229 protein-coding genes, 11 tRNA genes, 3 rRNA genes, 5 pseudogenes and 4 riboswitches (2 of these 252 cut by a window edge) are annotated in these 230,686 nt (G+C 42.1%); of the genes and pseudogenes, 72 read left to right on the top strand and 176 right to left on the bottom strand.

Translation table 11 applies throughout. The features are described from left to right. Positions 1 to 583 carry the 3' portion of a nucleoside hydrolase gene (locus AC0VYC_RS03425; RefSeq protein WP_144667874.1) on the top strand. 371 nt of this gene lie to the left of the window's left edge, so only the last 583 of its 954 coding nucleotides appear in the window; its start codon lies off the left edge, out of view; its stop codon occupies positions 581 to 583. Between the two features lie 228 nt (positions 584 to 811). Here AC0VYC_RS03425 and AC0VYC_RS03420 read toward each other — a convergent pair whose 3' ends face one another. Beyond that, a complete protein-coding gene (locus AC0VYC_RS03420; protein ID WP_047946801.1) occupies positions 812 to 4,036 on the bottom strand; it encodes an efflux RND transporter permease subunit in 3,225 nt (1,074 codons plus the stop codon). A gap of 131 nt (positions 4,037 to 4,167) precedes the next feature. On the opposite strand from AC0VYC_RS03420, the gene AC0VYC_RS03415 reads away from it, so the two are divergent. After that, positions 4,168 to 5,013, top strand: coding sequence for a TetR/AcrR family transcriptional regulator (locus AC0VYC_RS03415; RefSeq protein WP_039168537.1), 846 nt, complete (start codon positions 4,168 to 4,170; stop codon positions 5,011 to 5,013). 182 nt (positions 5,014 to 5,195) lie between these two features. Here the strand turns inward: AC0VYC_RS03415 and gatB are convergent, their stop codons facing one another. The 3 genes from gatB to gatC are packed head-to-tail and all read right to left on the bottom strand — an operon-like array spanning position 5,196 to position 8,402. Beyond that, positions 5,196 to 6,626 (bottom strand): Asp-tRNA(Asn)/Glu-tRNA(Gln) amidotransferase subunit GatB, encoded by a 1,431-nt coding sequence (gatB, locus tag AC0VYC_RS03410; protein ID WP_007496855.1) that lies wholly within the window; start codon positions 6,624 to 6,626, stop codon positions 5,196 to 5,198. Between the two features lie 13 nt (positions 6,627 to 6,639). Further along, positions 6,640 to 8,097, bottom strand: coding sequence for an Asp-tRNA(Asn)/Glu-tRNA(Gln) amidotransferase subunit GatA (gatA, locus tag AC0VYC_RS03405; RefSeq protein WP_475389435.1), 1,458 nt, complete (start codon positions 8,095 to 8,097; stop codon positions 6,640 to 6,642). Between the two features lie 14 nt (positions 8,098 to 8,111). After that, positions 8,112 to 8,402 carry an Asp-tRNA(Asn)/Glu-tRNA(Gln) amidotransferase subunit GatC gene (gene gatC / locus AC0VYC_RS03400; protein ID WP_003213898.1) on the bottom strand — a complete coding sequence of 97 codons (291 nt, stop codon included), beginning with the start codon at positions 8,400 to 8,402 and terminating at the stop codon, positions 8,112 to 8,114. Positions 8,403 to 8,812: 410 nt separating this feature from the next. Here gatC and putP point away from each other — a divergent pair, with 410 nt between their 5' ends. Together putP and AC0VYC_RS03390 are read left to right on the top strand one after the other, a co-directional pair. Beyond that, positions 8,813 to 10,294 (top strand): sodium/proline symporter PutP, encoded by a 1,482-nt coding sequence (gene putP / locus AC0VYC_RS03395; RefSeq protein ID WP_061418249.1) that lies wholly within the window; start codon positions 8,813 to 8,815, stop codon positions 10,292 to 10,294. A 168-nt stretch (positions 10,295 to 10,462) separates the two neighbouring features. Next, entirely contained in the window at positions 10,463 to 11,155 is a 693-nt protein-coding gene (locus AC0VYC_RS03390; RefSeq protein WP_008344247.1) for an MgtC/SapB family protein, read from the top strand. 44 nt (positions 11,156 to 11,199) lie between these two features. Here the strand turns inward: AC0VYC_RS03390 and AC0VYC_RS03385 are convergent, their stop codons facing one another. The 5 genes from AC0VYC_RS03385 to pcrB form a co-directional block, all read right to left on the bottom strand. Beyond that, complete coding sequence (locus tag AC0VYC_RS03385) at positions 11,200 to 12,207, bottom strand: phosphotransferase enzyme family protein (protein WP_046527516.1); 1,008 nt, start codon at positions 12,205 to 12,207, stop codon at positions 11,200 to 11,202. A gap of 360 nt (positions 12,208 to 12,567) precedes the next feature. Further along, complete coding sequence (locus tag AC0VYC_RS03380) at positions 12,568 to 13,755, bottom strand: CamS family sex pheromone protein (RefSeq protein ID WP_008344253.1); 1,188 nt, start codon at positions 13,753 to 13,755, stop codon at positions 12,568 to 12,570. A 15-nt stretch (positions 13,756 to 13,770) separates the two neighbouring features. Next, the gene (gene ligA / locus AC0VYC_RS03375; RefSeq protein WP_007496867.1) at positions 13,771 to 15,777 is read right to left on the bottom strand and encodes an NAD-dependent DNA ligase LigA; all 2,007 of its coding nucleotides are present in this window, start codon (positions 15,775 to 15,777) and stop codon (positions 13,771 to 13,773) included. Between the two features lie 44 nt (positions 15,778 to 15,821). Next, on the bottom strand, positions 15,822 to 18,044 hold the full coding sequence (pcrA, locus tag AC0VYC_RS03370) for a DNA helicase PcrA (RefSeq protein ID WP_039168527.1): 2,223 nt from the start codon (positions 18,042 to 18,044) through the stop codon (positions 15,822 to 15,824). Between the two features lie 57 nt (positions 18,045 to 18,101). Then, positions 18,102 to 18,794, bottom strand: a complete 693-nt coding sequence (gene pcrB, locus AC0VYC_RS03365) for a heptaprenylglyceryl phosphate synthase (protein ID WP_008344257.1) — start codon at positions 18,792 to 18,794, stop codon at positions 18,102 to 18,104. A gap of 273 nt (positions 18,795 to 19,067) precedes the next feature. Here pcrB and AC0VYC_RS03360 point away from each other — a divergent pair, with 273 nt between their 5' ends. Next, positions 19,068 to 19,469, top strand: a complete 402-nt coding sequence (locus AC0VYC_RS03360) for a DUF2283 domain-containing protein (protein WP_234833540.1) — start codon at positions 19,068 to 19,070, stop codon at positions 19,467 to 19,469. A 1-nt stretch (position 19,470) separates the two neighbouring features. Here AC0VYC_RS03360 and AC0VYC_RS03355 read toward each other — a convergent pair whose 3' ends face one another. Then, positions 19,471 to 19,701, bottom strand: a complete 231-nt coding sequence (locus AC0VYC_RS03355; RefSeq protein WP_017366762.1) for a hypothetical protein — start codon at positions 19,699 to 19,701, stop codon at positions 19,471 to 19,473. A gap of 139 nt (positions 19,702 to 19,840) precedes the next feature. Here AC0VYC_RS03355 and AC0VYC_RS03350 point away from each other — a divergent pair, with 139 nt between their 5' ends. Both AC0VYC_RS03350 and AC0VYC_RS03345 read left to right on the top strand, forming a co-directional pair. Then, positions 19,841 to 21,421, top strand: a complete 1,581-nt coding sequence (locus tag AC0VYC_RS03350; protein WP_458155639.1) for an FMN-binding glutamate synthase family protein — start codon at positions 19,841 to 19,843, stop codon at positions 21,419 to 21,421. A gap of 93 nt (positions 21,422 to 21,514) precedes the next feature. Next, positions 21,515 to 22,030, top strand: coding sequence for a DUF3916 domain-containing protein (locus AC0VYC_RS03345; protein WP_135009873.1), 516 nt, complete (start codon positions 21,515 to 21,517; stop codon positions 22,028 to 22,030). A gap of 79 nt (positions 22,031 to 22,109) precedes the next feature. Here AC0VYC_RS03345 and AC0VYC_RS03340 read toward each other — a convergent pair whose 3' ends face one another. After that, on the bottom strand, positions 22,110 to 22,424 hold the full coding sequence (locus AC0VYC_RS03340; protein WP_007496879.1) for a YerC/YecD family TrpR-related protein: 315 nt from the start codon (positions 22,422 to 22,424) through the stop codon (positions 22,110 to 22,112). Positions 22,425 to 22,955: 531 nt separating this feature from the next. Next, positions 22,956 to 24,698: an adenine deaminase C-terminal domain-containing protein gene (locus AC0VYC_RS03335; protein WP_041506659.1), complete on the bottom strand. Its 1,743-nt coding sequence runs from the start codon at positions 24,696 to 24,698 to the stop codon at positions 22,956 to 22,958. A 125-nt stretch (positions 24,699 to 24,823) separates the two neighbouring features. Between AC0VYC_RS03335 and AC0VYC_RS03330 the strand changes: the two genes are divergently transcribed. After that, positions 24,824 to 25,045 (top strand): YgaP family membrane protein, encoded by a 222-nt coding sequence (locus tag AC0VYC_RS03330; protein ID WP_008344274.1) that lies wholly within the window; start codon positions 24,824 to 24,826, stop codon positions 25,043 to 25,045. 227 nt (positions 25,046 to 25,272) lie between these two features. Here AC0VYC_RS03330 and AC0VYC_RS03325 read toward each other — a convergent pair whose 3' ends face one another. From AC0VYC_RS03325 to AC0VYC_RS03310, 4 genes are read right to left on the bottom strand one after another with little or no spacing between them, the layout of a single operon-like run. Then, positions 25,273 to 26,538 (bottom strand): peptidase, encoded by a 1,266-nt coding sequence (locus AC0VYC_RS03325; protein WP_342473923.1) that lies wholly within the window; start codon positions 26,536 to 26,538, stop codon positions 25,273 to 25,275. A 14-nt stretch (positions 26,539 to 26,552) separates the two neighbouring features. Then, positions 26,553 to 27,218 (bottom strand): 3-oxoacid CoA-transferase subunit B, encoded by a 666-nt coding sequence (locus AC0VYC_RS03320; RefSeq protein WP_268418063.1) that lies wholly within the window; start codon positions 27,216 to 27,218, stop codon positions 26,553 to 26,555. Continuing rightward, entirely contained in the window at positions 27,194 to 27,880 is a 687-nt protein-coding gene (locus AC0VYC_RS03315; RefSeq protein ID WP_039168513.1) for a CoA transferase subunit A, read from the bottom strand. Before AC0VYC_RS03315 ends, AC0VYC_RS03320 begins: the two co-directional genes overlap by 25 nt. 12 nt (positions 27,881 to 27,892) lie before the next feature. After that, the gene (locus AC0VYC_RS03310) at positions 27,893 to 29,257 is read right to left on the bottom strand and encodes an aspartate aminotransferase family protein (protein WP_243824958.1); all 1,365 of its coding nucleotides are present in this window, start codon (positions 29,255 to 29,257) and stop codon (positions 27,893 to 27,895) included. 191 nt (positions 29,258 to 29,448) lie between these two features. Between AC0VYC_RS03310 and AC0VYC_RS03305 the strand changes: the two genes are divergently transcribed. Then, on the top strand, positions 29,449 to 31,107 hold the full coding sequence (locus tag AC0VYC_RS03305) for a PucR family transcriptional regulator (RefSeq protein WP_046526923.1): 1,659 nt from the start codon (positions 29,449 to 29,451) through the stop codon (positions 31,105 to 31,107). Here the strand turns inward: AC0VYC_RS03305 and ablB are convergent. The 21 genes from ablB to AC0VYC_RS03200 form a co-directional block, all read right to left on the bottom strand. Further along, positions 31,102 to 31,947 carry a putative beta-lysine N-acetyltransferase gene (ablB, locus tag AC0VYC_RS03300; RefSeq protein WP_475389426.1) on the bottom strand — a complete coding sequence of 282 codons (846 nt, stop codon included), beginning with the start codon at positions 31,945 to 31,947 and terminating at the stop codon, positions 31,102 to 31,104. The genes AC0VYC_RS03305 and ablB overlap by 6 nt on opposite strands. 15 nt (positions 31,948 to 31,962) lie before the next feature. After that, complete coding sequence (locus AC0VYC_RS03295; protein WP_135009881.1) at positions 31,963 to 32,157, bottom strand: hypothetical protein; 195 nt, start codon at positions 32,155 to 32,157, stop codon at positions 31,963 to 31,965. Positions 32,158 to 32,277: 120 nt separating this feature from the next. Then, a complete protein-coding gene (gene purD / locus AC0VYC_RS03290) occupies positions 32,278 to 33,552 on the bottom strand; it encodes a phosphoribosylamine--glycine ligase (RefSeq protein WP_024719399.1) in 1,275 nt (424 codons plus the stop codon). A gap of 12 nt (positions 33,553 to 33,564) precedes the next feature. After that, on the bottom strand, positions 33,565 to 35,103 hold the full coding sequence (gene purH / locus AC0VYC_RS03285; RefSeq protein WP_135009883.1) for a bifunctional phosphoribosylaminoimidazolecarboxamide formyltransferase/IMP cyclohydrolase: 1,539 nt from the start codon (positions 35,101 to 35,103) through the stop codon (positions 33,565 to 33,567). A gap of 15 nt (positions 35,104 to 35,118) precedes the next feature. Beyond that, positions 35,119 to 35,688, bottom strand: a complete 570-nt coding sequence (gene purN / locus AC0VYC_RS03280) for a phosphoribosylglycinamide formyltransferase (RefSeq protein ID WP_008344288.1) — start codon at positions 35,686 to 35,688, stop codon at positions 35,119 to 35,121. Beyond that, positions 35,685 to 36,725 carry a phosphoribosylformylglycinamidine cyclo-ligase gene (purM, locus tag AC0VYC_RS03275; RefSeq protein WP_475389422.1) on the bottom strand — a complete coding sequence of 347 codons (1,041 nt, stop codon included), beginning with the start codon at positions 36,723 to 36,725 and terminating at the stop codon, positions 35,685 to 35,687. The genes purN and purM overlap by 4 nt, the downstream gene beginning before the upstream one ends. A 96-nt stretch (positions 36,726 to 36,821) precedes the next feature. Next, a complete protein-coding gene (purF, locus tag AC0VYC_RS03270; RefSeq protein ID WP_039168587.1) occupies positions 36,822 to 38,252 on the bottom strand; it encodes an amidophosphoribosyltransferase in 1,431 nt (476 codons plus the stop codon). Continuing rightward, complete coding sequence (purL, locus tag AC0VYC_RS03265) at positions 38,228 to 40,459, bottom strand: phosphoribosylformylglycinamidine synthase subunit PurL (protein WP_024719398.1); 2,232 nt, start codon at positions 40,457 to 40,459, stop codon at positions 38,228 to 38,230. The genes purF and purL overlap by 25 nt, the downstream gene beginning before the upstream one ends. Continuing rightward, positions 40,443 to 41,126 (bottom strand): phosphoribosylformylglycinamidine synthase subunit PurQ, encoded by a 684-nt coding sequence (gene purQ / locus AC0VYC_RS03260; protein ID WP_008344292.1) that lies wholly within the window; start codon positions 41,124 to 41,126, stop codon positions 40,443 to 40,445. The genes purL and purQ overlap by 17 nt, the downstream gene beginning before the upstream one ends. Next, positions 41,123 to 41,377, bottom strand: coding sequence for a phosphoribosylformylglycinamidine synthase subunit PurS (gene purS, locus AC0VYC_RS03255; RefSeq protein WP_475389420.1), 255 nt, complete (start codon positions 41,375 to 41,377; stop codon positions 41,123 to 41,125). The genes purQ and purS overlap by 4 nt, the downstream gene beginning before the upstream one ends. Then, positions 41,370 to 42,092 (bottom strand): phosphoribosylaminoimidazolesuccinocarboxamide synthase, encoded by a 723-nt coding sequence (purC, locus tag AC0VYC_RS03250; protein WP_007496901.1) that lies wholly within the window; start codon positions 42,090 to 42,092, stop codon positions 41,370 to 41,372. The genes purS and purC overlap by 8 nt, the downstream gene beginning before the upstream one ends. 72 nt (positions 42,093 to 42,164) lie before the next feature. Next, a complete protein-coding gene (gene purB / locus AC0VYC_RS03245) occupies positions 42,165 to 43,460 on the bottom strand; it encodes an adenylosuccinate lyase (RefSeq protein ID WP_052320336.1) in 1,296 nt (431 codons plus the stop codon). Further along, a complete protein-coding gene (purK, locus tag AC0VYC_RS03240) occupies positions 43,457 to 44,599 on the bottom strand; it encodes a 5-(carboxyamino)imidazole ribonucleotide synthase (protein ID WP_475389418.1) in 1,143 nt (380 codons plus the stop codon). Before purK ends, purB begins: the two co-directional genes overlap by 4 nt. Next, positions 44,592 to 45,080 carry a 5-(carboxyamino)imidazole ribonucleotide mutase gene (gene purE, locus AC0VYC_RS03235; protein WP_017359824.1) on the bottom strand — a complete coding sequence of 163 codons (489 nt, stop codon included), beginning with the start codon at positions 45,078 to 45,080 and terminating at the stop codon, positions 44,592 to 44,594. Before purE ends, purK begins: the two co-directional genes overlap by 8 nt. A 169-nt stretch (positions 45,081 to 45,249) precedes the next feature. Further along, positions 45,250 to 45,351: riboswitch (purine riboswitch) on the bottom strand. 79 nt (positions 45,352 to 45,430) lie between these two features. Beyond that, a complete protein-coding gene (locus AC0VYC_RS03230; RefSeq protein WP_008344299.1) occupies positions 45,431 to 45,631 on the bottom strand; it encodes an NETI motif-containing protein in 201 nt (66 codons plus the stop codon). Continuing rightward, positions 45,628 to 46,182 (bottom strand): DUF2179 domain-containing protein, encoded by a 555-nt coding sequence (locus tag AC0VYC_RS03225; protein ID WP_475389415.1) that lies wholly within the window; start codon positions 46,180 to 46,182, stop codon positions 45,628 to 45,630. Before AC0VYC_RS03225 ends, AC0VYC_RS03230 begins: the two co-directional genes overlap by 4 nt. 375 nt (positions 46,183 to 46,557) lie before the next feature. Beyond that, positions 46,558 to 47,355 (bottom strand): hypothetical protein, encoded by a 798-nt coding sequence (locus tag AC0VYC_RS03220; RefSeq protein WP_327872516.1) that lies wholly within the window; start codon positions 47,353 to 47,355, stop codon positions 46,558 to 46,560. 217 nt (positions 47,356 to 47,572) lie between these two features. Beyond that, entirely contained in the window at positions 47,573 to 47,755 is a 183-nt protein-coding gene (locus AC0VYC_RS03215; RefSeq protein ID WP_008344304.1) for a YezD family protein, read from the bottom strand. A gap of 18 nt (positions 47,756 to 47,773) precedes the next feature. Continuing rightward, the gene (locus AC0VYC_RS03210; protein WP_008344307.1) at positions 47,774 to 47,935 is read right to left on the bottom strand and encodes a hypothetical protein; all 162 of its coding nucleotides are present in this window, start codon (positions 47,933 to 47,935) and stop codon (positions 47,774 to 47,776) included. Between the two features lie 206 nt (positions 47,936 to 48,141). Further along, the gene (locus AC0VYC_RS03205) at positions 48,142 to 49,467 is read right to left on the bottom strand and encodes an NCS2 family permease (RefSeq protein WP_024719393.1); all 1,326 of its coding nucleotides are present in this window, start codon (positions 49,465 to 49,467) and stop codon (positions 48,142 to 48,144) included. 145 nt (positions 49,468 to 49,612) lie between these two features. Next, a riboswitch (purine riboswitch) is annotated at positions 49,613 to 49,714 on the bottom strand. Positions 49,715 to 49,840: 126 nt separating this feature from the next. Beyond that, complete coding sequence (locus tag AC0VYC_RS03200) at positions 49,841 to 50,719, bottom strand: LysR family transcriptional regulator (protein WP_039168487.1); 879 nt, start codon at positions 50,717 to 50,719, stop codon at positions 49,841 to 49,843. A 100-nt stretch (positions 50,720 to 50,819) separates the two neighbouring features. Between AC0VYC_RS03200 and AC0VYC_RS03195 the strand changes: the two genes are divergently transcribed. After that, a complete protein-coding gene (locus tag AC0VYC_RS03195) occupies positions 50,820 to 52,007 on the top strand; it encodes an MFS transporter (RefSeq protein ID WP_327872517.1) in 1,188 nt (395 codons plus the stop codon). A gap of 18 nt (positions 52,008 to 52,025) precedes the next feature. Here the strand turns inward: AC0VYC_RS03195 and AC0VYC_RS03190 are convergent, their stop codons facing one another. Continuing rightward, entirely contained in the window at positions 52,026 to 53,474 is a 1,449-nt protein-coding gene (locus AC0VYC_RS03190; protein ID WP_327872518.1) for a DUF4179 domain-containing protein, read from the bottom strand. After that, positions 53,443 to 53,988 (bottom strand): sigma-70 family RNA polymerase sigma factor, encoded by a 546-nt coding sequence (locus AC0VYC_RS03185; protein ID WP_041093219.1) that lies wholly within the window; start codon positions 53,986 to 53,988, stop codon positions 53,443 to 53,445. The genes AC0VYC_RS03190 and AC0VYC_RS03185 overlap by 32 nt, the downstream gene beginning before the upstream one ends. Positions 53,989 to 54,167: 179 nt before the next feature. On the opposite strand from AC0VYC_RS03185, the gene AC0VYC_RS03180 reads away from it, so the two are divergent. The 6 genes from AC0VYC_RS03180 to AC0VYC_RS03155 all read left to right on the top strand — a co-directional run bounded on the left by AC0VYC_RS03180 (position 54,168) and on the right by AC0VYC_RS03155 (position 56,932). Beyond that, positions 54,168 to 54,353 (top strand): hypothetical protein, encoded by a 186-nt coding sequence (locus tag AC0VYC_RS03180; protein ID WP_047946428.1) that lies wholly within the window; start codon positions 54,168 to 54,170, stop codon positions 54,351 to 54,353. 4 nt (positions 54,354 to 54,357) lie between these two features. Continuing rightward, entirely contained in the window at positions 54,358 to 54,927 is a 570-nt protein-coding gene (locus AC0VYC_RS03175) for a GNAT family N-acetyltransferase (RefSeq protein WP_268363588.1), read from the top strand. 15 nt (positions 54,928 to 54,942) lie between these two features. Beyond that, positions 54,943 to 55,395: a LytTR family DNA-binding domain-containing protein gene (locus AC0VYC_RS03170; protein WP_265154418.1), complete on the top strand. Its 453-nt coding sequence runs from the start codon at positions 54,943 to 54,945 to the stop codon at positions 55,393 to 55,395. Between the two features lie 5 nt (positions 55,396 to 55,400). After that, positions 55,401 to 55,811, top strand: a complete 411-nt coding sequence (locus AC0VYC_RS03165; protein WP_475389410.1) for a hypothetical protein — start codon at positions 55,401 to 55,403, stop codon at positions 55,809 to 55,811. 94 nt (positions 55,812 to 55,905) lie between these two features. After that, positions 55,906 to 56,631, top strand: a complete 726-nt coding sequence (locus AC0VYC_RS03160) for a lysostaphin resistance A-like protein (protein WP_475389408.1) — start codon at positions 55,906 to 55,908, stop codon at positions 56,629 to 56,631. Positions 56,632 to 56,653: 22 nt separating this feature from the next. Continuing rightward, on the top strand, positions 56,654 to 56,932 hold the full coding sequence (locus tag AC0VYC_RS03155) for a hypothetical protein (protein ID WP_335350165.1): 279 nt from the start codon (positions 56,654 to 56,656) through the stop codon (positions 56,930 to 56,932). 852 nt (positions 56,933 to 57,784) lie between these two features. On the opposite strand, the gene AC0VYC_RS03150 is transcribed toward AC0VYC_RS03155, so the two are convergent. The 7 genes from AC0VYC_RS03150 to AC0VYC_RS03120 all read right to left on the bottom strand — a co-directional run bounded on the left by AC0VYC_RS03150 (position 57,785) and on the right by AC0VYC_RS03120 (position 67,828). Further along, positions 57,785 to 58,282: a hypothetical protein gene (locus AC0VYC_RS03150; protein ID WP_335350163.1), complete on the bottom strand. Its 498-nt coding sequence runs from the start codon at positions 58,280 to 58,282 to the stop codon at positions 57,785 to 57,787. Positions 58,283 to 58,557: 275 nt separating this feature from the next. Then, the gene (locus AC0VYC_RS03145; protein ID WP_335350162.1) at positions 58,558 to 60,273 is read right to left on the bottom strand and encodes an ATP-binding protein; all 1,716 of its coding nucleotides are present in this window, start codon (positions 60,271 to 60,273) and stop codon (positions 58,558 to 58,560) included. A gap of 459 nt (positions 60,274 to 60,732) precedes the next feature. Then, positions 60,733 to 62,274 (bottom strand): glutamine-hydrolyzing GMP synthase, encoded by a 1,542-nt coding sequence (gene guaA / locus AC0VYC_RS03140; RefSeq protein ID WP_017366723.1) that lies wholly within the window; start codon positions 62,272 to 62,274, stop codon positions 60,733 to 60,735. Positions 62,275 to 62,459: 185 nt separating this feature from the next. Continuing rightward, positions 62,460 to 64,667 carry a transglutaminase TgpA family protein gene (locus tag AC0VYC_RS03135; protein ID WP_475389405.1) on the bottom strand — a complete coding sequence of 736 codons (2,208 nt, stop codon included), beginning with the start codon at positions 64,665 to 64,667 and terminating at the stop codon, positions 62,460 to 62,462. 9 nt (positions 64,668 to 64,676) lie between these two features. After that, positions 64,677 to 65,867 carry a DUF58 domain-containing protein gene (locus tag AC0VYC_RS03130; protein ID WP_475389403.1) on the bottom strand — a complete coding sequence of 397 codons (1,191 nt, stop codon included), beginning with the start codon at positions 65,865 to 65,867 and terminating at the stop codon, positions 64,677 to 64,679. Further along, positions 65,864 to 66,826, bottom strand: a complete 963-nt coding sequence (locus tag AC0VYC_RS03125; RefSeq protein WP_475389401.1) for an AAA family ATPase — start codon at positions 66,824 to 66,826, stop codon at positions 65,864 to 65,866. Before AC0VYC_RS03125 ends, AC0VYC_RS03130 begins: the two co-directional genes overlap by 4 nt. A gap of 102 nt (positions 66,827 to 66,928) precedes the next feature. Continuing rightward, on the bottom strand, positions 66,929 to 67,828 hold the full coding sequence (locus tag AC0VYC_RS03120) for a cation diffusion facilitator family transporter (RefSeq protein WP_008344349.1): 900 nt from the start codon (positions 67,826 to 67,828) through the stop codon (positions 66,929 to 66,931). 482 nt (positions 67,829 to 68,310) lie between these two features. On the opposite strand from AC0VYC_RS03120, the gene gabP reads away from it, so the two are divergent. From gabP to AC0VYC_RS03105, 3 genes are all read left to right on the top strand, one after another. Next, positions 68,311 to 69,699, top strand: a complete 1,389-nt coding sequence (gene gabP, locus AC0VYC_RS03115; RefSeq protein ID WP_024719380.1) for a GABA permease — start codon at positions 68,311 to 68,313, stop codon at positions 69,697 to 69,699. Between the two features lie 97 nt (positions 69,700 to 69,796). Further along, on the top strand, positions 69,797 to 71,326 hold the full coding sequence (locus AC0VYC_RS03110; RefSeq protein WP_335364682.1) for a multicopper oxidase family protein: 1,530 nt from the start codon (positions 69,797 to 69,799) through the stop codon (positions 71,324 to 71,326). 266 nt (positions 71,327 to 71,592) lie between these two features. Next, positions 71,593 to 71,967 (top strand): carboxymuconolactone decarboxylase family protein, encoded by a 375-nt coding sequence (locus AC0VYC_RS03105; RefSeq protein ID WP_212361029.1) that lies wholly within the window; start codon positions 71,593 to 71,595, stop codon positions 71,965 to 71,967. Between the two features lie 218 nt (positions 71,968 to 72,185). Here the strand turns inward: AC0VYC_RS03105 and AC0VYC_RS03100 are convergent, their stop codons facing one another. Both AC0VYC_RS03100 and AC0VYC_RS03095 read right to left on the bottom strand, forming a co-directional pair. Beyond that, positions 72,186 to 73,235 carry a hypothetical protein gene (locus tag AC0VYC_RS03100; protein ID WP_081114875.1) on the bottom strand — a complete coding sequence of 350 codons (1,050 nt, stop codon included), beginning with the start codon at positions 73,233 to 73,235 and terminating at the stop codon, positions 72,186 to 72,188. Between the two features lie 73 nt (positions 73,236 to 73,308). Next, positions 73,309 to 73,677: an RlpA-like double-psi beta-barrel domain-containing protein gene (locus AC0VYC_RS03095; RefSeq protein WP_003213878.1), complete on the bottom strand. Its 369-nt coding sequence runs from the start codon at positions 73,675 to 73,677 to the stop codon at positions 73,309 to 73,311. A 210-nt stretch (positions 73,678 to 73,887) separates the two neighbouring features. Here AC0VYC_RS03095 and AC0VYC_RS03090 point away from each other — a divergent pair, with 210 nt between their 5' ends. The 3 genes from AC0VYC_RS03090 to AC0VYC_RS03080 all read left to right on the top strand — a co-directional run bounded on the left by AC0VYC_RS03090 (position 73,888) and on the right by AC0VYC_RS03080 (position 75,643). Further along, positions 73,888 to 74,562, top strand: coding sequence for a hypothetical protein (locus tag AC0VYC_RS03090; RefSeq protein WP_041093255.1), 675 nt, complete (start codon positions 73,888 to 73,890; stop codon positions 74,560 to 74,562). Positions 74,563 to 74,686: 124 nt separating this feature from the next. Further along, complete coding sequence (locus AC0VYC_RS03085; RefSeq protein WP_017359850.1) at positions 74,687 to 75,154, top strand: hypothetical protein; 468 nt, start codon at positions 74,687 to 74,689, stop codon at positions 75,152 to 75,154. Between the two features lie 138 nt (positions 75,155 to 75,292). Then, positions 75,293 to 75,643, top strand: coding sequence for a DUF4064 domain-containing protein (locus AC0VYC_RS03080; RefSeq protein WP_096881078.1), 351 nt, complete (start codon positions 75,293 to 75,295; stop codon positions 75,641 to 75,643). A 30-nt stretch (positions 75,644 to 75,673) separates the two neighbouring features. On the opposite strand, the gene AC0VYC_RS03075 is transcribed toward AC0VYC_RS03080, so the two are convergent. Next, positions 75,674 to 76,117: a hypothetical protein gene (locus AC0VYC_RS03075; protein WP_178929652.1), complete on the bottom strand. Its 444-nt coding sequence runs from the start codon at positions 76,115 to 76,117 to the stop codon at positions 75,674 to 75,676. A gap of 237 nt (positions 76,118 to 76,354) precedes the next feature. Between AC0VYC_RS03075 and AC0VYC_RS03070 the strand changes: the two genes are divergently transcribed. Continuing rightward, complete coding sequence (locus tag AC0VYC_RS03070; RefSeq protein ID WP_045034406.1) at positions 76,355 to 76,891, top strand: LptM family lipoprotein; 537 nt, start codon at positions 76,355 to 76,357, stop codon at positions 76,889 to 76,891. A gap of 145 nt (positions 76,892 to 77,036) precedes the next feature. Here the strand turns inward: AC0VYC_RS03070 and AC0VYC_RS03065 are convergent, their stop codons facing one another. The 5 genes from AC0VYC_RS03065 to groES form a co-directional block, all read right to left on the bottom strand. Next, complete coding sequence (locus tag AC0VYC_RS03065; protein WP_475389396.1) at positions 77,037 to 77,642, bottom strand: FMN-binding negative transcriptional regulator; 606 nt, start codon at positions 77,640 to 77,642, stop codon at positions 77,037 to 77,039. Positions 77,643 to 77,662: 20 nt separating this feature from the next. Next, entirely contained in the window at positions 77,663 to 78,181 is a 519-nt protein-coding gene (paiA, locus tag AC0VYC_RS03060) for a spermidine/spermine N(1)-acetyltransferase (protein WP_475389394.1), read from the bottom strand. Between the two features lie 21 nt (positions 78,182 to 78,202). Then, on the bottom strand, positions 78,203 to 78,655 hold the full coding sequence (locus AC0VYC_RS03055) for a MarR family winged helix-turn-helix transcriptional regulator (protein WP_039170043.1): 453 nt from the start codon (positions 78,653 to 78,655) through the stop codon (positions 78,203 to 78,205). A gap of 377 nt (positions 78,656 to 79,032) precedes the next feature. After that, positions 79,033 to 80,667, bottom strand: a complete 1,635-nt coding sequence (gene groL, locus AC0VYC_RS03050; protein ID WP_007496015.1) for a chaperonin GroEL — start codon at positions 80,665 to 80,667, stop codon at positions 79,033 to 79,035. A gap of 56 nt (positions 80,668 to 80,723) precedes the next feature. Further along, positions 80,724 to 81,008: a co-chaperone GroES gene (gene groES, locus AC0VYC_RS03045; RefSeq protein ID WP_003214120.1), complete on the bottom strand. Its 285-nt coding sequence runs from the start codon at positions 81,006 to 81,008 to the stop codon at positions 80,724 to 80,726. Between the two features lie 229 nt (positions 81,009 to 81,237). Here groES and AC0VYC_RS03040 point away from each other — a divergent pair, with 229 nt between their 5' ends. Genes AC0VYC_RS03040 through AC0VYC_RS03030 form a run of 3 tightly spaced genes read left to right on the top strand, consistent with a single transcriptional unit; the run spans position 81,238 to position 82,847 of the window. Further along, complete coding sequence (locus tag AC0VYC_RS03040) at positions 81,238 to 81,972, top strand: CPBP family intramembrane glutamic endopeptidase (RefSeq protein ID WP_024719333.1); 735 nt, start codon at positions 81,238 to 81,240, stop codon at positions 81,970 to 81,972. Then, positions 81,969 to 82,163, top strand: a complete 195-nt coding sequence (locus AC0VYC_RS03035; protein WP_017366710.1) for a YdiK family protein — start codon at positions 81,969 to 81,971, stop codon at positions 82,161 to 82,163. The genes AC0VYC_RS03040 and AC0VYC_RS03035 overlap by 4 nt, the downstream gene beginning before the upstream one ends. A 57-nt stretch (positions 82,164 to 82,220) precedes the next feature. Further along, positions 82,221 to 82,847 carry an NUDIX hydrolase gene (locus tag AC0VYC_RS03030; protein ID WP_475389390.1) on the top strand — a complete coding sequence of 209 codons (627 nt, stop codon included), beginning with the start codon at positions 82,221 to 82,223 and terminating at the stop codon, positions 82,845 to 82,847. Positions 82,848 to 82,886: 39 nt separating this feature from the next. On the opposite strand, the gene tatC is transcribed toward AC0VYC_RS03030, so the two are convergent. From tatC to moaC, 4 genes are read right to left on the bottom strand one after another with little or no spacing between them, the layout of a single operon-like run. Then, complete coding sequence (tatC, locus tag AC0VYC_RS03025; RefSeq protein ID WP_096881072.1) at positions 82,887 to 83,651, bottom strand: twin-arginine translocase subunit TatC; 765 nt, start codon at positions 83,649 to 83,651, stop codon at positions 82,887 to 82,889. A gap of 6 nt (positions 83,652 to 83,657) precedes the next feature. Beyond that, positions 83,658 to 83,837 (bottom strand): twin-arginine translocase TatA/TatE family subunit, encoded by a 180-nt coding sequence (locus AC0VYC_RS03020; RefSeq protein WP_008344374.1) that lies wholly within the window; start codon positions 83,835 to 83,837, stop codon positions 83,658 to 83,660. A 27-nt stretch (positions 83,838 to 83,864) separates the two neighbouring features. Next, entirely contained in the window at positions 83,865 to 84,518 is a 654-nt protein-coding gene (locus tag AC0VYC_RS03015) for a redox-sensing transcriptional repressor Rex (RefSeq protein ID WP_008355687.1), read from the bottom strand. A gap of 15 nt (positions 84,519 to 84,533) precedes the next feature. Further along, on the bottom strand, positions 84,534 to 85,025 hold the full coding sequence (gene moaC, locus AC0VYC_RS03010) for a cyclic pyranopterin monophosphate synthase MoaC (RefSeq protein WP_026050052.1): 492 nt from the start codon (positions 85,023 to 85,025) through the stop codon (positions 84,534 to 84,536). A 138-nt stretch (positions 85,026 to 85,163) separates the two neighbouring features. Between moaC and AC0VYC_RS03005 the strand changes: the two genes are divergently transcribed. After that, positions 85,164 to 87,086 carry an ABC-F family ATP-binding cassette domain-containing protein gene (locus AC0VYC_RS03005; protein ID WP_216896241.1) on the top strand — a complete coding sequence of 641 codons (1,923 nt, stop codon included), beginning with the start codon at positions 85,164 to 85,166 and terminating at the stop codon, positions 87,084 to 87,086. 466 nt (positions 87,087 to 87,552) lie between these two features. On the opposite strand, the gene tsaD is transcribed toward AC0VYC_RS03005, so the two are convergent. From tsaD to AC0VYC_RS02945, 12 genes are all read right to left on the bottom strand, one after another. Continuing rightward, on the bottom strand, positions 87,553 to 88,581 hold the full coding sequence (gene tsaD, locus AC0VYC_RS03000) for a tRNA (adenosine(37)-N6)-threonylcarbamoyltransferase complex transferase subunit TsaD (RefSeq protein ID WP_024719329.1): 1,029 nt from the start codon (positions 88,579 to 88,581) through the stop codon (positions 87,553 to 87,555). Then, a complete protein-coding gene (gene rimI, locus AC0VYC_RS02995) occupies positions 88,574 to 89,002 on the bottom strand; it encodes a ribosomal protein S18-alanine N-acetyltransferase (RefSeq protein WP_008344382.1) in 429 nt (142 codons plus the stop codon). Before rimI ends, tsaD begins: the two co-directional genes overlap by 8 nt. Before the next feature lie 25 nt (positions 89,003 to 89,027). Continuing rightward, positions 89,028 to 89,717: a tRNA (adenosine(37)-N6)-threonylcarbamoyltransferase complex dimerization subunit type 1 TsaB gene (tsaB, locus tag AC0VYC_RS02990; protein WP_061418121.1), complete on the bottom strand. Its 690-nt coding sequence runs from the start codon at positions 89,715 to 89,717 to the stop codon at positions 89,028 to 89,030. After that, positions 89,698 to 90,174, bottom strand: a complete 477-nt coding sequence (gene tsaE / locus AC0VYC_RS02985; RefSeq protein WP_144680163.1) for a tRNA (adenosine(37)-N6)-threonylcarbamoyltransferase complex ATPase subunit type 1 TsaE — start codon at positions 90,172 to 90,174, stop codon at positions 89,698 to 89,700. The genes tsaB and tsaE overlap by 20 nt, the downstream gene beginning before the upstream one ends. Positions 90,175 to 90,186: 12 nt before the next feature. Next, positions 90,187 to 91,164, bottom strand: coding sequence for a thiamine-phosphate kinase (gene thiL, locus AC0VYC_RS02980; protein WP_458155823.1), 978 nt, complete (start codon positions 91,162 to 91,164; stop codon positions 90,187 to 90,189). 278 nt (positions 91,165 to 91,442) lie between these two features. Further along, positions 91,443 to 91,519 (bottom strand) — tRNA-Asp (locus tag AC0VYC_RS02975). 49 nt (positions 91,520 to 91,568) lie between these two features. Further along, positions 91,569 to 91,645: transfer RNA gene (locus AC0VYC_RS02970), tRNA-Met, on the bottom strand. A 17-nt stretch (positions 91,646 to 91,662) separates the two neighbouring features. Then, a 5S ribosomal RNA gene (gene rrf / locus AC0VYC_RS02965) occupies positions 91,663 to 91,778 on the bottom strand. A 61-nt stretch (positions 91,779 to 91,839) separates the two neighbouring features. Then, positions 91,840 to 94,770, bottom strand: a 23S ribosomal RNA gene (locus AC0VYC_RS02960). Between the two features lie 182 nt (positions 94,771 to 94,952). Beyond that, positions 94,953 to 96,501 (bottom strand): 16S ribosomal RNA (locus AC0VYC_RS02955). The 16S, 23S and 5S rRNA genes sit together here with 4 tRNA genes alongside, the layout of an rRNA operon. A gap of 135 nt (positions 96,502 to 96,636) precedes the next feature. Continuing rightward, positions 96,637 to 96,710: transfer RNA gene (locus tag AC0VYC_RS02950), tRNA-Gly, on the bottom strand. Between the two features lie 15 nt (positions 96,711 to 96,725). Then, positions 96,726 to 96,802 (bottom strand) — tRNA-Arg (locus tag AC0VYC_RS02945). Positions 96,803 to 97,171: 369 nt separating this feature from the next. Here AC0VYC_RS02945 and gltP point away from each other — a divergent pair. Beyond that, on the top strand, positions 97,172 to 98,422 hold the full coding sequence (gltP, locus tag AC0VYC_RS02940) for a glutamate-aspartate/proton symporter GltP (RefSeq protein ID WP_024719154.1): 1,251 nt from the start codon (positions 97,172 to 97,174) through the stop codon (positions 98,420 to 98,422). Positions 98,423 to 98,460: 38 nt separating this feature from the next. Here gltP and AC0VYC_RS02935 read toward each other — a convergent pair whose 3' ends face one another. Then, on the bottom strand, positions 98,461 to 99,480 hold the full coding sequence (locus AC0VYC_RS02935) for a S66 family peptidase (RefSeq protein ID WP_144680405.1): 1,020 nt from the start codon (positions 99,478 to 99,480) through the stop codon (positions 98,461 to 98,463). A 79-nt stretch (positions 99,481 to 99,559) separates the two neighbouring features. Next, positions 99,560 to 100,435, bottom strand: a complete 876-nt coding sequence (locus AC0VYC_RS02930) for a DMT family transporter (RefSeq protein ID WP_024719156.1) — start codon at positions 100,433 to 100,435, stop codon at positions 99,560 to 99,562. Positions 100,436 to 100,731: 296 nt separating this feature from the next. Here AC0VYC_RS02930 and AC0VYC_RS02925 point away from each other — a divergent pair, with 296 nt between their 5' ends. Both AC0VYC_RS02925 and AC0VYC_RS02920 read left to right on the top strand, forming a co-directional pair. Continuing rightward, positions 100,732 to 101,457 (top strand): AzlC family ABC transporter permease, encoded by a 726-nt coding sequence (locus tag AC0VYC_RS02925; RefSeq protein ID WP_475389384.1) that lies wholly within the window; start codon positions 100,732 to 100,734, stop codon positions 101,455 to 101,457. After that, entirely contained in the window at positions 101,454 to 101,774 is a 321-nt protein-coding gene (locus tag AC0VYC_RS02920; RefSeq protein ID WP_058336356.1) for an AzlD domain-containing protein, read from the top strand. Before AC0VYC_RS02925 ends, AC0VYC_RS02920 begins: the two co-directional genes overlap by 4 nt. 36 nt (positions 101,775 to 101,810) lie before the next feature. Here the strand turns inward: AC0VYC_RS02920 and AC0VYC_RS02915 are convergent, their stop codons facing one another. After that, positions 101,811 to 102,473, bottom strand: a complete 663-nt coding sequence (locus AC0VYC_RS02915; protein ID WP_045035200.1) for an O-methyltransferase — start codon at positions 102,471 to 102,473, stop codon at positions 101,811 to 101,813. A gap of 153 nt (positions 102,474 to 102,626) precedes the next feature. Continuing rightward, entirely contained in the window at positions 102,627 to 102,812 is a 186-nt protein-coding gene (locus AC0VYC_RS02910) for a CsbD family protein (protein WP_024719159.1), read from the bottom strand. A gap of 126 nt (positions 102,813 to 102,938) precedes the next feature. On the opposite strand from AC0VYC_RS02910, the gene AC0VYC_RS02905 reads away from it, so the two are divergent. Beyond that, positions 102,939 to 103,490 (top strand): GNAT family N-acetyltransferase, encoded by a 552-nt coding sequence (locus AC0VYC_RS02905; protein ID WP_024719160.1) that lies wholly within the window; start codon positions 102,939 to 102,941, stop codon positions 103,488 to 103,490. A 4-nt stretch (positions 103,491 to 103,494) separates the two neighbouring features. On the opposite strand, the gene AC0VYC_RS02900 is transcribed toward AC0VYC_RS02905, so the two are convergent. Continuing rightward, a complete protein-coding gene (locus AC0VYC_RS02900) occupies positions 103,495 to 104,082 on the bottom strand; it encodes a LysE family transporter (RefSeq protein WP_138278161.1) in 588 nt (195 codons plus the stop codon). 112 nt (positions 104,083 to 104,194) lie between these two features. On the opposite strand from AC0VYC_RS02900, the gene AC0VYC_RS02895 reads away from it, so the two are divergent. Beyond that, positions 104,195 to 104,749: a helix-turn-helix domain-containing protein gene (locus AC0VYC_RS02895; RefSeq protein ID WP_024719162.1), complete on the top strand. Its 555-nt coding sequence runs from the start codon at positions 104,195 to 104,197 to the stop codon at positions 104,747 to 104,749. 45 nt (positions 104,750 to 104,794) lie between these two features. Here AC0VYC_RS02895 and AC0VYC_RS02890 read toward each other — a convergent pair whose 3' ends face one another. The 6 genes and pseudogenes from AC0VYC_RS02890 to AC0VYC_RS02865 form a co-directional block, all read right to left on the bottom strand. Further along, on the bottom strand, positions 104,795 to 105,088 hold the full coding sequence (locus AC0VYC_RS02890; RefSeq protein WP_039170195.1) for a hypothetical protein: 294 nt from the start codon (positions 105,086 to 105,088) through the stop codon (positions 104,795 to 104,797). Between the two features lie 349 nt (positions 105,089 to 105,437). Continuing rightward, positions 105,438 to 106,490 (bottom strand): LLM class flavin-dependent oxidoreductase, encoded by a 1,053-nt coding sequence (locus AC0VYC_RS02885; protein ID WP_017358431.1) that lies wholly within the window; start codon positions 106,488 to 106,490, stop codon positions 105,438 to 105,440. A 17-nt stretch (positions 106,491 to 106,507) separates the two neighbouring features. Continuing rightward, positions 106,508 to 107,131, bottom strand: a complete 624-nt coding sequence (locus AC0VYC_RS02880; protein WP_039170198.1) for a nitroreductase family protein — start codon at positions 107,129 to 107,131, stop codon at positions 106,508 to 106,510. Continuing rightward, positions 107,115 to 107,588 carry a MarR family winged helix-turn-helix transcriptional regulator gene (locus tag AC0VYC_RS02875; protein ID WP_427273491.1) on the bottom strand — a complete coding sequence of 158 codons (474 nt, stop codon included), beginning with the start codon at positions 107,586 to 107,588 and terminating at the stop codon, positions 107,115 to 107,117. The genes AC0VYC_RS02880 and AC0VYC_RS02875 overlap by 17 nt, the downstream gene beginning before the upstream one ends. Before the next feature lie 109 nt (positions 107,589 to 107,697). Beyond that, positions 107,698 to 108,202: pseudogene (locus AC0VYC_RS02870) on the bottom strand (dihydrofolate reductase family protein). Between the two features lie 115 nt (positions 108,203 to 108,317). Beyond that, on the bottom strand, positions 108,318 to 108,869 hold the full coding sequence (locus AC0VYC_RS02865) for a TetR/AcrR family transcriptional regulator (RefSeq protein ID WP_024719167.1): 552 nt from the start codon (positions 108,867 to 108,869) through the stop codon (positions 108,318 to 108,320). Positions 108,870 to 109,020: 151 nt separating this feature from the next. On the opposite strand from AC0VYC_RS02865, the gene AC0VYC_RS02860 reads away from it, so the two are divergent. From AC0VYC_RS02860 to AC0VYC_RS02850, 3 genes are all read left to right on the top strand, one after another. Further along, positions 109,021 to 109,644 carry a GNAT family N-acetyltransferase gene (locus tag AC0VYC_RS02860; protein ID WP_256689038.1) on the top strand — a complete coding sequence of 208 codons (624 nt, stop codon included), beginning with the start codon at positions 109,021 to 109,023 and terminating at the stop codon, positions 109,642 to 109,644. A 68-nt stretch (positions 109,645 to 109,712) separates the two neighbouring features. Further along, entirely contained in the window at positions 109,713 to 110,108 is a 396-nt protein-coding gene (locus AC0VYC_RS02855; protein WP_256689037.1) for a VOC family protein, read from the top strand. Then, on the top strand, positions 110,105 to 110,629 hold the full coding sequence (locus AC0VYC_RS02850; RefSeq protein ID WP_024719169.1) for a GNAT family N-acetyltransferase: 525 nt from the start codon (positions 110,105 to 110,107) through the stop codon (positions 110,627 to 110,629). The genes AC0VYC_RS02855 and AC0VYC_RS02850 overlap by 4 nt, the downstream gene beginning before the upstream one ends. A 12-nt stretch (positions 110,630 to 110,641) precedes the next feature. Here AC0VYC_RS02850 and AC0VYC_RS02845 read toward each other — a convergent pair whose 3' ends face one another. Next, entirely contained in the window at positions 110,642 to 110,911 is a 270-nt protein-coding gene (locus tag AC0VYC_RS02845) for a YesK-like family protein (protein ID WP_024719170.1), read from the bottom strand. 51 nt (positions 110,912 to 110,962) lie between these two features. Between AC0VYC_RS02845 and AC0VYC_RS02840 the strand changes: the two genes are divergently transcribed. Continuing rightward, positions 110,963 to 111,436: a GNAT family N-acetyltransferase gene (locus AC0VYC_RS02840; RefSeq protein ID WP_256689036.1), complete on the top strand. Its 474-nt coding sequence runs from the start codon at positions 110,963 to 110,965 to the stop codon at positions 111,434 to 111,436. Here AC0VYC_RS02840 and AC0VYC_RS02835 read toward each other — a convergent pair. Then, on the bottom strand, positions 111,428 to 112,216 hold the full coding sequence (locus tag AC0VYC_RS02835) for a GNAT family N-acetyltransferase (protein WP_159145835.1): 789 nt from the start codon (positions 112,214 to 112,216) through the stop codon (positions 111,428 to 111,430). The two genes, AC0VYC_RS02840 and AC0VYC_RS02835, sit on opposite strands and share 9 nt — an antisense overlap. A gap of 161 nt (positions 112,217 to 112,377) precedes the next feature. On the opposite strand from AC0VYC_RS02835, the gene AC0VYC_RS02830 reads away from it, so the two are divergent. Then, on the top strand, positions 112,378 to 112,818 hold the full coding sequence (locus tag AC0VYC_RS02830) for a LytTR family DNA-binding domain-containing protein (protein ID WP_024719172.1): 441 nt from the start codon (positions 112,378 to 112,380) through the stop codon (positions 112,816 to 112,818). Beyond that, on the top strand, positions 112,815 to 113,231 hold the full coding sequence (locus tag AC0VYC_RS02825; protein WP_256689034.1) for a hypothetical protein: 417 nt from the start codon (positions 112,815 to 112,817) through the stop codon (positions 113,229 to 113,231). The genes AC0VYC_RS02830 and AC0VYC_RS02825 overlap by 4 nt, the downstream gene beginning before the upstream one ends. A 172-nt stretch (positions 113,232 to 113,403) precedes the next feature. Here AC0VYC_RS02825 and AC0VYC_RS02820 read toward each other — a convergent pair whose 3' ends face one another. Together AC0VYC_RS02820 and AC0VYC_RS02815 are read right to left on the bottom strand one after the other, a co-directional pair. Continuing rightward, complete coding sequence (locus tag AC0VYC_RS02820; RefSeq protein ID WP_024719176.1) at positions 113,404 to 114,606, bottom strand: MFS transporter; 1,203 nt, start codon at positions 114,604 to 114,606, stop codon at positions 113,404 to 113,406. 31 nt (positions 114,607 to 114,637) lie between these two features. Then, complete coding sequence (locus AC0VYC_RS02815; protein WP_047947333.1) at positions 114,638 to 115,243, bottom strand: TetR/AcrR family transcriptional regulator; 606 nt, start codon at positions 115,241 to 115,243, stop codon at positions 114,638 to 114,640. A gap of 137 nt (positions 115,244 to 115,380) precedes the next feature. Here AC0VYC_RS02815 and AC0VYC_RS02810 point away from each other — a divergent pair, with 137 nt between their 5' ends. The 3 genes from AC0VYC_RS02810 (at position 115,381) to AC0VYC_RS02800 (ending at position 117,072) form a co-directional block, all read left to right on the top strand. Further along, complete coding sequence (locus AC0VYC_RS02810) at positions 115,381 to 115,566, top strand: hypothetical protein (RefSeq protein WP_047947332.1); 186 nt, start codon at positions 115,381 to 115,383, stop codon at positions 115,564 to 115,566. Positions 115,567 to 115,669: 103 nt separating this feature from the next. Continuing rightward, positions 115,670 to 116,122 carry a MarR family winged helix-turn-helix transcriptional regulator gene (locus tag AC0VYC_RS02805; protein ID WP_019743356.1) on the top strand — a complete coding sequence of 151 codons (453 nt, stop codon included), beginning with the start codon at positions 115,670 to 115,672 and terminating at the stop codon, positions 116,120 to 116,122. A gap of 56 nt (positions 116,123 to 116,178) precedes the next feature. After that, a complete protein-coding gene (locus tag AC0VYC_RS02800; RefSeq protein ID WP_144668410.1) occupies positions 116,179 to 117,072 on the top strand; it encodes an alpha/beta fold hydrolase in 894 nt (297 codons plus the stop codon). A gap of 35 nt (positions 117,073 to 117,107) precedes the next feature. Here AC0VYC_RS02800 and AC0VYC_RS02795 read toward each other — a convergent pair whose 3' ends face one another. From AC0VYC_RS02795 to AC0VYC_RS02770, 6 genes are all read right to left on the bottom strand, one after another. Further along, positions 117,108 to 118,256: a type II asparaginase gene (locus AC0VYC_RS02795; protein ID WP_007496435.1), complete on the bottom strand. Its 1,149-nt coding sequence runs from the start codon at positions 118,254 to 118,256 to the stop codon at positions 117,108 to 117,110. Between the two features lie 717 nt (positions 118,257 to 118,973). Beyond that, positions 118,974 to 119,735, bottom strand: a complete 762-nt coding sequence (locus AC0VYC_RS02790; protein ID WP_041507603.1) for an SDR family NAD(P)-dependent oxidoreductase — start codon at positions 119,733 to 119,735, stop codon at positions 118,974 to 118,976. Between the two features lie 111 nt (positions 119,736 to 119,846). After that, a complete protein-coding gene (locus AC0VYC_RS02785) occupies positions 119,847 to 120,224 on the bottom strand; it encodes an MmcQ/YjbR family DNA-binding protein (protein ID WP_019743360.1) in 378 nt (125 codons plus the stop codon). Positions 120,225 to 120,374: 150 nt separating this feature from the next. Further along, the gene (locus AC0VYC_RS02780) at positions 120,375 to 121,268 is read right to left on the bottom strand and encodes an alpha/beta hydrolase (protein WP_035390348.1); all 894 of its coding nucleotides are present in this window, start codon (positions 121,266 to 121,268) and stop codon (positions 120,375 to 120,377) included. A 190-nt stretch (positions 121,269 to 121,458) separates the two neighbouring features. After that, entirely contained in the window at positions 121,459 to 122,898 is a 1,440-nt protein-coding gene (locus AC0VYC_RS02775; RefSeq protein WP_008346741.1) for a DHA2 family efflux MFS transporter permease subunit, read from the bottom strand. Positions 122,899 to 122,970: 72 nt separating this feature from the next. After that, positions 122,971 to 123,549, bottom strand: a complete 579-nt coding sequence (locus tag AC0VYC_RS02770; RefSeq protein WP_039169846.1) for a TetR/AcrR family transcriptional regulator — start codon at positions 123,547 to 123,549, stop codon at positions 122,971 to 122,973. Between the two features lie 266 nt (positions 123,550 to 123,815). Between AC0VYC_RS02770 and bglS the strand changes: the two genes are divergently transcribed. After that, positions 123,816 to 124,547, top strand: coding sequence for a beta-glucanase (bglS, locus tag AC0VYC_RS02765; RefSeq protein ID WP_285529577.1), 732 nt, complete (start codon positions 123,816 to 123,818; stop codon positions 124,545 to 124,547). A 41-nt stretch (positions 124,548 to 124,588) separates the two neighbouring features. Here bglS and AC0VYC_RS02760 read toward each other — a convergent pair whose 3' ends face one another. Then, the gene (locus AC0VYC_RS02760) at positions 124,589 to 124,990 is read right to left on the bottom strand and encodes a MerR family transcriptional regulator (protein ID WP_039169850.1); all 402 of its coding nucleotides are present in this window, start codon (positions 124,988 to 124,990) and stop codon (positions 124,589 to 124,591) included. 223 nt (positions 124,991 to 125,213) lie between these two features. Here AC0VYC_RS02760 and AC0VYC_RS02755 point away from each other — a divergent pair, with 223 nt between their 5' ends. Further along, positions 125,214 to 126,263 carry an NAD(P)-dependent alcohol dehydrogenase gene (locus AC0VYC_RS02755; RefSeq protein WP_050826995.1) on the top strand — a complete coding sequence of 350 codons (1,050 nt, stop codon included), beginning with the start codon at positions 125,214 to 125,216 and terminating at the stop codon, positions 126,261 to 126,263. A 250-nt stretch (positions 126,264 to 126,513) separates the two neighbouring features. Further along, entirely contained in the window at positions 126,514 to 126,975 is a 462-nt protein-coding gene (locus tag AC0VYC_RS02750) for a CarD family transcriptional regulator (protein WP_096881048.1), read from the top strand. A 290-nt stretch (positions 126,976 to 127,265) separates the two neighbouring features. Here the strand turns inward: AC0VYC_RS02750 and cspC are convergent, their stop codons facing one another. The 16 genes and pseudogenes from cspC to AC0VYC_RS02670 form a co-directional block, all read right to left on the bottom strand. Next, positions 127,266 to 127,469 (bottom strand): cold shock protein CspC, encoded by a 204-nt coding sequence (cspC, locus tag AC0VYC_RS02745; RefSeq protein ID WP_008346765.1) that lies wholly within the window; start codon positions 127,467 to 127,469, stop codon positions 127,266 to 127,268. Positions 127,470 to 127,829: 360 nt separating this feature from the next. After that, positions 127,830 to 128,207: a hypothetical protein gene (locus AC0VYC_RS02740; protein ID WP_024719193.1), complete on the bottom strand. Its 378-nt coding sequence runs from the start codon at positions 128,205 to 128,207 to the stop codon at positions 127,830 to 127,832. Between the two features lie 396 nt (positions 128,208 to 128,603). Further along, positions 128,604 to 128,876 (bottom strand): annotated as a pseudogene (locus tag AC0VYC_RS02735) (alpha/beta fold hydrolase); the annotation flags it as partial. A 156-nt stretch (positions 128,877 to 129,032) separates the two neighbouring features. Next, a tRNA-Leu gene (locus AC0VYC_RS02730) sits at positions 129,033 to 129,116 on the bottom strand. 48 nt (positions 129,117 to 129,164) lie between these two features. Then, positions 129,165 to 129,247, bottom strand: a tRNA-Leu gene (locus AC0VYC_RS02725). A gap of 7 nt (positions 129,248 to 129,254) precedes the next feature. Then, a tRNA-Lys gene (locus AC0VYC_RS02720) sits at positions 129,255 to 129,330 on the bottom strand. Between the two features lie 32 nt (positions 129,331 to 129,362). Next, positions 129,363 to 129,437 (bottom strand) — tRNA-Gln (locus AC0VYC_RS02715). Between the two features lie 24 nt (positions 129,438 to 129,461). Further along, positions 129,462 to 129,533 (bottom strand) — tRNA-Glu (locus tag AC0VYC_RS02710). A 9-nt stretch (positions 129,534 to 129,542) separates the two neighbouring features. Then, a tRNA-Ser gene (locus AC0VYC_RS02705) sits at positions 129,543 to 129,633 on the bottom strand. 4 nt (positions 129,634 to 129,637) lie between these two features. Further along, positions 129,638 to 129,712 (bottom strand) — tRNA-Asn (locus AC0VYC_RS02700). Positions 129,713 to 129,921: 209 nt separating this feature from the next. After that, positions 129,922 to 131,769, bottom strand: a complete 1,848-nt coding sequence (locus tag AC0VYC_RS02695) for a sigma-54-dependent Fis family transcriptional regulator (RefSeq protein WP_475389368.1) — start codon at positions 131,767 to 131,769, stop codon at positions 129,922 to 129,924. Between the two features lie 108 nt (positions 131,770 to 131,877). Beyond that, positions 131,878 to 133,257, bottom strand: coding sequence for a dihydrolipoyl dehydrogenase (gene lpdA, locus AC0VYC_RS02690; protein WP_475389366.1), 1,380 nt, complete (start codon positions 133,255 to 133,257; stop codon positions 131,878 to 131,880). 18 nt (positions 133,258 to 133,275) lie between these two features. Further along, entirely contained in the window at positions 133,276 to 134,406 is a 1,131-nt protein-coding gene (locus AC0VYC_RS02685) for a dihydrolipoamide acetyltransferase family protein (protein WP_160758185.1), read from the bottom strand. Positions 134,407 to 134,423: 17 nt separating this feature from the next. After that, positions 134,424 to 135,461 (bottom strand): alpha-ketoacid dehydrogenase subunit beta, encoded by a 1,038-nt coding sequence (locus AC0VYC_RS02680; protein WP_039169866.1) that lies wholly within the window; start codon positions 135,459 to 135,461, stop codon positions 134,424 to 134,426. A gap of 20 nt (positions 135,462 to 135,481) precedes the next feature. After that, positions 135,482 to 136,459: a thiamine pyrophosphate-dependent dehydrogenase E1 component subunit alpha gene (locus tag AC0VYC_RS02675; protein ID WP_178896551.1), complete on the bottom strand. Its 978-nt coding sequence runs from the start codon at positions 136,457 to 136,459 to the stop codon at positions 135,482 to 135,484. Between the two features lie 192 nt (positions 136,460 to 136,651). Next, the gene (locus tag AC0VYC_RS02670) at positions 136,652 to 137,125 is read right to left on the bottom strand and encodes a SprT family protein (protein ID WP_035704229.1); all 474 of its coding nucleotides are present in this window, start codon (positions 137,123 to 137,125) and stop codon (positions 136,652 to 136,654) included. A 99-nt stretch (positions 137,126 to 137,224) separates the two neighbouring features. Here AC0VYC_RS02670 and cmpA point away from each other — a divergent pair, with 99 nt between their 5' ends. Next, positions 137,225 to 137,359 carry a cortex morphogenetic protein CmpA gene (gene cmpA, locus AC0VYC_RS02665; protein ID WP_008346893.1) on the top strand — a complete coding sequence of 45 codons (135 nt, stop codon included), beginning with the start codon at positions 137,225 to 137,227 and terminating at the stop codon, positions 137,357 to 137,359. Between the two features lie 19 nt (positions 137,360 to 137,378). On the opposite strand, the gene AC0VYC_RS02660 is transcribed toward cmpA, so the two are convergent. From AC0VYC_RS02660 to acpS, 14 genes are all read right to left on the bottom strand, one after another. Continuing rightward, positions 137,379 to 139,538: a Tex family protein gene (locus tag AC0VYC_RS02660; RefSeq protein WP_445602271.1), complete on the bottom strand. Its 2,160-nt coding sequence runs from the start codon at positions 139,536 to 139,538 to the stop codon at positions 137,379 to 137,381. Positions 139,539 to 139,614: 76 nt separating this feature from the next. Then, positions 139,615 to 140,214, bottom strand: a complete 600-nt coding sequence (locus AC0VYC_RS02655; RefSeq protein WP_024719202.1) for a PP2C family serine/threonine-protein phosphatase — start codon at positions 140,212 to 140,214, stop codon at positions 139,615 to 139,617. After that, positions 140,214 to 141,002 carry an RNA polymerase sigma factor SigB gene (sigB, locus tag AC0VYC_RS02650; RefSeq protein ID WP_012009000.1) on the bottom strand — a complete coding sequence of 263 codons (789 nt, stop codon included), beginning with the start codon at positions 141,000 to 141,002 and terminating at the stop codon, positions 140,214 to 140,216. Before sigB ends, AC0VYC_RS02655 begins: the two co-directional genes overlap by 1 nt. Further along, positions 140,968 to 141,456, bottom strand: coding sequence for an anti-sigma B factor RsbW (gene rsbW / locus AC0VYC_RS02645; protein ID WP_007496471.1), 489 nt, complete (start codon positions 141,454 to 141,456; stop codon positions 140,968 to 140,970). The genes sigB and rsbW overlap by 35 nt, the downstream gene beginning before the upstream one ends. Next, positions 141,453 to 141,782 (bottom strand): anti-sigma factor antagonist, encoded by a 330-nt coding sequence (locus tag AC0VYC_RS02640; RefSeq protein WP_017358393.1) that lies wholly within the window; start codon positions 141,780 to 141,782, stop codon positions 141,453 to 141,455. The genes rsbW and AC0VYC_RS02640 overlap by 4 nt, the downstream gene beginning before the upstream one ends. 59 nt (positions 141,783 to 141,841) lie before the next feature. After that, complete coding sequence (locus AC0VYC_RS02635; protein WP_017358394.1) at positions 141,842 to 142,849, bottom strand: PP2C family protein-serine/threonine phosphatase; 1,008 nt, start codon at positions 142,847 to 142,849, stop codon at positions 141,842 to 141,844. A 10-nt stretch (positions 142,850 to 142,859) separates the two neighbouring features. Then, positions 142,860 to 143,261 carry an anti-sigma regulatory factor gene (locus AC0VYC_RS02630; protein ID WP_003214085.1) on the bottom strand — a complete coding sequence of 134 codons (402 nt, stop codon included), beginning with the start codon at positions 143,259 to 143,261 and terminating at the stop codon, positions 142,860 to 142,862. 2 nt (positions 143,262 to 143,263) lie between these two features. Then, the gene (gene rsbS / locus AC0VYC_RS02625; RefSeq protein WP_003214235.1) at positions 143,264 to 143,632 is read right to left on the bottom strand and encodes an RsbT antagonist protein RsbS; all 369 of its coding nucleotides are present in this window, start codon (positions 143,630 to 143,632) and stop codon (positions 143,264 to 143,266) included. 4 nt (positions 143,633 to 143,636) lie between these two features. Beyond that, positions 143,637 to 144,467 (bottom strand): RsbT co-antagonist protein RsbRA, encoded by an 831-nt coding sequence (locus tag AC0VYC_RS02620; protein ID WP_017358395.1) that lies wholly within the window; start codon positions 144,465 to 144,467, stop codon positions 143,637 to 143,639. Between the two features lie 114 nt (positions 144,468 to 144,581). After that, positions 144,582 to 144,932, bottom strand: coding sequence for a type II toxin-antitoxin system endoribonuclease NdoA (gene ndoA, locus AC0VYC_RS02615; RefSeq protein ID WP_003214169.1), 351 nt, complete (start codon positions 144,930 to 144,932; stop codon positions 144,582 to 144,584). Positions 144,933 to 144,936: 4 nt separating this feature from the next. Then, positions 144,937 to 145,218: a hypothetical protein gene (locus tag AC0VYC_RS02610; RefSeq protein ID WP_012008995.1), complete on the bottom strand. Its 282-nt coding sequence runs from the start codon at positions 145,216 to 145,218 to the stop codon at positions 144,937 to 144,939. A 294-nt stretch (positions 145,219 to 145,512) separates the two neighbouring features. After that, positions 145,513 to 146,694: an alanine racemase gene (gene alr / locus AC0VYC_RS02605; protein WP_475389360.1), complete on the bottom strand. Its 1,182-nt coding sequence runs from the start codon at positions 146,692 to 146,694 to the stop codon at positions 145,513 to 145,515. A gap of 128 nt (positions 146,695 to 146,822) precedes the next feature. Next, entirely contained in the window at positions 146,823 to 147,839 is a 1,017-nt protein-coding gene (locus AC0VYC_RS02600; RefSeq protein WP_007496489.1) for an outer membrane lipoprotein-sorting protein, read from the bottom strand. A gap of 160 nt (positions 147,840 to 147,999) precedes the next feature. Beyond that, on the bottom strand, positions 148,000 to 148,365 hold the full coding sequence (gene acpS / locus AC0VYC_RS02595) for a holo-ACP synthase (protein WP_135010067.1): 366 nt from the start codon (positions 148,363 to 148,365) through the stop codon (positions 148,000 to 148,002). 94 nt (positions 148,366 to 148,459) lie between these two features. Between acpS and AC0VYC_RS02590 the strand changes: the two genes are divergently transcribed. Beyond that, positions 148,460 to 149,065 (top strand): rhomboid family intramembrane serine protease, encoded by a 606-nt coding sequence (locus tag AC0VYC_RS02590; protein WP_007496491.1) that lies wholly within the window; start codon positions 148,460 to 148,462, stop codon positions 149,063 to 149,065. Positions 149,066 to 149,121: 56 nt separating this feature from the next. Here AC0VYC_RS02590 and AC0VYC_RS02585 read toward each other — a convergent pair whose 3' ends face one another. From AC0VYC_RS02585 to AC0VYC_RS02555, 7 genes are all read right to left on the bottom strand, one after another. After that, positions 149,122 to 150,618, bottom strand: coding sequence for a PH domain-containing protein (locus tag AC0VYC_RS02585; protein WP_041507151.1), 1,497 nt, complete (start codon positions 150,616 to 150,618; stop codon positions 149,122 to 149,124). Next, the gene (locus AC0VYC_RS02580; protein ID WP_008346922.1) at positions 150,608 to 151,087 is read right to left on the bottom strand and encodes a PH domain-containing protein; all 480 of its coding nucleotides are present in this window, start codon (positions 151,085 to 151,087) and stop codon (positions 150,608 to 150,610) included. The genes AC0VYC_RS02585 and AC0VYC_RS02580 overlap by 11 nt, the downstream gene beginning before the upstream one ends. A 110-nt stretch (positions 151,088 to 151,197) precedes the next feature. After that, complete coding sequence (cshA, locus tag AC0VYC_RS02575) at positions 151,198 to 152,688, bottom strand: degradosome RNA helicase CshA (RefSeq protein WP_017358400.1); 1,491 nt, start codon at positions 152,686 to 152,688, stop codon at positions 151,198 to 151,200. A gap of 166 nt (positions 152,689 to 152,854) precedes the next feature. Continuing rightward, positions 152,855 to 153,193, bottom strand: a complete 339-nt coding sequence (locus AC0VYC_RS02570) for an avidin-fold protein (RefSeq protein ID WP_017358401.1) — start codon at positions 153,191 to 153,193, stop codon at positions 152,855 to 152,857. A gap of 127 nt (positions 153,194 to 153,320) precedes the next feature. Beyond that, a complete protein-coding gene (locus AC0VYC_RS02565; RefSeq protein WP_045035109.1) occupies positions 153,321 to 154,013 on the bottom strand; it encodes an alpha/beta hydrolase in 693 nt (230 codons plus the stop codon). A gap of 26 nt (positions 154,014 to 154,039) precedes the next feature. Then, the gene (locus tag AC0VYC_RS02560) at positions 154,040 to 155,404 is read right to left on the bottom strand and encodes a UDP-N-acetylmuramoyl-tripeptide--D-alanyl-D-alanine ligase (protein ID WP_256689024.1); all 1,365 of its coding nucleotides are present in this window, start codon (positions 155,402 to 155,404) and stop codon (positions 154,040 to 154,042) included. Between the two features lie 81 nt (positions 155,405 to 155,485). Then, the gene (locus tag AC0VYC_RS02555; protein ID WP_024720483.1) at positions 155,486 to 156,568 is read right to left on the bottom strand and encodes a D-alanine--D-alanine ligase; all 1,083 of its coding nucleotides are present in this window, start codon (positions 156,566 to 156,568) and stop codon (positions 155,486 to 155,488) included. Between the two features lie 185 nt (positions 156,569 to 156,753). Between AC0VYC_RS02555 and AC0VYC_RS02550 the strand changes: the two genes are divergently transcribed. Next, complete coding sequence (locus AC0VYC_RS02550; protein ID WP_008346934.1) at positions 156,754 to 157,074, top strand: thioredoxin family protein; 321 nt, start codon at positions 156,754 to 156,756, stop codon at positions 157,072 to 157,074. 339 nt (positions 157,075 to 157,413) lie between these two features. Then, a complete protein-coding gene (fbpB, locus tag AC0VYC_RS02545) occupies positions 157,414 to 157,563 on the top strand; it encodes a Fur-regulated basic protein FbpB (RefSeq protein ID WP_017366658.1) in 150 nt (49 codons plus the stop codon). Between the two features lie 98 nt (positions 157,564 to 157,661). On the opposite strand, the gene AC0VYC_RS02540 is transcribed toward fbpB, so the two are convergent. The 8 genes and pseudogenes from AC0VYC_RS02540 to AC0VYC_RS02505 form a co-directional block, all read right to left on the bottom strand. Then, entirely contained in the window at positions 157,662 to 157,997 is a 336-nt protein-coding gene (locus AC0VYC_RS02540; RefSeq protein ID WP_017366657.1) for a hypothetical protein, read from the bottom strand. Between the two features lie 117 nt (positions 157,998 to 158,114). Further along, the gene (locus AC0VYC_RS02535) at positions 158,115 to 158,882 is read right to left on the bottom strand and encodes an ABC transporter permease (RefSeq protein ID WP_024720482.1); all 768 of its coding nucleotides are present in this window, start codon (positions 158,880 to 158,882) and stop codon (positions 158,115 to 158,117) included. Then, positions 158,860 to 159,785 (bottom strand): annotated as a pseudogene (locus tag AC0VYC_RS02530) (ABC transporter ATP-binding protein). Before AC0VYC_RS02530 ends, AC0VYC_RS02535 begins: the two are co-directional and overlap by 23 nt. Before the next feature lie 126 nt (positions 159,786 to 159,911). Further along, the gene (locus tag AC0VYC_RS02525; protein ID WP_025206789.1) at positions 159,912 to 161,153 is read right to left on the bottom strand and encodes a dicarboxylate/amino acid:cation symporter; all 1,242 of its coding nucleotides are present in this window, start codon (positions 161,151 to 161,153) and stop codon (positions 159,912 to 159,914) included. Between the two features lie 77 nt (positions 161,154 to 161,230). After that, positions 161,231 to 161,365: riboswitch (cyclic di-AMP (ydaO/yuaA leader) on the bottom strand. A 63-nt stretch (positions 161,366 to 161,428) separates the two neighbouring features. Beyond that, a pseudogene (locus AC0VYC_RS02520) lies at positions 161,429 to 162,450 on the bottom strand (AI-2E family transporter). 209 nt (positions 162,451 to 162,659) lie between these two features. Then, the gene (dctP, locus tag AC0VYC_RS02515; RefSeq protein WP_007496516.1) at positions 162,660 to 163,928 is read right to left on the bottom strand and encodes a C4-dicarboxylate transporter DctP; all 1,269 of its coding nucleotides are present in this window, start codon (positions 163,926 to 163,928) and stop codon (positions 162,660 to 162,662) included. Positions 163,929 to 164,052: 124 nt separating this feature from the next. Continuing rightward, a complete protein-coding gene (locus AC0VYC_RS02510; RefSeq protein ID WP_039166112.1) occupies positions 164,053 to 164,736 on the bottom strand; it encodes a response regulator in 684 nt (227 codons plus the stop codon). Continuing rightward, on the bottom strand, positions 164,733 to 166,352 hold the full coding sequence (locus tag AC0VYC_RS02505; protein ID WP_026050048.1) for an ATP-binding protein: 1,620 nt from the start codon (positions 166,350 to 166,352) through the stop codon (positions 164,733 to 164,735). Before AC0VYC_RS02505 ends, AC0VYC_RS02510 begins: the two co-directional genes overlap by 4 nt. Positions 166,353 to 166,419: 67 nt before the next feature. Here AC0VYC_RS02505 and AC0VYC_RS02500 point away from each other — a divergent pair, with 67 nt between their 5' ends. Continuing rightward, entirely contained in the window at positions 166,420 to 167,517 is a 1,098-nt protein-coding gene (locus tag AC0VYC_RS02500) for a TRAP transporter substrate-binding protein (RefSeq protein WP_475389354.1), read from the top strand. Positions 167,518 to 167,543: 26 nt separating this feature from the next. Here the strand turns inward: AC0VYC_RS02500 and AC0VYC_RS02495 are convergent, their stop codons facing one another. Further along, positions 167,544 to 168,374, bottom strand: coding sequence for an EcsC family protein (locus tag AC0VYC_RS02495; RefSeq protein ID WP_024720476.1), 831 nt, complete (start codon positions 168,372 to 168,374; stop codon positions 167,544 to 167,546). Between the two features lie 156 nt (positions 168,375 to 168,530). Here AC0VYC_RS02495 and AC0VYC_RS02490 point away from each other — a divergent pair, with 156 nt between their 5' ends. From AC0VYC_RS02490 to AC0VYC_RS02475, 4 genes are all read left to right on the top strand, one after another. Beyond that, a complete protein-coding gene (locus AC0VYC_RS02490; RefSeq protein ID WP_003214275.1) occupies positions 168,531 to 168,791 on the top strand; it encodes a GlsB/YeaQ/YmgE family stress response membrane protein in 261 nt (86 codons plus the stop codon). Between the two features lie 229 nt (positions 168,792 to 169,020). Beyond that, on the top strand, positions 169,021 to 170,298 hold the full coding sequence (locus AC0VYC_RS02485) for an Nramp family divalent metal transporter (protein ID WP_008346963.1): 1,278 nt from the start codon (positions 169,021 to 169,023) through the stop codon (positions 170,296 to 170,298). A 67-nt stretch (positions 170,299 to 170,365) separates the two neighbouring features. Continuing rightward, a complete protein-coding gene (locus AC0VYC_RS02480; protein ID WP_008346964.1) occupies positions 170,366 to 170,935 on the top strand; it encodes a GNAT family N-acetyltransferase in 570 nt (189 codons plus the stop codon). A 99-nt stretch (positions 170,936 to 171,034) separates the two neighbouring features. Further along, positions 171,035 to 171,298, top strand: a complete 264-nt coding sequence (locus tag AC0VYC_RS02475) for a hypothetical protein (protein ID WP_008346966.1) — start codon at positions 171,035 to 171,037, stop codon at positions 171,296 to 171,298. Positions 171,299 to 171,338: 40 nt separating this feature from the next. On the opposite strand, the gene AC0VYC_RS02470 is transcribed toward AC0VYC_RS02475, so the two are convergent. The 14 genes from AC0VYC_RS02470 to AC0VYC_RS02405 form a co-directional block, all read right to left on the bottom strand. Continuing rightward, on the bottom strand, positions 171,339 to 171,563 hold the full coding sequence (locus AC0VYC_RS02470; RefSeq protein ID WP_024720475.1) for a hypothetical protein: 225 nt from the start codon (positions 171,561 to 171,563) through the stop codon (positions 171,339 to 171,341). A 416-nt stretch (positions 171,564 to 171,979) separates the two neighbouring features. Continuing rightward, positions 171,980 to 172,462: a DUF2247 family protein gene (locus tag AC0VYC_RS02465; RefSeq protein ID WP_178896545.1), complete on the bottom strand. Its 483-nt coding sequence runs from the start codon at positions 172,460 to 172,462 to the stop codon at positions 171,980 to 171,982. A gap of 4 nt (positions 172,463 to 172,466) precedes the next feature. Beyond that, positions 172,467 to 174,059 (bottom strand): ribonuclease YeeF family protein, encoded by a 1,593-nt coding sequence (locus tag AC0VYC_RS02460; RefSeq protein WP_256734619.1) that lies wholly within the window; start codon positions 174,057 to 174,059, stop codon positions 172,467 to 172,469. Positions 174,060 to 174,253: 194 nt separating this feature from the next. Next, positions 174,254 to 175,975, bottom strand: a complete 1,722-nt coding sequence (locus tag AC0VYC_RS02455) for a pyruvate oxidase (RefSeq protein WP_277519481.1) — start codon at positions 175,973 to 175,975, stop codon at positions 174,254 to 174,256. 70 nt (positions 175,976 to 176,045) lie between these two features. Next, positions 176,046 to 177,872: an APC family permease gene (locus tag AC0VYC_RS02450; RefSeq protein WP_007498061.1), complete on the bottom strand. Its 1,827-nt coding sequence runs from the start codon at positions 177,870 to 177,872 to the stop codon at positions 176,046 to 176,048. A 112-nt stretch (positions 177,873 to 177,984) separates the two neighbouring features. After that, positions 177,985 to 178,132: riboswitch (cyclic di-AMP (ydaO/yuaA leader) on the bottom strand. A gap of 66 nt (positions 178,133 to 178,198) precedes the next feature. After that, positions 178,199 to 180,280 carry a cellulose biosynthesis cyclic di-GMP-binding regulatory protein BcsB gene (locus AC0VYC_RS02445; RefSeq protein WP_475389349.1) on the bottom strand — a complete coding sequence of 694 codons (2,082 nt, stop codon included), beginning with the start codon at positions 180,278 to 180,280 and terminating at the stop codon, positions 178,199 to 178,201. 4 nt (positions 180,281 to 180,284) lie between these two features. Then, entirely contained in the window at positions 180,285 to 181,508 is a 1,224-nt protein-coding gene (locus AC0VYC_RS02440) for a glycosyltransferase family 2 protein (RefSeq protein ID WP_411340327.1), read from the bottom strand. A 37-nt stretch (positions 181,509 to 181,545) separates the two neighbouring features. Beyond that, positions 181,546 to 183,261 (bottom strand): DUF2334 domain-containing protein, encoded by a 1,716-nt coding sequence (locus AC0VYC_RS02435; RefSeq protein ID WP_475389347.1) that lies wholly within the window; start codon positions 183,259 to 183,261, stop codon positions 181,546 to 181,548. Continuing rightward, positions 183,251 to 184,102, bottom strand: coding sequence for a GGDEF domain-containing protein (locus AC0VYC_RS02430; RefSeq protein ID WP_144679562.1), 852 nt, complete (start codon positions 184,100 to 184,102; stop codon positions 183,251 to 183,253). The genes AC0VYC_RS02435 and AC0VYC_RS02430 overlap by 11 nt, the downstream gene beginning before the upstream one ends. Further along, complete coding sequence (locus tag AC0VYC_RS02425) at positions 184,083 to 185,165, bottom strand: glycosyl hydrolase family 8 (protein ID WP_327872024.1); 1,083 nt, start codon at positions 185,163 to 185,165, stop codon at positions 184,083 to 184,085. Before AC0VYC_RS02425 ends, AC0VYC_RS02430 begins: the two co-directional genes overlap by 20 nt. 197 nt (positions 185,166 to 185,362) lie before the next feature. Continuing rightward, positions 185,363 to 187,549 carry a DNA topoisomerase III gene (gene topB, locus AC0VYC_RS02420; RefSeq protein WP_163116474.1) on the bottom strand — a complete coding sequence of 729 codons (2,187 nt, stop codon included), beginning with the start codon at positions 187,547 to 187,549 and terminating at the stop codon, positions 185,363 to 185,365. 72 nt (positions 187,550 to 187,621) lie between these two features. Further along, positions 187,622 to 188,677, bottom strand: coding sequence for a tartrate dehydrogenase (locus AC0VYC_RS02415; protein WP_138278125.1), 1,056 nt, complete (start codon positions 188,675 to 188,677; stop codon positions 187,622 to 187,624). 99 nt (positions 188,678 to 188,776) lie between these two features. Next, positions 188,777 to 189,709 (bottom strand): DMT family transporter, encoded by a 933-nt coding sequence (locus AC0VYC_RS02410; protein ID WP_327872025.1) that lies wholly within the window; start codon positions 189,707 to 189,709, stop codon positions 188,777 to 188,779. Continuing rightward, a complete protein-coding gene (locus AC0VYC_RS02405) occupies positions 189,699 to 190,526 on the bottom strand; it encodes an AraC family transcriptional regulator (RefSeq protein ID WP_327872026.1) in 828 nt (275 codons plus the stop codon). The genes AC0VYC_RS02410 and AC0VYC_RS02405 overlap by 11 nt, the downstream gene beginning before the upstream one ends. A gap of 153 nt (positions 190,527 to 190,679) precedes the next feature. On the opposite strand from AC0VYC_RS02405, the gene AC0VYC_RS02400 reads away from it, so the two are divergent. Continuing rightward, positions 190,680 to 191,354 (top strand): GntR family transcriptional regulator, encoded by a 675-nt coding sequence (locus tag AC0VYC_RS02400; RefSeq protein WP_045035043.1) that lies wholly within the window; start codon positions 190,680 to 190,682, stop codon positions 191,352 to 191,354. A gap of 129 nt (positions 191,355 to 191,483) precedes the next feature. Next, positions 191,484 to 191,780 (top strand): DUF3817 domain-containing protein, encoded by a 297-nt coding sequence (locus AC0VYC_RS02395; RefSeq protein ID WP_034664017.1) that lies wholly within the window; start codon positions 191,484 to 191,486, stop codon positions 191,778 to 191,780. A 60-nt stretch (positions 191,781 to 191,840) separates the two neighbouring features. Here AC0VYC_RS02395 and AC0VYC_RS02390 read toward each other — a convergent pair whose 3' ends face one another. Continuing rightward, positions 191,841 to 194,090 carry a hypothetical protein gene (locus AC0VYC_RS02390; RefSeq protein ID WP_475389343.1) on the bottom strand — a complete coding sequence of 750 codons (2,250 nt, stop codon included), beginning with the start codon at positions 194,088 to 194,090 and terminating at the stop codon, positions 191,841 to 191,843. Between the two features lie 160 nt (positions 194,091 to 194,250). On the opposite strand from AC0VYC_RS02390, the gene AC0VYC_RS02385 reads away from it, so the two are divergent. Further along, on the top strand, positions 194,251 to 194,469 hold the full coding sequence (locus AC0VYC_RS02385) for a hypothetical protein (RefSeq protein ID WP_082708258.1): 219 nt from the start codon (positions 194,251 to 194,253) through the stop codon (positions 194,467 to 194,469). 13 nt (positions 194,470 to 194,482) lie between these two features. Further along, positions 194,483 to 194,665 (top strand): hypothetical protein, encoded by a 183-nt coding sequence (locus tag AC0VYC_RS02380; protein WP_008347162.1) that lies wholly within the window; start codon positions 194,483 to 194,485, stop codon positions 194,663 to 194,665. 593 nt (positions 194,666 to 195,258) lie between these two features. Here the strand turns inward: AC0VYC_RS02380 and AC0VYC_RS02375 are convergent. Next, positions 195,259 to 195,681, bottom strand: a complete 423-nt coding sequence (locus AC0VYC_RS02375; protein ID WP_216896158.1) for a pyridoxamine 5'-phosphate oxidase family protein — start codon at positions 195,679 to 195,681, stop codon at positions 195,259 to 195,261. Between the two features lie 296 nt (positions 195,682 to 195,977). After that, positions 195,978 to 196,846 (bottom strand): annotated as a pseudogene (locus tag AC0VYC_RS02370) (SDR family oxidoreductase). 155 nt (positions 196,847 to 197,001) lie between these two features. On the opposite strand from AC0VYC_RS02370, the gene AC0VYC_RS02365 reads away from it, so the two are divergent. Further along, positions 197,002 to 197,613: a class I SAM-dependent methyltransferase gene (locus AC0VYC_RS02365; protein WP_024720226.1), complete on the top strand. Its 612-nt coding sequence runs from the start codon at positions 197,002 to 197,004 to the stop codon at positions 197,611 to 197,613. 16 nt (positions 197,614 to 197,629) lie between these two features. On the opposite strand, the gene AC0VYC_RS02360 is transcribed toward AC0VYC_RS02365, so the two are convergent. From AC0VYC_RS02360 to AC0VYC_RS02350, 3 genes are all read right to left on the bottom strand, one after another. Then, entirely contained in the window at positions 197,630 to 199,717 is a 2,088-nt protein-coding gene (locus AC0VYC_RS02360) for a BglG family transcription antiterminator (protein WP_008347174.1), read from the bottom strand. 121 nt (positions 199,718 to 199,838) lie between these two features. Beyond that, positions 199,839 to 200,921, bottom strand: a complete 1,083-nt coding sequence (locus AC0VYC_RS02355; protein WP_024720224.1) for a C45 family autoproteolytic acyltransferase/hydolase — start codon at positions 200,919 to 200,921, stop codon at positions 199,839 to 199,841. Between the two features lie 93 nt (positions 200,922 to 201,014). Next, positions 201,015 to 201,641 (bottom strand): GDSL-type esterase/lipase family protein, encoded by a 627-nt coding sequence (locus AC0VYC_RS02350; RefSeq protein WP_034647842.1) that lies wholly within the window; start codon positions 201,639 to 201,641, stop codon positions 201,015 to 201,017. Between the two features lie 413 nt (positions 201,642 to 202,054). Here AC0VYC_RS02350 and AC0VYC_RS02345 point away from each other — a divergent pair, with 413 nt between their 5' ends. Continuing rightward, the gene (locus tag AC0VYC_RS02345; RefSeq protein WP_024720223.1) at positions 202,055 to 202,690 is read left to right on the top strand and encodes an FMN-dependent NADH-azoreductase; all 636 of its coding nucleotides are present in this window, start codon (positions 202,055 to 202,057) and stop codon (positions 202,688 to 202,690) included. A 34-nt stretch (positions 202,691 to 202,724) separates the two neighbouring features. Here the strand turns inward: AC0VYC_RS02345 and AC0VYC_RS02340 are convergent, their stop codons facing one another. The 8 genes from AC0VYC_RS02340 to AC0VYC_RS02305 form a co-directional block, all read right to left on the bottom strand. Continuing rightward, positions 202,725 to 203,498, bottom strand: a complete 774-nt coding sequence (locus AC0VYC_RS02340; protein WP_047946144.1) for an IclR family transcriptional regulator — start codon at positions 203,496 to 203,498, stop codon at positions 202,725 to 202,727. Positions 203,499 to 203,512: 14 nt separating this feature from the next. Beyond that, positions 203,513 to 204,517 carry a 5-oxoprolinase subunit C family protein gene (locus AC0VYC_RS02335; protein ID WP_256689016.1) on the bottom strand — a complete coding sequence of 335 codons (1,005 nt, stop codon included), beginning with the start codon at positions 204,515 to 204,517 and terminating at the stop codon, positions 203,513 to 203,515. Continuing rightward, positions 204,514 to 205,260: a 5-oxoprolinase subunit PxpB gene (gene pxpB, locus AC0VYC_RS02330; RefSeq protein ID WP_024720220.1), complete on the bottom strand. Its 747-nt coding sequence runs from the start codon at positions 205,258 to 205,260 to the stop codon at positions 204,514 to 204,516. Before pxpB ends, AC0VYC_RS02335 begins: the two co-directional genes overlap by 4 nt. A gap of 19 nt (positions 205,261 to 205,279) precedes the next feature. Next, positions 205,280 to 206,071: a putative hydro-lyase gene (locus tag AC0VYC_RS02325; protein WP_256689015.1), complete on the bottom strand. Its 792-nt coding sequence runs from the start codon at positions 206,069 to 206,071 to the stop codon at positions 205,280 to 205,282. A 4-nt stretch (positions 206,072 to 206,075) separates the two neighbouring features. Further along, positions 206,076 to 207,293 carry an NRAMP family divalent metal transporter gene (locus AC0VYC_RS02320; RefSeq protein WP_007498097.1) on the bottom strand — a complete coding sequence of 406 codons (1,218 nt, stop codon included), beginning with the start codon at positions 207,291 to 207,293 and terminating at the stop codon, positions 206,076 to 206,078. A 24-nt stretch (positions 207,294 to 207,317) separates the two neighbouring features. Then, on the bottom strand, positions 207,318 to 208,076 hold the full coding sequence (locus tag AC0VYC_RS02315; RefSeq protein ID WP_342501801.1) for a LamB/YcsF family protein: 759 nt from the start codon (positions 208,074 to 208,076) through the stop codon (positions 207,318 to 207,320). A gap of 173 nt (positions 208,077 to 208,249) precedes the next feature. Further along, positions 208,250 to 209,029 (bottom strand): Cof-type HAD-IIB family hydrolase, encoded by a 780-nt coding sequence (locus AC0VYC_RS02310; RefSeq protein WP_370539173.1) that lies wholly within the window; start codon positions 209,027 to 209,029, stop codon positions 208,250 to 208,252. Between the two features lie 103 nt (positions 209,030 to 209,132). After that, the gene (locus AC0VYC_RS02305; RefSeq protein WP_370539175.1) at positions 209,133 to 209,384 is read right to left on the bottom strand and encodes an excalibur calcium-binding domain-containing protein; all 252 of its coding nucleotides are present in this window, start codon (positions 209,382 to 209,384) and stop codon (positions 209,133 to 209,135) included. 200 nt (positions 209,385 to 209,584) lie between these two features. On the opposite strand from AC0VYC_RS02305, the gene AC0VYC_RS02300 reads away from it, so the two are divergent. The 3 genes from AC0VYC_RS02300 to AC0VYC_RS02290 are packed head-to-tail and all read left to right on the top strand — an operon-like array spanning position 209,585 to position 210,555. Continuing rightward, positions 209,585 to 209,962 (top strand): VOC family protein, encoded by a 378-nt coding sequence (locus tag AC0VYC_RS02300; RefSeq protein WP_058336799.1) that lies wholly within the window; start codon positions 209,585 to 209,587, stop codon positions 209,960 to 209,962. 25 nt (positions 209,963 to 209,987) lie between these two features. Continuing rightward, positions 209,988 to 210,281, top strand: a complete 294-nt coding sequence (locus tag AC0VYC_RS02295) for a DUF5316 family protein (protein ID WP_017358499.1) — start codon at positions 209,988 to 209,990, stop codon at positions 210,279 to 210,281. Positions 210,282 to 210,312: 31 nt separating this feature from the next. Continuing rightward, on the top strand, positions 210,313 to 210,555 hold the full coding sequence (locus tag AC0VYC_RS02290; RefSeq protein WP_024720212.1) for a DUF2651 family protein: 243 nt from the start codon (positions 210,313 to 210,315) through the stop codon (positions 210,553 to 210,555). A gap of 44 nt (positions 210,556 to 210,599) precedes the next feature. Here the strand turns inward: AC0VYC_RS02290 and AC0VYC_RS02285 are convergent, their stop codons facing one another. Further along, entirely contained in the window at positions 210,600 to 210,992 is a 393-nt protein-coding gene (locus tag AC0VYC_RS02285) for a RidA family protein (protein WP_475389335.1), read from the bottom strand. 343 nt (positions 210,993 to 211,335) lie between these two features. Here AC0VYC_RS02285 and AC0VYC_RS02280 point away from each other — a divergent pair, with 343 nt between their 5' ends. The 3 genes from AC0VYC_RS02280 to AC0VYC_RS02270 are packed head-to-tail and all read left to right on the top strand — an operon-like array spanning position 211,336 to position 213,617. After that, the gene (locus AC0VYC_RS02280) at positions 211,336 to 211,800 is read left to right on the top strand and encodes an FMN-binding protein (protein ID WP_041508268.1); all 465 of its coding nucleotides are present in this window, start codon (positions 211,336 to 211,338) and stop codon (positions 211,798 to 211,800) included. 12 nt (positions 211,801 to 211,812) lie between these two features. After that, positions 211,813 to 212,793, top strand: coding sequence for an FAD:protein FMN transferase (locus AC0VYC_RS02275; protein WP_024720210.1), 981 nt, complete (start codon positions 211,813 to 211,815; stop codon positions 212,791 to 212,793). Then, positions 212,751 to 213,617, top strand: a complete 867-nt coding sequence (locus tag AC0VYC_RS02270; RefSeq protein WP_427244007.1) for an RnfABCDGE type electron transport complex subunit D — start codon at positions 212,751 to 212,753, stop codon at positions 213,615 to 213,617. Before AC0VYC_RS02275 ends, AC0VYC_RS02270 begins: the two co-directional genes overlap by 43 nt. A gap of 45 nt (positions 213,618 to 213,662) precedes the next feature. Here the strand turns inward: AC0VYC_RS02270 and AC0VYC_RS02265 are convergent, their stop codons facing one another. The 4 genes from AC0VYC_RS02265 to AC0VYC_RS02250 form a co-directional block, all read right to left on the bottom strand. Then, the gene (locus AC0VYC_RS02265) at positions 213,663 to 215,411 is read right to left on the bottom strand and encodes a methyl-accepting chemotaxis protein (RefSeq protein ID WP_285529142.1); all 1,749 of its coding nucleotides are present in this window, start codon (positions 215,409 to 215,411) and stop codon (positions 213,663 to 213,665) included. 170 nt (positions 215,412 to 215,581) lie between these two features. Further along, positions 215,582 to 216,703 carry a mannitol-1-phosphate 5-dehydrogenase gene (locus AC0VYC_RS02260; RefSeq protein ID WP_475389331.1) on the bottom strand — a complete coding sequence of 374 codons (1,122 nt, stop codon included), beginning with the start codon at positions 216,701 to 216,703 and terminating at the stop codon, positions 215,582 to 215,584. Position 216,704: 1 nt separating this feature from the next. Further along, positions 216,705 to 217,139 (bottom strand): PTS mannitol transporter subunit IIA, encoded by a 435-nt coding sequence (locus tag AC0VYC_RS02255; RefSeq protein WP_019743148.1) that lies wholly within the window; start codon positions 217,137 to 217,139, stop codon positions 216,705 to 216,707. Positions 217,140 to 217,234: 95 nt separating this feature from the next. Continuing rightward, the gene (locus AC0VYC_RS02250; protein ID WP_146271720.1) at positions 217,235 to 218,677 is read right to left on the bottom strand and encodes a PTS mannitol transporter subunit IIBC; all 1,443 of its coding nucleotides are present in this window, start codon (positions 218,675 to 218,677) and stop codon (positions 217,235 to 217,237) included. Between the two features lie 503 nt (positions 218,678 to 219,180). Between AC0VYC_RS02250 and AC0VYC_RS02245 the strand changes: the two genes are divergently transcribed. The 3 genes from AC0VYC_RS02245 to AC0VYC_RS02235 all read left to right on the top strand — a co-directional run bounded on the left by AC0VYC_RS02245 (position 219,181) and on the right by AC0VYC_RS02235 (position 222,173). After that, positions 219,181 to 220,815 (top strand): copper resistance CopC/CopD family protein, encoded by a 1,635-nt coding sequence (locus tag AC0VYC_RS02245; protein WP_427244006.1) that lies wholly within the window; start codon positions 219,181 to 219,183, stop codon positions 220,813 to 220,815. Between the two features lie 16 nt (positions 220,816 to 220,831). After that, on the top strand, positions 220,832 to 221,446 hold the full coding sequence (locus AC0VYC_RS02240; protein ID WP_039166206.1) for a YcnI family copper-binding membrane protein: 615 nt from the start codon (positions 220,832 to 220,834) through the stop codon (positions 221,444 to 221,446). 130 nt (positions 221,447 to 221,576) lie between these two features. Then, positions 221,577 to 222,173, top strand: a complete 597-nt coding sequence (locus AC0VYC_RS02235; protein WP_058336806.1) for an NAD(P)H-dependent oxidoreductase — start codon at positions 221,577 to 221,579, stop codon at positions 222,171 to 222,173. 45 nt (positions 222,174 to 222,218) lie between these two features. On the opposite strand, the gene AC0VYC_RS02230 is transcribed toward AC0VYC_RS02235, so the two are convergent. Genes AC0VYC_RS02230 through gabT form a run of 3 tightly spaced genes read right to left on the bottom strand, consistent with a single transcriptional unit; the run spans position 222,219 to position 226,314 of the window. Further along, positions 222,219 to 223,613, bottom strand: coding sequence for an NAD-dependent succinate-semialdehyde dehydrogenase (locus AC0VYC_RS02230; protein ID WP_045035017.1), 1,395 nt, complete (start codon positions 223,611 to 223,613; stop codon positions 222,219 to 222,221). Continuing rightward, the gene (locus AC0VYC_RS02225; RefSeq protein ID WP_427244005.1) at positions 223,588 to 224,976 is read right to left on the bottom strand and encodes an APC family permease; all 1,389 of its coding nucleotides are present in this window, start codon (positions 224,974 to 224,976) and stop codon (positions 223,588 to 223,590) included. Before AC0VYC_RS02225 ends, AC0VYC_RS02230 begins: the two co-directional genes overlap by 26 nt. A 21-nt stretch (positions 224,977 to 224,997) precedes the next feature. Further along, positions 224,998 to 226,314 (bottom strand): 4-aminobutyrate--2-oxoglutarate transaminase, encoded by a 1,317-nt coding sequence (gabT, locus tag AC0VYC_RS02220; RefSeq protein ID WP_008347230.1) that lies wholly within the window; start codon positions 226,312 to 226,314, stop codon positions 224,998 to 225,000. A 108-nt stretch (positions 226,315 to 226,422) separates the two neighbouring features. Between gabT and gabR the strand changes: the two genes are divergently transcribed. Continuing rightward, the gene (gene gabR, locus AC0VYC_RS02215; protein WP_110487644.1) at positions 226,423 to 227,847 is read left to right on the top strand and encodes a MocR-like transcriptional regulator GabR; all 1,425 of its coding nucleotides are present in this window, start codon (positions 226,423 to 226,425) and stop codon (positions 227,845 to 227,847) included. A 66-nt stretch (positions 227,848 to 227,913) separates the two neighbouring features. Here the strand turns inward: gabR and AC0VYC_RS02210 are convergent, their stop codons facing one another. Next, on the bottom strand, positions 227,914 to 228,648 hold the full coding sequence (locus tag AC0VYC_RS02210) for a LysR family transcriptional regulator (protein ID WP_475389325.1): 735 nt from the start codon (positions 228,646 to 228,648) through the stop codon (positions 227,914 to 227,916). Positions 228,649 to 228,744: 96 nt separating this feature from the next. Between AC0VYC_RS02210 and AC0VYC_RS02205 the strand changes: the two genes are divergently transcribed. Continuing rightward, positions 228,745 to 229,296 carry a DUF4865 family protein gene (locus AC0VYC_RS02205; protein ID WP_326378920.1) on the top strand — a complete coding sequence of 184 codons (552 nt, stop codon included), beginning with the start codon at positions 228,745 to 228,747 and terminating at the stop codon, positions 229,294 to 229,296. Between the two features lie 81 nt (positions 229,297 to 229,377). Here the strand turns inward: AC0VYC_RS02205 and AC0VYC_RS02200 are convergent, their stop codons facing one another. Continuing rightward, a complete protein-coding gene (locus AC0VYC_RS02200; protein ID WP_007498144.1) occupies positions 229,378 to 229,689 on the bottom strand; it encodes an ArsR/SmtB family transcription factor in 312 nt (103 codons plus the stop codon). 123 nt (positions 229,690 to 229,812) lie between these two features. Here AC0VYC_RS02200 and AC0VYC_RS02195 point away from each other — a divergent pair, with 123 nt between their 5' ends. Both AC0VYC_RS02195 and AC0VYC_RS02190 read left to right on the top strand, forming a co-directional pair. Next, complete coding sequence (locus tag AC0VYC_RS02195; protein WP_475389322.1) at positions 229,813 to 230,187, top strand: hypothetical protein; 375 nt, start codon at positions 229,813 to 229,815, stop codon at positions 230,185 to 230,187. Between the two features lie 138 nt (positions 230,188 to 230,325). Next, positions 230,326 to 230,686, top strand: partial view of a TetR/AcrR family transcriptional regulator gene (locus AC0VYC_RS02190; RefSeq protein WP_008347242.1) — the beginning only. 506 nt of this gene lie beyond the right edge of the window; only the first 361 of its 867 coding nucleotides appear in the window; its start codon is at positions 230,326 to 230,328; its stop codon lies beyond the right edge, outside the window.

The following is a 230,686-nucleotide window of genomic DNA, read 5'->3' as shown; positions in this document are numbered from 1 at the left end:
CTTTACAGGACCGCTTACAGACCTTGCACGCGCGTTAGAAGAAGATCCTTCCATCTCAAATAAAATTGAGAAACTGGTGTGGATGGGTGGCACATTCCTTGAAAAAGGCAATGTCGAAGAACCCGAGCATGATGGAACAGCAGAATGGAATGCTTTTTGGGACCCTTATGCAGTGAGCACCGTATTTCAAGAGCGTTTTCCAATTGAAATGGTCGCACTGGAAAGCACGAATCAAGTCCCGCTCACACTCGATGTCCGTCAACGATGGGCTTCCCTTCGCTCTCACATCGGGATTGACTTTATTGGACAATGTTATGCCTTTTGTCCGCCTCTCATTCATCACGAAACGAACTCGACTTACTACTTATGGGATGTGCTGACCACGATCACTCTTGCATCCACCTCATTTACCCGTTCAAAAGAAATGAATGCAATTGTTTATACCGAATCGCCAAGACAAGGACGTACTGAAGAACATCCAGATGGAAAATCGATTCAAGTCATTGACCACGTTGATCGAGATGCCTTTTTCCAAGCCTTTGAAGAGCTTATGAGAAAAGCGGTTTGTCAGATTTCATCATAAAAAAGCCCCGCTTATTAGCGGGGCTCAAATTGTTGACACAGGGCTAAAATGAACTTGATTTTAGCCCTTTGTCTTCTTTTCAGCGTGATAGAAAACCTTTGCAGTCTAGGAAGGACGAGTACCGGCGCGGAGCGAATTTGACATTCGTGAGCACCGGCACGCAGGACTGACAAAGAATGCGAGGGTTTGTCTACACGCTGAAGCCCCGCTCATGAGCGGGGCTTCCTCTTACTCTTCTTCAGCGTACTTTTTCTTACGTCTAAACTTGCTTAAGATTTCATACACGATTGGCACGATGACCAATGTGAGAAGTGTAGAACTTGTTAAACCGCCAATAACGGTGACGCCAAGCCCTTTTGATACGATCTGACTTCCGCCTTCAAAACCTAATGCGAGTGGCAGCAATGCACCAATTGTCGCAAGTGCCGTCATTAAGATTGGGCGTAATCTTGTTGTACCTGCTTCAAGTAAGGCTTCTCTTGTTGAAAGTCCTTCTTTTTCTTTATGAATCACTCGGTCAATCAAGACAATGGCATTTGTTACAACGATTCCGATCAGCATCAGCAATCCAATCATGGCATTTAAACTGATGGTTTCTTTCGCTACAAACAATCCAACGAGTGCACCAATAATCGTAAATGGAAGTGAGAACAGAATCGCAAATGGTGCAAGACCTCCGCCAAATGTAATGACGAGAACGAGGTATACAATAGCAATCGCTGCAAGCATTGCGAGTCCTAGCTGTGTAAAGGATTCCTCAATATCCGCACTTACACCGCCTGTATCAATCGTAACGCCAGATTTTAAATCAAGCTTGTCAACTTTCTTCTGGACATCTTGTGTCACACTTGATACGTCGTCTGTTGTCATGTCACCAGATACTTCAGCGTAAATCTTCCCATCACGCTTTGTCACAGTGTTTGCTGTTGTGCCATCTTTCACTTTCACCACATCGCCAATTCGGACTTGTTGTCCTGTTGGTGTTGTGATCTTTTTATTCTCTAGATCTTTTTTACTCTTGTATTCATCTTTTTCCGTTTGAAGCTTCACATCTAGTTCTTTGCCGTCCTCTGTTACTTTCGTCAACGTTGTTTCATTACTTTGAGGAGCGATCGCCTGTGCGATTTGTGAAGCGGTCAAGCCTAGTTTCGCCAGTTTTTCTTGATCTGCATTAAACGTATATTCGTCATATTTCTCAGATAAGCTTGTGCTGACGTTTTTCAAGTTCTTCTCATCTTTTAAAATGTTCTCGACATCTTTGACTGTGCCTTCAATATCACTTGCTTTGTCACCGTACACATAGTACGTCACTGTATTGCTTGCGCCAGCAGATGAGAAGTCTTGTGATTTCCACTCCCCTTTAGACGTTTTGTCCTGCAGGGCTTTAACCACACGATCTTTTTCTTTATCAAAGTTCGGTGTGTCCTCGTCGTATTGTACGAAGAATAATGCACCGTTAGAGTTTCCACCAACACTTGCTGTCAGCGCATTTGAAGAGCCTAATGAATATTGAACCGTATTGACATGATCACGTTTCATTAAGTAATCTTCTGCCTTTTTCGTTTCAGCAATGGCTTGTTCTCTTGTTTGTCCAGGCTCTGGCGTGTATGTCACCATTGCCGTTTTTTCTGCTTCCTGTGGTAAGAAGCTGACACCGACAAGTGGTGCGAGGAATAAGCTTCCGATCAGCATCAGAATCGCAATTCCTGACGTGATCCATTTATGGTTCAATGTCCAATTGAGTACACGTCTATAACCACCAGCAAGTTTGCTTGGTTTGTGTTCTTTTACCTTTTTCGCTTTGCCGTACAGGTTCTTTTTAAATAGGCTGTGAGCCATCATTGGAACGATTGTAATGGCGACAAGTAGTGAAGCCATTAGAGCAAACACAATGGTTAATGCAAATGGGATGAATAGTTCACCAATCATTCCACCCACTAGCGCTAATGGCAAGAATACCGCAATTGTGACAATCGTCGAAGACATAATCGGAATAAACATTTCTTTTGTGGCTTCTCTAACGAGTGCTTTGCCTTTTAACGGTTCATCTTTTAACGCCATTCGTCGATAGATGTTTTCTATGACGACAATCGAGTCATCGACAACACGTCCAATGGCGACTGTCATGGCACCAAGTGTCATGATATTTAATGTGATATCTAGCTGATTTAATAATAAAACAGCAATCAACAGGGATAACGGAATAGAGATGACCGAAATTAATGTTGATTTGATATCTCGAAGGAACAACATGATGATAATGATCGCAAAGATTGCTCCGATGATCGCCTTGTTCAGCATTGTGCTGACGGATTCTTTAATCGGCTCTGCTTGATCATATGTCGTGCTGACTTTGATTCCTTTATTGTCTTTTTTGAATGTTTCAAGTTCTTTTGTGACTGCTTCTGCTACACTCACTGTGTTGGCATCAGAGCCTTTGACAATTTGCAGACCGATACTGTCTTTTCCGTTCGTTCTAGAAATCGATTCTGCATCTTTCACGACTTTAATATCTGCAATCTCAGAAAGTTTGATCGTCGGCAGCTCTACCGATTGACCGCTTGCTGCACCTGCACCAGTTTGCTGCTGAGCTGCTGCCTGCTGCTGACTTGCACTTCCAGCCTGTTGATCAGCACCTTGAGCTCCTGCATTTCCTGAGCCGCTAGAAGGCGCTCCAGCTCCTGCGCTTCCCGCACCGCCGCTTGCACTTGGTGTAACAGGAATTCGCATGTTTTTCAAATCTTTAACACTTAAAATATTGCCATCCACTACGACTGATTTTTGCTTGTTGCCAAATGTGTATAACCCTAAAGGTACATTGACATCAGAGCCTTTGATCATGTTTTGGACAGTTTCTTCATCTAAACCATATTCCTTTAATTTCTTTTGTTTAAAAGAAAATTCTACTTCTTTGATTTGTTGTCCAGAAGCTTCGACAGAAGAGACACCATCTAAGCCTTGAAGAGAAGGAATAAGATCATTTTCCACTTTTTGTGTCAGGTCTTGTAAAGATTCTTTGTCACCAGAAACACTAAGAGCTAAGATTGGAATCGCGTTGATGCTAAAGCGTGCGATTTTTGGTTTTTCTGCATTTTCTGGGAAATTGATATTGCTAATGGCATCTTCAATTTCCTTCTTTGCTTCATCCATATCTTTATTGTAATCGTACTCGATTTGAATCGATGAGGCATTTTCAAAAGAATTAGAAGTGACCACATTCACCCCATTGAGATTTTGTATCGACTTCTCAATTGGATCTGTCACCTTATCTGATACTTCGTCCGGCGTTGCGCCAGGATACGTTGTAGAAACCGTAATGACTGGAGTGTTGATATTCGGGATTGATTCTTGTTTCATATTCAATCCGGCATATAGACCAGCAACTGTTACGATAATCGTCATGAGCCATACAGCGAACTTGTTCTTTAATACAAAATTGATGATCGAATTCATTATGTCCTCCATTTTCCTTTATGTATTGACTGACTGGTCATTCTATATCATAATAAACGGTGATATACAATGCCGTCAACCATTTCACTTGCGTTTGACGTAACATTCTAAAGCTGAAGGGGCCTTATTTCATGAACGAAAAAAAAGAAAAAATCATTAAAGCAAGCATTCAGTTGTTTGCGAAAAAAGGTTTTTCTTCTACGACCATTCAGGAAATTGCAGATGAATGCGGAATTTCTAAAGGTGCATTTTATTTGCATTTCAAATCAAAAGAACAGCTTTTCAACAGAGCGTTTGAATATTATATCGACACGTCTATGCAAAGTATTGAAAAGATTCGAAAAGAAAATCAACATCTTGCGCCTAGAGATATCTTTCAGAAACAAATCGCTGAACAGTTCCAGCACTTTGCTGAGAACAAGGATTTTATCATTTTGATCCTCAGCGAGAACATTATTCCGGAAAACCAGCAAATTAAAAAGTATTCCAAAACGGTTAAAAAGCAGATGAATGATGAAATCCAAATTTCTATTTTGACCACATATGGACAGGAGATCGAACCATATATAACTGACCTGTCAGTCATGATTCAAGGAATCATCCAATCTTATGTGCAAGTACTGCTTTTGCAAGATCAGATGCAATTATCATGTGATGAGCTCTCATCCTTTATTCTTGACCGATTTGATGATTTGGTTCATGGGCTTCTTCGTTCTCATGCGAAGCCGATTCTGAAGCAAAACATTTGGGATGATGAAGCGCCAAATGCCGCTACTCTTCAAGAAGAGCTTCGATTGTTAAAATCTGAGCATCTGCTTTCGGATGATACCCTTGTATCCATTGAAGTTATTGAAGAAGAATTGGCCAAAGCTGAGCCTCGCAAGCCGGTCATTCAAGGGATGCTGACAAATTTAGAAACGTGTGAGGACTCCGCTGTCCAAAGAGCTGTGGAACAATTGAAGCTATTCCTCCAATGACAATACGTGGCGATGTTCACTTTAGTTCACCTTTATCCCCTTCGAATATGTGCTAAAGCTTATGCTTCATTATAAAAAAAGAACCAATGAATTGATATACGGCGGTGGTCTGAATCTGTGATAAGACCCTGTCATATCCATCAACAAAAAAACCGCCTCTTCCATGAGGCGGTTTTTGCAATTTATCGTTTTTTGATTTCTTCGAGAAGAATCTTGTTGACCATCGGCGGGTTTGCTTGGCCCTTCGATGCTTTCATGATTTGTCCGACTAAGAAACCAATTGCGCGGTCTTTTCCATTTTTGAAGTCTTCAATGGATTGCGGGTTGTTATCAAGTGCTTCTGTGACAAGTTTGAGCAGTGCACCTTCGTCAGAAATTTGGACAAGTCCTTTTTCTTTGACGATTGTTTCTGCGTCGCCCCCATTTTCGATAAGTTCTTTGAATACCTTTTTGGCAATCTTAGAAGAAATCGTTCCTTTTTCGATAAGCTTGATCATACCAGCCAGTCCTTGCGGCGTTAGCTTCGTATCTTCCAGCTCTTTTTGAGCCGAGTTCAAGTAGGCAGATACTTCACCCATGAGCCAGTTTGATGCTTGCTTCGCTTCAGCACCCTCTGAAATGGTCGCTTCAAAGAAATCAGACATTTCTTTTGTCAGCGTCAGTACCATTGCATCATATGCAGGAAGTCCAAGTTCATCAATGTAGCGTTTGCGGCGCTCGTCTGGAAGCTCTGGAATGGATGCTCTTACGCGTTCTTTCCACTCGTCATCAATATACAGCTCCACCAAATCTGGTTCCGGGAAGTAGCGGTAATCATCAGAACCTTCTTTGACACGCATGAGGATCGTCTTTTTAGACGCTTCGTCATAGCGGCGAGTTTCTTGTTCGATCAATCCGCCAGAAAGCAATACTTGCTCTTGGCGTTTTTCTTCGAACTCAAGACCTTTTTGGACGAATGCGAATGAGTTCAAGTTCTTGAGCTCTGTTTTCGTTCCAAATTCTTCACGGCCGATTGGACGAAGAGAAATGTTGGCATCACAGCGCAGTGAGCCTTCTTCCATCTTACAGTCAGAGACGCCTGTATATTGAATAATAGATTTTAATTTTTCTAAGTAAGCATACGCTTCTTCTGGCGTACGAATGTCAGGCTCAGATACGATTTCAACAAGTGGTGTACCTTGACGGTTGAAATCGACGAGTGAATAACCGTCGCCTGTGTGCGTCAGTTTTCCTGCATCCTCTTCCAAATGAAGACGTGTAATACCAATTCGTTTTGTTTTGCCGTCTACTTCAATTTCAATCCAGCCGTTTTCACCGATCGGTTTATCAAATTGAGAAATTTGATACGCCTTTGGGTTATCAGGATAGAAATAGTTTTTACGATCAAATTTTGTATCAGTTGCAATCTCACAGTTCAGTGCCATTGCTGCTTTCATCGCAAAGTTCACCGCTTCTTTGTTCAGTACAGGCAGTACGCCAGGATAACCAAGATCGATGACACTTGTTTGTGTATTGGCAGCCGCACCAAAAGGCGTCGGTGAGCTTGAGAAAATTTTTGATTGTGTTTTGAGCTCTACGTGGACTTCAAGTCCAATTACCGTTTCAAAGTTCATTCTGATTCACCCCTTACAGTTCAGGTTTTGCTTTATGATGATCTGTTGCTTGTTCGAAAGCGTGAGCCACGCGGTAAACGGTTCCTTCATCAAAGTGTTTACCGATGATTTGCAGTCCTAACGGAAGACCATTTGCAAATCCACAAGGCACACTGATTCCTGGAACGCCTGCAAGGTTAACAGGGATCGTTAAAATGTCGTTTGCATACATCGTGAGTGGATCGCTTGTCTTTTCACCAATGTTAAATGCCGGAGTTGGTGTTGTTGGTCCTACAATGACATCATACTTTTCAAAAACATCTTCAAAGTCTTTTTTGATCAGCGTACGGACTTTTTGCGCCTTTTTATAGTATGCATCGTAATATCCTGAGCTTAGAGCGAATGTGCCAAGCATGATGCGGCGTTTGACTTCGTCTCCAAAGCCTTCAGAACGGGTATTTTTATATAAATCAATCAGGTTGTCTGCATTGTCTGTACGGTAGCCATAGCGAATACCGTCAAAACGCGCAAGGTTTGCAGATGCTTCTGAAGATGAAAGCAAGTAGTAAGTCGCAAGCGCATATTTAGAATGCGGAAGAGACACTTCTTCCCATGTTGCACCAAGCCCTTCTAATACTTTCAACGCTTGAAGAACAGACTCTTTTGCTTCCTCGCCAACACCTTCGCCAAGATATTCTTTTGGCACAGCGATTTTCAAGCCTTTGATGTCGCCAGTTAATGAAGAAAGAAAATCTGGGACATCGACATTTGCACTCGTTGCGTCCATTTGATCAACACCAGAAATCGCTTGAAGAACATATGCATTGTCCTCAACATTACGCGTAATCGGCCCAATTTGATCTAATGATGAAGCAAATGCGATTAAACCGTATCTAGATACACGGCCATACGTTGGTTTAAGACCCACAACACCACAGAATGATGCCGGCTGGCGAATGGAGCCGCCTGTATCTGATCCAAGAGAGAATGGTACTTCTCCAGCTGCAACAGATGCTGCTGAGCCACCACTTGACCCACCTGGAACTGTATTTAAATTCCACGGGTTCTTCGTTGCTTTGAAGCCTGAGTTCTCCGTAGAAGATCCCATCGCAAATTCGTCCATGTTTAATTTACCGATTGTGACAGCTTCCGCTTCTCTTAAGCGGTTCACAACGGTTGCATCGTAAATAGGATCGAAGTTTTGCAAGATTTTACTTGATGCCGTTGTACGTAAATCTTTCGTCACGATGTTATCTTTGACACCGATCGGCATACCGAACAATAGACCAAGCTCGTCCTTTTCACCAACGGCCTCGTCCAATTCCTTTGCGTACGCACGTGCTTTCTCTTCGTCCTGCGCTAGGAATGCTTGTACTTTCCCGTCTACTTCATGGATTCGTTTATAAGACTCGTCCACTAAATCAGAAACAGACAGTTCCTTTTTATGTAAAAGCTCTTTTAATTCAGAAATTTTGTGGTCAAACAGTGACATGCCTCAGGCCTCCTTTAGTCCAAAATTGATGGCACACGAATATAGCCGTCTTTATGATCAGGCGCGTTTTTGATGACTGCCTCAATGGAAAGACCTTTATTCGGAACATCTTCTCTCATGACGTTTTTCATTTTTAATACGTGTGTTGTTGGTTCAACGTTTTCCGTATCTACCTCGTTTAACTGCTCTGCAAATGAAATGATGCTATCAAGCTGTTCTGTAAACATCTCAGCTTCTTCTTCTGTAATCGCAAGCCGTGCCAAATGCGCAACATGCTTTACTTCTTCTATTGAAATTCTTGACATGCAGGTTCACCTCCAAAAATGATACGTGTTCGTGGTCATGATCATAAGTCATATACACTTTATCATATCAAATTTTACTGTTCTAAAGCAACTTTACGAGGTCGCCCAGAAAGGCTTTGTCCACTAATATGTCATTGTGGTGCAGCCATTGTCTAAAATATTCATCAAGGTGACTTTTTATTTTTCAGAAAATTTTTTCTTTTTTTAATTGAGTAAGCGCTTACATATAGACGCTTATCACGCATAGACGTATTTTTTTGTCTGATGAGGATGTTTAAGAAGGTTGATCACTTGGGAATACTCTGATAGGTTAAGTAACCATAGCAGTGAGCAGACAGTTCAATAGGCTGTTCTTTGTATATTTTGATTGAGGTGATGTCAAATTAATACGAAAAAGGTGATATGGAAACATGAGTATTGAGATTGTAATTTCTCTATCTATTTATTTTATTGGAATGCTTGCTATTGGCTGGTATGCATTCAGAAAAACAAATGACTTGAATGATTATATGTTAGGCGGACGCGGGTTAGGTCCTTATGTAACGGCTCTATCTGCTGGTGCAGCTGATATGAGTGGGTGGATGCTGATGGGGCTTCCAGGCGCTATGTATACAACCGGTCTTTCATCTGGATGGCTTGCTGTTGGTTTAATTAGTGGGGCTTACTTAAACTATCTATTCCTAGCGCCACGATTGAGATCGTATACAGAAGTTGCTGATGATGCGATTACCATTCCAGACTTTTTTGACAAACGATTTAAAGACTCATCTACTTTATTGAAAGCTGTCTCAGCTGTCATCATTATGATTTTCTTTACGCTTTACACCTCATCAGGTATGGTATCAGGCGGACGCTTATTTGAATCAGCGTTTGGTGCTCATTATATGTTTGGTTTAATCTTAACTTCTAGTATCGTGATTTTGTACACACTATTCGGCGGCTTTTTGGCAGTTAGTTTAACTGATTTTGTTCAAGGAGCTATTATGTTTTTAGCATTAGTGCTCGTGCCGATCGTTGCCTTTACTCAATTAGGTGGACCTGTTGCCACATTCAATGATATTCAACAGATTGACCCTAAATTGCTTGATATTTTTAGAGGAACGAGCGTCATTGGCATTATTTCCTTCCTCGCTTGGGGACTCGGTTACTTTGGACAGCCGCACATTATTGTTCGCTTTATGGCGATTACGACTGTAAAAGATTTAAAGCCAGCACGTCGTATCGGTATGAGCTGGATGATTGTGTCTGTCATTGGTTCACTATCTGTCGGTTTAGTCGGTGTCGCTTATGTTCATGAAACAAGCACCACTTTGGCAGACCCAGAAACCATCTTTATTGTGTTTTCTAAAGTGTTATTCCATCCATATATTACTGGATTTTTACTTTCTGCCATTTTAGCTGCAATTATGAGTTCAATTTCTTCTCAGCTGCTTGTCACTGCAAGTGCGATGACAGAGGATTTATACCGTACATTCTTTAGAAGAAAAGCCTCTGACAAAGAACTTGTGATGATTGGACGTATCTCTGTACTAGTCGTAGCGATTGTTGCCATTTGTCTCTCTCTAAACCCAAGTGATACCATTCTTGACCTTGTCGGTTATGCTTGGGCTGGGTTTGGATCTTCATTCGGTCCAGTCATCTTGTTATGTCTATACTGGAAACGAATGAATCATCATGGCGCTTTAGCCGGAATGATTGTTGGGGCTGTTGTCGTTCTCGTTTGGATTTCAACAGGCTTAAACAACACGACTGGATTGTACGAAATGGTTCCTGGATTTATTTTAAGTGGTTTGACTGCTATTATTGTCAGCCTCTTAACAAATAAACCGTCTAAAGCTTCTAAAAAGCTATTTAGCAAAATGGAAGACCATCTCGAAGAAGAAACAAAATAACTAGACATGAGGAGTCATCTGCATTATGCGGATGACTCTCTTTATTTTTAAATAAAATGCTTTTCTTTCTCCCGTTTCTGAATAAAATAGAAGTTGTGCAGCCATATGGACTGTGAGAAGATCATATACATGATGTGAAACGTACATGAAGTGAAAGGAGCGATACGCATGTTTTGGACAATTGAATGGGATACGGTCTTAAAATTAGCCGTTGCCACCTTAATCGGTTTGATCATCGGTCTTGAACGCGAACTTAAGAAAAAGCCGCTTGGGCTGAAAACGTGTATTGTCATTGCTGTCAGCTCCTGCGTATTAACCATCATCAGCATTGATGCAGCCTACAATTTCCCTCGAGTCTCTAAGCTTCAAATGGACCCACTCAGGTTACCGGCGCAAATTATATCTGGTGTTGGTTTTATTGGAGCAGGTGTGATTCTTCGCAAAAGCAATGACGTCATCTCAGGACTTACGACATCTGCGATGATTTGGGGAGCAGCAGGACTTGGGGTTGCAACAGGTGCAGGTTTTTATAAAGAAGCCTTCCTCAGTCTTTTCTTTATTCTTGTCAGTGTGGAATTTTTACCTTGGCTCTTCCAGCGGATTGGACCCATTCGCTTACAGGAAAAAGAAATCCGCATCAGAATGTCACTTTCTGATCGAAACCGTATGACAGAGATTTTAAAAGAAATGAAAGCACTCAATATTCGTATTCATTCTGTACGTATTGATGATTTAAAGGAAAAAGACTATCCGATCATGGAAGTACGTGTTCGCGTACATAAAGACCGCTATACAACCGATGTGTACTTTGATATTAAAGATTTAGAAGGCGTTGTTGGTGTGAAGTGTGATACGGTTTAGGATAAAAAGCCCCTTGCTATGTGAAACAGCAAGGGGCTTTCTATTTATGTTGTTAGCTGATGAAAGTCAAAAGGCGTAATTGGGGTTTTGTCCTCAATCTCCTTTCGAAAACGCGCCAGCATGGCACTTTCGTCAGCGCTTAGTGTTCGGAGATCAAATGCTTGATGTAAAAGCCCATAAATAAGCATATGACGCAGCATAAGGAAATCTGGTATTGTCGCCAGCCATGCGTCATCAAGCTCATTCTCCTGTCGATAGCCTTTGAGAAAATGGCTCATAAATTCACCCGTAAATTCAGCTTTATCCTCATACGGAATCACCGGATACCAAAGAACGTTGTATAGCAAAATGCTTATATCATTGATAAACCAGTGATACCCACAATCATCAAAATCAAATGCAATGATTTCTCCCTGATGATAATGGAAGTTCCCGTGATGTAAATCCGCATGCACCAGTCCATAGACATCCTTGGATATTCGGAGCTGGTGAAGCTTTTGCATCAGTTCATCTTTTCTCTGCAACACAACCGTTTGATCAGAAGGAATATACGTTTCAAGCTTTAATTGCTCCTCCTCATACCACTCTTGACGCTTATAGCGAGGATCTTTCACTTGATATTGTTTAGTCGTTTGATGCATACGCCCAGTATAGGCTCCTAACGCTTGAAACAACTGTCCATTCCAATCTGCTTCGGTCACTTTTCTGCCGGGCGCCTTTTCGTACACTCTCAGCAAAAAAGCGCCTCCTGCTTGATCGGGAATCGCTTCAACATCTTTTCCTCTTGCGGATAAAACCGGTTTAGCTACTGAGATTCCATGTTGAGATAAATACCGAATCCAGTCCATTTCTCCTAGAATATATGTGCGGGAGCGGCGAATGGTATGGGTAATTTTCAATATATAACTCGACCCTTTTTCATCCGTATATTCATACACATAATTTTCTGCATCGGCTAGAAATGTGACCTGTTCTGGCTGAAAATGATAGAGTAGAGCCGCTTTCTTTAAGACCATTTGTTCATCGTATCGTGCTTTTACTTCTTTATGCATGCTGATTCTCCTTTTATCGTCTTTTTACTTATACATGACGGTAATCAGCATTTATACGAGCATCAACATACCTGCCTTTCCTTTTGGTTTCTTCACATACTTTGACAAAAATTGAAAAACTCCTCTAATTAGAAATAAAAAACCGCCAAAAGGCGGTTTTCAGATGGTTGACAAAGGGCTAAAATGAACTTGATTTTAGCCCTTTGTCTTCTTTTCAGCGTGATAGAAAACCTTTGAAGTCTAGGAAGGACGAGTACTGGTGCGGAGCGAATTTCACATTCGTGAGCACCAGCACGCAGGACTGACAAAGAATGCGAGGGTTTGTCTACACGCTAAAAACCGCCAAAAGGCGGTTTTTATTTAGTCATATATATGGACCGTTGGTTCTTTGTCTTCAGCATTTTTTGTGATGAGGGCTTCTTGCTGATCAGAAGAGGTGATGTTTATTTCTATATTGGTGCTCTTATAGTAATCCATGACTTCACCTGTTAAGTATTGCGTGAATGCCACGACTTCTGTTTTTCCGTAGAATTGCATTGGAATTTCTACTTTCATTTTTTGCAAGTTCCCGTTTTTATAGAAACCTTTGCCTACCACACCTGTGTAATTCGGGAAGTAGTCTTCTACCTTTGTCTTGAAGCGGTCAAATCGCTCTGAATCATCTTTGTAGCTGCTCTTGGCATTATCTGAAGGGAAGAAGACATTCTCTTCTTTAATCGTATCCCAACTACCAATATCAGCTGATCCTGCTTTTACATCGGTTTTAGCGATGAAGTTTCCTGGAACAATAGATGATTTTGGTGCTTGTTTATAAAGAGCAATCATGACTGGGACTTTTTGCAGTCCGTCCATTTGACGAAGGCGTTTAATGACTTGTTCCGCAATTTTTTCGCCCTCTGCTAAAAGTTTCTTTGAATTCTTCGATGAATCGATGGTCACCTCTTGCTGAGGATCCCCGATATTTTCGCGATAATAATAGACAGAGTTAAGCGCAAGACCGATGACAACCCCGCCAAGCTGTAAGCTATTTTTATCTTTTCTGATTAAGTAATTATGTTCTAGCATGGAAGCTAAGTAGATTGGACTATTTTCATTTTTTGACTTTGTTGAACCTGAGTTTGGAAGAGCAGGGTTTAAACCTAAGTTCTTAAAGTCTTTGTCTTCTTTTTCAGCCTTTTTCAGATCACTGCCTGTTTTTTTGCGGGCAAGCCAGCTGAGAACAGTATCTTCATCTAAATGCTGTCCTTCTTGGAACAGATAGTCGTTTGTATTGAATGATTCTGTTGCCAGGCGCATGAGTCCTGTTTCAAATTCATCAATGTCTAAGCGTGTATTGAGACGCTCTGCTGTTAGTCCTCTTGCCGCTCCTTGTTTAAACGGCAGCACCATTTTGTAATAGGAATCAGAGATGTTGTACATTGGGATGATCGCTGTTTCTTTCGTTTCATCCGTTTTTTGTGTGACCTCTTCCTCATCCTTTCCCCCAAAAGGTGCACACGCTGACAATACCAGTGTGAGCATTGTCAGCAGCAATAGCAACTTTTTCAATAGAAAACACTCCTCTTATTTCTTTAGCTCCTCGAGCATTTTGGCTTCGTCCCAAATTTCAATATTGAGTTCTTCTGCCTTTGTCAGCTTACTTCCAGCTGCTTCGCCGGCAATGACTAAGTCTGTTTTTTTACTTACGCTACCGGCTAACTTGCCGCCTAATGCTTCGATCGCTGCCTTTGCATCATTACGAGACATTTCTTCTAATTTCCCCGTCAGCACAATCGTTTTTCCTGCAAAGTAGGAATCACTTTCTTCTACTTTCACCGGTTTTGGCCCAGTGTAGGTCATATTGACCCCAAGTTCTTTTAGTTCATTTAGCAGATCTAGTATTTCTTCTTTCTCAAAGTACGTGACAACTGCATCGGCCATTTTTTCACCAATTTCATCTACTTCAAGTAATTGTTCTTTCGTTGCTTGTTTTAACTGATCGATATCCTCAAAGTGCATGGCCAACGTCTTCGCTGCTTTAGAACCAATAAATCGAATACCAAGTCCAAATAATAAACGTTCAAGAGAGTTTTCTTTCGATTGCTCGATCGAACGCAGTAAATTATCGACTGATTTTTCGCCCATTCGTTCTAGCTGAATCAACTCTTCTTTTGTTAAACGGTAAAGGTCTGATACACGAGAGACAAGCTGTTCTTTGAAAAGTTGTGTAATGACTCGCTCGCCTAGCCCATCAATATTCATCGCATTACGAGACACAAAGTGAATGAGTCCTTCACGTATTTGAGCGGGGCATTGTGGATTGATGCACCGCAGCGCCACTTCTCCTTCAATTCTGACCAGCTCACTATGACACTCTGGACATTCAGTCGGCATGTGAAACGGCTTTTCTTCTCCTGTTCGCTGATCAACAAGGACCCCTGCAACCTCTGGGATAATATCGCCCGCTTTTTTGACAATCACTTGATCAAAAAGGCGGATATCCTTCTCTTTGATCAAATCTTCATTATGAAGAGAAGCACGTTGCACTGTCGTCCCTGCCACTTTTACAGGCTCAAGAATCGCTGTTGGGGTGATGACGCCAGTACGCCCCACACTTAGTTCAATATCAATCAGCTTCGTCACGACTTCTTCAGCCGGAAATTTGTACGCAACAGCCCAGCGTGGACTTTTTGCTGTGAAGCCTAGTTCTTCTTGCTGAGCCAGTGAATTGACTTTAATAACAATGCCATCGATTTCGTATGAGAAATCAGCACGCTTTGTTTTCAGTGTTTCAATGAGGTCGATCACTTCTTCAATGGTTTGGCACATCCGTCTTTCTTTGTTCGTTTTAAAGCCAAGCTCATCGAGAAGATCAAGTCCTGCGCTTTGCGTTTCAACACCAATTTCATCAAGCTCCGCTATACTGTAGACGAAGATATCAAGGTTTCGTTTCGCTGCAATTTTCGTATCGAGCTGACGAAGTGAGCCAGCAGCCGCATTACGCGGGTTCGCAAACGGCTCTTCTTCGTTTTGTAATCTTTTTTCGTTAAGGGCTTCAAAAGAAGGTTTTGGCATAAATGCCTCGCCTCTCACTTCAATCGACAGAGGCCGATTGATTTTGAGCGGGATGGAACGAATGGTTTTGAGGTTCTCGGTAATATCCTCACCTGTTGTCCCATCACCCCGCGTGGCACCCCGGACAAACACGCCATTTTCATAACGGAGAGAAACAGCGAGTCCGTCAATTTTCAGCTCGACATTGTAAGCGACGTCGTCACCGACTGCCTGACGAACCCGGCGGTCAAAATCAAGAAGGTCCTGTTCATGAAACGCATTGCCGAGACTGAGCATCGGTGTACCGTGACGTACTTTTTGGAAGGCGTCTAAAACAGCACCTCCTACTCTTTGCGAGGGTGAATCCGCTGCTTTTAAATCAGGGTATTCTTCCTCCAGAGAGATCAGCTCACGCATCCGCGCATCATATTCAGCGTCAGGAACACTTGGACGATCCAGTGTGTGATATTCGTAGTTGTATTGATTCAAAATCTGGTGTAGTTCCTCGATCCGGCGTTTCGCTGCTTCTTTATCCATCTGCTTCTTCCTTTCACTTCATCCGTTTTGTCAGTCCTATCAGTTTATTGCTTTTCGATTGGCGCAAATGCGGCAAGGAGACGCTTAATGCCTGTAGGGCTTGGGAAGGCAATATCAAGCTCTGTACTATCCCCACTACCTTTTACACTCACAACCGTGCCAACGCCCCATTTTTTATGAGCGGCTTTATCACCGACAGCCCAGCCAATGCTGCCGCCGCCTGTGTTTTGAATGGTTTGCGTTTGGGGACGTGAGACAGGCCCTCGTCTTTGCGGTCTTTCTCTCGTTTGGCCAAACGGTGTTTTCGTTTCTTTTTTCTCATTTAGGTTGTCCAATAAATCAGCTGGTATTTCTCTGATAAATCGTGATTCCAGATTCATGTTCGTCCGGCCGAATAACGTTCTCATCTTCGCACTTGATAAATAAAGCTCTTCTTCGGCCCGAGTGATCCCTACATAAGCAAGACGGCGCTCTTCTTCCATCTCGGCATCTTCCATTAGTGAACGGCTGTGCGGGAAGACGCCTTCTTCCATTCCCATTAAGAACACAACAGGGAATTCAAGTCCTTTTGCTGCGTGAAGCGTCATTAAAATGACCGCATCCTGATCTTCTTCCTCAGCCTCATCCAGCTTATCAATGTCTGCGACAAGGGCGAGGTCTGTCAGAAAGGTGACAAGTGATTTATCTTCATTTTGTTCTTCAAAGTTTTTAGTGACCGATAGAAACTCGTCAATATTTTCTAAACGGCTTTGTGCTTCAATCGTTTTTTCGATCTTCAGTGCTTCACGATAGCCTGTTTTCTCTAGGATCTCTTCCGTTAATTCTGTGACAGATAAATAATCCTGCATATTTGTCATTTGATCAATGAGCTGTTTGAACTCATCAAGTGCATTGGCTGCTCTTGCACTGAGTCCAATGAAATCCACCTGACCAAGTGCTTCAAACATAGAGAGATCATTCATTTCTGCGTATGCGGCAATTTTATCAACAGAAGTCGCCCCAATTCCACGCTTTGGTACGTTGACAATGCGCGCAAAACTAATGTCGTCATCTGGATTTGACACAAGGCGTAAGTAAGCCAAAATGTCCTTGATCTCTTTTCTGTCATAGAACTTCGTGCCGCCGACGATGTTGTATTGAATGTTCGCCTTCATTAACGTTTCCTCTATGACACGTGACTGGGCATTCGTTCGATAGAGAATCGCAAAATCAGATAATTTACGCTTGCCGCTCTGATGGAGCTGACGAATCTTGCCAGCGACAAATTGACCTTCACCGAATTCATTATCTGCGCGGTAATAGGCAATCTTCGCTCCTTCGTCATTTTCTGTCCAAAGGTTTTTTGGCTTACGGTTTGAATTGTTTTGAATGACCGTGTTTGCGGCATTCAGAATACGTTTAGTTGATCTGTAATTTTGCTCAAGCAAAATCACTTCACTGGACGGATAATCTTTTTCAAAGGAAAGAATGTTTGTAATATCCGCTCCACGCCAGCGATAGATAGACTGATCCGAGTCACCGACCACACATATATTTTGAAAACGCTGAGCGAGCAATTTCACAAGCATGTACTGCGCTCTGTTTGTATCCTGATACTCATCGACATGAATGTATTGGAATTTTCGCTGATAGTGTTCTAATACTTCAGGGATCCGCTCAAACAGACGAATCGTCATCATAATAAGATCATCAAAATCGAGTGATTGGTTTTTGAGTAATCGTTTTTGATAATCTGTGTAGACGTCGCTGACGACTTGATCGTAAAAGTCACCGGCTGTTTTTGCGTATTCCTCTGCGTCAATGAGTTCGTTTTTTGCACTACTGATCGACCCTAAAATACTGCGCGGATCAAACTTTTTAGGATCGATATTTCGTTCTTTTAAAATGTTTTTAATGACTGAAAGCTGGTCAGATGTGTCTAATATAGAAAAGTTGCGATTCACACCAATACGGTCAATATCGCGTCGTAAAATGCGCACACACATGCTGTGGAACGTAGAGATCCAAATGTCATCCGCACCAGGCCCTAAAATGGCTTGTACACGCTCACGCATTTCTCTTGCTGCTTTATTTGTAAAGGTAATCGCTAAAATATTCCACGGTGCCACATGCTTTTCTGCCATTAAATACGCAATTCGATGCGTGAGCACTCGTGTTTTTCCACTACCTGCTCCTGCCATCAGTAGCAGCGGCCCATCTGTTGCTTTGACCGCTTCTTTCTGCGCGTCATTCAGCCCTTCTAATAGATGATTCGATATTTCATTCATTTCATTCACCGCCAATTCGAACTTATGTTCTATTTTAACCCGTTTCGTCTTGTTTGACTATGATGACTTTTTCACTGCGTCGACTGTCTTTAACGCTTCTTTAAAATTGTCATAAATGACGTTTCCCACTACGACAACGTCTGCGTGCTGTGCAAAGTCTTTCGCCTGCTCTTCGCTTTCAATACCGCCGCCATAAAATAGAACCGTTTCATGTAGCACTGCTTTGGTTTCTTTCACAAGCTCTATATCTCCAAGCGTCCCGCTGTATTCTAAATAAAAGATGGGCAGTTTCATCAAGTGCTCTGCTACTCTCGCATATGCCCTTACGTCATCTATATCGAGTGCCGTATTGGCCTCTGTCAGCTTAGCCGCTTTACACTCTTCGTTTAAGATGACATATCCTTCCGGCACAATCTCTTCCATTGACATCAAATCACCGTATTCCTTCATCGCATCCTTATGCAGACCAACAATCCAATCAGGATGAGCGCTGTTTAACACAGTGGGGATAAAATACAGGTCAAAGCCAGGCACAATCATCTCATGTGTCGAGATTTCAAGGACACATGGCACAAGAAAGCGGCGCACCTTTGACATCAGTTGCAGCACGTTGTCTTCTGTCACGTTGTCACTGCCGCCAATTAAAATGGCATCCGTACCGGATTCACAAATCGCTTCAAGTTGTTCATCGGAAATCTCTTTATTTGGATCGAGTTTAAAGACATGCTTCCACTCGGTAACATCATACATGAAAAACGTTCCTCCATTCGTTTCATTCCATTTAAATATTATAACAAAATCAGACACCGCAAAAAATGGGTAACCTCCTTCAGCTAAAAGTTTCATTCTTTTGAAAATAGTCGATTTTCACTTTAGGCGAGGTGAATGGAGACTATATGAAAAGCTCCACTTCAAGAGGAGCTGAAGGAGATCAATAGATGCGTGCTGAACTGAAATGAGAGCTACTTCATCTCATCACATGATATTATACATGAAAGGAACATTTTACTATCGACCAAGCAGGTGAATGATTTGAAAAGAACCATCACATATGATCAAACGATCGACATCGGATACATCTATCTCATCCCGCCTCGAATCGGGACAATCAAAGAAACCATTGAATTAGACGTGAATGAATGTGTGAACGTAGACATCGACAAAGAGGGCCGAGTGGCTGGGCTGGAGTTATTTGCAGAAGAAGCCAAGGTGTTGAAGCACACACCCGTTTATGAGGACGAGCTTTCGTTACGTTTTACGGATCAGGAAGTTCTCTCAACCTATCATTTATCGGGCATTGAATTTCTTTTCTCGACGCCTGATCACGAAGGGTTGATCGGTTTTACGATTGTCGATCCTCTTCGATATCACATCAAAAAAAAGACAAGAAAAAACCGTTTTGAATGGTCAAAACGGTTTTTCTAAACTATTGTCTCACTTCATTAAAATAATGAACAGATGTCATGGCCCCTTCATCGACCATCTTATTGTCTTGAATATCTAACGGATCAGGGTGACCAGCTTTTTCAGGAACCTTTTCATCTGATCGGAACATGCTTGCCCATTTTTTGAGATGCTGTTTATTTTTCACTGCTAATAACACTGCACCACCAACCCCTAATCCTGCAAGTACATACGCATTCGGACGCTTATTCATGTATGTTCCCTCCCCTTATGATCTTATTTGTAAGTTACCCCGCCTTTTCATTTCTAAACGTCACAATCTGTTGAAGTGGTTTCTCTTTCAATGAAAAGTGGAATAACAACAGTAATGATAGAGAAAAGAGGGGATTTTCGTGACAACAACTTTCATTGTCATTGGCGCATTATTAGTGATTTTTTTCATCATACCAATCATTTTATTCATCTGGATTTGGATGCGAGATGAAAAACAGGAAGAGCATTCTGTCCTACGAAATTATCCGGTCATTGGAAAGCTACGGTTTATTTTTGAAAAAATAGGACCTGAGCTTCGTCAATATCTGTTTCTAAATGATCGAGAGGAGCTTCCTTTCTCAAGAAGAGAATACGAGCAAGCTGTCATGTCTGGGAAGTACAAAAGCCGGACAATGGGCTTTGGATCAAAACGTGATTTTGACAAGCCTGGTTACTATATTCGCAACGTCCTATTTCCAAAGCAGCGAGATGAGTTACGCATCGATCAATCTGAAAAAATCCAAACAAAAGTGTATCAGATCGATCAAGACAATTTACTGAGAAGAAGTGAACATACCAAAGAGGTCGAAGCAAAACCTCATTATCTCCATCAAGACGATGTACAAGTGATAGGCGAGCACACATGTCAAAAGCCTTTCCGTGTAAAAGGCCTGATTGGTCAGTCAGCCATGAGCTACGGATCTTTAGGCGACAGGGCCATTACAGCATTATCCTCAGGATTAAAGATGGCTGGCGGTACGTGGATGAACACAGGTGAAGGCGGGCTTTCTCCCTATCACCTCAAAGGCGGAGCTGATATTATATGCCAGATTGGGCCTGGTCTATTTGGCGTGAGAACAGAGGATGGCGCTTTTTCCTTTGAAGAGTTTAAGAAAAAAAGCGAGCACGAGGAAGTCAAAGCCTTTGAGCTGAAACTGGCTCAAGGAGCTAAAACACGCGGCGGACATATTGACGGTGAAAAGGTCACCGAAGAAATTGCAAGCATCCGTAAATTGCCGCCCCACCAATCCATTGACAGTCCAAATCGATTTGAGATGTTCCATTCCATTCCTGATATGTTTGATTTCATTGAACAGTTGCGAAGTATAGGCGGAAAGCCTGTCGGCATCAAGCTTGTGGTCGGACATAAAGAAAACATTGAGGAACTTGCAGCGTACATGAAAAAAAGCGGAAAGCATCCTGATTTCATTACAGTGGATGGCGGAGAAGGCGGCACTGGTGCATCCTTTCATGAATTGGCAGATGCCGCAGGGCTGCCGATTTTCACGGCACTCCCAATGGTTCATCAAATATTGAAAGAATACGGTGTCAGAGATCAGGTAAAACTCTTTGCTTCTGGCAAACTTCTCTCACCTGATAAAATTGCGATTGCCCTTTCCATGGGTGCTGACTTTGTCAATATCGCACGGGGCTTGATGTTTTCAGTCGGATGCATTCGCGCACAAGTGTGCCATACGAATAAATGCCCAGTCGGCGTCGCCACAACTGATCCAAAGCTGCAAAAGGGTTTATCCATTGAAGAAAAGAAATACCGAGTCTGTAATTATATCCTGTCCCTTAGAGAAGGTTTGTTTAATTTATGCGCAGCAGCTGGAATCGAATCACCTATTCATTTTAACGAAAAACATATTATTTTTAGACAAGAAAACGGCCAGACAAGTGAAGTCCCTATGTTCTCAGGCACAGAGCAGTCTGTCTAGCTTAAAAAGGTGCGTTTCCGCACCTTTTTTCGTTGACATTCTTGCTCAATCACGTATAAAGAACTTAATAGATCTTTGATAAGGAGAAAGAGTATGCGTGAAAAAAAGGTCCGCGGTATGAAACGAAAGACTCAACAGATCATAAAAGAAATAACCGCAAATACGCAGTCGTTTCCGGAGAATGTTTCTGACTACTGGCACCTGCCTCTACCAGCGGCTTATGATTTTATGACTTCCAACAGAACACCGAAAAAGATCAAACGTCTATGCATTCAAACTCTATTGAATAGAGCTGAGCATCTCATTGATTTGAAACCAAACGACGGGGACATATATCGTGTCGTGGTCGCAGTCGATCTGCCTGGATTATGGCATTCACAAATCATTGTGTTTAAAGGGGATTCTTATGTGAAAGATTTCTTCAACAGACAAGATGAGTATCAGACATGGCTTCCCCTTTCTGATCAGAGAAATATTCAAAAAGAATGGGATTTATCTGTTGCGCAAAATATGCGAACCATCGGTTTTAAGGAAGTGATCACTGATGACGATGAAGTGTCCTATGAAGGTGAACGATGGTTTATGGGAGAACTTGATGATATCAAATAGAGCCATTTCAACTGAAATGGCTCTATTTGTTCAACTTCAAAACGACAAATCATAAAGAATGTCTGCAGTGAAAGCTGCTTTATTTTGTTTCGTCCGTTGCTTGTTGCTCTGCTACACGGTCAAGTGCCATCGTGTAGGCATCATTTCCGTAGTTCAAGCAGCGTTTGACTCGTGAGATGGTTGCAGTGCTTGCACCTGTCTCCGTCTCAATTTTATGATACGTATTTCCCTCGCGAAGCATACGCGCTACTTCAAGACGCTGTGATAAAGATTGGATTTCATTGATGGTGCACAAATCATCAAAAAATCGATAACATTCTTCCAGGTCTTTAAGGGATAAGATGGAGTTGAATAGCTGATCTAAGCTTTTGCCCCTTAATTTATCAATTTGCATCTTTATACATCTTCTCCTTTACTATTGGCACACCGCTCCGCACTGACTTTTCCGAGAAAGCGGTATCTTTCCTGACTCATTTTTTTCAACCTCAGCAATGAGCTTTGAACGAATCATGACAGGTTTGGTTCTACGCTGAAAATGCCATCAGGTTCTTTCGTAAGCCGAAGCTTCTTTATCGTAAACAAATTCGACAAGTTTTGTCATATTCCTTGTGCGACAATCTGACAAACTTGTTTGTCTCCGATATCTAGAACACTTCTGCTCTGTTAAGTCTTTCCCTAAAAAACAGTATGTGGAGAAAGCTTGGCGAGACGACAAACCTGCGCCCCGCCTTGCTTAATTATTCAAAATATGTTGGTCGGCCAGCGTAACCGACAGATTCATTTTACAATTGGGCACTTCATTCGTCATGTCAAAGCCCTATGCTTTGTCACCATATCTAGCAGCGAAGAGATCTTTTGCTTACTCCTGCCCTATAACAGCGGTCAGAAATCTAGCAAATATGATACAGCTCCACTCTGTTATATTTTAACGCATTATAGACGGAAAGAGTACAGTTTTTTTCATGACATCAAATATTCCTCTTGGTGTCACTCGAATATACGGCAAGTGTGTGCTTTGGAAAAAGACAAGTGTATCAATCGGGCAGTCAAATGGATACCCTCGCTCAATGAGTAGCTCGCGTAACGTTTGCTCCTGCTGAAGAACCGTTTCAAACGGTTCAGCTGATGCACAGCCTGATAATTGCAGCGGGATTTCATGCAAAATCTTTCCGTTTTCTGTGAGCACAATTCCACCGCCAATTTCTTTCATTCGCTTATGAGCAAGCATCATATCATCTTTATTTTTCCCAATCACTAAAATGTCACCAGTGGTTGAAAATGAGCTGACAAACCCTTGCACCTTGTTTGCAAATCCTTTTAACATTGTGTTCACGCGCCACTCGCCTTTTCGATCAATCAGGCTGAAGAAGCTTTGATCATGGTCACAGGACAGCTGATTGACAGAGTTATCAATCTCCACTGTATAAGGCTCCATGATGACAGAATTTCGCATTTTGACACCAAGAGGCATTGAGAATTGCAAGTCACTCATTGTCAGGTCATAGCTTAAATCTAATGGTTCAAGCCCACCATTTTCCCATTTTGTCTCTTGGAATTGATGCTGGTTCTCCCCCTCTAATTTCAGGATTACCCCTTTAGAAATCACCGTTTCTGGATTTGGATTCATCGGATCATCTAAAATATTCAAAGAAGCCAATCGGCCAGGACCGACCACGCCTAATAAGTCATCAATTTGATAGTATTTCGCAATGTTAAAAGTCGCCATATTGTACGCATCAATAGTAGGCACGCCTTCTTCAAGGGCAATGGAAATGAGACGATTGATCATGCCTTCTTCATAAAAGTGAGGCGCTGATCCATCTGTTGTATAGAAAAAGTGATCGTAGTGCCTAAAGTCACGCTCATGCAATTCCCTTAAAATGTTCACTAAATCTGGGCGGATGGAAGAATGACGCAAGGACACATGATAACCTAGAGACAAGCGTTTGAGCACATCATCTGCATTCATTGCTTCATGATCACTGTCCGCTCCAAACAGCTTCATTTTTGTTAGCGTTTTCTCAGAAGCCCCAGGGAAATGCCCTTCAATTCGTTTTCTCTGCTTCTTCGTTTCTTGCATGCAATATAAAATGAGATCATCACCGTCCATTAATCTTGGCCAGCTCGTTAATTCGCCGCCTTGAAGGACGTCGGGATGATCAATCCATTCTTTCCGATAGTTAATAGGAAGCATCTCATCTTCATACCTGACCTCGGTTTGAAGATCGTATCTAGACCACCAGAAATACTGAAATGGCTGCTTTTTTAATTCACACAGAGTGGAAAGCGCTTTCTTTTCATTGCTTTGCAAAAGAAGAAATAAGTTATCGCTGACCATCGTTGTTGTGCCAAATTGAGACACATATTCTGCAAGTGATTGGGGATTATAAATATGGAACGGATGCGCGTGAGGTTCAATATACCCCGGCACAATGTATTTACCTTCACAATCAATCACACGTTTAGCTGATTTATTTTGAGGAAGCTCTGCTCCGACATAAACAATTCGATCATCATGTATCCAAATATTTGCCTTCACCCATTGCTTCAAAAACGGGTTTAGCACGAGTCCATTCGTTAAAAGGAGTGTTGGAACTATTTTTGAGTCGACTACATCGATTTGTGTGCGGATGTCATTGTTTCTCCAATTAAAAGTACGTTCGGACATTCACATACTCTCCTTCATTTGTATTAGCCCTATCGTAACATAACGAACCACGTTACGCATTAATGAAACGTTACAATTTCTTGAAATCACACTTAAAATAATTTAAAAAAGGAGAATCACTTGCAATGAAACCTAATCTTGGCTTAATGGAAGCGCTCATGAGAATTGCCTGCGGAATGACGATATGTACTGTAGCTGGATCCTTATATGCTCGAAAACCATGGAGTAAAATGCTGCTTTTTGGCATCATGCTCGGCGGATTAAAATTGGGCTCTGGTATTCTTCGTTTTTGTCCAGTGACCTATATGTGTGAACAGCAGAATACACATAAAGAGAAGGCTGAGTAGACAGCCTTCATCAGATTGTTGACAAAGGGCTAAAATGATTTTTATTATAGCCCGTTGTCTTCCTTTCAGCGTGACATGAAAACCTTTGAAGCCTAGGAAGGGCGAGCACCGGAGCGGAGCGAATGTTACATTCGTGAGCACCGGCGCACAGACCTGACAACGAATGCGAGGGTTTATCTGCACGCTGGAGAAGGCTGAGTAGACAGCCTTCTTTTTTTGTGTGTGAATCATTCCGCTGCTTCGCACCATTTGACCAACGTACCAGCAATGATTTCTGCTGCTTCAATCACATGTTTCATCTCAATGGATTCATTCGGGAAATGGGCAAGCTCTGTCGTTCCAGGTCCAAACACAATGATTGGGATATCCGCTGCTTGTGACAGTAATCCGCCGTCTGTCCCCCAAGGGGCGGCTTCCACTTTTGGCGGGTGCTGCATGACCTCTTCATATTGTTCCTTCAATAGACCTAAAAGCGGGTGATCAGAGTCGATTGACCCTGGAAGCCACCTAGCACCAAACCACTCCACTTCCACAGGATGTTCTTGAAACCAACCATCCTTTTCAGCGAGTCCAGTCATCCAATTTTCTAATTCCTTCTCTGCCTGCTCAACTGTCTCACCTGGCATCACACCAAGCCTGCCTTCCATTGTGACAAGATCTGCGACAGAGGACGGCCAATCACCGCCTTGAATTTTCCCAATGTTGATTGGAATTGGAATCGGGATATGCTGAAACAGCGGCTCCGTCACTCGCTGATTTCTTTCTTTTTCTAGTGCCGCTATATGAGAAAGGACCACCGTGCTCTTTTCAATAGCAGAAACACCGTGATACCTTGTTCCGCCATGAGCTGCCCTTCCTTTAATATGCAGCCTGAACCACTTTGATCCTTGCTGAAGCGGAAAAATGTTCATATGACTTGGCTCTGGAATGATGGCAGCATCCGCTGTGTACCCTTTCAATATCGCTGCAAGTGTGCCTGCTCCGCCGCTTTCCTCTTCGACGACACTATGAAACACCACATCTCCTTTCAGGGGAATCTGAAGCGCATGCAGTGCCTCAAGCGCAAAGAGTAAAGAAACGTTTCCACCTTTCATATCTGTTGCCCCGCGTCCATAAAGTCTCCCGTTTATGATATGCCCGCTGTAAGGCGGATATGTCCATTGATTCGTATCTCCTGCCGGAACCACATCTACGTGCCCGTTTAATAAAATCGATTTGCCGCCACCTTTCCCTTTCAATCGCCCAGCAACGTTGGGACTCCCTTGAAAAGATCGGCGCGGGGAATAAAAATAAGGATGCTCTAGTAATTCATCGTCGCCAATTTCCCAAACGTCTACATCAAAGCCAATGGCGGACAGTTTATTGGCCACGATCTGCTGCACATCTTCTTCATTTCCTTGGGTGCTGTCACATTGCACCATTTGCTGAAGAAGCGTAATGGCTTCATCCTGATGCTCTTTCATCCAGTTTCTAATACGTGTCATTGGCTGCAAGTCGTTCATCCTTTCTACACAACAGATTTGACATCAGGCGCTAAAATTAATGGCGCTTCAGTCGCCCTTATGACATCTTCCGGCTGAAATGGCGGCATGACTTCACGTAAAATGAGCAGCTGAGACTTGACCTCAATGACCGCCATATCCGTAATAATCAAATCGACACACGCTTTAGCGGTTAACGGCAATGTACAAGCCGATTTCACTTTAGATCGACCGTGTTTATCAAGATGGCTCATCACCACGACCACTTTTTTCGCTTTTTGCGCCAGCTCAATCGCTCCGCCCATACCCGGTACTCTTTTCCCCGGTACAATCCAATTGGCAAGATCCCCTTGGCTGCTTACTTCAAGTGCACCCAAAATCGTCATATCCAGCATGCCTTTTCGGATGATGCCAAAAGCAGTCGTACTGTCCATGTACGAGCCGCCCTTTGTCAACGTAATGGGAAAACCACCGGCATTGCACAAATTCGGATCTTCTCCCCCTTGCAAAGGCGAGGCTCCTGCCCCCATAATGCCGTTTTCTGCATGCAGCCACACCTCGTAATGTGATGGAATGTAATCTGCTGCTAGGGTCGGAATGCCGATCCCAAGATTCACAATCATGCCATCTTCAATTTCTTGTGCTGCTCTTTTAGCAATGCGGTGTCTTAAATCGATGTCTCCCATGCCCATGTCCAGTTCACTCCTTTTGATTGCACGATTTGATTCACAAATACGCCTGGCGTCACGATTTCTTCTGGATCGAGCTGCCCCGCTGCCACAATTTCTTCTGCCTCCGCAATGGTCCAGTCTCCTGCCATCGCCACAATCGGGTTTGTATTCCGTGCGCTTTTATCAAAAATCAGGTTTCCCACTTCATCTGCTTTGTAGGCATTGACGATGGCAATATCCGCTGTGAGCGCAGGCTCTAACATATAATTCTTCCCATTCAGTTGAACCAATTGTTTCTCATCGAGATTCAGGCTATCCATCCCAACATCTGTCACAATGCCCGCCAGCCCCATTCCGCCTGCTCTGATTTTTTCTGCAAGAATGCCCTGCGGATAAAAATGAACGTCTAATGTACCAGCCTGCATTTTCTGTCCTGCAATGGGATTTGAGCCGATATGGGAGGCGATGATTTTTTTCACTCTTCCTTCTGTGATGAGCCTGCCCACACCAATTTGCGGGAAACCTGCATCATTTCCGATCAATGTCAGATCTTGAATATTTGCTTCCAAAATGGCATCAATCAACGATGGTGGTGAACCCACGCCGCCAAATCCGCCAAACATGATGGTCATGCCATCTTTTAATCGCGTCATCACTTCATCCAAACCCACAGTTTTGTTCATGTTCGTTCCTCCTTACATAGCAGATGGGAAAAACCCTCGATTGATCACTTCTTGTTCGACTTGTGTGATGGTCTGCCCGAATAAATCAATGAGTTCATCCATTTCCTGCTGTGTGATGGAAAGCGGCGGTGCGATCATAACCGCTGCGCCTCCAACCCCATCCTCTCCAGCGCTTGCTGGATACACCAGCAGTCCATTTTGTTTTGCCGTTTCAACGACGAGATTGGTTATCTGAGCATGTGCAGGAAATGGCGTTTTGGATAAACGATCTGCGACAAACTCAATGCCAATAAGCAATCCCTTCCCTCTCACATCTCCTATGATGGAATGATTTACTTGCAGATCTTTTAAAGCATTCATAAGATATCGCCCAGAAAGGTCAGCCCGGTCGGGAAGCTGATGTTTTTTCATATATCGAATGACAGCTAATGAAACAGCTGCTGAAAGCGGATTGGCACTATATGTGTGCCCTGCCATGACAGAGCCGGAGCCGCTGATAATCGGTGCCATCACACGATCCGTTGAGACAACTGCTGCGATTGGAGAATAACCTGCGCTCATGCCCTTTCCGAGAACCATGATATCTGGTACCGTGCCCCAGTGTTCCATCGCAAACATTTTCCCAGTTCGTCCAAAGCCCGTCATGACTTCATCTGCGATCATTAAAATGTCGTTTTCTTCACAGACACGCTTCATCGCTTCGAAATATCCGTCTGGCGGCAGGAGCGCCGCTCCCGCTGCGCCAACAATCGGTTCAGCAATCAATGCGGCGATCCTCTCTTTTCCTATACGCTGGATGACGGTCTTAAATTCCTGGACATACCACTCGACCTGCTTGCTGTCTTCCTTTGGCAGCCATGACCGGTAGCTATAGGGCGGTGACAGCACTGGGTGCTTTTCAAGCAGTGGTTCAAAGCGCTCCCTCCTTGCAATATGACCTGACATTGACAGCGCCCCTAATGTAATGCCGTGGTAACTCATCCATCTTGAGATGATATGATTTTTTTCCGTCTTCCCCTGCTCCTGCCAATGCTGAATCGCCATTTTCATAGCAGTCTCCGTTGCCTCTGAACCGCTCCCTACAAAAAAAGACCAGTTCAGATCACCTGGGCAAATTGTACTCAATTCATACGCTAGTTCTTCCGCTGGTTCATTCGTAAATTGTGACCTGTACGTAAAGCTCACCTTTTTCGCTTGCTCCGTCATCGCATCAATAATCTCTTGTATGCCATGTCCAATACTTGCCGTGACTGCCCCTGATGAGCCATCTATATATTTTTTTCCGTCCCGATCATATAAATAAATCCCCTCTCCTCTCACAGCCACAGGATATTGCTGATTTAACATCGGTTTGATTAAGTAATCCCGGGTCTCCACTTTGTCATTCCTCCCTCTCTTGTCAGCAGCTGCACTTTTCTTTTTACATGAATCGCAAGAAAATTTTGTATACTTGGTATAAGATTAGCTTAATCAAGAGGGCAGTCATCCTCCATTCGCCATATGCCCGAATTTCACATGTGTTTTTTATACATGGTGTATAAGAGTGTTCAAAAGGAGGTCATGAGTCTATGGCGATTCTCGTCAAAGATGCACTCTCGCTCGATATGATGAAAGAAACCAAACTGCTTGCTGGAGAAAATGGACTGGATCGTCTTATCCAGTGGGTGACCATTGTGGAAATTATTGAGGACACGTCTAGACTTTCCGAAGGAGAATTACTTGTTACAACTGGATTTGGGCTGACAGAAAATAAAGAAAGACGCATCCGGCTTGAAAAATTAATTCAATCTCATCGTCTTTCAGCCATTGCCATTTATAAAGGAGTGTACTTAACGGAAATTCCCGCATCACTCATTGAAGCCGCCGAAAATAGCGGTATTCCGCTCATCGAGATTCCGCCCCATGTCAATTTTTCAGACATCACAAAAGCCGTTCTAGAACAAATCGTCAGCAGTCAGCTCCATCAGCTCAAATATTCTTCCGCGATTCATCAAAGACTGACCCATTTAAATGTGAGCAATAAAAATGTCACGCAAATTACAGATGAACTGGCACATCTCACAGCGGCAAATATCGTCGTACTGGATGTGTTTTTGCACCAAACAGCAGCTCATCTCGAAACAGACGAAGTGACCTATTCTCCTGCTTTTGGCTTTCTAACAGATGACGAACCGATAGAAACTTCTTCTCTGCTCAAGCAGGCAGAGGAAAAAGGCCGGCTCGTCTATGACACATATGGTGCGTTTGTTCTAGCTGCATGCCCTGTGATTGCAATGGGAGATATTTTCGGGTTCATTGTGGCGTTAAAGAAAAAAGAGACGTGGCACCATCTCGATGCCATCGCCATTGAGCATGCCGGTGCGGTGTATGCGATTGAATGGTTGAAACAAAAAGCCATTCAAGATACAGAAAACCAAATGCAGGGGCATTTATTGGATGATATGCTGCAACAGCAATACACAGAAGAAAGTTATGTCATCGAACAAGCAAGAAAGCTGCAATATGATATGAGCGAAGAACAAGTCGTCATCTACTTTCAATTTCAGCATCAGCACACACAGCTCGATCATCAAATGGTGCAGCGCCTATCCCAATTGCTCACATCCATTTTTGAACGCAGACAAATTCCCTTTTTATTAAAGGCAAGGCTTGATTCCATTTTCGTTCTGACACCCGCAGGGAAAAACACGTATCAAGAAACAAATTGGTATCGCGCATCAGAAGAATGCCGCAGTACTTGGTCTTATTTTTTCCCCGTCCATCCCATTGTGATTGGCATTGGAAGAGCCTACGACCAGATCAGTCTCTTTGCTAAAAGTGCAAAAGAAGCCCAGTATGCAGCAAGGCTTCTTCCTCTTTTGAAAACAGATGACAGCATCATTCATTATCAGAAGCTCGGTCTATATGGGATGCTGCTTGAAATGAACGAAGCCGGAATGAATTTGCATGACTTTTATGTGGAGCTGTTAAGCCCGCTGCTTTATACAAAAAAACAAGGGGCTGACCTCATTCATACACTCGAAGTGTATTTGGCACACAATGAAAATATTCAAAAGTCAGCGGGGGAATTGTTTATTCACCGGCATACGTTAAGCTACCGGTTGAAACAAATTGAAACGAGAACAGGCTGCAGCCTCAAATCCACTGATGATCGGATGAAGCTGCAGCTGAGTATCATGGCGTACCGCCTATCTGGTCTGCTTGATCAGATGAGAACCATTTCATGATTCATTTGGCGTTTTGACCCATAGATTCATATCTTCAATTTTGTCAAAAATATAGCAGTTGTTTTGAAAGCGTCCGGTGTATGTGTACCCGAGCTGATAAAATACTTGATTCATTCCATAGGACAGTGCACGGGCGAGAGAATAAAAGACATAAATGTGCATGGATTGAAGCTCTTGTTCGAGGGCTAGAATCAAATGATGCATGAATCCTAGTTTTCTGTATGTGGGAAGGGTTGCACAATCTGTTAATTCTGCATGACCATACGGCACATTGATTTCAGCGGATGCGGCACTTACAAGTTGACCGTCATGTTCAACAGCATAAAAAACCGTCCCTTCCTCCATTACCTTTCGGATGTAATCTAGCTCGTTCATTGGCGTGGGATACGTTTCAAAGACCGTATCATAGAGCGCTGCCAGCTTGTGCACATCCTCTGGACCGGCTTTCCTCATTACATACTCATCTTGCCACACGCCTTGGTCTTTTTTCATCGGCTTTTCTTGAATAGACGCAACGATTTCATCTTCCTTCAGCCAAAATGGGCTGTTCATTCGATCTTCGGTCAGAAAAAGCGACATGCCGTACGCATCACTTCCGAGAAAATAATGAGAAAACACGCCTTCAAGCCGAAAGCCTTTTGCTAAAAAAAGCGGCATATGCTCACGCCTTACTTTTACAATAACCTTAGACGCCTTGCAGTCCGCCGCTTCCTGAAGCACGGACTGAATCACATCCTGCACCCTGCCGCTATAGTCATCCAAACGAATTCGCTCGTTAAATGGATCCATACAGATCAAAGCAGAAAAACGCTCGTTTGCAAGTTTCTTCAATTGCACCATACACTCATTCCCCTCTTAGCTAATGAAAAACTTCCAAATTAAAAATGAAGAAATAGCAATGCCAGAAAAAATGGATAGGATCATATAACTAATGGCAAAGCTTTTTTTCAATTTATTCTGCTTAATGGCAGTCACCATGATGTTATTTATAGTTATGAGATATAAAACAAGCATGACATTTGCAAAGATGATAAATGCTTTGATTTCCATGTTGCCTCCCTAAATCTATTCGTGATCCCATACTACTTCTTCATCATCTGCCCGCATCCCTCCTATGAACAGAAGAAGAAAAAACACCTTTCCATCTCGTCAGATAGAAAGGTGTTTTGATTAAACGTTTTTCCCCGCAGCCTTCAGCGCACGGGCGCCAATGTCACGGCGATAAAATAAACCTGGCTGAATGATTTCTTCAACCGCTTCATACACTCTTGATCTTGCCGCTTCAAATGTGTCGTCAAATGCGGTCACATTTGCTACACGGCCGCCATTTGTGACGAATTGATCGTTTTCCTTTTTTGTTCCTGCGTGGAAGGTGACGACATCAGAGACCGTTGTTTGCAAAGCACCGATTGGCGTGCCTTTTGCATAGTCTTCCGGGTATCCTTCTGATGCAAGAACGACACTGACAGCGGCTGTGTCTTTCCACTGCAAGTCCACATCTTTTCCATCTAGAATGTCTAGGAAGACTTGAACTAGATCTGATTCAAGACGAGGAAGCACTACTTGCGTTTCAGGGTCACCAAAGCGTGCATTGAACTCAATGACCTTAGAGCCTTCTGGTGTCAGCATTAAGCCCGCATATAAAATGCCTGTAAACGAACGCTCTTCCTGCACCATCGCGCGAGCTGCTGGTTTGACGACGTCTTCCACCGCTTTTTGTACCACTTCATCAGAAATTTGTGGAACCGGTGAATAAGCGCCCATCCCGCCGGTGTTTGGTCCTTTGTCATCTTCAAATGCCCGTTTATGATCCTGTGCGATCACCATCGGATACACCTTTTCTCCATTGACAAAGGCCATCAGAGAAAACTCTTCACCCGTTAAAAATTCTTCAATGACAACCGATGCACTCGCATCGCCAAACTTTTCATCCTCTAAAAAGTCATGTAGGCAGTTGATTGCCTCTTCAAGCGTCATGGCCACTGTCACGCCTTTTCCTGCGGCAAGCCCATCTGCTTTAATGACAATTGGGGCACCCTTTTCTTCCACATATGCCTTCGCTTCTTCAAACGATGTAAAAGTGGCGTAAGCGGCTGTCGGGATCTCATAATTTTTCATTAAGTCTTTTGCAAATTCTTTTGAGCCTTCAATGACTGCGGCTTTTGCATTCGGTCCAAATACCTTGAGTCCTGCTTCTTCAAATGCATCGACGACACCTGCAATTAATGGAACCTCTGGACCGACAATTGTTAAACCGATGTTATTGTCTTTTGCAAAACGAATTAACGCCTCATGATCGCCCTCGTCGATTGGGACAAGCTTCGCAGCGTCTGTCATTCCATCATTGCCGGGTGCGACAAATACTTGGCTGACAAGTTCGCTTTGATTCACTTTCCATGCGATGGTATGCTCTCTTCCGCCTCTGCCGATAATTAATACGTTCACACTGTCATCCCCTTAATGTTTGAAATGTCTAACGCCAGTGAAGACCATGGCGATGCCGTATTCATCTGCTTTTTGGATTGATTCTTCATCACGAATGGAACCACCTGGCTGGATGATCGCTGTAACGCCTGCCTTTGCAGCAGCTTCCACTGTATCGCCCATTGGGAAGAACGCATCAGAGCCTAGTGCGCTTCCTTTCGCTTTTTCACCTGCTTGCTCAATCGCAATGTTAGCCGAGCCAACACGGTTCATTTGACCAGCACCAATACCTGCTGTCATTTGATCCTTCGCTAGAACGATGGCATTTGATTTCACATGCTTGACGACTTTCCAAGCGAGCTTTAAGTCTTTCCATTCGTCTTCAGTCGGCTCTCTTTTCGTTGGGATAGAGATCGTTGCTTCCTCTAAGCCGTATGTGTCGATATCCTGAACGAGCAATCCACCATGAACACTTGTGAGCTGCTTTTCTTTTTTCCCAAGATCTGCTTCTACATCTAATGTTAGTAGACGAAGGTTCTTTTTCGCTGTTAACACGTCAAGTGCTTCTTTGCTGAACGATGGTGCGATGACGATTTCTAAGAAAATCGTATGGAGCACCTCAGCCGTTTGTTTGTCTACTTCACGATTAAGCGCCACAATGCCGCCGAAAATAGATGTTTCATCTGCTTTAAATGCACGATCGAATGCTTCTGCAATCGTTTCCCCTGTCCCAACACCACATGGGTTCATATGCTTTACAGCCACAGCCGCTGGCTCCGTAAATTCACGTACAATTTGAAGTGCTGCATCTGCATCTTTGATGTTGTTATAGGAAAGTTCTTTTCCATGTAATTGCGTTGCAGTAGCTAAAGAGCCTTTGCTTGGAAGCGCATTTTCATAGAACGTCGCCGCTTGGTGCGGGTTTTCTCCATAACGAAGAGATTGCTTTTTCTCAAATGTGACTGTGAACTGTTCTGGCTCTGTTTCGCCAACAAAGTTCGTTAAATAATCCGCAATCAGGGCATCGTAAGCAGCTGTATGACGGAATACTTTTGCTGCAAGCTCACGTTTTTTCTCTAGTGAGACGCCGCCTTCTTTGATTTGTTGAACGACAGAATCATAATCACGCGGGTCCACAATCACCGTGACGTCCTGATGGTTTTTAGAAGCAGCACGAAGCATACCCGGTCCGCCAATATCAATGTTTTCAATCGCTTCTTCATACGTGACATCGTCTTTGGAAATGGTCTCTTTGAATGGATATAGATTCACAACGACAAGATCAATCGGCTGAATGCCGTGCTTTTCGATCTGTGCCATATGCTCATCGTTTTCTCTCACTGCTAACAGTCCACCGTGAATGTTCGGATGAAGCGTTTTGAGTCGTCCGTCCATGATTTCTGGGAAGCCAGTCACTTCAGAAATACCAATGACATCAATGCCGTTCTCTTGAAGAAGTTTGTGTGTACCACCAGTTGAAATCACTTCAACTCCAAGTTCTGTTAGTTCTTTCACAAAAGGTACAAGATTTGTTTTATCGGAAACACTGATTAATGCGCGTTTGATCGTCATGCCTTTGTCACCTCATTAAGATAATTCTAAAAGTGATTTGATCACTTTTGGATATAGTGTATGTTCTAATTCATGCATTCTTTTTTCAATGGATTCAAGGTCTTCCCCTTGTTCAATATGAATGGCTGCTTGATCAATAATCGGGCCGGTATCCATGCCTTCGTCGACATAATGAACCGTGATGCCAGCTACTTTGACTCCTGCTTGATAGGCTTGTCCAATCGCATCGAGTCCAGGAAATGCTGGCAGTAAAGAAGGGTGGATATTCACGATTTTCCCTCTAAATGCGTCAAGTAATGTCGGACCGATCAGTCGCATATACCCAGCGAGGAAAATCCATTCCACTTCATGCAGCTTCAGCTGTTCAATGATGGTTTGCTCAAAAGCGGCTTTACTCGGGAAAGCCTTCGGCGTAAAAGAAAAGGACGGAATGCCCTCTTTCTCTGCCCGCTCCAGCACCTTCGCACCCGGTTTATCACAGATCACAATGGCGGCTTTTGCCGGCCACTGTTCTTCTTTTAACGTATCAATAATGGCTTGAAAATTTGTCCCGCTTCCAGAGGCGAAGATCGCAAACTTTTTCATGAGAGGCTTCCACCACCGAAAGTGACGCCTTCTCCTTTTTGAACTCGTCCGATAAGGAAGGCTTTCTCTCCGCCTTGTTCAAGTCCGCTGATCACATCGACGAGATCATCCTCTTTGACGGCTAGGACAAAGCCGATACCCATATTAAATACATTGAACATCTCTTCTGCTTTTAATTGCCCTTTTTCTTGAATAAAGGAGAAAATAGGCGGGACCGGCCATGAGCCATTATCAATCTCAACACCAAGCCCTTCAGGCAGCATACGTGGTAAATTCTCAATAAAGCCACCGCCTGTCACATGTGCCATACCGTCAACCTTGCCAGCTTTCACTTGTTTAAGAACAGGCTTGACATAAATCTTCGTCGGTTCGAGCAGCTCTTCTCCAAGCGGTCTTGTAAAAGGTTCATATGTTTGGTGAAGGTCTAGTCCTGCGTCTTCCAGCAATACTTTTCGTACAAGAGAATAGCCATTGCTATGAATTCCGCTAGAGCTGAGTCCAATCAGCAAATGACCTTCCTTGATGTTCTCTCCTGTGACGATTTCATCCTTTTCAACGACACCTACAGAAAATCCAGCAATATCATATTCTTCTTCTGTGTAAAGACCCGGCATTTCTGCTGTCTCTCCGCCGACAAGCGCTGAACCAGACTGCTCGCATCCGTCAGCTACACCTTTGACGATGGATTCAATTTTCAAAGGATCTGCTTTTCCAACTGCTAAGTAATCTAAGAAAAAGAGCGGCTCTGCCCCTTGTGCAAGCACATCGTTCACACACATAGCAACAGCATCTACACCGATCGTATCGTGTTGATCCATTAAAAATGCTAGCTTTAATTTCGTACCAACACCGTCTGTTCCTGAGACAAGAACGGGCTTTTTGTATGGCAGTTCAGATAAATCAAACATACCGCCAAATCCGCCTAGAGCCCCCATTACACCTGCTCTTTTTGTACGTTCTACGTGTGTTTTCATTCGTTTAACAGCTTCGTATCCTGCTTCGATGTCGACACCGGCGTTTTTATATGCTTCTGACATCCCATTCACTCCTTTTATCTGCTTGTCTTTCATGTATTTTCGGCAGAATGAAAGAGCAGCATATCAAATCACGTTGACTGCTGCTCCATTATTCGATTATTTCGTCAGGACTGTTTCCTTCACATGAGGAAGGACAGTATCTTCATAAATTTCGGTCGGGTATTTTCCAGTAAAGCATGCTAAACACTGACCACGCTGCGGATCATCATACTTTCTGCCAATCCCGTCCATTAAACCGTCTACAGATAAAAATGCAATGGTGTCTGCACCGATTTCCTGTCTAATTTCTTCCACTGAATGAGATGATGCAATCAGCTCTTCGTGTGTAGACGTATCAATTCCATAAAAACACGGATGAGCGATTGGCGGTGAACTAATGCGTACATGCACTTCCGTCGCTCCCGCTTCTCTTAGCATCGTCACAATCCGGCGGCTTGTGGTTCCGCGTACGATGGAATCATCCACCATGACGACACGTTTGCCTTCGACCACCCCGCGCACAGCAGACAGCTTCATGCGCACGCCCTGCTCACGCAATGCTTGAGACGGCTGAATAAATGTCCGGCCAACATAACGGTTTTTAATTAAACCTAGCTCATATGGAATACCTGTTGCTTCGGCATAGCCAATCGCTGCAGAAATACTGGAGTCTGGCACACCTGTCACGACATCTGCTTCGACATGTGCTTCTTCTGCAAGCTTCTTACCAAGATTCTTTCTCGCACTATGCACGTTGATGCCATTGATATTGCTGTCCGGTCTTGAGAAATAAATGTATTCCATGCTGCACATGCTGCGGTTAATGTTCATCGAGAAACGCTCAGATTTTAAGCCGTCATCATTAATGATCAGCATTTCGCCAGGCTCTACATCTCGTAAATAGGTAGCACCGACGACATCAAATGCACATGTTTCAGAAGCGACAACATAAGCATCCCCAAGCATACCAAGTGAAAGTGGGCGTAATCCGTTCGGATCAAGCGCTACGATCATTTCTGTTTCTGTCATGATTAGGAAAGCATAAGCTCCTTTTAACATAGACAGAGCATTTTTGATTTGATCCTTCAAATCCATATATCCGCTACGCTTAATTAAGTGAGCGAGCACTTCGGTATCAGAAGACGTTTGAAAAATACTTCCTTGGTTCTCTAGCTGCTGTTTTAATTGCGTTGCATTGACCAAGTTTCCATTATGAGCAAGGGCAAGACTGCCATTGTTTTGCGAGCGGAAGAAGAGGGGCTGCACATTCTCAAAGCCGCCTCCGCCTGCTGTCGCATACCGAACGTGTCCGATCGCACCTTTTCCCTTTAAATCCTTAAGCTCACCATTTTGGAACACTTCCGTAATCAGTCCAAGGCCTTTGTGTGACGTCAAGTTTTCACCGTCTGTTGCAATAATTCCCGCACCTTCTTGTCCTCGGTGCTGAAGGCTATGCAATCCGTAATATGTGATTTGCGGGGCTTCTTCGTGTCCCCAAACCCCAAAGACGCCACATTCTTCGTTTAAGCCTCTGATTTCAGCAAGCATGGGATCGCTCCTTTCCATGCGCGTTCAAGCTCGTTGACTGCCGCATGAATCCATTGTTGTCCTTCTTGATTTTTGACAGTGAATACACCATCATTTGTGACCGTTCCGACTTCTTTTGCATCTTGCACAGCCGCAGCAAACGCTTCGCGATTTTCTGGTTTCACTGTGACGACAAAACGTGACTGTGATTCACTGAATAGTGATGCAGCGCTGTTTAGATCGAGCTGGATATCAGCGCCAAGACCATCTGTTCCAAATGTACTTTCAGCTAGTGCTACACCAAGACCGCCTTCAGACACATCATGTGCTGACTGAACAAGTCCGTTTTGAATTGCTGCTAATAGGGCTTCTTGACGCGCCAGTTCTACATCCAAATCAATTTCTGGTGCTTTTCCGTAGATACGGCCTTCTGTCATTTTTTGAAGCTCACTGCCTGCGAATTCTTCCTTCGTTTCACCAATGACGAAAATCACATCGCCTGCCTGTTGGAACGATTGAGTCGTAATATGAGCTGTATCTTCAATCAAACCAACCATGCCAATAACTGGCGTTGGGTAAATGGCTGTACCATTTGACTCGTTATATAAAGAGACGTTACCGCCGATGACCGGTGTGCTTAATGTACGGCAAGCTTCGCTAATGCCGTCAGCAGACTTTTCAATCTGCCAGAAGATTTCTGGTTTCTCCGGGTTACCGAAGTTCAAGTTATCTGTTACTGCAAGCGGACGAGCGCCTGAGCAGACAATGTTACGTGCAGCTTCTGCGACGGCGATCTTCCCGCCAACCTCTGGATCAAGGTAGAGATAACGTGCGTTACAATCTGTTGTCATCGCAAGAGCTTTTTTCGTCCCACGGATTCTGAGCACACCCGCATCAGAGCCAGGTGCAACGACAGTGTTTGTACGAACCATATAGTCGTATTGATCGTAAACCCATTCTTTACTCGCAATCGTTGGCTGCTTTAACAGCTGTTTCAATGTATCTGCTGCATCTGTGATCGCTGGAGCTTCGACTTTTGTTTCTAAAAACTCGCGATAGTATGCAGGCTCACTTGACGGCTTGTGATAAACCGGTGCTTCTTCTGCAAGAGCATCAACAGGAAGCTCACACACCACTTCTCCTTGATGGAGTAAACGAAGCATTTTATCGTCTGTCACATGACCGACTGATACCGCTTCAAGATCGTATTTTTCGAAAATATCAATGATTTCTTGCTCACGGCCTTTTTCAATGACTAGAAGCATTCTCTCTTGTGATTCAGACAGCATCATTTCGTATGCGGACATGCCTGTTTCACGCTGCGGAATGAGGTCTAAATTCATCTCAATCCCAGAACCTGCTTTACTCGCCATTTCTGCACTTGAGCTTGTTAAGCCAGCCGCTCCCATATCTTGAATTCCAACGAGCGCATCGTTTTTGATGACTTCAAGGCACGCTTCAAGCAAAAGTTTTTCCATGAATGGATCGCCGACTTGAACCGCTGAACGTTTTTCTTCTGATTCATCAGAAAATTCTTCAGACGCAAATGTTGCACCGTGAATCCCGTCACGTCCCGTTTTAGCACCAACGTACATGACCGTATTGCCAACACCTTTTGCCTGCCCTTTCTTGATGTCTTCATGGTTGATTAACCCTACACACATCGCGTTAACGAGCGGGTTGCCTTCATAGCTTTGATCAAAATGAACTTCTCCGCCGACTGTTGGAATACCGATACAGTTTCCATAGCCTGCAATCCCTGCCACTACTTCTTCAAACAAGTACTTCACGCGCGGTGAAGTCAGTTCACCAAAACGAAGAGAGTTTAATACCGCAATTGGACGAGCCCCCATGGAGAATACATCACGGATGATTCCGCCGACACCTGTTGCCGCTCCTTGATACGGTTCAATTGCAGATGGATGGTTATGTGATTCGATTTTAAATACAACCGCTTGGTTGTCTCCAATATCAACGATTCCAGCGCCTTCCCCAGGACCTTGAAGAACATGCTCTCCTTTTGTCGGGAATTTGCTTAAAACAGGCTTTGAGTTTTTATAACTGCAATGCTCTGACCACATGACAGAAAAGATACCTGTTTCTGTGTAATTTGGCAGCCTGCCAATAATGGATTCGATTAAAGCGAATTCTTCATCACTCAATCCCATTTGCTGATACAATTTCTCTTCTTTAATTTGCTTGTGACTTGGTTCAAGCAGTAGTGACATGAGTGTCCCTCCAATTTTTCACGATAGATTGAAACAATTTAAGTCCGTCTGCGCTGCCTAGTAATGAGTCAACCGCGCGCTCAGGGTGCGGCATCATGCCGAGTACATTGCCCTGTTCATTCGTTACACCTGCAATTCGATTGACACTGCCGTTAATATCGTCACCGTAAGTGAAAGCGATTTGGCCTCGTTCAATCAGCTTCGCTAACGTGTCTTCGTCACAGTAGAAGTTACCTTCACCGTGTGCTACAGGAATCGTAATCGATTCACCTTTTTGATAACCGCTTGTAAATTGCGTTTCGTTGTTCTCTACAATGAGTTCAACTGGACGACAGATAAATTTTAGATCTTTATTCCGTCTCATTGCGCCTGGCAGAATGCCAAGCTCTTGAAGAATTTGGAACCCGTTACAAACACCAAGAACAGGTTTTCCTTCCGCAGCTGCTTTTTTCACAGCCGGCATGATGTTAGAAAAACGAGCAATCGCACCGCATCTTAAGTAATCCCCATAAGAGAAACCGCCTGGTACGAGTACACCGTCAAAACCATCAAGACTCGTTTCGTCGTGCCATACATATTCAACTTGTTCACCTAACTCATCTTGAATCGCATGGTACATATCGATATCACAGTTAGAGCCAGGCAAGACGATCACTGCAAACTTCACTGTGCGACAACCTCCTCCACCTCATAGCGGTAATCTTCAATCACCGTATTGGCAAGCAATTTTTCACACATTTCTTTGACCACTGTATCTAAGTCACGTTCTGATTTCTCAATGACTAGCTCCATATATTTCCCGATACGGACATCCTTTACTTCCTGATAAGACATGCTGTGCAAAGCGCGCTGCACGGCACTTCCTTGTGGATCAAGAACGCTCTCTTTTAAGCTGACAAAAATTTTCACTTTATACATGTTTATGGCCTCCAAGTCTTTTGAAAATTTCTTCGTATGCATTTGTTAAGCCGCCCAGGTTTCGTCTGAACACGTCTTTATCAAGCTTTTCGTTTGTGTCTTTGTCCCAAAGCCTGCACGTATCAGGTGAAATCTCATCAGCTAGCAAAATACGATTCTCGTGATCTATTCCGAATTCAAGCTTGAAATCAATTAAATTCACATGGCAATCTGAGAAGATTTGCTTCAATTCTTCATTCACTTGTCTTGTGATTTGTTTCATTTCCTCGACCTGCTCAGGTGTCGCTGCATGTAAAATGCGAATATGATCTTCTGTAATGAGCGGATCGCCGAGTGCATCATCTTTGTAGTAAAACTCGATCAAAGGTGTGTCCAGTTTCGTTCCCTCTGGAATTCCAAGACGCTTTGACATACTGCCTGCCACCACGTTTCGCACAACGACTTCAAGCGGTACGATGTCTACCTTTTGAATGAGCTGTTCTGTTTCAGATAGGCGTTTCACAAAGTGATTGTTGATCCCTTTCTCATGTAGCATTTGAAAAATCAAGCTGGAAATTTCGTTATTCAGTCTGCCTTTGCCTTCAATTTCAGCTTTCTTTTCACCGTTAAATGCTGTAGCTGAGTCTTTATATTCGACATATAAAATATGCTCGTCATCGGTCTGATAGATTCTTTTCGCTTTGCCTTCGTAGAGAAGTTCTTGTTTCACAGTCATTCAGATTGGCCTCCTAATTTGAATGTTGGCAATTTTCAGGATTAGGCGCCTGACTAGCAGGCGGCCCATTTCTTACGCAAGACCTAGACGTTCGAAAATCATATCGACATTTTTCAAGTGATAGTTGTAATCGAAGCAGTCAGCGATTTGTTCAGGTGTTAAGCGTGAAGTGATTTTCTCTTCTGCTTCTACTAATGAACGGAATGGTACTTGTTTCTCCCAAGCTTCCATCGCCTTTGGCTGAACCGTGTCATATGCTTCTTCACGTGCCATACCTGTATCAATAAGTGCAAGAAGAACACGCTGAGAGTAGATCAAGCCAAGTGTGCGGTCCATGTTGCGTTTCATGTTTTCAGGGAACACCGTCAAATTCTTCACAATGTTAGAGAAACGGTTCAGCATATAGTTCAGTGCAATCGTTGCATCTGGTAAAATGATGCGTTCAGCAGATGAATGAGAAATATCACGCTCATGCCATAGCGGTACATTTTCATAAGCAGTCAGCATATAACCACGGATGACACGGGCAATCCCCGTCATATTTTCAGAACCGATCGGGTTTCGTTTATGAGGCATCGCTGATGATCCTTTTTGTCCTTTTGCAAAGAACTCTTCTACTTCACGTGTTTCACTCTTTTGAAGACCACGAATTTCAACAGCAAATTTCTCAATGCTTGTTGCGACGAGTGCAAGAGTAGCCATGTAATCTGCATGACGGTCACGCTGCAAGGTTTGGGTTGAAATTGGTGCAGCTTTGATGCCAAGTTTCTCACATACATATTGCTCAACAAACGGGTCGATGTTCGCATATGTGCCAACAGCACCAGAGATTTTGCCGTATTCGATGCCAGCTTTTGCTTGTTTAAAACGTTCTAAGTTACGCTTCATTTCCTCGTACCAAAGAGCAAGCTTCAAGCCAAATGTTGTCGGTTCAGCGTGTACACCGTGCGTACGGCCCATCATGACTGTATATTTGTGCTCTTTTGCTTTTTCTTTTAGTATGTCAACAAATCTCTCAATGTCCTTGAGCAAAATATCGTTCGCCTGTTTTAATAGATATGAAAGCGCCGTATCCACTACGTCTGTAGATGTTAGCCCGTAATGAACCCACTTTCTTTCTTCTCCTAGAGATTCAGATACAGCACGCGTAAAGGCAACCACGTCATGGCGCGTGTCTTGTTCAATCTCTAAAATACGATCAATATCAAAGCTTGCATTCTTACGCATAGTCACAACGTCTTCTTTCGGAATGATGCCAAGTTCTGCCCAAGCTTCACAAGCGAGAATTTCTACTTCAAGCCATGCATTAAATTTGTTTTCCTCTGTCCAGATTGCTGACATTTCTGGTCGTGCGTAACGTTCGATCATTTCCCGTTTCCTCCATCTCTTTCAGTCCATATCTTTGTGATGTTTGCCATCCATTTATCATCAAGCTGTTTCATAAATGTCATATGCCCCATTTTGCGGCCGGCTTTTACTTCATGTTTGCCATATAGATAAAGCTTCGCTTCCTTTAAAAGCTCAGGATGTTCTTTTGGGATGTCCACTTCATCGCCCAGCAAGTTCACCATCATACCCTCTGATAAAAGAGCTGTTCCGCCAAGCGGCAAACCGCATATGGCGCGAATGTGCTGTTCAAACTGACTCGTCTCACATAAATCCAATGTGTAATGTCCAGAGTTATGCGGGCGCGGTGCCAGTTCATTGACGAGCAGCTTCCCTTCGTTTGTCAGGAACAGTTCAACAGCAAGCGTACCGACCAACCCTAGCTTTTCAGCAAGCGTTGTTGCCAGCTCTTTTGCTTTCTCCTGAATGCTGCCATCTACCCGTGCAGGCACGATGCTTTGGAATAAAATATTGTGCTTATGAATGTTCTCAGCGACTGGGAATGTCGCAATTTCCCCCTGAACAGACCGCGTCACAATCACGGACAGTTCCATTTGGAAAGGAACCCAGCTTTCTAAAATGCACGTTCCATGCGTGAGAAGTGCAGCCGCTTCATGAAGCTGATCCTTCTCTTTGATGACGTACTGTCCTTTACCGTCGTAACCGCCTCTGCATGTTTTCAGCACAGCTGGCAAACCAAGCGCATTTACTGCATCTTTCAGCTCCTTCTCATCATGAACGATGCGATAAGGGGCGACTTCACAGCCTGCATCTACAATCCCTTTTTTCTCCGTTTCACGGTTTTGGGTTAAAAGAAGGAGTTCGCTTCCTTGCGGTAAATACGCCTCTTCCTTCAGCTGATTGAGGGCATCATAATCAATATTTTCAAATTCATATGTGACCACATCGCTGATGTCCGCCAGCTGCCTGATCGCTTCAAGGTCACTGTATGCGGCTGTAATTTCTGTATCAGCAACCTGTCCACAAGGAGAAAGTGTGACAGGGTCAAGAACTGCTGCCCGGTAGCCCATTTGCTTTGCACTGACGGCCATGTATCTGCCAAGCTGTCCGCCGCCGATGATACCAATGGTTGCGTTTGGAAAAATGGTCTGCTTAGCCAAGCTGATCACTGCTTTCTAATACAGTTTGTTTTGTTTGCTCTCTTCTTTCTTCAAGGCGTGCTGCAACGGCTTCATCGAATGCTGAAATCATTTGTGCAGCTAGAAGCCCTGCATTTGTTGCACCGGCTTTGCCGATTGCCACTGTGGCAACAGGTACACCGCCTGGCATTTGAACGATGGATAATAAGGAATCCAGCCCGTTTAATGCTTTTGATTGTACGGGCACACCAATGACCGGCAGTGTCGTTTTTGCTGCGACCATCCCCGGTAAATGTGCTGCGCCTCCAGCACCGGCAATAATGACCTTGAGTCCTTTACCTCTTGCTTCAGTCGCATATTCAAACATTAAATCAGGTGTCCGATGTGCGGATACAACCTGTTTTTCATACGGAATGTTTAATTCCTCTAAGATATCGCACGCATGTTTCATTGTTTCCCAATCAGATGTACTTCCCATGATGACACCTACAAGCGGCTTCATTTTGTCCCCACCTTTAAGCTATTATTCGATTTTGTATCGTTTGACACGCTTCCCAAACCTAAGCAGCTTGTCAAACGCCGAACAAAAAAGCCCGGTTTGTATTGCATTGTTAGGAAGCAACACAAACCGGGCCATGGTAAGCGCTGTTCGCTTTTAAAACGCCATGTCAGTTTTGTTCACTATCCTGCATAGTCCAGTCATTTACGGTAACTGGGTAGAAACTTATGGGCCATATTCCCAAGATTATATGAGGCTCGTGTTTTGATTTCATGTTTATCTTAACAACGGATGTTCATGATGTCAACGGATTTATCGAACAATCTATGAAGTCGTCGTTTTAATGTTCGGATTTAGAGTATTTTTCCCTCAAATACGATTTTTTTCCCAATCGGAATGATCTGAATCGACCCATTTTCCTTCTTTTCCTGAAAGATGGGCTCCTCCATTCGTCGGACAGGTGAATAGCCTTCCTCCGCCATCTGGGACAACACTTGATCAATCGTCATGTTGTCTTCCACGTAGAATTTCTTTTTCTTTGGTTTTGCGGTCATTCTTTAATTCTCCTTTTCTTCACAGCCTTCACCCAGAAGCCACCATGAATCGTTTTGGGCTCATACGAAATGATAAACGCCTTTGAATCAAGCGTTTTAATCGTTTCATATAATTGCAGTTCATATTTTCTCGGTGTTAAAATTTGCATCGCTGACCGGTCTCCTTCAAGACCTCCTACTACCCAGTTGGTGACGCCATATCCTTTTTCTCTCAATTGTTTTGGGAGATCTAGATCGATTTCTTTTGTAATCACGTTCACAGTAATGTAGCCAAGTGCCAGCTTCTCTTCAATTTTCATCCCGACAATGATTCCAATTCCATAACCTAGCGCATACGCAATGACATTTTGTACTTGATCTAAGTTATCTAATACGATACTCAAACCAATGACATAAATCAGCATCTCGACAGTACCAGCAAAAGCGGCTGCATACCTTCTGCCTTTCATTGTTAAAATTAAACGCATAGTGGAAAAAGAGACATAGACAATGTTAATCACTAAAATAATCAAAACCACGGTGAACGCATTGGATAAAAGTTGTTGAAGCACGATTCGAACCCCCTGCACTAAAAATCAAATAAAGCACCCCATATTCTACTAGAGAACAAACCTTGATACAATCAAATTTGCGCGAGAAAAACACATATATCTTTCGACAACAAGGGGTGGTCTTTGTTACCAAGAGTTTACCCGTTTTTTCCTCTTCTCAACATGAAAAACCTCCTTTTTCAAAAGGAGGCTTTAGATGGTTGATAAAGGGCTAAAATGAACTTTATTTTAACCCTTTGTCTTCTTTTCAGCGTGATAGAAACTTTTGAATTCTAAGAAGGACGAGTACCGGTGCGAAGCGAATTTCACTTTCGTGAGCACCGTCACGCAGGACTGACACATCGCAAAGATTTGTCTACACGCTGAAACGTGTTATTATCCAAACCTAACCGGAACAAGTGATGGGATCAAATACTCTCCGACAATGCCCCATAAAAGGGCAATGATGACGAGCTCAATCAACAAAAAGACCCAGCCGGCATACATCAAGTCTCCCCGTACAGCATCTTGCTCTGATTGAATGGAGCGGAAGAGCACAATAGCAATCAGCTGAAGACCAAAAAACATCATGACGGATAAAATCACCGTTACATATGGAATATTCAGCATGGCAAATACAAGCCAAAGGATAGATAAAACCAAAACCGGCACAAGCATGGCACCGAACTTCATGATCACTTCTTTCAGCAATATGTTCCCTTTCAGCATGTACTTACCGAGCACCCAAACCGTCAGCATCATCAGTGTTAACAAAATGAGTGTAAAGACCGCTACCTTCAAAAAGGCGTCACCAAAAGAATAATGAATACCAAAACCTAATAAACGGGTCTTTGACGCCTTTAATTGAACGTAGTTGCCTAAAGCAAAAAACACACTGAATAACACAATTGAAATCCAGGCGTACTTCATGCGTAAAGTGTCCGCTTGATGGATCGCACGGCTCGGTGATTTTAACATTGCGAGCCCATATGAGCCATAGCGCTTAAACGCACCTCCTACACTTCTTGCAATGCGCTGAATGGCTGAACGCTCTTCATCAGCTGGCTTAGCCGTTCTTCCTCGTTTTGCAGCACTGCGGCTGAGGCGGGACTGCCTCGTTTCTCGATCTATTGATGGCTCTTCGTTTTCGTTTTTCGTTTCAAATGTGACCTGCTCTTGATCTTTCTCTAACATCCCATATCAACTCCTATCTCAGACAATCCGCACAGGCTCAGGTGACCTGTCCGGATGACTCCTATTAAAGTAGCGGAGTCTCTCTATTCAGTCAAGATTCCTTGACGTTCATACGAATAGACGGATAAAAGAATGAAGAGGTTTTAAATGGAGAGAAAATAAGACAAAACAAAAAAGCTGATGAGTGGATCAGCTTTTCATCATCTTTCATAACTTTTCATGAACGATAGCGCCCCTGCTTTGCTTTCTGAATCCGAAGATTCTCCTGGTGTGCTGGGAAACGAGTCTTTTCTGTCGTATCGACTTGTGTAATTTGTCCATTATGAATGGTGATCACCACCGACCCGTATTCAATCCCTTTTAAGGCAGATAAAATAAAATTCAGCTTTTGTTCATCCATCGCTCATCCCCCATCCCACTAATTTTGCTTTCGCTCTTTTAAATAGAGAACCTCATTTTCCAGCTCATGAATCGTATAATGCATGAGCGCTTCATGTTTTTCTTCATGCCCCCATAAAAGGAGCTGCTCAATCAATACCTGCTTTTTCCGCTCAATCACCTGCCTAAGCCAGCGTGACAAGTCATCCCCTCCCGTTATAATGAATGCAAGAAAAAAGGCACTCTGAACCCTTCTATAGAAAAAAGGAAATCAAAGCGCCTTTGGTGATCCAATCAGCGAATTATGTCTTTTTATCATAAACACATAATTCCTATAAGTCAACTATGTTTTTAAAATTTCCCTACAAAAAACAGCAGCCTCCATGAGCTGCTGTTTCAGACAAACCATTAATGATTTAAGAAAGCAAAATATAGAATAAAGATGACAAACAGTCCGTACATAATTGGATGCACTTCTTTTGCTTTTCCTTTAAAGATCATGGTGATCGGGTAGAAAATGAAACCAATCGCAATCCCTGTTGCAATACTATATGTGAGTGGCATCATAATCATGGTTAAGAAGGCCGGTACCGCAATTTCAAAACGATCCCATGCGATCTTTGCAAGAGGTGCTACCATCAGTGCACCGACAATGATTAAAGCAGGTGCCGTTACATTCGATGTCACGACAGATAATAGTGGCGAGAAGAACATCGCAAGTAAGAAGAAAATACCTGTCACGACGGCTGCAAAACCAGAGCGGGCACCCGCAGCAACACCTGAACTAGATTCAACATAAGACGTCGTCGTTGATGTACCAAGAACAGAACCGACGACGATAGAAGAAGAATCCGCCAGAAGCGCTCTTCCTGCACGAGGCAGCTCATTATTTTTCATTAAACCAGCTTGTGTCGCCACAGCCACAAGTGTACCAGCTGTATCAAAGAACCCAACGAATAGGAACGTTAAAATGACCACAAGCATTTGAATGGAGAAAATATCTGGCAAGTGAATCAAAGCTTGACCAAAGGTTGGAGACAAACTTGGAATGCTTCCGATAATTTGAGATGGAACTGGCACAAGACCAAAGATCATTCCAGCAATGGCTGTCACAAGCATCCCAATGAAGACACCTGCATTCACTCGAAGAACCATTAAAATGACAGTCACAACGATTCCAAATACCGTCAACAATACCGGACCACTATGAATATTTCCAATCGAAACGAGCGTATTATCGTTATTTGCAATAATACCGGAGCCTTGAAGACCCACAAATGTAATGAACAAACCAATCCCTGCACCAACAGCCAGCTTCAGCTCACTCGGAATGGCATTGATGATTTTTTCACGAAAACCTGTTAAAGAAAGAGCAACGAAAATCAATCCTGAAACAAACACACCGGAAAGTGCTGCCTGCCATGAGATCCCCATACCAAGAACCACTGAGAAAGCGAAGAACGCATTCAGTCCCATACCTGGTGCAATCGCAATCGGGTACCTGGCGATCAATCCCATCAGGAAACAACCTGCCGCAGAAGCTAACGCCGTAGCTGTAAAGACAGCCCCCTGATCAATTCGTAATTTATCTGGAAAATCCGGTACTGCTACTAAAGCAAGTGTGATCGGATTGACAAACAAGATGTAAGCCATCGACAAAAATGTCGTTAAACCGCCGATGATCTCTCTGCGATAATTCGTACCTAACTCATCAAACTGAAAAAACTGTTTCAAAGCCAACTGACTCCCTTCATGTCCTTTTGCTTTAGTCTGCCCCATTCACAAGTCAAATAAAAAACGCCCCAACAGTTTTTGGGACGCTTGACTACAATGTGAATTCAGACCGTGACATCAAACAAGAACAATGCATGATTTATATCAAACGAGTGTGAATTGACGTAGTCAAGCCATTTACGGTAGCTTGGTAGAAACTTGCGGGCCATATCCCCGCCATTATACGACTTCTATCTATTTGATTTCTGTGTCTATTGTACCAACTTCATTTTTAAAACACAATACGAAAAGCGAACATTTTTCAAAGAAATGTCCGCTTCATTCGTCTTATTACACGAATTTGGAAAATCACATCTAGTTCTTTATACACCCATCACTGAATTCTGGCAAAAACCGTTTCTGCTACATCGAAAAATGCCTTCACAGCAGGAGAAGATTGCGTGAGCGATGGACAGGCAAGCGCCACCTCACGATGATGCGATACATTCAGATGACTGATCTGCACAAGTTGTTGCGTTTTTAGGAATAATTCAGGACCTATCGTCACACCAAGTCCTTCCCCAACCATGCGGGCAATGGTCGTACAATCATGCACTTCAAATAAAATAGACGGCTTGATTTGCGCCTCTGAAAAAATATCCTCTACATGGGACTGATACATGCCAGTTGGCATAATAAACGGTTCGTCCGCTAATTCTTCCATATCTACAATTGGTTGCTGCTTAAAACGATGATTTTCGTGATAGGCGACCACCATTTTATCTTTCATAAGTGGCAATAGATCAAACGCTTCATCCGCTTTACCTTTTACAACAAACCCAACATCAATAATGCCAGAATCGAGCCACTCCAATATTTCTTCATATGTCCCCTCATAAAATTTAAATTCAATCTTTGGATGCTTTTTCTGATAGCTCACAAGCAGTTTTGGCAACAAACAAGCGGATGCACTGGCAAATGTTCCAATCCTAATCAAGCCAGATTCAATATTTTTGGTGAGCGCAATTTCCTGCTGAATTTTCTCTACTCGATTTAGCACTTCTCTTATATGCGGAAGAAGGGTTTCACCGATGTCTGTCAGCGTAATGCCCTTTTTTCGGTCACGCACGAATAAAGACACGCCCCACTCCGTCTCTAAACTTGCCACCGCATGACTCACGGCAGACTGTGTCATATTTAATGCTTCAGCTGCAGCGGTAAAACTGCCTAGCTCGACCACCTTAGCCATCGTTTCGAAACGAACAAAGCTCATGAGTAATCACTCATCCCTTTCATGAAAAACATCAATTTTACTTATGTTAGCACGGAATTTAAAATGAATACAACGTTTCAACATAAAGGAAGGGTTCAAAATGAAAAGTACATCTTATCCATTGCTCATATTTCTTTTAGCCGTCGGTTCTTTCGTCACAGGCACTTCAGAATTCGTCGTATCAGGCATACTGGACATCATTTCTGACGATCTGCACATCTCCATCCCGGTTGCGGGACAGCTCATCACCATCTATTCTCTTTTTTATGCCGTGGGTGCCCTCTTTTTAGTCATGGCCACATCGAAATTGAATCGAAAAAAGGTTCTTTTATCGGCGATTTCCATGTTTATAGCAGGGAATGTGCTTGCTTTTTTTAGCCATCACTTTATGCTGCTCATGCTCTCACGGGTCATCATGGCCATGAGTGGCGGCTTATATATTGTACTCGCAACAAATTATGCAGCGCAGCTCGCCCCGCCAGAAAAAAAGGGGAGTGCGATGGCCACGGTGATCACTGGATTTACAGTTTCACTAGTACTCGGTGTACCGATTGGAACATTTTTAGCAGGATATGTAGATTGGCATGCCATTTTTCTCATCATTGCAATAGGAACCGCTTGTCTCTTGTTTCTTCTGTATCGATTATTACCGCCTATGGAGGGACATTCCCATGTGCCATTTAAGCAGCAAATGCAAATTCTTCAAGACCGTAGGGTGTTAAGCGGATTAGCCACGACAGCCTTTTGGATTTTAGGTTACACAATGGTATTTGCCTACATTTCGCCATTATTGCGACAGACATCCGGATTTACGCTCGAAATGACAAGCATTGCCTTGCTCGTCTTAGGGATTTCTGCTTTTATCGGATCACGCTTTGGCGGATACGCTGTCGATCAATGGGGACCAAACCGAACCATTTCAATCAGCATCACGGTTCAGATGCTCATGCTCTTTGCATTATCTTTTACACAATTTTCTGTAGTTGGCGTCTTCATCACGCTCGCCATTTGGGGCACCGCCACATGGACGACAACACCAGCGAAGCAATTTTATCTCATCTCCCTAAAACCCGAAACATCGGAAACTGTGCTGAGCTTTAATACAGCAATTATGAATATCGGCATGATGCTTGGCTCATCAATGGGTGGTCTGATTATTCAATATACAAATGTAACGAATTTAAGTTGGATTGGTGGGATAGCTAGTTTTGTTGCATTGATGTTGATTCGGTACTCGTTCAATCGTCATCGACTGGCGCATCAACAGATAAAAAGCGAACATGTGTAATTATGTTCGCTTTCTGATTTATCGATTAGCTTTTGATGTTTCTTTTTTGACTGGAATGGTTACCGTTATCGCCTTCTGTGGTGCCAACATGTTCAGTTCAGTCAAATCAAGATAAAGCCCATATTCTTTAAAAGAAAAATGGTTTAATGATAAAGTCTCTAAATTCTTATCATCAAATTCAAAGGTGGATTGCATGGAAGCTGTCTTTAAATTCGTCACCTTCGCATGGTTCCCCTTCAAGTAATATCCGCTTTCATAGTCTGCTTGTGGATCGGGCCATGATTTCATCTTTTCAACATCGCCTAATCCAATGAATTCACCTATATTCTCCATCACATCCTGATCTAATTCTTTTTGATCTACTCCAGTAAATTGATAATCAACATTCACAGAACGGTCTTTTTGCTCTATCTTAATGATTTTGATTCCGATGCCATGGTGTTTTGTTTTGAACTGAACAGGCAGCTTTGTCTTGAGAGGAATGATGTGGCTGTATTCTCGTTCGTATCTCACATCTGTGTAAAATGTCAATTCAGTCGCCTTTGGATTGATCGGCTGATTCAAAATTGTCAAATGATCTTTTCTAGTTTTGTCAGAAGTCAGTTGTTTTTTTCTTAAAACGGTTCCAATCTCAAGCTCATACTCATTACCTAAATTATCCTTCATTCTATCAATACTAACTCTATCATCTTTGGCAAAACCATTGTAATCAATGGCATATTGAATAGCAGAGCCATTCACTCCATTTTCTACCTTTACATTTCTTATTTGATAACGGCCGTTTAAAATAGACACGTCTTTTTGCCCCACTAATAAGGTGGTTTTTTGCTTGACAACAGGTAATTTGAAGCGCCAATTCCCTACAATATCCCCAATCTTCGAAATGACAAGTGGCACTTGCTGACCTTGTTTGATCGTCTGTCCATTTGTATAGACTTCTGTCTGCCCAACATAGCGGCCATCTTTCATTTTTTTCAATCCTTGATTGTCGTAACTCGGTTGGAAAGTGTCATTTTTATGATCGAAGTTGTTGACTATGAATGGTACAGAATCTTCCTTTGTATTCAAGTTCTCCACAGTAAACGTATAAACAAGTCGCCCGGCATCATAATACACACTGTTCACTTTCACAGTAACCCCTCTTGATTCAGCCCCCTCATTGACATGCTTCACCAACTCACTCTGAAAAAGAGACATTCCTACTTTATCGTGAAACATCATATATAACTGTCCAACAAACGGCACTCGAGCCATCGCTGTATTAAGAGAAGGAAAAATGAAGCCTGATGAAAAGTAAAGGACAACCAGGGCGATAACTGAATAGATTGGCGTTCTCCAATTCCATTTAAACCAATTTCTTTTCTTTTCCGCTTTCAAATCTCCTATTGCTTGGCGAACCGCAGAGGTCAATTCAACCTTTGGTACATCAATCTCATCATAAAGCTTTTTCATTTCTTTTCGTTCCATCGACACTCTCCTCCTTCTCCAATGTTTGCTTTAATAACTTTCTTGCTCGATACAAATGCGTTTTGACCGTTCCTTCAGGCACACCCATCTGCTCAGAAATCATCGAAATTGAATAATCTTGAAAATAAAATAGCTGAATCACGAGCTGATATTGCTCATCTAACACATCTAGTGCATTTTTTAAATCCAGCTTGTCTTCCAAAAAATCATGCCGCTCAACGCTCTCATGATGCTGTTCAAACGGAACAACATCTTGCTGCTTTTTCTTCATCGCAAAAATCGTATGAATCAAAATCCTAGTCAGCCATGTAGAAAAATAAGCCGGTTCTTTTAAGCCCGATAGATGCTTAAATGCTTTAATGACCGTCTCCTGAACAGCATCTAACGAATCCTCTTTATTTCTTGTATAGAGAAAAGCCGTTTTATATAAACGCTCTTGATACATCAGCATTAATGTCTCAAATGCCGGGACATTCCCTTTTTGTGCTTTTTTAATTAGACGCACTTGCTTCATCTCATCCACACCTCCTACACCTGTTAGAGCAAGGTTTCTCACAAACGGTTTCAACAAACAAAAATTTCTTTTACTTAGCATATGTCGGACAGAAATCGAGAAAGTGAAGATTGGGCAGCAAAGATCATGTTGAACATTTGATATAATGGAAGAAATATCTACAAAAAGGAGGATATTGATTGTTTCTATTTGAAGAACCTGCTTGTGCTAGCTGCCAAAAGAAAATAGAAGGTAACGAAGAAGTGTACGTTAAGCTGGTCTATCCAAAGAGACGAGGAATGACAGAAGTAAAGGCTTGGCTAAGAAATGAAGGGGTTTTTTATTGTAAGGCATGTACAGAACAAAAGACATCACATGGAGGATAAACGCATGAACAAAATCACTTTTCCGCAATCATTTCCAACAATACATACCGAAAGACTGATCTTAAAACAAGCAACGATCACAGATGCTGAGGATATGCACATCTATTTATCCAATGAAACCGTGTGCCGCTACATGGGCATTGATGCACATGAAACCATCGAGGACACAAAAGGGGAAATCAAATGGTATGACAATATCTTCAAAGAACAAACAGGCATCCGCTGGGGCATTTCTCTAAAAGAAAATCCAGCCATCATCGGCAGCTGCGGCTTTCTCAATCTAGAAAAACAGCACCGCCGTACGGAAATTGGCTATGAATTACACCAAGATCATTGGCGAAAAGGCATCATGAAGGAAGCAATTACTGCGGTGTTGCGGTATGGATTTCAGGAGATGAACTTGAATCGGATTGAAGCGATCATTGATCCAGCAAATACGTCTTCTGTTCAATTATTGGAGAAGATACATTTTGTACAAGAGGGTTTATTAAGAGAGTATGAATTGGGTCAGAAGGGATTCGATGATGTGTATATGTATTCGATTTTGAAGAGAGATTACGAAAAATCCTATTAAACAGAGGAGAAACAAATGAAAACGGATATTCATTTCATCCAAAAGCCGCAACCAGAGTATGTTTCTTTTCACATTTATGAGCTGAATCCGGCGATTGAAAAACTTGTCCAGCAAGTGGAGCAGTCAGCCCCCTATTTCTTAGCACAAGAACCCACGAAAGAAAGAGTGAAAAAGGTCTATTATCACGACATTTTATATATAGAAAGCGTTGATAAAAGATCGTTCTTGTATACGTCAGATGGAGTGTTTCTCTTAAAGGAAAAGTTATTTGAACTTGAAAAACAGCTTGAAGCGCACGATTATGTCAGGATTTCAAAATCGATGATTCTAAATATAGATTCTATTGCCGCTATTTCTCCTAAAACGAGTGGCCGTTTTGAAGCAAGCCTTACAAATAAAGAAAAAGTAATGATTTCACGTTTTTATATCCAAGCATTAAAAGAGAAGCTTGGATTACGGAGGAAGTGAACAGAATGAAACGTTATATCACAAATCTTTTGATCTCATTTTGTATAATCTTTACTGCACTCGTATTGATTTACTGTTTCACGTTTGGAACGATGCCCATCTATATTTTACAAGCCATCATGTTCAGTTCCTTTTTTTCAAGCGCCCTGACCTTCTTGCTATACCCAAAACAAACGTACAGTCATAAACGGATTCTTTTTCAACAAATTCTATATATCGTCCTTGTGATGTGTATGATTATGACCACCATCATCATCGTCAGCGCTGAAATCAGTCTCCTTTCATTCATCGTGAATTTCCTTGTGGTTATGGCATTATTCTTTGTGATCAAGTACCTATTGTATAAAAAAGATCAAGCAACCGCTGAGGAAATCAACGACCTTTTACAGCAGCGAAAGAAACGAACAACATCTTAAAGCGCATCTTAGGGCTAAAAATTGACATGTTAGGAAGATTTCATTGTGGCTCCTGCTTGATTCCACTACTCTGACATTAGAGGGGGAATCAACAATGAAACCAATGACAATCATTCGAAAAGCTGTACTTCTACTGCTGTTTTCTTTAATTATTCCAACAAGTGCAGGTGTCTATATATCCATAAAACAAGTGACCGATCCAATGACCATCTATATCATCAATGGCTGCGCCATGCTAGCTGGGTGTCTTTTACTTCTATTCATTATTCAAAAAAGTCGTTTTCACTTGAAAGAAATAGGTTTTCGAAAAGGCTCTCTTGGTATGTGGATATTTCCGATCCTTATCATCGAGGCCATTCCGTTTATTGCTGGATTCAACAAGGATTTAACTGTTTCTTCCTTTCTAGCACTTTGTTTCTTCATGGTGTGTGTCGGTCTTTTTGAAGAAGGAATCTTTCGAGGCATTCTGTTTCAATATTTAAAACAAATCAACTTGCGCACTGCCATATGGGGCTCCGCCGTACTATTCGGACTTGGTCATGCTGCGAATCTGCTAAGCGGAAAAAGCATCACATTAACCGTCGCACAAATCCTTTTCGCCTTCTTATTTGGATTCGTTGCAGCTGAAATCGTTGCACTCACGAACAGCTTGCAATGGGTGATCGTATGGCACGCGGTTCATAATATCGTGGATCAGATGACAAATGGAAATACGCCTGTCGGAATGCAAATGCTTTTACTATCCATTCAATGTGTCATTTTGCTTGTTCTTGCGGTGGTGTTGTGGAAAAGATTAAGGATGAAAAAAATGTTCGATTGATAAGGAGAACAGGAGGAAAGAAATGAATAGGAACACATGGATAGAAGGCTGGTTTGAAAAGTGTGAAGAACTTGAAATCAAGCCTTGGGAATGGGATTTTAAACAAAGTTATATCAAAGAGCCGATACCGAAAGATAAATCTTCAATTGAGTTAATATTAGATTATAAAAGCCGTACACTGAAAGAAATCGGAATCTGTAATGTCACTAAAAAAACTGGTCGTAAAGCTGACTGCGATAAAGAACCTTTTAATATTTATCAATTACTTTGGAGTACTGATTATAAGCCAGAGCCTAAATAACAACTTAATTTAGACCGTTACAACTTGATCCGTGGAGAAACAATGAATTCCTTTATAACGACTTTCAATCATTCTAAAACACTAACTTATTATTCTCATATCAAACATAAGTTTGAAAAATTCGCTACTGACACCCACTGCATTGGGAACTTCATCGTATTACCACATTGGATGAATACGGGCCGTTATAAATTTTCTCAAGATTATTGGGACGTTACGATGTATTCACTTTTTCATTTTTTCAAACCATTAGGATGCTGGAAACAGTTCGTTGAACGATATTTCCTTCAGCCTTATGTAAACCATGATGAAAAATGGACAGTGACTGAATTTTGGGAAGGTCATTTTGATAGCATAGGAAATTACAATCAATTAAAACCTCAAAATGAACAAGAATTAAGTGAGTTCCTACTTAATTAAAAATAGAGCCAACGCTTATGAAATTCGTTTGGCTCTATTAAGCAAGTTAACTAGTACTTATTTAGGAGATTAAATTAATTCTATTGCTAAGTGTGTCATTATAAGTCTTATTGCAAAAAGGGCACTTTAAATGAGTGTTTGCTGGCATAGCAGGGTGAATCTCATTTGCAATAGCACCTTCAAAACAATGGTATAAAGCCGTTTCTGACAAATAAGCCTTTTCAGCTGAATCGAAGGTGAAATATTCAAAGTAGTGAGCTATTTGTGAGTAAGGGTGGTTCAATAACCTGCGTTGCAAATCCGTATCAGATCTGCCAACGTAGATTGGTTCTACTACATTTTTAACCTTTGCGTAAAGAATATAGGTTCCTTTGAATCCTTTCGGAATTAGGAGACGAATGAGCCATGGAGTAAACTTATATAACCTTGGCTTCATATGACAAGACCCAATTCTTTTTTATATGCCTTCCTTGCTTTACTAACTCTCGTTCGCATTGCCTCAACACTGATATTGTAGTATTCTGCTAAATCTACAGCATCCTTACCTGAAGCAAGTTCAATTAAAACAACCTTTGCCTGCTCATTCAGAGCTGTACGGCTAATTTCATCAGTTACTTCCAATTTGAAATTTTCATGGTCATTAATAGTTTGATTGATTACAAGTGATGAAATGCCCGCCATCTCACTTGCTTCTTTAATTACATTAATTCTATTGCGAATTTTAGAGCCAGCACTCCCTAACACATCTCGTACAATGGTTTTTGGATTACCCTGTTTTAAAGGCGTATTCAAAAGATAGTCCATTGCCTGCTCAATTCGCTCAACTTGGTAGTAACCACTTGAGGATTTAAGAGATTTTGCTCTCATGTTGTCCAACAGAATTAATGCATCAACAACATCATTACTCATTTGTAGATAGTTTTCATTCATTTTTTTACCCCATTTCTAGTGTCCGCTAATATAGTCGGTCACTGAATCTTTTTGGAAAGTTAGAACCTAGTTACATACTTTTGCTGTAGCCGTCCTCGGGATCGATTACAGATAACTCCATTTTACATGTTTTTTTCCTAAATTGCAATTTTTTCTAGAGTTTAAGAGTTCAGTAACTTTCCGTTCCTGCTTTCACTTTATATGGGATGTAAGTAAAAGAAAAATTTCCATTAAAAAAACTACAGGAAAGTTATCCTGTAGTCATTTTTGTTTTATTAAAACGATTTTAACAATTCGCGAACATAAGCCCCTGAAAAGAAGCCCCATTGTGTTCTTAAATCACTATACACATCATCTGGATTTGCGTGCATATTCTCAGCTTTAGCATAAGCCATAAATAAAACATCGATTGCAGCTTCAACCTTCCTTGCAAGCTCAATCAATTCATCAGGATTAATCGTAGAAGGTTCTTGGCTAGTCGCTTCTTTTATAGGATTATAAATTTGTTTAATAAATGGATGTCGATGATTTAGTTTTATTACTGCTTTACCATTAAAATGTGTTATATCAAGCAACTCTTTTCCAGGCCATGAAGAGTCTACTAAAGTAATGGGTTGCTCATCAATTTGCGCAGTCATTTTGTCAGCTAATTCTTTGTTTGTATCAGAGTCTATCCCGGCATCTTCAAGTATATCGTTAATAACTTCTTTTACTTCTTCTTTTGGCGTATTTAAACGAGCTCTTCCAGGTATAGCAGTTTTTTCAGCTTCTTTTACCGCTTTTGTTGCTGGAGTATGTTCTATATCATTTTTTCTTTTTTCCGTACTTGTTTTCGAAAATACAGCTTGTATCTCTTTACGAGCAGCCCTAACTGGTTTATCTAGAACCTTACGAATTTCTGCCCTCAACTTACCAACAGGAACTGCTCCCCTTTTAACATTCCGAACTTGAAAATATTCGTCAAGGGTTGCAGGAAAACTAATTTCCACTCCAATAAATCTGTCAATATTTTCAATCCTAGATGGAAACATACCTTGAATTGGATCAAAATAGATCTCTCTTCCATTTCTTAGGATACTAATTTTCCCATCACGGTCCTTTAGATACAGCTCTTTAAACCTTGACGCAGAACCCCTGTAGCCACCTTCTCCTTGGACTTTCCTAAGAACCTCTGGCAGTAAAGTAACCGTTATCTCTACTTCTTCACCATCGATTTCAATAACTGATCGATCAATAACATCAGCAGGCAAATTATTTTCACCGACGAGTTTAGAAATCCTTGGGCTGTCTAGTAACATTAATGGGTCATATAGATCAAGAAACTTATCGTTTAATTGAATTACTAAGCCTTGATCAATAAACTTCCGATAAGCTCTCGCAAGGAACTTTGTTAATTCTTGTATATATTCACTTACAGAATTTCCATATTTCCCTTCATTAGTTAAACGATCAATTTTAGACCAAACAATCAATGTTCCTGAATCAAAAGGAGCCCCGTCATCCCACGCCATATGCATTACATATTCCTTTGGAAACCCATCAATTTCTTGTGCAATAATGTGAGTTTGTTTCTCTGTTGCTATGAGGTCAAGATCTAGAAAAGCATGATAATATCGGTCTACCCCTAAAGGCTTTGTATAAATATCTACCCTTCTTCCTTGGCTTAATGCAGCAACTTTCATACCCACACCAAAACGACCAAGTCCCTTGCGTTGATTATATCTAGTCGAAAAACCTATTTTTAAAGTTTGCGCTAATATATCCGGTTGAATCCCAAATCCATTATCAGCGAACACAATTGTATTAATACTTTTATCAGCCTTATTCTGATAAGGAATCACTTTAACAATCTTTGAACCAGCTTCAATTGAATTATCAACTACCTCGCCTACTGCCGTAGATAAATCAAAACCCGAATCACGCCAGCTCTCAAGAGCCTTATCCACTTGAAAGATATCAGACTTTGAAACATTTGATAATTTGTTTTCCATATTAATAATCCTCCTATTTTCGAATTGGCCTCTGGTCCAATTCAAATGTTTATTAAAGGAAGTAAAATAACAAAAGAGCCATTATATGTGCTTTCTTATTTCTTACTTACCTTCACCCTATATGGGGGGTGTGTTTGAAAAAAATTTCCTAGTAGAGAAATTTTTTATTAAATTAAGAGTTAGAGTAATAAAACCATTAACCTCAACGTCTTAATACCTTAACGATATGGTACGAATCAATATTTTTTCTGAGAATTTGTCATCCGAAATCAAACTCGAGCACGCTAACTCTAAAAAAATACCCCTATCAGAATTTGATAGGGGTATTTGGTTTCACGCTCTTCCAATTTTTTGGCGGGGAGTTTGGCGGGTAACCAATTAAGTTCAACAAAAATTAACCTTCCTATAACTCATAAATCCCCATTAAATCAGCGTAAAAACTTCATTTCTATTTTATATCTATTCCCACTCAATCGTAGCAGGCGGCTTACTCGTAATATCATACACCACGCGGTTCACATGCTTCACTTCATTCACGATACGAGTCGAGATCTTTTCAAGTACATCCCAAGGGATTCTTGCCCAGTCACTCGTCATACCGTCAATAGATGTAACAGCACGGATACCGATTGTGTAATCGTATGTTCTTGCGTCACCCATGACACCTACGCTGCGGATGTCCGGGAGGACTGTGAAGTATTGCCAGATGTCGCGCTCAAGGCCGAAGTTAGCAATTTCTTCGCGTAGAATCGCATCCGATTCACGGACGATTTCTAGTTTTTCTTCAGAAATTTCACCTAGTACACGGATTCCTAGACCTGGACCTGGGAATGGTTGTCTCCATACGATGTCGTCTGGAATACCTAGCTCTGACCCTAGAGCACGAACTTCATCCTTGAATAGCGTATTAAGTGGCTCAATCAATTCGAACTGCATGTCTTCTGGAAGACCGCCTACATTGTGGTGAGATTTGATTGTTTGTGCCGTTGCTGTTCCGCTCTCAATGATGTCTGTGTAAAGAGTTCCTTGTGCTAAGTAGTCGATTCCTTTAAGCTTGTCCGATTCGTCATCGAATACATAAATGAATTCGTTACCGATGATTTTACGTTTTTGCTCAGGATCAGACACACCTTTTAGCTTGTTTAAGAAGCGATCTTTCGCATCTACTTTAATCACGTTCATGTTGAAACCTTCGCTAAATGTTTTCATAACCCCTTCTGCTTCGCCTTTGCGAAGAAGACCGTGGTCAACGAAAATACATGTCAGCTGATCGCCGATGGCTTTGTGGATCAATACAGCCACAACAGATGAATCTACACCGCCGCTTAGTGCGCACAATACTTGTTTGTCGCCTACTGTTTCACGGATTTTCTGCATTTCGATTTCAATGAAGTTCTCCATTGACCATTTGCCATCGCACTCACATACGCCGAAGACAAAGTTCTTCAATAGATCATTTCCGTACTCAGAGTGACGTACCTCTGGGTGGAACTGAACGCCATAGAAATTCTTCTCAGCTAAGCTCATCGCTGAGTTTGGACAATGTGCACTTGTTGCATCAACTGTAAAGCCTTCTGGTACTTCAACGACAAGGTCACCATGGCTCATCCAAACGACTTGATCCGTTGGAAGGTCTTTGAATAAAGCAGGTGTTCCGTTAATATGAATGTCTGCTTTTCCATATTCACGCTGGCTTGCCGCTTCTACTTTCCCACCTAAATAGTGAGTCATCAGCTGCATGCCGTAGCAAATGCCTAGAACTGGAATGCCTAGATCAAAAATCTTTTCGTCACAACGGAAAGATCCTTCATCATATACACTGTTTGGTCCACCAGAAAGGATGATTCCTTTCGGCGCCATTTCTTTAATTTCTTCAGCAGTTAAAGTGTGCGGATGAAGCTCACTGTACACACCAAATTCACGAATACGGCGAGTGATCAGCTGATTGTACTGACTACCGAAATCGAGAACCAAAATCATTTCATTTACTAAATTTGTCATGGTGTCACCTCTATGTCCAATATAGTTTTTATAAACGCACAGAAAAAATGAGAGGAGAAAACCTGCTCTCAGTGTAAATCACGCTTTTGAAGCGCCCAGACTCACATCCGAACGCTTCAATTTCATGTATTTTAGAAGGTTTTAATATTCACCTATTCTAACAACAGGAAGGTACGGGGTCAAGACTATCTCCTGTTTATTAAATTTTCCCATAACTTCACCGACTGCCGCCAAAGCGCCGACGCATCTTCTTGTCGATAGAGCGCCCGCTCATAGAACTGCGTTAGTTCAGACATGTGATGATTCCCTTCCTTGTCATCGATCAAAGAAGCAAATTCTCTTAGCGTCATGCCTGGTTTTTTCTCGATCCCTCTGCGCTTTAGCTGTTTTAATAAAGCAGCATATGCGTAGAAAAAAGCTTCCTCATCTGGCAGACGTTTTACCTTTCTCACAACAAAGATTGGCAGCCATCTTGCTCTGAACCGGTAAAGCATCCAGCCTATGAAACCAAGAAAGACAATCACACCTGCTGCGTAGCCCAAGATTGAACCAACATGAACCATACTTGGCTTTGCTTTAGCTGCTTGTTCCTCTTGTTTTGCCGCCTGTTCTGGTTCTTGTTGCTGCGGCTGTTGTGTCTGCTCGTTTTCTTGTTGATCAGATGCGGGCTGATCTTTTTCATCCTGTTGATCATCTGTTTGGTCGTTGTTAGCCGTGGTTTCATTCGTAAATGTCTCTGGGTTCGTGAACCCTTTTGTCGGTTCAAAAGTCACCCAGCCACGGTTTGGAAAATACACCTCTACCCATGAATGGGCATTGTTATTGGTCACTTCATACACATTGTTTCCATCCATCTGTGTTTCATATAATTGACCTGACGTGTACCCTTTCACCCATCTCGCCGGAATTCCAATCGAGCGAAGCATGACAATCATCGAGGTTGAAAAGTTATCACAATAGCCAATCATCGTATCAAATAAGAACTGATCCACATAGTCTTCGTCACGCCCAGGCACAGCGACATTTTGGGTTTCATATGAAAACTTCGCAGATCCTAAATAATCCTCAATCGCTTTTGCTTTATCATACATATTATCCTTCGTTTCCGTTAAGCTGTTCGCCAATGTTTTCACACGCTCTGGCAGCGAGGATGGGAGCTGCAAGTATTCACGTCCGACCTGCTGGTTCACTTGCTGCTTGGTCGGTACTTTGATCCGCTGTAAGTCCTCTAGGATAAATGTAGGTGATAAGAAGCTGACTCGATAGTTCCCTAAATTTTTGGGCGGGTTTTGAGTAGACGGGACAATTTTCTCCGTTTTGCCCATCATTTGTAGTGGAATGTTTTCCATTGGCGTCAGCATAACCGTACCAATCGGATAAACAGCATGATTAAATCGATAATTTGATTCCATATCGACTCTCGTTTCATGCTCCTCTGTTTTCACGCGATTGGTAAACCACTGGTTCGGCACTTCATTCCCTTTTAACCGAGTAGGTTTCGTATCATTTGAAGCATCCTCCCAGCCTTTCCCCGTGTAAATACTTTTTGTTTCTACACGAAAATAAGACGGCTCTTTTCCGCTCCATTTAAATACCGGTGTACGGTCCTCACTAAACGGTCCCCCAAGCGACGAATCATCCGTACTATATCCCACCTTATTCTGCCCGGCAGAACCATCTTGATTCGTGACCGCTTTAAAAAACGGGACAGGGTCAGGCCATTTCGGATCAGATTTTGGCAAAGACGCACCGAGTGATGCTGATACAAGAACAAGTGCCAGCATGGGTAAGAACCAATTGAGACGCGCTTTCTGTGACACTCGCACACCTTCAGCCGAACGAAGCCGGTCGAAATAGAGCAGGCCAAGCAAACAAAAGCCAAATACCATAATTCGAACGATCGCAAAAGTCGCATCATAAGGTGTAAACGTATCAAGAATCGTGACATATACAATCGTCATCAGTAAAAAGAAAAAGATACGCTGCTGATACACAACCCAATAATGAAGCAAATAAACAAGTAGCCAAAGCAAAATATAAAACAACAATGTGCGGAAAGACGGATACATGTCACTCCACATGCCCATGCTCATCAAAGAAATATTATCTTGAATATCAGCAAACAGCGCAGGCAGATAACTTGGCTCTGATTGATAAAAAATCAAATATAATGCGAGCAAGATCAATCCAGCACAAATAGGAAACGTCACATACCACTTCAATCGAAAGAACGTAAACAAACACGTAAGCCCTATAAAAATGATGAAATAAGACGTATGACTCGTCTCTGTAAAATCTTGAAGCGGACGAAGCCACTCCCAAAGCAGCAGAAATGCGACAGCATAATAGATGAACAACTCAAAACGGCTTTGCCGCTGATGCATATGCAGCATAAATGTTTGTCACCTCACAGTTCTTTCGTGCAGCCGGTCCTCAAATAAAAGGGTCGTGTGTATCCCAGAAGCTTTAAGCCGGTCCACAAGCTGTTTTTCTTTTGCCGTCAATCGATCAACGGCTCTCTTCACTAAAAGAACAGTGATGTTCTTTCTGTTTCGATTCCCAAGTAAAATGGCAGCAAGCTCTTCTTGCAGATGACCTGTCACCACATACTTTCCTGTCTGCTGGTGCTCACTCGATGTTAATGATTGATAATCAGGTGCACGAGAAGGCTGATACTGCACCTTTGTTAAATAGTAGAGCATGTCCTGTAAATGCCTCTCTCCTTGACCCACTCGAAATAAGTGCTGATCCCCAAGCGGGACAAGGCCTACCGGCACCCCTTTTTTCACAGCCGTTTGCAGAACCGATGCGGCCATAGACACAATCGTTTCAAAAGCGGCTTCATCTGTAAAATCAGCAAACACCACCAGATCCTTTGTCTGATTCTGTTCAAACTCCTTCGTCATAAGCTGACCTCTTCTAGCTGTTGTCTTCCAGTCCACCCAAGCGAAACGGTCTCCTTGCTGGTATTCACGCACACCTGTCGTCACATTTGTCGGTTCATTTAACCAAGAGTGCAACGCTTTGCCTCCATTTTCATTCACCGATGTAGCAGATTCAACAGGAATATCCAACATTTTCGGATACACAAGCAATGTTTTCTCTAGTGGAAGAATCACTTCTTTTTCAACAAACCCAAACATATCACCCGTTTTGATTCTAACCGCCGTCAATTGATGCTCTCCCCGCACAATGTCATTGAATTGATACGAAAATCGCCACGTTTTCCGAAACCAAGGAAAGATCATTCGCTTCATTTCAATTTGTTCCTGCAAATGAAAGGTATCCGGCGGTTCATCCTCAAGTATGACGTACACGTACGGAAATAAATTCGTCCGCTTGATTTCAAGGTCAACAGACAGCACATCCCCTGCCTTTAACCGGGTATGCTGTAATGTCCTTTTGGCTGTTGCACGAAGTGGAACAAGGGCAAACAACAAAGCATACAAAGCATATGGTGAAAATGCATAAAAAAGGAACCAGCTCACAAAACCGCCCTGAAACATGGCATAGCAAAAGGCTGCTGCCGTGAGAATGACGAGCATCATCACCCGTAACCATAGTGAAAAAGCTAAACGATTACGTGACTTCATTGAGTCATCGACTTTTGAACTGGTACGCCAATATGCTCAATCATCTGTCGCAACAGTGTCTCCGCCTTCTTCCCTTCATATGTTGCTTCTGATGTCAAAATCATGCGATGCGGCAATGTGTAAGGCGCCAAATACTGTACATCATCAGGAATCACATAATCCCGCCTGTTCAAAAGCGCATACGCCTGAGCCGCTTTCATCAATGCAATTGAACCCCTTGGGCTCACGCCTAAATAGACAGACGAATGATTTCGCGTCGCTTGGGCGATTTCGACAATATATTCTTTAATCGATGCATCCACATGTACGGTCTGAACCGCTTGCTGCAAAGCATGGATATGATCTTTTGTCATGACTGCCTGAAGCGTGTCAATTGGCGATTGTTTCTCCTGCAAATTCAGCACCTCAAGCTCCTCAAGCATGGTTGGATACCCCATCTGCAGCTTAAATAAGAAACGGTCCATTTGCGCTTCTGGAAGTGGATAGGTTCCCTCATACTCCACTGGATTTTGCGTAGCCATCACAAAGAAAGGATCTGCCAGCGGCATCGTTTCTCCGTCCACTGTGACACTGCCTTCTTCCATCGCTTCAAGAAGGGCTGATTGTGTTTTAGGAGAGGTTCGGTTGATTTCATCAGCCAAAATAATCTGCCCCATAATCGGTCCTTGTCTAAATTCAAACTCGTTTGTCTTTTTATTATAAATCGACACACCTGTTACATCTGAAGGCAAAAGGTCAGGCGTAAATTGGATTCGCTTAAACTCACACCCAATGGATTTTGCCAGAGCACGAACCATCATGGTCTTCCCAACGCCAGGCACATCCTCTAATAGCACATGCCCCTTCGCCAAAATCGCAACAAGGCTTAATATCGCAATATCTTTTTTCCCCACCATCACTTTATTGATGTTATCTACGATTTTTTGTAAATCTGAATGCATCGGTTCATCAAATGCCATCCTGATCCTCCTATCACGTTTCCGTCAATTTTCATATAGTCTAACTTTACCATACAACACGCATTTGCATGTAACATCAACACGTAGAAAAAAGAAGCCTTCTCACGACGGAAAAGACTTCTGCTCCTCTTTAGGCTCACTTGCTGGTTCCATATGAACATGAGAGTGTAGAATATCATGCTCCTGCTTCATTCTGCGTTCAATTTCATCTGCAATATCATGGCTTTCTGCGATGTTTAAATGCGGTTCTACTTCAACGACCACATCCACATGGACGGTACTTCCAAGATAACGAGCTTTAATGTCTTTCAAATCGCCCACTCCTGGTGTCGCTTCAATCGTCTCTTTATATTTAGACATATCTTTTATATGAAAACCGTCCGTTAATGAATGAGACGCATCTCTGAAAATCTCCCACGCCGTTTTACAGATAATTAAGCCAATCACAAACGCAGCAAGCGTATCAACCCACGCCAGCTGAAATTGAGAGGCGATAATTCCGACAAACGTCCCGATACTCACATAAGCATCTGATTTATTATCAGCCGCTGCCGCATATAGCGCCTGGCTATTAATTCGTTTAGACAGTTTACGGTTATACATATACACGCCATACATCACAACAGCACTTCCTGCTGCCGTCCAAGCTGCAATCATATCAGGCGTTTGATGCTCTGATGAGAAAAGCGACTGGCCTGCACTCAGCAAAACCTGAAGCCCGACAAGCATCATAATAAAGGAAGCCACAAGTGACGCAATATTTTCAGCTCTAAAATGACCGTATGGATGATCCTCATCAGGTGGCTTCTGAGAAATACGCAGCCCAATTAATACGGCAAGCGAAGCAATGATATCTGTCGTATTATTCAAGCCATCTGCGGAAAGGGCTTCTGAATGAAACACATACCCAATGATCAGTTTGACAGCAGATAAGATCACATAGGCTATAATGCTGACCCAAGCACCTGTTTCACCTTGTCTTAATTCGTTGTAGCGCTCCATACCGAACAGCGCCTCCTCACACATTACTTTTCTATATTTATCTTACAAAGCCAAGCCCGTGTGGGTCTACAGCAACATGATTCGCTTGAATCAGCAAAATAGGATACATAGAAATGTGTTGACCTAAGCAAACTTATTTTTATAAGGTCAATTGACCTCAAGACCTACTCCCATCAATGTTTTTCAAAACCACCCCGAAAAATGAAAAAGAACAAAATGACTCTACTATATAATTGTCAGAATAGTTTTATTTCAAAACACAACTTTTCTTTCTTCCTTCTTATGCTATTTTTAAGAATGGGCAGAGGAAAATGAGGGAACATAATCTCTCAAATCCTTTATACTTTTTAACATCATGTTAAGAGGTTTGAAATGTCAGTTTGATAACCTGTCCAATGCTGAATGACAATTCAGTATGATAAAATTTAAAATATTCTAAAAACAAACTCTCGAATAAAAGAGAAATGTTTGGAGGTAAAGAAATGTCCAACATGACAAACGGTCTTCAAAAAAACCTTAAGACAAGACATATTTCAATGATCTCCATTGCCGGGGTCATTGGGGCAGGACTATTTGTTGGTAGTGGTGCTGTCATTCATTCTGCAGGGCCTGGATCGATTCTTTCCTATTCATTTGCCGGACTTCTGGTCATCTTTATTATGAGAATGCTTGGAGAAATGGCATGTGCCTATCCGACAAGCGGCTCTTTCTCACAATATGCGAGCGACGCCATCGGCCCGTGGGCCGGGTTTACAATCGGCTGGCTTTACTGGTTCTTCTGGGTCATCGTCATCGCCATCGAAGCCATTGCCGGTGCTGCCATTATTCAATATTGGTATGGAGATGCACCTGTTTGGCTCACAAGTCTTATCCTCACAATCCTCTTAACTTTGACAAATATCTTTTCTGTTAAATCTTTTGGCGAATTTGAGTATTGGTTTTCATTGATTAAAGTCGTCAGCATTATTCTCTTCCTACTCATTGGTTTTGCATTTATCTTTGGTTTTGGCGGTCATCATACTGCAGGTCTTGCCAATTTAACGGGGAATGGCGGTTTCCTTCCAAACGGGTTCGGCTCTGTGCTCCTCGGGATTGTCGTTGTCATCTTTTCCTTCATGGGAACCGAGATTGTGGCAATTGCCGCAGGTGAATCAGCAGACCCTGTCAAATCTGTGACAACAGCTACCCGTTCAGTTGTATGGCGTATTATTGTGTTCTACGTCGGGTCGATCGCCGTCGTTGTCACTTTACTCCCATGGAATTCAGCGAATATTTTAACAAGCCCGTTCGTTGCAGTATTAGAATACATCGGTGTCCCATCAGCCGCTCAAGTCATGAACGTCATTGTTTTAACAGCCGTTCTTTCTTGTTTAAACTCCGGCCTATACACAACGTCCAGAATGCTTTATTCATTAGCAGAAAGAGGCGAAGCACCAAAACGTTTTATGAAAATCAGCAAACGCGGTGTCCCTGTAGCAGCGACAGTCGCAGGTACCTTCTTTTCCTATATTGCCGTCATGATGAACTACTTTTACCCTGAAACCATCTTTCTATTTCTAGTCAATGCCTCTGGTGCCATTGCACTTCTTGTCTACTTGGTCATTGCCGTTTCACAATTAAGAATGCGTCGTAAAATTGAAAAAGAAAATCCAGAACAACTCAAAATCAAAATGTGGCTGTTCCCATACCTTACGTACTTTACCATTTTGGTCATCTGCGCCATCTTGGCCTCTATGCTGTTTATCGAATCGATGAGACCTCAGCTCATACTGACAAGCATCATTACCATCGGTGTACTAGCCGCCTACTTCATCTTTAAACCGAATAAAAAAGTGCCTGCAAGTGCAGCGCTTGAAAATAAACACCCTTAATTCTCCCGCTGAAAAGCGGGTTTTTTTATTTTATTCACCTATTTGGATGTCCGCACTTATAATGTATCAAATTGATTTTAAGTGAGGATTAGTCAACATGAACCTAGAAAAGTTTGTTGACGAGCTGCCAATTCCAGAAGTCGCAGAGCCCGTCAAAAAAAACCCAAGACAAACGTATTATGAAATCGCTATGGAGGAGGTGTTCCTAAAAGTTCATAGAGATCTGCCCCCAACCAAGCTATGGACCTATAATGGCAGTTTGCCGGGTCCAACCATTAAAGCGAATCGAAATGAAAAGGTCAAAGTGAAATGGATGAACAAATTGCCGCTGAAACACTTCCTGCCTGTCGATCATACCATTCACGCTGGACATCATGATGAACCCGAAGTCAAAACAGTCGTTCACCTGCATGGGGGCGTGACACCTGCAAGCAGTGACGGTTATCCGGAGGCTTGGTTTTCGCGAGACTTTGAAGCAACCGGCCCCTTCTTTGAACGAGAGATTTACGAATACCCTAATCACCAGCAAGCATGCACATTGTGGTATCACGATCATGCCATGGCATTGACACGATTAAATGTATACGCCGGATTAGCTGGCTTTTATTTGATCTCAGATGCGTTTGAAAAATCACTCGAATTACCGAAAGATGAATATGATATCCCTTTAATGATCATGGACCGGACATTCCAGGAGGATGGCGCACTGTTTTATCCAAGTAGACCAAATAACACACCAGAAGATAGTGACCTTCCAGATCCCTCTATCGTGCCATTTTTTTGCGGGGAAACGATTTTAGTCAATGGAAAAGTATGGCCATATTTAGAAGTAGAGCCGCGAAAATATCGTTTTCGTATCTTAAACGCGTCCAATACAAGAACTTATGAGCTTCATCTAGATAACGACGCCACGATCTTACAAATTGGATCTGATGGCGGCTTTTTGCCAAGACCTGTTCATCACCAATCTTTTAGCATTGCACCTGCTGAACGTTTTGATGTCATCATCGACTTCTCAGCTTACGAAAACAAAACGATTGTTTTAAAAAATACGGCAGGCTGCGGTCAGGATGTCAATCCAGAAACAGATGCGAACATTATGCAATTTAAAGTCACTCGTCCGCTCAAAGGAAGAGCAGCTAAAACATTACGTCCGATCTTCAAACCACTGCCACCGCTCCGGCCGAGCCGAGCTGATAACGAGCGGACGCTAACGCTTACTGGCACACAAGATAAATATGGGCGCCCGATTTTATTACTAGATAACCGGTTTTGGAATGATCCTGTCACGGAAAATCCTCGACTTGGCAATGTAGAGGTATGGAACATTGTCAACCCAACAAGGGGCACACACCCTATTCATTTACATCTTGTTCAATTTCGGGTGATTGATAGAAGACCATTCGATACAGACATCTATCAATCAACAGGTGAAATCGTGTATACAGGACCAAATGAAGCGCCTCCTTTGCATGAACAAGGATACAAGGATACAATTCAGGCGCATGCCGGTGAAGTCATTCGCATCATCGCTCGGTTTGTCCCATATAGCGGACGATATGTGTGGCATTGTCACATTTTAGAACACGAGGATTATGACATGATGCGGCCGATGGATATCATTTAGTAAATATGAAACCTCCTCTCTCTTAATTGCGTAATATAAAAAGGGCTAACATCTTCTATATATTAGCCCTCTATTTTCTTTTCAATCTCCATGAGAAAAACGAACAATGTATCGCATGAATGGCATTTTTTTGAACATTCCACACTTAAAAAGTTGACGAAGTAAACCGATAATACTACTATATACCCATTACCTCTATCAAAAGGCACTTAAGAAACCAAGCACGAACAAATAGAAAATCGTCATAAAAAACGGAGGAGTTCAATTTGAATGAAGAAAAAGAGACTTGCCATGTCAAGCAAGAAACAGTGGCAGGTAACAGGGAGAAGCTTTCAATTCATGAAAACGAGAGCATTCGATCAAACATTGAACAACTAACAATTGAACTCGGTGAACAAAAAGAATTCAATCACTTCATATTAGATGAAAAACAGAAGACCATCAGCACATTATCGGCTCTCATTGCAAAAGGTGATTGTGATGAAGAGTTAAAAGCTCATTTTGTACAAGCATTACATATCGGGCTCTCTGTTATAGAGATTATGGAGATCATTAAGCACTGTACAAAGGTTGCAGGATTCCCTCATTCCATTAATGCCTTGTTTATTTTTCAAAACTTACTAGATGAAAACAATAAATAAATAAGAGAAAACGAGAAGTCTTCTGTCCTCTCGTTTTTTTATTTCCACTTACTTTACTCTCTTACGCTGATTCTGTCACAGTAGCAAAATATCAAAATACCACTCATTTCCTTGCTTAAAAAGTGATGTTCATTTCACAAATCCGCATTTTTCACCGACACATCCCATGACAAAATAAAAAAACGTCCAGTTATATAAAATAACTGAACGCGCACCTTTTACCGATTGACAGTGAAATTGTTAACAATCCCGCCTTCTTTCTCCCAAGCGGTTTCTACTGTTTTCTTCTTAATATCATATTCAAAAATGGTTCTGACCTTCGCCTTTCGTCCTGTGTCATCCTTTAATTCCTTTGCGTTCTTTGCAACACCTAAGAAATAAACAGATGTACCATCCGCAGAAAATTGCGGCTGGGCAGCACTTAAAATACGCACATCTTGGCTGTTTTTAACGAGTGTCTTTGTTTTTCCTGTATCTACATCCATCACCTTAATAGATGATACTTCTTTTTCATTTCGAACCTTCACTTCTGTATAAATGAGTTTTTTATGATCTGGTGAAAAAGAAATATCATTGATGGTTTGAGAAATACGTGCAATTCGCTTTCCCTTCTCACCTGTTTGAAGGGTAATATTCATGGTCGTTGGTTCAGGATCCATTCCTTTTTCATTTGCCTCATCCGTCTTTTTATAATCCTCTTTTAACGAATAATGCTGAATGGCCAACAGATTTGATGCTGGATCATAAGCAAAAGAACTCACCGTATCATCATCACTTTTTTCTGGATATAACACTTTCACTTTCTGTGTTTTCAAATCAAAAGACGCTACATAAAATTGCTCACCTGAATCCTTGTTATACCTTAGATATAACTGTTTTCCGTCACCAGAAAGTCTCATACTGTCGATTGAATCGTCACTCGTAAAGAGCGTTTTTTCTTTATCCGTTTTCACATTCAATTCCCGTATACTTACTTTTTGTGTGTCTTCATCTGTATACGTGTAATATAAAAGCTGCTTCGCCTGATCATAAGCAATTGAAGGATATGCTGTCAGTTTCTCTGTATGAAGCGCCTTGTCATGCAAGTAATAAGTATTGTTTAACTTTTGATCCGTAAATGAAACAAGCAATTCGTCTTTTGCATCTTGATTTGTTTTCACTTTTCCTGCATGTTTTGCCTCTTGCCCCGGCTTCATCATGAAGAAGATGACGGCCGCAATCACTACGACTCCAATTACTGTGATGATCCACCATGTTGATTTTTTCATTGACTTTCAGACCCTCTCCACAAGAAAAGAAGCCAGAAAATGAACTTTTCCCGCTTCTTTGCATGCCTATGTATTAATAAGTGTAATGCCCTTTGACGACACCTTTACTTGTTTTATATCCAAGTGCTTTGAATGCTTTCGGACTTACGTCTAATACTGCGTTTGGCATTCTACCTACATCATATTTATATACTGTAATCACTTTATGTGGTTTCGCTTTTGTTGTCACTCTTAGTTTTGTACCTTTTTTCGGTACGTCAAATCCCATTTTCGTTGCTGCATCCCAATGACCGAGTTTTTTTCCATCTGCGCCTTTTTTACCGACACCATTATACCATGTAATATTGCCGCTTACTTTTTTTGCACTTGCTCCATGTGAGAAACTAAACGCTAAAAATAAACTAGCTACTGTTACGATTGTCGCGATAAGCTTTTTATTCATTAAAAAATCCTCCGTATTTGGTTTCTGACCCTATTATACATGAAGATGCACCCAGTTATTTTACAGTCACATTACAATTCGAATACAAGTTGACCACTTAATGACCGATTTTGTTCATAAATTTCACCAAAAACAGCCAGAACATTGTCAGTAGATCCCTCCCTTTTGTTTTATATAATAGAAATGAATCAAAGATAAGGAGGAATTTTCATGAAAAAGTGGTTCATCGTTTTGAGTGTAAGTTTGACCTTCGTATTGATGCTTTCAAGTATTCCTGCCTCTGCGGCTGGTCCTCGTCACGGCGCCATCGTGACACAAACGGATGAAGCCAAATGGTCAGGTATCTCGGCTGATATTGTGCTGCCAAAAACAGCCACTATTAAAAATGGCTATGCCGACTGGTATCTTGGTCTCGGTTCTGCCGTTGTTGAGAGCGGGATTTCAAAAACATCTTCTGGTTATAAGGTATTCCTGGGCACCGGCTCCCAAGGCGGCAGTCAATATTGGAACAGCGAATACGATTCAAGTATTAAAGATGGTGCACGTGTCAACTTAAAGCTCATCAACAATGGTGATGGCACAGTGTCACTATACGTCAACGGGAAACTGCGTTATAAACAGCCTGTTTTCAACCCTAGTCGTCTGAAAGACCTCGATGTCGTCAAAATGGTACACGGCGTACAAGATAATGGAACAAACAGCTACTCGCAAGCAAGCTTCTCTAATGTACAGCTCCGTGCAAATACATCTGGAAGTGTCTATAAAAAATGGGACGGCACCGTCAAATCATCTCTTTTACGCAAAAATCTAGAATCTGGTGCTCCGGCTCCAAAATTCACAGTCATTTCGTCTATCCCACTTAGTACAACCCTTTCAGCACAATAAAACACGAGCACCCAACTTTGGGTGCTTTTGATTGTTCACAGCTTATCAACACTTCTCTTTTAATCAAAACATCAATTCGTGGTAACATAAGCATACATACTTTGAAGAACAAAGGAGAAAGAACGTGAGAAAAAGTCTACTTGTTTTCATGAGTCTTGTTGCAATCTTCTCTATCCTAGCAGCTTGCTCAAATACGGCAAAAGAAGAAAAAACAGAATCTACGGCACTTCCAACGATTAATGAACGCATTCAAAATGAAACGAAAGAGGTCATGGAGCAGTCTAAGCTCGTAAAAGACACAGCGATCACCGTTGATCAAAAGAAAAAAGTCATTTCCTTAAACGTGACGGCTTCATCTGAGACCAATAGTGATTACGCTGAAGTCATTGGTTTGAACTTTGCCAAAACACTAGCTATTGGTGCATCCACTGAAAAGGAAAACAACCTGCATAAACCGGAAAATGACAGCCTCGGCGCCCTCTACTCCTTTTATGACCTAAACATTACCGTGAAACAGGAAAACGGAAAAGTACTGGCAAAAGGAAAGAAAACAACAAATGAAACAAAAATCACTTGGGAAAGAGCCCAATAACCGGACAAGAAAATCCTTTATGGATTTTCTTCTTTTTTTTAACAAAACTATTAACATTGTGAAAAGAATGCCGATGAGTAAGATTGTGTTGGTTCTTAAGTACCAATAATTCTTATGTACATAACGGAGGAAAGTATTATGAAAAGAACGACAGAATTTGTTTTAGGTTTAATTGGAGGTATTTTTGGATTTTTCGGTGCAATGTTTGCCATTGCCTTTGGAGGACTCGATGCGGCATTTAGTGAATCAGGTACGAGTCAAATCACAGGATTAGGCTGGGCAGCGATGCTTTTCTCTATTCTTGCGATTGTGGCATCTGTTATCGTGAAGAAAAAAGCAAAGCTTGGCGGGATTTTATTATTAGTATCTGCTGTTGGTGGTATTATTTCTATTTCTATGTTCTTTATCCTTCCAGCTGTTTTAATCCTCATCGCAGGATGCATGGGCGTGTTTAGAAAAGAGACTGTCGTCAATAACACAACTGCATAAAAATAGAGAATAAAGCTTGTAGAGATTGCTCTACAAGCCTTTTCTCTCTACTTTTTGTAATTCATATTGAATGACATCAACTAACTCTATTATGTTTTCATCTGTCCAAAGATCCAATATAAACAATATATCATCCATCATGTGTGACAAATCTTCCTTGCACATCAATTCTTCTTTGTAAGCAGGGACAATAAAGAAATAGAGTAGGTCAGCCAATTCAAGAGCGACACTTACATCTTTTTCATCCATGATGGCTTTATGCAAAGAGTAGATCAGCCATTTAAGGTCTTCATGATTTTCAATAGGAACATACATCAATTGATGAATTTCATCTACTTTCCTTTCCTTTAGAATCCTCTCAGCAAATTCCTTTGAAAGAGCCCCAACTGTATTTGAAGATATATTCAGAAACGAGAATTCATGTTGTTCCTCTCTATTAACCATCTTGATTGACGAACCATCCATTTTAATCACTCCCAATCTCTTATAATAATTCTATTATAAGGAAATCCAAACTCGTTTTAAGTCATCAGAAGTGGATTTTATGTAATTTTAAGCTAACTGGTTTATCAAAAAACCACTCAAAAACAATAATTTTCTATTTTTATCATTTTTTGTTGATTTAAAGGTTCTTTTATCCTATTATAATAGTCATGGTCAATATATAAGTGCAAGACGCTTATATAAATTAAACAAAAGGGGATTTTCATTTTGAAGAAATTATATGCTTTATTTTTAGCTTTAGGGCTAACATTTACACTGGCTGCTTGCGGCTCAACAGAAGATGTGTCTACAGGTGCATCTAAAGAAAAAGAGTCTACTAGCACAAAAACACAATCAAAAAACAAAAAAGATGATGGTTCAAAGAAAATAAATGCGAGCAAACACAAAACAACTGCTCAAGGAATGAAAGTAAACCTTGGCGAAATTAAAATTATGAAGGATAGAATCAATGTAGGAATGAATATCGAAAATACGACAGATAAAGTTCTAAACTTCTATCCAGACCAAGGTAAAGTTGTAGCTGGAAGCATGCAATTAGATGCGAATATGTTTATGACTGATGGCGATATTGGTGGCGAAGTTGAAGGTGGCGTTAAACAAGATGGTGTTATTCAATTCTTAGCTCCTGAAGGCAAAGAGATCAACATTAAAAACATCAAAGAATTAAAGCTGAAATTTGGAAATGTCACAACTGACGATTACATGAATAGTAAAGATGTGACCTTCACAGTAAAAGTAAAATAAACTTTCGCTATTGCCCTTGAATAATGAGGGCCTTTTTATTTATCACATTAAAAAACACTTTCCGAAAAGAAAGTGTTTTTGTTTATAAGTAACGATTCATTCATTTTAATATTTCATAAGAATAACTGATTTTTCGAGAAGTCTCTTACATGGAACTCTTTTTCATCGCAGCCGCCATTTCCACTTCACCCTCTGCTTCCAGCTGTTCAATAATGCGAGCATAATCTCTTTCATGGCGATTTTGGCTTAACTTAAAAGCAGCTTGAACTTCATTAATGATGATTTTGAAGCCCACAATCCCTTTCATTTGTTTCTCTAACAGTTCCTCAGATAACGTATCCCATAACACTGGCTGATCTCTATGACTTTCATATGTCTCCAGCATCGCTGTTAATTCCTTGACCAGTTCTGATTTTTCGAGCAGTGCAGCCTTTCCATATACATGTACAGCTTGATAATTCCACGTCGGTACGGCTTCTTTCTCATACCACGAAGAGGATATGTAAGCATGCGGCCCTTGAAAAATGACGAGCACCTTCTTGTTCTCTTCAAACGTTTTCCACTGAGGATTTCCAATCGCCATATGCCCTGAGATCACATACGAATCGCCAATTTGATGAAAATTCACTGGAATATGGGTCGCAATGGGCTTTTCATTCGTTGTCGTCACAACTGTAGCAAATGAATGTGATTGAATAAATGATTTGATTTTCTCCATATCTTTCACTTGAAAAAATGATGGTATACGCATGTTCCCTTCCCCCTTTTTGATTACCTCAATGTTTTGGTCATAATGAAGTCCATTTGCTCCTCGGCCCCCATTTGGAAAGCATGCACTCCTGTTTGAACAAACCCAAGCTTTTGATAAAATGCCATGGCGGCTTTATTATGCTCCCACACACCAAGCCAAACATCACGTTTATGATGTTTCTCTGCAATTTCAAAGGCTTGATTCATTAAATATCGACCTAATCCTAGTTTTTGAAAGGACTGCTTGATATAAATGCGTTCAATTTCTAATGTGTCATCACCCATCTCTTCTGACTGTGCATCGTCCATATTGACCTTCAAATAACCAGCAAGGCATCCATTCACTTGAACAAAATAAAATTGTGAAAAGGGATGTTGTAATTCTTTTAACAGCTGGTTCGAATGAAAAGCTGTCTTCACATATGCGTCGATATGCTCCGCCTTATTTTGCTCCTGAAACGTTTCTATAAAAGTCTCGATTCCGATTTTTTGCAGCTCTTTTATATGTTGTTCATTACACCGAATGAGCGTGACGGTCATGAAGTAACCCCTCCTTAGTCATTAGTAGCTTCTCTTTTTGCCTTTTTTCACATCTTCCCAATCTTTTTCGATATTCTTTCGCACCCTCAAAAGATACTGATAAATCTGTTCCGCTTCCTCTTCAGAAAACCCATCCAGCGCTACCCGATTTGAATGATCATGTTCTCGTTTGATCATTGGATAGACGGCTTTCCCTTTCTCAGTTGGAAATAATTTCTTGATTTTTTTATTCGCTGAGTCATGTTTCTTCTCAATAAATTCATGTAGCTCTAATTTTTGAATAGCCCGAGCAGCCGTAGTTCGATCCACCTTAATCATTTCCGCTAGTTTTTCCTGAATGATGCCAGGCTCCTCACAAATACGCACAAGATACAAATACTGCCCCTTCGTTAAATCATACTCTTTAAATTCAATATTACTAATGGAATCAAGCGCGCGAGCAATCACGCCGATCTCCCGCAAAATTTCTTTCATATACCTCGACTCCTTTTATTGCATTTACAACAAATAACTAAAGTTAGTATAATTGATTAATATTGTATTTGCAACAAAAAACCCACTTCTTAATTGAAAGTGGGTTTTCAACTCTTTCTTTATTTATCACGCCTCTTCGATCCAAACAATCCAAACACGACAGCCAGTGCAACAATAATCGCCACCCAAGTCGTAAAGCGCATATGATCACCGCTTTTCTTTTGAAAATCATCTCTTTATGTTAGATAAAACCAAAAAAATCACTGTCTCTTTAGTTAACGGATGTAAAGCGGTGAAAGTTTCAATTCATTTAACGCTCTTAACCAAAAAATAGACAAAACAAAAACCCCTATATTTCAAGGGGTTTTCGAAGGGTGTTACATCATTCCACCCATACCACCCATGCCGCCCATATCCGGCATTCCGCCGCCTGAGCCGCCTTCTTCTGGTTTGTCAGCTACGACTGCTTCAGTTGTAAGAAGCATAGCTGCTACAGAAGCTGCGTTTTGAAGTGCAGAGCGAGTGACTTTTGTTGGGTCAACGATTCCTTTTTCGATCATGTTTACCCATTCGTTTGTTGCTGCGTTGAAGCCTACGCCAATTTCTTCGTTTTTCAAGCGCTCAACGATGACTGATCCTTCAAGACCTGCGTTGTGAGCGATTTGACGAATTGGCTCTTCAAGAGAACGTAGAACGATGTTCACACCTGTTTGAACGTCACCATCAGCTTCGATGGAAGCGACTTTGTTGTATACATTCACAAGTGCTGTACCACCACCGGATACGATACCTTCTTCAACTGCTGCACGAGTTGAGTTCAGTGCATCCTCAATGCGTAGTTTACGTTCTTTTAGTTCTGTTTCAGTTGCAGCACCAACTTTGATGACAGCAACGCCGCCAGCTAGTTTTGCAAGACGTTCTTGTAATTTTTCTTTATCGAATTCAGAAGTTGTTTCTTCTACTTGCGCACGAATTTGGTTCACGCGTGCTGCGATTTGAGCAGAATCCCCTGATCCTTCTACGATCGTTGTGTTTTCTTTTGTAACAACCACTTTAGACGCACGGCCAAGCTGACCAATTTCAGTTGATTTCAGGTCAAGTCCTAGGTCTTCTGTGATTAATTCTCCGCCAGTTAGAACAGAGATGTCTTCAAGCATTGCTTTACGACGATCACCGAATCCAGGTGCTTTTACTGCCACTGCGTTGAATGTTCCACGAAGTTTGTTCACAACAAGTGTTGCAAGTGCTTCGCCTTCTACATCTTCAGCAATGATCAATAATGGTTTTCCTTGTTGTACGACTTGCTCAAGTACAGGAAGGATTTCTTGAATATTTGTGATCTTTTTATCAGTGATTAAGATGTAAGGATTTTCAAGAACCGCTTCCATCTTATCAGAATCAGTGACCATGTATGGTGAAGCGTATCCACGGTCAAACTGCATTCCTTCAACCACTTCAAGCTCAGTTGTGAAACCTTTAGATTCTTCAATTGTGATGACGCCGTCGTTTCCTACACGCTCCATCGCTTCAGCAATTAGGCTGCCGACTTCTTCATCTGCTGCAGAAATAGACGCAACTTGAGCAATTGATTCTTTACCTTCGATTGGTTTAGAAATCTCATGCAAGCCTTCAAGTGCTACTTTCACTGCTTCTTCGATTCCTTTACGAACGCCAACAGGGTTTGCACCAGCTGTTACGTTTTTAAGACCTTCACGGATCATTGCTTGAGCTAGAACTGTTGCAGTCGTTGTACCGTCACCAGCTACATCGTTTGTTTTGCTTGCAACTTCTGCCACAAGTTTTGCACCCATGTTTTCAAATGCATCTTCTAATTCGATTTCTTTTGCAATCGTTACACCATCATTTGTGATAAGTGGAGAACCGAATTTTTTCTCAAGAACCACGTTACGTCCTTTAGGTCCTAAAGTTACTTTTACAGCATCTGCAAGTGCATCTACACCACGTAACATCGCACGACGTGCTTCTTCACTGAACTTAATATCTTTTGCCATAATAACGAAACCTCCTCAGTCTTTTTAGAAATTTATCTCAATCTTTGTTTATGTGATTAACCAATAACAGCTAAAATGTCGCTTTCACGAAGGATTAAATATTCTTTTCCTTCATATTTCACTTCAGTACCTGCATATTTTGAGAAGATAATGCGGTCGCCTGTGTTTACTTCTAACGCAACGCGCTCACCACTTTCAAGTACACGACCTGAACCTGCTGCAACAATTTTACCTTCTTGCGGTTTTTCTTTTGCAGAATCCGGTAAGACAATACCGCTAGCGGTTTTTTCCTCAGATTCAACGAGTTCAATGATTACGCGATCGCCTAATGGCTTTAACATAAGAAACAACCTCCTCAATTTTTATATGTAGTCTTTTTTAGCACTCATCACTAGTGAGTGCTAACACATTTATTATAATAAAGAATGTCTTCTGTAATTTCAAGTAAAAACCTTTAAAAATTTTTACGCTTTCATGATCTTTTTTTATCACCGATTCTTTCCTTTTCAACGAAAAAGAAGACTTGTGTTACAATAAATCTAGTTCTTTTAGTAAAGGGGTTTTCGTTACTTGAAAAAACAATATTGGTACATCATCTTAACGTATATATTGGTGCAATTTTCTGCGTTTCCGTATGTGTTCATCATGAAGTGGTTAGGTTACATTCAGACACCGATGACACAAGCAGAGCTCTCCAAATTGTCAGGAACATGGACAATCATCAGCTTCTGTATTGGACTAATCATTATTCTGCTCATCCTTCGGACTGTACCAAAAGCTTCACTTCGAAATGAAGCACCGGCATCAGTCGGCGTGGCAATCGCTTGGATCATTGGCGGTTTCTTTCTTTCCCTCTTTGCACAATCCATTGCGGGGGCGATTGAACAATATGCATTTGGCATTAGCCGAGAATCCGAAAATACTCAAAACATTTTAGCCATTATGGATGCAGTTCCATGGCTTGTAATCGTCATCGCTCTGATTGGACCGATATTAGAAGAAATCATTTTTCGAAAAATCATTTTTGGTGTGGTTTATGAAAAAACGAATTTTTTCATTGGCGCACTTGTCAGTTCAGTGGTTTTTGCTGCTGTACACAATGATTTCCCACATATCTTGCTCTATACCGCAATGGGCTTTACATTTGCCTTTTTATATGCGAAAACAAAACGAATCATTGTGCCAATCGGTGCTCATATGCTGATGAATTCGCTCGTTATCCTTGTGCAGATTGAGCCAGTAAGAAAAATGATTGAAGAACAATCTCAAACTATGCAAATGATTATTGGAGGCTTTTTCTCATGAGAAACCCTGTCGTATGGGGCATTATTTATTTTGCCGTAGGTGTGGCGTTCACCTATATGGCCATTCAAAATCCAGGTGACATGTGGTCATTTTACAGCATTTTGCTGATGGTGTTTGCGGCCTATAATATCAATATCGCGTTAAAAATGTTTGCTTTTTCTGTCAAAATGAAAAAACAGCAGCAAAAATAAAGCAAAAACCATTTTCCGCCGTTTGGAAAATGGTTTTTTTATGGAGGTCATGTTTTCATGGAACACGAAAAACTGAACATCATGAACAATCAGCATGAAACGATTGGTACAGCCGCTCGATCTGATATCCATGCTGAGGGCCTTTGGCATGAAACCTTTCATTTCTGGCTTTTAAAAAAGGAAGATGACACAGTGTTTCTCTATTTTCAGCTGAGGAGCCCCTCCAAAAAGGATTTCCCTTCTCTATTTGATATCACCGCAGCAGGCCACCTTCTCGCAGATGAACAGCCTTCTGATGGCATCAGAGAAGTCGAAGAAGAGCTTGGTCTCTCCATCTCGTTTGAGAACCTTACCTTTGCTGCTGTTATTAAAGATGAAATCCATATGCCTTCGTTTACCGATCGTGAGTTTTGCCATGTGTATCTTTATATGGATCAAAAAGAGCACATGGATGTCCATCTACAGAAAGAAGAAGTTGCTGGACTTTATAGAGCAAGGTTGATGGATGCACAGCAGCTTTTAAGTAGAGAATGCGAAAAAATGAACATCGAGGGCTTTGAAGTGGATGCAGACGGCAAGCGACGTGAGGAAAAGAGAGAGGTCCGTGTACATGATTTTGTTCCGCATGAACCTGCCTATTATGAGCATCTCTTTCAAGCAATCAATCAATTTCTTTCACAATAGAAAAAGCATCGTGACCCCTATTTGGATCACGATGCTTTTTTATGAGACAACATCATTTTCTTTCTCCTCTGTCTCTGTTTGCTGCATTTTGCGATAGGTCACTCTTGAAATGACAATACTCACTTCATACAAAACGAGCATTGGCAAGGTAACCATGAGGTGAGAAACGAGCTCTGGCGGTGTAATCAGTGCGGCAATGACAAGGAGGACAAAATAGGCATACTTCCGTATTTTTGATAAAAACATCGGTGTAATGATACCAAGTCTAGTGAGAAACATCAACACGACAGGCATCTGAAACAAAAAGCCAAATGGAAGTGTTAACTGCATCAGAAATGTAAAATACTCATGAATCCCAATCACTTGCTCCACATGTAAATCATTTGACATCCGTATCATAAAATCGACGACAAATGGAAACAAAATAAAATAAGAGAAAGCCACACCGCTCAGAAATAAAAGCAGTGCAATCGGAATATAAGCAAGTGTCACCTTTCTTTCTTTTTCATATAAGCCAGGACTCACAAACGCCCAAAGCTGATATAAGATCACGGGACACGTCAAAACAAGAGCAATGACAAAAGCGAACTGCATAAACACGTACAGTGGATCTGTGAGCTTAAACGCGTTCAATGTCAGTGTGGCCGCTTCATCGGTATTTTGTAAATACACAATGACCGGCTTAGCGAGAAAAAAACCTGCCACCATAAAGGTGACAAAAAACATCGCAATGATCACTAAACGTTTTCGCAGTTCCACAATATGCTCCATAAGCGGCATATCTTTGACATTCATGAAGCTCATCCTATTCTACTGATCTTCTTTTTTCTTTTTTTCTTCCTGATCATCAGCTAAACCTTTTGTGGCATTTTTGAATTCACGTAATGTATCTCCTGCTGCTCTTCCTAATTCAGGAAGCTTTTTCGGCCCAAAAATAATGAGCGCAACAACCGCAATCAGAACCAAACTTCCAGGACCGATCGGACCCATTTGCTCCACCCCCTTTACCCCTTTTCGTCAGTCCTCCTGTGTAACAGAGTAATGCTTTAAGAAATACACAAGAGACTGAAGTTCAACCGCCAAATCTATATGATGAATTCGAATGTGTTCCGGCACATTCAATCGAGCCGGCGTAAAGTTAAGAATTCCTTTGATGCCAAGGGCAATCAAACGATCTGTAATGGATTGAGCTGCTACGGCAGGCACTGTCAAAATCGCAACAGGAATATCTCCTACCTCTTGCACATGCTCTTCAAGCTTATCCAAATCATAGACAGGCACGCCGCCTATCTCACTTCCTATTTTACTCTCATTGACGTCAAAAGCCATTGAAATTTTTGTATTATTATTTTTAATGAAATTATAGTGTAAAAAAGCAGTCCCTAAATTCCCGACACCGATGAGCATGACATTCGTCATTTCATCTTGGTCAAGGGTCTTTCTAAAGAAGGTCAAGAGGTAATCGACATTATAGCCATACCCTTTCTTCCCAAGTGCACCAAAGTAAGAAAAATCTCGGCGAATGGTGGCAGAATCCACTTTGACTGCATCACTAAGCTCTGCCGATGACACCCTTTGTTTTCCTGATGCATGCAGATTTTTTAAAAAACGGTAGTAAAGCGGCAAACGTTTGGCTGTCGCTTGTGGAATTTTTGACTGGTCTATATTCATATAAGATCCTCCAACTTAAATATCAGATGCTCTGTGAAAATCACCGTTTTTCCCGCCTGTTTTTTCTACTAGATAGGTCGGGCCGATGATCATCCCTTTGTCTATTGCTTTGCACATGTCATAAACGGTCAGTGCACATACTGAGGCAGAAGTGAGCGCTTCCATCTCCACACCCGTACTTCCTTTTGTTTTCACCTGTACTTGTATGTTCAGAATGTACGCATTTCCGTCTTCCTCCCAATCAAAGGAGATATCGACACCTTTTAATGCAAGCGGATGACACATTGGAATGATGCTGGACGTTTGCTTTGCTGCCATAATTCCAGCTACCTGTGCGACAGATAGTACATCCCCTTTTCCAATGTCATGCTTTTGTATTTGATGAAATACTTCTTTTATCATACGAACGCTTGAAACAGCAACGGCAGTTCTCACTGTAGACGATTTGTCACTAATGTCGACCATCTTTGCTCTTCCTTGTTCGTTAAAGTGGCTAAATTGACTCATCTTTCAACGCTCCCTCACTCAAATCATACACTATTTTTTCCTATCTGTCTTTCATTTGACCATGGCAGCCGTATGTAAGATTTGCCGGTTTACTGCTGATAAGCTACACTTAACATATTATAGCAGAGGTGAAGTTACATGATGATTCTACAAGTGAATCAGCTGTCCAAATCGTTTGGCGCTGATACCGTTTTAACGAATATAAAATTGGAAGTCAAAGCGAGGGATCGTATTGCCATTGTCGGTCGTAACGGTGCAGGAAAATCCACGCTTTTAAAAATCATTGCCGGTCAAATGTCTTACGAACAAGGTGAGATCATCAAACCGAAAGACCTATCCATTGGATATCTAGCACAGCATACAGATGTGACGTCTACACGTACGCTAAAAGACGAACTACTATCCGTTTTCGATCATTTAAAAGAAATGGAACAAGAGATGAGAACCATAGAAGAGAAAATGGCTTCTTCCACAGGAACAGAATTAGATTCTCTAATGAAAACCTATGACAGACTGCAACAAGCATTTAAAGATCAAGGCGGCTATCAATATGAAGCAGATGTCCGCTCCATTTTACACGGACTCGGCTTTAGTCATTTTGAAGATCATACAACCGTCCAATCCTTAAGCGGCGGTCAGAAAACCCGTCTAGCGCTTGGAAAGCTATTATTGATGAAACCAGAACTCTTGATTTTGGATGAGCCAACCAACCATCTAGATATTGATACCTTATCATGGCTTGAGCAGTATTTGCAAAATTATACAGGAGCCATCCTCATCGTTTCCCATGACCGATACTTCTTAGACAAAGTCGTGAACCATGTATATGAAGTGTCAAGAACAGCGATGAAAAAGTTCGCTGGGAACTATAGTAAGTATCTTGACCAAAAAGCTGAGCAGCTAGAGCGTGATATGAAGCTGTATGAAAAACAACAAGAAGAAATTTCGAAGCTTCAAGATTTCGTGGATCGCAACTTAGCAAGAGCCTCCACCACAAAGCGTGCTCAAAGTAGGCGGAAACAGCTGGAACGGATGGATCGTTTAGATAAGCCGTTAGGAGATGAAAAATCCGCAAACTTCCATTTCGATATTATGAGGCAAAGCGGAAATGACGTGCTGAAGGTGCATGATCTCGATATTAGTTACGATAAAAAAACGCCGCTCCTCTCCTCCCTCTCTTTTCATATTAAACGTGAGGATAGCGTGGCACTCATCGGTCCTAACGGTATCGGGAAATCAACTCTTTTAAAAACCTTAACGGATACGTTAAAACCAGTAAAAGGCGAGATCAGCTTTGGTTCTCATGTGACGATTGGCTACTATGATCAGGAACAAGCCAAGCTGACATCCTCCAAAAAAGTGTTAAATGAACTTTGGGATGATTATCCCCATATGACTGAAAAAGACATTCGGACTTGTTTAGGAAACTTCCTTTTTTCAGGTGATGACGTCTTAAAGCCTGTACATGCTTTAAGTGGTGGAGAAAAAGCACGACTTGCACTGGCAAAGCTGATGCTCCAAAAAGCCAATTTCCTCATTCTCGATGAACCGACGAACCATCTTGATTTAGACAGTAAGGAAATATTAGAGAATGCACTAATTGATTATCCAGGCACCATCTTGTTTGTTTCGCATGACCGTTACTTTATCAATCGCTTGGCAACAAAAGTACTTGAGCTTTCACCAAATGAAACAAAAGAATACCTCGGTGACTACGACTATTATCTTGAAAAGAAAAACGAACAATTAGAGCTTGAAGCACTCCAAACTCAGGAGACGCATAAAAAACAAGCAGAAAAACCAGTAGAAACAGCAAAACTTTCCTATGCAGAAGAGAAAGAACTCAAAAAGAAAGAAAGACAAAAGCAGCGCCGAATTGAAGAAATTGAAGAGCGTATCGCTGTCATCGAAGACAAGCTCGTTGAAAACGAAGAGCTTCTATGTGATCCTGCTATTTTCCAAGATCACGAGAAAGTACAAGCCATTCAAACAGAAAATGATGCGCTCAATCAAGAGATGGAATCACTTTTTGCGGAATGGGAAGATCTATCAGATGCATAAAGAGTGCCCTAACGGTGCTCTTTTTTTAAGGTGAGAATCTTTATCCACAATGATACCCACAATAACATCTTGATTATTCTTAAATATTTTAAAGTTATCCACTTTATCCACAGCATTTTAATCACATATCCACATAAAAGATCACATTTATACACATTCTCTTCATTTTAAAACGAATTTTCTAACAATTGTGGATATATAACGTTTACATGTGAATAAATCGCTTTCATTTCAATAGAAAAAACTCCTGTATATCCACAGGAGTTCCAAATTTTTGACAAAGGGCTAAAATGAACTTGATTTTAGCCCTTTGTCTTCTTTTCAGCGTGATAGAAAACCTTTGCAGTCTAGGAAGGACGAGTACTGGCGCGGAGCGAATTTCATATTCGTGAGCACCAGCACGCAGGACTGACAAAGAATGCGAGGGTTTGTCTACACGCTGAAACTCCTGTATCCACAGGAGTTCTTATTCATAGGAGACAAGCGGCAGTCCAGGTTGACCGTTCATTGCCATGTCGCCTCTTATTCCCTTTTCAAATGCAATGGTTCCCGCAGCAGCAATCATGGCTGCATTGTCTGTACAAAGAGACAATGGCGGAATCATGACATTCACTTCAGGTAGCTTCGCAAATGCTGAAGTAAGGGCTTCTCTAAGACCTTTATTGGCAGCAACCCCGCCAGCTAGAACGACTTGTTTCACACCATACGCTTCAGCCGCTTTTAAGGTCTTTCCAACCAGCACCTCAATCACGCTTTCTTGGAAACTTGCAGCCAAATCCTCTGGCGCAATGGTTTCGCCCTTTTGAGACGCATTGTGTAACGTGTTGATGACCGCTGATTTTAAACCGCTGAAGCTAAAATGATAGGATCCTTCTTCAAGCCACGCTCGAGGAAGCTTAATCGTTGGCTCCCCTTCATGTGCCAATCGATCAATGTGAGGTCCCCCTGGATATGGCAGACCCATCGTCCGAGCTACTTTGTCATACGCTTCTCCAGCCGCATCATCCAACGTTTCGCCAATGACCTCAAAAGACCCATGCTCTTTCATCAAAACAAGCTCAGTATGCCCACCAGAGACGACTAGAGCTAAACAAGGAAACACCAGTTCACCAACGAGCTGGTTCGCATAAATGTGTCCAGCAATATGATGAACACCAACAAGCGGAATTTGTTGTGCAAAACTCAATGCTTTGGCTGCATTGACACCTATCAAAAGTGCACCAACTAAGCCCGGACCTTCTGTCACAGCAATGGCGTCTAAATCCTGAAAGGTCATATTGGCCTGCGTCATGACTTCTTCTAATACGATTGTCATTTGTTCCACATGATGCCTTGAAGCGATTTCTGGTACCACGCCGCCAAATCGTTTATGGCTTTCTATTTGTGAGGCGACAACATTCGCTACGATCTCTTTCCCATTTTTCACAATGGACGCAGCTGTTTCGTCACAGCTTGTTTCTATACCTAATATGAATCGATCTTTTTTTTCACTCATTTATCTTCACCCACATGACTAATGCATCTTCCCCGTTATCCGTATAATAATTCTTTCGAATAGAAGCTGGTTTAAAACCTAGCTTTTCATAAAGGGATTGTGCTGGCGTATTTGATACCCGCACTTCTAGTGAAAGATGATCTGTCTTTTTTTCTTTGCAAAATTCCATGACATATCGAAGCAGCGCTTCCCCGTATCCTTTTCCCCGGTGCTCAGGGAGAATCGCAATATTCGTAATTTGTGCATCATCCATGACAATCCAAACGCCGCAATACCCAACAGGCTGACCATCTTCTTCAATGAGGAAATAATGGCTGTATTGGTTATGGAGAATTTCATAGACAAACGACTCTTTTTTCCAAGGCGCTGTAAACGAATGCACTTCAATCGTATATACCTCTGGGATGTCCTCTACTGTCATTCTTCGCATCTCTACTGTGTTGAGATTATTTTTGTCCTTCAAGCCATTTCACTTCCGCTTCTGCCAAACGAATATAATTAGGAACAAGCTGATGGACATCTTCAGCAGGGCGGTCTGCCCCTAAAAATGCGAGCACTGAAGGTCTTGGGTTATGAAATGCCTCGTCTGCGATCACAGCAGTTTCTCCAAGTATGGAGAGAACATTCTCTTGATGAAGATGCACATCATGTCCAAGAAATAAAACAGAGTTCCCTTCCTTTTTCAGCTCTTGAAGCCAATCAGTGAGCAGGATATTTTGATCTGGTTTCGCTTCTTTTATCTTTCCACCTTCAAATGTATATAACCCTGTATAAACTTGTCCTCTTCTTGCATCAAATATAGGAGAAATCATTCCATCAAAATATCGAGCATTTGCCGCCAGCGTTTCTAAACTTGAAACAGCAGTTATCGGGATAGACAGCGTCCAAGCAAGTGTTTTTGCAATGGTCACACCGATTCTAACGCCAGTGTAAGAACCGGGTCCTTTGGCTACAACAATTTTGCTTAATTCGTTCGGTGCTACGCCGCATTCTTTCATCAATGCTTCAACTGTCGGCATTGCTCGTACTGAATGATTCTTCTTTAAGTACGTAATACTTTCCCCAACCACAGTGTCATCACGGACAAGAGCTATTCCGAGTGTATGGTTTGACGTATCAATTGCCAGTATGGTCAATGTCTTTCATCTCCTTACAAAGGGCCTCATAGCGCTCCCCTTTTGCATAAAACGTGAGATGACGTTCTTCTTCACGTTCTGTTCTCAGCATTTCAATTTTTAAATACGATGAAGGCAATTGAGGTTCAATGAGATGTGCCCATTCAACTAAACATACACCTTCCCCCTCAAAATATTCGCCCAGTCCAATATCTTCTTCCGCATCTTCCATACGATACACATCCATATGATAAAGTGGCAGTCTGCCATCCGAATATTCTTTAATAATTGTAAAAGTAGGGCTGTTGACGATACGGGTAATACCTAAGCCTTCTGCAAAACCTTTTGAAAAAGTCGTTTTACCTGCGCCTAAGTCTCCTTCTAATGTTAAGACATCGCCGGGCATCACAAGTGTAGCCAAGGCAGCAGCAATACGTTTCGTCTCATCCGCACCTTTTGTTGTCCACGTTAACTTCATGGTGGAGTCACCTCATTTCTTAAAATGATTATATCCTTTTTTCATTAAAATTGTTTGTTGATCATGGTCTTTTAAAATAACGCTGGACGCTCGATCATCTTTGACTTGTCCAATACGCGTGACCTGAATGTGTTCTTTTTTACATTGCGTCTCAAATCGCTTCCAATCCGTTTCAGGGATCGTACCAGTTAAGACAAAATCCTCTCCACCGAACAAGACCCATTCAAGCCACTCTTTATGTAACAACGGTAGATGTGGATGTTTTGGGAGCTGATCAGCTTCAATTTCAATCGTCACACGACTGGCTTCCGCTATTTCGTTTAACTCACTCGCTAATCCGTCACTCACATCATTCAAGGTCACCCGGGGGAAGCTTGAACAAATAAGGCCAGCAGCAATATGCGGCTGCGGCATTTTGTGTCGCTCTAGAAAAAAAGCAGTGTCAATCGAATGTTCAGCATTTACTTCATTCATTAAAAGGGATAGCCCAGCAGCTGATGAACCTAGGTCACCTGTGACAAAGACAACGTCTCCTGTCTGAGCACTATGACGGTAACAGGCTGTTCCCTTTGGAATCTCACCAATGACCGTTACTGTGATGACAAAGTCACTGCGGGTGGCTACTGTATCTCCACCGATTAAATCCATATGATATGTGTCAGCCAATGCTTTCATTCCCTCGTAAAAAGCTGCGACAATTGCTTCATCCCCATGAGGCGGGATCGCAATTGATACAAGATAATACTTAGGGGTTCCTCCCATGGCTGCGATATCACTGATATTCACTGCCAGCGCTTTAAATCCAACCTCAAAGGGTGTGGAAAAATCAAATCGAAAATGGACATGCTCTACCATTGTATCAACACAAACGACCTCTTCACAATGTGAATGAGGTTGATAAACACTAGCATCATCACCGATGCCCATGATCAAAGAACGCTGATGCGTTTCTTTTGGTGTAATTCGGCGAATAAGATCAAATTCATCCATAAAAGACAGCCCCTTCATACAATCAACTGATTGAGCAAACATGATGTCAGACACAGTTAGTATTAGTGTAGCGAATATGAGCCTCGGTTCCAACTAAAAACGATATAAAGAAAGCCTGGTATAAAAAAACCAGGCGTTGTTTGTTGAAGTCATGATCTTTTCTTATCACATTTAGTGTAGCCAAACACAAGGAGTTTCATTGCATCTAGGATACTTATTGAAAGAAAAAGACATAAAAAAAAACGAAACTATACGTTTTCGTTTACAAGTCATAAAAATGGCGGTCCGGACGGGACTCGAACCCGCGACCTCCTGCGTGACAGGCAGGCATTCTAACCAACTGAACTACCGGACCATTTTGGCTGTACTCAATGAGTACTCCCTATTTAATAGGTAAAATAATTTGGTTGCGGGGGCAGGATTTGAACCTGCGACCTTCGGGTTATGAGCCCGACGAGCTACCGAACTGCTCCACCCCGCGACGATATAAAATGACAAGCTTGGCGGCGTCCTACTCTCACAGGGGGAAACCCCCAACTACCATCGGCGCTGAAGAGCTTAACTTCCGTGTTCGGTATGGGAACGGGTGTGACCTCTTCGCTATCGCCACCAAACCTGATGGAGAGAATGTTCTCTCAAAACTAGATAACAATGTTCATTTTTCACATTAGAATATAGGTTAAGTCCTCGATCTATTAGTATCTGTCAGCTCCACGTGTCACCACGCTTCCACCTCAGACCTATCAACCTGATCATCTTTCAGGGATCTTACTTCCTTGCGGAATGGGAAATCTCATCTTGAGGGGGGCTTCATGCTTAGATGCTTTCAGCACTTATCCCGTCCGCACATAGCTACCCAGCGATGCCCTTGGCAGAACAACTGGTACACCAGCGGTGCGTCCATCCCGGTCCTCTCGTACTAAGGACAGCTCCTCTCAAATTTCCTGCGCCCGCGACGGATAGGGACCGAACTGTCTCACGACGTTCTGAACCCAGCTCGCGTACCGCTTTAATGGGCGAACAGCCCAACCCTTGGGACCGACTACAGCCCCAGGATGCGATGAGCCGACATCGAGGTGCCAAACCTCCCCGTCGATGTGGACTCTTGGGGGAGATAAGCCTGTTATCCCCGGGGTAGCTTTTATCCGTTGAGCGATGGCCCTTCCATGCGGAACCACCGGATCACTAAGCCCGACTTTCGTCCCTGCTCGACTTGTAGGTCTCGCAGTCAAGCTCCCTTGTGCCTTTACACTCTGCGAATGATTTCCAACCATTCTGAGGGAACCTTTGGGCGCCTCCGTTACATTTTAGGAGGCGACCGCCCCAGTCAAACTGCCCACCTGACACTGTCTCCCTGCCCGATAAGGGCAGCGGGTTAGAAGGTCAATACAGCCAGGGTAGTATCCCACCGATGCCTCCACCGAAGCTAGCGCTCCGGTTTCCAAGGCTCCTACCTATCCTGTACAAGCTGTACCAACATTCAATATCAGGCTGCAGTAAAGCTCCACGGGGTCTTTCCGTCCTGTCGCGGGTAACCTGCATCTTCACAGGTACTATAATTTCACCGAGTCTCTCGTTGAGACAGTGCCCAGATCGTTGCGCCTTTCGTGCGGGTCGGAACTTACCCGACAAGGAATTTCGCTACCTTAGGACCGTTATAGTTACGGCCGCCGTTTACTGGGGCTTCAATTCGCACCTTCGCTTACGCTAAGCGCTCCTCTTAACCTTCCAGCACCGGGCAGGCGTCAGCCCCTATACTTCGCCTTACGGCTTCGCAGAGACCTGTGTTTTTGCTAAACAGTCGCCTGGGCCTATTCACTGCGGCTTCTCGGGGCTTTAACACCCTAAGAAGCACCCCTTCTCCCGAAGTTACGGGGTCATTTTGCCGAGTTCCTTAACGAGAGTTCTCTCGATCACCTTAGGATTCTCTCCTCGCCTACCTGTGTCGGTTTGCGGTACGGGCACCTCTCACCTCGCTAGAGGCTTTTCTTGGCAGTGTGGAATCAGGAACTTCGCTACTAAATTTCGCTCGCCATCACAGCTCAGCCTTCACGGGAAACGGATTTGCCTATTTCCCAGCCTAACTGCTTGGACGCGGATATCCAATACCGCGCTTACCCTATCCTCCTGCGTCCCCCCATTGCTCAAATGGTGAGGAGGTGGTACAGGAATATCAACCTGTTGTCCATCGCCTACGCCTTTCGGCCTCGGCTTAGGTCCCGACTAACCCTGAGCGGACGAGCCTTCCTCAGGAAACCTTAGGCATTCGGTGGACGGGATTCTCACCCGTCTTTCGCTACTCATACCGGCATTCTCACTTCTAAGCGCTCCACCAGTCCTTCCGGTCTGACTTCACTGCACTTAGAACGCTCTCCTACCACTGTTCGTAAGAACAGTCCGCAGCTTCGGTGATACGTTTAGCCCCGGTACATTTTCGGCGCAGAGTCACTCGACCAGTGAGCTATTACGCACTCTTTAAATGGTGGCTGCTTCTAAGCCAACATCCTGGTTGTCTAAGCAACTCCACATCCTTTTCCACTTAACGTATACTTTGGGACCTTAGCTGGCGGTCTGGGCTGTTTCCCTTTCGACTACGGATCTTATCACTCGCAGTCTGACTCCCAAGGATAAGTCATCGGCATTCGGAGTTTGACTGAATTCGGTAACCCGGTAGGGGCCCCTAGTCCAATCAGTGCTCTACCTCCGAGACTCTTACCTTGAGGCTAGCCCTAAAGCTATTTCGGAGAGAACCAGCTATCTCCAGGTTCGATTGGCATTTCACCCCTACCCACACCTCATCCCCGCACTTTTCAACGTGCGTGGGTTCGGGCCTCCATTCAGTGTTACCTGAACTTCACCCTGGACATGGGTAGATCACCTGGTTTCGGGTCTACGACCACGTACTCATGCGCCCTATTCAGACTCGCTTTCGCTGCGGCTCCGCATCTTCTGCTTAACCTTGCACGGGATCGTAACTCGCCGGTTCATTCTACAAAAGGCACGCCATCACCCGTTAACGGGCTCTGACTACTTGTAGGCACACGGTTTCAGGATCTATTTCACTCCCCTTCCGGGGTGCTTTTCACCTTTCCCTCACGGTACTGGTTCACTATCGGTCACTAGGGAGTATTTAGCCTTGGGAGATGGTCCTCCCGGATTCCGACGGAATTTCACGTGTTCCGCCGTACTCAGGATCCACTCTGGAGAGAACAACATTTCAGTTACAGGGCTGTTACCTTCTTTGGCGGGCCTTTCCAGACCTCTTCGCTTATATCGTTCCTTTGTAACTCCGTATAGAGTGTCCTACAACCCCAAGAGGCAAGCCTCTTGGTTTGGGCTGTTCCCGTTTCGCTCGCCGCTACTCAGGGAATCGCATTTGCTTTCTCTTCCTCCGGGTACTTAGATGTTTCAGTTCCCCGGGTATGCCTTCTCATACTCTATGTATTCAAGTATGGATACTACTCCATTACGAGCAGTGGGTTTCCCCATTCGGAAATCTCCGGATCAAAGCTTGCTTACAGCTCCCCGAAGCATATCGGTGTTCGTCCCGTCCTTCATCGGCTCCTAGTGCCAAGGCATCCACCGTGCGCCCTTTCTAACTTAACCATTTCTTACTTTAGAAAGAATCACTATGTGTGATGAACTTTGCATTGCATTCAATGTGAATGTATTACTTATTGTTATCTAGTTTTCAAAGAACAATCCTGTCTCGCTAGAGACATGTTTGAAGGAATGATCCTTCAAAACTAAACAAGACGAAAAACGTACGCTGCTCCATATATCCTTAGAAAGGAGGTGATCCAGCCGCACCTTCCGATACGGCTACCTTGTTACGACTTCACCCCAATCATCTGCCCCACCTTCGGCGGCTGGCTCCATAAAGGTTACCTCACCGACTTCGGGTGTTGCAAACTCTCGTGGTGTGACGGGCGGTGTGTACAAGGCCCGGGAACGTATTCACCGCGGCATGCTGATCCGCGATTACTAGCGATTCCAGCTTCACGCAGTCGAGTTGCAGACTGCGATCCGAACTGAGAACAGATTTGTGGGATTGGCTAAACCTTGCGGTCTCGCAGCCCTTTGTTCTGTCCATTGTAGCACGTGTGTAGCCCAGGTCATAAGGGGCATGATGATTTGACGTCATCCCCACCTTCCTCCGGTTTGTCACCGGCAGTCACCTTAGAGTGCCCAACTAAATGCTGGCAACTAAGATCAAGGGTTGCGCTCGTTGCGGGACTTAACCCAACATCTCACGACACGAGCTGACGACAACCATGCACCACCTGTCACTCTGTCCCCGAAGGGAAAGCCCTATCTCTAGGGTTGTCAGAGGATGTCAAGACCTGGTAAGGTTCTTCGCGTTGCTTCGAATTAAACCACATGCTCCACCGCTTGTGCGGGCCCCCGTCAATTCCTTTGAGTTTCAGTCTTGCGACCGTACTCCCCAGGCGGAGTGCTTAATGCGTTAGCTGCAGCACTAAGGGGCGGAAACCCCCTAACACTTAGCACTCATCGTTTACGGCGTGGACTACCAGGGTATCTAATCCTGTTCGCTCCCCACGCTTTCGCTCCTCAGCGTCAGTTACAGACCAGAGAGTCGCCTTCGCCACTGGTGTTCCTCCACATCTCTACGCATTTCACCGCTACACGTGGAATTCCACTCTCCTCTTCTGCACTCAAGTTTCCCAGTTTCCAATGACCCTCCCCGGTTGAGCCGGGGGCTTTCACATCAGACTTAAGAAACCGCCTGCGAGCCCTTTACGCCCAATAATTCCGGACAACGCTTGCCACCTACGTATTACCGCGGCTGCTGGCACGTAGTTAGCCGTGGCTTTCTGGTTAGGTACCGTCAAGGTGCAAGCAGTTACTCTTGCACTTGTTCTTCCCTAACAACAGAGCTTTACGATCCGAAAACCTTCATCACTCACGCGGCGTTGCTCCGTCAGACTTTCGTCCATTGCGGAAGATTCCCTACTGCTGCCTCCCGTAGGAGTCTGGGCCGTGTCTCAGTCCCAGTGTGGCCGATCACCCTCTCAGGTCGGCTACGCATCGTCGCCTTGGTGAGCCGTTACCTCACCAACTAGCTAATGCGCCGCGGGTCCATCTGTAAGTGACAGCCGAAACCGTCTTTCATCCTTGAACCATGCGGTTCAAGGAACTATCCGGTATTAGCTCCGGTTTCCCGGAGTTATCCCAGTCTTACAGGCAGGTTACCCACGTGTTACTCACCCGTCCGCCGCTAACATCCGGGAGCAAGCTCCCTTCTGTCCGCTCGACTTGCATGTATTAGGCACGCCGCCAGCGTTCGTCCTGAGCCAGGATCAAACTCTCCGAAAAAGTACAAAACCGAAGTTTTGTTTTTCGTCAGCGTTTGACTGACTACCTATGATGTATCATAGGATTTTTTATAAAAACTCGAATTAACAGGTACGTTTTGTCTTGTTTAGTTTTCAAAGATCATTTTTTTAAAAATGGAGCGGGTGATGAGAATCGAACTCACGACATCAGCTTGGAAGGCTGAGGTTTTACCACTAAACTACACCCGCGTGGTTAAATGTTATTGGCGCGCCCGAGAGGAGTCGAACCCCTAACCTTTTGATCCGTAGTCAAACGCTCTATCCAATTGAGCTACGGGCGCTTAATCAGGCGACTTAATTATCTTAACATATCGTTTTTATTAAGTCAACATCTTTTTAAAGTTTGTTTGTCGTATCTGTCTGAGCATCAGTGTTTCAGATGCGTCATCAGCGACGAATAAAAATATACCATGGATCATACAAAAGGGTCAATACATTTTTCTAAAAAAGTTTAATGTTTTTTAAGAAGTGCTCTTTTGTTAGATAAATAGAGTTTCAATCGCCCTATTTTCATTTCTTTCTTCATAATTCTAATGATTCTTAAATAAAATCTTTCTAAATCCAAAGGAGGACAAAACATGGTCACCTAGAATTTTTATTTATTGGAAAATTCTTAATATTTTCCATGCATTTAAAGGAGGTAGGAGATGATGAAAAAGTTTGTCGCTTTTCAAATCATGATCGCTTTGGTGATAGGAGCTCTTATCGGCCACTTCTTCCCTGATTTCGGAATGGCACTGCGGCCCATTGGGGATGGCTTTATCCGATTGATTAAAATGATTGTAGTCCCTATTGTTTTCTCTACGATTGTCATCGGCGCAGCTGGCAGCGGTGGAATGAAGAAAATGGGCAGTCTCGGATTAAAGACAATCATTTGGTTTGAAGTCATTACGACCATCGTTCTTGGAATCGGGCTTTTATTGGCCAACGTGTTAAAGCCAGGCGTTGGACTCGATTTCTCTCAATTAGCTAAGAAAGATATTGGGGAACTCGATGGTTATACTCAAAAGGTCGTCGATTTTAAACAGATGGTTTTAGACATCATTCCAACCAATATCATCGATGTCATGGCTCAGAATGATTTACTAGCAGTGATTTTCTTCGCTATTTTATTCGGTGTAGCCGCAAGCGGTATTGGGAAAGCTTCTGCTCCTGTCCTTACCTTCTTTGAATCAGTAGCACAAATTATGTTTAAGCTCACACAAATGGTCATGGTGACAGCTCCTATTGGAGTTTTAGCATTAATGGCAGCTTCTGTCGGACAATACGGCATTGTTTTACTCATTCCTATGATGAAACTTGTTGGCACTGTCTTCTTAGGATTGTTTATTATTCTATTTGTTTTGTTCCCTCTTGTCGCACTGATCTTCCGTTTTAACTACTTCGAAGTGTTGAAAATGATTTGGGATTTGTTTTTGGTTGCCTTCTCTACTACAAGTACAGAAACTGTTCTTCCACAGCTCATGTCACGGATGGAGAAATACGGCTGCCCAAAAAGAATCGTTTCCTTCGTCATCCCGTCAGGTCTTTCTCTTAATTGCGATGGTTCAAGTTTATATTTATCGGTTTCCTGTGTGTTTCTTGCACAAGCGTTTGGTGTCGATATGAGTTTATCACAGCAGCTCCTCATGATGCTTGTCCTTGTTTTAACAAGTAAAGGCATTGCAGCTGTCCCGTCTGGCTCACTTGTCGTTCTTTTGGCAACAGCTCATGCAGTAGGTCTACCAGCAGAAGGTGTCGCTATTATCGCCGGGGTTGACCGGATTATGGATATGGCTCGAACAGGCGTGAATGTTCCTGGACATGCGGTTGCCTGTATTGTCGTTTCTAAATGGGAAAAAGTATTCCGAGAGTCTGCATGGGAAGTTCCAAAAGCAGGTGAAGAAACAAAAGGAATGTAATGTTTTTTATGAAGGAAAGGGGTCGCCCTTTCCTTTTTTTATGGCAAAAATGTCTGCTTCAGCACGGCTTTACCTTCTTGTTGCAACTGCACCTCCGCATATGCTCCGTTAATGAGGGTCATTTGCGGCGGTACGTGTCCACAATCAATATCGTAAACAATCGGTATGTGTAATTCTTTATGCAATTCTTCATATAGATCCGTATATTCATATCCTTCCACAGGAGTGTCCACTGCACTCCTGCCAAACATGATGCCAGAGCAATGATCAAACCAGCCCGCTAGTTTTAATTGAACAAGAGACCTCTTCATGCTCGCAGCATTTAATTCACAGTTTTCAAAATACCATAGAATGGGTTCACCTTTCAGGTATGTTTCTTGAAAAGCTTTGACATCTCCAAAAGGCGTGCCAGCTAAGTGCCGGATCACATCAATACAGCCACCCATCAGTCTTCCCTTCATCGTCGTCTCTAAGTGATCAACAGTACGCCATGCGGTTGGCTCGGTTAAATGAAAGACATGAATGCTTGGATGGTCATACTGCCATTCCTTTTGATACATATCAGAAGAAAATTGAGTAACGTCCTTTTTCTCTGGAGTGGAAAGTATTTGTTCCCACATAGCCGTCACCTGATCAAGCTCTTCCCCCTGAAGATCCACCAGGTTCGGTCCATGCGCTGTCGCAATGCCTGTGTTTAATGTCAAAGCTAATAGAAGGAGACTTGTATCTGAGTAACCAAGAATCCACTTTTTTTGCATCACTGAGAAATCAAGATGCTCTAACACTTCAATAAGCAGCTGTCCCCCCCATGGCGGGATGATGTGGTCAATCTCATGACAAGTCATCATCCGCTGTAACTCATTTGCTCGCTTGATCGCAGGGGCTGATTTCGCTTTTTCCTGCTGCCATACTGTCTCTCCACATATGACTTCATAGCCTCTTTTTTTCATCCGATCGCAAGACAGTTGAAACATCTCATGCAAAGAGGGTTGTACACCTGAGGATGGTGCTGTCACACCAATTGTTTGTCCCTTTTTCAAATGCGGATACTGGATCATCCTGCTCACCTTCACCTTCTATGAGTCTCTCATCTATTCATTGTAAAGAAAATTCCCCTTCTCCAAGGGGAATCTCGTCTTACTCTCTCTGACGCAGGACAGTATATACACCTGCGAAAATACACAAAATCCCAACAAACGAACGTAAGCCCATCTCTTCACCTAGAAGCATCCATCCAAGGACCGTGCCAACGATTGGTTGAAAGAAGAAAAACAGACCACCGCTTGAAGCGTCCATCAGTTGAAGCCCTCTATTCCACAAAAAGAAAGCAAGGGCCGTTGAGATGATACCTAGATACAGAATGCCGCCCCATATTTCCGGTCTTGCCATTTGCTGCACATCAAGATGAGGCAAACGAAACAAGACAGGTGGTGTTAATACGATAAAGGCCACAATGATCGCATATGTTGTCGTCACTACTTGAGGATACTTTCCTGGAACTCGTTTCAAAAGAACAGACATGAGCGCCCATGTTAATGCAGCAATAACCAGTGAAAGACCACCAACAAACTCATCCGTTTGAACAGCGACAGGCCCAATCATCGTCAGCACACCTACTGTAGCAAGCAGAATGGAGACACACTTTCTCACTGTGAATGATTCTTTTAATAGAAAGAAAGCGAAAAGCACCATAAAAGCAGGTGTGGCCGATGTGATGACGGCACCCATTTGTGCAGACGTATACATTGTGCCAATTTCTTGGGTCACGATCGAGAGAAAGTTGCCAATCAATCCAATCGCCACAATCAGCGGGATATCCTTTTTGTCTAATCGAAAAGAGTAACCCAAACGCCAAATCGTGAACACAAGAACGACTCCAGCTATTGCATATCTCATCCAGACAAGCTCAAGTGGCGGGACCACCGCAACTGTTACTTTGACCACTACATACATACCGCCCCAAATACTAGCAGCTAACGCTAAGTAAAGGGCTCCTATATATTTTTCATTCATTTTTTCCCCTCCGTTACTGGATATATTCACTGCGATATCCACAAACGGAGATCACTCTCCGTTATGGACGGAGGTGATTTGGTACATCATGTTCAAATAAAGGCTTCCATTGCATATCAGTCACCCCAATTGTTTTTATTTTCTGATTACTTTATAACAAAATCTGGTTCACTTCAATCCTTTTTTATCGCCATGTTTCTTCATATAATAGAAGTTCAATAGGATTGACATGATGAATTCGTTTTCTTATAGTAAGTAAAACAATTGATGTTTACACAGAAAAGGAGTAGAGGTCTTTGGATGTTGAAGCTAGGAAACACATTCCCACTGCCGGAAACGAACCGTTTCTTGAGGGAATAAGAGATTGTGTGCCAACCTTGCTTGGTTATATGAGCATTGGGTTTGCCTTTGGAATTGTTGGCATTAGTTCGCAGTTAAGTATATGGGAAATCGCGCTGCTCTCTATCTTTATTTATGCTGGCGCTTCACAGTTTATCATCTGTGCATTACTTGTGACAGGAAGCCCCCTTTCCGCTATTATTTTCACCACGTTCATTGTCAATTTACGGCATTTGTTACTCAGCCTTACGCTTGCCCCCCATTTTACACGCTACTCCGTTATGCAGAACATCGGGTTTGGTCTTCTGCTTACTGATGAATCCTTTGGCGTAGCGATGAATAAATTAGCACAGCAAGGAAAATTGAATAACAGATGGATGCATGGACTGAATATTACAGCTTATTTATGCTGGATTGCTGCGTGTACACTTGGCGGAATATTCGGACACTGGATTTCAAATCCAGAGGCGCTTGGTCTTGATTTTGCCCTATCCGCGATGTTTGCTGCGCTGCTCATTCTTTCTTTACAGACGGTGCCAAAAAATAAGCTAACCCATCGCTTGTCACTTGTTTTATATATGTTTGTTGCGATGTTTGTGCTGCTTCATTTTGTTCCTTCACACGTGGCTGTTTTGTTGGCAACTGTGCTTGTTGCCACTATTGGGGTGGTGACAGATAAATGATTAGTAGTTTTATGTTATGGCTCATTCTTGGCTGTATGATTGTGACCATCATCCCAAGAGTCGTTCCATTTTTATTTGTAAGGAGTATCCAGATGCCAGAAGTGGTGCTCAAATGGTTATCGTTTATTCCTATTTGTATATTTACCGCTTTGATTGCAGAACATCTTTTCATACATACTACAGAAGGCGTCACCATTCACTGGATGTACCTTGCTGTCTTGGTTCCAACTGTGTTAATTGCTATTTGGACAAAAAGCTTGTCCCTCACCGTTCTAGTAGGCGTCATGCTGATGGGCACAGCTAGATGGTTTTTCTAATAGAAAAAGCTTAACCGGATGCGGTTAAGCTTTTTGTCATTTTACGATACCGTATATAAAGCCGTCATAGCCTTTTTCGCCAACAGTTTGAATAGCGGTTGCTTCAATTCTCGACTCTTGTTTGAGTAAATCGAAAAATTCACGCGTTCCCTTCACTCGCTCATCTTGATCAGAGGCATGGAGAACTGCCCCATTTCTGACCACATTGTCTGCAATAATGACTGTTCCCTTTTTTGAGAAATGTAACGCCCACTTCAAATATTGCGGGTTGTTTGGTTTGTCTGCATCAATGAAAATCAAATCGAACGGTAGCGTGTCCTGTTCTTTTAACTGAGATAAAGTATCTAACGCTTTTCCTTGTAAAATGGTGACACGTTCTGCAAGGCCTGCTCTGTCTATATTTTGCTGTGCTGTTTCTGCATGATGACTGACAGCCTCTAATGTCATGAGTTCTCCATCCGCTTCAAGTGCACGGGCAAGCCAAATGGTACTATAACCGCCAAGTGTACCGATTTCTAAAATGCGCTTTGCCCCCTTGGTTTTTGCTAACAAATAAAGCAGTTTTCCTTGGGCCGGCGACACATCTATTTCTGGTAACCCGGCTTGCTTATTCTTGATAAGAGTTTGCTCCAATACGTCATCTTTGGCCATCAATTTGTCTTTGATATACTCGTCAACTTTCCCCCATACTTGCTCCATTTCATCCATCTCCCTTGTTCATGTCTTCTATTTAAAGTCTACATGACGGAAGCAAGAATTTATAATCAATTCTTTTCACACACCTATTGATTTTATTGATGAAAGGTATGCGATGATGGATACATGGGGCGAGTACCTGCAAGTATGTGCAAACTACTGATTCAGCTTATTTTTCACGTCACCTTTTTTATCTTGAAGCTTTCCTTTTACTTGATCTTTCTTTCCTTCTGCTTTCAGGTTTTCACGATCTGTCGCTTCGCCAAGTTTTTCTTTCACTTGACCTTTGACTTGATTTGTTTTTCCTTTCGCTTTATCCATATGTCCATTTTGTTCACTCATTTGTTCCACCTCCACGTTTGATACTGTTTATTTATCCTTTTTGCACATGACAAAACATCTGAGTGTGCTGTGTGCGCGTTTCAGGTATGATAGACATAATGGAATGAAAGGTTGGTGGTCTGTTCAATGATCATTTCTGAAAGTATGTTCACTGTACGTGGTGTGACCTATCGTATTCGCTCTGCTGCATTAGCAGATGCCAAACAGTTATCAACTCTCAGACTGAAAATCGATGGTGAAACCGAATATTTAGATCGTGAACCGGGTGAAGCTTTTATTGATGAGAAAGGGTTCGAGGCGTTGATTCAAGAGGATTCCAATGAATGCCGTCATCTCTTTTTAGTTGCAGATATTGAAGGAGACATTGTCGGTTTTTCAAGATGCGAAGGACATTCTCTTAAGCGCTCTGCTCACAAAGTAACGTTTGGCGTCGCCGTACAGAAGGCCGCTTGGGGCTATCACATCGGGAAAGAACTTTTAGCTACATCGATCGACTGGGCAGATCAGCAAGGCATTCAAAAGATGTCACTTCAAGTAATGGAAACCAATCAAAAAGCCATTCGTTTATATGAACACTATGGCTTTGAGATTGAAGGCTTGTTAAAAAAAGATAAACGGCTGGCGGACGGCATGTATTATGATACGGTTGTGATGGGCAGGCAGCGGCCAGTCTCCTGACCGCTTACATGACATAACTCCAGATCATCGAAATCGCACTATACATAAGCAGCAGCCCCATGACGAACTGGAACGGCCGCTGATAAAGAGTTAAAAAACGCTTGAATACAGAGCCAAATAAACTCCAGCTAAATGTGCCTAAAAAACCAATGATGGCGAGAATCAGCGTCAACAACATGTATTGCATATTGGACTGTCCATAAGGCAGAACAAAAGTGGAAATGACGGTTAACCCATACAAAATGGCTTTCGGATTAATAAATTGCAGCAGCATCCCCGGGATAAAATGATTATAGCGGTCTAGTGTTTCGTCATCTCCGCCTTTACTTTTCATGATTTTGACAGCCAAATAGATCATGTAACCGGCTCCGATGAAAGCCATGACCCAGTCTATTTTCGGCATGACTTGATAAAGAATCATATTGAAGAAACCGCTCAAACATAAAATGACCAAAAATCCGATCCCAACCCCTAAACAAAATCGAAATGTTTGCTTGACCCCATATTTATTCGTAAAGACCATCGCCATGATATTATTCGGCCCAGGGGTGAAGCTGGTAACAAAAGCATAAATCAACATGGAAACAATCAAATCGTTACCTCCTTTTCATACGTTATTTAGACCTAAAAGTCTTTATTGCGTATATTACGTTTCATTGTACTATTCGGTCGTTATAAAGTAAATAAAAGAAAGGAGTTTTTTCATGGAGGATGTACAATCAATTATTGCTAGAAATGTCAAACTGCTAAGAGAGCAAAAGAAATTAAGCCTAGAAAAGATGGCTGAGGTAACAAGTGTGAGTAAAACGATGATTGGGCAAATCGAAAGAGGAGAATCCACACCGACCATCACCACTCTATGGAAAATCGCCAATGGGTTGAAGGTGTCTTTTAGTGAACTCATATACGCACCGCAACCTGAAATTAAGATCGTGCGAAAAGAAGAAGGACAAGTTTTAACCGAGGACGAGGGAAAGTATCGGGTATATACGACGTTCCCATTTGATGACCTGAGAAAATTTGAAGTCTATCAGGTAGAAATTGATCCTCATGGGTCGTTAAGTGCGGAAGAACATATCGGCGGTACAGAGGAATTGATTACCGTATTTGAGGGAGCACTTGATTTATCGATCGGTGATGAGCAATACACATTACAAGCTGGCGACTCGATTCGGTTTAAAGCTGACCGTGCCCATGAGTATAAACAATCAGGAGAACAGATGGTAAGGATGCAAATGATTCTTTATTATCCCCATTAAAAAAAGCTGACAGGCTTGTCCACCTGTCAGCTTTACATTTTATATTTAATTAAATCCTGGATCGCGTACAACCGTTCCAGTAAAGGTAACTCTATATTTTCCTAAACCTAACTCTTCAATTGACGATTGATAGAGAATACCGACCCATCCATCCTTTGCATATGTAATACTTGATGGGATGTTTGACGTCGTATATGTTCTCGTTTCCGAGACGGTTCGACTTGCTTGTACCGTTACTTCACTGCTTACTTTCCCCTTCGCTTCTACTGGGACAGCGGTGACACCCGCACCCGTAAAAACAATTGCTCCAACCAAAACAGAAGTTATGACCTTTTTCATACAAAAATCCCTCCCTTTTTTTGTTGAACATATTAACCATACCATAATTTAGAACTTTAGTAAGTTATTTTTTCATTTTTTTGAAATTTATGATATGATTGTCTTATGCTGGATAGAGGGTGTTACATACTTCTATGCTTTTATCCTCACCTCGTTCTAGTGAAACAATTGATAACGGAGGTGATTTCATGAAAAAATGGCTTATCTGTTTTCAACTTGTTTTCCTCTTCACCTTGACGGCCACACCATTTGCTTCTGCTGCTTCATGCCCTACAGTGAAACCATGTGTTATTGATCCTTAAGCATAAGAAAAAGTCGATCAAGCCTATTCACTTGATCGACTTTTTTGTTATGCTTGTTCGGCTTCCCAGCGAGCAACCTCTTCTCTTACTTTAGGAGCCACTTCTTTCCCAAATAACTCAATAGCTTTCAGCACTTGATCATGCGGCATCGAACCGACCGGTACGTGCAGCATGAAGCGCGTAATGCCTACATTTTTTCGCAGATGAATCACTTTCTCTGCTACGGCATCTGGATCTCCTACATACAATGCACCTTCTAATGTTCTTGCTGCATCGAATGTAGAACGGGTATAAGGTCCCCAGCCTCGTTCTCTTGCTAATGTATTCATGACATGCTGTGTAGAAGGGAAGAATTGATCTGCTGCTAATTCTGTTTCCTCCGCAACAAATCCATGTGAATGGGATGCCACCGTTAATTTCTCAGGATCATGTCCAGCGTGAATCGCAGCTTGCTTGTAGAGCTGCACTAGCGGTGCGAACTGTCTAGGGCTACCGCCAATAATGGCAAGGACAAGTGGTAATCCTAATAATCCAGCACGTACGACAGATTCTCTGTTTCCTCCACTGCCAATCCAGATGGGAAGCGGATCTTGAACAGGTCTTGGGTATACGCCGACATCCTGAATGGCTGGACGGTGCTTACCGCTCCACGTCACACGCTCTGACTGCTGTAATTTCAACAGTAAATCTAGTTTTTCTTCAAATAATTCTTCATAATCATCTAAGTCATAGCCAAAAAGCGGGAACGATTCAATAAATGATCCACGGCCAGCCATGATCTCTGCACGCCCGTTAGAAAGGCCATCTAATGTCGCAAAATCTTGAAACACACGAACAGGATCTGCCGATGAAAGAACAGTTACGGCACTTGTCAGACGAATATTCTTTGTTTGCGTTGCCGCAGCTGCTAATACGACTGCTGGATTTGATGCGGCGAAATCTTCACGATGATGCTCTCCTACACCAAAAACGTCCAGACCCACTTGATCTGCTAAAATAATTTCTTCTACTACTTCACGAATACGCTGTGCGTGGCTGACTGTTTTTCCTGTTTGAAAATCAGGTGTTGTTTCTACAAATGTACTAATTCCTAGTTCCATGAATGGAACCCCCTATCTTATAAATATGTCACAAATTCAGAGACCGGCTTGCGATAGCCTCTCGCTTGTCTGCTTTCTACTTTTTCTTTTCCGAGTGTAATCATTAATACAGGAACCAAATCTGATTCGATGTTTAACACCTTTTTCATTGCTTCGGGGTCAAAGCCGATCATCGGGCAAGTATCCCACCCCTTGTTTTTGGCGGCAAGCATAAATAGCATGGCAGATAATGAAGCATTGCGAATTGCCTCTTCTTTCTGAAAGTCTGATCCTCTCTGCACATAAAAACTCATCGTCTCTCTGACCATTTCCTCATATTGTTGCGCATTTAAGATGCCGAGCATTTTTAGGCCTTCATAAATGTTTCCTGCTTGCTCATAAGCTTTCGGATCGCCGAGTACAATGATCGCTGCTGAAGCGGAATGCACCTTATATTGTCCAAATGCAGCATCTCTTACTTGCTCTTTAAGCGCTTCTGATTGGACGACGACATATTGCGTATGCTGTAAATTAAAGGCTGAAGGTGCCAGCTTCACTTCTTCAAAGATACTATTAAGCTCTTCTCTCGAAATCGAGATATTTGGCAAAAAATTTGATGCTGATCGTCTTTCACGTACCAATGTATCAAAGCTGTGTGTCATCTTGTTTCCCCTTTTCGTGAAGTTGTTTTGCACCTAAACCGATTTTTTTCAACCATTCAATGAGCTGTTCTTTTTCCTCTGTTTCGATAAAGGACAGATTTTGTGAAATGAAATCTGTATGTTTTGGAAAAATATCGTCAAATAGCTGTTTCCCTTTATCTGTCAGTAATACATGGAATACACGTTTATCAGAAGGTGCACATTGTCTTTTGACTAATTCTTGCTTTTCTAATTTGTTGACCACATAGGTGATGCTCCCACTTGGAATGGATAGAATCTCACTAATTTTTTGAACGGGATGCGGTCCCTTACTATACAGTAATTCAAGAATTTGAAAGTTTTCAAATCCGATATCATAACGTTCAATGTCTTTTTGGATGTTTGCAAAAAGGGCATGGTAGGCTTTCATCCACACTCGGAAAAGCCTTAAGTCTAATTCCTGATCTTGCTGCACCATGGCAACTACTCCTTTTTCAATAAATCCTAAAAATAGGATAAATTTATCCTAACACTAGGATATTTTCTTGTCAACGTGTTTGTTTGATTAAAAAAAAGACCCCTGTGATTCAGTGGTCTTCTTTTAACACAAAATGCATTTCAGCAATTTGTTTGTATTGATTCACTTGTTGTAATGAAAATCTAGATTCCTGTTCAGTTGGAGGGAAAAGAGGGATTCCTTTTCCAATCATGACAGGTGCGATTTGGAGATACAGCTCATCGACTAATTTTTCTTTTAATAATGCTTGAAGCAGTTCCCCGCCTCCTACTATCCAGATATGCTGCCCTTTTTCATTTTTTTAAGTTGTGGATAAATGAGAGAACATCTTCACGAATGATACGGGTTCCTGTATGACTGTCTTGTAAAGTGCGAGAAACGATATAACATGTCTTGTCTTCATAAGGAAACCCATCAGGTGAGAGCTTTAGAACCTGTTCGTATGTGTTCCGTCCCATGATCAGCGTATCGACTGAAGCATAAAATTCCTCATATCTCGTATCCTCTTCGCCCTCTGTTCCTATGAGCCAATCTAAACGGTGATCATCCCTTGCTAAATATCCATCAATGCTCATTGCCCCATAAAATAGTAATTTCCTTTTCAATCTCACCACTCCCCGCCTGAAATAAGAACGTATATTCCCACTTTAACAGAAAGAATAGATAAATGATATATGATTAATTCGTTTCTTACGATTCCTGTTCTACCTTCATAAGAAGCTTGTACAAGATGTGTGCAAGCTGCCCCGCTTCAACTGTCATCCCTTCATGAATCCATTCCTCCAGTACACCAACAACACCAGACACAACAAATGAGGCCACAATCTGTTCATGCTCCGTAATTTGACGCTGATCAAGCTGCCACTCTTTCATGATTTTTTCTTTAAAAAACGATTTAAATTGATTCGTCGTTGGGCTATTCGGTTTGACAAATAACGTCATCATGAATTGTTTTTCTTTTAAATACTCAGTTGTTTTGTTTAAAAAGGACAGCATATCAAGCGGGTCCTGGCTTGGAAACGATTCATCGTATAGTCCGCCAAGCTGATCGAATAGTTCCTTCTCAAGCTGTTCATGCAAATCAAATACATCTTGGTAGTGCAAATAAAAGGTCCCTCTTCCTAAATCCGCTCTTCTAGATAGCTCTGATACTGTAATTTGCTGAACATCTTTTTCCTTTAAAAGCTCAAGAAAGCTTTCCCGTATCGCCTTTTTGGTTTTGATTGTTCGTCTGTCCTTCATCAAACACCCTCCATTTTTGAACAATCTGGCTATACCTGTCTATTTATGAACAAGAGATCATTCATTGCCGATGTTCGGTTTATTTTCCTCTTATTATAATAGACACATGTTCAATAATCTATATCTGTTCAAAAAAAAGGAGGGCCATCTTATGTTTCAATTCAGACTTGCTAGAGAGGATGAACTGCCTCAAGTGGCAGCGTTGTTAGATGATTCATTTCAGAACTATTCATTTTTTGATTTATTATGCGAAAAGGTTACCAAGCGTGCTGCTTTCGCCCGTCAGCTGCATTTGATCAATACAAGGGTATATTTTCAGCATCAAATCTGTTTGGTCGGGGTTGAGAACGAGAAAATTGTGTCTGCCGCCCTGTTAAAACATCCCCGTCTTCCTGAACCAGGACTCATGGATTATGTGTTATCTGGTGGGTTAAAGTTGCTCTTTACTGGTGGCATATCGGCGATTCAGCATGTGTTCCGTATGTTAAAGGAGGCAAAAAAAGCGTGTTCTTCCTTAAAGAAACCTTACTGGTATTTAGAAGCTCTTGTCGTTGCAAAAGACCAACAAGGAAAAAAACTTGGAAGCCGTATGTTAAAGCAATGTCTTTTCCCCTTTATCGCCCGGCAAGGCGGCGGACTGTTCACACTGATTACACACAACGAGGCCAATCGTCATTTCTATCGAAAAAATGGGTGGACGGAGTTTGATGAGAGAGTACTGCACGGAGAAGACATGTCGCTAGCAAGCTGGAGTTATAAAACCGTGATCAAATAAGGTATCTTCTTCAAGGGATGATATAATAGAAGCAGTTCAGACAATGATCATACTTGGAGGAGAGACTGATGATACGACGACTTGATCATATCGTGTTGACTGTACAACATATGGAGGAAACCATTCGCTTTTATACAAACGTATTAGGAATGAAGGAAGAAACTTTTGGAGAAGGCCGTAAAGCCCTTCGTTTTGGCTTACAAAAGATCAACCTTCATGAAGTGGGTCATGAATTCGAACCAAAAGCTAATCATCCCAAGCCTGGATCTGCTGACTTGTGTTTTATCACCGATTTAGATATAGACAGTTTATTGCTTCATCTTCGAAAGCAGGTTGTTCCAATTGAAGAAGGTCCGGTCAGACGTTCTGGTGCATTAGGTCCGATTGAATCCATTTATATCCGTGATCCTGATATGAACTTAATTGAAATCTCCCGATATATAGAGGAGGCTGATCCATCATGACTCGATTATTCTTGAGACCGATTGAAGAAAAAGATTATCCTGGTATTCATAGAGGATGCCAGCATGCAGAAACACTTTATATGACTGGCACACGCAAAACGTTCACACTAGAAGAAATTCGTTCAGCCTATACCCGTTTTCTACTGGATGACAGTAGACGAGACTTTGCTATTTGTCTGCTAGACACGAAAGAAATGATCGGGGATGCGGCGATTGTAGATATTGATCCGATAAACCATACGGCAAGTTTCCGCATTGCGCTACATGGTCCAGAGCATTTTCACAAAGGATATGGCACTGAGGCTGTTCGGATGGTTCAAACATTTGCCTTTGAGACGTTAGAACTCAATCGGCTTGAGCTTGAAGTTTTTTCCCATAACCCACGAGCCTTTCGAAGCTATGAGAAAGCCGGATTTCAATATGAAGGAAAAAGACGTCAAGCGCTCTATTTCAACGGTGCTTATTCGGATGTCATCATGATGGGCATCCTTCGTGAGGAATACGATAGAATCAAATCATAAAAATGTCCCAGCCTACGATGGGTCATCTTTTTTAAACAAATGAACCCCTGTAACGATGATCAAACAAATGATAGAAGAGAGAACGATAGAGACGCTTGATATGCTGAGCGCCATCCCTTCCCATCTGCCAATGAAGAAACTGCCGATCAATAACAGCAATCCAAACAAAGTGATACATATCGGAACAATCAGCCCGGCATGGCGATGCCTGCGTCTTTTTCCTGCCCACCATGAGAGACAGAGCACAATAACAGTAAAAATAGCGGTTTGTAGCCAGAACATATCGCATCAACTCCTTTTCTTTTTTATCCTATGACAACGGAGGTTTTTCCAATGAATATTAGACCGATTCAAAAGCAGGACAATCCTTTTATCGCGGCCATTATCCGCCAGTCATTAGAATCAGCGAATCTTGCGATTGAAGGTACAGCCTACACAGACCCACACCTTGATCAGCTTTTCGATTACTATCAATCATTGACTCATGCAGCCTATTGGATTGCCGAAGAACATGATGAAATTGTTGGTGGCGTTGGCATTGCCCCTTTCACAGATGGCATTTGTGAGCTGCAAAAGCTTTATTTAAGCCCAAAAGCACAAGGCAAAGGTGCGGGCAAGAAACTGATGGATACGGCCCTGCAATATGCTGCTACATACTACGATGCTTGTTATTTAGAAACCCGCAGTGAATTAACAGCTGCTACTGGTCTTTATCAACGGTATGACTTCTCTCTTCTTCCTGCACCGATTGAAGGCTCAGAGCATTCTGCCATGGATGCTTGGTATCTCAAAACCTTTTCAGCGTGAGGCATAAAATAAGCGATACGTCTTTGTCCACTGAAAACCTAGCTTCTCTGCCAATTTTGCCGAGGTTGCATGATGGACATCGCAATCCCAATGCGGTGTCTTCCCTTTTTCAACACAGATGCTGATCATTTGCTGAGCTGCTAACAAAGCCAACCCTTTTCCACGGCAGGCTTCATCTGTCCAAATATCGATTTCCACACGTTTTTCACTTAAAAAAATAGAGATACATTCACTGACCACATCTTCACCATTTAAGATGGCAACTCCGACGCCATTAGATAAAAAGTGATCTACTCCTCCCCAATATGCTTCATAATAGCTGGATGGGAATACTTTGCTTGCGGCAATGACTTGTTCATTCGTGCGTTTGATCATTTCGTCTTGATCAGGCACAATCAGATCAGGAGAGGTCAAGTCATAAGAATACGCATGTCTTTGCATTTCATTCAGTTGGGAACCGAAGCATTTTTTCATCATCTCATCTGATGCTGGATTTGCTGAAAACAAAGTGAACCGTCTGTTATCTCTTTTCTGCTTTTTATAAACATCCACAATGAACGTTGAACATAATGAGAGTGCTGCTTCTGTCTTGCCTGCGACATAATAAATGTCGGTTGTCGTCCCTGCAAAATAGACACACGGGTGATCTCGGTGATCCACATATAAATCTCCTTGTATCACGCCATCGAGTATCGCATCTACGAACACTGGATAGGCAGGATCAATCCGCCGAATTTCCTCTTTTACCGCTCCTGTCCTTTGTTGATCTACAAGATACAACATCATTCCTCCATTCACGAACGAGTATCTTTTCATTATAAAGGAAAGCCGCAGACACGCGGTGAATCTTTGCAACAAAAAGAATTCTTCTGCATCAAAGCAACATTCAATCGCATTCGCTTTCATCTATTGCTATGCTCATTGTGAGAGGAGGTTTATGAATGAAATTTCGTTTGATCTGGAATCAAGAAAAGGATGTGACGGAAGTAGACGTCATCAGCCATCCACATAATCAAGAACGTTTACAAAAGATGGCATCAATGCTGGAGACTAGTACATCTCTAACGGTCAAAGATCCAAAAAATGATCGGCAGTCTCTTTTACCATTAGAACAAATTGAAGCGATCTCTGCGCTTGGACATCTGTCAAAGGTGATCACGACTCAGGGTACGACGTATTTTCTCAGTAAACGGCTGAAGGATCTGAAGTCGTTAGAGCGTGAACATTTCTATCGTATCAACAATGCAGTCATTCTCAATTTAGCGCAAGTCGACAGCTTTGTTGCTGGTACGTACGCTCGCTTAGAGGTCGAAACCATCTCGAAAAACAGCTACACCGTCAGTCGTCATTACGCCAAATATATAAAGGAGCGATTCAAATGATCAAGGAACTAAAACATCAATTTATGCAAACAGCTTTTGTCTCTATCGTATGGCTGACACTCATCCTGTCAATCACTCAATGGTCATCCTCTATCCCTTTTCATTACGTGTGGCACATCATTGCCATCGGTACTTTGGCAGGCATCGTCTTTGGGGTCATGTATCCTTTACTATGGAACTACTTTACCTTTCCAGCACCCATCAACATTCTCATCTCCACTGTCGTCAATTTAGGGTTTCAAGTAGGAGCCGTCGCTTTATATTCGACTACACTGCTCGAATGGATCATGCCTTATTTTATCGGTATAGCCTTTCTCACATTAATAGGCCATATCATCGCCTTTCTGTTTTACAAAAAGCAACAAAATCAAAAACTGGCGCAGGCACTGAATCACCTGAAGCCGCAGCCTTAAAAAAAGAGACCTAAAAAAGGTCTCACTTTTTTCAATAAAGATTTTTGAATAAATCTTTGGTGTTCCATTTTATTACTTTATTTTTTAATCTACTAGTAAATTATCAACAGGATTTTTTAGGAAAAGGATTATTTCCTCACTAGACACAAGCATTGGTAGTATCTGCTTTTCATTATTCTCCTGATGCCTCTTCTGTCGCCTTCCCCTTCCAAATAAGGGTTAAGCCCAATCCAAGAAATAAGACAACACCCGCAAACAGGAATGGGAAATGAATATTTTGATCGAATAAAATGCCGCCAAGTGCCGGGCCAAAGATCGTACCAAGACTTGTGTAGGTAGAGTTCATCCCTGCGACAAATCCTTGCTGGTTGCCAGCGATTTTTGATAAGAAGGTCGTGAGTGCAGGGCGCAATAAATCGAACGCAAGGAAAATCACACACGTCACGATCAGCACAACCATAAAGCCTGACACGACTGTGGAAACAAAAGCGAGAACTGCTCCAACAATCAAGCATAGTTGAATAACTCGTTTCTCCCCAAGCGCATTCACCATTTTACCAAACACGAGGACTTGGATGATGACGGCTACAATTGAACTGACGGTAATGATAATCGCAATATCCTTCGGACCAAATCCAAACTTGTGATTTGTAAACAAGCTAAAGACCGTTTCATATGCAGATAGTCCAAACGCCAGCACAAAGACAATGATGAAGGCGATGAGATAGCTTGGATGAATCGATTTTTTCAAGTCTTTAAAGAAGCTCGATTCCTTCACTTGATCCATTTGCTCTTCTCGCTCTTCTTTTGTTAATGGCTCCTTCAGCATAAACATAGACGAAATCACAGCAATAAATGCAATCCCTGCTGCAAAGAAAAACGGCAGGCGAACGCCATATTCTGCAATAAATCCGCCAATTCCCGGGCCGATGATAAATCCGGTACTAATAGCAGCGGATACATACCCCATTGCCTTTGATCTTTCTTGAACGGTTGTGATATCAGCGACATAGGCAGTGACAGCCGGCATGATAAATGCCGCACTAATACCGCCTAGAAGTCTTGCAAAATACAGAACATACACATGTGTCCCAAGGCCAAAAACGAGTTCTGATAACGCGAATAGAAACAGCCCAGACACAATCATGATCTTTCTTCCGTATCGGTCTACCCATCTTCCCGCAATAGGTGATGCGATGAGCTGTGCAACAGCAAACGCCGCCACAAGATATCCCATCGTACTGCCCGTTAAATGCATGACATTCATAAAGAGCGGCATGACAGGTATAATCAGACCGATGCCTAAAAACGCAATAAATATATTACTTAATAAAATAACAAGTACCGCTTTTTGCTCACGAATCGGTTTTTGCATGATGTTTGTTTCCCCTTTACTGACTCACTTGTTACTCATGATGGTTGATTCCGTGAATAAACAATGAGATCGCCTCTTTTTGTAATTCCTTTTTCTGCTGCATCGTGTCATTTTTATATAACACGTCTAATCCATAGAATACGGAAAGTAATATTTTCACTTTTGATTCAACATGCTGAATCGACCAGCTGCCATCTTCGTTTCCTTCATGCAGGATGTCTCGCATTACATCATCAAAGTCTACATCAATCTTGTTCAGGCGCTCCATGACTTCATCTGATGTAAATGCACTGGCACAGAATTCTTCACTTGCTCTCATTAAAGGATAGTTAATCCCCATTTGACTAAGCAGCTCTGCAAACCCTGCAAGCTTATCAATGGCCCGGTGCAGCGTTTGTTTCTCTTCATACCACGTCTCCATCATGAATCGATGATCCTCTTCCATAATATGAAGGAACAAAAACTCTTTTCCTTTAAAATGATGATAAAGGTTGCCTTTACTAATCTCAGCCGCCTCTAGAATATCTCGCACGGATGTTTCGGAATATCCTTTTTTCGCAAATAAATCACGTGAAGCGGTGACAATCTTCTGCTTCGTCTTTTCACTTTTTCCAGCCCCGCTTTGTGTACTTGTCATCTATGAACAATCCCTTCTACCTTGCTTTTCTTCACACGGACAAATAAAACCGACCAGTTGGTTTATTTTTTTATTATAAATGGAGATCGCCCATAATACAATGAAAAAGTCATCGACTTCCTAAGGAGTGAATCTCAGTGAAAACAAACAAAACGATCATTTATGCCATCACCAAAAAGGACGTATACTTGTTTTTCTTTTATGAGCTATTCATTGCCACCTTAGCCTACTACATGTTCAAAATCAAACCAACTATGTTTTATGAATGCTTAGGGATAACAGGAAGTATTCTTTGTCCATTGTTGATGAGAAAGTGGAGGTAGAGGTCATTTTCTCATCACATCTATCCCTCTTTTATTTAATTTTTCTTAACATTTAACTTCACTTAAATATTAAGATCGCATATAATATAGGAGAAAAGAGGTGATGTCATTGGATGAGGATATCATTCATTACAGCAAAAAAATCATTGAGTACTCAAACGCACTAGGTTCTATCTATGTAGAAGAGTATCAACGATTCTTAAAAAATGAGTATGCAGATTTAACAAGCAAACAAGAACTGACGCTTGAATTGCTGCGGTCGAAGACGAGAACAATCAATGAACTAGCTGATTATTTCTCCATTTCATCTAGTGCCGCTAGCCAGCTCATATCAAAGCTTGAACAGCTTGGATATGTGAAAAGAGAGATTAATCCACATAACCGTAGAGAAATCATTGTTGATTTTGCTCAAAAGGGCCATGACTATCATAAAGATATTGAAAAAATTCAGCTGCATCTTATTCAAAAATACTATGCCAAGCTATCAAAAGAAGATCTAAAAACATTATTATCGCTTTACGAAAAAATCTATCAAATTGCGAAAGAAACGCCTTAACCCGGCCTTTCATGCATGAATATGTAAGCTAGATAAACGATGAAGGGGATGATCATATGGACAGGATTCATTTGCAAGATGGACGTCATATTGGTTTGTCTCAATACGGTGATCTTGAAGGATTCCCAGTATTCTTTTTTCATGGGACACCTGGATCGAGAGTGATGTTTTTAGATGATGATCCAATCTCAAAAGAGCTTGGCATTCGTCTCATTTCTTTAGACAGACCTGGTTTTGGTTTATCTGATCCGCAACCTGACCGCACCATTTTAGACTGGGCAAAAGACGTACAGGAAGTGGCCGATCATCTTGACATCTCCCAGTTTTCAGTGATTGGTGTCTCTGGAGGCGGGGCATTCGCTGCTGGTTGTGCCTATCAATTGCCAGATCGCATTCTTTCGGCTGCTCTCGTCTCAAGTACCACCCCATTTCAGGATGGTAAACCGCCTAAAAGTATGCTAAAAGAGAACAAGATTGCCTTTTTCCTCAGTAAAAGAATGCCTTGGCTCTTAAAGGCAAGCTATCGCGCTCAGAAAAAACTAATTGAAAAGAAACCAGAGAAATTCAAGAAACTAACGAAAAAAGGGAACAAACATTTACATCCTTCGGATCGGCAATTTCTTCAAACCGATGATCAACTGGAGCTGATGATGCGGCATTTATACGAAGCCACTCGTCAATCAGTTGATGAATGTATTTATGAGCCAGATTTACTGTCGCGGTCATGGGCATTCGATATGAAAGATATACAAATCCCTGTGGATGTCTGGCATGGAAAAGAGGATCAGATGGCCCCTTTTGCAGAGATAGAAAGAATGGCTCCGAACATTCCAAACGCCAAAACGCACTATATCGAGCAAGCAGGACATTTTCTTACTGATATAGATGATGTTTGGAGAGACATTTTACTCTCTTTAAAAAAACGGGCTGAACATCAGGTACACATATAAAAAAAGACCCAATGATACGTCGGGTCTTTTTCTTTTTAATACTGCTCGTAATAGGATTGAATTTTATCTGGATCTTTTGTTTTCGTCAGAGCCAGCATGAGTAGAATGCGGGCTTTTTGTGGATTTAATGAATCCGATGAGACAAAATGATGTTCATCATCCATTTTTTCATGTGTGACAATGCCATTTCCTGCACGGCTTGACCTCACGATCACCACGTCTTTCTTCACTGCATCTGTTGCCCCATTGATCGCTTCTGTTGACATCGTTCCATTCCCTGCGGCGGCAACGACAATGCCTTTCGCTCCTGCTTTAACCGCAGCATCATACACATACTTTTGATCATTTTGATAGCCGTATAAGATATCCACTTGCGGCAGCTCTTTTAGCTTTGAAATATCGAATTCACTGTCAGCTGTATGTTTTCTTGTCGGTTCGTTATAAAAAGAGACAACTTCACCCGCCACTTCTCCAATGTACCCTTGCTCAAGAGACTTGAACGAATCGGTTGTGGTGGTATTTGTCTTCGTAATAAAACGAGCAGAGGCAATTCGGTCATTTAATGTCACCATTACACCTTTGCCTTTGGCTTCTTTTGTCGAAGCAATTTTCACTGCATGATACAGGTTAAGCGGGCCATCCGCACTAATGGCAGATGCTGGCCTCATGGAACCCACGACCACCACTGGCTTATCACTTTTTACAACCAAATGTAAAAAATAGGCCGTTTCTTCTAAAGTATCTGTACCATGTGTCACCACAATGCCATCCACTTGATCATCATTTAAAAGCTGATTGACTCGTTTCGCTAATTTTAAAAGAAGAGCGTTATCCACATTTTCACTGCCGACGTTCGCTACTTGCTCACCCGTGACATTTGCAATATCCTTCAGCTGTGGTACGGAAGCAATGACTTTATCGATTCCAAGTGCACCAGATTTATATCCAGTCGTATCTGTATTACTATCTGAACTACCGGCAATCGTTCCGCCTGTTGCTAGCACCTTAATATTGGATAAAGATTTGTTCCCTGTCTCAACAGCCGTGTTTTTTTCTTTTGTTTCACTGGTAGTGCTTTCTTGATTACTTTGATTATTCTCTTGAGTGCTATCGTTCGCACAAGCTGCGGTCACCAATAGTGAAACAGAAAGAAGGGCAGCACCAAACCATTTTGTTACGTTCATAAGATCATCTCTTTTCTTAAATGTGATGAATAATTATCTGTCTATAGGGTTTACTTTATACCATTCCTTCATTCATCAGCATGAGGTGAAAGTCACAGAACCAAATAAAGGAAAAAGGACACTATTATCAAAATTTATTTATACCATAATACCTAAATTGACTTCAGAAATCGTTCTCAACCCATTTATGATAAAATATAGTAAATCTTACAAAAAAGGAGTACATACAGTGCGTTACGTTCAACCATTTTACAAAATTCTACTCACACTATTCTTCAGTTCCATTTTACTCAGCTTGTTCGTATGTTTGTATCCACCGATTCAGGGCGAGCCTGCGTTTATGATGCTTTACACTCCCATCTTTTTTGTTTATTATTTCATCTTTGCGGTACCTTTACAGTTGTTGTTTTCTTTACAGCCCAAGGCTTTTCATCCTCTTTATTTAGCGGCTTACTTACTGATAGCAATGATTGTCATGCTTTTTGTTATGGATGGAATTGAGAGCTCCACATCCCTTCCGATCATGATTGTCAGCAGTCTCATTTACTGGACCTGCGATTCTTTCATTCATCAAAGAAGCATAAAAAAAACACCTAATGTGTAGGTGTTTTTATCTATTCTAGTATGTGTTGACAGTGCTCCACATTATCCAAGACATCTTTCGGCTCGGTGACCTGCTGATCACTAAGAGAATCTATCCTCAGTGATTGGAACTTTTTATTTCATGCTTGTGCCAGCGTGTGAAAAAATGGGGTCCTTCAATTCAAAATCAAATGTCTTCCCATCAACGATACCAACTGTTTTTGAACTGTCGTAAAGCTCAAGCAAGCACGCTGCCATTTCTTTTGATGTGTGATATTTCTTGATAGTGCCTTCATATTCGAATTGATCGACATCTAATGAACGCTTTGCAAATTCCGATTCTGTCGCAGCAGGCGCTAAAACTTTTGCCTGTAATTTGGCTCCTTTTTCTTTCAATTCTAGGGCCAGCCCTTCTGTAAAGGCGCTCACATAAAATTTCGTGGCTGAATAAGTGACAGCGTTGCCGACGACGGTATAACCCGCTCTTGAAGAGATATTGATTAGCTGCGTCCCCTCTTTTTGCTCATAATCACGGACAAACAGGGTGGATAAAATTGTTAACGCTTCAATATTGAGATGAAGCATGTCCCCAATTTTTTTCACATCCTGCTCTCCTATTGAACCAAAATGGCCAAACCCAGCATTATTAATGAACGTATCCAGCTCATCACCAGCTAATGACTCATAGAAAGAATACACTTGCTCTCTGTCTGTTAGATCAACAGACTGGACTTTCACTTGAATATCGGGATATGTTTCTAGAATCTTTTCTTTCAGTTCTTGGAGTTTATCAAGCCGGCGTGCAGCTAAGATCAGATTTTTCCCTCTTGCTGCAAAGGCCAAAGCCGTTTCATACCCAATACCTGAACTTGCCCCTGTAATGACTGTATAGCCCATTGTATATCCCCCTATTCGTATCTTCTAGCTTTTTAAAGTATAGCGAGAGCATGTGACTCTAGTCAATTTTGAAGAGATTCAAAGAGACATGAACAACTGAACGTTCAGCTTTTAATCGGTTTCTTTTGAATCATGTTGGAGGATAGCCTGCTGAGCTTTTTTTGTTAATTTGTGAAAAACCAGTTGATAGGAATGTTCAATTAGCTCTTCGACAAATGAAGATGGAATATCTGCATCAAGATAAATAGAATTCCAATGCGTCTTATTCATGTAATAGCCGGGAATAATTCCTTCATGCATTTCTCTTAATTCTTCAGCGCGTTGCGGATCACATTTTAAAGTGATGACTGGCTTGCGATCGACGTCTCCCCCCATCATGGCGAACATCTTTCCACCTATATGATAACGATCTGCCTGCCACTCAGGTTGATAGTCGTGGGTTGCTCCTTGTAAAGAAAGACAAAATGCCTGTAGTGTCTCTTTTTTCATTCTATTAGCTCCTTTTTTAGTTGTCTTCTATCTTTCTATTATATCGACAGTTGTGATTGTTGTATCTACACTTCTTTTCAGGACGTCAGCGAGAACAAAAAAAAGCACAGACAAAAAGGTCTGTGCTTTTTACTTATATCCGAATATTTCTTATTCAAACGCCTTCTTAAGCTGATCGCTCATCAGATGCCAAGCCTCTTCAGCTATCTCTAAATCTCCGGCATGAGTGAACGCATGAGGGACTCCTTTAAATTGTTTGTATGTGACATCTACCCCTGCTTCTTTTAACTTGCCTGCATAATGCTCAGCTTCTTCAGCTAGTGAATCCTTCTCAGCTGTGATAACAAGAGCTGGGGGCATTTGTGCTAAGACTTCTCTCTCTGCAAAGACTGGAGAAACGAGCGGATTGTGCGGATCTTGACCTTGCAGGTAGAAGGCATTAAACAGTCTCGCCATTTCAACTGGAATTGCTTCTTCAAACGCTGGCTTTTGTGCTGGATCAGTAGCCAAATCAAGCGGTGGATAGTCAAGCACTTGATAGACAATCGGAAGTTTGTTCCCTTTTTGGATATCAAGCAAACAAACCGCTGTTGCCAAATTCCCACCTGCACTATGACCGCCAATGGCTAATCGATTTGGGTCTATTTGTAGTTCATCAGGATGTTCATATAACCATTTCATCACATCGTAGCATTCATGAAGAGCTGCCGGAAAAGGGTGTTCCGGTGCCAGCTGATATTCCACATTGACAACGATACACTCCGCACGATCTGCTATGACCGGACACCAATGATTATCCATTTCAGCACTTCCAAGTATAAAACCGCCCCCATGCAAATTCACGAAAACAGGTAGGGGTTGTTTCAATGTTTTCACAGGTTTAAATACCCACACCTTTGTTTCACCAGCACCCGTTGGGATATCATATTCCATTTTGTTCACTTCAGGAGGGTGGACTGGCTTAAGTTCTGATTGACCAGCTAATGAATCTTCAGCTGGTTGACGCAATGACTCAGCCATTTTGATTTGTTCGTCTAAGTTCATGATCTCAGCTCCTATCTTATTCTTTTATCTCTATCCATTCGTTACGAATTTCGCCTTTTCCTTCAATGTCGTCAGAGAGTCGTTGCTTTTTATCTATCTCCCCATTTTCAGCTCCTTTGAAACAAACATTCACCCCTATGAGTAAATAAAAAAAGCACTGCGGCGCTAAGTCCTCAGTGCTTTTCATATATTATGATACTTGTTGTTCTACTTTCACTCGTTTAATAAAGAAAGCAATCACCAAACCAATCACTGTCATAATGACAGCAAAGATAAAGGCATGCTGGACGCCATTTGTAAAGGCGAGCAGCTGATTGACTGGATTTGCGGGATCAGCCACATTTTCCATAAAGCTGCGCGCTCCTGATGAAAGGATCGAGATACCAACCGCAGTCCCAATCGCTCCTGACACCTGCTGCAATGTATTCATAATCGCTGTACCGTGCGGATATAGCTCTGGCGGCAGCTGATTTAATCCATTTGTTTGGGCAGGCATCATGATCATCGCAATTCCTATCATTAACGTAATATGAAGCGTCACGATATAACCGATGGACGTATTCACACTTAAGTTCGTAAAGCCAAACATGGTCGCTGCAACGATGACAAGGCCTGGGATGACAAGCCACTTCGGCCCAAATTTATCAAAAAGCCCACCCATGATTGGCGATAGCAGTCCATTGATAATTCCACCTGGTAATAGCATTAAACCTGCGGTAAATGTAGAAAGTGCCAATGACGTTTGCAGATATAATGGCAAAATCATCATAGCAGACAGCATCACCATCATACACACTAAGATCAGAAGTAACCCGATCACAAACATTGGATATTTAAATGGGCTTAAATTCAACATCGGTTCTTTCATGTTTAACTGTCTTAGGGAGAACACAAGAATGCCAATGACACCTACAACAATCGCCACAATCACATGCATACTGCTCCAGCCACCGCCTTCACCGGCACTGCTAAAACCATACACAATTCCACCGAAACCGATGGTTGATAGCACAATCGATAAAATGTCGATTTTCGGTCTTGTGGGTTCCGTAATATTTTGCATAAAAATATACCCAAATACGAGTGCAGCAACTAATAACGGAAGCGAAATCCAAAAAATCCAATGCCATGTTAACGATTTAAGAATAAGACCAGAGACCGTTGGACCAACTGCTGGGGCAAACATAATGACAAGACCGATAATCCCCATTGATCTACCTCTTTTATGAGGCGGAATGATGACCAAAATCGTGTTAAACATCAATGGAAGGAGCAAGGCTGTTCCTACTGCCTGCACCACACGTGCCACCATTAAAATACTGAAGACTGGTGCAACGGCCGCAATAAATGTACCGATGATCGAAAAGACCAGTGAAGTTATGAAAAGCTGTCTTGTTGTAAACCATTGAAGAATGAGGCCAGAAATTGGAACAAGAATCCCTAGTGTTAATAAATAACCGGTTGTAAGCCACTGAGCAGTCGTTGCTTCAATACCAAAGTCTAATGTTAAACTTCTCAGCGCCATGTTGAGTGCCGTTTCACTGAACAGTCCAATAAATCCAGCTGTGATAAATGAAATAATAATGGGCAGCGTTCGAATGTCGGAAGCTGCTGTTTGCTGTTTGTTCATATTAAGTTGGCTCCTTTTCTTTTTCAATATTGAGCAATCTTAGGAAGTCAGGCTAGTCAGAAATGAGCCACTTCATTGTCGTTGAAAAACAGATAAAATTTGTTTTTCCGCAGCGAATTGTGCAATTTTTTCGATTGAGTAGCCGGATTCATGAATATAAAACATGAGTTCAGGCGTCATTGGAGAGGACATACATAATGTCGTCAACTCAATGTCTTGTATGTTCGCTTCTCCCTTTACTTTCGCTTCCTCGAGCAAATCACGAATGATTTGTTTGAGTGATTGACTGTAATGACAATCATATACTTTACTTGTCTGCTCTAAGTTCCCAGAGATTGTGAGCATGCGAATCCAATCTAAATGATGACCGACGATGAGATGAATTTCTTCAAGAACATATCGTAAACGCTCACGAACCGGTTGATCACTGATTTTACTTAAGTAAAGATGCAACGCAGGGATCAGTTGTTCAAATTTTTCTCCAAGGATCGAAAGGCATAAATCACTTTTATTGGCATATCGGCGGTAAAGAGTACCCTGTCCAACACCAGCTGTTTTAGCAATTTTATGCATACTGACATTCTCTACACCAAACTCTTGAAACAAAGAAAAAGCGACCTCTTCAATTTCCTTTCCAATATCCTTTTCCATGATGCTTCACCTTCTTTACCTTCATCCACCTTGCATATATCTCTATGTGTAAATCAAATTTCTTTCATTTTCATTAGGACAATTGTACCGGTATTATCTTACGGACAACAGTCCGCTTTGTCAATCATTATTTTTTACCTATCAATTTTCTTTTCATTCTATTAAAAAAACACACTGTTTATCATTATTTAGACCGATTTTCCATTTTGAGAGAATCATGTATGATCAAAAAGAAAACGCTTTCAAAAAGAGAGGGGAATGCCTACATGTCTTACCGTGTAAAACGAATGTTGATGCTGCTTGTCACTGGATTATTTATGAGTTTGTCCACATTTGCTGCAAGTGCCTCGGCACAAACGGGCGGGTCGTTTTATGAACCGTTCAACAACTATAATACCGGGTTATGGCAAAAAGCCGATGGGTACTCGAACGGAAATATGTTTAACTGTACGTGGCGCGCAAACAATGTCTCCATGACGTCGTTAGGGGAAATGCGATTATCGCTCACAAGTCCTTCCTATAATAAGTTTGACTGCGGAGAAAACCGTTCTACTCAAACATATGGCTATGGGCTTTATGAAGTCAGCATGAAACCAGCCAAAAATGTTGGAATCGTGTCTTCGTTCTTTACTTATACGGGACCGACTGATGGTACGCCTTGGGATGAAATCGACATCGAATTTCTAGGAAAAGATACGACAAAGGTTCAGTTTAACTATTATACCAATGGTGTCGGAAATCATGAAAAAATCATCAACCTTGGTTTTGATGCAGCAAACTCTTATCACACATATGCGTTCGACTGGCAGCCTAACTCGATTAAATGGTATGTGGACGGTCAATTAAAACATACGGCTACTACTCAAATCCCTCAAACACCTGGAAAGATTATGATGAACTTATGGAATGGTGCAGGTGTCGATGAATGGCTCGGCTCCTACAACGGTGTTACTCCACTTTACGCTCATTACAATTGGGTGCGTTACACAAAAAGATAACCACATCACAAAACCTGTGACAAGTCACAGGTTTTCTTCATTTAAATAGAGCTCGTTTTTAATTGATGAACTAGTTTTTGTTCATAACTGTGGATAATATCTTCATAACTTTCGATCTTGTAATCTAACCGTTTAATCGTTTCTTCGATTTCCTTTTGTTTGTCTACGAGCCTTTCTCTCTCATTGACCAAAATACTCTTTCTTGAGGACAATGTACGATCCTCTCCCTCGATAAATAAAGCCGTATATTCTCTAAGAGCATCAATTGACAGACCCGCATTTCTCATACATTTAATAAATTCTATCCACTGAATATCTTCTTCTGTATAATCACGAACACCATTTTCATCACGCCTGATCGGTCTAATTAAACCTATATTCTCATAATACCTGAGCGTAGCAGTAGATAAATCGAGCTGTTTGGCGGCTTGTGCTATTTTCATTGTTTTCACCCTTCTCTTCTTTCTCTTACTTGACGATCTCCCTTTTCCCATCATCTCCATTTTTATCGAGAAGACAAGATACTTTTGGCTCAAATCTTGATTCAAGGCTGATGCTAAAGCCTGAATTGAGGCGATCAGAGGGTTCTATGTTGACTTAAAGTTCACTTTAAGACGTACAGTATAGAGGAAGGACCGAATCTTACTTTTGAAAGGATGATCAAGAATGTGTCAGACGCACCAATCAAACGTTTTAAGTGTTTCCCATGCAAAAGCAAACTTTGAACGGACAACCATTGAACGAAGAGCACTTCGTCCACATGATATTTTAATTGATATTCAGTTTAGCGGGATCTGTCATTCAGATATCCACAGTGCCTTTGATGAATGGGGCGGCGGTATTTTCCCAATGGTTCCGGGTCATGAGATTACTGGAGTTGTTTCAGCTGTTGGGGATGCTGTCACGAAATTCAACATTGGTGATCGTGTAGGCGTCGGTTGTTTTGTCGATTCTTGCGGTACATGTGAATATTGCCAAAATGGAGATGAACAATATTGCAAGAAAGGAGTCGTTCAAACTTATAATAACCTGGATTATGATGGAGAACCAACTTACGGCGGCTACAGTCAGAAAATTGTTGTGACAGAACGATTTGTTGTCAATATTCCTGACCAGCTCTCCCTCGATGTCGCCAGCCCTCTTCTCTGTGCCGGCATCACAACGTATTCTCCGTTAAAACACTGGAAGGCTGGGCCTGGCAAAAAAGTGGCGATTGTCGGAATGGGCGGTCTAGGTCATGTCGCCATTCAATTTGCACGCGCACTTGGCGCAGAAGTGACTGTATTAAGCCGCTCTTTGAATAAAAAAGAAGAGGCCCTGTCATTTGGTGCAAAAGACTATTTTGCTACAAGTGACCCTGATACGTTTAAGACACTAGCCGGTCAATACGACCTCATTCTCAATACCGTCTCTGCCAATATCAACGTGGATGCCTATTTGTCCTTACTTCGTGTTGACGGAACATTAGTAAACGTCGGTGCACCACCAAAGCCAGACAACTTCCATGTGTTTTCATTAATTACGGGACGTCGCAGCATCGCCGGCTCACTCGTTGGCGGCATCCAAGAAACACAAGAAATGCTCGATTTCGCAGCTGCTCACAATATCGCACCACAAATTGAAGTGATCAACGCAAACCAAGTCGATGAAGCATATGAACGTGTGCTCAATAGTGATGTGCGTTATCGGTTTGTGATTGATATTTCGACATTATGATCGGATTCTATTTGGAAAGACCAGCTCAATGGCTGGTCTTTTTTTAATGGTGGATATTCTGTTTTTCTTGTAGCAAGGATTCTTGAGGATATGATCAAAAACCATCCGAAATTCACATGAAAAAATCTCTCTTTTTCAGAACAAAATTTATTGACAAAAAATAAATAAACATGTTATTATTAAAAATTTGATTATTTTACCCATAAGTGTGGTACCCTTAAAGTAGATACATGATATGGAGGCGGATGATATGTTTCAAATTGGTGATAACATTGTTTATCCAATGCACGGAGCAGGTATAATTGAAGCCATAGAAGAAAAAGAATTCTCTGATGAAAAACAGCAGTATTATGTGATCAAAATGTCAATCAGTCATATGAAAGTGATGATTCCAACACGGAAAATGTCAAGTTCACGTATTAGACCTGTTACAGATATACTGGCATTAAACAATGTGATGCACATTTTCCAGCATGGCGAATCAGATCAATTACTGACATGGAAAGAACGCCACACAATTAATACAAACAAAATAAAAACGGGTGACATCCAAGACGGTGCTGAAGTTGTACGTGATCTGATGCGGATGAAGAAAGCGAAAGCACTAAATGCAAGTGAAAAGAAAATGCTAGATGATGCTCATGAATTTTTGTTAAGTGAATTAGAAGTTATCGAAGGGATTACAGAAAAACAAATTAAAAGTTTCTGTTAAGAACTCTGCCGGGCTTTACGGTATCCCTCACCATTTTTGAATACATGTTCTCTACGAATTGATCCATCCTTCAATTTTGTTAAAGAAAAAAAGAATTTATTTAAGCAAATTCCGCATATTGTAAATCCAATATGCTATACTGTTGATAAACCTTTGAAGCATGAATTTTTTTACGATTACCTTGTAACATCTCCCTACTTGTACGTTGAGTAGGGTTTTTTATTGCAGAAATAAATGAAAGCACAAAAAAACAGGCTCTCTACAGAGAACCTGTTTTGATAGAATGAAGATTAAGCAATTTTTTGAACGTTAGCAGCTTGAGCTCCACGAGAACCTTGCTCTACGTCAAATGATACTTTTTGACCTTCGTCTAAAGATTTGAATCCGTCACCTTGGATAGCTGAGAAATGTACGAATACATCGTCGCCTTCTTCACGTTCGATAAATCCAAAACCTTTTTCTGCGTTAAACCATTTTACTGTACCTTGTTCCATGTTTGTTGCCTCCTAGTGCGTTATCACACAATGTATTATACTATCCTTGCCCAAAGTATCCTCAAGACGAAAAGTCTTTCTTCATGCTATCCTTTACGCCGAACAAAAATAATTATTCTTATTGTAACATGAATCGGAAATTATTGCAATTTAGGATTTAAAAGAGTAAAATCAACGATCATATTCAATTTTGTTCTTCTCTGACTTTAAGATATTTTTTCTACAAAATGGGCGTTCAATCATGAAATGAATAAATAAGTTCATAACGCAAACCTTTTTTTCAGACATCTGTCAGTTTTATTTAAAAGTAAAGAATAAGAAACATTACTTTACTCTTAGAAAATTGATGTCATTTTTATTTTAGTTAAGGTTAGCATCTCTATTCCTATCAATTCTTAAAGTAACTATAAGACTAGCTACGCTGGCTAAAGTTCCTGCAACAGAAACAACAATTGTTAAAAAATCTGGAATAAGAAATCCTATTGGAATGAGCCCCAGAAAAGATAGAACAATAAAACATTGATATACACTAGATATAGTTCTCACAATCAAGTGACTGAAAAAGGACATCACTAACGGAGGAATGAATAAACATAACATTATTCCAATTGATATTATTAAGATGTGAGGCTGATCAAATGAAATGACATTATCCCCAGGGGAATTTTTGGCAGCCACTAGCAAAACAACTATAGACATCATGAGAGTAAGTAAAACTAGAGAAAACCTTTTTATCATGTTATAACTCCTTTGGTTGATCTTATGCGACTTAATTTATTTTTATCAAATTATCTCATTATCACCTTTATTTAACAATATAAAAGGTGATTAGAAAACCACCCCATCATAACTAACAACTATTCTCTAGAGGATAGTCATTAAGATTTCACAGCTAAGTTAATTTGAAGTGGAGTCGTTTGTTCAAAGAGAAACTGATATTAAAATCGACTGGACACGTTTCCACCCTGCATATAATCGATGTATCTTGTGATCTCTTTCTAATAAAAGAGCACATAAAAAAATACCAAAGGTACACTACCCTCGGTATTTTTTAGAGGTGATCGAGAGGACTTAAACCTCCATGGGTTATTCACCCCTGACTCCGATTTGCACAAATTTTGCACAAGATCTAATCTATTTCTTCACATTTTCCGACTCAAGTCTGTTTAACCAGTTATGGACTAATGAATGAAACACATCGGGTTGTTCAATCTGCAGGTTGTGACCTGCCATATCAAGCACTGCAAAAGTGGCCCTTGGATAGTCTTCGATCAGCCGCCACGCATCTTGATATCCGACTACATCGTCTTGACGTCCTGTGATCATGAGCGTGGGATATTGAAATTCAGCTGAAATGTCGAAGGTATAGCCATATCCATTTTGAAGAATGTTATTGATGAATTTGTAACAAAACCAAACTTAGGGGGAAGTATAAAAATTTAACACAGATCATATAATGCTCTTACTCGAGAAATATAATATTATACAAATTTTTCTCTCCAAAATAAGAACATTGAAAATAAAACAAAAAAACCAAAGGTTATAAACCTTTGGTTTCTTAGATGCGGCCGAGAGGACTTGAACCTCCACGGGTTATTCACCCACTAGGCCCTCAACCTAGCGCGTCTGCCATTCCGCCACGACCGCGTGTATGATGTGCTCATATATTCATAAGTGCACTGTTTGAAAAAACAATGCGGGTGAAGGGACTTGAACCCCCACGTCATAAAGACACTAGATCCTAAGTCTAGCGCGTCTGCCAATTCCGCCACACCCGCGTGACAATGGTGAGCCATGAAGGACTCGAACCTTCGACCCTCTGATTAAAAGTCAGATGCTCTACCAACTGAGCTAATGGCTCATCTGCTATGCAGAAAAACATATATATAAAAATGGCTGGGCTAGCTGGATTCGAACCAACGCATGACGGAGTCAAAGTCCGTTGCCTTACCGCTTGGCTATAGCCCAACGAATCAACATAAAAAGAAAACATGACCCGTACGGGATTCGAACCCGTGTTACCGCCGTGAAAGGGCGGTGTCTTAACCGCTTGACCAACGGGCCATATGATAATGGCGGAGAAGGAGGGATTTGAACCCTCGCGCCGCTTGCGCGACCTACACCCTTAGCAGGGGCGCCTCTTCAGCCACTTGAGTACTTCTCCATTATGGCTCCGCAGGTAGGACTCGAACCTACGACCGATCGGTTAACAGCCGATAGCTCTACCACTGAGCTACTGCGGAATAATAAGACATGTTTCATTATATCTATGCCAGAAAAATGTGTCAAGAATTTTTAAACGTTTCATTCCTGCTCCATTTGCGACGGCTTTTATAATTTAACATATACTAATATAACAGTCAAGCCTTTTTCCATGCCATTTGTTTAACTTGGCAGAAAGCCCCCGACCTCCACGTAGACCAAGGGCCTTGATGCAGCCTTCCTCATAAGATTAAGACAGATGAAACTTTCGCATCCACTTATAAAAAGTACTTCTTGGCACTCCTGCTAACCTCGCTGCTTCTGACACATGACCTTTTGTTTTATGCAGTGCGTCTATCACTGTTTGCTTTTGAATGCGTTCCCTGAATGTGAGTTCTTTTGAAGTCTCGGGTTGCTCTGCTGGATGCAGCTTCTGTTTTTTCTGATCAATCGTCTCTAATACTGAAGCATATTGCGATTCACCAATCCATCCACCTTTCGGAAAGAGGACCCTTAGATGTTCAAACAGGTTAAAAAGCTCTCGTATATTCCCTGGCCAATGATACGCCTGTAATTTCCGAAAAAATGATTCAGGAAACGCTGCATTCCAGTGATGCTTCTTTTGGTAATAACGATATAAATCATGAATGTCTTCTTTTCTTTCTCTAAGCGGCGGGATATTGATCGGATAGACATGAAGACGGTAATACAAGTCTTCTCGTATTTTTCCTTCCTTCAGCAGTTCGTTCATATTACGGTGAGTCGCTGTAATGATTCGAATATCCAAAGGGATTTCGTGTGTCCCGCCGAGCGGTACGACTGCCCTTTCTTCTATCACCCTAAGAAGCGCTACTTGCATCGCATATGGGATTTCGCCTATTTCATCTAGAAAGAGTGTTCCTTTATGGGCTTGTTCAAATTTTCCTTTAGCTCCGTGACGTTTTGCTCCTGTAAAAGCACCTTCAACATAGCCAAACAGCTCACTTTCTAACAGGCTTTCAGGAATGGCTCCGCAATTAACAGCAATGAACGGCCCTTTATGCCTTTCACTGGCGGAGTGAATGGCTCTAGCGGCGAGTTCCTTCCCTGTCCCTGTTTCTCCCCAAATATACACATGAGCATCTGTTTGTGCCGCTCTCTTCATCTCACTAAGCGTCTGTTGAAATACCTTACTTGTTCCTGATTCCCCGGGAAATTGAGCAAAAGAAACGGTCATGCTGCTTTTCGCTGCTTCTTCAAGAGAAAGGGATATGCCTAGCACCATCCCGTCTTGTTCTGATTGAATGATCTGCTTTCCCCGAATAACAAATGAATGATCCTTAAGCCGCTCAACATCCATTCCATGCCAGTCTGAAAATCGATCTCTAATCGACCTGCTGGCAGACACAATTTGCTTTTTTTCATTACAGACCACATACGGTTCATCTGATTCCACCTGCTGAAGACAATGAGTGATCCGTTCCATCTCTCTCCTTTTTTGCTCGACTTGAATGTCTCTCTCTATGGCATAAGCAACCGTTGAAGCCATTCCAAGCATAAAAGGGTGCTTGTTATCCGTCATACAGGAGATGTCAATCACCCCTATGATTGTACCGTCCGCATCACGAATTGGAGCAGCTGAACAACTCCAATGATGAGAGGCGATAGAAAAATGCTCCGTTCCGTTGACCGTCACCGCTTCTCCAATGACGAGTGCCGTTCCGATCGCATTTGTCCCTACATCTGTTTCAGTCCAGCGTGAACCCTCCATAAAATTAATTCTTCTGGCTTCCACCATCGTTCTTTCGCTTCCTGTCAGACTTAGCACATAACCATCTGCATCGATGAGTAAGGCCAGCATATCAGAATCTTTTAATTGCTGATTGATTTTATTTAAGTAAGGAAGAGCCGCATTTAGGAATAATGAATATTTCTTTTTTTGGGCACTGAATCGTTCCTTTTCTAACAACGACTGTCCTTTATCTAAATACGGATTCACATTTGCCTGTTTACACCTGTGCCATGATTCTGCCACTCTCTTATTCAGACGAGACTGATCAAGCAAACCTTCACGAACAAAACGTTTCCACGTATTTAAATAACAAGGCGTCGGATTCATTCCATCCTCTCCTCTGGGGGCTTTTTATTCATTATAGATAAACATAAAAGCGCTTTCAATTATCATTGGCTAACCCAAGAAGTCAATTGGATAGAAAAGGAGTCTTTTTCAGCAGTGCACCGCTCTTCCAATGGTTTGCAGAACGGCTTCGTGTATTGCCTCTGAAAGTGTCGGATGTGCCGCAATAAACTGCTCTAATGTATCAGCGGTCAACTCTGCATGCATCATCACCGCCGCTTGTCCAATCATTTCTGTTGCATTCGGTCCAATGATTGAAACGCCTAATATTTCTTGATATTGCGGCTCTACAATGACCTTTACGTGACCGGCTGGTTGATTTAAGATTAATGCTTTTCCATTTGCAGAAAATGCAGATGTCCCGATCCGAATCTCCTCATATTGTTTTCTAGCACTCTCTTCACTTAAACCAACACTCGCGATTTCTGGAGAGGTGTAGATGCACCTCGGAATCACTTGTTCATTGACCTTTAGATGTTCACCTGATGCATGGGAAGCCGCAACCGTCCCTTCATGAAAGGCAGTATGAGCAAGCTGAACACCACCTGTCACATCACCGCACGCATAAATATGCGTGAGATTGGTTTGCATATGTTCATTGACGTAGATTCCGTTTCTATCAAATTCAATTCCAATCTGATCAAGATTCAACTCTCCAAGTTGCGGAGTTCTGCCAATCGCCACTAAGCAAAGATCCGACTGGATGTCACACCGCTCTCCTTGATTATTCTCCACCACTACTTTTCTTGAAGAGGAATCAAGCTGTTTGACTGCGGCGGACGTCAAAATGTTTACACCCGTTTCTTCGAGCTGCTCGTGAAGACATTGTGCTGTATCACGATCTTCTTCTGGTAAAATGTGCACTGCCCGTTCAACCATGACAACCTTTGATCCCATTCTGCTAAAGATGCTCGCAAACTCACAGCCAATCACCCCGCCCCCAATGATACAAAGTGAATCTGGGATCGAAGAAAGTGACATGGCGTCCTTGCTGTGAATGATCCATTCGCCATCAAAAGGTGCAAACGGTAAAGCCGCAGGCACAGCCCCTGTTGCAATAATGATTTGTTTTGCTTGAATGATTTCAGACTTCCCTTCACTTTCTATGATTAGCTCATGTGCTGATAGAAATGAAGCCTTCCCATTTACCACGGTAATTTTGTTTTTATTCATCAAGTAACGAACACCATCAGTGAGCTGCTTGACGACAGACTGTTTCCGCTTTTGGACAGCATTCCATTGAATGATAGGCTCATGTTCTGGAAGCTCAATGCCAAAATGTCCAGCCGATTTCACATGCTCATACATATCGGCGCTTTGCAAAAGTGCTTTGGTTGGGATACAGCCTTCATTGAGGCAGGTACCTCCCAGCTGACCTTGATCAATTAACACAACCTCTCTGCCAAAACGGGCGGCTGTTATGGCCGCCACATAACCTGCTGGTCCGCCTCCTATAATGACCAGTGTCATGGTACATTCACCTTCTTCCTATAAAAGAATGGATATTGGTTCTTCTAAGTGTGCTTTGACCGTTGATAAAAATGCAGAGGCAGGCGCCCCGTCCAGCACGCGGTGATCAAACGTAAGACTGAGTGGTAGGATGGTCCCTTTGCACAATTCATCTTCTCGATAAACAGGGGTGTCATACATTGTTCCGACACCAAGGATCCCTGCTTCCGGCGGATTCAAAATTGGTGTGAAATGCTCTACACCATACGCTCCAAGATTGGTGATGGTAAAGGTAGAACCTTTGATTTCGTCATGTAGAAGCTTTCCTTCACGTGCTTTTTTACCATACAATTTAATGCCCTTCGCCAGCTCTATCAGCGTTAACCGCTCCGCATGCTGAATGACCGGTACAGCCAATCCGTTATCTAACGCAGCAGCAATCCCAAGATGAACATTCTCAAAGGTTTCGACAACTCCGTTATGATATTGACTGTTCATCGCAGGATGTTCTAACAACGATAGGATCGCTGCTTTGGCTACAAAATCGGTGATGGTCAACTTTGTCTCGTAACGTGCGATGGCTGTTTCATTCAGCTGTTGTTGTAGGTTTGTCAGTTTTGTCACGTCCGCTTTCATCGTAATGGTTAATTGTGCACTTGTTTGCAGGCTTTCCATCATTCTTGAGGCAATTGTTTTCCGCATCATGTTAATAGGCTGTTGCACTGTCTCGTTTTGTTTCTTCTCTTTCCGTTCAGGAAGTGCACGAAGCACATCCTCTTTCGTAATTCTTCCACCTGGTCCTGTCCCCACTAGCGTATCAATGTCTAGATTTGCGCTATTCGCCATTTTACGGGCAACAGGGGAGATTTTCTTTCTCTCTTTCTTTGGTTTTGACTGGATTTCTTTTTCTTTCTTTCTCTCCACCTGTTCATTTCCTTCACCGATATAGCAGATGACCGTGCCGGGCGGTACACCTTCTCCCTCAGACACTTTTATATCCAAAATGGTTCCTTCAGCAGGTGATTCGATCTCCATTTCAATTTTTTCGGAGTTGATGCTTGCAATGCTTTCTCCTTTACTTACGGTCTCACCGACCTCTTTATTCCAGACAGATACCGTTCCTTCTTTCATCGACATGCCCAATTTAGGCATCACAACTTCGACAGCCATCTCCCTCTCTCCTTTCTCTAGTTCAAGATCTTGTCATGACTCTTGCCAATCATCTCTAATACGGTGTTCACAACTTTATCAGGTGTTGGCAGATAAATATCTTCAAGAGGTGGTGAAAATGGTACCGGTGTATGAGGAGCCGTCACTTTTTTGATTGGTGCGTCCAGTAAATCAAATCCTTTATCTGCAATCAAAGAAGAGATATCTGCGGCAATTCCGCATCTTGGATTTGCTTCATCGACAATGACAAGTCGATTTGTTTTTTCTACTGAAGTCAGAATGGCCTCCTCATCGAGCGGCGACAAGCTTCTTGGATCAATTACTTCCGCTTCAATACCTTGAGCAGACAATTGCTCTGCCGCTTCGAGTGCTGTATACACTTGTTTGCCCACTGCAAAGATGGTTACATCAGAACCTTCCCTCTTCACATCTGCTTGACCAAGCGGCAATGTGTAATACCTCTCCGGCACATCTCCTGTGATATTGTAAAGCGTCTTGTCTTCAAAAAAGATGACAGGGTCCTGATCCTCGATGGCTGCCAGCAGCAGCCCTTTGGCATCATATGGTGAAGAAGGTACAACTACTTTCAAACCAGGGATGCTTGTAAATAGCGCATACAAACTTTGTGAATGCTGGGCAGCTGCTCTAAAACCCGCCCCATGGGTCGTTCTAATCGTGATTGGCACCTCTGCTTTTCCGCCAAACATGTATCGAAATTTTGCGCCTTGGTTCAGCACTTGGTCCAAACAAGTACCGATAAAATCATTAAACATAAGCTCCGCAATTGGTCTTAGCCCTGTTGAAGCAGCAGCCATGGCCGCACCTATATAGCCAGCTTCACTAATCGGTGTATCAAGGACACGTTCACGCCCAAATTCCTGAACAATCCCTTTTGTTACACCAAGAACACCGCCCCATGCTTCATCATCCTGTAAGTGATCTACATGAGCACCTCCCGCAACATCTTCCCCCATTAAAATGACATCTCCATCTCTTCTCATTGCCAGTTTAATCGCTTCATTCAAAGCACTAGACATGCTGATTTCTCTTGTCATTTCCCTCTCTCCTTTCAGATTTATTGATACGAAACATATACGTCGGTCAATAATTCGGATTGATCTGGATATTCACTTTCCTCACTAAATCTAACGGCTTCCTCTATCGCTTCTGCTACAGACGCTTCAATACTTGATATTTCTTGATCTGTTAGCAGCTGCTGCTTTAATAATTCATTTTTAAAAAGAGTGATGGCATCTTTCTCTTCTTGATGTTCGGTTTTTTCTTGATTGGTTTTGTAGCGCTGAGCGTCTCCTTCAAAATGACCATAATTCCGATATGTCATGCATTCAATCAATGTCGGACCTTCTCCATTTTTTGCTCGTTCTATCGCTTGTTCTGCTGCTTGATAAACGGCTGTCACATCTTTTCCATCCACTTGAATACCCGGAATACCATAACTGGCGGCTCGATCCACAATCGATTTGCAGCTTGAAGCATACGAAAATGGCGTCGCTTCCCCGTAACCATTGTTTTCTGCGATGAAAATGACTGGCAGTTTCCAGATGGCAGCGAGATTGATTCCTTCGTGAAAAGTCCCTTGATTGTTAGCACCATCCCCAAAAAAGCAAACGCTTACATTGTCTTTCTTTTTATATTTAGCCGTGAGGGCTGCCCCGCACGCAAGTGGAAAGCCGCCTCCAACAATCCCGTTGGCACCGAGCATTCCTTTATCAAAATCTGCAATGTGCATAGATCCACCTTTACCTTTACAAAGACCTGTGGCTTTTCCATAGATTTCTGCCATCATTCCTTTTAGATCACAGCCCTTGGCGATACAATGACCGTGGCCACGGTGTGTACTTGTAATACTGTCTTGTTCATTCAGGTGAGCGCAGACTCCTACAGCAACAGCTTCTTCACCAGCATAAAGATGGACAAAACCTGGCAGGATCCCTTTTGTAAAAAGCATGTGTACTTGATCTTCAAATTGGCGAATCTCCTGCATTTTTTGATACATCCAAACGGCTTTTTCTTTTGTAAGTGCCATTTCCATGATAAAACCTCCTATCTTTTTTGCTTGCACTTCTATACAAGCAAAAAGCGTGCCAACATCATGGCGCTTGAAAGCTTAGGATTTGAGCGATTCCCATCGATCAAAAAAGAGACAAAATGAGACTCGCGTCTCTATTTGTCTCAATATGTCTACTTCATCTCACAAAAAAAGCACCCCATAAAGGAATGCATATCACTCTGAACCGATTGTACGCTGCCATTTTAATTTTCCTTTGCAGACGCCGCACACATAACGAGAGGTATCAACTCGCCTTTTCCTGATAAAATACTGACCGCATCCTGTGCAAACATATTCTTGTCGCTTCTGTCCACGTCGTTTATTTTGTACGGTCTTTAGCGCTGTACAAAAACGCGGGGCTCCTACTTGTTTTAATAACTCTTTAAAAGAACGGTCACGATGCTGATAGCCTTTTCCCTCAAGATGCAGATGATAATGACACAGCTCATGCTTGATGATTCCGATTAATTCTTCTCGTCCATGTTCTTCTAGGTATCGGCGGTTCAATTCGATATTGTGTGTTCCAAGTAAATATCTCCCGCCTGTCGTTTTTAAACGGGGATTGAAAACAGCCTGATGGCGAAACGCCTTACCAAAGAACTGCTCTGAAATGTCTTCTGTTAACTGCTGTAACTCTCTCTCGTTCAATCAAGATCGTTCCTTTCTATAAAAACCTCGAACGGGACAATTTCCTCTTTGCATACATTGAAGGTACACCCACTGTTTTGATCAAAGGAGGAATGGGCGATGCCCAACTGGCTGAAAAATCAGATGCAGAAAGCATTTTATGAGAAAAATCATTATCAAATCAAATTGCTTAATCAATGCTGGTACTTCTATAGAAAAAAACATTCAGTCACATCAAGGCACACCCCATCCTAAGGTGCGCCTCGTTTTTTGTTTACTCTGGTTTTAGCATCGAAAGAGCCACCCGACCTTTTGCCTGGTCAACGGTGTCTACCCAAACGGTCACAATATCACCGACTGATACAACGTCGAGCGGATGTTTCACAAAGCGATTGCTTAGCTTGGAAATGTGGACAAGTCCATCCTGTTTTACGCCAATATCAACGAATGCGCCGAAGTCTACGACGTTTCTCACCGTTCCTTGTAGCTCCATCCCTTGCTTCAAGTCCTCCAATTTCAACACATCTGTTTTCAAAAGAGGTTTTGGTACTTCATCGCGCGGATCACGCTCAGGTCTTGTGAGCTGATCAATGATATCCTGGAGTGTAATTGGACCAATGTCAAGCTGCTGTGCGGCTTCGTCTAGCTTGACCTCTGCGATTTTCTCTTTTAGCTGCTCTGTACCAAGATCGTCTGGCGTCATCTTAATCATGCGTAAAAACTGTTTTGTTTCTTTATAGCTTTCAGGGTGAATACCTGTGCGGTCAAGTGGATCTTGTCCATCTGTGATGCGCAGGAAGCCGATACACTGCTCATAAGTCTTTGCACCAAGCCTTGGGATATCCTTCAGCTCTTTTCTGCTTGTGAATCTGCCAATCTCTTCGCGGCGCTTGACGATGTTTCCTGCGACGGCTTTTGAAAGACCTGACACATATTGTAGCAGTGCCTGTGAAGCTGTATTAACGTTCACACCGACTTGGTTGACGACCGTCTCCACCACGAAGGTTAACGAGCTGTTTAATTGCTTTTGGCTCACGTCATGTTGGTATTGGCCTACTCCGACAGACTTCGGATCTATTTTCACGAGCTCTGCTAATGGGTCCTGCAACCTTCTAGCGATGGAAATGGCACTTCTTTCTTCCACTTGCAAGTCTGGAAACTCTTCTCTTGCCAGTGCAGATGCAGAGTATACACTTGCCCCTGCTTCATTCACGATCAAATATGAAACTGGCTGGTCCAGCTCTTGGATCAAGTCTGCGATGAATTGTTCGGTCTCTCTTGAGGCTGTTCCGTTTCCGATCGCAATGACTTCAATGTTGGATGATTGAATGATTTCTTTCACTTTTTGTTTGGCTTCCGCTTTTTTCTGCACAGGCGGGTGCGGATAAATGACGCCAATATGATGGACTTTTCCTGTATCATCCACGACGGCTAATTTACAGCCTGTACGAAACGCAGGGTCTACCCCAAGTACACGTTTCCCTTTCATCGGCGGTTGAAGTAGGAGCTTTCTTAAGTTTTCAGCGAAAATATGAATGGCTTGTTCCTCTGCTTTTTCTGTCAGCTCTTTTCGTATTTCCCGTTCAATTGAAGGCTGAATCAAGCGCTTGTATGCATCATCAATGGCCGCTTCAATGTAAGGCCTCGCCGTCGTTTGCTTGCCTTTTAAGACTTGTTTATCGAGGTAGAAACGAATATTTTCAGCAGGTGGTTCGATGGTTGCTTTCAAAATCCCTTCTTTCTCGCCTCGGTTGACCGCAAGTACACGATGAGGCACAATTTTTTTAATCGGCTCTTGATAGTCGTAATACATTTCATAGACGTTTTTCTCGTCGTTTTCAACGTCTTTTCCTGATGTGACAAGACTTCCCTTTTGGTACGTCTCACTGCGAATCCATTTCCGCATATCAGGATCATCCGCAAGCTGTTCAGCAATGATGTGCTGGGCGCCCTCTAGTGCTTCTTCTGCGGTTGTGACTTCTTTTTCTTCATTAATAAAAGCCGATGCTTTCTTTTCGATCTCATCGTTTGGCAGCTTCAGTAAATACTCCGCAAGCGGCTCAAGTCCTTTTGCTTTGGCTACATTTGCCTTCGTTTTTCGTTTTTGTTTAAATGGTCGATATAAATCTTCGACCTCTTGCAACTTATGCGCCTGTTCGATCTTCTGTTTTAATTCATCTGTTAATTTGTCTTGTTCAGCGATTAAGCGAATCACTTCTTCTTTTCGATTCGTCACATTTTGGATATATGTATAGCGTTCAGAAATGGTTTGAATTTGCACCTCGTCTAGTGAGCCTGTCTGCTCTTTCCGGTAGCGTGCAATAAACGGGACGGTGTTGCCATCCTCTAATAGCTGGATCACACTTCCAATTTGTTTTGTTGAAAGCTTTAATTCTGTCGCAATTTGTTTCAATAAAAAGTCAGATGTCTTCATACTTTGCATCCTCTCACTGTGTCTTCTCTTTTAGTGTATCAAAAAAACCGGCAAAACAGAAAAAAGGTCAGCTATTTCATGTAAGCTGACCAAGTACATAGGTGAGATCGTCTTTCTTGTCTTGTGTGTATGTTTCAAGTTCTTTTGCGATGTCTGCAACTGAATGGCTATGCTTTAAACACATTCGCATGTTTGGCACATTCAGCCCGTCTGAATACATAATGAATGTCGAACCTTTTTCGTAGGAATAGGTGTATGTTTTGTATTTTCTAGGTTTACCTGATAGATATCCTGATGTCGGAAGTGGATAAATATAGTCGCCAGAAGGTGCATTCAAGATAAAACGAATGTTACCAACCGAACAATAGGTAAACTGCTGTTGGGAAAAATTCACCTTTAATATGGCTACAGTGGCCCCGCGTTTATTTTTCATGGCCTGATTGCATCTATCAATGAGGGTTATTACATCCTCATGTCCATATTCTTCGACAATTTCGCTGACTAAAGAAGATGATTCATTGGCGAACTGGCCGCTGCCTAATCCGTCTGCTACAGCACAAATTAGTTCTTCATCATCTGCTTTAATAAAAAAACTGTCCCCGCAGCATGATTTTCCTTCTTTGTTCGATTGATAGATAATGGCGTTTACATGCTCATGCTGTTCGATCTGCTTCATTACCCTAGCTCCATAGACGCATCTTCTGACAATGCATCTCGTAGCTTTTTAACTGCCTTCCGCTGCAGCCTTGATACATGCATTTGAGATATGCCGAGTAAATCGCCTGTTTCTTTCTGGCTTTTATTTTGCAAATACGTGAGATTGATAATTTCTTTTTCTCTATCTGTCAGAACGTGAAGCACACTTTCAAGCATCATTTTTTGGTTTACACGTTCGTACCCTTCTTCTTGTGAGCCGACGACGTCTAAAATCGTCACAGTGCTTCCTTCAGAATCTGCCTCTACGCCTTGGTCAACAGACAGCGCTTGATAGCTTTTGCCCATCTCCATTGTTTCAAGAACTTCTTCTTCTGTTACATCTAGATATTCTGCGATTTCTTGTACTTTAGGTGACTTTTGCGTTTCCGTTGTCAGGTGATCAACTGCCATCTTGATTCTTGGTCCAAGCTCTTTAATTCGTCTTGGTACATGGACACTCCATGTTTTATCACGTAAAAAGCGTTTGATTTCCCCGATAATGGTTGGAATGGCAAATGCCTCAAATGACTTACCGACAAGTGGGTCATAACGCTTAATTGCGCCGAGTAGACCAATCATTCCAACTTGTCTTAAATCCTCATGAAAGCTTTTTCCTTTGGAGTATTTCTTCGCGAGCATATCCACAAGATTTGTATAACACTCAACTAGTGTTAGCTGCGCCTGCTCGTCTTGGTTGGATTGATAGCTTTGAATGAGGCGATCCACTTCATCTTTAGTTAGTTTCATAGTTTTGGATGGTTGTGTCATGGTCAACTCGCTCCCTGTTTAAAAACTTTGTCATCGCCACGGTAACTCCGGAGTTTGCTTGCACCTCGACTTCATCCATCAATGTTTGCATTAAGTATAAACCAAGACCTCCTTCTGCCAATTGATCCACCGTATGAGCAGATGTGTACGGCCCTAGGTCTTCCTGCTTTTGCTTAAAGTCAAAGCTACCGCCTTTATCAGCGACAATGATTTCTAGACGATCTTCATAGACAAGAAAGCGAACCGCTACCTCTCCATCTTCGCCATCTGCACCTTTATAGGCATGCTGAACTGCATTTGTACATGCCTCACTGACGGCAATTTTCAAGTCCTCAATCTCTTCGTAGGCATAGCCCATCCGGCTTGCAACGCCTGAAAGAGTCAGACGAATGATGCCTACGTATTCTGGTTTCGCCGGTATTTTCATCTCGATTAGATCTACTGATTCGTTCATTGTACCCCACCCTCTGACTTTGCAGAAATGTCAATGATGTCCTTTAATCCAGTAATTTCAAACAACCTTACAAGCCGCTCTGACAAGTTCTCAAGCTTTAGTGTTCCACCTGCTTTTTGAGCTGCTTTAAACAACCCAACAAATACACCTAATCCTGTACTATCCATATACGTAACATCCTTCAAACAGATCTCTAGATGCTCGCCCGCCTCGGCTTTAGGCATGAGTGTTTCTCTTAGCTGAGGAGCAGAGTACACATCGATTTCTCCACTAACACTAATTTTCGTTTTTTGATCTATTTGATGCTCTTTTACAGACATATTCATTATGCATTCACCTCGAAATTCTTGTTTCCTTGAATTTTATATACCCGTCTATGCACTTTCTAAACCTTCCTTTTGAGGACAAGTAACGTAAAATCATCATGCAGCTGAAATTCTTGCAGCTTGAGTAAGCTGTCATAGATGGAATCCACCATTTCCTGAGCTGAATAGGATAGGTTCTCAGATATCAGGGCTTTGATATCCTCACGCTCTAGGAAGCCATCCTCCGATTTGGATTCTGTGACACCATCAGAGAATAAGATCACCATATCCCCTACGTCCAAATGCTTCTCATACTGCTTATAATCAAAATCTGGTGCAATTCCAAGCACAAGACCCTTCGCATCTAAATCGTAAAATTGATTCTCTTTTTTGCAATAGAAAAAGCCCGGCTCATGTCCAGCCGATGCGTACTTAAATTCATGTGTTTCTTTATTATAGCTGCCATAAAACATGGTGATAAACATGCTTGGGTCTACGTTTTGCTCGACCACACGATTAAGGGTTTTGAGCACTTTCGTTGGGCCGCTTCCTGACTCTGGCAAGGAGTCCATCGCATACTTAATCATCGACATACAGAGCGCAGCTGGAATGCCTTTCCCAATGACGTCTGCAATCGCGATATTGATTGTATCGTGATCTGTTACGAAATGGTAATAATCCCCGCTCATCTGTTTTGCCGGCACACTGATGGCTCCGATATCAAATGTGTCTCCTTCTGGAATTTTCGTTTCCAGAAGGGTTTGCTGAACATTTGCAGCAATTTCAATTTCCGACTTAATTTCTTGCTGGATGCCTCTTAGTGTTAAATGCTCCTGGTAGGCAAGTCCGTATCCAATCATGACTTCAATTAAGAAGTCTAGTGAATGAAAGACATCTTCCGGCAAATCAGGGTAAAGCTCCTGAATCACTTTTCGGTGAACACTCACTATTTCTTCAGGAGGTATTTGATGCTCAATGGTTTTACGGCTAAATTTTTGAGCTTGATAAAGCGATGTTTCAGTTAAATCACTGATATAACGACTGAGCAGCTGATGGTACCGCTGCTCCATTACCTCCTTAAAATCCATGGTTTCCCTCCTAGCGAAGCCACTTGACAGCTTGTATCTCAGTTCCTTGTTCTGGTGCGGAATCTAATTTAAATTCATCCATCAGTCTTCTGACGCCCGGCAAGCCTGCTCCGAGTCCGCCTGATGTAGAAAATCCGTCTTCCATTACTTTACGTATATCCATGATGCCAGGCCCCTCATCGGCTGCGATGACTTTGAGTCCACGCTTTCCGCGCTCCATTACTTCTTCTATACAAATCTGACCTTTACCAGCGTATAAATAGATGTTACGAGCTAATTCTGAAATGGCCGTCGTAATTCTTGCTTGGTCAACTGTTCCAAAACCAAGTTCTTTTGCAACATTCCGCCCCAATTGTCTTGCTGCGACTATGTCCCATTCCGTCAATATTTTTACACAGGATTGGTCTTTCATATCTATTCCCCCAATTCCCGCTTCAGTGTCTCAAGCCCTTGTTCAAGATCTAGTGCTGTCTGAATTTCTTCCAGTGAAATGCCAAGTTCAATAAGCGTCACAGCGACTGCCGGCTGTATTCCTGTTAATACAACTTTTGCCCCCATGAGCTTGGACATGGTGATCACATCGCCTAATACCTTTGCGATAAATGAATCAATCATATCGACGGATGTTAAGTCAATGACCACACCGTTTGCTCCTGTTTCATGAATTTTATTCAGTAAGTCTTCTTGAAAGTGAAGAGCTGTTTGATCATCAAGCTCCCACTGTATTGAAATCAGAAGACAATTATATAATTTTAAGATTGGAATCTTCGGGTGATTTCTCAATTGGTTATCCCTCCAATGAAACAATTTTTCGATTTGTCATTTCCAAAGCAGTTTGAATTCCTTTTTGAAGGGTATTCTTTGTTGTAACCTGAGATAAATCAATTCCAAGGTTAACGATCGTTTGGGCTATTTCTGGGCGAATACCGACAAGTAAACACTTCGCTCCTACTAATCTCACAGCCTCTGACGCTTGAATAATATGGTGGGCCACCATTGTGTCTACGACAGGTACACCCGTGATATCAATCAAAACGACCTGTGAGCGATGTTTGACGACACCATTAAGCAGGTTCTCCATAATTTTTTTCGCACGATCTGTATCAATTGTGCCAACAAGTGGCATGACGGTGATGTGCTCAAACACAGGGATTAGCGGGGCAGAAAGTTCCTGCAGCGCAATTTTTTGAAGGCTGACGGTTTTTTCCCATGAGATGGAATACTGGTTTAAAATCTCATTATGGATGGGTGTGATGAATCGATCGATTTGCCAGATGAGGTCATGACTTTCTTGTGTTGTATCTTTGTCATCGTTCATTTTTTCATATAAATGTGTACGGATTTCCGTTAGACCGTTTGCCAGTAACTTAAGTGATATACCCATTTGAACGATTTTCAAAGCAAAATTTTGCACTTTTTCTTCAAAATCCTCATGATCCCCCTCTGAAAGAGATGTAATGATAAGTTGAACATATTCCGAACAGATGGTTTCATACATTTTGTCGTTCAGCATCATGTCCGTTTCTTTTTCTCCGAGTCGTTTTAAAATGTCCGTCCACTCTGTTTCTAATTCCTTTTGGTGCTTTCTTGCAAAAGCTAACACGATATGATTCGACATGTTTTACCCCCTACTTACATTTAAAGCTCTTCTTTAGTCTTTCTTCATTATAACGTTAAAAAAAATTGAACACAAAAAAAGTTGCTCCCAATAGAGCAACCAAGTATCACCATATTAAAAATCAATAAGAGCCAAACTAACTTGTAAGGCTTCATCAACCTTCTCCATCATCTCATCATCAAGATGTGTGATTTTATCTGTCAATCTTTGTTTATCGATCGTACGAATCTGTTCCAAAAGAATGACAGAATCTCGTTCAAAGCCGTAGCGCTTTGCATTAATTTCGACGTGAGTCGGTAATTTCGCTTTTTGTATTTGGGCTGTTATGGCTGCAACGATAGCAGTCGGGCTGAAGCGATTTCCAATGTCATTTTGAATCACCAATACTGGGCGAACCCCGCCCTGCTCGGAGCCAACAACAGGAGATAAATCAGCAAAGTAAACATCACCGCGTTTAACAATCAAATGTTTAACCCCCGCTGACTAATCGCTCAACTGTATTCTCAGCCTCAAACTCTGCGTATTGTGCTTCTGAAGAGATATTCAGATTAATTTTCGCCATCTCCATGTAGCCGCGTCTCATCGATTCACGATTTTGTCGAATATTACGTTCACGAATATACGTTTTTGTCGCTCGGTAGATCAATTCATTTCTTGTTACCTTATCCTGCTCTGCTACTCGTTCGATCTCAGACATCAAAGTCTCCGGCAGTCGAATCTTCATTTCGTTTGTTGCGCTGGATTCAGACAAAAAACATACACCTCCACAAAACTTACGGATACCGTATCGATCCATTCCAAGACTAATCATACCATTATTCAATGCACAAGCAAAGCTGTTTTTTCATGATTTCTTATTAGAACATGAAGCGGCTCGCCACCCGTAAATCAAGATGATAATGGAGTTCCTCTTTCCCATTATACGCTTTTTTCCGAAAATCATACGGTATTTCCAAAATCTCTAAAAAAGGGAGAATGTTTACCCTATTTTTGTCGAATAAAAAAGAACGAGGTCAGTTTGACTATCGTTCTTTTTGAATGTTGTTTATAAAAAACTTGACCCGCCTTGAAGGAGTGGATTCCGCACTTGCACTCTTTTGCCGTCTTCTATATATACTCTTGGAACACGGTGGCCAATCGAGCACGTGACTTCATAGTTAATGGTTTCAAGTCTTTTAGCGATTTCATCGACTGGTACCATGTCTTCTCCTTGCTTACCAATTAAAACGACCGGTTCCCCTACTGGAAGCTTGTCTTTCAGTTCAACCATGAATTGATCCATACAAACCCTTCCGGCGATCTTCCGGCGCTTTCCGCCAACAAGTACTTCCGTTCCTGCCAGCTTCCGGATCCATCCATCTGCATAGCCAACTGGAACCGTGCCGATCCACGTATCTTGATTGGCTGTATACGTTGCTCCGTAGCTGACACTCTCACCCTTTTGAATGTGCTTCACATGGGCAAGTTTTGTATGAAGAGACATAGCTTCTTCGAGCTTGAAAGGCAGTTCATCCTTGATTTCTTCTGACGGCGACAGCCCGTACATACTGATACCGAAGCGAACCATATTAAACAAGACGTCTTTAAACCTTAGACCCGCTGCACTGTTGGCGCAATGAACGAGCAGCTTGTCCGTATGAAGCGGCTCAAGCAGTGTTTGAAAGGTGTCGACCTGCCGATCAAAGTAGGTCTCATCCTTTTCATCTGCTGTCGCAAAGTGAGTAAATACGCCTTCCAGCTGTAAATAAGAGTGCTCGCTGACAAGTTTTTTCACTTCGTTCACTTGCTCAATCGTTTTCACACCTAATCGGTTCATTCCGCTGTCTATTTTCAAATGAAATCGTATAGGCTGTCCCATCTGCCCTTTTATCATGTTGGTGACGTCTCTCAGCCAATCGATGGAGTATGCAGTCATGATGACATTGTATCGAACGGCGACTTTGACATATTCAGCAGGTACAGCGCCGAGTACCAGTATTGGTGCTTTGATGCCTTTATTTCTTAAAGAAATGGCTTCATCTAAAAAGGCGACGGCTAATACGTCTGCTCCTGCTTTGAGAGCAGCTCTTGTCACTTCTATATCTCCATGTCCATATGCATTGGCTTTCACCACAGCCATTAGTTGAACATTTTGACCGATATGATCTTTCATATGTGAAACATTATGCTTGATTGCTGATAAATTAATTTCTGCCCATGTGTCTCTATAAAAGGCGTTTGTGTCCATCCGTCACACTTCCCTATTGAATGATTCAATCCCCTCATATGATACTAAAAATCCAGAATAATGTGAAACAACTCAAAGAAAATCAGCCCCTGCACAGGGCTGATTTGTTGTTATGTTAAGAATCTCGCCTATTTCGCTGACTGTCCTTCTACACTTTTGGCGACCATTAAGAGTTCTTCCTTCGATAAATCACTTGAAGAAATTAAGTAGTCAACTCCATCAGATGTCCAAGAAAGAGATTTGTCTGTCAGAACACCCACTGTCATGCCAAGATCGACTGGCTCGCCGTTCATTGTCACAGGCGTAGACGCTTCTGCTACCCGCGCTTTTTCCTGAATGAGTGTGAAGGATTTCTTTCCGCCATACGTCATCACATAACGCTTCCCGGCATCTGTTGTCATTTCTTTCTCTTCCATTTTCTTCACGCCCTCTGGCATATCCACAGGCGTTTTCACCGCAAAGCTGTCAGATGGATCTGCACTTGTGGCAACATCCATTTGAGAAAGTGTCATATTTTTCTTCTCATCAAAGGCATCTTTGTCAAAGGATTTGTTGAATTCAAAGTGAGAGAATTCTACTTTCACCATTGGCTTTTTATCGCTATCCAGTACTTTCACACTGGCAGGCGCCATTGTTTTTTTATGAAAGGTAATCTCTTGGGTCGGCAGCATTTGGTTGTGCTGATAGTTGGTTTTTGTTTCAAAAACGTACTTCGACTCTTTTGCTTTGAACTGAGCTGCACTGTCATTTTTAATGTCTTTCACAAGTGATTCAAATAAATACACCTGACTGCTGTTGTTCGGCCAATCGCTATGGAAGCGGAAGCTTTTGTTTAATGAAGGTGTCAGCACAAATACACCATTGCCATTTCTTAAAATGACTTGACTCTGATCCTTCTTCGGATTTTCTAAGTAGACACGGTAAAGCTCCGGCTTCTTGTACCAAATTTCCACATGGTATTCCTGCGGATCATTTCCTGTCTCAATGGTCATTTTTGCTTTGGCTTTGTATGATGTCATTTCCTCTGCCTTTTTGTTTAAATCTCCAACGATATCCTGTTGAGATTTTTGACCGCATGCGGAGAGAATCAGTACAAAAAGGATCCCCGTTACAAGCAAAACAAAGCTTTTTCTCACCCTTTTCAACCCCTTCGTTAATTGTGTTAAAAGGAAGAAACCGCTTGTTTGACTTTAACAGTACGCCTCAAGAGTTAACTGCGTACCGCGAACCATCAAAGCCTGTTAGCAACTCGCCCTTCCTTATCGCACTACCCAATATATGAAGGGGGGACAAACAATATGCAGACTAGCTTGACAACCTTTCAATTAAAACTTGTGCTGCAGCATATTCTTTTGTGTGTGTAATGGATACATGAACGTAGTCTTCTTTTGTTTTCTCACTTTTAATGAGAGGTTTTCCGTTCGCATCTTTTTGTATCTCGATGTCGTGAAAGCTGACATACTGACCAATTCCCGTACCGTATGCTTTTGCGAATGCTTCCTTCGCCGCAAAACGGCCTGCTAGAAACTCCAGCTGTCTCTTTTCACTTAGTGTGCGAAAGTCTTCCTGTTCACGTAAAGTCAAAATTCTTTCTGGTAAACGGGGCTGCCTGCTAAGCACTCGTAACAGCCGGCCGATCTCTACAATATCCATACCGATTCCTTTAATCATGAGGTACCTCCTATGATACTCGTACTAATTTGGATGTTCGCTTCATAAACGTGTTACTATAAACTTACCATTATCTAGTCAAAAGGGGTTTGTTATGTTTATTCGAACGGAGAGCTTTCAACAATTTATTAGATCGTATCCCATCGTAACAGCGATCCTTGCTTTGCAAATCGGCCTATGGCTTTTATTTGCAATCCCTATTCCAATGATCCAGCTTGGGCAGGACCATCTCGTTGGTTTTAATTATGGTGTTGCAGCAGGAGAATGGTGGCGGCTTTTAACGCCTATTTTTCTTCACGGAAGTCTGACACATATTCTGTTCAATTCCATGTCGCTCTTCCTATTCGCTCCAGCACTTGAGTATTTGCTTGGAAAGGTTCGATTTCTTGTGATTTATCTGGGTGCTGGATTCATTGGCAATCTCGGAACCTATTGGGTGGAGCCTTTAGAGTACGTACATGTCGGGGCTTCTGGTGCGATATTTGGTTTATTTGGCGTCTATCTTTATCTTGTCCTATTTAAACCACATATGATGGACCGTGGTAATTCTCAGGTCATCTTAACGATTCTCGGCGTTTCTGTCATTATGACGTTCGTCAACTCGAACATCAACATCATGGCCCACTTATTTGGATTGATAGGCGGCATGATCCTAGCACCGATCACCCTATTCTTCCATTCAAAAAAACGACGCTATTAAGCTCATAAAAAATGTCGATCACTCTGTTTAACGGGAGCTGATCGACATTTTTTGGTTTAAGTTGATTGATTCGTTTCATAGGAATACCAATCGCATACACGTGCAGCATCTTCCTCTTCAAGGTGATGCACACCAAAGGAATCAAGCAAGGCAGAGGACTTCACAAAGGTGTGAATACTTGCCACCCGCCCTTTCTTTTGAAAATAAGATTGGGTCATCGTATAGTTTTGCATTCGTTTTCTTAAAACAATTCCGGTGGTCTTGCCGATACCTCTTGTCGTTAATTGAATCAGTTGATCTTTGATCACATATCCTGATTGTTTATAGGCTAAATACCCAAAGAACAAGGCAAATGGTAATGGAATCAGCGCCAAATACCCCCATGGTGGAAAACGTACAGAAAGGATTATACCTACAAGTAATGGAACAAATCCGTAAGATATCAGATAACGTTTTAGTGAACGCTTCGGCACTTTTTTCAATTCACTTTCTGGTGCCAGCTGATATTGATCTGTAAATTGCGTTAACAATTCATTGATTTTTTTCTTCCGTATGAGTGGAAATAAGACAGAAGAGGTCTCTTTTTCTGTAATGGAACCTCCTGCGCTGACAAGCATGACCGTCGCAAAACCAAATGGTTCACGAAGAATATTTTCCTTGATTTTCACTGCTTGAATTCTCGCAAGCGGAATGGTCATTTGATGCCTTTCGATGAGTCCTCTTGTGATGATGATGTCTTTCCCTTTTCGTTTTGCGTTAAAATTCGCATATTGAAGGGCTGTTACCCCAACACTAAGAATCCACGCAATCAATACGGCAATAAATATGAGAATCGCATAAATCTCAACACTCGCATGACTTAAAAAAGAAAACCGTTTGAGGAATCCGTCCAAAGGCAGAATTTCATCTATTTGTGTGTAAATGGCGAGACACCCAGAAATAATGACGCCGATTCCGCTTGAAGTGGTCGCAGCCAAAAGCAGCTCTGGTATACCCATTCTGTAGGAAACACTGATTTCTTTTTCTACAGGCTGTTGCGCTGTCAGAGGATCAGGGAAATCTAAATTTTCATCATTCATTTCTTCTTGTTGCAAGCTTTTCTTCCGGTTGAAAATCGATTGCTTTAATTGCTCAGCTTCTGCTTTTGTAATGGCCGTCAGGCTCACTTCAGGTCCATCCGTCCCGCCTGCCGTTTCGATTTGCACCCGAACCAAACCAAAAATCCGCTGGAAGATGCCTTCACTTGTATTCACCGTTTGAATTCGTTCTAACGAGATATACTTTTTCTTTTTGGTGATGACACCTGATTCTACTCGAAATTCATCGTCTTCCATTCGATAGGTGAATCGTCTCCATGCTAAAACGGTTGAAACAGCTTTCCATAAAAGAAGCACCCCAAGAATGATGAACGCATAAAAACGAATACTTGAATTCGAGTTCACAAAAATAAGCACGAAAAAAGGGATAATGAAGTTTTTGATCATGGATACGGCATCTGATATAAAATCAATGAACATCGAGATTGGATGTACACGTTTTGGTTCAGACATCATCTTCCGTCACCCTTGCTAATCGAGATATGTAATCGCGAAGCTCATCTGCCTCTTCTAATTCCAGCGCCGGAATATCATGCACTGTCGCAGCAGTAGAAATTTGAACAGAAGCCAACCGGTAGCGCCTTAAAAGCGGTCCTTGAGAAGTATCCACATGCTGAACACGTACCATTGGCACAATGACACGTGTGACACGAATCAGTCCGTGCTGTATTTCAATTTCGTTCTCAAATACTTCGTAGCGCCAGATGTGATGGCGGATTTTCGGTATGAGCCAGATTCCGAAGATGACCTGTAAAATCCACAAACCGATGAGGATGGCTCCAATCCAATATGGCCATTGAAAATAATAACTAGCTACAAATACCCCAATGATGATGAATAAGAAAATCAATGAGATAATTCCATTTTGAAGACGCCATACTTTTAATCCATTTAAGCTGATTTGACGTTGCGGCTGTTTTCTCACATTCTTCCCCCATTCTCTTACTTTTCTATCAATATATTACGAAAGAAAGCCTAAAAAGTTTCATTAGGCCTGTTAAAAAAAGCGAACCCTGCAAAGGATTCGCTTTTGAATTAGTTGTTATAAGATTTCTTTTGACGACGATCGTTAGAAGAACGATTGCGGTCATTTGAAGAACGCTTTTTATCACCGTAAGATGAACGGCTTTTTCCGCGATAGCCGCCTCCGCCGCCACCGTCTCTACGTTTTGAAGAGCTGCGGTTGTTACGATTGCGTTTTGAAATCATTGGTGCTTCATCTGTCAAACGAACAGGCGTTGCATCCGGCTCTTTTGTCATCATTTTGATAGCAGCCGCAACCACTGTAACAGAGTCATGATCTTCTAACAATTCAGCAGCTGCTGTCATGTAGAAGTTCAAGTTGTTTTCACTAATGATTGTGCGTAGACGGTCAACTGTGACTTGTTGTTGTCCTTCAATTGCCTCGTCTAGAGTTGGTTCTTTCATACGATCCATTTTACGCTTAGTCGTTTGCTCAATCGCACGAAGCATATCTTTTTCACGTGGTGTAATGAATGTCATCGCCATACCTGTACGTCCAGCACGGCCTGTACGTCCAATACGGTGTACATAGCTTTCTGGATCTTGTGGTACGTCGAAGTTATACACGTGTGTAACACCTGAGATATCAAGTCCACGTGCTGCAACGTCTGTTGCTACAAGCACATCGATTGAACCTTCTTTAAATTTACGAAGCGCAACCATACGTTTCGCCTGAGTCAAGTCACCATGAATTCCTTCAGCTGTATAACCTCTAAGGTTTAATGCTTCAGTCAATTCGTCAACACGACGTTTCGTACGGCCGAAAACAATTGAAAGCTCTGGTGATTGAATGTCAAGAAGACGAGTCAATGTATCGAACTTCTTACGCTCGTGAATATCCAAGTAGAACTGCTGGATGTTAGATACAGTCATTTCTTTCGCTTTTACTTTTACATGTTCTGGGTTTGTCATGAAACGCTCTGCAATACGCTTAATTGGTGCAGGCATTGTCGCAGAGAATAAAAGTGTTTGGTGTTCACTTGGTACATTTGAAAGGATCGCTTCAATGTCTTCGATGAAACCCATGTTAAGCATTTCGTCTGCTTCATCAAGCACGACTGTTTCAACATTTTGAAGACGCATTGTGCGACGATTAATGTGATCAAGTAAACGTCCTGGAGTTCCTACAATGATATGAGGATTTTTCTTGAGCGAACGGATTTGACGGCCGATATCTTGTCCACCGTAAATTGGAAGTACACGTGCACGCTTGTCTTGGCCGATTTTGTATAGCTCTTCAGATACTTGAATCGCTAATTCTCTTGTTGGCGCAATGATAATCGCTTGGATGTTAGGAGACGCTGGATCGATTTTTTCTACAAGAGGAATACCAAATGCTGCAGTTTTTCCTGTTCCTGTTTGTGCTTGTCCGATGACATCTTTATTCTGAAGACCGAGAGGAATTGTTTCTGCTTGAATCGGTGTTGCTTCTTCAAATCCCATGCGGTTAATAGCTTTCATGAGACTTTCGCTTAATTGAAAATCTTGAAACGTTATAGTCAATTTATTCAAACTCCTTCTAATTGCTGTTTCAGTAATCTCGTGAATGATCATTAAAAACTGCCCTTTGTATGAAAGGACAGGTCCATTATATACAAAGCCCGAATTACCCTACATTATATCTTACCATTACACTATTTGTTTTTCAACAAGACAGAAATGGATATATCTACTGCTCGACAATGACCGATTCACCTTCACTTTGATCTCCGTCCATCCATTTCCACTTTTCAAACAGTTGAATTTTTCCGTTATCCAGCTGCTTAGGAGTGGAATGACATGAACCGCTTCTCATGCTGCCATCCTTACTTACATGGTGATATCTAAAATGAAGTGCTCCGTCTTTATTCACAGTTCCTACAAGCACGCCAGATTGAATACTGCCGCCTTGATATGTGCCCGTTAAAATATTCCCGTCCTGACGATATTGAAATATGGTTCCTTCCGATACTTCCCCATTGCTCGAATTAGACTGCGGGATAAAGGTTTTTCCGTCATATTGAAACAACCGAATCGACCACCTTTTCTTACCTATTGTAACATAGGCCTGTCACTCATTCGACAAAAATGATGCAAATTTTAACAAGTGGGATTCAATTTATATTAGTTTAGCCACATTTTAGCTTTTCTATAGATTAAATTGTTTTTTTTAGAAATTGTTCGACTTTCTCAAACAATTGCTGTGCACAAGGCTCATGACAAACGTGATGTTTACAATCAGGTAAATAGAACATTTCTTTCTGACGGGACGGGATTTTATGATAAATGAATTCTGCACTAGAAGCGGGGACGATCCCATCACTTTCACCTTGAACGATCAAGACAGGTAGATGAAGCTTTTCAAGAGAACCTTTCGTTTGCTTCACCAATTTCATAAATTCTACAGCAGCTGATAGCGGTGTACTCGTCAGCTTATGACGATATCGATCATACAATGGGTTCGTCTCAATCAAACCAGACAAGGATTCCTTCACCATCTGCCTTGTGTCTTGAATCATTTGTTTTGGGTTTACATATTTAGCAGCAGCACTTAACAGAACAAGACGGGCCACTGGATACTTCGCTGCTAAATATGAGGCAATCATCCCGCCCATAGAAAAGCCGACCAAATAAATGGTGTCACATGTTCGGTAAAGGGATAAGAGTTCTAATTCAGCGGTGGCAATCCACTCCTGATAGAGAATGCCTTTGAGCTGAAGTTCCTCCCCATGCCCCGGAAGCGTGACAGATTGTACCGTCCAATCTGTCGTCTGCTTTAAATATTCCGCAAGCGGCTCTACTTCATACGGGGCACCAGTAAAACCGTGTATACATAGACAGCCAATCACCCTGTCACCTTCTTTGCCGATCTGATTTATAGTGCAGTAATAACGTCTTCCAATCTCATGCCACGGGAAGCTTTGACCAGAACGACATCGTCAGGTCCTGCCACATCCGCTAGTTTTTTCTTCAATTCTTCTTTGTCCATATAAGAAGACACGCGGTCGTCTCCAAATGCTTTCTTTGCTCCTTCAGCAATGAATGCGCCAAGACGGCCAAACGTTAAAACATGATCAATAAACTCAGGCTTGATGTACTCCCCTACTTCAAAATGATAGGTCTCTTCTTCACTGCCCATCTCCAGCATATCTCCGAGTACGAGAATGCGGTTAGCAAAGCCATCCATATCTCCTACAAGATCAATCGCTGCTTTCATTGACGTAGGACTCGCATTATACGCATCGTTGATAACCGTGATGCCCTTATCTGTTTTAAACAGTTCTAAACGCATGCCTGTCAATTTCGTTTGCATCAGCCCTTGGGCAATTTGTCTTTCATTCAGACCGAAATGCTGGCCGATTGCAATAGCTGCAAGAGCATTCTTTACATTGTGTTTCCCTAATACAGGAATGAGAAACCCTTGAGCATATCCCTCCACTTGAAATTCAGTGCCTTCAGCGAGTTGGTGGATGTGAATCACCTTGATATCACAGTCCTCTGATTCTCCAAACATTTTTACGCTGCGTGCCAGGGCATTTGCTCTTTGGCGGAGTAAAGGCTCATCTCCTAAATAATAAAAAGTCCCATCCTCTTTTAACCCTTTTGTGATCTCACATTTTGCATCTGCAATAGCTTCTCTTGATCCTAAATCCTGCATATGAGATTCTCCAATATTCGTGATGACAGCTGCATCAGGTTCAGCGAGTTTAGATAAAAATTCGATTTCCCCTTTTGCACTCATGCCCATCTCTAGTACAGCAATCTCGGTTCCTTCTGGCATCGCAAGGATGGTCAGTGGAAGTCCAATGTGATTATTAAAGTTGCCATCTGTTTTGTGGACTCTGTATGTCGTTTGTAGGACAGAATGGATCATATCTTTCGTCGTTGTTTTGCCATTACTTCCAGTAATACCGACAACTCGAGGGTTTTCCTCTTTTAAGTATGATTTTGCAAGCTGTTGGAGTGCTGTCAAAGTATCCTCTACAAGTATGACAGGTACACCGAACGGTGGATTCGCTTCTGTTTGATTCCAAAGAACCGCTGCCGCACCAAGCTCCACTGCTTTTGAAGCAAAAGTGTGACCGTTAAAATGTTCCCCAATAAGCGGGATAAATAGTGCGCCTTTTGATACTTTTCGTGTATCTGTTGTCACTCCGTGTATCTGTTCTTCGCCAAAAGCTTCATTCGATAATGTGCCACCAGCCATTTGGGCGACTTGTTTCACTGTACGTTTGATCATGTTTTTTCGCCTCTCTTTCTCATTTCACGTTTGAAGGAAAAGAGACACTACCTGTAGGATAGTGTCTGCTTGCTTCTTACATTAAAAAGTGGTTTTAATGGTTTGTTTTTCTTGATGGCGTTCAATTGCAAGTGACACCAGCTTCTCAATCAGCTCAGGATACTCTACACCAGTATGTTTCCAAAGCAGCGGGAACATACTAAAAGGTGTGAATCCTGGCATTGTATTCACTTCATTGATCAGCACTTCGCCTTCTTCTGTTAGGAAAAAATCTGCACGTACGAGACCAGATCCATCAATGGCTTTAAAAGCCTTAATCGCCATATCGTGAATCGTCTTGTACTCTTCCTCTGTCACACTCGCAGGAATGATCAAATCTGTATCGCCATCTTCATATTTTGCTTTGTAGTCATAAAAATCTGTTTTAGGTGCAATTTCACCAACGACTGAGCATTTCGGCTCGTCATTTCCTAATACACCAATTTCAATTTCTCGTCCTACAACGCCTTCTTCCACAACAACACGACGATCATATTGGAAAGCCAAATCAAATGCTGTTTGCAGCTCTTCTTTGCTGCGGCATTTACTAATTCCGACACTTGATCCCATGTTGGCAGGTTTCACAAAACAAGGATACCCGAGAACTGCTTCTACCTGTTCTAGACTGTCTGATATGGCTTTCTCATAATCCTTTTTATTGAAGGAAAGATGCTTTGCCTGCGCAAGCCCAGCTTGAGCAAACACATCTTTCATCATGACTTTATCCATACCCGCAGCAGACGCGAGAACGCCGTTACCGACATACGGGATATTCAATAGTTCAAGTAACCCTTGCATGGTCCCATCTTCACCATTTGGCCCATGTAGCAATGGAAAGACGACATCAATCTTTTCATCAGCTGATGCAGGCTGTGGAAACATGCTTTCATTTAAAGAAGTTGGTAAAAACGTCTTTGCATTTTGTTCAAATTGAAGCATTTTGACGTTTGATACTGGTTCAGTGAGTTTTTCTCCTCTTAGCCATTCGCCCTCTTCTGTAATATAAATTGGATGTATATCGAACTTCTCAGTGTTAAGTGCTTTTGTAACCGCAAGGGCTGTTTGCAGTGATACATTATGTTCGGCTGACTTTCCGCCGTAAACCAATCCTAAACTTATTTTCAATGGATACTCCCCCCACTAAAATTCATCTTTACTATCTTATCACTTTCAAGCAAAAATGCTCTAATTAATTTTTGTTGTTACGGAATTGAAATGATTTGTAAAGGTTGTAAGCGCCCCCCCGAGCATTTGTATGTCATTCGCCTTTATTTTATATTAAAATGACATTGAAAAGGAGTTGTGACAAATTGAAAAAAATTACAAGCACTGAACAATTCAACGAAATCATTCAATCAGACAAAGAGGTCATCGTTAAATTCTTTGCGACATGGTGCCCTGATTGCACTAGAATGGACATGTTCATTCCAGACATCTTAGAGGCTTATGCTCAGAATGAATGGTTTGAAATAAACAAAGACGACTTTCCTGAGTTAGCGGAAACGTATCAGGTCATGGGAATTCCTAGCCTGTTAATTTTCAAAAATGGCGAAAAAACAGGTCATTTACACAGTGCCAACGCTAAATCACCTGAAGAAGTAACAGAGTTTCTTCAAGAACACGTTTCATAACTCATTTGAATGGAGACATCAGCCAACTCATGCTGGTGTCTTTTTTTATATCCTTTTAAATCAAATCTCTTCATAAGACGAGATGTGCGGCTAAAATGTTTCAACATAGGCAGGAATGTTTGATCTGATTTCATGACAAGGTTTGACAGCGGATTATTTCCTGGGAAAGAATTCATCGTCGATATGGATGGGAATATGTCGGTTACGTGAATTTTCTGAATTGAATCTTTACTTATGACATTCTGCTTTGTATAATGGAGATGCTAATTGAAAATGATTATCAATTTCATCTGTGTGAAATCTTATAGAGTCCATTCTACCAAAGGAGCGTTGAGTTACATGTCTAAGAAGAAAATCAAAACGTATCAGCAATTGATTGAAGAAAACAAGGAAGCGATCATGCGAGACCCTAAGATGATGGAAAGTATATACGCAACCATCGACAAAAAGCACCAGAAGCAGCTTGCCGCTGCTGGACGTGAATCATAAACACAAGAAGAGCAGTCAAACAGATGGCTGCTTTTTTATTTGCCTGAAGAAAAGAAAAAGCCGATAAAATCTATTCTTCGATTTTATCGGCTTTTGTTTTAATGTGATTTCGCTACACGGTCTTGCTTCATTCCTAAATAGATGAGCATATATGTTAGATAACCCATTGTCATCGTTAAACCACCGAAGAAGAATTGTGAAAACACGGGTTCTTCAAATGTCGTAACGGCAGCAAGAACGATCCAGCTCGCATATAAATAGACCATGAACCATTTCATGTTTCTTTTAAGTGTATACAGAAAGAAAAGACCCGCTAATGAAAAGATCCCTAGCGCTAGTCTGAAATAAACAAGATGATCAAACTGGAAGGCAAAAGACACAAACGAAAACGACAACAGCAACAAAATAGGTAAAGCCGTAATAAAATTTTTCACGATAGTGCCACCTCCATGACTCTGTCTTATTATAAGACAAAATCAGCCGGTTATCGTGAAATACAGACTCGTTTTCACAAAGATGTCACGAATTTTTCTTGTTATTTGACACAATTTTTACACATTTACATCACGCTTCCAAAAAAGGAGCCAAGCAGCACCAACAAAGAAAACGAAATGCGCCCCTACAATGAATAGCGAAAAAAGAGGGCTCATGCCCTGAAAGAGCGGCGGACCTTGAAAACTGTATTGTGTAAAGTCCGTATTAGCGAAAAGTAGAATCTTCCCCCACTGATTTTCTAACAGAGACATGATCGAAACTAATGATTTCGCCGCGTATAAGACGAAAAATGAAGTCACAAGTGCAATCAGACTGTTTCTAAACAAACTTGAGCACAGAAAAGCAAAGCTTGCCATCATGACCACTTCCACCCACTGTGATCCAATCACAGCAAATGTGTGCAGAAATAACCGCCCAGTGCTTTCATCAAAATCAGTACCAAAGAAAATAAGGCCAAAAAGAAAAGCGAACACATAATAAAAAACAAACAGGTAAAGGACCATCAGCACAAGAGTGATGTATTTTGACAAGAAAATATGAAGCCTTGTCTTCGGCCGAATCAACAAGAACTTGATGGTTCTTTTTTGAAACTCTGTTGAGATCAATGTGGCGCCAATCACGACAGCGAACACTTGTAAAATAAACACAACATTCGTGGAATAAGCAAAATAGTTCGCGACTGTATCTTGCCCGCCAAGCCCGGAAATGACTCGTTTCAATGCTAGAGCCATCGTCAATTGAAAGACAACAATCAGTCCAAGTGCAATGAATGTGATCTTTTGTCTCGTGATTTTTTTATGTTCATTCTTGATGAGTTGAAGCATCTGTCGTCCCGCCTTCCGTCCATTTCATAAAGGCCTCTTCAATTGATTGTTTTTGAGGCGTCATTTCAAGTACATCAAATTCTGCTAAGACAAGCTGTTTATTCAGCTCCGGCACACGGTCTTTATTCAGTTGAACCAGCACATGTTGATCCCTTTGTTCATATGTATATCCTTGCGTATCTAGCCATGAAACTGCCTTTTCTACTGGCTGAATATTCATCAGCACCTGCTCTTTCCCTTCCATGTCGCGAAGGTTTGTGTTGGCTTTGATCTGTCCTTTTTGGATGATGATCATGCGGTCACAAATCTCTTCTACTTCATGCAAAAGATGTGTAGCAAATAACACAGAGACACCTTCTTCTTGTACAAGCATTTGCAAGTGCTCACGAAACTCCTTCATTCCTGCGGATCAAGCCCATTTGTTGGTTCATCTAAAATGAGCAGATTGGGCTTATGCAAAATGGCTTGTGCAATCCCGAGCCTTTGTTTCATCCCTAGTGAATACGTTTTGACCTTCTGGTGAATGGCATGCTCCAGACGAACTCTTTTTACCACTTCAAAAATGCGCTCTTCTGAAACTCCATCATGCATAGATGCATACAGCTCAAGGTTTTCAAAACCTGTTAAATATGAATAAAATTCCGGATTTTCTATGATCGCTCCAACAGATGACATAGCATTTAGATGATCATCATCTTGAGAATATCCATTAATGATGATCCGGCCGTTGTTTTTTTTCATCAAGCCAACAATCAATCGAATCAAGGTCGTTTTTCCAGACCCATTTGGTCCAAGTAAACCGACAATTTCTCCTTGCCTAATGTCCATCGAAATATGTTGCAAAATTTGATGCCGGCCAATTTGTTTATCGACGTTCTCTATGTGTAGAACAGCAGACTGCAAAGTGGTTCCTCCTTCTGATGTAAAACCTATGGCGGCAGTTACGGCCGCTCATCCTGTAAAAAGTATATCACGCTAGACAAGCCGTTCCACGAAAAAAAGGGCTGATCCAGTCAGCCCTTTTTGTTGTTACAGTGATAAATTAGGTGTTGGTGCTTCCTTCTCATGTTTCTTCTCGGTTTCAGATACAATCACCGCACATGCTGCGTCACCTGTAATATTGACCACGGTTCTTGCCATGTCTAATAAGCGGTCTATGCCAAGGATCAGCGCAATGCCCTCAACAGGAAGATTCACGGAATTTAAAACCATGGCTAGCATGATGAGCCCTACCCCTGGGACACCTGCTGTGCCAATACTTGCTAGTACTGCCGTTAAGACAACTGTCAGCATTTGAACAAGGGTTAATTCAACTCCATACACTTGTGCGATAAAAATAGTCGCAACCCCTTGCATGATCGCTGTACCATCCATATTAATGGTCGCACCTAGCGGCTGCACAAAGCTTGAAATAGGTTCTGGCACCTTTAAGCGCTTTTGAGCTGTTTCCATTGATACTGGCAGCACTGCGTTACTGCTTGATGTACTAAATGCCACAACCATCGCTGGAGAAAATCCTTTGAAGAATGCCATTGGATTTCGTTTAGCTAATAGGGCAACGGTTGACCCATAGGTCAGGAAGAAATGCAAGATCAGCGCAATTAAGACGACTGAGAAGTAAAGTCCCATCGCTTTCATGGCATCGAGCCCCTGACTGCCAATTGCCGTTGCAATCAAACCGAATGTCCCGTACGGTGCGAATTTCATCACAACACCGACAAGATACATCATTAATTCATTTCCTTGTTCAAACAGCTTCAGCAAACCTTCTGTTTTTTTACCGAGCAAGGCAATGCCAAGACCTAAAAATACACAGAAGACGATAATTTGAAGCATATTTCCTTCAACTAGAGATTGGACTGGATTGGTTGGAATAATATTGAGTAGTGTGTCTGCCATTGATGGGGCTTCCTCAGCGGAATATTCTGCCGCTTTCGTATCAAAATTGCCAAATGCGCCTGGCTTAATAAGTAAGGCCAATGAAATGCCAATAATGATGGCAAAAGTCGTAGTGAGTAGAAAGTAAGTAATGGTTTTTACGCCGATTCTGCCAAGTTTTTTCGGATCGCCAAGGCCTGCTACACCAAGTGTGATCGAAAAGAAGACAATCGGTACAACTAACATTTTAATCAGGTTTAAGAAGATTTGACCTAGAGGTGTAAATAGATAAGGGTCTAACACTTTGAATACATTTGGAGCAAAAATGTTGAGCAGTAGTCCTGTGATTGCACCTACAATTAAAGCAATAATAATTTTCGTCGCAAGCTTCAATAAAATCTCCCCTTCCTCGTCAAAAAGGCCCACGAGAGAGTCTTCTCGTGGGCCTGCGTGTCCATACGTGTACCACTGTCTACTCTCTTCACGCTGATGAGGTTAGCTGACGGGTTAGGACGAAGAGATGTCCTTTTTTCTTAAAATAAGAAAAATTCACCCCAAAAACTTGGGTCCCCCATTCCTTTAGAAGGATTAAGCGTGTGGTAATATGATATTTTCATACTATTTATACCTTATTTTTAGAAAATTGTAAACAGGTTCATATGAACTTTTTAATTACTTTCTTCCTTATTCGTGACCTCCAAGATATCTAAGATAAACACAAAGATTGGGATGCCGATAATCAGTCCCCAAATGCCAATATAGTGTTCAGAAAAGATCAGGACAATAAACGTGAAGAAAATAGGGAGCTCTGTTTTAGCTGACATGAGCTTCGGATTTAAGAAGTAGGCTTCAATGGCATGGATGATCACAATCACCAGCACAATATATAGGACGTACATTCCGCCTCCAAGTGTATACGCAATGATGCTGAGTGGAACGAGGGAGATGACCACACCCGCTACCGGAATTAAACCTAACAAGAAGACCATGACCGCTAATCCAAATAATTGCGGGAAGCCCATAATGCCAAGCGCAATTGTCGTTAAGACACAGTTAACTGTTGCAATGATGAACTGTGCTTCAAGTACCTTACCAAATGTTCTGGAAAACTTACGTCCAAAGAAGGCAATTTCATGATAGAACACGGAGATTTTACTCGTTTTGAACTTATTCATGAATTGAATGAGGCGTTCCTTTTCGAACAGGAAGAACATGCTTAATATTAAGGACATAATGACCTGGATACTGAACGTGCTGAAATCTGTTAAGTATGTATAGAGGAAATTAAACCCTTTCTCGAAGAAAGAAGATATTTTGAAATCTCCGAACACATTGGTGACGACGTCAAAGAAGGGTAAATCTTGTGGATGATTGCAATCTTTTTCCCTAAATGAAATAACTGTTCCACCTGTTTAGCAATGATGGGCACAAACACAAAGCCGCCAAACGTCAATCCACCAGCCAGAAGGATGTACAAAATGGTGATGACTGATTTCTGTCCTATTTTCAGGAAGCGATTTAAAAAGCCTCTTATGACCTCTTCTAACCGGTTCATTAAAAAAGTGAAAATGAAGGTCAGGAGGATTAAATTCATCATTCCTCTTAATAGATATAATGCTGTGGCTAATACTACAAATACTGAAAACCTCTTGACACCAGGTTTTTCGAACAATTTAAAAAATGCCGCCATACGTTACACACCTGCCAGGACTAAAGTCTATTTTTCGTTGGATCTCCTATTCATTATATCGGATCTTTCTGTAAATTATATAACAAAAGGTCAATGAGGTCTTACGATTCGTCCTAAATTAATCAAGCTTTTATGTTTTTTCTTTTTTTACACAAGAAAAAACCGAACCCCATGTAGACATAAGGTTTCGGTTTTTGGTTGTTTTTATACTAAACAGCCTGCTTGATATTTCGCATTTCCTGTAGCGCTGTTTTACTCTTCGCTTCGTCAAATTCCCCTTCACTTTTCGCTACAACAATTGTAGCAATTCCATTTCCAATCAGGTTCGTAATCGCTCTTCCTTCACTCATGAAACGGTCGACCCCTAATAGCAGTGCAAGACCTTCTAGCGGGATAACCTGAAGTGCAGCAAGTGTAGAAGCTAGCACGATAAATCCGCTTCCTGTGACTCCAGCTGCTCCCTTTGATGTGAGCATCAGAACAAGGATAATCGTGATTTGCTGTCCGATGGATAGGTCCACCCCAAACACTTGCGCTAAGAAGACCACGGCCATGGACAAGTAGATTGAAGTACCATCTAAGTTAAAGGAATAGCCTGTCGGAATGACAAGTCCAACAACCGACTTAGAGCACCCGTAGCGTTCCATTTTATCCATCATTCTTGGCAGGACCGATTCTGAAGAACTTGTGCCAAGAACAATTAAAATTTCATCTTTGATAAAACGGAGGTAACCGAACAGGCTGAAGCCATACATTTTACAAATGATGTTCAGCACGACGAAAATAAACAGGAACATCGTCATATAAACGGAAAGCATCAGACTAGCTAGTGGTTTAATTGAAGCTAAACCAAAGTGTCCGATTGTATAAGCCATTGCTCCAAATGCCCCTAATGGCGCGGCACGCATGATGTAACCAATGATTTTAAAGAAGACCAGTGACAGCTTATCAAGCCATTCGATGATGCCTTTCCCCTTCTCGCCAAGTGCAGCGAGCGCAACACCGAATAAAATAGAGAAGAATAAGACCTGTAAAATATCTCCCTTTGCAAAGGCATCTACCATGTTAGATGGCACAATGTGTGTGACAAACTCCATCCAGTCGATACCCTGTCCCCCATTTTGGGTATATTGCGAGACATCCCCTTTTTCAAGCTTACTATAGTCAAGACCTGCTCCCGGCTTCATGATATTGACCACAAACAGTCCGATGACAAGCGCAAGCGTCGTCACAACTTCAAAATAGATAAAAGCTTTTCCCCCAACTTTTCCAACCTTTTTCATATCCCCCATCTTGGCAATTCCAAGAACAATGGTTAAGAAAATAATGGGTGCAATGACCATTTTCACTGCATTAATAAATGTGTCACCAAGCGGCTTCATTTCTTTCCCGACGTTTGGCCAAACCATCCCAACAATGATCCCGATAATGACAGCTGCAATGACCTGAAATGTCAGGTTCTTCAATAGCCTCTTCATAAAAAATCAACTCCCTCACCCTTTGATGTAAACGCTTAACTGTTATCTGTAGGTAAATGATAGCGATTTCATCAAAGGCTGTGAAGCTTATGGACATATCGTACATTTTGGTCTTTTTGGTCTCTTAGTCAGAATGTACGATATATTTATTCACAGGGCGTCCGACCCCGCCATATTGCATATCTAATTTCAGCTCGCCTTCTTTTACAAGGAAGTCTAAATAACGGCGTGCCGTGACACGTGCAATCCCAAGTGCATTGGCGACTTCCTCTGCAGACTGCGCTCCTTCTTGCAGACGCATATAGGCTTTAATTTCATTCATCGTATGCACATTCAGCCCCTTAGGAAGCCATGTCTCTTCCTGCTTAACCGCAGGCTTTCGTATGATATCATCGAGCATCTCTTGAGAAAATTCTGCTGCGGTACGAATTTTTGATTTGAACGCTTTATAGCTTTCAAGAGATTCTTTCATCCGTTCAAACTTAAATGGCTTAATGATATAATCTCGGGCACCATTTTGAAGCATGGTGCCGATCGTCTCTTTGTCCTTTGCTGCCGAAATAACAATCACATCCACCTGCATCTTTTGCTTTCTGATGTCTTGCAGTGTTTTGACGCCATCTTTTTTAGGCATATACACATCGAGCACCACAAGATCTGGACGAATGTCTTTGATCAGCTGGATGCCCTGCTCGCCATTTCCTGCTACAGCCGCAACTTGAAAGCCAGGGACACTCTTAATGAACTCTTTATTAACTTCTTGCACCATCGGGTCATCTTCAATTAATAGCACCTTAATCTGGGTCATCTGTCTCTCTCCTCTATTGTCATTGGGAATTCGATTGAGAAGGTGGTACCAATGCCGATGCTTGATGTGACTTCTACATTTCCCATCCCTTTGTCGATAATCGTTTTTACAATATACAGTCCGTAGCCTGTTCCGCCTTCTTTACCGTGAGTAAAGCCTTTGTCGAAAATATGAGGAATCATGTCCTCTTCTATTCCAGATCCATAATCTTCAATTAAGATCGCGAGGACATCCTCTGTTTGATCAATACTAATAGAAATGAGTTTTGTGTCTCTTTCTACAGTATCATACGCGGCAAAGGCGTTCTCGATCAGGTTGCCAAGTAGCTTCGTCATATCATGCTGATCCAGCCGCTCTGGGAAATCGCGCAGACTGCTATTTTCATCTACTTCAACCTTTATGCCAAGCTCCTTGCCCCTTCTTATCTTGCTCATCAATAAACCTGCCACTGCGTCATGCTGTATCACACGGTGGAGAAAGTCCGTCACATGCTCCTGCTCTTCGGTCGTTTGAAACGCTAAATCGAGTGCTTGATCGGCTTTCCCTAGCTGAATTAAACCAGCAATTGTATGAAGCTTATTCATATGTTCATGATTTTGCACCCGCAGGCCATCAACGAAGTTCTTCACCCCGGTTAATTCCTCCGCCAATTTGGCCGCCTCTGTCCGGTCCTGAAAAATCGCAACCGCTCCGATGATTTTCTTTTTCATCACAATCGGAATTCGGCTGCTCATGATCCGCTTTCCGCTCATATGAATTTCTTCATTGTAGACGGGTTCTGCGCGGTCAATGATTTCTGGAAGCCTTGTATCTGACAGCACATCCCAAATATTTCGGCCCACTACATCACCAGTCACGCTGAAAATTTGCTTTGCTTTTTCATTAAAAATGGTGATCATGTGCTGGTTATCAATGGCAATGACCCCTTCATTAATGGAATGAAAGGTAGCAGTGCGTTCTTCTAGCATTCTGACAATCTCATGCGGCTCCAGCTTAAACATTTGCTGTTTAATATGACGGGCGAGCAAAAATGAACCGACAAGCCCGAAGCTGAGCGTCAGCAAAAGGATCATGAGGATATCCTGCTTCATTTCTCCTAATATATCTGCCATACTCGGCAATGTTCTTCCGACTAGTACAACCCCTGTTTGGTTAAATTTTTCATCCTTTACTGGATAAAAGGCTCTAATGGCTGTGCCAAGCTCTCCCTGTGCTTCTGAGAAATAGATATGCTCTGCAAAGGCAGGTTCTTCATCTGTCCCCTCAGAGCGCTGGCCAATCCTTGTTTTCACTGGATGTGTCAATCGCACGTGATCCATATCCATGACAACAATGTAGTCAGCATCTTGGATAATCCGAATCTCTTCAATGGCATGCTGTAACCGCGCACGCTCCTTTGTCTGATCATCCAATGCCTGCTTTACCTCATTCATCTCAGCTACTGTTCTTGCCGTGTTCATGAGCCTTTTTCGAAGTTCTCGTTCCTCTGTTTGCTGAATTCCCCCGACTAGAACAATTCCTCCGATTAAAAGGGCAAAAATGACAACGAAATATGTGAGGATGGTGAGCTTCCATCTAATAGATAATTGTTGTAATTTCAGTCGATTTCTCATCATTTTTTCACCTGTATCTTTACGAATTCTTCCTCTGTCAAGTATCCTTGACATAAGGGGGATCTGACGCATGAAGAATTTACTCGCCTATACGCTATTGCTCATCATCGGTTTTGTAACCGCTTTATACTTTGGTTTTTATCATATGATGCCTAAATCAGCGACGATCTTCGACGATGAACAGACTGGGCTGAAGGATCAGCTTGTGTTCAAATTCAGCCATGTTGTCGCAGATAATACCCCAAAAGGGCTGGCTGCAAAGAAATTTGCTGAGCTTGTTCATAAAAAATCCGACGGCAGGATCAGCATTCAAATCTTTTCAAACGGGAGTCTTTATTCTGATATTGAAGAAATTAATGCACTAAAAGAGAATCAAGTTCAATTTATTGCTCCGTCTACGTCAAAGCTCGGCATGCTGTCCCCTGAATGGCTGGCACTTGATCTGCCCTTTGCCTTTTCTAACTACGATGCTGTCCAAGAAGGGTTACATGGTGCGATTGGACAGAGACTGTTCGGCACACTGCAAAAAGACGGACTAAAGGGAATGGCCTACTGGACAAATGGCTTTAAGCAAATCACTTCGAATAAAGGCCCAATCAAGCAGCCTAGTGATTTAAAAAAGCAATCTCTCCGTATTATGCAAAGTGATATGATTGAAAAGCAATTCAAGCTTCTTGGCGCAAAACCCTATCAGGAATCGTTTAATTCAACATTTCAGCTGCTAGAAACAAAAAAAGTAGACGGTGAAGAAAATACAATTTCAAATATTTATTCAAAAAAATTCTATCATATACAAGACTATATGACGATCAGTAATCACGGGTATTTAGGGTATGTCGTCTTAACAGATCAATCCTTTTTTGATCGTCAAACACCTGAGACGAAGCGAATTTTACTCGAAGCGATGGAAGAAACAACGGCATGGAACGAAAAACATGCAGAACAGATGAATAAGGATCAGCTGGAGGATATTAAACGCGAATCTCCAATTGCCATACACGAATTAACACCAGCAGAGCGGCAAAAATGGATGAAGGCGCTCGATCCTTTGTATGATGAAGCAGAAAGGATCATCGGTTCCACCTTGATCAAACAAATCCGCGAGCTCCGGGCACGCTATGAATATTCTCCGATTCAAGCATTTGAAGAAGATGCTGAGACCAAATAAAAAATCCCTTTTAGAGAGGGATTTTTTTATGCGCCGGAGTCACGCTGTTCTTGCTGAGCGAGCTCCTCTAATCTTGTTAATATTCTGCGCTTTCGATATTGCATGATGCCTGTTTCGGCAATTCCTTTTAACTGTGAGCGGTTGGACGCTGCACCAAACAAAATCCCCGCAATTGGGACAAGTTGAAACAGCTTCTTCCAGCCAAACGAATCACGGTAGTTATATACGACCTCACGCCATCCTTGAATTTGAGAGATCATGTTTTCGTGCTTCCCTTCTGATGCATGATAGCTCTTCAGCTCTTTTAATATTGATTTTTTCCCAACAACGTCAGCAGAATTCAACTGTAAACATTTAATGATAAAGACTCGTTCTTCTTTATTTTTCGGATCATAGCCATAGGTGACGGCGATATCCTGTAATGTTTTTAAAGAAAGACCGAGGACAGCCGGAATATCTGCCGCTAATGTAAACATACCTCCGACACCTGTTGTCGCACCTTGTACAGTGGCGAGGTTTGTTCGATTTTTCCCCATCTGGTCACTAATGGCATCCATGACCTCGATCGGAGCCGCCTCAATATCTTCAATACGCTGAATCGATTCATCGGCACATTTCTTTTGAAATTGATGAATAATGCCTTTCTCTGACGTCAAATAGACACCGCCTGATTGAATGTAGTGCCCCATCTCATCTAATAACACACCGATTTTCTTTTGAATAAAGGCAGGGGTCAGCTTGTCCAGCATTTGAAATGGAAGCCGGCTGAGTTTCTCCCAAAACCATACCTTTTGCTGGTCTTTCTCCCATTTTTCAATCTCTTTTAATTGTGCTTTTAGCCACTCTCTTTCCTCCATGCCATTTGCCTCCTTAGATGCCGTTCAAGTATATGTCTGTTATTATACACAATCCTTGTCCATCATACGTATCGAACATTGAAGCGGTTCCGAAAGGTTTTAATCTCTTTTAAAACGGTTATTGCTTAGTAAACAAACAAAAGAGGAGTGATCAACATGTTAGGATTTCTGATTTCATTAGTTGTGGCGATTGTCATTGGTCTCATTGGGAGTGCACTCGCTGGAGGTAGTGTACCAGGAGGCTGGATCGGTTCAATGATTGCTGGGCTTGCAGGTGCTTGGATTGGTCATGGATTACTTGGAACGTGGGGTCCTAGTCTGGCAGGATTTGCGATCATTCCAGCGATCTTAGGAGCAGCCATTTTCGTCATTATTTTAAGCTTGATCTTCCGCAGCGTTGGATCAAGGGTTTCTTAAAAAACGATACAAAAGAAGAGGAAGCAGAGGATGCACCGCCTAAGATAAGAGGCGGTGTTTTTTATGTTTTGATTGACAAGGTATCTATTTTTTTCACTTACATATGATAAACAAACCTATTAGTTCAGATAGTTGACTTTTCATGAAGATGGGCATATGATGATTAAAAATTGCATCGAGGAAACTTTTTGTGCCAAAGCAAAACTTTGTAGAATCTAGGTGATGACATATGACAAACAAATACATCGAGGCACAAGCCCACATGTCAGTGGCAGCGGAGCGTGCACTTGAAGGAAAGGTGAAAGGATTTAGAAGGCTCCTTCCTTTTCTCGGGCCTGCTTTTATCGCCGCCATTGCCTATATTGATCCAGGAAACTTTGCGACCAACATTGCAGCTGGCTCGAAATATGGCTACCTTCTGTTATGGGTCATTCTCATATCCAATCTCATGGCCTTACTCATCCAGTCTTTGTCTGCAAAGCTTGGAATCGCAACAGGGAAAAATTTACCTGAAATTGCTCGAGAAGAGTTTCCAAAACCAGTCTCGATCGGTTTATGGATTCAGGGCGAACTCGTCATTATCGCCACAGATTTAGCCGAATTTATCGGGGCTGCCCTTGGTTTATACTTACTCTTTCGTATCCCGCTGCTTGAGGCATCGATTATTGCAGCGATCGGTTCTTTTGCCATTTTAGAGCTCCAAAGACGAGGTTATCGAGCGTTAGAAGCAGGAATTACCGGCATGCTGTTTGTTGTCGTGATTGCTTTCGCTGTACAAACCTTTGTCGCCAAACCTGATCTTGCAAGTGTCGCCGGTGGACTGTTCATTCCAAGGTTTGAAGGGACAGACAGCGTACTGCTTGCCGCTGGTATTTTAGGCGCTACGGTGATGCCGCATGCGATCTATCTCCATTCAGCCTTAACGCAAAGAAGAGTCGTCGGCAGAACGGAAAAAGAGAAAAAGCTGATTTTTCGTTTTGAGTTTTTAGACATCCTCATTGCGATGGTAGTTGCTGGCGCCATCAATGCCAGCATGTTGATTGTAGCAGCTGCTTTATTTTTTAAAAATGGTCTTTTTGTTGAGGATTTAGATGTAGCATTTCAGCATTTTGGAACTCTCGCAGGTCCTGTATCAGCGATCTTATTTGGTGTAGGTCTGCTTGTAGCCGGACTTTCCAGTTCTTCTGTCGGTACACTGTCAGGCGATATTATTATGCAAGGTTTTATTCAGTACCGAATTCCGCTGTATGTCCGCCGGCTGATTACCATCATTCCCCCTATTGCGATCATTGCATCTGGGGTCAATCCGACATCTGCGCTTGTGATGAGTCAAGTGGTCTTATCATTTGGAATTGCGTTTGCTTTAATTCCGCTCATTTTGTTTACAAGTAAAAAACGAATTATGGGCGATTTGACGAATGCTCGCTGGGTGACCGGAATATCTTGGGTGATAGCAGCTCTTGTTGTCGCACTGAATCTGTTTTTAATTGTGGATACGTTTATGTAAAAGACAGTGATCAGGCTGTCTTTTATATCGGGTTGTGGTAGAATTTCCCTTGAGAGGATGTGATCACATGTTTTTTTATCAGGATCAAGATCTATCCATGCGGCTGCTTGAACCAAGAGACGCGAGAAGCCTGTACCTGCTCATCCAACGCTCAAGAGAGCACTTACGTGAATGGATGCTATGGGTCGATTCGACGCAGACAGAAGAAGACAGCATGGCGTTTATTCAAGGTGCCATGCAGCAAGCTTTGCAAAACAATGGTTTTCAGGCTGGAATATGGTCACATGGAGAACTCGTTGGTATCATTGGCACCCACCAAATTCATTGGATTAATCGGACGGTTTCCATTGGCTATTGGCTCGGGGAAGGCTATCAAGGAAAAGGCATCATGACAAAAGCATGCAAAGCGGTCATTCACTATTTATTTGAAGAGTGCGGTCTGCATCGCATTGAAATAAGGGCCGCTGTTGATAATCAAAAAAGCAGACGCATCGCAGAGCGTTTATCTTTTTCACTTGAAGGCATATTAAGACAATGTGAATGGCTGGGCGACCACTTTGCCGATCACTGTGTGTACGCACTTTTACAGCCTGAATATATGAAACAAAAAACGAATTCGATCAATCAGCCCACTTAATTGTGTCGATTGCATGAACTATTTTACAAAGTGAAGCTTTGTAGTATCCGTTGTGATTGGCATCTGATAAAATAGAAGGAAAAAATCGAGGTATGATGTATGTCTCTTATTATTTTATTTTACTTATGGATTGTCCCTTTATTATTTGGCATTTTCTTCTCATTCCTAACAAAGAAAGCCACATACAAACGCCGCTTTGTCCCATCATATAGCATGGCAGGACTCAGCATCGTGTTTCTCATTCTGGCACTCGTCTTTTCAGCCAGTCATTTTCTATTCATTTGCGGTATGTTCCTATTCGCCACTACACTTGTCGGCACAGGCATCCCGTTATTTTTAGCCTTTACCAAAACACCTTCATAAACAAAACCACCTTTTCGCGATGGAAAGGTGGTTTCTTTTTTTACTGCTGAGGCATTCGATAGGTCATCGTACCATTTGGGTTTTTTTCAATTACTTTCACAATGTCTTGAAGGATCTCTGATGCTCGATCGCTTGAGTCATACTTGCCGAGCGTCTTGACCCAAGAATCACTGCCTGCGATAAACCCTTCAATCTTTTTACCGGTTACTGTGACTTCGTGAACATTAACGAAACTTTGTTCGTTTTGTGTGAAAATCCATAGCATGGTTTATTCCCCTTTTTTTGTGGTGATTGGGTTAGTTTAACATATGATTCCCAATTATGTGTGGGGTGATTTGGTATGAAAGTGAATTTACAGTTTAAAAAACCTTGATTTTATCAGAAAAATCAAGGTGAAATTTTCCATCTATGATAATCGTAATTCCTTCTACGAGTTCACCCATATTTTTATTTTCAAATTTCTCGGATATGATACTTATTTTATTGTCAATCTATGTTTTCACCGTTTCTTTCAAAATTTTATAAAATGATCCTATATATAACATTCCACGTAGAATTCAATCACCAAAGGACTTCTACAATTGCATGAAAATCCCTATGCTCAAGAGAAAGGTCATTAGACAAACAATCTTATGTACGAAAAAACGATGGCTTATTTATCCATCGTTTTCTTTAAGTTCTCTACTTATTTAAAATCAATTGTTTTTCATTTTCTAAAAACTCTTCTACAAGTTCTTTCATTGTTTTTTGTGAATCATGGGGATAATAAAATGCGTCTGATACTTCTCTAAAAAAATCATACATATTTTCGGGCGTGTGAAAGACTGAGAAAATATGTTCAATTTCTTCAAAGATGGTATCATCAGTTGAGTGAGTATACGCTTCTTTCATAATACTATATAGCCACTTATGATATTCTCTCGTCATGTCTTCCGAAGAATTATCAGAGATTATGCTTTCAAGTATATCATCTACCTTTACTTCTTCTTGTTCCCACGCTAATTCAAGAATGAGCTCGTTATCATCATGAGGGTTATCTTCTAGATATTCCACTGCATAGTTTGTTACTTCTAAGGCAGGAATTAAATTATACTGTCTACCAACAAACAACGTAGCCCAATTACATTCAAATCCACTTTTCTTGATTATTTCAATTTTATACAATTTTTTATTTCCCCCATTGATTTATTTTTCCTGTAACTTTGCCGTCAGGTATAAAAGTTCTATGGGTTACTTTGTTAGTTGTTGGATCTACAACCCATTCAAACACGCCATTTCTTATCTCTTTCGACTGTATCATTTCAGGTGCATTATTCTTAATTTTTACAAACTTTGTCTCATACTTAACCATTGATCCCTCAATTTGATACAACGAATCCATATGTCCTCTTCTATTCGGCAAATCAAATCTTTTAGAATGAACTGCATAGTTGTCAATAATATCATTAAATCTATGATAAAAATCATCTTTTAATGCACTACCTACTCTTGGATTATCTAAAACCGGATGCTTAAGTTCACTCGTACTCTTAATCCCCATCTTCCCACGAAAACCTTTCGATCCAAACGGTAAAAGCATTGTAAGCGCCGCATTCATACTCGCTTCCTGTTGTTCTTTCGAGACTTTATTTCCAAACATGTCTCGACCCGTAATCGCTTCGCTGAAGCCGTTGGTCGCGGTGAGTCCATATAAGCCTTTTTGTGATGTTTTCAACGCATCGAAAGACTTCTGTGATGTCTTGTAAATGTCGACCGCTCTGACTGCGGCGGACGTGGCTTGAGTCGTTTTATAGACGGCTTTTCCGCCTTTAAAAATGCGTCCTGCCCAGCCGACAATCGGGATGTAGCCTGCTGCTGCCATGCCGCCTGCGGCGACTCGTTGGCCTGCGGTGAGTTCTTCTCCTGTGATCGGATCGACACCTGTTGCGGCACGTTTTGCATCGTTCACGCCTGTCAGCTCATTGACGATATTCCCACCGTAATCAAGGGCTTTTTCATACCACGGACGGTTGGCTAGTGCTTCTTGTTCCTTTGCAATCTTGCGGGCTTCTTCTTGATCTTTTTTGATTTTTAGATATTCAGAAGTTTGCTTCTCAATATCGCTTTTTGCCTTGTAGATTTCGCTATTTTGATACGCTTTCTTGTCAAAATTCATAGGCGAAATGGATTTTCCGTCATTTGTGGCATTGATCATTTCTGCGTACAATGCCATTGTAGCCTTCTCCTCAGTCTCTGACAAAGCATATTCATCTTTTAGATTTTGATCAAGTTCTATTAAATCTTTAACCGTTTTCTTCCGTTCATCTTCCGCATCTGCAATCTTTTCGTCAAAGGTTTTACTATCAAATACCTCCAGAGAAATGAGGTCATCAATATCTTGAAAAATCGTTTTGAGTGCCTTTTTTTGATCCTTCACGATGCTTTTGGCATTCTTGATTCCCATATGTACAGCGTTGTCTAAAAAGTGTTCTTCTACAAAGGTGTCGCCGCCAAAATTTGTATCATCAAGTGTCCCAGAAACACCTTCATGAAAGGCTTTTTGTTTATCAATGAAGCTAATAAACATGTCCACATTTCCGGCGAGTTCTTTGTAGAAGCTTTTAATGTTATCGGCACCTTTTCCAGTGAAGTCGTCACCGAGGTTGGCAACACCTTGTAATGCCTTTTTTAAATCTATCATCTGTTCGCGGAGTTCCTGATAGTGTTTTGCCCTTGTATCCATGGCACTGGTTAGTGCTTTTGCATCAAGTATCTTGCCCAGATTAAGCCACTCCCTCCATTATTGATCATAAAGTCTATTTTACCTTTCTCACCGAATTGGAAAAATAGGCTTTAAGTTGCAAAAAATCCAGTCTGTATATTTTTATACAGAAGAAAACAAGTGACAATTGAAATGATTTTACCTATTCAACAAAAAAAGTCAGTCTTCTAATTAGAAGACCGACTACCTGCTGTTTAGAAAAAGCGTTTAAGGCTTTTCTTGAGTGGAGGGATATCCAGCTCACCTTTTTCAAAGAATTTTTTCAATAAATATTTACTAAAGCCTGCTGCTTGTGTGTACGTGATTTTACCAGGTAACGGTGGTTCATTGGTCACCGCAACATCAATGATCACAGGTTTCTCAGCTTGAAGTGCTTGATCAAAGGCTGGTGCTAGTTCTTCATGTGATGACACCGAGATTCCTTTACCACCGCATGCTTCTGCAAATTTTGCAAAATCAATATCTTCCAGCTCTATACCATAGTTGATGTTGCCTTTTACCTGTTGTTCATATTCAATCATACCAAGGTTGTTGTTGTTTAAGATCACAACGACAATTGGCAGTTTATATTTTACTGCCGTCACAAAATCTTGCATCACCATTGTGAAGCCTCCGTCACCACAGACAGCAATGGCTTGGCGGTTTGGTTCGTTTAATTTAGCTGATATTGCGCCAGGTAAACCACAGCCCATTGTGGCAAGCCAGCTGGAAATAATGAAATCCTGCTGCTTCATTTCGAAATGACGTGCCATCCATACCGTCACATTACCGACATCAACTGAAAGAATGGCATCATCATCGACCGCTTCTTCTAATCTAGCGATGACTTGCTGCGGTTTAAGCGGTGATGTGGCAATAGATTTTTCCTTATCCATTTCTTCTCGCCACTTCATCATATGCTCTGTACAAGCTTCAAGGAAACCGCGCTGCTCTTTATATTCAATATAAGAGGTTAGTTCATGAAGACCAGTCTTACTGTCACTTACAATCCCCACTTCTACTGGATATCTTTTACCGATCTGATCCGGTTTGATATCCAATTGAATGGCAGGTGTGTCTTCCGGTAAGTAATCCCTATATGGGAAGGAGGTTCCAAGCATGATTAATAAATCGCACTCTTCCATCGCTTCATATGCAGGCTTCGTCCCGATCTGACCTAGGTTCCCTAAAAAGTATGGATGCCTGTCTGGAACAACACCTTTTGCTGGAAGTGTAATGACGATCGGTGCAGCTGCCTTTTCTGCAAACGAAAGAAGTTCTTCTTTAGCATTTTTTAATCCTTTTCCTGCTAAGATGACTGGCCTCTTCGCATTGTTAATGAGTTGAGCAGCCTTTAGCAGTTGATCTTTCTTCGGCCGCACATCTCCCTCTACATAAAGAGGTGATGTATAAATGGGACTCCGCTTAATTTTCTGAGAAAATAAATCATCTGAGACAGTGAGAACCGCCACCCCTTTATGGGTATAAGCAGCTTTGATGGCTTGATTCAATAAGTCAGGCAGAGCTTCTGCTGTTTGTACTTGCTGATTAAAGACAGCAACATCGTCAAACATCCGCTCTAATTTGATTTCTTGAAATGCATCTCTGCCTACTTCAGTTGAAGCAACCTGCCCTGCAATCGCTAATACAGGTGCACCATCCGCTTTTGCATCGTATAGTCCATTTAATAAGTGGACAGCACCTGGCCCTGCAATTGATAAACAAACACCGAGTTTACCTGTTAGTTTCGCATCAGCTGCAGCTGAAAGTGCTGCCACTTCTTCATGTCTTGTTTGTATAAATTGAATTTTGCTTGATTCATGCCTTAGTTCTTCGATCAATTCGTTAATACTGTCGCCGGGCATTCCATAAATATGTTTCACGCCCCACTCTTCCAGTAGCGCTGTTACTTCTTTTCCTGCGGTTCTTTGCGGCATGTGAGAAAACTCCTTTTTTCTTACTCCATACCACCGCACCTTTTTGATCAAACGTTTCAACTTGCTCTTGTTACTTTTTAAAGTGATATGGAAGAGTGGCGACAACAATATCCCGTTTCCATAATAAACGGAATCTTAATAAGAAAGCAGATTGATTATGCAAAATGGTGTGCCATCTTTTTTTCGGAATAAATTGAGGGACGAGCACCATCACTCTATATTGATGTGCATTTGCTTTCGCTTCAATCGTTTCAAGAAATTTATCAAGCGGGTGAATGAGACTTCGATAAGACGAATGTAAAATCACAAGACGCACATCACTATTCAGCTTTTCCCAATCAGCTTCAATTTTCTTGTCTTTCTCTTTATCAAACGATACATGAACCGCTATGACCTGGTCTGATAAGGATTTTGCATATTGCACAGATTGTTCGACGACACGTGTGACACCTGCTATTGGGACGATGACCACATTTCCTTTGATTTCGACAGGCTCGGTTTCATTCAATAAACGTAATTGTTCTCCAACAGACAGATAATGTTTCTTAATAGAATGAAAAATAAATAGAACAATTGGCATGAAAACAAATACTGGCCATACAAGATGGAACTTGGTCAAAATGAGAATCATGAAAACCGTAAATGAAATAAGTGCTCCCACGATATTGATAGGCATTTTCACTTTCCATCCCTGTGGTTTTTCACGAATCCACTTTACACACATACCTGTCTGAGACAAGGTAAATGGAATAAACACACCGACAGCATAAAGTGGAATGAGGTGTTCCGTTTTCCCATCAAATAGCCAAATAAGCAGCATAGAAGCTACACCTAAAAAGATAATACCATTGGAATAACCGAGCCGATCTCCTCTCACTGTAAACATGCGCGGCATATATTTATCTTTTGCTAAGTTGACAGCCAATAATGGAAAAGCTGAAAAACCTGTGTTTGCCGCTAATATTAAAATTAAAGCTGTGACAGCTTGAATGACATAGTAGAAAAATGTCCGTCCAAATGTGTCTGATGCAATCTGTGACACAACCGTTTCTTCTGGCTTTGGCGAGATGCCAAAACCAAACGCAAGCAATGTCACTCCTACAAATAGAACGGCCAGTAATCCCCCCATCATCAATAAAGTTCTCGCTGCATTTTGTGCAGCTGGTTTTTTAAAGGATGGAATTGTATTAGAAATCGCTTCAACACCAGTTAAAGCAGAACAGCCAGACGAAAATGCCTTTAATAAAAGAAATAACGTGATGCCTGATACATGTGTGCCAAATGCTGTATGTTCAGGTGCTGGCGGCACTTGCCCAGTTAATAGTTTAAACCCGCCCACCCCAATTAAAATGAGCAATGAAAAGACAAATAGGTACACAGGATAAGCCAAAATAGATGCCGACTCTGTCAGTCCACGAAGGTTTAACACCATAATCACTAGGACTAATACAATTGAGATCATGACATGATATGGATATAGAGCTGGAAAAGCCGATGTGATCGCATCGGTCCCAGCAGAAATGCTCACTGCTACGGTTAAAATGTAATCGACGAGTAATGATCCACCAGCAACCAGCCCTGGTTTTTCACCCAAGTTTCTGCTGGAGACGACATACGCCCCGCCGCCTTCTGGATAAGCATAAATAATCTGGCGGTAAGATAGAATTAACGCCATTAAAAGGATTAATACACAACCTGCAATCGGGAGTGAGTACCAAAACGCTGCCGCACTGACAACTGATAGAACAATTAAGATTTGTTCTGTACCGTATGCGACTGACGATAATGCGTCTGATGACAATAATGCCAAAGCTTTGATTTTTGATAGTTTTTGTTCTCCTGCTGCCTGTGATTTTAATGGTTTACCAATTAAAATACGCTTCATCAAACTGTACATGTGATGCCCGCTCCTTTAGTGTCAAACGATTTGAGTTACAAAATTTGGATCGCCAAAAAGACACAGAGGCAATAGAATGCCCCTGTGCCTATTGTTTAGATCACAGGTTGGTCTTTGCTCTCTTTAACGCTTACGAGGTTAGCTGACGGATTCGGGCGCATGAGATTTTGCCCTACCTTAAAAGGATTCACCCCACGTGGTGTTTTATACCACCACAATTGGTTCCCCCGCTCATCGAAATGATTCAGCGATTGGTCTTTTATAAAAGAGATCATACTCCCGTTTGACACCAAAGTAAAGAGATTTTTTCAAGGTCTTTTGATCGTTTAGAACTCAGTCTTTTTACGGTTTTTTCGTACGAAATAGACAATCATTAAAAGCACAAAAAGGATGAGTGCAGCGATACACACAAAGTAAATCCAAGACTCGCTACTGCTTTGTTTTTCACTTGTTTTCAGACTGTTCGATGTGCTGCTGACAGATTGATGATTAGTAAACACACCTTTGTTTTTACTCTCTATTGCAACTGTTGCTTTTTCTGTATTTGTTTGAAGAAATTGCATTACTTCATTTGACACGTTAGCTTCAGTTGCAGTCATTCCTGAAAAGACTGTCATTGTCTGTTCTTTATTCCAAACAGATGGCTGCGTCCATACAATTCGAGCCGTTGTTTCGTTGATCATGCCGAAAGAAGATACATCATACTGATCCTTTTTCACCGGAACAACGAGATCGGCTGCTTTTTCTTTCAGAAGAGAGAATGTTTGAATGCCTCCGATGAAAATGAGAGGGTGATTTTTCAATTGTTCATTTGTCACTTGAGAAGCTTTTATTAAATGATATTGAGCTACTTCTGGCTGACTAAAAGATTCCGTCAACATGGCCATTTGATTGATTGTTTCACGTTTGATTTGATCTGGTATGATGATCAATGTATTTTTCGAAGTGAACGGGAGCGGCCATGCGGCTAAATCTGGCTTTTCACTCGTTGTTCCTTCTGGTATTTGAAGAGAGCTGTCTTTGTCAATGAATATCCAGCCTTCTTCATCCGTATGTCTGCAAGATTCCATGTTTTTAAAACCACTTGTGACAAATTGCAAATCAATATATTCATTTTTTTGAAGTATCTTTGAATCTACTGGAATCGAGACATGATAGAATCCATTCGCATCTTTGCTGCCTAGTTTTGCTAATGGTATGTCGTGCGGTTCGTCATTGATCATAACAGTTAACCGTTCTGTTTTGCTTGCCGCTGTATCAGATTTTTTGAATGAAAGATTGAGCTTTGCACCTGATTTTTGGTTAGCCAGTAGCGCTTTCGGATAATAGTAGTGGTCGGATGCCGTCTTGTTGGTCCCAACCGTGACATCATCTCCGCCAAAATCTTTCAAAGGAATCTTGTGAGATGGTTTAGACGTTTGAGCTGCAGCCTTTTGAAGCACTAGGTCTGTTCCAGTCAGTTGATCCGTTAATTCTGACTGAGTCAGAACATTGATTTTATCAGCGATTGTCACAGGCTTTTCCGCTGTCACAAATAAAATGGGCTGTCTTGTTTTCTTTGCTGTCAAAGTTCTCATCGCTAACGTAAGATGACTGCTTTTCGTTTTAATTCCTGCAGCTTGTTCAATCGTTTTCATCCGTCCATCCCAGCTTCCTTTAGCTCCCACAGCAATCGTTGGGTGCGCCACTTGCTTGATGTCCTTTTCTTGGATCAGTTTGATCTCTTTTTGGCGATCTTTGTTTTTCAACGTACGGTATACTTTGATGGCTGCTTCTAATTCAGCTGCATCCGGTGAATTAGGAATTACAATGTCTGTCTGTTCTTTCTGATCACCTGTTTGAATAAAAGGTGATGGAAAGCTATCTAATGTGAAATCTTTTGTCTGGATTCCTTTGAATGTAAGTTCACTTTCAGGATACACTTTTAGCCAATTAGCAGGTGTCTCTTGGTTGATACACACGCCTTCTTTTAAAACACCATAAAATGTGACCTGAATGCGGTGAGTACCTTTTTTCAATTGTGCTTTGTTCAACTTGATTTGAATCGACTTTTTCTGGTTTTTCCCTGATACAGGGATGGTCTTTTCGATCTCTCCATCAATCATAACAGTGAATGAGGAAGGTGAAATCAATAATGGTGAAGCCTCTATATTTAACGTCAATGTGCTTGACTCTGTTTTTTCCTGATCCACTTGATAGGTAAATTCAGTGCGGTCTTCTTGCCCATATAAGGTCACTACGTCTTCTGATAGATGCTGCGTTTTTGTTTTGCTTTCTTTTGAAGATTGAACCCAATCATCTTTGACTTGAACTCGGTTGGATTGCGCCATTGCTTGACCTGCCATGAAAAAAGGCTGGATCGCTAAGGATAATCCTAATATATAAATCAACCATTTTAACGATTTCAATATGTCACCCGCTTTTCTTTTGTTGTTGATTGTAACGCTCGGTTTTGTACCATTTCACTTCTTGTTTCAATAATCGGCTTTTCACCTCTACACATAAGGAGTACACAACAAGCGCAATCCATACTTGAGAATAGGTAAAGTACATGAGAACGACAATGAGAATATTTTGTTTGGTCAGCTCTGTTTTCTCTATGCTTAACGTAATCATCACTTCTGTTAAAAAGAGGAAGAAGGCTAATCCCCATAGGATGAGTGCCACAGCTCCCACAGATAAGTGAAGATCAACGAATAAGTTTACGATAAAAATGCCGTTGGAGAGCAGTACACCAAAGAAAAATAGGAAATACGTAAAGAAAAAATAAAATAAATCGAAAATCATTCGTTTTCGTTTTAATTTCATAAACTGCCTTAAAAATTTGAGCACAACATATTGGTTGCCTCTAGCCCAGCGTGTTCGTTGCCGCCACCAGACTTTCCATGTTTCAGGCTCTTGTTCCCATGTAATCGCAGCAGGAAAGAACCGAATCACATAGCCCAGATTATACACACGAATTGTTAATTCAGTGTCTTCAGCTAGTGCATGGACATCCCAGCCGCCAAGCTCTTCTAAAATGTGCCGACGGATCGCAAAGTTGGTGCCTGGTATTGTCGCAATGCCAAACCATTTCCATCTCCCGCCTTGCGCCATCCACTGGAAGCAGATCGTTTCTATGTTAATGAATTTTGTCAGGAGGTTTTTGGCTGCATTGATGACCCTGAATTTCCCGACAACAGCACCTGCTTTAGGATCATTCAATAATCCAAGAACCAAATGGTAGACAGCTTTCTTTTCAGGCATATTATCTGCATCGTATACACAAATAACGTCTCCTGTCGAAGCCTTCAAGCCTTCATTCAGTGCAGTAGATTTCCCCTTCCCTGCAAATGGCGGCTTTGTTTCAATCATATGAACATGATCGTATAGCTCACTAAATGATTGCACAATCTCCCCTGTACGATCAGAGGAATTGTCATTAATCACAATGATTTCAAGAAGGTGTTTGGGATAGGATAACTGGACCATGGCTTTTAGCGTCTGCCGAATGACCACTTCTTCATTATGTGCTGGAATGAGAATGCTGACGGTCGGCAGATCTTTCCCTTGTTTCGTCCATTTAGGCAGCACTTTTTCGTAAGTTAAATAGTGCTGAAAGCCTCCCTGCATCAGAAACATATGATATAGGAGCATGATCCAAATCAGTATTAATGATAGGTAAAATAAGATATCAGCCACCTGATTTTCTCTCCTTAAAGATCCGTTTTTTCATCGTCAGCCTTAAATACAATGTGTAAAAAGCAAATGCCACAATAAAGAGCAGCACCACCATTGTGAGTATTCGAAGCATATTTTCCATCCCGCTTCGTTTGTTTGTTTTTGGTTCAGCTATATTGGATTGCTCTATTTGAATATGTCCATTTCCTGCTGTTTTGATCTGGACATTCTGAGTTTGAACAGTCTGTTTTGTTTTCTTTAAATCTAGCCATTCACTAGAAGGGATCGCATCCATTTGTGTGATTACATCTTGCAGCCCATCTATCCCCGCTTCCACATCATAGGACAGCCCAATGGCGGCGGATTGGATATGCTGCATGGATTGAATTGTTTGCTCAGTCAGTATGTTTGCACCTTCTTGGTCAGACGCTGTATCTATAGACTGTTCAGGATATAAAGTCATGCCATGAAGCATGGCGGGTGTCGACAAAAATGGTGATTCACTACTTGATTTCCATGTACGGTCTGAGAGCTGCACCTGTCCAAATAGACTGGACATATGGCGGGAAATCACTTCATAGCCTTGCAGGGAAATGGCATCATTCGGCACTTCAAATGCAAGCGGATATAACCCCTGCTGCGCAAGCAGTTCAATGCCTTTTGTCAGCTTTTCTTCTGTATAGATGGCTTCTTGATGTTGATTGGATGTGATATACGCATTAAAATCTTTTTCATTCGGAAAAAAGCTTTTGTTCAGCTGCTGATCAGCTTTCTCTGGTTCATTTGACGTAACGGGCTGATCGTACTTGACATCCCAGAATTCAAAGCCTTTACCCGACTCCTCCGTTCGATACGTACGGCTAAACCCGTGAAGAACGACACTAGCTCCATTGCTTTGCAATTGTTTTAACACGTGGACAAGTTTAGGCCGGTCACTGAGCGTCACTTCATCCCCTGTTGCTGGATCAATCCATATAGGGGTCACCGCCAGCAGAAAAGGGATATGGCGAGCTGTTACGTATCGTCCAAGTTCAAGTAACTTCTTCTCATCCGTGACGGGGTTAATCTTCCCAATCTGTAAGTACTTTGTCGTCGTTTGATTAGAAGCCGGCAGGAGACTTTCTAGCACCTCTGCAAGTAGCTTGTCGTGCTGAAGGATATTTAGCATTCCGACATATGCCGCACCTTCTTTTGTTTGAATCACAAATGGCTGTTCAGCTTGATTTTTCTTCAATAAGAATTTACGTTGCAGATCTGTCCCTTGAACCGTCTGAGCTGTGATTCCTCTCTCTAGCTGACGGTATTCTTGATCATCAGTATCTTTGATTTGACTGATGTGATCTTGTTTGTGAAAAGTAAGCTTGGAGAATGGACGAAGCTGTTCCGCATTGTATCCTATTGCGATTAAGCGTTTTGATTCGTTTATAAGACGAATTGTTTGTGCTTTCAACGTTCTCTTTTCTTCACCTATATAGATAACTAGCTGAGAGTCATTGAGGTTCTTTTCAGTGATTTGTTCATCAGATAAAATGGTCGTTCGTGTGGAAAAATGCCCCACAAGTACATCAAGCATATGAACAGATGGCGTTGTCTCACCTGATTGTGTGGAATAGACGATGAGGGTCCTTGACTCTTTCTCAAGTGCACCGGCTGATGTACTGTCTTTGATCGAAAGCATAGAGAAAAGAACGATTAACAAACAACATTTCGTCAAAACATTAAAGTTCATTCATCATCATCTCGTTTTCTAGTTCTTCTAAAAATTGCTCTGGTGTCCGATAATCCGAGCTGCTTGTTAAATGACAAACATGAAAGGTTAAGGTCACTTCACGACCATTTAGCAGGACATGCGTTTGCAGTTTATCCTTTAGCTTTTCAAGAACGATCGAGACGTTTTCTGCAGGTGTGTGAGTGAGCAGCAGCCCGATTCGTTCTTCGGATAATCGAAATTTCTTATCGGTTTCTCTCACACTTTCGCGTATCTTCATACTGAGTTGCTGGAAAAGATGCTGCATTTCTTTTTCTCCATATAATGTTTTGAATTCAGCTGAGTAGTGCATATGAAGAAGGATAAAGACGAATGGCTGTTTGTATCGTTCTGCTCGTTTCATTTCCTCAGACAATTCGAGCCTCATCCGCTCTGCATTGTCAAAGCCTGTGGTTGAGTCAATCGCTACAAATTGTTTGATGGCCCTCTTTTGTTGTTCAATGGTGTAACGCATCGTTTTTATTCGCTCATGCACGTTTCCAGCAGAAATAGCAAAAAAGAGAAGCGCCACGCCCCATATCACGACATCTTGCAACGTTTGATGAGAAAAGAGGGAATTTGTGTGACCAAGCTCTGTAAAGAACATCCCGCTTCCTATAAAGAACAAAATCAACAAAGTAAAAACCAATGCTGGCAAAATACCAAATAAAATGCCGCATCCTATCACGACAAATGTGAGTGTGATGATCATGACACTCTCCGCATCACGTCCATTCAAGTAGCCCATAAATAAAATGAGTCCCGCAAACATGAGGAGCACCGTATAATACGTGCGATAGGTGTTACTGAATAACCTTTTCATTTAGAAGCTCCCTTTCTGCAATTAGAGGCAATAAATTATCAAATGAGTGTGTATCTTTTTCGTTCATGTAGCCTCCGTAATAAGGCTTGAGAGGATCTTGGATTTGCAGCTCTTTCATTCGGTGATAGACGTCTTTTGCAAAATCATCTTCTCCTTGTTTGAGTGCATATAAGATCACCAGTGCATAGACCGAAGGTGATTCATACGTCACTGCTGGCTGTAATGTGCTCAGTTTATATCGTCCATACAGTTTTCCTTCCTTTTGGAAGTTGGTTTTCAGCCATTTCATGATGACTGTTGTATCAACCTGTGCACGTTCGGCATAAAGAGCCGTATAAAGCTGGTCGATCAAGTTGATTTCCTGATCAAACGAGTAGACTTTCTTCGCTATGTCATAGGATTTTGGAAAAAATCCTTTTTGTCTCGGTGCATTTTTTAGAATGGCCAATTGGTTGTTCATCATTTGTTCTGTGAATAGGTGGAGGGATACTAGTTCTTTGATTGCTTTTGGGTCAAGATATGAAAGTGTGATTGTATGTGAAGTTTGCTTTGTCGATGCATCATAATAGTCGGTCAACATACCCTTGAACATGTTTTTGTCTTTTAACGCTTTTGCGATTTTTTTGGCTGTGGTTTGATACACTGACTTCTGCCACAATTGATCTGCTTTTTGAAGTGCTGTTACTACACGTAAGTCATCAACTAAAGCATTGACTTTGCTTTTTTGATGAGATTCGATTTGCCAGCTAAGAAGATCATGTTCCAGTAAGAATTGAGTGCGCAGGACGTCTACCTGTTGATCAAAAGATGTTTGATCTTTTTTTCTAACAAGATAATCCATCCAAAGTCCGAGCGATTCTGATAAGTAAGTAGGCTGCTCCGCAAGCGAGGTCCGGATCATGCCTTGATCTGTCATTAAGTGGTGAGTCATAAAGTACTCTCCTGACAATACTGGCTTTGCAGGTTCTGGTTGAGCTGAATGTTGCTGCTGTTTCCAGGTACATCCGCCTAGTAAAATGACAATAAGTATAGCGATAGACGTACGATATATGGGTGTATCCATTCGTGTCCCCTTTCAATCCTTGTTCTCTCTAAGCATCTAACGATTTATTATAGAGCGTTTCTGTTTAAATGAAAATAAATATTTTATACCAAATTACGAGTCTTTTCGCTTACATATTCCCATTTACAGAAAAACAACATGTCAAAATACTCGAACAAACAAAAAACCCATGCGAATTCACATGGGTTTTTACACAACTATTGATCTAATTTTAGTTTCTTCAATTGTTCTGCAAGTGCGTTATTGATTGGTTCTTCCACTTTCTTTTGTTTCTTCATATATTTGGACACATCGTGCTTACTGGCTCGTTTTTGATTGGATTGTGATTTGCGTTTTTCGAAAACAGACAGTTTCTCTCTATGACCACAAACACAGGCAAATATTTTACCATCGCCTTCTCCGCGCAGCTCAAGCTTTTTATGACAGTTCGGGCAGCGTGCATTTGTTTTCTTTGCCACATTTTTTCGATGTCCGCATTCTCTATCCTGACAAACAAGCATGGTGCCGTTTTTCCCGTTCACTTTTAACATGAGTTTTCCACAGTCAGGACAATGTGTGCCTGTCATGTTGTCATGCTTAAAGGTTTGATTCGTTTGTTTGATTTCAGATACGGCTTGTTTTGCATATGACTTCATTTCACTCATGAATTGAGAAGCTTTCAATTGGCCTTTCGCAATTTTAGACAGCTTTTGTTCCCATTCCGCTGTTAAAGCAGGTGACTTTAAATCTTCAGGTACTAAAGAAAGAAGCTGCTTCCCTTTCGATGTGATGAAGATGTCTTTGCCTTTTTTCTCAATTAAGAAGCTGTTAAACAGTTTCTCAATGATATCAGCTCTAGTTGCCACTGTCCCCAATCCACCCGTTTCGCCAAGGGTTTTCACTAAGTCTTTTTCCTTGTTCTCCATAAATGCAGACGGGTTCTCCATGGCAGATAAAAGGGTCGCTTCGTTAAAACGAGCAGGAGGTTTCGTTTCGCCTTTTGTCTCTTTTAATTGGCGTACGTCAAGTGACTGCCCCTCTGTTAATGCCGGCAAGTGCTGATCTGCTTCGGCTGATTCCTCGTCTTCATAGGAATCATCGTACACGGCTTTCCAGCCGGCTGATTGCACAATTTTCCCTTTCGCTGTGAATGTCTCACTGCCGATCTTGGCGATCACTGTTGTTTCCTCATATTCAAAAGGGGTCATCAGTACAGCAAGGAATCGCTTGGCAATCAGGTCATATAATTTACGCTCTTTATCGCTTAATGCACCTGGATACAGCTCTTCCTCGGTTGGAATGATCGCATGGTGATCTGACACTTTGGCGTCGTTGACAAAACCTTTATGCGCTTTAATGCCTGATTGTAGAATGCGATTCACATGCTGCGCGTAAGGTCTAACGTTCATTCCTTTGAGTCGATCTTTTAATGTAGGCACGATATCTGCCGAAATGAAACGTGAATCCGTACGCGGGTACGTGACGAGCTTATGCTGCTCATACAGACGCTGAAGTGTAGACAGTGTTTCTTTTGCTGAAAAACCGTAGCGTTTATGGGCATCACGCTGCAATTCTGTCAGGTCATACAACCCTGGAGCAAAGGATTTTTTCGCTGTTTTTTTCAGTGCATCAATCACTGCAGGTTTTCCTTTACAGGCTGCCAAGCGCTCCTTCACTACATCTTCTTGGAATGTACGGTTTTGTTTTGTCTTTGCATCCTGCCAAGTCAGCGTCAGTCCGTCTACTTGTGCAGTCAGCCCAAAGAACGGCTTCGGCTGGAATTGCTGAATGTCTTCCTCTCGCTTGGCGATCATAGCAATCGTTGGCGTTTGCACACGTCCACAGGATAACTGCGCATTGAACTTCGTTGTCAGCGCTCTTGTTGCGTTGATCCCCACAATCCAGTCTGCCTCTGCACGCGCCACCGCAGAGCGGTACAAGTTGTCATACTCTCTGCCGTCTTTTAATCGTTTGAACCCTTCTTGAATGGCTTTGTCTGTAACAGACGAAATCCATAAACGTTTTAGAGGCTTTTTCACATGTGCTTTTTCAAGAATCCACCTTGCCACAAGCTCCCCTTCACGTCCAGCATCTGTTGCGATGACAATGTCTTTTACATCTTTTCTCGCCAACTGCGCTTTGACCGCTTGGAACTGCTTCCCTGTTTTTTTCATCACGACAAGCTTGAGTGGTTCTGGAATAATGGGTAAATCCTCTAGGCGCCAGGATTGAAATTCTTTCCCGTAGCCTTCTGGATCAGCCAGTGTCACCAGGTGGCCCAGCGCCCACGTGACAATGTATTGATCTCCCTCTAAGAAACCATTTCCTTTTTTATGACACTTCAGCACACGTGCAAGGTCACGTCCTACCGAAGGTTTCTCTGCTAATACAACTGTTTTTGACACGAAATTTCACATCTCTTTCTTCTATCCATCCTTTTATTATAGCAGACGTGGAGATGCGGTTCTAATGACTGATTATTTCTTCAATCGTTTAATGATTTCGTTTGTGACCTCTTGTGTTTGATAGGCTCCGCCGATATCTGCCGTTAAAAAGCCGTCTGCTGTGACAGATTCAATCGTATCGAGAAGGTGTGTGCCTAATTCTTCCTCTCCGAAATGATCAAGCATGAGTTTAGCGGTCCAGATTTGTCCAATAGGGTTCGCGATGCCTTTTCCAGCGATATCTGGTGCTGATCCATGTACTGGCTCAAACATAGATGGATATTTACCATTTACATTGATATTGGCTGCTGGTGCGACGCCAATACTACCCATTATGGCGGCACCAAGATCCGTCAAAATGTCACCAAATAAATTGCTGGCGACGATGACATCGAATTTCTCTGGTCTTGTGACAAAGAAGGCTGAGAGCGCATCAATGTGCTGAGAATCTGCCTCCACCTTAGGGTAGTCCTTTGAGACATCTTGAAACACTTCATCCCAAAATGGCATGGTATGCACGATGCCGTTTGACTTTGTTGCACTTGTTACATGCTTTCGTCTCTTTTCTGCTGATTGAAAAGCAAAATGCATCGCACGTTCTGTCCCTTTTCTAGAGAAGACGGCATTTTGAATCGCAAGCTGATCCTCCCCTTGATAAATCCGGCCCCCAATTTCACTATATTCGCCTTCTCCATTTTCTCTTACAACTAGTAGATCGAAATCTTTTGGCTGAGCAAGCGGTGAACGGATGCCCTTTAGCTGTTTTGCCGGTCTAACGTTGATCACCTGCTCAAATTCACGTCTAATTTTAATGAGCAATCCCCAAAGTGATACATGATCCGGCACTAAATTGGCATCTCCGACTGCTCCTAAGAAAATGCTGTCAAAGGCTTTTAGTTGTTCCAATCCATCCTTTGGCATCATTTCGCCATGCTCTAAATAATACTCACAGCTCCACGGAAAGTCCTGAAAGGTGAAAGACAGACCGCCATGCACATCTGATACCGCTTTCAAAACTCGAATAGCTTCAGGCACAACTTCCTTTCCAACCCCGTCACCTGGTATCGCTGCAATTGAAACATGCTTCATTGATTTTTCCCCCTTTGTTATTGGTCGACCGTCGACCGTTTCATTTGAGTTTACTAAATAGTGCGTGTTCTTACAATGGACAAAAGACGCTTTTTTTGATCAAAGCGCCTTTTTATCCTGCATCAGCACATGGGGCTTCTGTTTCTTTCTTCCCGCACTTTTTTTATCTGAAAGCAGCAAACCTCCTAAGGTCAGTGCTGTTCCAAGCCCAGACATGAAGGTCAAGCTCTCGTGAAGAACGATCATTGAAATGATCATCGTGATAATAGGCACTCCATAAATATACACACTTGATTTCACCACACCGATCGTCTTCACGGAAAAGCTCCATGTCAGAAAACAAATAGCAGATGCAAAGACGCCTAAAAACAGCAAGTGGAAGGCAAACGATGGATTGGTCAACCGCTCCCAGTCTAAACGAACCTTAAAATGCCAGATCAGTGGAATCATCCATAGCAGTCCGTAAAAGAAGACACGCCTTGTTACCTGAATGATATGGTAGCCATATTGGTTGATCATCTTCGATAAAATGGAATAGAATGCCCAGACGATGGTTGCTGTTAATGCTAAGGCATCACCGAGTGGATTCAATTGAAACGTCGTCATTCCATTCATGCTAATCAGCACGATTCCCGTCATCGCGATGAAAAAGCCTATGAAAAACCGGCTGTGCAGCGGCTCATCTTTTAATAAAAAATAAGCCAATAAAAAAGAGAAGAATGGGACAACGGAGCTGATGACGCCTGCATTCGAAGCGAACGTATAAGTAAGTGCGACATTTTCTAAAAAGTAATATAAGACCACACCGCATAAACCTGCCAGCGCAAACATCCCTTCATGCTTTTTACTTTGTACCTTCATCGTAAACGGATAGATGATCTTCAGAGCCAAGTACCCTATAAAAAAACGGAAAAATAAAATCTCTGTTGGAGAAAAAGCCGTTAATAATATTTTGGTAGAGATAAAGGTAGATCCCCATAAAAAAATGGTGAACATGGCCGCTAAATGACCGAGCAGCTGTTTATTTTTCATCAGCTGTTACCTGCTTTACAAAAATTTGCTGATACTGCCCTGGCGTGAGCCCAATAAATTCTGAAAAGAAATGACTCAAATGACTTTGATCAGAAAATCCAGCGGAGGCAGCCGCATCTACAGGCTTCACTCCTTGGGCGAGAAGCTCCTTCGCAAAGTTCACTCTGACTGTCTGTAAATAACGATACGGCGTGATGCCTCTAAACTTTGTAAAAGCACGCAGCAATGAATATTTGTTCATGGACACAAGCTCGCCTAAGTCATCTAACGATATATTTTCCGTGAGGTGTGTTTCGATATATTGCTGTACGTCTCGGACTTTTTGTTCGTTGGCACGTGTGGCTGATGCTTTTTCCTCTGAGGTATCAGCATAGGCTTCAATCAATTGTTTCATAAAGAAATAGAAGGTTTCCTGTTTATTCAAAGCAGGAGCTTCTTCTGTGATCATTTGATGTAGATCATATAATGGCTTTGTTAGTTCACTTTGTGAAAACACAGGGGCTTTAAAATGCGGTTTGTGCTGAAAGACCTTCTCTAGCACACGTGCTTCAATATTTAAGCAGCGATAATCGAGTGTCCTGTGATCAATTTGTTCACATGCGTGATTATCATACGGATTAAAAAGAAGGATATCACCTTTTTCAATGATGTATTCTTGATTTTGGCAGACCAAACGTCTTTGACCGTCTTCAATAAATCCAATCACATAATATGTATGAAAATGATTCGGGAACTTTTGCATGATGCCATGAAAGCGATATGCCTCTATTTGTAAGTCTTGATCAAAATGTACAGTTCGTTCCTCTTGTGTGTTCATGTCGATCCCTCTTTTCGCTGAACTGATCATAAGTGTAGCACACCCCTTTTCTCTTGGATTGTACGATATTGACTTTTTGATGCAGGCTTGCCTAGAGGGAAAAACTTGGATAACATGAGACAAAAGATGATGTATAAAAGAGGGAATGATGGCATGAATTCATTCGAGATGGAAAGACCAACACCGTATCACATGCAATTTTATGAACAGCTGAAGCAAATGATTTTTGATGGCCAGTTTCAGCCAGGAGAGCGCATCAATGAAACACAGCTTGCCAAACAATTTGGCGTTAGCCGATCACCGGTAAGAGAGGCGATGAGGCTGTTAGAAAAAGACGAGCTCTTAATCGCGGATCATCGATCAGGCTATTCCGTCTATACGTTAACAGAAAAAGATGTCGAGGAGCTTTATCAAATTCGGGTAGCTTTAGAAACACTTGCTGTTGAGCTTGCCTGTAAGGAAGCCGTGCAAAGAGAAATGGATGAAATTGAGCAGGTTCTCACGCAGGCGGACGAAGCGATCAAGCAGCAGCTGCCCTCTAAAGAGATCGTCCAGTTACATGAAGCCTTTCACCAAAAAATCATTTTGGCGAGTCACAATGACCGCTTATCCAAACAATTGAATCACGTAAATGCACTCATTCACTATTGCCGCATCTTTCATTTTAGCGGCGGGGCTCGTGCTGAAACCATTCAAAGAGAGCATGCAGCCATCTATTCTAAAATAAAAAAGCGCCGCTCCACAGAAGCCGTTCAAGCAATGACGGAGCATTTATTGCATGATGTGATGCACTTAAAGCAAGTACTCTCTGAAACAAACAAGGAGTAAAGGACTTTTCCCATTTTTTAAGCATTCCATGAACATATTTTGAATTTTTCGTAGATTTCAGCATGTCCAGACGATCTTTCGTTTATATTAGAAGATGAGAAACTAGCTTTTATACAGGAGGATTTGTATATGCATACAAGTATTAGCCGTCTTCGACAGGCGGGTTTTATTGAGGGTATGTCTCTTTTAACCCTTCTTTTAATTGCCATGCCTCTAAAATATTTTGCGGATATTCCGATGGCAGTCACTATTGTAGGCTCTCTTCATGGCGCATTGTTTGTCATCTATATGCTCGTTTTGGCATATGTGACCTTTAAAGTTCGCTGGCATTTGAAATGGTCCATCGCTGGTTTTTTTGCGGCTTTCATTCCTTTCGGTAACTTCGCCTACGATAAGGTGCTCCGCCAATATGATACAAAAGCTTAATCAAAAAGGGCTAAAACGAAATTCGTTTTAGCCCTTTTTTTCACGCTGGGGAACGCTTTTTTAAATCGATGCATATTTCACAATGGCTGCTTGACGCGTCATGTCGTGATACGCCACCCATAATTCATCACCAGGCAAGACGCTAGTGATTGGATCGATTGGCTGCTTCACTTCATACATGATGCCATCTCTCTCAACCTGAATGATCGCTAACGGCTGGTTGCCGATGACACCGGAAAATGTGACATGGGTCACTTTTGCACTTCCTTGTTTCTCTTGCATAAGACCCATTTCTCTATCCAGCTCTTCTTTCTTTGTCTGGATCGTGATTTGAGTGCCGGCTGCGACCTGCATATGATCAGGGATGAATTGGCTGACCGTTTTTGTGATAGACTCATCTCCGTTTGAAACCGACACATCAAGCTGAATTGGCTTTTGTTCATGGATGGCCATTGGATATTGCTTCACACGCTGGATCGTTCCTGTTAACGTCACATCTTTCCCCGATCGATTCCGCACTTCATGACCATAGGCTGCCATTTTGAGCTGGCCGTTGATGTCAACGAGATCAGCTTTTTCTCCTGTTCTAAACTCAAAACCAGCGGCTTGAATCATCGGAATGGTATACCTTTTCTGATCTGCTTCAAATGTAAGTGATAAGACGGTGCCTCGTCCTACGGTTCCATATGATTCTATGTTTCTTAAAATAGCGCCTTTGATGAACTTTGGCTCGCTTGGCTGCGAGAAGTCACCCTCTTTTAAGAGCATCGCTTTTTTCTTTTTCGGATTGTAGAGAATGGCGATACGCTGACCCGGCTGCGGTATCTGAGTATAGGATACAACCGTTTTAACCGCCTTCTCGATATTTTCCCCATCATATTGAAATTGAAGCTGCATGTTGACCAGCGGCTGTTCATTGATGTAGGTACCCGTTTCTTTGACAGATACAATATTGGCTTCTAATGTGACACTGTCCTTGATCTTGTTCTTTCTCACCAGTCTCAAAATCGGCGGCAGGAAGATCGCTAGCACAAATAACAGCAGTGGGATAAAGAGCCATATCGCCCAGTTGAGAATGAGTGGTCCGCCCTTCATGACATATTGCATAAAGGTGTCAACAGACGTTTGGTGGGCTGGACTAGCATTTTCGATTGAGATGACCTTTTGCAAAGGGAATTCCTTTAGCTGTTTGCTTTTCGCCTCAAATGCCCCCGATAATTGGTTGCCAAGTGAATAATAGAGCCAATCGCTCTTCACATTTTTATGAAAAGAGAGATCTTCTTTTTGTAAAGATTCATATGACAACGACTGAAAAAGCTTGCTGGCAGACGTCGCCTTATTTGTGCGATGATTATAAATATAACCAGTCAGCTTGCCTTTTGCTTCGTCCTTTGCTGTAGAGCCTGCAAGAAGAACTTCTTCTTCATTCAGCTGGTAGATAAAGGTTTGGTAAATCGGTTTTGGTGTTGGGACGACTTCCCCAAGCCTTCCCTCTGCATCCACTTTCCTTGGTCTTTTTGGATAGTTGGATTCGACAGCGACAGCCACGTTTTGTGATGAGCCGATCGTTTTTTGCAGCTGCTGCACGACTTTATCTTCAATGAGGCTGAACGGTTCTGCACTTTTGGAGACATAGACCCCAAGCTGATGCTTCTCGTTTGAGATTCCGCTGACATACGCCTTCTGGTCATTTTTCAAAGTCAATTCAAACATAGGGAATGGGGTCTGCCCTCTAAAAGAATTCATGACGACATCGATGGAAACAGGTCTTGCTGGCAGCTTTAGCTCGTTGAGATTGTGCACATGAAACTGACCATTCTTTAGCTCACCGAGGACTGCAGCGGCACCTTCCCTCTCTCCTGTAAACAAGAGCCGTCCATTCCATTGATATGTATTCGTTTTTAAAAACGAGGGAATCTGTAGATTTTGCTTAACGAGCTCTTTCTTTTCCCCGCTCGGCGTTAGTTTCTCGATCAACAGCTGCCCCTCTTTATTTTTTAAAGCAAGTAAGAGGTTGTTCCCTTGAATAGATGGCAACATTTCATTAAACGTATCGCTTTCCGTGGTCCATTCACTGATTCTTTTTCCTGATTGAGGATCATACATTGCAAAATGGAGCTGCTGGTTTTTTGATACAGCACTCACCACTCGTTTTCCTTCATCGAATGTAAATATTTGTTTGACGTCATATTGCGTCGCTTTCCCTGCTGACAAATCATCTTGGTAATGGTTCCACACCAAGACACTAAGAATGATTGCTGGAATAAAGAAGACAATATACCTGAGGAAAATCACTGGTATTCTTTTCACTTGATCGCTTCCTTTCATGGAGTTCCTTTTTCTTATACGTCAGTGCAGCGAGAATGTTTCATGCTAGCAGAATACCATTCCAACTTTCTAAATCCATATTTTACATATTTGATTATTTACGATAAAATCCAATCAGATTCAAAAAAAGGATGTTATCTCAATGGATAAGCTATCATCGATCATTCTAGCGGCTTGGCTGCGTGTTCCCCGTTGGTTCAAGCAAGGGGTGCTCGTATCTATTACCATTTTCTTTTTTTATATGTGCTTTGTAAAGGGGCTGACTAGCTGGTACACCTTGCCGCCTGTCACTTTGCTCGCATGCGCCATTTGTTCCTTTTTCATCTGGTTGGTGTGGCTAAACAGTCAAAAAAACAAGTAAAAAGGAGAATTTCATGAAAGAATCCATCTTTTATTTTGCTATCTCTTTTGTTCTTCAATGGGTTTGGTTTGGGGTTGTGCATCCAGATAGAGGTGTGACACTGCTGGACATGTTGATCTTCTCTATTTTGTTTACGGTGATGTTCTTTTTTATTGGCCGGATTTGGAGGTATCAGAAGAAAGGGCGAAGTGAGTAATGATGAAGCATTTCCTCTTTCTGTCGATGAGTGTTCGTTGTTCTATTGTTGGCGACGGATCTTTTTGAAGGAGATATCATGCGGACGGTATCCGCTTTTATCTTCCTTTTTCCTATTTTATTGTTTAAAACGTAAAAAGGCTGCCAAATAGATGGCAGCCCGTTTCTTACTCTTTTCATGCAAATAAATAATCAATGTTTAATCTCCGTCACGGAGTGTATAAATTAAGATTCGATCATATCAGTGTGTCATATGTGTTCCGAGTGAACCTACGTTTGAAAGTAAACGCCATGGAAGTTCTGGATAACAAGACAACGAAAGCCCTACCTCTCATTCGTCCTTACGGCTCCGAAGCCGTGCCAGTGTGAATTGTAAATCAAAACGTCTTTTTTCCATTCTTCCGCTTTTATAGGGGGCGGTTGCAAAAGGAAAAGAATAAGTTTGTTCGCTTTGACAGCGTCTCGTTCTTATCAAGTAGAAGCTCTATTGCTTCTCATTATGTCATAGAAAAAAGAAAGTTTACTTTCTTTATTTATTTGCTATTTCAACACTTAATATAAAACTATAACACGTTCCCCCAAATTACGCAAGTGTTAAAGTGATAATTCTGCTGGTGTCCGGTTTCCTTCGTTCATATAACGAATGGAGGTTGGGTCAATCTTAAGGATCACTAAGTTTGGATCATCTTTTCCTTTAAACCATTTCTCCATCTCATCAGACCAAAGGCGGTCGATCAGTTCTGGATCATCCGTTAATGTGGCTTTACCTGCGATTTCTGCATATGTGTCCCCAAATCCTTCACCTGAATAACCAATGAGAATATGAACATTCGGATTTTTTTCAATCTCATCAGCTTTATGTGTTTCTTTGCTTGTTGGTGTATATAATGTCAGCCCTTCATGAAAAAAAGTCATATAGCGGGTATGCGGCTTATCTTGTTCAACAGTCGCCAATGTTCCCACTTTTTGTTCGTCTAATAAGTTCATTACCTTTTTCTTTAACTCTTCTTGTGACATGTATCTTCACTCCTTCAAAATGTCATCCGTACTCTTAGGTTTCCACGACAATCCATTCATTAAACAAAGAAATGTGTTTTTCATAAAAAGACATCTTCTAGCTGATGCTATAAAAAACGGATACATTGAAAGGGGAAGTAGTTGAATATGCATCATAAAACGATGTTCCATTTGAGTTCACTTGTTATTGCAGCGGTTGTTGTGGGCATTATCATATGGTCTGTCTCATCTGTACAGAAGAATCGGAAGAAATACTAAACACACCGCCCAATTAAATCTGGGCGGCGTGCTATTGATCATGTATTCATAAAGGAACCGCCGTTGACATGAAGTGTCTGTCCCGTCATATAAGACGATTCGTCCGAAGCAAGCAGTACATAGCAGCCTACATGCTCCACAGGCTGTCCTGGTCTTCCCATTGGGGTCTCGGCCCCGAAGCTTTCGACACTGTCTTCATCAAATGTAGATGGGATGAGTGGTGTCCAAATTGGACCGGGTGCTACACCGTTTACCCGAATTCCATCTTTCACAAGCGACTGTGCCATAGAACGAGTAAAGCCGTTGATGGCCCCTTTTGTCGCCGTATAATCAATGAGCACTTTGTTGCCTCGATACGGGTTAATAGATGTTGTATTAATAATGGAACTTCCCGGTTTTAAGTAATCGAGTGCCTTCTTCGTAAAATAAAAATAAGAATAGAAATTGGTTCTAAAGGTTTGGTGAAGCTGTTCACTAGAAATATCTTGAATACGTTCTTTCGGATGCTGTTCGGCCGCATTATTGACTAAGATGTCCAGCTGTCCAAAGGCTTCAACTGTCTTTTCTACCGCTTTCTCGCAAAAGGCTTCGTCCCCGACATCCCCTGCAATTGTTAAACATTTGACGCCTTCCTGTTCTACACGTTTTTGCGTATCCTCTGCATCCTCATGTTCATTTAAGTATACGATCGCGACATGAGCTCCTTCTTTGGCATATGCGACAGAAACGGCACGTCCAATTCCGCTGTCTCCACCTGTAATCAGCGCTACTTTTCCTTTTAGCTTACCAGACCCTTTATACGATTCATCCTCATAATCGGCGCAGGATTCATTTCTCTTTCACTGCCTGGCTGCTGATCCTGCGTTTGGCGCGGAATGCCATTTGTTAAGTATTCACGTAAATCCATGTGTAAGCTCCTCCTTGATTTGTTGATGTATCCTTTCATTACCACTTCATTTTTTCACTCAAACATCCCTATGCGTCATCGATGCGTTTTGAAAACTGACAGGTTTCATGATGGGAAAAATCGGTTACATAAACATAAAAAAGGAGCGTTCTCACATGCTGTCAACCATTTCTAAAACCTTTAGCAGACCAAAAGGCTGGCTCGGAAGCATCGCAGGTTTTATTATGGCAAATGAAAATAAGGCACTGAATCAATGGGCGATCCAGCATTTAGATTTATCAGATGGTGAAAACATATTGGAAATAGGCTATGGCCCCGGCTATAGCATCAAACATATGCTCAAGCATTTTGACGATCTTCACATTGATGGACTAGATGCTTCTTCAACTATGAAGGAACAGGCGCATTCGCGTATAAAGAAACGATCCAAAGAGAAGCAGGTCCGGCTGTATGTCGGGAAAATTGAAAAAACGCGCCTGCCGGCGGATCAGTATGACAAAGTACTTTCTGTTAACAATTATACGATTTGGGATGACCCAAAGGCTGGCGCACTCAACCTTTATCACACCTTGAAGCCGGGTGGAACACTCGTCATTGTGATGCAACCAAGAGAAAAAGGAGCGGACGCCAATCGAACAAAAGAAATGAGCGAAAGCATCCTCAATGATTTAGAATTTGCTGGATTTGATCAGTTTTCTGTTGAATATGAGGAGATTCGTCCCACCCTCGCTGTCTGTGTCACAGCAAAAAAGCCGAGAAGCGAATAAGCTCTCGGCTTTTTTCTTACCATTTTGCCTCTTTGACAAATTGATAAAAAAGTTGATGTAATTTCTGTTCAATCTCTTCCTTTGTTCCTTGTCCATAAAGTGCCATGCTTTCTTCGCTTTCAATGATGGATGAACTGATCAGGCTAAACATTTCAGACCCTTCTTTGCCAAGCTCTAGCGGCGCCAGCATGAGGAGCATTCTGGACATGAGCTGCTGCCCGCCATCCATGCTTTTGATCTCGTATGCCTCATCAAGATCATAGATATGAAAGACCGGTTTCTTAATGAGATCATGCTTTAAGTGAAAAAGAGCAAACTCGGTTCCTGGAATGCCTAAACCACCTTGCTGCTCACGCTCAAGCAAACCGGCTGTCACTTCGTCTGCACGTTCTAAATAGCCTTGACTTTCAACCTGACGCATCAGCTCTCTCATTGTTGACTCATGCTGCTCTGTCGTCTTCTTTTTTTCGATTGTAAAATGGGACAAGATGCTGCGAATCACTGACATATAATTCGTGATTTGCTCTGCCATTCCTATCATATCAACCGTTTCCTCCACCGATTCTTTTGCAGATTCCTGCGCTCTTTTTTTCTCAATCAGATAAGGAATTTTTCGTTTAATATGAGACTTGACCCGCACTGCGTCATCCTCGTTTAAGAGCGGGCTGACCATAATGTAATCAATATGCTCATAGGGGATCGGCACGGTTGATACGATCATGTCATAGCTCGCAGCGTCGATTTCCTTTAGCTCCATTAAGGAAGATAGATCGAATTTGGCGATCTCAGGCAATTCTTTTTTTAATCGTGATGCGAGCATTTTTGACGAACCGATACCGCTTGAGCAAACGACCAATGCATGAATCTTGGTTTCTTCTTTTTTAATTTCAAGCACCGAACCAAAATGAAGCACGATAAAGGCAATTTCATCCTCTGGAAATTCGATCTCAGGAAAGAAGCGCTCCACACCTTCTTCAATCGCCATGAACAGCAAGAAGTAGTCTTTTTTTATTTGTTGTGTGAGCGGATTATAAATCCGCATCTTTTCTTTTAATCGGTTCATAGCTGGTTCAAGATGAGACACGAGTCCCTCATACAATGAATCGTTTTCATTTAAATGATAGCCTGTTTTATGAGAAATAAAGTCAATGAGTTTCTTCGTTCTCAGCGCGATATCTAACTCAATCTCATCAATGCGGTATTCTGCCGTAAAGCTTCGATTTGCACTGCGCAAATGGATGGTCATGTATCCAACTTCAGCTTCAGGAATCTCTACATTAAACATGCGTTCTAATGCTCGCGCGATTCTGAGTGAAGATTCAAATTCCTTCGTCCGCTTTAATTCAAGCAATTCTTCCTCTTCCATCCGAATGGTTTCACCGATTTGAATGCGTTCAATGGCATAGGTTAAGTGAACGACAAGTGCAATATAGGCACTATCTGACAACGAGAGAGAGAGTCTGTTTTTCAAATGAAAGAGCAGCCTTTCTACCTTGAGCAGCTGTCCTCGACTGACTACCCCAAACACCTTTTCAGTCGCTTTCGTTCGATGTTTAATATTCATCTCAATCGTTTCGAGAAATAATTGAATGTCGAGACGGTCAACGATCAGGTTCCCGACAATTTTTCGTTTGGCTTCCTCCGGTCCTTTTAATTCAATGCCGTACCCACGCTTGCGGATAAGCAGTAAACCGTAAGGAGCGATCCAGTCCGTCAGTTCATCTAAGTCGTAGCTGATGGTCGCATTTGTGACCTGCAAGTCGGCTGCAAGTGTATATAATTTCACCGGTTCTTTTGCTTCAAGTAGGGCACACAGGATTAAGAGCTTCCGTTCATCAGAACTATATTCAATTTGATCTTCATTTGAAATATGAGACAGAAGCCGCTGTTTGTCTTCCTGTTCACCGACCGCCTTCAAGCCCTTCCCCGGCTGTTTATCAAGTGATAGGTTGTAATTCTTTAAAATAGGTTTAATGGATTTAAGTTCTCTATGAATGGTTCTTGTACTTACCTGAACAGAATCGGCGATCTCACGAATGGTGACATAACGATTTTGCTGAATCATATATTTGATCACTTTCTGTTCTCGTGCCGTTATGTACATGAAATGCCTCCTTCTGCTTAAATAGGTCTATTGTCACACTTTAATATAAAACGCTTTCACTGATCGATGCAACCTGAAGTTGATCTAAATTTGGCACACAGGCTGTGACAAAATGAAAGACTCACACGTTTCTCCAAAAGGAAGGTCCATAATCCTTTTGATGAAATTGAATCGTTTGTTCATGAAATGGCAGTGTGCCCCCGACCTTTAATGAATAGGTAGGGTTATAGACGGGAGAGCCAAAACAATACTCCATCGTCCCTTCCTCCGGCCGAAACATGACGGTTCGCATCGTCCCAAACAGCTCTTCATAATTGTGCACAGTCAGACCAGCAGGGTATTCTGTCTGAAATAGTTCCGTAAGAGACTCGCTTGACGGCTGTTCTTCTAAAGCTTGAATTAACATGTCGTACCTGACAACAGAATGATGTTTCGTCAACCCTTTTGCCGTGTGATCAGCGAGCGGATGGTTCGTAGCCGCAATAAATCCACGCTCCGGCCTTCTCACCTTTTTTTGCCCATCTATCATTTCAATCACAGCCGCCTCTCCCTTCCGGTCAGCAAGCATGAGGTGAACATTTGACGCGACGGGCATTTCCTGTACCAAACGGACGGCATCCTCCACCGTTTTACAGGACTCTAGCACAGCACGAATGACATGATATACTTGCAAGCCAGCAACAGCAGGCGGCTTTAAGCCTGGTTCGTTGCCAACAGGCGGACCGCATGCAGAAAATGTTACCGATAGACCATGTTCATTCATCCCATCCGATCGACCAAATAAGATTAATGATGAGCCTGTATGGACTGCTGAGCCCTTCACATGCGTAGATACAAGACGCATATCATCAAACAGCGGAGAAAAATCATAGTTGCGCAGCATCACCGTCTGTTGATTGGCAGCCTCATTCCCCTGCATCACACAATGGGAACAGCCTGGCTGAAGATGCGAAGAATAGAAAAAGGTCAAATCGCTTTCATCTATTTGCATTTCATCACAAAATCCCGAGAGCTCTTCTTCTAACTGAGGAAGAAACGGTCGAATCAGCTGCTTTGTTTCCTTCACAGCCTCTTTTGATAACGGTTCTGATTGAATGTATTGTTTCTTAAGCAAAGGGCGTTCCTTCAGCCAAATAGCCTGCTGCTTTCCTACCTCATAAGCTGTTCCTTTCAATTCATGAAAATACGCACTCATCTCCTGCATGCATCCACCTCTTTTGTCTTAGTTTCTTTTATCATATCGAAACAGCCCTTCATTTAAAAGAATGAAAAAAACTGTAATCCCGCGGGATCACAGTTACTTAAAGGATTGTTGAAACAGCGCTTCTGCCATTGCTTCATATCCTTTGTGGTTCGGATGAAATTGATCAATCGATAAGTATGCGCTTTGATGACCTTCAAATACACCGTATATATCCACCACTTCTACATGTGGATTCGCAGCAAGCTGGCGAAGGTGATGGTTGTATTGCTTCAGCCATCTCTCGGCAATCGGAATCTCAGGAAAAGGATTATATAAATTCAATAAATATACGCAGTATGGTTGATGCTGCCCTCTTTTTATCAGAGCGATTTCTTGAACCATTTTGCTAAAATTCGCCTGACAATGCATAGACGCTTGCAGCAGTTTCTTTTCATCTTCACCTTTTTCATACTGCAGAACAGCTTGAACAAGATCATTCCCGCAGCCTGTGATGGTGATGATGTCAGCATGAGCAATCGCCCGTCTTACATCAGACCGCTGAAAAAGCTGCAAGATTTCTTCCGTTGTTAACCCTGATTTCGCAAATACAGACAGTTTCACCGGTATATGCAGCTTCTTTTCAAGCTTCGCCGCATATCGCTCCGTAAAACCGCCGCCAAATAAACGTGCCCCCACCCCAACCGTTAAGGAATCTCCAATCGCAACATAGGATCGTCCCACTCTTATCCCTCACTCTCTCCTGCCTTCTCTTATATATACGAAAAAGAAGAGCAAATGCTTGTAGCAGATGGCCTAAAGTCATCCACCTTTTTTTCAAAAACGCAGGATGGGCGCATTTACAAACACTTTACTTGCGATATCGATCCATTTTTTGTTCAATGGGAGTAGGTTTTTTTGCTTAAATCGCGGACTTGAAGCGTTTCAGAAAAATTTACAAACTTTTTATCTTGATTTCAAGACTTTATACCTTGACTTCAAACTATATAGTGATTACAATGAAAATATCAGTTTTTATGTAACTGTGCTTGTTACATCTTTTTCATAGCATTCCAATATGATTAAAGATGCCACATATTCAGTGTATCTTTGGGATACACTAAAAAAATCATTGAAACAGGAAGGATTGAATGAACATGGCAAAAGTTTTATACATCACTGCACATCCGCATGATGAAACAGTTTCTTACAGTATGGCTACTGCTAAAGCATTTATCGAATCTTATAAGGAAGCAAATCCAAGTGACGAGGTTGTACATATTGATTTGTACAAAGAAAACATTCCTCACATTGATGCAGATGTATTCGCTGGATGGGGCAAGCTTCAATCTGGTGCTGGCTTCGATACACTTTCAGCTGAAGAGCAAGCGAAAGTTGCTCGCCTAAACGAATTAAGCGATCAATTCGTTTCTGCTGACAAATACGTATTTGTTTCACCACTTTGGAACTTCTCATTCCCACCAGTTCTTAAAGCATACATCGACTCTGTTGCTGTAGCTGGTAAAACATTCAAATACACTGAGCAAGGTCCTGTTGGATTACTAACAGACAAAAAAGCGTTGCACATCCAAGCACGTGGCGGATATTACACTGAAGGTCCTGCTGCTGAACTTGAAGCAGGTCACCGTTACCTTGGAACAATTGCAAACTTCTTCGGTATCCCTTCTTTCGAAGGTCTTATTGTTGAAGGTCACAATGCTGAGCCTGCAAAAGCAGAACAAATTAAAGCAGATGCGATCGAACGTGCAAAAGCTTTAGGTAAAACTTTCTAATCATGAACACGCAAAAAGCCAATGATCTTAACGGTCATTGGCTTTTTATTTGTTCAGTTGCAAAACCTAATTCTTTTGAAATGCCGCTGGCCGCTTTTTTGACCTGCTCAATTAAATAAGGAAGCCGTTCCTTTTGATAGCCAGCCTCAAACCCTGCAATACTAATGCCTGCTGCCACTTCTCCGTGATGATTGAAAATGGGCGCTCCAATAGCCGCAGTATAGTTTTCAAGCTCTGAATAGCTTAACGTATATCCACGCCTGTTTGATTCTTCGATCATGTTTCGCAGGACATCTTTATCGGTAATGGTTCCGATCCCGATTTTCCCGAGCTCTACCGAATCAATATAGGCAAGTCTCTCTTCCTCTGGCAAAAAGGAGAGAATACTTCTCGCACAAGCTCCCGCATATAATGGGGATCTCCTTCCGACAGCGGTATAGAGCCGGACAGGCTGCGTTCCTTCCATTTTCTCCACATAAATGGCTTCATCTCCTTCACGAATAATGAGCTGAACAGCCTCACCTACCTCATCACGCAAGTTTTCCATAAAGGGCCTTGCAATTCTACGGATATCAAGGCGGTCTGCGACAAGCTGACCGTATTCAAGGAACATTAATCCTAATCGGTAAACACCTGAAGGATGCTTTTCTAATAACCCCATATCGGCTAACGAGTTGGCCATTCGGTGTACAGATGTTTTGGGCATGCTCGAGAGCTCAATCATGTCATTTAACGTTAATTGTTCGTGTGTGATAAAAAGCCGTAATATCTCCATTGATTTCACAACGGTTTTATTTGTGTTCTGCATGTTTCTCACCTTTTCTAAAATGAAAATGCTTCGAGTTTTAATCTTGCCGTCAGGTCCTTCATCTCTGCTTCTTGGGTGAATAAGGCTTGCTCTGCTTCTTGGCGGCCAATTTGTTGAAACGTGAGATTCGCTCCAGGCATCGCCTGCGCAATGAGCGGCAAATCGACTGTTGCCACCTCACCAATTCGGGGATATCCACCTGTCGTTTGACGATCTGCGAGCAGAATAATCGGCTGGCCGTCAGGAGGAATTTGAATAGAGCCAAAAGCAACCGCTTCTGAAATCAATTCAAGTTTTTGCTTTAAACGAATCGGTTCCCCTTTCAATCTGCATCCCATACGATCAGATTGGGGAGTGACCTGATAAGACCGCTCGAAAAAAGCTTGCTGCGATTCTTCCTGAAAATGAGATAAATGTCTGCCTGCAAGCACCCGAATGACTGGTGATTTCCCGAGAGGCAAAAAATGCGCATGATTGACTGTCCAGTCTGGCGCACGTTCCCCTTTGCTTTTTAACATGTGAACGAGGCGCTCCGCCAGTGGTGACGGTTCTCCAATTGGCAGGACATCTCCTTTTTCTAGCGGACGCCCTTCTATCCCGCCTATCTTCGCTCTGACGTACGTACTTTTACTTTTCATCACCGGCTCAACATCAAATCCACCGGCTACAGCGAGGTAGGAGCGGCATCCCCTCTTACAAGGGCCAAAGGTGATCGTGCTTCCTGCTCGAATGAAGAGTGGTTTCCATAGAGGCGCTTGTTCCCCGTCAATCTCAATCTCCACATCAGCACCGGTCAAGGCAATCAGCTGATCCTTCTGACATGTCAACACTGGGCCGGGCCCCATTAAAGTGATTTCCAGCACCGCTTCTTTTTCTTGATTCCCGGTGAGGATGTTGGCGATTCGGAGTGAGAGCGGGTCCATGCCGCCGCTCGTTAACACACCGTACTTCTGATAGCCTATTCTCCCTTTATCTTGAATGGTGGTGAACATTCCTGGCTTGATGACATGAATACTCAACGATCTTCCTCCTTCATGCTGAAAAATTCCTTTTCAGACAGTTGAACAAATCGAACCTCGTCCCCTGCCTTTAGTAGACTAGGTCTCTCAGCATTCGGTCGAAATAAAGACAAAGGGGTTTGTCCAATGAGCTGCCAGCCTCCGGGTGTAGATATCGGATAAACCCCTGTCTGCTTCCCCGCAATACCCACAGATCCTTTTGGAATCGACATTCTTGGTGTTTGTCTGCGCGGAGCTGCAATTTTTTCAGAAAGTCCGCCTAAAAACGGAAACCCAGGAGCAAACCCAATCATATAGACAAGATACGTCCCGGAGGTGTGAATGCGTACAACTTCTTCAGGCGTCAAATCATTGATACGGGCGACTTCTTCTAAGTCAGGGCCGAGCTCTCCTCCATAACATACAGGAATGTCGACGATCCGGCGCTTTGCCTGATTCCCCTCCTGCCAGTTGTCTTCAAGGAGGTTTTCAATATAGTCTTTGACCCATTCATACGGAGAGATCGCACGTTGCTTAAGCTGAGCAGATTGATACACCTTATAGGGCTCATAAAAGACGGTCACGTTTGTAAAAGCTTGAACAGCTTCCACATATCCTTCAAATGGATGCTGTTCAATACATGAAAACAGCTGCTTCACACGCTCATGAATGTCTTCACTTATGTCAGTCCCGGCTTGGATGACAATGGCTGCGTCTCCTAGCGGGTGGAACGTGATCGTATCTTTTATCGTTGAAAATGCCACTCTTATGACACCTCTCTTTCTACAGGACACCGAGCTTTTGATCTCTTACATCTGTGATAAACATATGACCGGGTGCATGGGTGATCGCAATGTCTGGCTTAGTGTGCATGACGATGGCTTGCGGCGTCACACCACATGCCCAAAACACCGGAACTTCCCCTTCTTTGATCACAGATGGCTCTCCAAAGTCTGGTTGATCTACATGTTCTATGCCAATCACAGCTGGATCACCTATATGGATAGGACCGCCATGTACCGATGGGAATCTAGACGTCACCTGAACACTTCTTGTGACTTGCTGCGCTGGGATCGGCCTCATGCTGACAACCATCGGACCATGGAATACACCTGCCCTTTCACATGAAATGTTCGTTTGATACATTGGGACATTATGTCCATTTTCAATATGACGGACAGGAATGTCATTCAGCATGAGTGCATGCTCAAACGTAAAGCTGCATCCGATGAGAAAGCCCACCATATCATCCTCCCAATAGGAAGAAATATCTGTTATCTCTTCTTGAAGAACCCCTTTTTTGTAAACACGGTATTTAGGGAAATCCGTTCGAATATCGGCATCAGGTGCTGAACGCCTTGGCACTGGATCACCTGGGTCGAGCACATCAAGCAAAGGACACGAAGCCGGATTCCGCTGACAAAATAAAAGAAAATCGAAGGCCAGCTCTTTTTTGACGATCATTAAGTTGGCTTGCGCAAATCCCTCAGCAAAGCCAGCCGTTGGTCCTGTGATCTTCTGCTTACGAATCAATTCCCTTATTTGTGACGGCTTATAGGTTTGATATGCTTTCATGTGATCAGCTCCATAGTTTTGGAATTTCATTCATGATGGTATATCCGCCCATGATTGCCATGATGACAACAACAAACGCACCTGTTGCTGTCAAAAAGAATGGATGGCGATAATCACCGACAATTTCTTTTTTATAAGCAGCAATCAGCAAGGTTCCGAGTGCAAGCGGCAAGATCAATGCATTGATGGCCCCAACCAAAATCAATATGTTCACAGGTCTTCCAATCGTTATAAAACAAATGGTCGAGAGCGCAATGAATCCAACGATAATGCCTCGTTGATTTTTCTCGATTTTTGGTGAGAAGGTTTTAAAGAAGGAAACGGAGGTGTATGCTGCTCCAATGACTGAGGTAATGGCAGCAGCCCACATAATAATCCCGAACATTTTATATCCAACATTTCCAGATGCTAATTGAAAAACAGACGCAGGCGGGTTCGACGGATCAATCTGTAAGCCTTTTGAGACAACTCCTAGAACGGCTAAAAATAAAGCCACACGCATCACGGATGTGATCAAAATACCGAAAATGGAACTTTTCGTCACTTGCGGCAATGCTTCCTTCCCCTTAATGCCAGCATCCAGCAGACGATGACCACCAGCAAAAACGATATAACCTCCGACCGTTCCGCCGACAAGTGTGACAATGGATAACATGTCAATTTTCTCTGGCACAAAAGTTCTCATGACCGCTTCTCCAACTGGCGGTGCTGTGGAAATAGCCACATACAGCATCAGACCAATCATGACAAAACCAGCGATTTGTGTGAATCGGTCCATCGCTTTTCCTGCCTCTTTAATGACAAAAATGAGAATGGCAATGACTGCACTGACCCCAGCTCCTATGCGGGGATCGACGCCGAATATGACCTGAAAACCGAGACCCGCACCAGCGATATTTCCAATATTAAAGGCAAGACCCCCAATGACAATCAAACAGGCTAACACATATCCGAGCCCCGGCAGAACCATATTGGCAATGTCCTGTCCTCTTTTTTCCGAGACGGCAATGATACGCCATACATTTGTTTGCGCAAAAATGTCTAGTAAAATGGAAATCAAGATGACAAACCCAAAGCTAGCTGCGAGCTGCTGTGTGAACACCGTTGTTTGTGTTAAAAATCCCGGTCCAATGGCGGACGTTGCCATTAAAAAGGCTGCGCCCATCAGCATAGAACGGTTCCCTTTTGGAGCTTTCATCTGTTTGGCTTTCTCTCTTTTCATGCTGTTTCCCCCTTTGATGACGATTTATCGAAAGGCCTTGAGTTGAATAGTGGCTTCTTTTAGCTCCGCTGTAATGGTTTTTGCAAATTGAAGCGCATGACTGCCATCCCCGTGGATGCACACCGTATCTGCTTTGAGCTGAACATCTTCCCCTTGCACTGTCCGCACTTTCCCCTCTCTTACCATACGGATGACCTGCTGAACTGCCCTTTCATCCTCTTCAATAAGTGCATGAGGTTCACGGCGGGATGTCAGTGTCCCGTCTGGTTGATACGTCCGATCAGAAAAAACTTCATGTGCCACTTGAAGACCGATTCTTTCCCCTGCTGACGCAAGTTCACTGCCTGACAGCGCAAATAACACAAGGTTAGGATCAATATCATACACAGCCTTTGCAATTGATTCAGATAATTCAGTATTTTTAGCCGCCATGTTGTAAAGGGCGCCATGTGGTTTGACGTGCTGCATCATGCCGCCTTCTGCTTTCAGAAAAGCTGATAGTGCACCAATTTGATAGATCACAAGATCATAGGCTTCCTCTGCTGAGATAGCGATTGGACGTCTGCCAAAACCGACTAAATCTTGCAGACCTGGATGTGCACCAATTTGAACCCCTTTATCCAGTGCCATTTTAACCGTCTTTCTCATCACAGTTGGATCTCCCGCATGAAAACCGCATGCAATATTGGCTGAGGTAACATATTCAAGAATTTGTTCATCTGAACCGATGGTGTATTGACCAAAACTTTCTCCCAAATCACAGTTAATATCCACTTGATACATAGGACCCCTCCTTGTCGTTCCGAATTGCGGAATAGAAAGTCCGAATATTCGAATTTATATTGATTATACCAACTTTGGATAGACTGCACATGAAATTGTCAGAAAATATAACAATAGAACTAGTAGAAAACAAAAAAAGTGAGAGGTCATGTCCTCTCACTTTTTCTACTCGCTTATTTAGACAGCACCCAATGCTGGATGGCTTTTGCTACCCCGTGCTCTGTATTAGGAGCCGTAATCCAATCAGCCGCTTCTTTCACAACTTCTTGTGCATTGCCCATTGCAATGCCTAATCCGGCTTCTTGAATCATCGCCATATCATTCAGACTGTCGCCAAGTGACATGACGTTGTCCATTGTGCAGCCAATGCGTTCTGCTACTTTTGCAAGAGCTGCCGCTTTGTTAATGCCTGCTGCATTGACTTCAATATTGGTTGGACTGGAATTCGTGATTTCTAGCTGTCCATTTGTTTTCAATGTATGGAGGACTTCCTCACGAACAGCATCGTCATGAATATCAAAACCAAATTTCAACCATTCGTGGTCATGAATGCGTTCTGGGAATTCTCCTCTCCACACTTTATCCACAGTAGATGCCCAGTAATCGGTTTCGTATCTGTTTTTTAGATCCCACATCATCTGAACGTGATCGGGATGCAGCAGTTCCCGTTCGATCAACTGGAAGTTTGAATCCCAAATTTCACTTCCGTTCGCTGTGACAAGATAAGAAGAGAGTTTCAGCGGCTCGACCAGCTCTCGACATGTCATCAGCGTACGTCCTGTGCTAATCACCACATGGACCCCTTTGGCTTCTGCTTCTTTAATGGCTTGTTTATTTTCCTCAGGAATGACGTGCTCACTGTTTAACAGCGTGCCATCCATATCAATGGCAATCAATCGGATGTCTTTCTTATCAGCTTGTGTTGACAAATTGAGTACCCCACTTTGTATCATTTTTTGAATCTATCTTTATTTTAATATAAAGATGAAGATGGCACAAAGGGACGAGTTTGATCCCAAAGAAAAAAGACCTTGTGACAGGTCTTTTTTCTTCTTCTTAACGTTCACATGCGATGCCGTCTTTATCACGGTCAAGGTGTTTATTTTTTAAGTAGAGTGCTTTTGATACATAAGGCTTGTACTTCGTTTTTCCACCTTTGTTTTTCGTATTTTTGCTTTTTGCCACGCCGCCTTTATACACTTTGTTGAGTGCTTTGCAGTTTTTGTACTTGACTGTCTTTGCATCCGCTGTGTGAGTGTCAACTTGTGTAAAGCTAAGTAAAAGACCGAAAGATATGACAGCCACCATGATTTTTTTCAACATGTAAGTTCCCCCCTATTTTTTCTCATTTTACATTTTTATCATATGTCACCACATTTTGTTTTTCAAGACGATTGAGGTAGGAATATTGTTTTTTTTGGAATTAAATGAATCTTATTGCCTATGTGGTAAAATGAGTGGGAAACCTTTCCGGTTTTGACACGTATATGAAGAGAGGAGCTTTCCACATGAAAATGAAATATACCATTCTATATGTAAACGATGTTGAAGCAAGTATTCAGTTCTACCATCATATCCTCGGTTTCCCGATTAAATTAAGAGTTGAATCCTATGTTGAGTTTGATACAGGAGAAGTGACTTTATCGATTAATTCACGCCAAGATGTGAAAGAGTCACTTGGTCTGCCTGTTCCAGAGGCAGTTAGCTCGTCACAAACGTTTGAGATTGGCTTTGTTGTGGATGATGTGAATGAAACAATTGCATCCTTGAAGGAAAAAGGAGTACCTGTCATCAAGGAACCTGCCAAGAAGCCGTGGGGACAAACGGTCAGTTATGTGTCTGATCCTGATGGACATTTCATTGAAATATGTGATGCGGTCTCCTAATAGCTGTCTGAAGGAGTGAAGCATAATGAGAAAGAAACATGCTTTTTTTGCTGGTGTTTGCTCCATGCTGTTGATTTGCAGTGCGGCGCTCATATTACAGCACCATGAATGGATTGGGTTTGTCAGTGGTGGAATCTCTATTATTGCGTTCGTTGCATCTGGATTTCTTATGGGTGCATGGACCAACGGGGAAGAGGCACGAGCGGCCTATCACTCTGAAACAAAAGAACACCGGATGTTTCGTCTTGATACGGCTTTTCTTTTCATCATTTTTGCCCTTCCGCATATGGGTGCAGCACTGTTATATGTTTTTATGTAAATAGTTGATTTGGTTCAAAGGAGTAATTAACATGGCTGTTTTTGTCTTATTCGTTGTATTTGGTTTCCCTATGATCTCTGTGCTGATTGGTATTTTCGGCACATTGTTTTTAAAGAACATTTGGTTTCCTACATTGATTGTGCTGGTTGCGAGTATGATTCTGATGTTCACCTCTATTGGTGGAAATAAAACCTTTCTGATTTGGGTCATCATCTACACAGCCTGTGCATTTCTCGGTGCATTCATTACAAAGCGATTCAAAGCTGTTTCATAAATACTCATCAAAAAAAAGAACAGTTTGCACTGTTCTTTTTTTGATTAAATATCGGCACACCATAGCTCTATTTCGATTTTCAGCTCTGGCCACTCTAATGCAGTCACATAGGCAACGGTCATTGATGGATATGCCGTTTTGAAGATTGCATCCCACTGTGGATATAGATGATCCCAATCAATTTCTTCTGTTGCCCAAATATTGACTTTGATGACGTGTTCTTCATTTAACCCTTCTGATGCAAGGATTCTCTTTATATTTTCAAACGTATTGGTGACTTGGTCGTTTAAGCTTGATGGGATCTGTCCATCCGCTCCTGTCCCTACTTGACCTGATGTCACAAATAACCCCGCACCCTTTGGCACCCTTGTGATATGACTGTAGTTGCCAACGGGTTTCGGCATACTTTCTGGGTTTTTTCTCGTGATTTTCTCCATGTAAATCCCTCACTCACTATGATTTTTCTGCGTGTTTTTCTTCCTGTAGACAGACTTCACCAATTTTTGTCTATCCTAAAAGAAAACAGCAGTGGAGTATCCGTAGCCACAAGGTAAGAACATCAATATTTTCTTTTTCATGGACGAAACACTCCTTTTTGATTGCGTGAGCAAGGTTTAAATTCATTTCATCCTACCTGATAAATGAACTACAGTCAAAAATAAACGATAACGTGTAATATCTTGATTCTTATTGCCTATTATCTAAAATCGTTCTTTTCTTGTTCATGGTTTGTTCAAATTTCTTCTATATAGTAGATCGTAATAGGAGGTAGGATACATCATGGCAAAAATAAATAAGAAAATGATTAGTCTTTGCACCGCAGCTATCAGCAGCTTATACATCACTGGTTATGCAACTACCCATCACGCGCAAGCCGTTCAAACAGCACAATCAAATACACAAGCAGACGCTTCTTCAAATCATACATCTCTCACATCAGATACTACCGCCACTCAAACAGAAGATACCACTTCAGAAACTGAACTCACGGATGGTACTTTCTCTGGTACTGGATCAAATGAGATTGGCTCTATCAGTGTATCTGTTACCATCAAACAAGGAAATATCACTTCTGTCGAGATTACGAGTGATAACACTAGATACGGACAAAGCTCCATTTCATCATTACCCAATGAAGTGGTCATCAGACAAAGTGCTGATGTAGATACGGTGAGTGGCGCAACATTAAGTACTCAGGATTTTGAAACAGCCGTTGCTCAGGCTTTAGAGCAGGCAAAGGCATAGAGAGGAGACACCATGATGAAATGGTTAGGACAACAAAAACTCATTACTTTTCAAAAATCCATGCTGGCTATGGGAACTGTTATCAATATTCAAGTGGTTGCCTATGAAGAAGATCGACGGGCTGTTTTAGAAGACATCAACCGTGCCTTTTCCATTTTTTACGATATCGAGCATCGTTTTAGCCGTTTCCGCTCTGATTCTGAAGTCATGAAGTTAGCCAATCGTTCAAAGCAAGAGGTATTAGTCAGTGAAATGCTTTTCGATTTAACAGCCTATGCGCTAGAGTTAGCCGAGTTAACAAATGGCAAGTATGATCCAACCATCGGAAAAATCATGGAACAAAAAGGATTCGATCGTTTATATACGACAGGACAAACTTTTTCATCACATGACGTTCCATATGCAGCCGTTCATTATCGTGACGTCCAGTTAAACGAGAAGAATCGGACGATTTATTTGGACAAACCGCTGATTTTGGATTTCGGTTCTATTGCAAAGGGATTTGCGTGCGATCTTGCCGCAAAAGAACTTGAAGCATGGGAAGGCTTTATGATGAATGCTGGTGGGGATGTGTTGGTATCTGGATTTAACGAACAACAAGAAGAGTGGACAATTGGGATTCGGCATCCCATCCACAAACAGACCAACATCTCGGTCATTCAAACCACAAATTGTGCGATTTGTACATCTGGAAGCTATGAACGGATCAGTCGTTATGATCCTCATACGCACCATTTGATACACCCTCAAACGAAACAGTCTGAACAAAGTTTGTTAAGCTGTACCGTCATTGCACCACTTGGTATGCTCGCCGATAGTCTATCCACAGCTGCTTTTTTATTAGGTCGAGAAGAGGGTTATTCATTTTTAGCCGAACATGAAATACCTGCCGTGATGGTAGATCAAACCGCTGATATGATCGTAACACCGGAGATGAAGGAGGTTCACTCATGGAATCACAACCAGCACCTATCACAAACCAAACATTTTTGAAACCATCACCCTCACTAAAAGCCTACATTCGGACACCAAAACGGTATGTCATCGCCATTCTTTTGGTCCTTTTAGCCGCCGGGAGTCTGCACGCTGGTTTTCTTAGTGGTCTCGCTACAGTTGCCACCAGCATCGGGACAGCACTAATTCTTGACTCTTTCATCTCAAGAGTGATTTGGAAAAACAATAAACACACATTCCCTGATGGAGCTCTGCTCACAGGGCTGATTATTGGCATTGTTCTAAGTCCAGCTACTTCTTTTGCTGTTTCTGTTTTCACAGCCGCAGTAGCCATTTTATCTAAGCATGTCATCACTTATCAAAAGAAACCGATTTTGAATCCAGCCGCATTTGGTTTATGGCTCTCAGTCATTTTATTTTCTTCCAATCAAAGCTGGTGGGGCGGTATGTCTCTTCTACCTTGGTGGACCCTATTCCTTGTGGTGGTTGGCGGTTATTTGGTGACCAGCCGCGTACAAAAATTCCCGCAAGTTTTCGCCTTTCTAGCAGCATACGGCCTGATCCACCTCATATTGGGATTCATTGGCTTAACGGATGCTTCATCTGCTTTTATTACGCCCTACTTGAATGCTGTCTTGTTTCTTGCGTTCTTTATGTTGACTGATCCACCTACTTCACCAGCAAAGAATCGTGATCAAATCATCTTTGGTATCCTGTGTGCTGTCGTTTCGTGTGTGGACTTCTATTTATTTAACAGCCTATCTTACTTACTCACAGGGCTTTTATGTGCCAATGCTTGGAAAGCCTATCGAACGTACCAAACAAATCAAAAGCGACGGGCAATAAGGACGAAAGTTGTCTAAATAAAAAAACGGACATCGACTTCTCGACGTCCGTTTGACCATACCTTATAAACGATAACGTGCAATATCTTGATTCAATCGCATGCTTAGCTCATTGAGCCTTTCTGCTGCCTTCGCCACATTGGAGATGGCGGTGACTTGTTCGTCTGTAGATGCAGTGATTTCTTCAATCGCTGCGGCATTTTCTTGAGAAATATGGGCTGCACCATGCATCGCTTTTGTGATGAGGTCGTTTTGTTCCAGTAATGTGTTCAGCTCTTTTGCCATCGCATTTGTTTCAACGATGGTTTGTGAAATCGATGTAGAGATGGAATTGAATTCTTGTTCTGTTGCGTGAACCGCTTCATCAAGCTCGGCAAAACGATCCATTGTTTTGGACATCATGCCAGCTGTAGCCGTCGTTTCTTCTTTAATGCCTTGAATCATCTGCTGGATTTGAACGGCTGATTGCTTTGTCTGTTCAGCTAAATTCCGCACTTCACTCGCCACAACCGAGAATCCTTTGCCATGCTCTCCTGCACGAGCTGCTTCAATGCTCGCATTCAGGGCCAGTAAGTTCGTTTCATTTGAAATGCTTTCAATGGTATCTGTGATTTGAGAAATATCTTGTACTTTTGTACTTAACTGCTCAATCCCTGATCGAATGCCTTGAGATGCCTGAATGGATTGCTCATTTGATTGTTTTAATTGCTGGACAATTTGCTGACCCTGCTCGGAAGATTGGTTCGACTGGTCTGAAATTCGTTTGATCTGGTCGCTTTGTTCTTTGACGTTTTCAATGGATTGATTGAACTGAGTCATTTGTTGATTGGCTACCTCAAGGTCTGATGCCTGATGAAGGGTTCCAGTTGAGATATCTCCAATCGCTCGGCCAATTTCTTCACTGCTAGCGGATGTTTCTTCAGAGATGGCGGATAGATCTGTCGCAGATTCGAGGAGCTGGCTGCTCGTTTCCTGCAAACCGCTCACAAGTGCTCTAAGCTCTCCTGACATATGATTAAAGCCTTTTGCCAACTGCCCAATTTCATCCGAGGTTTCTTTTAAGCTGGTGCGTTCAATATTGCCCGCCGCAATTTCTTTTGAAGCAGCCGTAACTTGCTTGAGCAGTCTCACTTTTCCTCGGGCTGCCAAATAAAAGACACCCATACTTAAAAGAGCGACACCTGCTGTAATGAGAATAATATAGAGCTTCATCTGCTCTAGTTCTTTATAAAATTCATCCTGAAATACGGCGATTCCTATACTCCAATTCCACGGTGTAAACTGGTTCATATAAGCGAGTTTTTGCTTTTCTTCCCCCGTGGCATCATCTTTATCCATATAGGTGATATAGTGTGCATCCTCGCCTTTTGCTGTAGCGCCAGCGACCATTTTTTGACGGTTTGTCGTGTTATCTGGGATGACGCCGATGTCGTTAACCGGATGAACCTGTGATGAATAATCGGCTCCATATGCGACAAGGTAGCCTTTATTTTTATAGATAAAATCTGATTTTTGAAATTGGTACCCTTTGCCGTTGTCATTTTTAGGCCCACTCAAGTATATACGGGCTTGTTCCTGCGCCTGTTCAAGCGTCAGTTCTTTTTTCTCCACACGGTCGTTCAATTGTTCAAGAGTGGCCATCGCTCCATTTACGATGTGTTTTAAATCTGCTTTCCCTGCATCAATTAAGACATTTTTCGCTAAAAAATACCCCGTTGTTCCTACAAGTCCGCCTGTTAAAATTGTAATAACGATAATGGCTGACATCAATTGAAAAAAGACACTCCTTGAAGCAAACGCTTTCTTTTTCATGTTCTAATTCCCCCTTACTACATATATCGTCATGCAGGGGAAAGTATTAAAAAAGTCATAGAAAAAATCCCTTTCACGTTAGAAAGGGATCTCAGATTGTTGACAAAGGGCTAAAATGAACTTGATTTTAGCCCTTTGTCTTCTTTTCACGTTAGAAAGGGATTTTTTACTTATCGCTCGGTTTCTTTGAGGATGGCTTGATAGAGATCGTCTTCAGGTTTGAGTCCACATACCTCTTGAAGCACACCTTCAATGCCTTTTTCTTTCCTTAATGTCTGCAAGCGAACCGCTTCTTCGTCTTCTGCAAAGTCGTAAGCCAAAGCAGCAGCGATCCCTTTGATTAAGTACACTGGCTGCTTGATCTTTTTCGCTGGACCGATTAAACGGTCATCTGCTCCCAGCTTTCTAAGAGGAGAGCGTGCGACACGAGTCACTTCATCGGAAATAAACGCATTTTCAAATCGTTTGATGATTTTTTGAATGTACGCATCATGTTCTTCTTTTTGGAAGCCATACGCGTCAATTAAATAACTGCCCGTTTCATGAAGGGCACCTTCGACAACTTGACGAATGTCTGGTGTATCAACAGCTTCTTTAATGGTTTTTACGCCTTGCTGATACCCGACATAAGCCGCTAGTGCATGTCCTGTATTGACGGTGAAAAGCTTCCGTTCAATATACGGCGTCAAATCTTGGACAAAGGTCGCTCCGTCAATTTGCGGAACATCTCCAATAAAGCCCGTCTCATCAATAACCCACTCGAAAAATGGTTCAACCGACACTTTGAGAATGTCCTCATGGTGCTGAATCGGAACAATGCGGTCAACCGCAGCGTTTGGAAAGCCAACGGTTTGTGATATCGCTGCTTGCTCATCTGCTGTTAAATGAGAGAACACCGCTTCTTTTAAATGAGCACTTCCCCCAATCATATTTTCACATGCCACGATGTTGATGATATGGTCAGGCTTTTTTTGTTTTAATCCTTCAGCAATTGATGAGGCAATGATCTTCAATACGGCTGGTCCAACCGCTGTTGTAATCAAATTGGCTGTGGCAACCGCCTCTGTTAATGCTGCTGGATTTTGCGAAGAATTGATCGCTGATACGGGCCCGACTACTTCTTGCTTCTGCCCTGGTGCTGCGAGTTCAACCGTGTATTCTCCTCTTTCATTCAGCTCATTGATGACCGCTTCATTCACATCGGTAAAGACAAGTTCAAAGCCTGATGTCTTTAACAAAGAACCGATAAACCCTCTGCCAATATTCCCTGCTCCAAAATGAAGTGCTTTCATGTTAGTTCACCTCGTTAAAGATGGCGATCAGTTCATCCTGATCCTTTGCATGAATGATCCGTTCTACATTTTCTTCTTCTGAACAGACAATCGCAATTTGAGACAGAATATCAAGATGCTCGTTGTTTTTCCCGGCGATCCCAAAGACGACTTTCGCCACATTTCCTTCACCATATTCAACACCATCTGGAATTTGGATAATCGAAATCCCTGAATGAAGGACAGCCGCTTTCGCATCCTCTGTTCCATGAGGGATTGCAATGCCGTTCCCCATAAATGTAGAAGAAATCTCTTCTCTTTCAAACATTTTGTCGACATAATCACTTGTGACATAGCCGTTTGCTACGAGGACTTCGCCTGCTTTTTTGATGGCTTCTTCTTTAGAACCTGCTTGTTCGTTTAGAAAAATATTGTCTTTAGAAAGTACTTGTTTCATACATGATCACACACCTTTTTTAGAATAAAAATCAGGAAAACAACCAAAACGGGGAGTTCAATTAGGAAAAATTGGACTCAACCCGTTTCGTCATGTTATTTTTTCAATTTCTCAATCAGCTCATCATATTTCGGGCTGTTTAAGAAATTATCCACTGAGATATGCACAGCGCCTGGCAGCTTTGCCTTGGCTCTGTCTGTTAAATCTTTATGAGTAAAGACCACATCCGCATCGTCTGGGATGTTGCTGATAGAAGTGTTTGTCACATCGATATCAAGCTCTGCCTTTTTCACTTTGTTTTTCAGAATGGACGCACCCATTGCACTTGAACCCATCCCCGCATCGCAGGCAAAGATGATTTTGTTCACGTCATCTGGATTGACATCACTTGGAGATGCTGCTTGCTCGTTTGCTTGAGCGTCTTCTTTTTGTGCCGTAAGAGCAGCGGCTGCTGCACTTTTCTTGCCTTTCATGTCCTGCATCTTTTCTGTTGCTGCTGTTAAATCTTCGTCAACTTCTTTAGATGCTTTCAAAATGACCGATGCGACAAGGAACGATACGATAGCTGCTACGACAACACCTGCTAAAACGGCAAGGTGACCGCCTTTTGGAGACATCAGCATAAGCGCAATAATACTTCCTGGTGACGGCACTGCTTTTAATCCTGCATTTAATAATGTGAACGTCAGGACACCACTTGCTCCCCCTGCAATGACAGCCAAAATGAGTTTTGGTTTCATTAAGATGTACGGGAAGTAAATTTCATGGATTCCTCCTAAGAACTGAATGACAATGGCACCTGGTGCAGACTGTTTCGCATTTCCTTTTCCAAAGAACATATACGCAAGAAGAACCCCTAAGCCTGGCCCTGGGTTTGTTTCAAGCAAGAACAGAACAGATTGCCCTGTCTTCGCTGCTTGCTCGACCCCTAACGGACCTAAAATACCTTGGTTAATCGCGTTGTTTAAGAATAATACTTTTGCAGGTTCAATGAAGATACTTGCTAGTGGCAGTAAATGAGCATTGACAATGATATCTACACCTGCAGCAAGGGCTTTATTCAGACCTAGTACCACTGGGCCGATGGCATAGAATGCAATGGCAACAAGAATGGCACCGAGGATACCTGCCGTAAAGTTATTCACAAGCATTTCAAAACCTGATCTGATTCGATCTTTAAACAGCTGGTCGATTTTCTTAATAAGATAACCGCCCAGCGGCCCCATGATCATGGCACCTAAAAACATTGGAATGTCTGAGCCAACAATGACCCCAATCGTAGCCGTAGCACCGAGCACTCCGCCTCGATGGTCATAGACGAGTTTACCGCCTGTGTAACCAATTAAGAGCGGCAGTAAGTAGTTAATCATCGGTCCAACGAGTGTAGCTAATTGCTCATTCGGAAGATAACCACTTGGAATGAACAAAGCTGTAATCAGTCCCCATGCAATAAATGCACCAATATTCGGCATAATCATGCCGCTTAAATAGCTTCCAAAGCGCTGTACTTTCACGCGGAATCCGCTTTTTTCCTGCATCTGTGAAAACCCCTTTCTTCTCTCCCTTTATTTCGGGCTTTATAGGTCAAAAGATATAAGAACAAGAGTCAGTGAAGCCCTTATACCTATCGTAAAACGCTTTCACTTTCCCTTCAATTGAAACTAAATGTCACTTTGTCACTTAGTGTGTGACAAAATTGAAAAATGATGTGAATTCTCTTTCAGATCATAGAAGATAGTGGCTGAAAAGGTGAATCAGCCGGCATTTTCTCGAAAATTCATTGGAATTTCACAACTTTCAAATGGTCACTTCTTGTTTCCTCTACTTAAATCGAATAGGCTTATATTGATCAAACATTCAAGAAACGTCTGCGCAGACAAGACATGACACAGAAAAAGTGAACCATCTTGCTATTTGTTTCGTTTACCTTTTAGAGTAGGCGATACAATAGAAAGAGCGGTTTTTCTGTGACTCACAGTTTACTGCCGCTTTCTTTCTGATACATGAGACATTTTCATAGGTAGAAAGGCGGTTATTCACATTGTTGAAATATAGTAAGTGGCTTTTGCTGCTCATCTTCATGTTCTCCTTCTTCATGCCAAAAGAGGCATTTGCTCATGCATATGTAGTGAGCTCAAATCCAGTGGCAAATGAAGAGCTGGATCAGCAGCCTCCTGCAGTCTCGATCACCTTTAGTGAAGGAATCGAAAGTGGATTTCATGCCATTAAGGTGTTCAATGCAAAAGGGGATCGTGTCGATCAAGGAGATACGGTCATCAAAGAGCAAAAGATCATGGAAGCAGCTTTAAAAAAGAATTTACCTAGAGGAATTTACACCATTCAATGGAATGCGGTATCAGCCGATGGACACTCTGTGTCTGGCATGATTCCTTTTAGTATCGGAAAAGCGGATGGAGGATTTGATCAATTAGATCAAGGACAGTCGAGTGAATCCATCGATATGGCTTCAACCATTGACAAAGCCTTTCTGTATACGTCATTTAGCTTATTTCTTGGAACCATTTTATTTGGGCTTCTATGGTTTAAAGCGGCCATAACAGATGTTTTAGCCCGGCGAATGAAGCGACTCTTAACTGTTTCACTGATCATGATGGGCGGAGCACTCTTGTTCCAGCTGCCGATTCAAACTAAATCAGCGGCAGACGTGTCCTTTTTAGGGGCATTTCAACCATCGCTTTTACAAGAAACCATTGCGTCGACTTCGGGCGGGAGTCTGTGGATGATGCTAATGGCGTCATTTATTCTACTGACGATCTGGACGATTGTGGCGATGAAAAAAGGAAACTTCACTTCCTTCCGGGTATGGCTGTTTCCACTGCTCATTTTCATCGTACTCCTTTGGCTGAAAGCACAAATCGGTCATCCAGCCGCAACAGATAATAAAATACTGACAACGTCACTTGACTTCATTCATCTCGTTTCTGCATCCATTTGGGTCGGCGGCTTAACAGCTATTGTCCTTCTTTTGATGAAGAAACTGCCGAATGAAGATCAGCCGCTCATACGCAGCACCCTGACAGCTTTTCATCCGTGGGCACTGCTCTCGGTTGGACTGATTGTGTTTTCTGGGTTTGTGAATGCGATTTTTATTCTGCAATCATTTGATGCCCTTTTCCAATCAGCTTATGGACGCACCTTCTTAATCAAACTTGGTTTATTTATCATCATGGGTCTTCTTGGGCTCGTCCATTATTTGATGCTGAGATGGGAAAAGAAGCAGAAACCAAACGTATCTTTACGAGCAGAGTGGATCATTGGGATCGCTATTTTACTATTAACAGCCGTATTCACCAATATCCCAAGTCCTCCGCCGCCTGCACCAGAGCCATTCTTTGCAGCCAATCAGGTGGAGCATCGTGACCTTGTGTCTTTGAGCATTACCCCGAATGCTCCTGGTAAAAACACGTTCGAGGTGGCATTTACGAAGAAGGATGGACAAACGATCACAGACATTCAATCTGTGACAGCTAAGATCCACAAAGTCTCCTTGTTCGGTGATGAAACGCCTAACGAGTTTCAGCTGAAACGATTAAAGAATGGGCACTTCTCGGCTGAAAACCTCTTACTAAATGAAAAAGGCACTTGGAAAATTAACATTCATGCGTTAACTGGTTCTTTTGACAACATCGATACGACATTCATTAGAAGAAACTAAAAGGAGTTTATATGATATGAAAAAATACGTTAAAGCGTTATTACCAATGCTTCTCGCTTCATTTTTACTGGCGATTCCTGTAAGTGCACACGTGACAGTCAAACCTGATACATCCGCAACTAATGCTTGGGAAACCTATACGTTAAAAGTACCTTCTGAAAGCGACAGTCCGACAACAAAGGTTGTCATCACGATGCCTAAAGGCGTAGAATTCCAGCAATACGAGCCAGTGCCTGGCTGGAAAACAACAACTGAAGAGAAAAACGGAAAAGTCACAAGAGTCACTTGGGAAGCAACTGGCGATGGTGTCCTTGCTGGGCAGTTCCAGCAATTCGTGTTTGTCGCAAAAAACCCTGAAAAAGCCGGCGAAGCGGCATGGGATGCGTATCAATATTATAAGGATGGAACAGTAGTTGAATGGACTGGCGACAAGGACGCTGATAAGCCTCATTCGATCACAAATATTGTTGCGTCTAATACCGTAACGGATTCACATGGGCAAGAAAAACCAAAAGAAGAAAAGGCATCTGAAACAGCCTCTGCTTCTTCTTCACCACTTGTTCTTGGTCTGTCCATTGCAGCCTTAGTTGTGGCATTGATTGCACTTGGGCTTGCTTTTAGAAAGAAATAAACCTTACATGAGCGATCGTTTTTTCAAGCGGTCGCTTTTTATTTTCCCAACCTATCATTTCCAATATAGGATTGAATAGGATACTCGTGCATGCCATAATGAGACACATGACCACCTAGGAGGCTATGAGATGAACCATCTAATCATATTTGCTCATCCCCAGCAAAGCTTAAATCAAACCCTATTAGATCTTGTTGTAAGCACTCTTTTGAACAATGGTCATGATGTGACAGTTCGTGATGTGTATGCCATTGGCTTTCCGCCAGAGCTGACAACAGCAGAAAAGGCTGCCATGAAAAATGGGCATGTGCCGATACCGGTTCAAAGAGAGCAGAAGCTGATTCAGCAAGCCGATGTCCTCACATTTATCTTTCCAATATGGTGGACAGGCTTGCCGGCGATGCTAAAGGGTTATGTAGAGCGCGTTTTTTCAGAGGGGTTTGCGTATGAGATCAATGAAAACGGAGTGGTGAAAAATCTGCTTCGAGACAAAAAAGGGGTCATTATTAATACGCATGATGCACCGAGGACCTTTCTTGATTCAAATATGATCATCACCCCCAGCCATCAGATGACGACAGATACAGCCGCCTTCGATCTGATCGGCGTTGAGCCAGTCGAACGGCTCTTGTTCAGCAGCATGGAACAAGCATCTGCAGACGACATCCACGAGATTCTCAAAGAAACAAAAGAAACGGTGGATCAACTTTTCCCACCGGCTGTTTAACATAAAAAAGACTGCCGAGGCTTCTCGGACAGTCTTTTTCACATGTTATTCATCTAAACCAATTGACACATACTTCGTTTCTAAATAAGGTTCGATGCCTTCGATGCCGCCTTCACGGCCAATACCGCTCTCTTTCATACCGCCGAAAGGTGCCTGCACAGCGGATGGTCCCCCGTCATTCCAGCCAATAATCCCGTAATCTAGATTCTCAGATATATAGAGACCATTGCGGTAATTCTCTGTAAAGAAATAAGCCGCAAGTCCAAAAGGTGTATCGTTCGCTAATTCAATGGCTTCATCTAATGTGCTAAATGTCGTAATTGGTGCAACTGGACCAAACGTCTCTTCATGCATAATGTTCATTGAAGGGTCGACATGAGTTAGCACCGTCGGCTGAACAAAATAATACGACTTCTCCTCGTCAAAATGGGTATCGCCGCCGACAAGAACTTTCGCCCCTTTATCCACGGCATCTTGAATTTGGTCGACAATTTTATCGAAGCCTCGCTTATTGATAATCGGTCCGATGGACGTGCCTTCTTCAAACCCATTTCCTACTTTCAGCTTTTCCACTTCTTTGCTGAAGCTTTGCGCAAATGCTTCATGAATTTCTTCATGGACGATTAATCGGTTGGCACAAACACACGTCTGGCCTGCATTACGGAATTTAGATGCCACTGCTTGTTTCACAGCCAATTCAAGGTTGGCGTCCTTATCTACGATCAGCGGGGCATGACCGCCAAGTTCCATAGAAACGTGCTTCACTGTGCTCGCACTGTTTTTGATGAGATGTTTTCCAACTGGTGTTGAGCCAGTAAACGTGATCTTGCGGATCAATGGACTATCTGTGAAGATTTCCCCCACTTCTTTTCCATCTCCAATCACCCATTGCAAGGCATCCTCTGGAATTCCGGCTTCATGGCCTAATTTCACAAGCTCAATGGCCGTAAGTGGCGTGTCTTCAGCAGGTTTCACGATAAACGTACAGCCCGCCGCAAGCGCTGGTGCCGCCTTCCTTGTAATCATCGCCGCAGGGAAATTCCATGGTGTAATGGCGGCAACAGGACCGACTGGCTGTTTTGTGACAAATAGGCGTTTGTTTGTCGTATGAGACGGGATCGTTCTGCCGTAAATCCGCTTTGCTTCCTCTGCGTACCATTCGATATATCCAGCGGCATAGACAATTTCTCCTAATGCTTCTTGATACGGCTTCCCGTTTTCTTCTGTGATGATTTTTGCAAGTCTTTCTTTATGCTCGATCATGAGATCAAACCATTTGCGAATGATATTTGCACGTTCATGGGCTGACGTTTTTGCCCATGTTTTGAATGCTTTGTGTGAGCGAGTGATCGCATCTTCAATCTGTTCTTTTGTATGCTGAGCAACTGAGGCAATTTCTTCTCCGGTTGCAGGATTATACACTTTGAGTTCGTTTGTCATGCTCTATCTTCTCCCTCGTTCTTGGATTCATTACATATAGTATATACCCAATGAGTGCCCAACCTAAAAGCAAAATCCATTCAGCTGGCCATGATAAGGAAGCCGGCATCCCTGGAAAATAAAATGAAAGAAAAAGGAGACTGAGTCCAATGGCAAAAACGCCGGTCGTCCGCCAATATTTAATGCGGTATGGACGCTCAAGCTCAGGTTCTGTCTTGCGAAGTCTCATAAAGGCAATGGACACAATCAAATACCCAACGATGATGCCCACACCCCCTGCATTGACAATCCACACGAGGGCAGGTCGGCCTAGTAATGGTGCAAAAAAGGCCAATGCACCTAAGAACAAAATGGCATTTGTCGGAGTTTTATACTTCGGATGAATATACGCAAACCATTTGGAAATCATGCCTCTTTCCGCCATTGCGTAGAGGATACGGCTTGCACCAATGATAAATGCATTCCAGCTCGTCACAATGCCTGCTACACCACCAATGACAAGCACAGTCCCAAACGCCTGATGACCAAGAAGCTGTACCATGGCATCTGCTGTTGCTAGTGATGAAGCCTCAAGTTGACCTTTTGACAATCCTGCCGCTACTCCAAAGACAATGAGTAGATAAAATACAACCGCACTCACAATGGAGATAATCAAAATTCTCCCGATGATTTTCTTCGGTGCGTTAATCTCCGCCGCTACCTGCGGGATGACATCAAACCCAACGAATAAAAAGGGAATCATCACTAACACAGCCATCAGACCGCCAACCCCGCCTTGAAACATCGGCTCAAGGTTTGCAAAATCTCCATTAAATGTAGCTCCGCCTAATAGAAGAAAACCTGTCAGGATAATGGCCACTGTGAACACCGATTGAAAAATAGCAGCAGGCTTTGCGCCAATGTAGTTCAGAGCTGTTAAAAACAGCGCACCGCCAGATCCAATCAATACCCATGTAAAGTAAACATCCCATCCTCCTATATTCCATAGGAAACCAACATGCTGTGTTGGAATGACATAGTCAATGACTGTCGGAAGTGCGACCGCTTCAAACGTAATCACCGACACATAACCGAACAATACGCCCCATGCGGAGACAAACGCTGATTTAATCCCAAATGCCCGCTGGACAAAGACGAGTCCTCCGCCTGTTTCTGGAATCGCAGAGGAAAGCTCTGCATACGTTAGTCCAATAAAGATGACGAGAATGCCCCCTATGACAAAGGCAATCACACTTCCTAAAAATCCAGCTGTTAAAATCCAATCTCCCGAAAGTACAACCCAGCCCCAGCCAAGCATTGCACCAATGGATAAAAACAGTACGTCTGACTGCGACATGGTTTTAGCCATTTGTTGTTTTTGCATACAACCATCCCCCTTTGTTGTTTAGCGTGCTGTGAAGGCGTCTTCGATGATCCCTAGTCCTTCTTGCAGCAGCTCATCTGTGATGACAAGTGGTGTTAAAAAGCGAATAATATTCCCATTGATCCCTGCCGTTAATAAGAGTAGTCCGTGCTTGTTTGCATAGGCTGCAATCGCTGCGGCTGTCTTCTTATCTGGTGTACGCGTTTTTTGATCTTCCACAATTTCAATAGCCGCCATTGCCCCTAATCGCCGGACTTCCCCGATGAATGAATACTTACTTCTCCACTCATTCGCTTTGTCCTCAATGACTTGTCCAATGTGTTCAGATCGTTCATTCAGTTGTTCTGTTTCAATAATATCAAGTACAGCCAAAGCCGCCACACAGCCTAATGGACTGCCAGCATACGTCCCCCCTAGCTCCCCTGGGTCCGCTGCATCAAGTAATTCTTTTCTGCCAACGACACCGCTCAGCGGCAGGCCAGCTGCAAGTGATTTTGACACAGTGATTAAGTCTGGCACCACATCGAAGTGTTCAATCGCAAAGTATTTCCCTGTTCTTGCGAATCCTGTTTGGATCTCATCTGCCACGAATACGATGCCATGCTGCTGACAGAATGAAGCGACGTGCTGGACAAAACGCTTCGATGGTACAATGAATCCGCCCTCCCCTTGGACTGGCTCCATCACCACACAAGCGACTGTTTCTGGTGCAACGGTTGCGACAAAGAATTGATTGAACTGATCAATGATGTATTCGTCGTAGGCTGCATCGCTTAATCCTTCAGGTTTTTGATAGTAATAAGGATACGGCGCTTGATACACCTCTGACGCAAATGGGCCGAATCCAAATTTATAAGGCTTGACCTTGCTTGTCATGCTCATCGTCATATTCGTTCTTCCGTGGAACCCTCTTGTAAAAGAGACAACCGCTTGTCTTTTCGTATATTTACGGGCAATTTTCACTGCGTTTTCAACTGCTTCGGCACCTGAATTTAAGAAAATGGCTTTTTTGTCATGGTCGCCTGGTGTGAGGTGGCATAGTTTTTCTGCCAATTCGATATAGGATTCGTACATCATGACATTAAATCCTGGATGAATCAGGCTATCTGCCTGTGCTTTGACTGCTTCCACAACCTTTGGATGGGAGTGTCCTACATTTAATGTACCGATGGCGCCTGCAAAATCGATAAAACGATTGCCATCAATATCGAAAAGCTCGGCTCCCTTCCCTTTTGCTGCAAGATGACGGTTGCCATTACTTACGCCTCTTGCGACGTATTGATCTCTTTTCCCCTGCCATTCCTCTGTTGAAAAACGGTTTGTTGTCGTTTGACTCATTGTCATCCATCCCCTTTATGTCTTTTTTATTATTCTGAATATTTTTTGGTATGATAGAAAGTACCAATATCATTTTTTTCATGGTACCAGAGAGGATGGAATGACGAGATGCTGACAATTCAACTAGATCAAACAGGGGAAAACGGGTTTATTTATCATCAAATTTACACGAAAATTAAAGAGGAAATTTTAAACCGCAACCTGCAACCACACGATCAATTACCGTCTAAACGAGAGTTAGCAGATACTTTAAACGTCAGCGTCAACTCAGTGAATGGCGCCTATCAGCAGCTGCTTGCCGAGGGATATTTATATTCGGTTGAACGGAAAGGCTTTTTCGTGGAATCACTGGAAACGTTTCATGAGTCAGGTCAGCTGAAACCCTCTTCCCTTCCAGCTGATTTAAAAGAGAATCCGATTGAGCGAGATGACTGGTATTCCTTTTCACATATTTCTGTTGATACAGCCAATTTTCCTTTTAAAAGCTGGCTGAAAAGTGAGCAAAAAGCGATTCATCTCCACCAAGAAGCCTTTGGTGAGCTGCCGCACCCACAAGGCGTCTATGAGCTGCGGGAAACGATTGCCCGGCTGATTGGACTTGCACGAGGGGTCAAATGCTACCCTGAACAGCTCATTTTAAGTGCGGGTACACAGTCACTCATTCATTCATTATCTAGCATCCTTCCAGCTGATCAAATATATGGATTAGAAAACCCCGGCTACCGCCGACTGTATCAAATGCTGAAAAACAATCATCACCGGATTGAAACGATTGGCATTGATCGAAAAGGGGTGCGGATGAGCGATATTCAGAAGAAAGAGCCAAATGTCTTGATCATTACGCCTTCTCATCAGTTCCCAACAGGGGTGATCATGCCGATTTCCCGGCGGATACAGCTGTTAAACTGGGCGGCTGATCAGCCAGACCGCTATATCATTGAGGACGATTATGACAGTGAATTTAAGTACGGTACAGACAGCATACCGGCGCTGCAGAGCCTTGACCGCTATGACAAAGTCATTTATATGGGGACCTTTTCGAAATCATTGCTGCCCGGCTTGAGGATCAGCTACATGGTGCTACCGCAGCATTTATTAAGACGCTATAAAGAAGAACAGCACTTTTTTATTCAAACGGCTAACCTTTTTACACAATACACCCTTCTTTATTTTATAAAAGATGGCGCCTATCAGCGACATATTAAAAGAATGAATGGGCTATATGAGGAAAAACGAAAACAACTCATTGGAGAGCTCGATACTGTCTTTCGTGACAACGTAAGGATTATCGGGGAAAATGCAGGGCTTCATTTTATCGCAGAATTCCGCTCAGATCGTACGCAACATGAGATTTTACAGCGAGCGAAAGAAAGAAAGCTGAAAATGTACGGGATGGACCGTTTTACCCTTGATGAGCATGTGCCTGGTCACAAAGAAGGCTTTGTCCCGCTCGTCCTCGGTTTCTCGCATATGCGGCCAGAGGATATTAAGCCAGCGGTGAAACGCCTGTATGACTCGATTTATGGGAAATAAAACAGCTCATGTAGATGAATCGTGGCGCTCCTTTGACGGGACTAAACCCACAGAGGAGTGTTACGATCACATTCTTTCATAAACGTAATAGTTGATGTGAATATTTTTTTCTAGCAATTTCACGAGTGTTTGAAGGCTTTTTAAGTTGGTTGGCAGTAACGCAATACCATCTCCCTGTTCAACGATTTTGATCATTCCTTCAAACGAATCTAACTCAAATAGGGTTCGATCACCCAGCATACGTCTGGCCTCATGTCTTAATGGGCAAAGCTGATCACGATTCACGACCAATGAAATATCATCATCGTATATTTCTTTAGATTTTCCATACACGTTCAATGCCAAGCTCTTTACCTCTTTTAATTGATATTCCGCTTTTTCCATTTGATTAAAAGAAATAATTTGATCATACACATCCTCTGTTAACTTTTTGTTGATCGTATTTGATGAAGCAATGATAAAATCAGCGGCTTGAATATCCTCTAAAACTCGTTGCTCGTACAAAACGGTAAATAGAAGCTCAGAGCATAAAACGGTCTTTTTCTTTGAAGTCAATTTTTGTTGAATGGCCTTCGTTTCTTTTACGATTTTTTGAGCGTATTGATAAAATAAATCCCCCTGTCCTGTTGAACTGATTCCATGATGATGCCGGATAAAAAATGTTGCATCATATAAAGTTTCAAGCGCTTTGATTCTTTGAGAAATATTGGATTGCGCATACCCTAAAGCTTTAGCCGCTTGATTAATCGATTCTTTTTGATACACCTCTATAAAAATAATCAAATCATTTATATTCATCATGATCACCTATCACTTTTTGTGATAACAATAACACAAATATGTATTATTCAACTGGTTTGAAGTCGATTATGATGGCTATTGAAAGGGAGTGTTTCTATGCATGCCATGCAATATCATGTGGATCTGCCTGCGGATTATGATATGAATATCATTAGAAAAAGAGTACTGAACAATGGATGGAAAACAGATGGATATCAGGATTTATTATTTAAAGCTTATTTGATCACTGAAAAAGACAAACATAGGAGTTTACACAATGGCTATTGCCCATTGTATATTTGGAAACAATCTGAGGGCATGACGGATTTTGTGTTTAAGGGGTCATTTGATCATATTTTACGTTCTTTTGGCTGGAAACAAATCAATATTGGCATCACGTATTCCGTTCATTTAACAGATGATTTTCATCGTAGCACATTCGTTCTTGAAGAGTATGTGACGATTCATCCTACTGATTGTCTGGAAAACCTAGATATCGCTCATCTCTTTTCCCATTTTAACGACAATAAGGGTGAAGTCATCGTATATAACCCCGATAAATGGAAATGCGTCAAATATTCTTTTCTAGACTCATTGCCAGTGAATATAGAGAAGCAAATTCACACTTATGAGATTATCCATCTGTCTATGGATCATTCAATGGCCTAATTCCCTTTTACACGAGACGCATCACAAATCCCCAAGGTTACAATGCCTTGGGGATTTGTCATTTATTGATGCAAAATTCTCTTACCACCGCTCCTTGTCTACAGCTAATACGGATGACAAGAGGCCTGGAAAAGCGGTATCAATGTCGTCCTTTCTGAGAGAGTAGTAACGGTGCTTACCGTCAATTCTCACTTTCACGATGCCTGCTTCTCTTAGTACTTTAAAGTGATGCGACAGCGTGGACTTGGCAATGTTCATATGATACGTACCGCATGTTCTCTCACCCGCTTCTGCTAAGCAGCGGACAATCTCCAGCCGAACAGGGTCAGCCAATGCTTGCAGCACAGAAATGAGTCTCATGTTTTCTTGGGTTGGATGATTTGGATTATTCATACGATAAATGTATCGTATTTTGTTCTAACATACAATCTCGTTACTCGCCTATGACATTGTAACGCGACAACCTTTGGAAACGACTATGACTCATAGACACTATTTTGAAGGGAAGAACCTTATTTGACACGTACAATATGGACTTGCTTATTCATGCTCTTATTGGCAACGAGCTTATGCGCCTGCCAATCTGTTCAGCAATTTGAGTCAAAACCACCTAGTGCAGAAGAGTTATTAGCTCTCGATCCACAGGCAGATTTATTTCAATGGGAAGAAACGATCTATGAAACAAACATAGATTGGACAAAATCATTAAATGTAACAAAACATCAGCAAGTAGGTGTCATTCAGAAAACAGCTACCACATATTTTGAACATGGAACAGCTTCTCGGTTGAAAAAAGGAACACCTATTTACTCTGTCAAGGAGCGGGAAGATCTTTTGATCATCGAACGTAACGGACAAATCCACATATATGCCGCACATGCGGAAGGATAAAATACCTGTCATCAGATAGGTATTTTTTTAAGTTCATTTTCTTGTCATGTGCCATTGGTTTTGTTATCATAGCAAAAGTGACCACTCGGTTTCCATTGTGACCATATGGTTTTGCCGATTCGGAAAGGACTCATGAAGATGAACGAAAAGCAAGAAGAGATTTTGCGGGTGTCGAAGAAATTATTTTCTCAAAAAGGCTATATGAGTGTCTCCATGCAGTCAATTGCTGATGCCTGTAAAATATCAAAAGCGTCTATTTATAAACTGTTTGATTCAAAGGAAGCTCTTCTATTGGAACTGATTAAATACAATCAGCGCAAAATGAGAGAGATTTCTCAGATCATTCATTCCGAAACGACGCTGTCCAAAAAGGAAAAATTCACAAAAAAGATTAAGCTTGAGCTTGAAGAGTTTAAAGAGAATCATAAATTTTTGAATATGCTGTCCTTTGAAGCTTTTTCACAGCATTCGCCCATCGTCATTAAGCATTTACGTGAGA

The sequence above is a fragment of the Bacillus sp. iso_77 genome, from assembly GCF_056173625.1.
The sequence above is the reverse complement of the archived record's forward strand: the minus strand, read 5'-3'. Positions and strand labels throughout refer to the sequence as shown.

Coding starts and splice junctions, on each gene's coding strand:
- AC0VYC_RS03420 (WP_047946801.1), bottom strand. CDS start 4,036: ATGAATTCGATCATCAATTTTGTATTAAAGAACAAGTTCGCTGTATGG.
- AC0VYC_RS03415 (WP_039168537.1), top strand. CDS start 4,168: ATGAACGAAAAAAAAGAAAAAATCATTAAAGCAAGCATTCAGTTGTTT.
- gatB (WP_007496855.1), bottom strand. CDS start 6,626: ATGAACTTTGAAACGGTAATTGGACTTGAAGTCCACGTAGAGCTCAAA.
- gatA (WP_475389435.1), bottom strand. CDS start 8,097: ATGTCACTGTTTGACCACAAAATTTCTGAATTAAAAGAGCTTTTACAT.
- gatC (WP_003213898.1), bottom strand. CDS start 8,402: ATGTCAAGAATTTCAATAGAAGAAGTAAAGCATGTTGCGCATTTGGCA.
- putP (WP_061418249.1), top strand. CDS start 8,813: ATGAGTATTGAGATTGTAATTTCTCTATCTATTTATTTTATTGGAATG.
- AC0VYC_RS03390 (WP_008344247.1), top strand. CDS start 10,463: ATGTTTTGGACAATTGAATGGGATACGGTCTTAAAATTAGCCGTTGCC.
- AC0VYC_RS03385 (WP_046527516.1), bottom strand. CDS start 12,207: ATGCATAAAGAAGTAAAAGCACGATACGATGAACAAATGGTCTTAAAG.
- ligA (WP_007496867.1), bottom strand. CDS start 15,777: ATGGATAAAGAAGCAGCGAAACGCCGGATCGAGGAACTACACCAGATT.
- pcrA (WP_039168527.1), bottom strand. CDS start 18,044: ATGAATGAAATATCGAATCATCTATTAGAAGGGCTGAATGACGCGCAG.
- pcrB (WP_008344257.1), bottom strand. CDS start 18,794: ATGTATGATGTTACCGAGTGGAAGCATGTCTTTAAACTCGATCCAAAT.
- AC0VYC_RS03355 (WP_017366762.1), bottom strand. CDS start 19,701: ATGAATAAGCGTCCGAATGCGTATGTACTTGCAGGATTAGGGGTTGGT.
- AC0VYC_RS03345 (WP_135009873.1), top strand. CDS start 21,515: ATGCGTGAAAAAAAGGTCCGCGGTATGAAACGAAAGACTCAACAGATC.
- AC0VYC_RS03340 (WP_007496879.1), bottom strand. CDS start 22,424: ATGCAAATTGATAAATTAAGGGGCAAAAGCTTAGATCAGCTATTCAAC.
- AC0VYC_RS03335 (WP_041506659.1), bottom strand. CDS start 24,698: ATGTCCGAACGTACTTTTAATTGGAGAAACAATGACATCCGCACACAA.
- AC0VYC_RS03330 (WP_008344274.1), top strand. CDS start 24,824: ATGAAACCTAATCTTGGCTTAATGGAAGCGCTCATGAGAATTGCCTGC.
- AC0VYC_RS03320 (WP_268418063.1), bottom strand. CDS start 27,218: ATGGGCATGGGAGACATCGATTTAAGACACCGCATTGCTAAAAGAGCA.
- AC0VYC_RS03315 (WP_039168513.1), bottom strand. CDS start 27,880: ATGAACAAAACTGTGGGTTTGGATGAAGTGATGACGCGATTAAAAGAT.
- AC0VYC_RS03305 (WP_046526923.1), top strand. CDS start 29,449: ATGGCGATTCTCGTCAAAGATGCACTCTCGCTCGATATGATGAAAGAA.
- ablB (WP_475389426.1), bottom strand. CDS start 31,947: ATGGTGCAATTGAAGAAACTTGCAAACGAGCGTTTTTCTGCTTTGATC.
- AC0VYC_RS03295 (WP_135009881.1), bottom strand. CDS start 32,157: ATGGAAATCAAAGCATTTATCATCTTTGCAAATGTCATGCTTGTTTTA.
- purH (WP_135009883.1), bottom strand. CDS start 35,103: ATGACGATCAAACGCGCATTAATCAGTGTTTCCGATAAAACAAATCTT.
- purN (WP_008344288.1), bottom strand. CDS start 35,688: ATGAAAAAGTTTGCGATCTTCGCCTCTGGAAGCGGGACAAATTTTCAA.
- purM (WP_475389422.1), bottom strand. CDS start 36,725: ATGTCAGAAGCATATAAAAACGCCGGTGTCGACATCGAAGCAGGATAC.
- purF (WP_039168587.1), bottom strand. CDS start 38,252: ATGCTTGCTGAAATCAGAGGCTTAAACGAAGAATGTGGCGTCTTTGGG.
- purL (WP_024719398.1), bottom strand. CDS start 40,459: ATGTCACTACTGCTTGAACCAAGTCACAAGCAAATTAAAGAAGAGAAA.
- purS (WP_475389420.1), bottom strand. CDS start 41,377: ATGTATAAAGTGAAAATTTTTGTCAGCTTAAAAGAGAGCGTTCTTGAT.
- purC (WP_007496901.1), bottom strand. CDS start 42,092: ATGACTGTGAAACAAGAACTTCTCTACGAAGGCAAAGCGAAAAGAATC.
- purB (WP_052320336.1), bottom strand. CDS start 43,460: ATGATCGAACGTTACGCACGACCAGAAATGTCAGCAATCTGGACAGAG.
- purE (WP_017359824.1), bottom strand. CDS start 45,080: ATGAAGCCGCTTGTAGGTGTCATCATGGGAAGTACATCTGATTGGGAA.
- AC0VYC_RS03230 (WP_008344299.1), bottom strand. CDS start 45,631: ATGACCGCAAAACCAAAGAAAAAGAAATTCTACGTGGAAGACAACATG.
- AC0VYC_RS03220 (WP_327872516.1), bottom strand. CDS start 47,355: ATGTTAGAGAAAGATCAAGAGCAGGTCACATTTGAAACGAAAAACGAA.
- AC0VYC_RS03215 (WP_008344304.1), bottom strand. CDS start 47,755: ATGGATGAACAAAAGCTGAATTTTATTTTATCTGCCTTAAAAGGGATT.
- AC0VYC_RS03200 (WP_039168487.1), bottom strand. CDS start 50,719: ATGAGCTTTGTTCGTTTCGAAACGATGGCTAAGGTGGTCGAGCTAGGC.
- AC0VYC_RS03195 (WP_327872517.1), top strand. CDS start 50,820: ATGAAAAGTACATCTTATCCATTGCTCATATTTCTTTTAGCCGTCGGT.
- AC0VYC_RS03190 (WP_327872518.1), bottom strand. CDS start 53,474: ATGGAACGAAAAGAAATGAAAAAGCTTTATGATGAGATTGATGTACCA.
- AC0VYC_RS03185 (WP_041093219.1), bottom strand. CDS start 53,988: ATGAAGCAAGTGCGTCTAATTAAAAAAGCACAAAAAGGGAATGTCCCG.
- AC0VYC_RS03175 (WP_268363588.1), top strand. CDS start 54,358: ATGAACAAAATCACTTTTCCGCAATCATTTCCAACAATACATACCGAA.
- AC0VYC_RS03170 (WP_265154418.1), top strand. CDS start 54,943: ATGAAAACGGATATTCATTTCATCCAAAAGCCGCAACCAGAGTATGTT.
- AC0VYC_RS03165 (WP_475389410.1), top strand. CDS start 55,401: ATGAAACGTTATATCACAAATCTTTTGATCTCATTTTGTATAATCTTT.
- AC0VYC_RS03160 (WP_475389408.1), top strand. CDS start 55,906: ATGAAACCAATGACAATCATTCGAAAAGCTGTACTTCTACTGCTGTTT.
- AC0VYC_RS03155 (WP_335350165.1), top strand. CDS start 56,654: ATGAATAGGAACACATGGATAGAAGGCTGGTTTGAAAAGTGTGAAGAA.
- AC0VYC_RS03150 (WP_335350163.1), bottom strand. CDS start 58,282: ATGAATGAAAACTATCTACAAATGAGTAATGATGTTGTTGATGCATTA.
- AC0VYC_RS03145 (WP_335350162.1), bottom strand. CDS start 60,273: ATGGAAAACAAATTATCAAATGTTTCAAAGTCTGATATCTTTCAAGTG.
- guaA (WP_017366723.1), bottom strand. CDS start 62,274: ATGACAAATTTAGTAAATGAAATGATTTTGGTTCTCGATTTCGGTAGT.
- AC0VYC_RS03135 (WP_475389405.1), bottom strand. CDS start 64,667: ATGCTGCATATGCATCAGCGGCAAAGCCGTTTTGAGTTGTTCATCTAT.
- AC0VYC_RS03130 (WP_475389403.1), bottom strand. CDS start 65,867: ATGAAGTCACGTAATCGTTTAGCTTTTTCACTATGGTTACGGGTGATG.
- AC0VYC_RS03125 (WP_475389401.1), bottom strand. CDS start 66,826: ATGGCATTTGATGAACCGATGCATTCAGATTTACAAAAAATCGTAGAT.
- AC0VYC_RS03120 (WP_008344349.1), bottom strand. CDS start 67,828: ATGGAGCGCTACAACGAATTAAGACAAGGTGAAACAGGTGCTTGGGTC.
- gabP (WP_024719380.1), top strand. CDS start 68,311: ATGTCCAACATGACAAACGGTCTTCAAAAAAACCTTAAGACAAGACAT.
- AC0VYC_RS03110 (WP_335364682.1), top strand. CDS start 69,797: ATGAACCTAGAAAAGTTTGTTGACGAGCTGCCAATTCCAGAAGTCGCA.
- AC0VYC_RS03100 (WP_081114875.1), bottom strand. CDS start 73,235: ATGAAAAAATCAACATGGTGGATCATCACAGTAATTGGAGTCGTAGTG.
- AC0VYC_RS03095 (WP_003213878.1), bottom strand. CDS start 73,677: ATGAATAAAAAGCTTATCGCGACAATCGTAACAGTAGCTAGTTTATTT.
- AC0VYC_RS03090 (WP_041093255.1), top strand. CDS start 73,888: ATGAAAAAGTGGTTCATCGTTTTGAGTGTAAGTTTGACCTTCGTATTG.
- AC0VYC_RS03080 (WP_096881078.1), top strand. CDS start 75,293: ATGAAAAGAACGACAGAATTTGTTTTAGGTTTAATTGGAGGTATTTTT.
- AC0VYC_RS03065 (WP_475389396.1), bottom strand. CDS start 77,642: ATGCGTATACCATCATTTTTTCAAGTGAAAGATATGGAGAAAATCAAA.
- paiA (WP_475389394.1), bottom strand. CDS start 78,181: ATGACCGTCACGCTCATTCGGTGTAATGAACAACATATAAAAGAGCTG.
- AC0VYC_RS03055 (WP_039170043.1), bottom strand. CDS start 78,655: ATGAAAGAAATTTTGCGGGAGATCGGCGTGATTGCTCGCGCGCTTGAT.
- groL (WP_007496015.1), bottom strand. CDS start 80,667: ATGGCAAAAGATATTAAGTTCAGTGAAGAAGCACGTCGTGCGATGTTA.
- groES (WP_003214120.1), bottom strand. CDS start 81,008: ATGTTAAAGCCATTAGGCGATCGCGTAATCATTGAACTCGTTGAATCT.
- AC0VYC_RS03035 (WP_017366710.1), top strand. CDS start 81,969: ATGAGAAACCCTGTCGTATGGGGCATTATTTATTTTGCCGTAGGTGTG.
- AC0VYC_RS03030 (WP_475389390.1), top strand. CDS start 82,221: ATGGAACACGAAAAACTGAACATCATGAACAATCAGCATGAAACGATT.
- tatC (WP_096881072.1), bottom strand. CDS start 83,651: ATGAGCTTCATGAATGTCAAAGATATGCCGCTTATGGAGCATATTGTG.
- AC0VYC_RS03020 (WP_008344374.1), bottom strand. CDS start 83,837: ATGGGTCCGATCGGTCCTGGAAGTTTGGTTCTGATTGCGGTTGTTGCG.
- AC0VYC_RS03015 (WP_008355687.1), bottom strand. CDS start 84,518: ATGAATATAGACCAGTCAAAAATTCCACAAGCGACAGCCAAACGTTTG.
- moaC (WP_026050052.1), bottom strand. CDS start 85,025: ATGAGTCAATTTAGCCACTTTAACGAACAAGGAAGAGCAAAGATGGTC.
- AC0VYC_RS03005 (WP_216896241.1), top strand. CDS start 85,164: ATGATGATTCTACAAGTGAATCAGCTGTCCAAATCGTTTGGCGCTGAT.
- tsaD (WP_024719329.1), bottom strand. CDS start 88,581: ATGAGTGAAAAAAAAGATCGATTCATATTAGGTATAGAAACAAGCTGT.
- rimI (WP_008344382.1), bottom strand. CDS start 89,002: ATGACAGTAGAGGACATCCCAGAGGTATATACGATTGAAGTGCATTCG.
- tsaE (WP_144680163.1), bottom strand. CDS start 90,174: ATGAAGTTAACGTGGACAACAAAAGGTGCGGATGAGACGAAACGTATT.
- thiL (WP_458155823.1), bottom strand. CDS start 91,164: ATGGATGAATTTGATCTTATTCGCCGAATTACACCAAAAGAAACGCAT.
- gltP (WP_024719154.1), top strand. CDS start 97,172: ATGAAAAAGTTTGTCGCTTTTCAAATCATGATCGCTTTGGTGATAGGA.
- AC0VYC_RS02935 (WP_144680405.1), bottom strand. CDS start 99,480: ATGATCCAGTATCCGCATTTGAAAAAGGGACAAACAATTGGTGTGACA.
- AC0VYC_RS02930 (WP_024719156.1), bottom strand. CDS start 100,435: ATGAATGAAAAATATATAGGAGCCCTTTACTTAGCGTTAGCTGCTAGT.
- AC0VYC_RS02920 (WP_058336356.1), top strand. CDS start 101,454: ATGATTAGTAGTTTTATGTTATGGCTCATTCTTGGCTGTATGATTGTG.
- AC0VYC_RS02915 (WP_045035200.1), bottom strand. CDS start 102,473: ATGGAGCAAGTATGGGGGAAAGTTGACGAGTATATCAAAGACAAATTG.
- AC0VYC_RS02910 (WP_024719159.1), bottom strand. CDS start 102,812: ATGAGTGAACAAAATGGACATATGGATAAAGCGAAAGGAAAAACAAAT.
- AC0VYC_RS02905 (WP_024719160.1), top strand. CDS start 102,939: ATGATCATTTCTGAAAGTATGTTCACTGTACGTGGTGTGACCTATCGT.
- AC0VYC_RS02895 (WP_024719162.1), top strand. CDS start 104,195: ATGGAGGATGTACAATCAATTATTGCTAGAAATGTCAAACTGCTAAGA.
- AC0VYC_RS02890 (WP_039170195.1), bottom strand. CDS start 105,088: ATGAAAAAGGTCATAACTTCTGTTTTGGTTGGAGCAATTGTTTTTACG.
- AC0VYC_RS02885 (WP_017358431.1), bottom strand. CDS start 106,490: ATGGAACTAGGAATTAGTACATTTGTAGAAACAACACCTGATTTTCAA.
- AC0VYC_RS02880 (WP_039170198.1), bottom strand. CDS start 107,131: ATGACACACAGCTTTGATACATTGGTACGTGAAAGACGATCAGCATCA.
- AC0VYC_RS02875 (WP_427273491.1), bottom strand. CDS start 107,588: ATGGTGCAGCAAGATCAGGAATTAGACTTAAGGCTTTTCCGAGTGTGG.
- AC0VYC_RS02865 (WP_024719167.1), bottom strand. CDS start 108,869: ATGAAGGACAGACGAACAATCAAAACCAAAAAGGCGATACGGGAAAGC.
- AC0VYC_RS02860 (WP_256689038.1), top strand. CDS start 109,021: ATGTTTCAATTCAGACTTGCTAGAGAGGATGAACTGCCTCAAGTGGCA.
- AC0VYC_RS02855 (WP_256689037.1), top strand. CDS start 109,713: ATGATACGACGACTTGATCATATCGTGTTGACTGTACAACATATGGAG.
- AC0VYC_RS02850 (WP_024719169.1), top strand. CDS start 110,105: ATGACTCGATTATTCTTGAGACCGATTGAAGAAAAAGATTATCCTGGT.
- AC0VYC_RS02845 (WP_024719170.1), bottom strand. CDS start 110,911: ATGTTCTGGCTACAAACCGCTATTTTTACTGTTATTGTGCTCTGTCTC.
- AC0VYC_RS02840 (WP_256689036.1), top strand. CDS start 110,963: ATGAATATTAGACCGATTCAAAAGCAGGACAATCCTTTTATCGCGGCC.
- AC0VYC_RS02830 (WP_024719172.1), top strand. CDS start 112,378: ATGAAATTTCGTTTGATCTGGAATCAAGAAAAGGATGTGACGGAAGTA.
- AC0VYC_RS02825 (WP_256689034.1), top strand. CDS start 112,815: ATGATCAAGGAACTAAAACATCAATTTATGCAAACAGCTTTTGTCTCT.
- AC0VYC_RS02820 (WP_024719176.1), bottom strand. CDS start 114,606: ATGCAAAAACCGATTCGTGAGCAAAAAGCGGTACTTGTTATTTTATTA.
- AC0VYC_RS02815 (WP_047947333.1), bottom strand. CDS start 115,243: ATGACAAGTACACAAAGCGGGGCTGGAAAAAGTGAAAAGACGAAGCAG.
- AC0VYC_RS02805 (WP_019743356.1), top strand. CDS start 115,670: ATGTCATTGGATGAGGATATCATTCATTACAGCAAAAAAATCATTGAG.
- AC0VYC_RS02800 (WP_144668410.1), top strand. CDS start 116,179: ATGGACAGGATTCATTTGCAAGATGGACGTCATATTGGTTTGTCTCAA.
- AC0VYC_RS02795 (WP_007496435.1), bottom strand. CDS start 118,256: ATGAACGTAACAAAATGGTTTGGTGCTGCCCTTCTTTCTGTTTCACTA.
- AC0VYC_RS02790 (WP_041507603.1), bottom strand. CDS start 119,735: ATGGGCTATACAGTCATTACAGGGGCAAGTTCAGGTATTGGGTATGAA.
- AC0VYC_RS02785 (WP_019743360.1), bottom strand. CDS start 120,224: ATGAAAAAAGAGACACTACAGGCATTTTGTCTTTCTTTACAAGGAGCA.
- AC0VYC_RS02780 (WP_035390348.1), bottom strand. CDS start 121,268: ATGAACTTAGACGAACAAATCAAAATGGCTGAGTCATTGCGTCAACCA.
- AC0VYC_RS02775 (WP_008346741.1), bottom strand. CDS start 122,898: ATGAACAAACAGCAAACAGCAGCTTCCGACATTCGAACGCTGCCCATT.
- AC0VYC_RS02770 (WP_039169846.1), bottom strand. CDS start 123,549: ATGGAAAAGGATATTGGAAAGGAAATTGAAGAGGTCGCTTTTTCTTTG.
- bglS (WP_285529577.1), top strand. CDS start 123,816: ATGTCTTACCGTGTAAAACGAATGTTGATGCTGCTTGTCACTGGATTA.
- AC0VYC_RS02760 (WP_039169850.1), bottom strand. CDS start 124,990: ATGAAAATAGCACAAGCCGCCAAACAGCTCGATTTATCTACTGCTACG.
- AC0VYC_RS02755 (WP_050826995.1), top strand. CDS start 125,214: ATGTGTCAGACGCACCAATCAAACGTTTTAAGTGTTTCCCATGCAAAA.
- AC0VYC_RS02750 (WP_096881048.1), top strand. CDS start 126,514: ATGTTTCAAATTGGTGATAACATTGTTTATCCAATGCACGGAGCAGGT.
- cspC (WP_008346765.1), bottom strand. CDS start 127,469: ATGGAACAAGGTACAGTAAAATGGTTTAACGCAGAAAAAGGTTTTGGA.
- AC0VYC_RS02740 (WP_024719193.1), bottom strand. CDS start 128,207: ATGATAAAAAGGTTTTCTCTAGTTTTACTTACTCTCATGATGTCTATA.
- AC0VYC_RS02695 (WP_475389368.1), bottom strand. CDS start 131,769: ATGAATCCGACGCCTTGTTATTTAAATACGTGGAAACGTTTTGTTCGT.
- lpdA (WP_475389366.1), bottom strand. CDS start 133,257: ATGACACTGGTCATTATAGGAGGCGGACCAGCAGGTTATGTGGCGGCC.
- AC0VYC_RS02685 (WP_160758185.1), bottom strand. CDS start 134,406: ATGGCTGTCGAAGTTGTGATGCCTAAATTGGGCATGTCGATGAAAGAA.
- AC0VYC_RS02680 (WP_039169866.1), bottom strand. CDS start 135,461: ATGACAAGAGAAATCAGCATGTCTAGTGCTTTGAATGAAGCGATTAAA.
- AC0VYC_RS02675 (WP_178896551.1), bottom strand. CDS start 136,459: ATGGAAATGGCACTTACAAAAGAAAAAGCCGTTTGGATGTATCAAAAA.
- cmpA (WP_008346893.1), top strand. CDS start 137,225: ATGCCCAACTGGCTGAAAAATCAGATGCAGAAAGCATTTTATGAGAAA.
- AC0VYC_RS02660 (WP_445602271.1), bottom strand. CDS start 139,538: ATGAAGACATCTGACTTTTTATTGAAACAAATTGCGACAGAATTAAAG.
- AC0VYC_RS02655 (WP_024719202.1), bottom strand. CDS start 140,214: ATGAAGCAGATCGAACAGCATGAGCATGTAAACGCCATTATCTATCAA.
- sigB (WP_012009000.1), bottom strand. CDS start 141,002: ATGACACAACCATCCAAAACTATGAAACTAACTAAAGATGAAGTGGAT.
- rsbW (WP_007496471.1), bottom strand. CDS start 141,456: ATGAACGAATCAGTAGATCTAATCGAGATGAAAATACCGGCGAAACCA.
- AC0VYC_RS02640 (WP_017358393.1), bottom strand. CDS start 141,782: ATGAATATGTCTGTAAAAGAGCATCAAATAGATCAAAAAACGAAAATT.
- AC0VYC_RS02635 (WP_017358394.1), bottom strand. CDS start 142,849: ATGGATTTTAAGGAGGTAATGGAGCAGCGGTACCATCAGCTGCTCAGT.
- AC0VYC_RS02630 (WP_003214085.1), bottom strand. CDS start 143,261: ATGAAAGACCAATCCTGTGTAAAAATATTGACGGAATGGGACATAGTC.
- AC0VYC_RS02620 (WP_017358395.1), bottom strand. CDS start 144,467: ATGTCGAATCATATCGTGTTAGCTTTTGCAAGAAAGCACCAAAAGGAA.
- alr (WP_475389360.1), bottom strand. CDS start 146,694: ATGGACACAAACGCCTTTTATAGAGACACATGGGCAGAAATTAATTTA.
- acpS (WP_135010067.1), bottom strand. CDS start 148,365: ATGATTAAAGGAATCGGTATGGATATTGTAGAGATCGGCCGGCTGTTA.
- AC0VYC_RS02590 (WP_007496491.1), top strand. CDS start 148,460: ATGTTTATTCGAACGGAGAGCTTTCAACAATTTATTAGATCGTATCCC.
- AC0VYC_RS02585 (WP_041507151.1), bottom strand. CDS start 150,618: ATGATGTCTGAACCAAAACGTGTACATCCAATCTCGATGTTCATTGAT.
- AC0VYC_RS02560 (WP_256689024.1), bottom strand. CDS start 155,404: ATGATCAAACGTACAGTGAAACAAGTCGCCCAAATGGCTGGTGGCACA.
- fbpB (WP_017366658.1), top strand. CDS start 157,414: ATGTCTAAGAAGAAAATCAAAACGTATCAGCAATTGATTGAAGAAAAC.
- AC0VYC_RS02535 (WP_024720482.1), bottom strand. CDS start 158,882: ATGCTTCAACTCATCAAGAATGAACATAAAAAAATCACGAGACAAAAG.
- dctP (WP_007496516.1), bottom strand. CDS start 163,928: ATGAAGAGGCTATTGAAGAACCTGACATTTCAGGTCATTGCAGCTGTC.
- AC0VYC_RS02510 (WP_039166112.1), bottom strand. CDS start 164,736: ATGACCCAGATTAAGGTGCTATTAATTGAAGATGACCCGATGGTGCAA.
- AC0VYC_RS02505 (WP_026050048.1), bottom strand. CDS start 166,352: ATGATGAGAAATCGACTGAAATTACAACAATTATCTATTAGATGGAAG.
- AC0VYC_RS02500 (WP_475389354.1), top strand. CDS start 166,420: ATGAAGAATTTACTCGCCTATACGCTATTGCTCATCATCGGTTTTGTA.
- AC0VYC_RS02495 (WP_024720476.1), bottom strand. CDS start 168,374: ATGGAGGAAAGAGAGTGGCTAAAAGCACAATTAAAAGAGATTGAAAAA.
- AC0VYC_RS02490 (WP_003214275.1), top strand. CDS start 168,531: ATGTTAGGATTTCTGATTTCATTAGTTGTGGCGATTGTCATTGGTCTC.
- AC0VYC_RS02485 (WP_008346963.1), top strand. CDS start 169,021: ATGACAAACAAATACATCGAGGCACAAGCCCACATGTCAGTGGCAGCG.
- AC0VYC_RS02480 (WP_008346964.1), top strand. CDS start 170,366: ATGTTTTTTTATCAGGATCAAGATCTATCCATGCGGCTGCTTGAACCA.
- AC0VYC_RS02475 (WP_008346966.1), top strand. CDS start 171,035: ATGTCTCTTATTATTTTATTTTACTTATGGATTGTCCCTTTATTATTT.
- AC0VYC_RS02470 (WP_024720475.1), bottom strand. CDS start 171,563: ATGCTATGGATTTTCACACAAAACGAACAAAGTTTCGTTAATGTTCAC.
- AC0VYC_RS02455 (WP_277519481.1), bottom strand. CDS start 175,975: ATGCCGCAAAGAACCGCAGGAAAAGAAGTAACAGCGCTACTGGAAGAG.
- AC0VYC_RS02450 (WP_007498061.1), bottom strand. CDS start 177,872: ATGTACAGTTTGATGAAGCGTATTTTAATTGGTAAACCATTAAAATCA.
- AC0VYC_RS02440 (WP_411340327.1), bottom strand. CDS start 181,508: ATGCTCCTATATCATATGTTTCTGATGCAGGGAGGCTTTCAGCACTAT.
- AC0VYC_RS02435 (WP_475389347.1), bottom strand. CDS start 183,261: ATGAACTTTAATGTTTTGACGAAATGTTGTTTGTTAATCGTTCTTTTC.
- AC0VYC_RS02430 (WP_144679562.1), bottom strand. CDS start 184,102: ATGAAAAGGTTATTCAGTAACACCTATCGCACGTATTATACGGTGCTC.
- AC0VYC_RS02425 (WP_327872024.1), bottom strand. CDS start 185,165: ATGGATACACCCATATATCGTACGTCTATCGCTATACTTATTGTCATT.
- AC0VYC_RS02415 (WP_138278125.1), bottom strand. CDS start 188,677: ATGAAGCATGTTTCAATTGCAGCGATACCAGGTGACGGGGTTGGAAAG.
- AC0VYC_RS02410 (WP_327872025.1), bottom strand. CDS start 189,709: ATGAAAAATAAACAGCTGCTCGGTCATTTAGCGGCCATGTTCACCATT.
- AC0VYC_RS02405 (WP_327872026.1), bottom strand. CDS start 190,526: ATGAACACACAAGAGGAACGAACTGTACATTTTGATCAAGACTTACAA.
- AC0VYC_RS02400 (WP_045035043.1), top strand. CDS start 190,680: ATGAATTCATTCGAGATGGAAAGACCAACACCGTATCACATGCAATTT.
- AC0VYC_RS02395 (WP_034664017.1), top strand. CDS start 191,484: ATGCATACAAGTATTAGCCGTCTTCGACAGGCGGGTTTTATTGAGGGT.
- AC0VYC_RS02385 (WP_082708258.1), top strand. CDS start 194,251: ATGGATAAGCTATCATCGATCATTCTAGCGGCTTGGCTGCGTGTTCCC.
- AC0VYC_RS02380 (WP_008347162.1), top strand. CDS start 194,483: ATGAAAGAATCCATCTTTTATTTTGCTATCTCTTTTGTTCTTCAATGG.
- AC0VYC_RS02375 (WP_216896158.1), bottom strand. CDS start 195,681: ATGTCACAAGAAGAGTTAAAGAAAAAGGTAATGAACTTATTAGACGAA.
- AC0VYC_RS02365 (WP_024720226.1), top strand. CDS start 197,002: ATGCTGTCAACCATTTCTAAAACCTTTAGCAGACCAAAAGGCTGGCTC.
- AC0VYC_RS02360 (WP_008347174.1), bottom strand. CDS start 199,717: ATGTACATAACGGCACGAGAACAGAAAGTGATCAAATATATGATTCAG.
- AC0VYC_RS02355 (WP_024720224.1), bottom strand. CDS start 200,921: ATGCAGGAGATGAGTGCGTATTTTCATGAATTGAAAGGAACAGCTTAT.
- AC0VYC_RS02345 (WP_024720223.1), top strand. CDS start 202,055: ATGGCAAAAGTTTTATACATCACTGCACATCCGCATGATGAAACAGTT.
- AC0VYC_RS02340 (WP_047946144.1), bottom strand. CDS start 203,498: ATGCAGAACACAAATAAAACCGTTGTGAAATCAATGGAGATATTACGG.
- AC0VYC_RS02325 (WP_256689015.1), bottom strand. CDS start 206,071: ATGAAAGCATATCAAACCTATAAGCCGTCACAAATAAGGGAATTGATT.
- AC0VYC_RS02320 (WP_007498097.1), bottom strand. CDS start 207,293: ATGAAAAGAGAGAAAGCCAAACAGATGAAAGCTCCAAAAGGGAACCGT.
- AC0VYC_RS02315 (WP_342501801.1), bottom strand. CDS start 208,076: ATGTATCAAGTGGATATTAACTGTGATTTGGGAGAAAGTTTTGGTCAA.
- AC0VYC_RS02310 (WP_370539173.1), bottom strand. CDS start 209,029: ATGATACAAAGTGGGGTACTCAATTTGTCAACACAAGCTGATAAGAAA.
- AC0VYC_RS02305 (WP_370539175.1), bottom strand. CDS start 209,384: ATGGTGGCTGTCATATCTTTCGGTCTTTTACTTAGCTTTACACAAGTT.
- AC0VYC_RS02300 (WP_058336799.1), top strand. CDS start 209,585: ATGAAAATGAAATATACCATTCTATATGTAAACGATGTTGAAGCAAGT.
- AC0VYC_RS02295 (WP_017358499.1), top strand. CDS start 209,988: ATGAGAAAGAAACATGCTTTTTTTGCTGGTGTTTGCTCCATGCTGTTG.
- AC0VYC_RS02290 (WP_024720212.1), top strand. CDS start 210,313: ATGGCTGTTTTTGTCTTATTCGTTGTATTTGGTTTCCCTATGATCTCT.
- AC0VYC_RS02285 (WP_475389335.1), bottom strand. CDS start 210,992: ATGGAGAAAATCACGAGAAAAAACCCAGAAAGTATGCCGAAACCCGTT.
- AC0VYC_RS02280 (WP_041508268.1), top strand. CDS start 211,336: ATGGCAAAAATAAATAAGAAAATGATTAGTCTTTGCACCGCAGCTATC.
- AC0VYC_RS02275 (WP_024720210.1), top strand. CDS start 211,813: ATGATGAAATGGTTAGGACAACAAAAACTCATTACTTTTCAAAAATCC.
- AC0VYC_RS02270 (WP_427244007.1), top strand. CDS start 212,751: ATGGAATCACAACCAGCACCTATCACAAACCAAACATTTTTGAAACCA.
- AC0VYC_RS02265 (WP_285529142.1), bottom strand. CDS start 215,411: ATGAAAAAGAAAGCGTTTGCTTCAAGGAGTGTCTTTTTTCAATTGATG.
- AC0VYC_RS02260 (WP_475389331.1), bottom strand. CDS start 216,703: ATGAAAGCACTTCATTTTGGAGCAGGGAATATTGGCAGAGGGTTTATC.
- AC0VYC_RS02255 (WP_019743148.1), bottom strand. CDS start 217,139: ATGAAACAAGTACTTTCTAAAGACAATATTTTTCTAAACGAACAAGCA.
- AC0VYC_RS02250 (WP_146271720.1), bottom strand. CDS start 218,677: ATGCAGGAAAAAAGCGGATTCCGCGTGAAAGTACAGCGCTTTGGAAGC.
- AC0VYC_RS02240 (WP_039166206.1), top strand. CDS start 220,832: ATGAAAAAATACGTTAAAGCGTTATTACCAATGCTTCTCGCTTCATTT.
- AC0VYC_RS02235 (WP_058336806.1), top strand. CDS start 221,577: ATGAACCATCTAATCATATTTGCTCATCCCCAGCAAAGCTTAAATCAA.
- AC0VYC_RS02230 (WP_045035017.1), bottom strand. CDS start 223,613: ATGACAAACGAACTCAAAGTGTATAATCCTGCAACCGGAGAAGAAATT.
- AC0VYC_RS02225 (WP_427244005.1), bottom strand. CDS start 224,976: ATGCAAAAACAACAAATGGCTAAAACCATGTCGCAGTCAGACGTACTG.
- gabT (WP_008347230.1), bottom strand. CDS start 226,314: ATGAGTCAAACGACAACAAACCGTTTTTCAACAGAGGAATGGCAGGGG.
- gabR (WP_110487644.1), top strand. CDS start 226,423: ATGCTGACAATTCAACTAGATCAAACAGGGGAAAACGGGTTTATTTAT.
- AC0VYC_RS02210 (WP_475389325.1), bottom strand. CDS start 228,648: ATGATGAATATAAATGATTTGATTATTTTTATAGAGGTGTATCAAAAA.
- AC0VYC_RS02205 (WP_326378920.1), top strand. CDS start 228,745: ATGCATGCCATGCAATATCATGTGGATCTGCCTGCGGATTATGATATG.
- AC0VYC_RS02200 (WP_007498144.1), bottom strand. CDS start 229,689: ATGAATAATCCAAATCATCCAACCCAAGAAAACATGAGACTCATTTCT.